192 protein-coding genes and 1 pseudogene (2 of these 193 only partly in view) are annotated in these 230,686 nt (G+C 59.8%); 104 read left to right on the top strand and 89 right to left on the bottom strand.

Annotated features, from left to right (window positions below):
- The 3 genes from H8F23_RS16995 to H8F23_RS16985 all read right to left on the bottom strand — a co-directional run.
- On the bottom strand, positions 1-1,147 hold the 5' portion of the coding sequence (locus H8F23_RS16995) for an OprD family porin (RefSeq protein ID WP_194935157.1). Its footprint begins 149 nt before the window's first position; 1,147 of the gene's 1,296 nt are visible here — the first part of the coding sequence; it begins with the start codon at positions 1,145-1,147; its stop codon lies off the left edge, out of view.
- A gap of 333 nt (positions 1,148-1,480) precedes the next feature.
- Complete coding sequence (locus H8F23_RS16990; RefSeq protein ID WP_194935156.1) at positions 1,481-3,184, bottom strand: amidase; 1,704 nt, start codon at positions 3,182-3,184, stop codon at positions 1,481-1,483.
- Between the two features lie 269 nt (positions 3,185-3,453).
- Complete coding sequence (locus H8F23_RS16985) at positions 3,454-4,836, bottom strand: aspartate aminotransferase family protein (protein ID WP_194935155.1); 1,383 nt, start codon at positions 4,834-4,836, stop codon at positions 3,454-3,456.
- Between the two features lie 157 nt (positions 4,837-4,993).
- Here H8F23_RS16985 and H8F23_RS16980 point away from each other — a divergent pair, with 157 nt between their 5' ends.
- Entirely contained in the window at positions 4,994-5,599 is a 606-nt protein-coding gene (locus H8F23_RS16980; RefSeq protein ID WP_194935154.1) for a TetR/AcrR family transcriptional regulator, read from the top strand.
- Between the two features lie 9 nt (positions 5,600-5,608).
- Here H8F23_RS16980 and H8F23_RS16975 read toward each other — a convergent pair whose 3' ends face one another.
- A complete protein-coding gene (locus H8F23_RS16975; protein ID WP_194935153.1) occupies positions 5,609-6,886 on the bottom strand; it encodes an OmpP1/FadL family transporter in 1,278 nt (425 codons plus the stop codon).
- 132 nt (positions 6,887-7,018) lie between these two features.
- Here H8F23_RS16975 and H8F23_RS16970 point away from each other — a divergent pair, with 132 nt between their 5' ends.
- From H8F23_RS16970 to aspT, 3 genes are all read left to right on the top strand, one after another.
- Positions 7,019-8,134 (top strand): AI-2E family transporter, encoded by a 1,116-nt coding sequence (locus tag H8F23_RS16970; protein WP_194935152.1) that lies wholly within the window; start codon positions 7,019-7,021, stop codon positions 8,132-8,134.
- Positions 8,135-8,230: 96 nt separating this feature from the next.
- The gene (locus H8F23_RS16965; protein WP_194935151.1) at positions 8,231-9,844 is read left to right on the top strand and encodes a mechanosensitive ion channel family protein; all 1,614 of its coding nucleotides are present in this window, start codon (positions 8,231-8,233) and stop codon (positions 9,842-9,844) included.
- 24 nt (positions 9,845-9,868) lie between these two features.
- Positions 9,869-11,560 carry an aspartate-alanine antiporter gene (gene aspT, locus H8F23_RS16960; RefSeq protein WP_194935150.1) on the top strand — a complete coding sequence of 564 codons (1,692 nt, stop codon included), beginning with the start codon at positions 9,869-9,871 and terminating at the stop codon, positions 11,558-11,560.
- A gap of 9 nt (positions 11,561-11,569) precedes the next feature.
- Here aspT and H8F23_RS16955 read toward each other — a convergent pair whose 3' ends face one another.
- From H8F23_RS16955 to H8F23_RS16935, 5 genes are read right to left on the bottom strand one after another with little or no spacing between them, the layout of a single operon-like run.
- Positions 11,570-13,666: an HlyD family efflux transporter periplasmic adaptor subunit gene (locus H8F23_RS16955; RefSeq protein WP_194935149.1), complete on the bottom strand. Its 2,097-nt coding sequence runs from the start codon at positions 13,664-13,666 to the stop codon at positions 11,570-11,572.
- Positions 13,666-15,012, bottom strand: a complete 1,347-nt coding sequence (locus tag H8F23_RS16950) for an efflux RND transporter periplasmic adaptor subunit (RefSeq protein ID WP_194935148.1) — start codon at positions 15,010-15,012, stop codon at positions 13,666-13,668. The genes H8F23_RS16955 and H8F23_RS16950 overlap by 1 nt, the downstream gene beginning before the upstream one ends.
- A complete protein-coding gene (locus tag H8F23_RS16945; RefSeq protein ID WP_194935147.1) occupies positions 15,009-15,782 on the bottom strand; it encodes an efflux RND transporter periplasmic adaptor subunit in 774 nt (257 codons plus the stop codon). Before H8F23_RS16945 ends, H8F23_RS16950 begins: the two co-directional genes overlap by 4 nt.
- Positions 15,763-17,301 (bottom strand): TolC family protein, encoded by a 1,539-nt coding sequence (locus H8F23_RS16940; RefSeq protein ID WP_194935146.1) that lies wholly within the window; start codon positions 17,299-17,301, stop codon positions 15,763-15,765. Before H8F23_RS16940 ends, H8F23_RS16945 begins: the two co-directional genes overlap by 20 nt.
- 45 nt (positions 17,302-17,346) lie before the next feature.
- Positions 17,347-28,659, bottom strand: a complete 11,313-nt coding sequence (locus tag H8F23_RS16935; RefSeq protein ID WP_194935145.1) for a VCBS domain-containing protein — start codon at positions 28,657-28,659, stop codon at positions 17,347-17,349.
- Between the two features lie 250 nt (positions 28,660-28,909).
- On the opposite strand from H8F23_RS16935, the gene H8F23_RS16930 reads away from it, so the two are divergent.
- The gene (locus H8F23_RS16930) at positions 28,910-29,698 is read left to right on the top strand and encodes a DUF2092 domain-containing protein (RefSeq protein WP_194935144.1); all 789 of its coding nucleotides are present in this window, start codon (positions 28,910-28,912) and stop codon (positions 29,696-29,698) included.
- Position 29,699: 1 nt separating this feature from the next.
- Entirely contained in the window at positions 29,700-30,278 is a 579-nt protein-coding gene (locus tag H8F23_RS16925; protein ID WP_194935143.1) for a hypothetical protein, read from the top strand.
- On the opposite strand, the gene H8F23_RS16920 is transcribed toward H8F23_RS16925, so the two are convergent.
- A complete protein-coding gene (locus H8F23_RS16920; protein ID WP_194935142.1) occupies positions 30,279-30,872 on the bottom strand; it encodes a hypothetical protein in 594 nt (197 codons plus the stop codon).
- A gap of 124 nt (positions 30,873-30,996) precedes the next feature.
- Here H8F23_RS16920 and H8F23_RS16915 point away from each other — a divergent pair, with 124 nt between their 5' ends.
- Complete coding sequence (locus tag H8F23_RS16915) at positions 30,997-31,641, top strand: nucleotidyltransferase domain-containing protein (protein WP_194935141.1); 645 nt, start codon at positions 30,997-30,999, stop codon at positions 31,639-31,641.
- Here H8F23_RS16915 and H8F23_RS16910 read toward each other — a convergent pair.
- A complete protein-coding gene (locus tag H8F23_RS16910; RefSeq protein WP_194935140.1) occupies positions 31,615-32,277 on the bottom strand; it encodes an NADPH-dependent F420 reductase in 663 nt (220 codons plus the stop codon). The genes H8F23_RS16915 and H8F23_RS16910 overlap by 27 nt on opposite strands.
- Before the next feature lie 99 nt (positions 32,278-32,376).
- Here H8F23_RS16910 and H8F23_RS16905 point away from each other — a divergent pair, with 99 nt between their 5' ends.
- Positions 32,377-33,264 (top strand): LysR family transcriptional regulator, encoded by an 888-nt coding sequence (locus H8F23_RS16905; protein ID WP_194935139.1) that lies wholly within the window; start codon positions 32,377-32,379, stop codon positions 33,262-33,264.
- Between the two features lie 31 nt (positions 33,265-33,295).
- On the opposite strand, the gene proP is transcribed toward H8F23_RS16905, so the two are convergent.
- The 3 genes from proP to H8F23_RS16890 all read right to left on the bottom strand — a co-directional run bounded on the left by proP (position 33,296) and on the right by H8F23_RS16890 (position 36,001).
- A complete protein-coding gene (proP, locus tag H8F23_RS16900; protein WP_038361543.1) occupies positions 33,296-34,798 on the bottom strand; it encodes a glycine betaine/L-proline transporter ProP in 1,503 nt (500 codons plus the stop codon).
- A gap of 226 nt (positions 34,799-35,024) precedes the next feature.
- Positions 35,025-35,684 carry a DUF3313 domain-containing protein gene (locus H8F23_RS16895; protein WP_194935138.1) on the bottom strand — a complete coding sequence of 220 codons (660 nt, stop codon included), beginning with the start codon at positions 35,682-35,684 and terminating at the stop codon, positions 35,025-35,027.
- Complete coding sequence (locus H8F23_RS16890) at positions 35,684-36,001, bottom strand: hypothetical protein (RefSeq protein ID WP_093431433.1); 318 nt, start codon at positions 35,999-36,001, stop codon at positions 35,684-35,686. Before H8F23_RS16890 ends, H8F23_RS16895 begins: the two co-directional genes overlap by 1 nt.
- A 162-nt stretch (positions 36,002-36,163) precedes the next feature.
- Here H8F23_RS16890 and H8F23_RS16885 point away from each other — a divergent pair, with 162 nt between their 5' ends.
- The 6 genes from H8F23_RS16885 to H8F23_RS16860 all read left to right on the top strand — a co-directional run bounded on the left by H8F23_RS16885 (position 36,164) and on the right by H8F23_RS16860 (position 42,552).
- Positions 36,164-36,871 (top strand): response regulator, encoded by a 708-nt coding sequence (locus H8F23_RS16885; RefSeq protein WP_194935137.1) that lies wholly within the window; start codon positions 36,164-36,166, stop codon positions 36,869-36,871.
- Entirely contained in the window at positions 36,868-38,196 is a 1,329-nt protein-coding gene (locus tag H8F23_RS16880) for an ATP-binding protein (protein WP_194935136.1), read from the top strand. The genes H8F23_RS16885 and H8F23_RS16880 overlap by 4 nt, the downstream gene beginning before the upstream one ends.
- A gap of 56 nt (positions 38,197-38,252) precedes the next feature.
- Entirely contained in the window at positions 38,253-39,542 is a 1,290-nt protein-coding gene (locus tag H8F23_RS16875) for an NAD(P)/FAD-dependent oxidoreductase (RefSeq protein ID WP_194935135.1), read from the top strand.
- A 13-nt stretch (positions 39,543-39,555) separates the two neighbouring features.
- Positions 39,556-40,113: a helix-turn-helix domain-containing protein gene (locus H8F23_RS16870; RefSeq protein WP_194935134.1), complete on the top strand. Its 558-nt coding sequence runs from the start codon at positions 39,556-39,558 to the stop codon at positions 40,111-40,113.
- A 21-nt stretch (positions 40,114-40,134) separates the two neighbouring features.
- The gene (locus H8F23_RS16865) at positions 40,135-41,481 is read left to right on the top strand and encodes a glutamine synthetase family protein (protein ID WP_194935133.1); all 1,347 of its coding nucleotides are present in this window, start codon (positions 40,135-40,137) and stop codon (positions 41,479-41,481) included.
- A 102-nt stretch (positions 41,482-41,583) separates the two neighbouring features.
- Positions 41,584-42,552 (top strand): aldo/keto reductase, encoded by a 969-nt coding sequence (locus H8F23_RS16860; RefSeq protein WP_194935132.1) that lies wholly within the window; start codon positions 41,584-41,586, stop codon positions 42,550-42,552.
- 3 nt (positions 42,553-42,555) lie between these two features.
- Here the strand turns inward: H8F23_RS16860 and H8F23_RS16855 are convergent, their stop codons facing one another.
- Positions 42,556-44,529: a GTP-binding protein gene (locus H8F23_RS16855; RefSeq protein WP_194935131.1), complete on the bottom strand. Its 1,974-nt coding sequence runs from the start codon at positions 44,527-44,529 to the stop codon at positions 42,556-42,558.
- A gap of 709 nt (positions 44,530-45,238) precedes the next feature.
- Here H8F23_RS16855 and H8F23_RS16850 point away from each other — a divergent pair.
- From H8F23_RS16850 to H8F23_RS16795, 12 genes are all read left to right on the top strand, one after another.
- Entirely contained in the window at positions 45,239-46,552 is a 1,314-nt protein-coding gene (locus H8F23_RS16850; RefSeq protein WP_194935130.1) for a tetratricopeptide repeat protein, read from the top strand.
- Positions 46,549-46,983: a VOC family protein gene (locus H8F23_RS16845; RefSeq protein ID WP_194935129.1), complete on the top strand. Its 435-nt coding sequence runs from the start codon at positions 46,549-46,551 to the stop codon at positions 46,981-46,983. The genes H8F23_RS16850 and H8F23_RS16845 overlap by 4 nt, the downstream gene beginning before the upstream one ends.
- A complete protein-coding gene (locus H8F23_RS16840; protein ID WP_194935128.1) occupies positions 46,977-48,101 on the top strand; it encodes a PQQ-binding-like beta-propeller repeat protein in 1,125 nt (374 codons plus the stop codon). The genes H8F23_RS16845 and H8F23_RS16840 overlap by 7 nt, the downstream gene beginning before the upstream one ends.
- A gap of 36 nt (positions 48,102-48,137) precedes the next feature.
- Positions 48,138-48,785 (top strand): class I SAM-dependent methyltransferase, encoded by a 648-nt coding sequence (locus H8F23_RS16835; protein WP_194935127.1) that lies wholly within the window; start codon positions 48,138-48,140, stop codon positions 48,783-48,785.
- A gap of 73 nt (positions 48,786-48,858) precedes the next feature.
- On the top strand, positions 48,859-49,677 hold the full coding sequence (locus H8F23_RS16830) for a hypothetical protein (protein ID WP_194935126.1): 819 nt from the start codon (positions 48,859-48,861) through the stop codon (positions 49,675-49,677).
- Positions 49,678-49,758: 81 nt separating this feature from the next.
- Positions 49,759-50,745 carry an ABC transporter ATP-binding protein gene (locus tag H8F23_RS16825; protein ID WP_194935125.1) on the top strand — a complete coding sequence of 329 codons (987 nt, stop codon included), beginning with the start codon at positions 49,759-49,761 and terminating at the stop codon, positions 50,743-50,745.
- Complete coding sequence (locus tag H8F23_RS16820; protein WP_194935124.1) at positions 50,745-51,548, top strand: ABC transporter permease; 804 nt, start codon at positions 50,745-50,747, stop codon at positions 51,546-51,548. Before H8F23_RS16825 ends, H8F23_RS16820 begins: the two co-directional genes overlap by 1 nt.
- Positions 51,545-52,333, top strand: coding sequence for an ABC transporter permease (locus tag H8F23_RS16815; RefSeq protein ID WP_194935123.1), 789 nt, complete (start codon positions 51,545-51,547; stop codon positions 52,331-52,333). Before H8F23_RS16820 ends, H8F23_RS16815 begins: the two co-directional genes overlap by 4 nt.
- A 63-nt stretch (positions 52,334-52,396) precedes the next feature.
- Positions 52,397-53,197, top strand: a complete 801-nt coding sequence (locus tag H8F23_RS16810) for an amidohydrolase family protein (protein WP_194935122.1) — start codon at positions 52,397-52,399, stop codon at positions 53,195-53,197.
- Positions 53,155-54,762: a M20/M25/M40 family metallo-hydrolase gene (locus H8F23_RS16805; protein WP_194935121.1), complete on the top strand. Its 1,608-nt coding sequence runs from the start codon at positions 53,155-53,157 to the stop codon at positions 54,760-54,762. Before H8F23_RS16810 ends, H8F23_RS16805 begins: the two co-directional genes overlap by 43 nt.
- Positions 54,763-54,870: 108 nt before the next feature.
- Entirely contained in the window at positions 54,871-57,576 is a 2,706-nt protein-coding gene (locus tag H8F23_RS16800) for an AAA domain-containing protein (protein WP_194935120.1), read from the top strand.
- Between the two features lie 65 nt (positions 57,577-57,641).
- Positions 57,642-58,004 (top strand): metal-binding protein, encoded by a 363-nt coding sequence (locus H8F23_RS16795; protein ID WP_194935119.1) that lies wholly within the window; start codon positions 57,642-57,644, stop codon positions 58,002-58,004.
- 86 nt (positions 58,005-58,090) lie between these two features.
- On the opposite strand, the gene alaE is transcribed toward H8F23_RS16795, so the two are convergent.
- Positions 58,091-58,552 carry an L-alanine exporter AlaE gene (gene alaE / locus H8F23_RS16790; RefSeq protein ID WP_194935118.1) on the bottom strand — a complete coding sequence of 154 codons (462 nt, stop codon included), beginning with the start codon at positions 58,550-58,552 and terminating at the stop codon, positions 58,091-58,093.
- A gap of 38 nt (positions 58,553-58,590) precedes the next feature.
- Complete coding sequence (locus tag H8F23_RS16785) at positions 58,591-59,514, bottom strand: LysR family transcriptional regulator (RefSeq protein ID WP_194935117.1); 924 nt, start codon at positions 59,512-59,514, stop codon at positions 58,591-58,593.
- 178 nt (positions 59,515-59,692) lie between these two features.
- Here H8F23_RS16785 and H8F23_RS16780 point away from each other — a divergent pair, with 178 nt between their 5' ends.
- Together H8F23_RS16780 and H8F23_RS16775 are read left to right on the top strand one after the other, a co-directional pair.
- Positions 59,693-60,340, top strand: a complete 648-nt coding sequence (locus H8F23_RS16780) for a hydrolase (protein WP_194935116.1) — start codon at positions 59,693-59,695, stop codon at positions 60,338-60,340.
- A 166-nt stretch (positions 60,341-60,506) separates the two neighbouring features.
- Positions 60,507-60,761, top strand: a complete 255-nt coding sequence (locus H8F23_RS16775) for a hypothetical protein (protein WP_194935115.1) — start codon at positions 60,507-60,509, stop codon at positions 60,759-60,761.
- Between the two features lie 62 nt (positions 60,762-60,823).
- On the opposite strand, the gene H8F23_RS16770 is transcribed toward H8F23_RS16775, so the two are convergent.
- The 11 genes from H8F23_RS16770 to H8F23_RS16720 form a co-directional block, all read right to left on the bottom strand.
- On the bottom strand, positions 60,824-62,122 hold the full coding sequence (locus tag H8F23_RS16770) for a carbohydrate porin (RefSeq protein ID WP_194935114.1): 1,299 nt from the start codon (positions 62,120-62,122) through the stop codon (positions 60,824-60,826).
- An 85-nt stretch (positions 62,123-62,207) separates the two neighbouring features.
- Positions 62,208-64,613 carry a glucose/quinate/shikimate family membrane-bound PQQ-dependent dehydrogenase gene (locus H8F23_RS16765; RefSeq protein WP_194935113.1) on the bottom strand — a complete coding sequence of 802 codons (2,406 nt, stop codon included), beginning with the start codon at positions 64,611-64,613 and terminating at the stop codon, positions 62,208-62,210.
- A gap of 325 nt (positions 64,614-64,938) precedes the next feature.
- The gene (locus H8F23_RS16760; protein WP_034154117.1) at positions 64,939-65,244 is read right to left on the bottom strand and encodes a DUF6482 family protein; all 306 of its coding nucleotides are present in this window, start codon (positions 65,242-65,244) and stop codon (positions 64,939-64,941) included.
- Positions 65,245-65,258: 14 nt separating this feature from the next.
- Positions 65,259-65,663, bottom strand: coding sequence for a Rossmann-fold NAD(P)-binding domain-containing protein (locus H8F23_RS16755; protein WP_194935112.1), 405 nt, complete (start codon positions 65,661-65,663; stop codon positions 65,259-65,261).
- Positions 65,660-66,202 carry a DUF3833 domain-containing protein gene (locus H8F23_RS16750; RefSeq protein ID WP_194935111.1) on the bottom strand — a complete coding sequence of 181 codons (543 nt, stop codon included), beginning with the start codon at positions 66,200-66,202 and terminating at the stop codon, positions 65,660-65,662. The genes H8F23_RS16755 and H8F23_RS16750 overlap by 4 nt, the downstream gene beginning before the upstream one ends.
- 81 nt (positions 66,203-66,283) lie before the next feature.
- On the bottom strand, positions 66,284-66,841 hold the full coding sequence (gene folE, locus H8F23_RS16745) for a GTP cyclohydrolase I FolE (protein WP_194935110.1): 558 nt from the start codon (positions 66,839-66,841) through the stop codon (positions 66,284-66,286).
- 317 nt (positions 66,842-67,158) lie between these two features.
- Positions 67,159-68,061, bottom strand: a complete 903-nt coding sequence (locus H8F23_RS16740; protein ID WP_194935109.1) for a bestrophin family protein — start codon at positions 68,059-68,061, stop codon at positions 67,159-67,161.
- A 116-nt stretch (positions 68,062-68,177) separates the two neighbouring features.
- Positions 68,178-68,990: a DUF1206 domain-containing protein gene (locus tag H8F23_RS16735; RefSeq protein WP_194935108.1), complete on the bottom strand. Its 813-nt coding sequence runs from the start codon at positions 68,988-68,990 to the stop codon at positions 68,178-68,180.
- Between the two features lie 119 nt (positions 68,991-69,109).
- Positions 69,110-70,108 (bottom strand): NADP-dependent oxidoreductase, encoded by a 999-nt coding sequence (locus H8F23_RS16730; RefSeq protein WP_194935107.1) that lies wholly within the window; start codon positions 70,106-70,108, stop codon positions 69,110-69,112.
- A gap of 46 nt (positions 70,109-70,154) precedes the next feature.
- A complete protein-coding gene (locus tag H8F23_RS16725; protein WP_194935106.1) occupies positions 70,155-71,024 on the bottom strand; it encodes an alpha/beta fold hydrolase in 870 nt (289 codons plus the stop codon).
- Between the two features lie 69 nt (positions 71,025-71,093).
- Positions 71,094-71,882, bottom strand: a complete 789-nt coding sequence (locus H8F23_RS16720) for an SDR family NAD(P)-dependent oxidoreductase (protein WP_194935105.1) — start codon at positions 71,880-71,882, stop codon at positions 71,094-71,096.
- Between the two features lie 223 nt (positions 71,883-72,105).
- Between H8F23_RS16720 and H8F23_RS16715 the strand changes: the two genes are divergently transcribed.
- Positions 72,106-72,693 (top strand): TetR/AcrR family transcriptional regulator, encoded by a 588-nt coding sequence (locus tag H8F23_RS16715; RefSeq protein WP_194935104.1) that lies wholly within the window; start codon positions 72,106-72,108, stop codon positions 72,691-72,693.
- A gap of 9 nt (positions 72,694-72,702) precedes the next feature.
- Here the strand turns inward: H8F23_RS16715 and H8F23_RS16710 are convergent, their stop codons facing one another.
- The 5 genes from H8F23_RS16710 to H8F23_RS16690 all read right to left on the bottom strand — a co-directional run bounded on the left by H8F23_RS16710 (position 72,703) and on the right by H8F23_RS16690 (position 78,807).
- The gene (locus H8F23_RS16710) at positions 72,703-73,707 is read right to left on the bottom strand and encodes an XdhC family protein (protein ID WP_194935103.1); all 1,005 of its coding nucleotides are present in this window, start codon (positions 73,705-73,707) and stop codon (positions 72,703-72,705) included.
- A gap of 12 nt (positions 73,708-73,719) precedes the next feature.
- The gene (locus H8F23_RS16705) at positions 73,720-75,072 is read right to left on the bottom strand and encodes a c-type cytochrome (protein WP_194935102.1); all 1,353 of its coding nucleotides are present in this window, start codon (positions 75,070-75,072) and stop codon (positions 73,720-73,722) included.
- A 17-nt stretch (positions 75,073-75,089) separates the two neighbouring features.
- The gene (locus H8F23_RS16700) at positions 75,090-77,342 is read right to left on the bottom strand and encodes a xanthine dehydrogenase family protein molybdopterin-binding subunit (protein ID WP_194935101.1); all 2,253 of its coding nucleotides are present in this window, start codon (positions 77,340-77,342) and stop codon (positions 75,090-75,092) included.
- Entirely contained in the window at positions 77,342-77,797 is a 456-nt protein-coding gene (locus H8F23_RS16695) for a (2Fe-2S)-binding protein (protein WP_194935100.1), read from the bottom strand. Before H8F23_RS16695 ends, H8F23_RS16700 begins: the two co-directional genes overlap by 1 nt.
- A 77-nt stretch (positions 77,798-77,874) precedes the next feature.
- On the bottom strand, positions 77,875-78,807 hold the full coding sequence (locus H8F23_RS16690) for an AraC family transcriptional regulator (RefSeq protein WP_194935099.1): 933 nt from the start codon (positions 78,805-78,807) through the stop codon (positions 77,875-77,877).
- Positions 78,808-79,037: 230 nt separating this feature from the next.
- On the opposite strand from H8F23_RS16690, the gene H8F23_RS16685 reads away from it, so the two are divergent.
- Entirely contained in the window at positions 79,038-80,270 is a 1,233-nt protein-coding gene (locus tag H8F23_RS16685) for an MFS transporter (protein ID WP_194935098.1), read from the top strand.
- Positions 80,271-80,286: 16 nt separating this feature from the next.
- Here the strand turns inward: H8F23_RS16685 and H8F23_RS16680 are convergent, their stop codons facing one another.
- On the bottom strand, positions 80,287-80,748 hold the full coding sequence (locus H8F23_RS16680) for a hypothetical protein (RefSeq protein WP_194935097.1): 462 nt from the start codon (positions 80,746-80,748) through the stop codon (positions 80,287-80,289).
- Positions 80,749-81,077: 329 nt separating this feature from the next.
- On the opposite strand from H8F23_RS16680, the gene H8F23_RS16675 reads away from it, so the two are divergent.
- The 3 genes from H8F23_RS16675 to H8F23_RS16665 all read left to right on the top strand — a co-directional run bounded on the left by H8F23_RS16675 (position 81,078) and on the right by H8F23_RS16665 (position 85,073).
- Complete coding sequence (locus H8F23_RS16675) at positions 81,078-82,415, top strand: MFS transporter (protein WP_194935096.1); 1,338 nt, start codon at positions 81,078-81,080, stop codon at positions 82,413-82,415.
- Positions 82,416-82,439: 24 nt separating this feature from the next.
- A complete protein-coding gene (locus tag H8F23_RS16670) occupies positions 82,440-83,702 on the top strand; it encodes a gallate dioxygenase (RefSeq protein ID WP_194935095.1) in 1,263 nt (420 codons plus the stop codon).
- Positions 83,703-83,825: 123 nt separating this feature from the next.
- Positions 83,826-85,073 carry an OprD family porin gene (locus H8F23_RS16665; RefSeq protein WP_194935094.1) on the top strand — a complete coding sequence of 416 codons (1,248 nt, stop codon included), beginning with the start codon at positions 83,826-83,828 and terminating at the stop codon, positions 85,071-85,073.
- On the opposite strand, the gene H8F23_RS16660 is transcribed toward H8F23_RS16665, so the two are convergent.
- Entirely contained in the window at positions 85,048-86,283 is a 1,236-nt protein-coding gene (locus H8F23_RS16660; protein ID WP_194935093.1) for a LysR family transcriptional regulator, read from the bottom strand. The genes H8F23_RS16665 and H8F23_RS16660 overlap by 26 nt on opposite strands.
- Positions 86,284-86,439: 156 nt before the next feature.
- On the opposite strand from H8F23_RS16660, the gene galB reads away from it, so the two are divergent.
- Genes galB through H8F23_RS16645 form a run of 3 tightly spaced genes read left to right on the top strand, consistent with a single transcriptional unit; the run spans position 86,440 to position 89,017 of the window.
- Complete coding sequence (gene galB, locus H8F23_RS16655; protein ID WP_194935092.1) at positions 86,440-87,174, top strand: 4-oxalmesaconate hydratase; 735 nt, start codon at positions 86,440-86,442, stop codon at positions 87,172-87,174.
- Positions 87,171-87,887 carry a 4-carboxy-4-hydroxy-2-oxoadipate aldolase/oxaloacetate decarboxylase gene (locus tag H8F23_RS16650; RefSeq protein WP_194935091.1) on the top strand — a complete coding sequence of 239 codons (717 nt, stop codon included), beginning with the start codon at positions 87,171-87,173 and terminating at the stop codon, positions 87,885-87,887. Before galB ends, H8F23_RS16650 begins: the two co-directional genes overlap by 4 nt.
- A 2-nt stretch (positions 87,888-87,889) precedes the next feature.
- On the top strand, positions 87,890-89,017 hold the full coding sequence (locus H8F23_RS16645) for a 4-oxalomesaconate tautomerase (protein ID WP_194935090.1): 1,128 nt from the start codon (positions 87,890-87,892) through the stop codon (positions 89,015-89,017).
- A gap of 71 nt (positions 89,018-89,088) precedes the next feature.
- Here H8F23_RS16645 and H8F23_RS28910 read toward each other — a convergent pair whose 3' ends face one another.
- The 4 genes from H8F23_RS28910 to H8F23_RS16625 all read right to left on the bottom strand — a co-directional run bounded on the left by H8F23_RS28910 (position 89,089) and on the right by H8F23_RS16625 (position 92,584).
- On the bottom strand, positions 89,089-89,622 hold the full coding sequence (locus H8F23_RS28910; protein ID WP_228759260.1) for a MarR family winged helix-turn-helix transcriptional regulator: 534 nt from the start codon (positions 89,620-89,622) through the stop codon (positions 89,089-89,091).
- A gap of 374 nt (positions 89,623-89,996) precedes the next feature.
- Positions 89,997-90,218: a hypothetical protein gene (locus H8F23_RS16635; RefSeq protein ID WP_194935089.1), complete on the bottom strand. Its 222-nt coding sequence runs from the start codon at positions 90,216-90,218 to the stop codon at positions 89,997-89,999.
- A gap of 118 nt (positions 90,219-90,336) precedes the next feature.
- Positions 90,337-91,590: an MFS transporter gene (locus H8F23_RS16630; RefSeq protein WP_194935088.1), complete on the bottom strand. Its 1,254-nt coding sequence runs from the start codon at positions 91,588-91,590 to the stop codon at positions 90,337-90,339.
- 88 nt (positions 91,591-91,678) lie between these two features.
- Entirely contained in the window at positions 91,679-92,584 is a 906-nt protein-coding gene (locus H8F23_RS16625; RefSeq protein ID WP_194935087.1) for a LysR family transcriptional regulator, read from the bottom strand.
- 94 nt (positions 92,585-92,678) lie between these two features.
- Between H8F23_RS16625 and H8F23_RS16620 the strand changes: the two genes are divergently transcribed.
- Positions 92,679-93,845, top strand: coding sequence for an MFS transporter (locus H8F23_RS16620; protein WP_194935086.1), 1,167 nt, complete (start codon positions 92,679-92,681; stop codon positions 93,843-93,845).
- 213 nt (positions 93,846-94,058) lie between these two features.
- Here H8F23_RS16620 and H8F23_RS16615 read toward each other — a convergent pair whose 3' ends face one another.
- The 5 genes from H8F23_RS16615 to H8F23_RS16595 all read right to left on the bottom strand — a co-directional run bounded on the left by H8F23_RS16615 (position 94,059) and on the right by H8F23_RS16595 (position 99,924).
- Entirely contained in the window at positions 94,059-94,421 is a 363-nt protein-coding gene (locus H8F23_RS16615; RefSeq protein ID WP_194935085.1) for a response regulator, read from the bottom strand.
- 23 nt (positions 94,422-94,444) lie between these two features.
- Positions 94,445-95,884 carry an ATPase domain-containing protein gene (locus tag H8F23_RS16610; protein WP_194935084.1) on the bottom strand — a complete coding sequence of 480 codons (1,440 nt, stop codon included), beginning with the start codon at positions 95,882-95,884 and terminating at the stop codon, positions 94,445-94,447.
- A 340-nt stretch (positions 95,885-96,224) separates the two neighbouring features.
- Positions 96,225-97,469 (bottom strand): saccharopine dehydrogenase family protein, encoded by a 1,245-nt coding sequence (locus H8F23_RS16605; RefSeq protein ID WP_095125982.1) that lies wholly within the window; start codon positions 97,467-97,469, stop codon positions 96,225-96,227.
- A gap of 29 nt (positions 97,470-97,498) precedes the next feature.
- Positions 97,499-98,596: a carboxynorspermidine decarboxylase gene (locus H8F23_RS16600; RefSeq protein WP_095125981.1), complete on the bottom strand. Its 1,098-nt coding sequence runs from the start codon at positions 98,594-98,596 to the stop codon at positions 97,499-97,501.
- Positions 98,597-98,796: 200 nt separating this feature from the next.
- Positions 98,797-99,924: an aminotransferase class V-fold PLP-dependent enzyme gene (locus H8F23_RS16595; protein ID WP_194935083.1), complete on the bottom strand. Its 1,128-nt coding sequence runs from the start codon at positions 99,922-99,924 to the stop codon at positions 98,797-98,799.
- Positions 99,925-100,094: 170 nt separating this feature from the next.
- Between H8F23_RS16595 and H8F23_RS16590 the strand changes: the two genes are divergently transcribed.
- On the top strand, positions 100,095-100,493 hold the full coding sequence (locus tag H8F23_RS16590; protein WP_228759258.1) for a Rieske 2Fe-2S domain-containing protein: 399 nt from the start codon (positions 100,095-100,097) through the stop codon (positions 100,491-100,493).
- 42 nt (positions 100,494-100,535) lie between these two features.
- On the opposite strand, the gene H8F23_RS16585 is transcribed toward H8F23_RS16590, so the two are convergent.
- A complete protein-coding gene (locus H8F23_RS16585; RefSeq protein ID WP_194935082.1) occupies positions 100,536-101,834 on the bottom strand; it encodes an MFS transporter in 1,299 nt (432 codons plus the stop codon).
- A gap of 324 nt (positions 101,835-102,158) precedes the next feature.
- Here H8F23_RS16585 and yddG point away from each other — a divergent pair, with 324 nt between their 5' ends.
- Positions 102,159-103,097, top strand: coding sequence for an aromatic amino acid DMT transporter YddG (gene yddG / locus H8F23_RS16580; protein WP_194935081.1), 939 nt, complete (start codon positions 102,159-102,161; stop codon positions 103,095-103,097).
- Between the two features lie 38 nt (positions 103,098-103,135).
- Here the strand turns inward: yddG and H8F23_RS16575 are convergent, their stop codons facing one another.
- From H8F23_RS16575 to H8F23_RS16560, 4 genes are all read right to left on the bottom strand, one after another.
- Complete coding sequence (locus H8F23_RS16575) at positions 103,136-104,287, bottom strand: MFS transporter (RefSeq protein WP_194935080.1); 1,152 nt, start codon at positions 104,285-104,287, stop codon at positions 103,136-103,138.
- 141 nt (positions 104,288-104,428) lie between these two features.
- Positions 104,429-105,664 (bottom strand): aromatic ring-hydroxylating oxygenase subunit alpha, encoded by a 1,236-nt coding sequence (locus tag H8F23_RS16570; RefSeq protein ID WP_194935079.1) that lies wholly within the window; start codon positions 105,662-105,664, stop codon positions 104,429-104,431.
- 94 nt (positions 105,665-105,758) lie between these two features.
- Positions 105,759-107,120 (bottom strand): MmgE/PrpD family protein, encoded by a 1,362-nt coding sequence (locus H8F23_RS16565; RefSeq protein WP_194935078.1) that lies wholly within the window; start codon positions 107,118-107,120, stop codon positions 105,759-105,761.
- Between the two features lie 141 nt (positions 107,121-107,261).
- On the bottom strand, positions 107,262-108,221 hold the full coding sequence (locus H8F23_RS16560; protein ID WP_150729204.1) for a LysR family transcriptional regulator: 960 nt from the start codon (positions 108,219-108,221) through the stop codon (positions 107,262-107,264).
- A 367-nt stretch (positions 108,222-108,588) separates the two neighbouring features.
- On the opposite strand from H8F23_RS16560, the gene H8F23_RS16555 reads away from it, so the two are divergent.
- The 7 genes from H8F23_RS16555 (at position 108,589) to H8F23_RS16525 (ending at position 116,818) form a co-directional block, all read left to right on the top strand.
- Complete coding sequence (locus H8F23_RS16555; RefSeq protein WP_194935077.1) at positions 108,589-109,623, top strand: quaternary amine ABC transporter ATP-binding protein; 1,035 nt, start codon at positions 108,589-108,591, stop codon at positions 109,621-109,623.
- A gap of 50 nt (positions 109,624-109,673) precedes the next feature.
- The gene (gene proW / locus H8F23_RS16550; RefSeq protein WP_194935076.1) at positions 109,674-110,627 is read left to right on the top strand and encodes a glycine betaine/L-proline ABC transporter permease ProW; all 954 of its coding nucleotides are present in this window, start codon (positions 109,674-109,676) and stop codon (positions 110,625-110,627) included.
- 43 nt (positions 110,628-110,670) lie between these two features.
- Positions 110,671-111,693 (top strand): glycine betaine/L-proline ABC transporter substrate-binding protein ProX, encoded by a 1,023-nt coding sequence (gene proX / locus H8F23_RS16545; protein WP_194935075.1) that lies wholly within the window; start codon positions 110,671-110,673, stop codon positions 111,691-111,693.
- 87 nt (positions 111,694-111,780) lie between these two features.
- Positions 111,781-112,848, top strand: a complete 1,068-nt coding sequence (locus H8F23_RS16540; RefSeq protein WP_194935074.1) for a GlxA family transcriptional regulator — start codon at positions 111,781-111,783, stop codon at positions 112,846-112,848.
- Positions 112,849-112,974: 126 nt separating this feature from the next.
- Positions 112,975-114,291: an NAD(P)/FAD-dependent oxidoreductase gene (locus H8F23_RS16535; protein WP_194935073.1), complete on the top strand. Its 1,317-nt coding sequence runs from the start codon at positions 112,975-112,977 to the stop codon at positions 114,289-114,291.
- Between the two features lie 132 nt (positions 114,292-114,423).
- Complete coding sequence (locus H8F23_RS16530; protein ID WP_194935072.1) at positions 114,424-115,326, top strand: dihydrodipicolinate synthase family protein; 903 nt, start codon at positions 114,424-114,426, stop codon at positions 115,324-115,326.
- 1 nt (position 115,327) lies between these two features.
- Positions 115,328-116,818: an aldehyde dehydrogenase gene (locus H8F23_RS16525; RefSeq protein ID WP_194935071.1), complete on the top strand. Its 1,491-nt coding sequence runs from the start codon at positions 115,328-115,330 to the stop codon at positions 116,816-116,818.
- Positions 116,819-116,970: 152 nt separating this feature from the next.
- Here H8F23_RS16525 and H8F23_RS16520 read toward each other — a convergent pair whose 3' ends face one another.
- From H8F23_RS16520 to H8F23_RS16500, 5 genes are all read right to left on the bottom strand, one after another.
- Positions 116,971-117,930 (bottom strand): EamA family transporter, encoded by a 960-nt coding sequence (locus H8F23_RS16520; protein WP_194935070.1) that lies wholly within the window; start codon positions 117,928-117,930, stop codon positions 116,971-116,973.
- 255 nt (positions 117,931-118,185) lie between these two features.
- Positions 118,186-119,298 (bottom strand): alkene reductase, encoded by a 1,113-nt coding sequence (locus H8F23_RS16515; protein WP_194935069.1) that lies wholly within the window; start codon positions 119,296-119,298, stop codon positions 118,186-118,188.
- Positions 119,299-119,468: 170 nt separating this feature from the next.
- Positions 119,469-121,703, bottom strand: coding sequence for a xanthine dehydrogenase family protein molybdopterin-binding subunit (locus tag H8F23_RS16510; RefSeq protein WP_194935068.1), 2,235 nt, complete (start codon positions 121,701-121,703; stop codon positions 119,469-119,471).
- Positions 121,700-122,173 carry a (2Fe-2S)-binding protein gene (locus tag H8F23_RS16505; protein WP_194935067.1) on the bottom strand — a complete coding sequence of 158 codons (474 nt, stop codon included), beginning with the start codon at positions 122,171-122,173 and terminating at the stop codon, positions 121,700-121,702. The genes H8F23_RS16510 and H8F23_RS16505 overlap by 4 nt, the downstream gene beginning before the upstream one ends.
- A complete protein-coding gene (locus tag H8F23_RS16500; protein WP_407692563.1) occupies positions 122,170-123,435 on the bottom strand; it encodes a c-type cytochrome in 1,266 nt (421 codons plus the stop codon). Before H8F23_RS16500 ends, H8F23_RS16505 begins: the two co-directional genes overlap by 4 nt.
- A gap of 310 nt (positions 123,436-123,745) precedes the next feature.
- On the opposite strand from H8F23_RS16500, the gene H8F23_RS16495 reads away from it, so the two are divergent.
- Both H8F23_RS16495 and H8F23_RS16490 read left to right on the top strand, forming a co-directional pair.
- A complete protein-coding gene (locus H8F23_RS16495) occupies positions 123,746-124,945 on the top strand; it encodes an MFS transporter (protein WP_194935065.1) in 1,200 nt (399 codons plus the stop codon).
- Positions 124,946-125,039: 94 nt separating this feature from the next.
- Positions 125,040-125,963: a LysR family transcriptional regulator gene (locus tag H8F23_RS16490; protein ID WP_194935064.1), complete on the top strand. Its 924-nt coding sequence runs from the start codon at positions 125,040-125,042 to the stop codon at positions 125,961-125,963.
- Between the two features lie 10 nt (positions 125,964-125,973).
- On the opposite strand, the gene H8F23_RS16485 is transcribed toward H8F23_RS16490, so the two are convergent.
- The 4 genes from H8F23_RS16485 to xylA form a co-directional block, all read right to left on the bottom strand.
- Positions 125,974-127,110, bottom strand: coding sequence for a sugar ABC transporter permease (locus tag H8F23_RS16485; protein ID WP_194935063.1), 1,137 nt, complete (start codon positions 127,108-127,110; stop codon positions 125,974-125,976).
- Positions 127,111-128,667, bottom strand: a complete 1,557-nt coding sequence (gene xylG, locus H8F23_RS16480; protein ID WP_194935062.1) for a D-xylose ABC transporter ATP-binding protein — start codon at positions 128,665-128,667, stop codon at positions 127,111-127,113.
- Positions 128,668-128,832: 165 nt separating this feature from the next.
- The gene (xylF, locus tag H8F23_RS16475; RefSeq protein ID WP_016986083.1) at positions 128,833-129,834 is read right to left on the bottom strand and encodes a D-xylose ABC transporter substrate-binding protein; all 1,002 of its coding nucleotides are present in this window, start codon (positions 129,832-129,834) and stop codon (positions 128,833-128,835) included.
- Between the two features lie 148 nt (positions 129,835-129,982).
- The gene (gene xylA / locus H8F23_RS16470; RefSeq protein WP_194935061.1) at positions 129,983-131,299 is read right to left on the bottom strand and encodes a xylose isomerase; all 1,317 of its coding nucleotides are present in this window, start codon (positions 131,297-131,299) and stop codon (positions 129,983-129,985) included.
- A gap of 175 nt (positions 131,300-131,474) precedes the next feature.
- On the opposite strand from xylA, the gene H8F23_RS16465 reads away from it, so the two are divergent.
- Positions 131,475-132,656: a XylR family transcriptional regulator gene (locus tag H8F23_RS16465; RefSeq protein ID WP_093431655.1), complete on the top strand. Its 1,182-nt coding sequence runs from the start codon at positions 131,475-131,477 to the stop codon at positions 132,654-132,656.
- Positions 132,657-132,713: 57 nt separating this feature from the next.
- Entirely contained in the window at positions 132,714-133,388 is a 675-nt protein-coding gene (locus H8F23_RS16460; protein ID WP_194935060.1) for a dTMP kinase, read from the top strand.
- Here H8F23_RS16460 and H8F23_RS29155 read toward each other — a convergent pair.
- The 6 genes and pseudogenes from H8F23_RS29155 to H8F23_RS16435 form a co-directional block, all read right to left on the bottom strand.
- Positions 133,380-133,448: pseudogene (locus tag H8F23_RS29155) on the bottom strand (hypothetical protein); the annotation flags it as partial. The gene H8F23_RS16460 and the pseudogene H8F23_RS29155 sit on opposite strands and share 9 nt — an antisense overlap.
- Positions 133,449-133,580: 132 nt before the next feature.
- Positions 133,581-134,096 (bottom strand): cupin domain-containing protein, encoded by a 516-nt coding sequence (locus tag H8F23_RS16455; protein ID WP_194935059.1) that lies wholly within the window; start codon positions 134,094-134,096, stop codon positions 133,581-133,583.
- Between the two features lie 243 nt (positions 134,097-134,339).
- On the bottom strand, positions 134,340-136,742 hold the full coding sequence (locus H8F23_RS16450; protein ID WP_194935058.1) for a TonB-dependent receptor: 2,403 nt from the start codon (positions 136,740-136,742) through the stop codon (positions 134,340-134,342).
- A gap of 67 nt (positions 136,743-136,809) precedes the next feature.
- Positions 136,810-137,757: a FecR domain-containing protein gene (locus tag H8F23_RS16445; protein ID WP_194935057.1), complete on the bottom strand. Its 948-nt coding sequence runs from the start codon at positions 137,755-137,757 to the stop codon at positions 136,810-136,812.
- A complete protein-coding gene (locus tag H8F23_RS16440; RefSeq protein WP_194935056.1) occupies positions 137,757-138,266 on the bottom strand; it encodes a sigma-70 family RNA polymerase sigma factor in 510 nt (169 codons plus the stop codon). Before H8F23_RS16440 ends, H8F23_RS16445 begins: the two co-directional genes overlap by 1 nt.
- Before the next feature lie 90 nt (positions 138,267-138,356).
- Positions 138,357-139,256 (bottom strand): helix-turn-helix domain-containing protein, encoded by a 900-nt coding sequence (locus H8F23_RS16435; protein WP_194935055.1) that lies wholly within the window; start codon positions 139,254-139,256, stop codon positions 138,357-138,359.
- A 162-nt stretch (positions 139,257-139,418) separates the two neighbouring features.
- Here H8F23_RS16435 and H8F23_RS16430 point away from each other — a divergent pair, with 162 nt between their 5' ends.
- The 5 genes from H8F23_RS16430 (at position 139,419) to H8F23_RS16410 (ending at position 145,790) form a co-directional block, all read left to right on the top strand.
- On the top strand, positions 139,419-140,777 hold the full coding sequence (locus H8F23_RS16430) for a glutamine synthetase family protein (protein ID WP_194935054.1): 1,359 nt from the start codon (positions 139,419-139,421) through the stop codon (positions 140,775-140,777).
- 169 nt (positions 140,778-140,946) lie between these two features.
- Positions 140,947-142,035 carry a polyamine ABC transporter substrate-binding protein gene (locus H8F23_RS16425; RefSeq protein ID WP_194935053.1) on the top strand — a complete coding sequence of 363 codons (1,089 nt, stop codon included), beginning with the start codon at positions 140,947-140,949 and terminating at the stop codon, positions 142,033-142,035.
- Positions 142,032-143,333: an NAD(P)/FAD-dependent oxidoreductase gene (locus H8F23_RS16420; RefSeq protein WP_194935052.1), complete on the top strand. Its 1,302-nt coding sequence runs from the start codon at positions 142,032-142,034 to the stop codon at positions 143,331-143,333. The genes H8F23_RS16425 and H8F23_RS16420 overlap by 4 nt, the downstream gene beginning before the upstream one ends.
- Before the next feature lie 232 nt (positions 143,334-143,565).
- Positions 143,566-145,221: a PqiB family protein gene (locus tag H8F23_RS16415; protein WP_194935051.1), complete on the top strand. Its 1,656-nt coding sequence runs from the start codon at positions 143,566-143,568 to the stop codon at positions 145,219-145,221.
- Positions 145,222-145,238: 17 nt separating this feature from the next.
- Positions 145,239-145,790: a PqiC family protein gene (locus H8F23_RS16410; RefSeq protein ID WP_194935050.1), complete on the top strand. Its 552-nt coding sequence runs from the start codon at positions 145,239-145,241 to the stop codon at positions 145,788-145,790.
- Here H8F23_RS16410 and H8F23_RS16405 read toward each other — a convergent pair.
- On the bottom strand, positions 145,748-147,052 hold the full coding sequence (locus tag H8F23_RS16405) for a sensor histidine kinase (protein ID WP_194935049.1): 1,305 nt from the start codon (positions 147,050-147,052) through the stop codon (positions 145,748-145,750). The genes H8F23_RS16410 and H8F23_RS16405 overlap by 43 nt on opposite strands.
- A gap of 393 nt (positions 147,053-147,445) precedes the next feature.
- Between H8F23_RS16405 and pmrG the strand changes: the two genes are divergently transcribed.
- The 6 genes from pmrG to H8F23_RS16375 all read left to right on the top strand — a co-directional run bounded on the left by pmrG (position 147,446) and on the right by H8F23_RS16375 (position 155,216).
- Positions 147,446-148,045, top strand: a complete 600-nt coding sequence (gene pmrG, locus H8F23_RS16400; RefSeq protein WP_194935048.1) for a lipopolysaccharide core heptose(II)-phosphate phosphatase PmrG — start codon at positions 147,446-147,448, stop codon at positions 148,043-148,045.
- A gap of 63 nt (positions 148,046-148,108) precedes the next feature.
- Positions 148,109-149,824, top strand: coding sequence for a lipid IV(A) 4-amino-4-deoxy-L-arabinosyltransferase (gene arnT, locus H8F23_RS16395; protein WP_194935047.1), 1,716 nt, complete (start codon positions 148,109-148,111; stop codon positions 149,822-149,824).
- A complete protein-coding gene (locus H8F23_RS16390) occupies positions 149,821-151,338 on the top strand; it encodes an ArnT family glycosyltransferase (protein WP_194935046.1) in 1,518 nt (505 codons plus the stop codon). Before arnT (H8F23_RS16395) ends, H8F23_RS16390 begins: the two co-directional genes overlap by 4 nt.
- Positions 151,339-151,548: 210 nt before the next feature.
- The gene (locus H8F23_RS16385; RefSeq protein WP_194935045.1) at positions 151,549-152,562 is read left to right on the top strand and encodes an iron ABC transporter substrate-binding protein; all 1,014 of its coding nucleotides are present in this window, start codon (positions 151,549-151,551) and stop codon (positions 152,560-152,562) included.
- Positions 152,563-154,161 (top strand): ABC transporter permease, encoded by a 1,599-nt coding sequence (locus tag H8F23_RS16380; protein WP_194935044.1) that lies wholly within the window; start codon positions 152,563-152,565, stop codon positions 154,159-154,161.
- The gene (locus H8F23_RS16375) at positions 154,158-155,216 is read left to right on the top strand and encodes an ABC transporter ATP-binding protein (protein ID WP_194935043.1); all 1,059 of its coding nucleotides are present in this window, start codon (positions 154,158-154,160) and stop codon (positions 155,214-155,216) included. Before H8F23_RS16380 ends, H8F23_RS16375 begins: the two co-directional genes overlap by 4 nt.
- Here H8F23_RS16375 and H8F23_RS16370 read toward each other — a convergent pair whose 3' ends face one another.
- Complete coding sequence (locus H8F23_RS16370) at positions 155,217-156,107, bottom strand: site-specific integrase (RefSeq protein ID WP_049802099.1); 891 nt, start codon at positions 156,105-156,107, stop codon at positions 155,217-155,219.
- A 433-nt stretch (positions 156,108-156,540) separates the two neighbouring features.
- On the opposite strand from H8F23_RS16370, the gene arnB reads away from it, so the two are divergent.
- From arnB to H8F23_RS16300, 14 genes are all read left to right on the top strand, one after another.
- Positions 156,541-157,689: a UDP-4-amino-4-deoxy-L-arabinose aminotransferase gene (gene arnB / locus H8F23_RS16365; protein WP_194935042.1), complete on the top strand. Its 1,149-nt coding sequence runs from the start codon at positions 156,541-156,543 to the stop codon at positions 157,687-157,689.
- Positions 157,686-158,711, top strand: coding sequence for an undecaprenyl-phosphate 4-deoxy-4-formamido-L-arabinose transferase (arnC, locus tag H8F23_RS16360; RefSeq protein ID WP_194935041.1), 1,026 nt, complete (start codon positions 157,686-157,688; stop codon positions 158,709-158,711). The genes arnB and arnC overlap by 4 nt, the downstream gene beginning before the upstream one ends.
- On the top strand, positions 158,708-160,699 hold the full coding sequence (arnA, locus tag H8F23_RS16355) for a bifunctional UDP-4-amino-4-deoxy-L-arabinose formyltransferase/UDP-glucuronic acid oxidase ArnA (RefSeq protein WP_194935040.1): 1,992 nt from the start codon (positions 158,708-158,710) through the stop codon (positions 160,697-160,699). Before arnC ends, arnA begins: the two co-directional genes overlap by 4 nt.
- Entirely contained in the window at positions 160,699-161,583 is an 885-nt protein-coding gene (arnD, locus tag H8F23_RS16350) for a 4-deoxy-4-formamido-L-arabinose-phosphoundecaprenol deformylase (protein ID WP_194935039.1), read from the top strand. The genes arnA and arnD overlap by 1 nt, the downstream gene beginning before the upstream one ends.
- Entirely contained in the window at positions 161,580-163,232 is a 1,653-nt protein-coding gene (gene arnT / locus H8F23_RS16345; protein ID WP_194935038.1) for a lipid IV(A) 4-amino-4-deoxy-L-arabinosyltransferase, read from the top strand. The genes arnD and arnT (H8F23_RS16345) overlap by 4 nt, the downstream gene beginning before the upstream one ends.
- Positions 163,229-163,573: a 4-amino-4-deoxy-L-arabinose-phosphoundecaprenol flippase subunit ArnE gene (gene arnE / locus H8F23_RS16340; protein ID WP_194935037.1), complete on the top strand. Its 345-nt coding sequence runs from the start codon at positions 163,229-163,231 to the stop codon at positions 163,571-163,573. The genes arnT (H8F23_RS16345) and arnE overlap by 4 nt, the downstream gene beginning before the upstream one ends.
- Positions 163,570-163,974, top strand: coding sequence for a 4-amino-4-deoxy-L-arabinose-phosphoundecaprenol flippase subunit ArnF (gene arnF / locus H8F23_RS16335; RefSeq protein ID WP_194935036.1), 405 nt, complete (start codon positions 163,570-163,572; stop codon positions 163,972-163,974). Before arnE ends, arnF begins: the two co-directional genes overlap by 4 nt.
- Positions 163,971-165,350: a UDP-glucose dehydrogenase family protein gene (locus H8F23_RS16330; RefSeq protein ID WP_194935035.1), complete on the top strand. Its 1,380-nt coding sequence runs from the start codon at positions 163,971-163,973 to the stop codon at positions 165,348-165,350. Before arnF ends, H8F23_RS16330 begins: the two co-directional genes overlap by 4 nt.
- Positions 165,323-166,942, top strand: a complete 1,620-nt coding sequence (locus tag H8F23_RS16325; RefSeq protein ID WP_194935034.1) for an ArnT family glycosyltransferase — start codon at positions 165,323-165,325, stop codon at positions 166,940-166,942. Before H8F23_RS16330 ends, H8F23_RS16325 begins: the two co-directional genes overlap by 28 nt.
- A 36-nt stretch (positions 166,943-166,978) precedes the next feature.
- Positions 166,979-167,497 (top strand): GNAT family N-acetyltransferase, encoded by a 519-nt coding sequence (locus tag H8F23_RS16320; protein WP_194935033.1) that lies wholly within the window; start codon positions 166,979-166,981, stop codon positions 167,495-167,497.
- Between the two features lie 200 nt (positions 167,498-167,697).
- Positions 167,698-168,876 carry an MFS transporter gene (locus tag H8F23_RS16315; RefSeq protein WP_194935032.1) on the top strand — a complete coding sequence of 393 codons (1,179 nt, stop codon included), beginning with the start codon at positions 167,698-167,700 and terminating at the stop codon, positions 168,874-168,876.
- Between the two features lie 157 nt (positions 168,877-169,033).
- The gene (locus tag H8F23_RS16310; RefSeq protein ID WP_194935031.1) at positions 169,034-169,720 is read left to right on the top strand and encodes an HPP family protein; all 687 of its coding nucleotides are present in this window, start codon (positions 169,034-169,036) and stop codon (positions 169,718-169,720) included.
- A 238-nt stretch (positions 169,721-169,958) separates the two neighbouring features.
- Positions 169,959-171,065, top strand: coding sequence for an enoyl-CoA hydratase/isomerase family protein (locus H8F23_RS16305; RefSeq protein WP_194935030.1), 1,107 nt, complete (start codon positions 169,959-169,961; stop codon positions 171,063-171,065).
- A 3-nt stretch (positions 171,066-171,068) separates the two neighbouring features.
- Positions 171,069-172,220 (top strand): acyl-CoA dehydrogenase family protein, encoded by a 1,152-nt coding sequence (locus H8F23_RS16300; protein WP_003224706.1) that lies wholly within the window; start codon positions 171,069-171,071, stop codon positions 172,218-172,220.
- Positions 172,221-172,490: 270 nt separating this feature from the next.
- Here H8F23_RS16300 and H8F23_RS16295 read toward each other — a convergent pair whose 3' ends face one another.
- The 6 genes from H8F23_RS16295 to H8F23_RS16270 form a co-directional block, all read right to left on the bottom strand.
- Positions 172,491-173,264 carry an enoyl-CoA hydratase gene (locus tag H8F23_RS16295; protein ID WP_194935029.1) on the bottom strand — a complete coding sequence of 258 codons (774 nt, stop codon included), beginning with the start codon at positions 173,262-173,264 and terminating at the stop codon, positions 172,491-172,493.
- A gap of 16 nt (positions 173,265-173,280) precedes the next feature.
- Positions 173,281-174,408: an acyl-CoA dehydrogenase gene (locus H8F23_RS16290; protein ID WP_194935028.1), complete on the bottom strand. Its 1,128-nt coding sequence runs from the start codon at positions 174,406-174,408 to the stop codon at positions 173,281-173,283.
- Positions 174,409-174,546: 138 nt separating this feature from the next.
- Entirely contained in the window at positions 174,547-175,740 is a 1,194-nt protein-coding gene (locus H8F23_RS16285; RefSeq protein ID WP_194935027.1) for an acetyl-CoA C-acyltransferase, read from the bottom strand.
- Positions 175,741-175,752: 12 nt separating this feature from the next.
- Entirely contained in the window at positions 175,753-176,514 is a 762-nt protein-coding gene (locus H8F23_RS16280) for an SDR family NAD(P)-dependent oxidoreductase (protein ID WP_194935026.1), read from the bottom strand.
- A 16-nt stretch (positions 176,515-176,530) separates the two neighbouring features.
- Positions 176,531-178,195 carry an AMP-binding protein gene (locus tag H8F23_RS16275; protein ID WP_194935025.1) on the bottom strand — a complete coding sequence of 555 codons (1,665 nt, stop codon included), beginning with the start codon at positions 178,193-178,195 and terminating at the stop codon, positions 176,531-176,533.
- A 226-nt stretch (positions 178,196-178,421) separates the two neighbouring features.
- The gene (locus tag H8F23_RS16270) at positions 178,422-179,438 is read right to left on the bottom strand and encodes an AraC family transcriptional regulator (RefSeq protein WP_194935024.1); all 1,017 of its coding nucleotides are present in this window, start codon (positions 179,436-179,438) and stop codon (positions 178,422-178,424) included.
- 291 nt (positions 179,439-179,729) lie between these two features.
- On the opposite strand from H8F23_RS16270, the gene efeU reads away from it, so the two are divergent.
- From efeU to efeO (H8F23_RS16250), 4 genes are read left to right on the top strand one after another with little or no spacing between them, the layout of a single operon-like run.
- Complete coding sequence (efeU, locus tag H8F23_RS16265; RefSeq protein ID WP_194935023.1) at positions 179,730-180,575, top strand: iron uptake transporter permease EfeU; 846 nt, start codon at positions 179,730-179,732, stop codon at positions 180,573-180,575.
- An 8-nt stretch (positions 180,576-180,583) separates the two neighbouring features.
- A complete protein-coding gene (gene efeO, locus H8F23_RS16260; RefSeq protein WP_194935022.1) occupies positions 180,584-181,783 on the top strand; it encodes an iron uptake system protein EfeO in 1,200 nt (399 codons plus the stop codon).
- Positions 181,784-181,801: 18 nt separating this feature from the next.
- Complete coding sequence (gene efeB / locus H8F23_RS16255) at positions 181,802-183,100, top strand: iron uptake transporter deferrochelatase/peroxidase subunit (RefSeq protein ID WP_194935021.1); 1,299 nt, start codon at positions 181,802-181,804, stop codon at positions 183,098-183,100.
- A gap of 28 nt (positions 183,101-183,128) precedes the next feature.
- The gene (efeO, locus tag H8F23_RS16250) at positions 183,129-183,953 is read left to right on the top strand and encodes an iron uptake system protein EfeO (protein ID WP_186623277.1); all 825 of its coding nucleotides are present in this window, start codon (positions 183,129-183,131) and stop codon (positions 183,951-183,953) included.
- A 122-nt stretch (positions 183,954-184,075) separates the two neighbouring features.
- On the opposite strand, the gene pssA is transcribed toward efeO (H8F23_RS16250), so the two are convergent.
- On the bottom strand, positions 184,076-185,419 hold the full coding sequence (gene pssA / locus H8F23_RS16245; protein WP_093432748.1) for a CDP-diacylglycerol--serine O-phosphatidyltransferase: 1,344 nt from the start codon (positions 185,417-185,419) through the stop codon (positions 184,076-184,078).
- Between the two features lie 204 nt (positions 185,420-185,623).
- On the opposite strand from pssA, the gene H8F23_RS16240 reads away from it, so the two are divergent.
- Together H8F23_RS16240 and H8F23_RS16235 are read left to right on the top strand one after the other, a co-directional pair.
- Positions 185,624-186,187, top strand: a complete 564-nt coding sequence (locus tag H8F23_RS16240) for a TetR/AcrR family transcriptional regulator (protein WP_194935020.1) — start codon at positions 185,624-185,626, stop codon at positions 186,185-186,187.
- Positions 186,188-186,241: 54 nt separating this feature from the next.
- Positions 186,242-186,721: a nuclear transport factor 2 family protein gene (locus H8F23_RS16235; protein ID WP_038361256.1), complete on the top strand. Its 480-nt coding sequence runs from the start codon at positions 186,242-186,244 to the stop codon at positions 186,719-186,721.
- Between the two features lie 121 nt (positions 186,722-186,842).
- Here H8F23_RS16235 and sfnG read toward each other — a convergent pair whose 3' ends face one another.
- Positions 186,843-187,925 (bottom strand): dimethylsulfone monooxygenase SfnG, encoded by a 1,083-nt coding sequence (gene sfnG / locus H8F23_RS16230; RefSeq protein ID WP_194935019.1) that lies wholly within the window; start codon positions 187,923-187,925, stop codon positions 186,843-186,845.
- Between the two features lie 335 nt (positions 187,926-188,260).
- On the opposite strand from sfnG, the gene H8F23_RS16225 reads away from it, so the two are divergent.
- On the top strand, positions 188,261-189,040 hold the full coding sequence (locus tag H8F23_RS16225; RefSeq protein ID WP_194935018.1) for a TSUP family transporter: 780 nt from the start codon (positions 188,261-188,263) through the stop codon (positions 189,038-189,040).
- Here H8F23_RS16225 and nudC read toward each other — a convergent pair.
- The 4 genes from nudC to H8F23_RS16205 all read right to left on the bottom strand — a co-directional run bounded on the left by nudC (position 189,008) and on the right by H8F23_RS16205 (position 193,368).
- Positions 189,008-189,838, bottom strand: a complete 831-nt coding sequence (gene nudC, locus H8F23_RS16220) for an NAD(+) diphosphatase (protein WP_194935017.1) — start codon at positions 189,836-189,838, stop codon at positions 189,008-189,010. The genes H8F23_RS16225 and nudC overlap by 33 nt on opposite strands.
- Positions 189,839-189,844: 6 nt before the next feature.
- Positions 189,845-190,657, bottom strand: a complete 813-nt coding sequence (locus H8F23_RS16215) for a crotonase/enoyl-CoA hydratase family protein (RefSeq protein ID WP_186623282.1) — start codon at positions 190,655-190,657, stop codon at positions 189,845-189,847.
- Between the two features lie 205 nt (positions 190,658-190,862).
- A complete protein-coding gene (locus tag H8F23_RS16210; RefSeq protein WP_194935016.1) occupies positions 190,863-191,786 on the bottom strand; it encodes a magnesium transporter CorA family protein in 924 nt (307 codons plus the stop codon).
- Between the two features lie 7 nt (positions 191,787-191,793).
- On the bottom strand, positions 191,794-193,368 hold the full coding sequence (locus H8F23_RS16205) for a RimK family protein (RefSeq protein WP_095048880.1): 1,575 nt from the start codon (positions 193,366-193,368) through the stop codon (positions 191,794-191,796).
- 92 nt (positions 193,369-193,460) lie between these two features.
- Here H8F23_RS16205 and H8F23_RS16200 point away from each other — a divergent pair, with 92 nt between their 5' ends.
- Positions 193,461-194,561 (top strand): peptidase C39 family protein, encoded by a 1,101-nt coding sequence (locus H8F23_RS16200; protein WP_194935015.1) that lies wholly within the window; start codon positions 193,461-193,463, stop codon positions 194,559-194,561.
- A gap of 115 nt (positions 194,562-194,676) precedes the next feature.
- On the opposite strand, the gene H8F23_RS16195 is transcribed toward H8F23_RS16200, so the two are convergent.
- Positions 194,677-195,831 carry a PQQ-dependent sugar dehydrogenase gene (locus tag H8F23_RS16195; RefSeq protein ID WP_194935014.1) on the bottom strand — a complete coding sequence of 385 codons (1,155 nt, stop codon included), beginning with the start codon at positions 195,829-195,831 and terminating at the stop codon, positions 194,677-194,679.
- A gap of 52 nt (positions 195,832-195,883) precedes the next feature.
- The gene (locus H8F23_RS16190; RefSeq protein ID WP_016984635.1) at positions 195,884-196,204 is read right to left on the bottom strand and encodes a hypothetical protein; all 321 of its coding nucleotides are present in this window, start codon (positions 196,202-196,204) and stop codon (positions 195,884-195,886) included.
- 189 nt (positions 196,205-196,393) lie between these two features.
- On the opposite strand from H8F23_RS16190, the gene ku reads away from it, so the two are divergent.
- Complete coding sequence (gene ku, locus H8F23_RS16185) at positions 196,394-197,260, top strand: non-homologous end joining protein Ku (protein WP_194935013.1); 867 nt, start codon at positions 196,394-196,396, stop codon at positions 197,258-197,260.
- 117 nt (positions 197,261-197,377) lie between these two features.
- Here ku and lpxO read toward each other — a convergent pair whose 3' ends face one another.
- On the bottom strand, positions 197,378-198,277 hold the full coding sequence (lpxO, locus tag H8F23_RS16180) for a lipid A hydroxylase LpxO (protein ID WP_123449998.1): 900 nt from the start codon (positions 198,275-198,277) through the stop codon (positions 197,378-197,380).
- A gap of 378 nt (positions 198,278-198,655) precedes the next feature.
- Between lpxO and H8F23_RS16175 the strand changes: the two genes are divergently transcribed.
- Complete coding sequence (locus tag H8F23_RS16175; RefSeq protein ID WP_095113261.1) at positions 198,656-200,242, top strand: ABC-F family ATPase; 1,587 nt, start codon at positions 198,656-198,658, stop codon at positions 200,240-200,242.
- 260 nt (positions 200,243-200,502) lie between these two features.
- Positions 200,503-201,690 carry an MFS transporter gene (locus H8F23_RS16170; RefSeq protein WP_194935012.1) on the top strand — a complete coding sequence of 396 codons (1,188 nt, stop codon included), beginning with the start codon at positions 200,503-200,505 and terminating at the stop codon, positions 201,688-201,690.
- Positions 201,691-201,813: 123 nt separating this feature from the next.
- Here the strand turns inward: H8F23_RS16170 and H8F23_RS16165 are convergent, their stop codons facing one another.
- Together H8F23_RS16165 and H8F23_RS16160 are read right to left on the bottom strand one after the other, a co-directional pair.
- The gene (locus H8F23_RS16165; RefSeq protein WP_095048871.1) at positions 201,814-202,851 is read right to left on the bottom strand and encodes an alpha/beta hydrolase family protein; all 1,038 of its coding nucleotides are present in this window, start codon (positions 202,849-202,851) and stop codon (positions 201,814-201,816) included.
- A gap of 234 nt (positions 202,852-203,085) precedes the next feature.
- Positions 203,086-203,697, bottom strand: a complete 612-nt coding sequence (locus H8F23_RS16160) for an FMN-dependent NADH-azoreductase (protein ID WP_093432787.1) — start codon at positions 203,695-203,697, stop codon at positions 203,086-203,088.
- A 128-nt stretch (positions 203,698-203,825) separates the two neighbouring features.
- Between H8F23_RS16160 and H8F23_RS16155 the strand changes: the two genes are divergently transcribed.
- A complete protein-coding gene (locus H8F23_RS16155) occupies positions 203,826-204,734 on the top strand; it encodes a LysR substrate-binding domain-containing protein (protein ID WP_194935011.1) in 909 nt (302 codons plus the stop codon).
- Complete coding sequence (locus tag H8F23_RS16150) at positions 204,731-205,090, top strand: MmcQ/YjbR family DNA-binding protein (RefSeq protein WP_194935010.1); 360 nt, start codon at positions 204,731-204,733, stop codon at positions 205,088-205,090. Before H8F23_RS16155 ends, H8F23_RS16150 begins: the two co-directional genes overlap by 4 nt.
- 114 nt (positions 205,091-205,204) lie before the next feature.
- On the opposite strand, the gene H8F23_RS16145 is transcribed toward H8F23_RS16150, so the two are convergent.
- Positions 205,205-205,636 carry a DUF1294 domain-containing protein gene (locus H8F23_RS16145; RefSeq protein WP_194935009.1) on the bottom strand — a complete coding sequence of 144 codons (432 nt, stop codon included), beginning with the start codon at positions 205,634-205,636 and terminating at the stop codon, positions 205,205-205,207.
- Positions 205,633-206,463 carry an undecaprenyl-diphosphate phosphatase gene (locus H8F23_RS16140; RefSeq protein ID WP_194935008.1) on the bottom strand — a complete coding sequence of 277 codons (831 nt, stop codon included), beginning with the start codon at positions 206,461-206,463 and terminating at the stop codon, positions 205,633-205,635. The genes H8F23_RS16145 and H8F23_RS16140 overlap by 4 nt, the downstream gene beginning before the upstream one ends.
- Positions 206,464-206,768: 305 nt before the next feature.
- Here H8F23_RS16140 and H8F23_RS16135 point away from each other — a divergent pair, with 305 nt between their 5' ends.
- From H8F23_RS16135 to H8F23_RS16095, 9 genes are all read left to right on the top strand, one after another.
- On the top strand, positions 206,769-208,403 hold the full coding sequence (locus tag H8F23_RS16135; protein ID WP_116256215.1) for a methyl-accepting chemotaxis protein: 1,635 nt from the start codon (positions 206,769-206,771) through the stop codon (positions 208,401-208,403).
- Between the two features lie 167 nt (positions 208,404-208,570).
- Positions 208,571-209,134 carry a nicotinamide riboside transporter PnuC gene (gene pnuC, locus H8F23_RS16130; protein WP_194935007.1) on the top strand — a complete coding sequence of 188 codons (564 nt, stop codon included), beginning with the start codon at positions 208,571-208,573 and terminating at the stop codon, positions 209,132-209,134.
- Positions 209,131-209,655, top strand: a complete 525-nt coding sequence (locus tag H8F23_RS16125) for an AAA family ATPase (RefSeq protein WP_194935006.1) — start codon at positions 209,131-209,133, stop codon at positions 209,653-209,655. The genes pnuC and H8F23_RS16125 overlap by 4 nt, the downstream gene beginning before the upstream one ends.
- 357 nt (positions 209,656-210,012) lie before the next feature.
- The gene (locus H8F23_RS16120; RefSeq protein ID WP_093432807.1) at positions 210,013-210,462 is read left to right on the top strand and encodes a hypothetical protein; all 450 of its coding nucleotides are present in this window, start codon (positions 210,013-210,015) and stop codon (positions 210,460-210,462) included.
- 1 nt (position 210,463) lies between these two features.
- The gene (locus tag H8F23_RS16115) at positions 210,464-211,039 is read left to right on the top strand and encodes an adhesin (RefSeq protein ID WP_194935005.1); all 576 of its coding nucleotides are present in this window, start codon (positions 210,464-210,466) and stop codon (positions 211,037-211,039) included.
- A gap of 73 nt (positions 211,040-211,112) precedes the next feature.
- Positions 211,113-212,120: a heme utilization protein gene (locus H8F23_RS16110; RefSeq protein ID WP_194935004.1), complete on the top strand. Its 1,008-nt coding sequence runs from the start codon at positions 211,113-211,115 to the stop codon at positions 212,118-212,120.
- Between the two features lie 63 nt (positions 212,121-212,183).
- Positions 212,184-212,864, top strand: a complete 681-nt coding sequence (locus H8F23_RS16105) for a C39 family peptidase (RefSeq protein ID WP_194935003.1) — start codon at positions 212,184-212,186, stop codon at positions 212,862-212,864.
- Between the two features lie 44 nt (positions 212,865-212,908).
- Entirely contained in the window at positions 212,909-213,655 is a 747-nt protein-coding gene (locus H8F23_RS16100) for a hypothetical protein (protein WP_194935002.1), read from the top strand.
- A gap of 45 nt (positions 213,656-213,700) precedes the next feature.
- A complete protein-coding gene (locus tag H8F23_RS16095) occupies positions 213,701-215,008 on the top strand; it encodes a hypothetical protein (RefSeq protein WP_194935001.1) in 1,308 nt (435 codons plus the stop codon).
- 98 nt (positions 215,009-215,106) lie between these two features.
- Here H8F23_RS16095 and H8F23_RS16090 read toward each other — a convergent pair whose 3' ends face one another.
- Positions 215,107-216,432: a sigma-54 dependent transcriptional regulator gene (locus H8F23_RS16090; protein WP_007914820.1), complete on the bottom strand. Its 1,326-nt coding sequence runs from the start codon at positions 216,430-216,432 to the stop codon at positions 215,107-215,109.
- Positions 216,433-216,786: 354 nt separating this feature from the next.
- On the opposite strand from H8F23_RS16090, the gene H8F23_RS16085 reads away from it, so the two are divergent.
- The 4 genes from H8F23_RS16085 to nhaB all read left to right on the top strand — a co-directional run bounded on the left by H8F23_RS16085 (position 216,787) and on the right by nhaB (position 221,374).
- The gene (locus H8F23_RS16085) at positions 216,787-217,053 is read left to right on the top strand and encodes a hypothetical protein (RefSeq protein WP_095048857.1); all 267 of its coding nucleotides are present in this window, start codon (positions 216,787-216,789) and stop codon (positions 217,051-217,053) included.
- A gap of 279 nt (positions 217,054-217,332) precedes the next feature.
- The gene (locus H8F23_RS16080) at positions 217,333-218,634 is read left to right on the top strand and encodes a hypothetical protein (RefSeq protein ID WP_194935000.1); all 1,302 of its coding nucleotides are present in this window, start codon (positions 217,333-217,335) and stop codon (positions 218,632-218,634) included.
- 134 nt (positions 218,635-218,768) lie between these two features.
- Entirely contained in the window at positions 218,769-219,695 is a 927-nt protein-coding gene (locus H8F23_RS16075; protein WP_194934999.1) for a hypothetical protein, read from the top strand.
- Between the two features lie 176 nt (positions 219,696-219,871).
- Positions 219,872-221,374: a sodium/proton antiporter NhaB gene (nhaB, locus tag H8F23_RS16070; RefSeq protein ID WP_194934998.1), complete on the top strand. Its 1,503-nt coding sequence runs from the start codon at positions 219,872-219,874 to the stop codon at positions 221,372-221,374.
- 124 nt (positions 221,375-221,498) lie between these two features.
- Here nhaB and H8F23_RS16065 read toward each other — a convergent pair whose 3' ends face one another.
- From H8F23_RS16065 to gnd, 3 genes are read right to left on the bottom strand one after another with little or no spacing between them, the layout of a single operon-like run.
- Positions 221,499-222,320 carry an HAD family hydrolase gene (locus tag H8F23_RS16065; protein WP_194934997.1) on the bottom strand — a complete coding sequence of 274 codons (822 nt, stop codon included), beginning with the start codon at positions 222,318-222,320 and terminating at the stop codon, positions 221,499-221,501.
- Positions 222,317-223,840 carry a glucose-6-phosphate dehydrogenase gene (gene zwf, locus H8F23_RS16060; protein WP_194934996.1) on the bottom strand — a complete coding sequence of 508 codons (1,524 nt, stop codon included), beginning with the start codon at positions 223,838-223,840 and terminating at the stop codon, positions 222,317-222,319. Before zwf ends, H8F23_RS16065 begins: the two co-directional genes overlap by 4 nt.
- The gene (gnd, locus tag H8F23_RS16055; protein ID WP_095048853.1) at positions 223,837-224,817 is read right to left on the bottom strand and encodes a phosphogluconate dehydrogenase (NAD(+)-dependent, decarboxylating); all 981 of its coding nucleotides are present in this window, start codon (positions 224,815-224,817) and stop codon (positions 223,837-223,839) included. Before gnd ends, zwf begins: the two co-directional genes overlap by 4 nt.
- A 273-nt stretch (positions 224,818-225,090) precedes the next feature.
- Here gnd and H8F23_RS16050 point away from each other — a divergent pair, with 273 nt between their 5' ends.
- The 3 genes from H8F23_RS16050 to H8F23_RS16040 all read left to right on the top strand — a co-directional run.
- Complete coding sequence (locus H8F23_RS16050) at positions 225,091-225,273, top strand: DUF6026 family protein (RefSeq protein WP_007914840.1); 183 nt, start codon at positions 225,091-225,093, stop codon at positions 225,271-225,273.
- A 209-nt stretch (positions 225,274-225,482) separates the two neighbouring features.
- Positions 225,483-227,231, top strand: a complete 1,749-nt coding sequence (locus H8F23_RS16045) for a phosphoethanolamine transferase CptA (protein WP_194934995.1) — start codon at positions 225,483-225,485, stop codon at positions 227,229-227,231.
- 247 nt (positions 227,232-227,478) lie between these two features.
- Positions 227,479-230,686, top strand: the 5' portion of a protein-coding gene (locus tag H8F23_RS16040) for a beta-propeller fold lactonase family protein (protein WP_194934994.1). Its footprint extends 467 nt past the window's final position; 3,208 of the gene's 3,675 nt are visible here — the first part of the coding sequence; its start codon is at positions 227,479-227,481; its stop codon lies off the right edge, out of view.

Genomic DNA, 230,686 nt, shown 5'->3' with positions numbered 1-230,686 from the left:
CGCGCTCCCAGTGCTTGCCACCATCGCCTTGCTGTGGCTGATAACTGCCGCTGTCAGGATCGAGCGGGTTGTAGGCGCCACCCTTGGGCGCATGGGTGCCGTCGATGTGGCTACCGGAGACGTAGCGGGTCATGAAGCTCAGGCCGGGAATGCCCAAGGCGCCGAGGTCGAGGTCGTAGCGCGCTTGCCAGGAGCGTTCGTTGGCGCCGTTGAAATCGGCGTATTTGATCGAGTTGGCGAGGTAGATCGAGTCGCCGCCGACGAAATCGAACGGCGTGTCGCCATTGATCCGTTGCCAGCCGAGCATTACCGCGTGGGGGCCGAAGGCGTATTTGCCGGACAGGCTGAGCGCGGTGTTGTCGATGGCGCCGGCCAGCGCCCGGCCTGTGTCGCGGGTGTGGTAGAGGTTGGCGTCGAGTAGCACGCCGGACTGCTTGAAGTGCAGATTGCCGTAGTACTGATGCCAGGTGTCGCTCAGATCGGAGGCATACAGCGCGCCGCCCACTGGGCTGTCGGTGAACAGGTCGGCGCCGACGAAACTGATCCCGCCGGCCTCGGTATTGGCGCCATAGCCATAGAAATCGCCTTTGCCCGATGAGCTGTCCTGATTCTTGAACGCGGTGAAATGCCCGGCCACCAGATTGATGTGGTCGAGCTCGGCGCTGTTGAGCAGGAAGCCTGTGGCGTACTCCGGTTGCAGGCGTTTGTCTGAGGTGTCGAACACCGGGGTTTCCACGGTCATTTCACCGAAGGCGAGGGTGGTGCGCGAGGCTTTCAACTTGAGCGCGCCGCCGGCGCTGGAGTAATCGTTTTCGCTGCGGCCATCGCTGTCGACCGGCAGCAAACCGGTGCCGGAATGGCCCTTGCCGCCGTCCAGTTTCAGTCCGGCGAAGGCGTGGGCATCGATGCCGAAGCCGACTGTGCCGGCGGTGAAACCGGATGAGAAGGTGCCGATAAAGCCTTGAGCCCATTCCTGTTTGTAGTTTTTGCCAGACGGTGAGGGGGAGCGGTAGTCGTTGCTCAAGTAGAAGTTACGGGTGAGCACTTCGCTTTTGGCATCGTCGAAAAAACCGCTGGCATTGGCGGTGGTGGTCAGACCGCAGAGCAGTGCGAGGAGGGTGAGACGCGAAGGGGCGCGGTCGATCATGGTCGGTGGCCAGCGGCAATTAAGATGCCTGGGATGATCGAGGAACTGCAGGGCAGGGGATTGAGCGGATGTGCTCAATGAACGGCATTACACAACCCCCTGTAGGAGTGAGCCTGCTCGCGATAGCGGTGTGTCAGTCTCGATAAATTTAACTGACAGACCGCTATCGCGAGCAGGCTCACTCCTACAGGGTTTTGGGTTGAATGAGGGTTTTGTGGCGGGAGCGGAAATCTGTGGGAGCTGGCTTGCCAGCGATAGCGATGTGTCAGCCAAGTTTACCCAAGCTGACACATCGCCATCGCGAGCAGGCTCGCTCCTACAGTTTTAAGCGCGTTACGAAAGCGGCGGTGTGCGTGGCGGGATCTGGCGTTTGCTGCCGGTCGATTCAAACGCGGCGGCGAAACGCAGCAGGTTCGAGTCGTCGTAGGCGCGGCCAGCGAAGGTCAGGCCGACCGGCATGCCAATGTCGGCCATCACACCCATCGGCACGGTGACGGTCGGCACGCCGAGGTGACGGATCGCCAGGTTGCCGTTGGCCACCCAGATGCCGTTGCTCCAGGCGATGTCGGCCGACTCCGGGTTGACGTCCGCGTCCGCCGGGCCGACGTCGGCAACAGTCGGGAACAGCACGGCATCGAGGCCCAGCGTGTCCATCCAGTCTTCGAGGTCGATGCGTCGGGTTTGCTCCAGGCCGCGCAGGCCGTCAGGCACGGTGCTGATTTCATTCCACGGGGTGATGCCGCGCTCGGCCATGCGCACGTACTCATCCATGCCGGCAGCCAGATCGCCTTCACGGTTGGGCAGGGTGCCCGGGTCGTGCGGGAAGATTTTCGGCCCGTCGACGTCGACCAGACAATTGAGTTTCGGATCACCGTTGGCTTGCAGGAAGTCGTCGAACGCCCACGCGGTCAGGTCCCACAGCTCATGGTGAAGGAACTCTTTCGAGACCAGCCCCCGAGTGAACACGGTTGGCGCGCCGGGGCGATCGCCTTCGCAGTTGGAGACCAGCGGGAAGTCGGTTTCGATGACTTCGGCACCGGCCGCTTCGAGGGCCTGACGCGCCTGCTTCCACAAGTCGATCACCGAGGCGCGGGTGTTGATGCGCTGGCCGGTCGGGCCTCCGATGCCCGGGGCTTCGCTGGTGCCAGCCTCAGGGTCGGCATTGATGAACATACGCGGCACGGCGAAACGCTTGCCGGCCAGCGCTTTGGCATCGGCCGCCAGATCGCCGTAAGCGGCGGGGCGCACTTCGCTGACGCTCGGGATCGGCACCCACGGTTGCAGGCGCCACAGATCGCCACGGGTGTCTGGGTCTTCGGCGACGACGATGTCGAGGACTTCGAGCAGGTCGGCCATGGTCCGCGCATAAGGCACGACCACGTCCATGGTCGGGGTCAACGGCCAGTTGCCGCGCACCGAGATCACCCCGCGTGACGGCGTGTAAGCGCACAAACCATTGTTCGACGCCGGGCCACGCCCGCTCGACCAGGTTTCTTCAGCCAGACCAAACGCGGCGAAACTCGCGGCGGTCGCGGTGCCGGCACCGTTCGACGAACCAGACGCAAACGGCGCGGTGAGGTAATTGGCGTTGTAAGGACTTTCGGCGCGACCGTAGACGCCACGTTGCATGCCGCCATTGGCCATCGGCGGCATGTTGGTCTTGCCCAGGCAAATCGCCCCGGCCGCGCGCAGGCGTTCGATGGTGAAGGCATCGCGATAAGCCACCAGATCGGCGAAGGCCGGGCTACCGGACGCAGCGGTCAGCCCTTTGACCAGATAACTGTCCTTGGCGGTGTAAGGAATGCCGTCGAGCGGGCCGAGAGTTTTGCCTTCGGCACGACGGGCATCGGACGCCCGCGCTTCGTTCAACGCTTCAGGGTTACGCACGACCACGGCATTCAGCGCCGTTGGGGTGTCGGCGCCATCGTAGGCATCGATGCGTGCGAGATATGCCTGCACCAGTTCGACTGCGGTGGTCTGGCCGGACTCGAGCGCGGCGCGCAGTTGGGCAATGGAAACTTCGGTGACTTCGATCATGCGGTCACCGCTGTTTGAATTTGGGTGTTTTTCTTGGAAGAGGTGTTCATAGCGGTTCTCGTTGCACGGCTTTACGCGACAAGGTTAAGACTGGCGCCTATTTAACACCAAGCGGCGTGCGGAGTAATCGACGGGATTGAATCTTGGCTGTTTTCAGCCCGACTGACGCCATCGCGAGCAGGCTCACTCCTACATTTGGAATGCGTTCCCCTGTAGGAGTGAGCCTGCTCGCGATGGCGGTAGTCCGGCCACCCTATTCCTTCAGCCGATCACAAAACCCCGTACTCCCGCGCCGTCCGATCCACCGCAATCCGCGTCTTGTCGATCAACTCGTCCAGCTCCGTGCGCGTGGCGACCAACGCCGGCGCCATGATCATCCGCCCCAATGTCGAACGAATGATCAACCCTTCCTCAAAGCCAATCGTGCGGCAACGCCAGGCGATGTCGTTTTCATTGGCAAAACGCTTGCGCGTGGCTTTGTCTTCAGCAAACTGTAACGCCGCCACCAAACCCACGCCCTGAACCTCACCCACCAGCGGATGATTGCCAAACACTTCGCGCAGGCAATTCTGCAGGTACGGGCCAGTCTCGGTTTTCACCCGGGTGACCACGCCTTCATCGCGCAAGGCCTTGAGGTTGGCAATCGCCACGGCGGCCGCCACCGGGTGGCCGGAATAGGTCAGGCCATGGGCAAACACGCCACCTTTCTCGACCAATGCTTCAGCCATGCGCCGCGACAGAATCAAGCCGCCCATGGGGATGTAACCGGAGGTCAGACCCTTGGCGATCGACAGCGTGTCCGGCTCAAAGCCGAACGTCTGATGGGCGAACCATTCACCGGTGCGACCAAACCCGCCAATCACTTCGTCCGCACACAGCAGCACGTCGTATTGACGGCAGATACGCTGAATCTCCGGCCAGTACGTCGCCGGCGGAATGATCATGCCGCCCGCGCCCTGAAACGGTTCGGCGACGAACGCGGCGACCTTGTCGGCACCTAGCTCAAGAATCTTGTCTTCCAGTTGCCGCGCCGCTTGCAGGCCGAACTCTTCCGGGCTGAGGTTGCCTTCATGGGCGAACCAGTACGGCTCATCAATGTGCGCGACATCGGGAATGGTCCCGCCCATCTCATGCATGAATTTCATCCCGCCCAACGCCGTCGCGGCGAGGGTCGAGCCGTGGTAGCCGTTCCAGCGGCCGATCATGATTTTCTTCTCGGGTTTGCCCATTACCTGCCAGAACTTGCGCACGGTGCGGATCAGCACTTCGTTGGCTTCGGAGCCGGAGTTGGTATAGATCGCGTGGCTGTAGTGCTTGGGCAGCAGGCTGAACAGCAGCTCGGACAGCTCGATCACCGCCGGGTGAGTGGTGTGGAAGAACATGTTGTAGTAGGGCAGTTGTTCCAACTGCGCGGTCGCGGCAGCGGCGAGATCCTTGCGCCCGTAACCAAGGTTGGTGCACCACAGACCCGACATGCCATCCAGATAGCGATTGCCGTCGTTGTCCCACAACGCCAGCCGATCGCCGCTGACCATCACCCGTGGGCCTTCCTCGTTGAGGGCCTTTTGATCAACGAACGCGTGGATGTGGTGAGCGGCGTCGGCGGCTTGGTAATCGCGGGTGGTGCGGGTCGAATCGAGTTCGGCGGACATGGCGGATCTCCAGAGCAAAGGGCAAGTGGGTGCGTTCGTCACAGCGCTGCACGGGGAAAGTTTTGCCATCTAAAAATATTTTTGTAAAGAAAATATTTGTCGGTAAAAAAAGATAACCGTAGGCTGACCGCCATTGGTAACGATCATCAGAGGCAATATGAGCGGACTCAGAGAGCGGCAGAAGGAACAGCGCCGGCAGGTGATTGCCGAGGCGGCGCTCGAGTTGTTCAAGCGCAATGGCTTTGCGGCCACCACCCTGGACCAGATCGCCGTGCAGGCGGGGGTTTCCGCCCCCACCGTGGTCAACTACTTCGGCGGCAAGCAGGAGATTCTGCTGGCCTTGCTCAAGCAACCCGACGAGCAAGCCATGCGCGAGGCGCGGGCGAATCTGGACGAGAACAGCGATCCGCTGGAGGCGCTGTGCGAGTTCGAAGGGCTGATGACCGATTACCAGCTAGCCGCGATGCCGGCTTCGTTGTGGCGCGAATTGGCGCCGTTTCTGCTGACGGGCGACCTCGCTGAAGCGATGAGCCCATGGAATGCGGCGGTGATTGAGGAAACCAAGGCATTGCTTTTGCATTTCCAGCAGGCGGGCAAAGTGCGCGAATCGATCGATCTCGAGGTGGTGGCGACGCTGTTCAACCAGTACGCGAATATGGCGTTTATCCGCCTGGCGACGCAGGAAGTCCCGGACCGAGCCGCGCATGCGTTGCACATGCGCGGGGTTCTGAATCTGTTGTGTCACGGCATGCTTGCGCGCTGATCAGTTCGATCAAAACCGCCATGTCACGCCCCCACCAACAATGTGCAGCGCGCTATTGGGATAACTCCCCGACAGCGTCTGCCCATTGCGCTTGGTCTGCTGAACGTCCATGTCACCCAGCCAGACCAGCGTGTAATTGAGGTTGAGGTCGGTGTCTTCGGCCAGTTTGTAGCTCAGCCCGGTCGCCAGCCGCCAGGTCTCGTTCATGGGGTTGTCGACGGTGCGATCCTTGTCCTTCACCGCGGAACTGTCGTAGCCCACACCCATGTTCCAGCGCAGTTTCGGGCTGATCTGGTTTTGTGCGCCGATCGACAGGTGCCAGGTGTCCTGATATTTGCGGTCTGCCGAGCGAGAAACATCGCCGGCGGCGCTGTCCACTGACACGCCGATGTCGGCAAAATCGCTCCAGTCCTGCCAGTTCACCGAACTCAGCAGCGTCCATTGCTCGTTCAACTGATGGGCAATGCTCAGGGTCGCGGTCTGCGGGATGTTCATGTCGATTTCGAGGTTGTCGACGTCCAGCCTCGACAACGCCAGATTGAGCAGCGGGTTGCGTACGCCGTGCACCGAAGGCGAGTCCTTGAACTCAAGCTTGACCTTGCTGGAGTAGGCCAGGCCGACGGTGGTGCGCTCGTTCAATTGGTAGCGCAGGCCGAGATTGATCCCGGTACCGATGTCGGTGTCTTTGTACTGCAATTTGCCATCTTCCTGGAACGGCGTGCCCGGCAGGAAGGCGTTATTGTCGATGGCCATTTTTGTGTAGTAGTAGCCGTAGACCAGACGCGGTCCGATGCCCATCGAAAGATCGTCGGTGATCTTGTAAGCGAAAGTCGGCTGCATCGAAATGCCGATCAATGTCGATTCCTGGCTGAAGTAGCGCCCGGCCCAGTCATCGTCGTATTTCACGCTCAGACCGAAGTTGCCATACATGCCGAAGCCGATACTGGCGCGATCATTGAGCTCATGGCTGATAAAGAAACTGGTGCCCGGCAGGATCGGCAGGGGATTGCCGCCCTCGTTGCCGGAGAAGTCATTATCGCTGTCGCGATCAAAACCCAGACCGCCGAATATGGCCTGACCGGTCAAGCTGATTTGCGTGCCCTTGAGTGCAGCAATACCGGCCGGGTTACTCATCAACACGCTCGGGTCAGTGGCCAGCGCCGCCGAGCCGGCATTGGCCAGACCAGCGCCCTCCTGACCTGCTTCATATAGATCAATACCGCCCGCCAGTGCCTGACCACCAGTGGCTGCCAGCGCGAGAATGATCAGTGAGTGCGTCGATTTCATCGCGAATTCCTTATCAATACAGATCAGCCTTCAGGTTTAGTCGTGAATTGGCGTGTGCACCAGTCGAGACGATGTGCCAGATGTGAACTAGGCTCAAAACGGTTCATCGATGGCCCAATCAGGAGCGCCGTAATGGAAGACAAACCGCTGATCACCTTTCACAGTTCCAGAGCACTGCTGGATGTGCTCATACGCGCGGGCTTGATTACGGTTTTGGTGCTGTTTTGCTATGACATCTTTCATCCGTTTCTCAATGTCATGCTGTGGGCGCTGATTCTCGCCGTCACCCTGTATCCGTTGAATCAGAAGCTAGGCGCAAAACTTGGCAACCGCTACGGTTGGGCGGCGATCTTGCTGGTGCTGCTGGGGTTGCTGATTCTGATGGTGCCACTGAGCCTGCTCGGGGCTTCCGTTGCCGATTCGGTGAAAGTCGGCATGCACACGATGGAAGCTGGCCAATTTGAAATTCCGCCTCCACCGGCCAGCGTCGAAAACTGGCCACTGATTGGCGCGCCGATTTTCGGCATCTGGCAGCACGCTTCGCAGGATTTGAGTTGGGCGTTCAAGGAACTCGCACCGCACCTGACCAACTGGGGCAAGGTGCTGCTGCATCAGGCCGCCGGCGTCGGTGCAGGAATTGTGGTTTTTGTGATTGCTTTGATCGTCGCCGGATTGATCATGACCCACGGTGATCGCGGACATCGCACCGCAGTGGCCATCACCACCCGGATCTCCGGCCCGGTGCGTGGTCCGCAGATAGCCGAACTGTGTACCTCGACCATTCGTGCAGTCGCACAAGGGGTCGTCGGCATCGCCTTCATCCAGATGCTGCTGATCGGCGTGGCATTGGTGATCATGGGTATTCCGGCCGCTGGCATTCTGGCCTTGATGGTGTTGTTGCTGGGCATCATGCAACTGCCAGTCTTGCTCATTACTGTGCCTGTGGTGATCTACGTGTTTGCGCACGATGGCGTGGACGCCGGTACGATCATTTTTACTGTATGGATCATTATTGCCGGTCTTTCCGACAACGTACTCAAACCCCTTTTGCTTGGGCGCGGCGTCGCGGTGCCAATGCCGGTGGTGCTGATCGGTGCGCTTGGAGGCATGGTCACCAGCGGCATTATCGGTCTGTTCACCGGGCCGGTGATTCTGGCGGTCGGTTATGAATTGTTCATTGGCTGGGTGTATCAACCGGCCGATGTCACCGATCTTCTGGAGAGCCAGCGCAAAGAAAATCTGCCGTGACACTTATCGGTGCGCGGGAATCTGACAACCGTTCATCGCTCAACTACGCTGCCTTACGTATCCCTCTCTGACACTTGGGCGTAAGGAAACAGGCGCATGCGAAGCAGGCTGCTGGCGGTATGGATAGTGGTGTTCGCGGCGCTCTGGAGCGGGCTCGGCTGGGCGGCCGATGAGGCGACAAAACCGGCCGACGAGGCGGTAGAGCTGAAGGTCGCCAACCGCAGCATCATGCTGTTTCGCGCGACCATTCTGGGGGAAGCACCGGCCTCGCGGGTCAAGCGCGCGAAAATGGTCATCAGCGAGGCGCTGGATGAAGACGCGGCGCTGAACATCACCACGGATTCGATCCAGAACAGCTACATGGTGCTGATCGGTGACAAGCGCGCCTTCATCGTTGCGCCCAAGGACATCGACAGCCTCGAATACTCTTCGGTGCAACAGGCCGCCGAAGGCGCGGCGGAAAAACTGCGCCAGGTGGTCACCGAAACCCGTGAGGCGCGCAACCTGCAGATGATCCTGCGCTCGGTGGCGTTGGCCGCTGTGGCCACGCTGATTTACGTTGCGCTGCTGTGGTGCCTGGCGTATCTGCGCCGCAAGTTGCTGGCCAAACTCCCCGCATTGATGGATCGCCACACCCAGGCGCTGAAGGTCGGGCGGGTACAACTGATCGACTCCAATTTCCTCTATCCGCTGGTCAGCCGTTTGCTGCTGTTGCTGCGCTGGCTGCTGATTTTGCTGTTGACCTACGAATGGCTGGGCTTTGTCCTGTCGCGCTTTCCCTACACGCGGCCATGGGGCGAAAGCCTCAATAACTACCTGTTCGAACTGGCCGGTTATCTGTTGCAAGGCATCGTCGGGGCGATTCCCGGACTGGGCGTGGCGCTGGCGATTTTCTTTATTGCCCGAGGTGTCACCGCGTTCACCCGGCGAATCCTGCGCCGTATGGCCACGCCGGGCACATTCAGCTGGCTCAATCACGAAACCCTGCAACCGACCCAACGCCTCACCGCGCTGGCGATCTGGTTGTTTGCTCTGGCGATGGCCTATCCGTATCTGCCCGGCGCCGGTACTGATGCGTTCAAGGGCTTATCGGTGCTGATCGGCCTGATGATTTCCCTCGGCGCGACCAGCGTGGTCGGGCAGGCTGCCGCCGGTTTGATCCTCACCTACACGCGCACCTTGCGCCCCGGCGAGTTCGTGAAAATCGGCGAGTACGAAGGCACCGTCACCGAGCTGGGCATGTTCACCACGCGCATTCGCACCGGTCTGGGGGAAGTGCTGACGCTGCCCAATTCGATGATCACTGGCACCGTCACCAAAAACTACTCACGCACCGTGCAAGGCTCCGGTTATGTCGTCGATACCGTGGTGACCATTGGCTACGACACACCATGGCGTCAGGTCGAGGCGATGCTGCTGGAAGCGGCGAAGCGTACGCCTGGGATTCTCGAAGACCCGCCGGCTCAGGTGTTCCAGACTGCGTTGTCGGATTTCTACCCGGAATACCGGCTGGTTGCGCAAGCGATCCCCAGCCAGCCGCGGCCGCGTGCGGTGCTGCTGAGCATGCTCCACGCCAATATCCAGGACGTGTTCAACGAATACGGCGTGCAGATCATGTCGCCGCACTATCTGGGCGATCCGCAGAGCGAAAAGTGGGTGCCGCGAGAAAAGTGGTACACAGCACCCGCGCAAGAACCGACGGATCAGTGACCGCCGCTCAAAGGAGTTCGCCCCATGCTCGAGTTCATCCTGCACGCCTTGCGCACCGACCCGGAAATCGCGGTGTTCCTGGCGATTGCCCTGGGCGTGTTTATCGGCCGGATTCACATCGGCAGCTTCCACCTCGGCTCGGTGGCCGGTGCGCTGCTGATGGGTTTGCTGATCGGGCAGATCGGTCTGGAAGTGCCGGCGGGCCTGAAGTCAGTGTTTTTCGTGATGTTCATCTACGCCGTCGGGTTCAAGAGTGGCCCGGAATTTTTCGGCAGCCTCAATCGCGGCACACTGAAACTGGTGCTGCTCTCGGTGGTGCTGTGCGCCACCGCTTTGGGGGCGATTCTACTGATGTACTCGGTGTTCGATTTCGACGCCGGGTTTACCGCAGGCCTCGGTGCCGGGGCGCTGACCGACACGGCGATCATGGGCACCGCGACCAGCGCGATCAATCAACTGACGATTGATGCCGCGGCCAAGGCGCAACTCAACAGCCACATGGCGATTGCCTATGCCATTACCTACCTGTTCGGCACCATCGGGTTGATCGTTTTTGTCGGCAGCATTGCGCCGAAACTGCTCGGGGTGAATCTGCGCGAATCGGCGCGTGAACTGGAGCTGGAACTGGGCATCGCCAAGGAAGAAGAAGCGATCACCGTGCCTTACACGCGCATCGTCGTGCGGGCTCATCAAGTGGCGAGCAACGGCCAGGCGGATGGCCAGCGCATCATCGACTTTGAAAAACTGCATGACTCATTGACGGTTGAGCGCGTGGTACGGGCCGGGCAAATCATCGAGCGTGATGAGAATTTCGTTCTCATGGCCGGCGATGTCCTTGGGGTATATGCCTTGCGTGATGCGGTAGGGACGCTGAGCCATTGGGTCGGGCCGGAAATCGACCACCCCGAGTCCTTGTCATTCCCTACCCGCGAAGTGGACATCGTCCTGACTTCAGCCGAGTTTGCCGGCAAGACTATCCATGCAGCGAAAACCCGATTGGCCAGCGATGGACGCCTGGGCTGTTTCGTCAACACCATCTCCCGGCAGGGCTACGAACTGCCGCTGCTGCCCAATACGGTGCTGCGTCGAGGCGACGTGCTGACATTGACCGGGCGCACGGCCAGTGTCGAAGCCATCGCCAAACGCCTGGGGCGGATCCGCAAGAACAACTACAAAAGTGACATCGCCATGCACACCCTGGGCATGGTGCTGGGCTCACTGTTGGGGCTGCTCTCGACCCATGTCGGCATGATCCCGGTGGAACTGGGCATCGGCGGCGGGGTGTTGGTCGCCGCGCTGGTGATTGGCTGGTACAACTCGCGCCACCCGGAAATCGGCGCGCTGCCGCCAGCGGCGCAATGGGCGTTTTCCGAGTTTGGCCTGACCGCGTTTGGCGCCGTGGTCGGTTTGCTCGCCGGGCCGGCGGCGTTTGCCGCAATGAAGGAGCAGGGGCTGGCATTGCTGCTGTCGGGCGCTGTGGTGACGATTTTGCCGCCACTGGTGGCGTTGTATTTCGGTCGCTATGTGCTGCGCTTGCACCCGATGATTCTGTTTGGTGCCTTGGCCGGTGCACAGACCGAGGCAGCGTCGATGAACAAGATCATTGAGCAGTCGGGGAGTAACACTCCGGTGATCGGTTTCACCGTGTGCTATGCGATTTCCAATGTGCTGCTGGCGGTGTGCGGGCCGATTATCATCTTCGTGGTTGCTGGCTAGAGTGGATTGTCAGAAACCACTTTCGCGCATCAATACCGCCAGCACATGAGTAGCGCCGTCGGCAAGCAAGCTGCGCCGCTCACCCTCAATCTTCAGATGCCCGCGTGTCTCGCGCAGGCTCGGCAGCGGCTCATCGAGCTGGATCAATACCTGAAACAGCGCGTTGCTCGGGATCAGCGCATGTTCGGCATTGGTCGTCGGCACCGGCCCGCCAAAGCGTGACGACAACATGCGGTGCGACAGCTGACTGGCGCGGGTGCTGCCGATTTGCACGATACGGCCAGACAGCGGCGTGGTCTGGCCATCCGCATAGAAACGCACGTGATCACCCGTGGCCATGCGATGCACCTGATCCTGCGCGACATAAGCATCGACCTGCCAACTGCGCGGATCAATCAGCATACCCAGCGACTCCTGACGACCGACCCATTGCCCGGCTTTCCAGTCGGGATTGACGTCCAGCCACACCCCGGCAAACGGCGTTTGCAGGTTGAGCCGGGCGATTTCCGAGCGGGCCGCGCGAGCCTCTTCGAACTGCACGTTGAGGCGTTGGCGGGTCACGGCGTCTTCGGCCAGGCCGCCGGGATCGGCGATCAGCCCGGACAGGCGCGCCTCATAACTGCGCGCGCTGGCTTCGCTGGTCTGCAGTCGTGATGCGATGTCCGGCTCGTCCAGGGTAATCAGGGTTTCCCCAGCCTTGACCGGGCCGTGCGGGTGAATCGATTGCAGGCGCGCCGGGTAGGGCGCATACACGCGCAACTGGTGCTCGGCGCGGGCCACGCCGACCGCATCGATCTGCGTGCGCCATGGCATCGCCAAGCCCAGCAGAGTCAACAGCAACATCGCGTAAAACGCCACTTTGCGCCGGCTCGGAATCGCCGCGCGGCTTTTCCACCAGTGGCCCAGCTCGCGCATCACGGGCAGGGCGATAAACCACGACAGTTCGACCATGAACAAAAAGATCCCCAAGACCTTGAAGAAAAACAGATAGACCGCCAGCGCGATCCCCAGAAACAGCACCAGCCGATAAATCCACGTGATGATCGCGAAGGTCACCAGCAAACGCCGCTGACCGCTTGGAAACGTTTCCGGCCAGTCTTCCTGCAAGCCCAGCAGATTGCGCCGCAGGGTGACGCGCGCCAGCGCCGAAGCGCGTTCATGCAGGTTGGGAAAGTCGAGCAAATCGGAAAGGATGAAGTAGCCGTCAAAGCGCATGAACGGACTGGCGTTCAGCGCCAGTGACAGCAACCAACTGGTGGTCGCCAGGTACAGCAGTGCATTGCGCAACGCGCCCGGATCACATAACGCCCAGCCCAGCGTCGACAGTCCGGCCAGCGACAACTCGGTCACGATCCCCGCTGAAGCGATGGCCAGGCGCTGCCGAGAACGGCTGAGTTTCCAGCTCTCACCGGTGTCGGTGTAGAGCATCGGCCACATCACCACAAACGCGATGCCCATGTGCCCGACGCGCAAGCCGAGCCGGGTCGCGACCAAGGCATGGCCGAGTTCATGCAGGGTTTTCGCGACGATCAGCGCCAGGGCAAAACTGAACAGGCCCTCGGTGGAAAACGACTCGACCACGGCGCTGGTGAACACATCCCATTGCTGCAACACCAGAATGATCCCGAGCAGGCTCAGACACAGCACCAACACCCCGGTGAGCGGATGAAACAGCCAACCCAGTGCTCGCGCCAGGGACTGCAACGGCTGTTGCGGGCGCAGCAGCGGAATGCGGAAAAACAGGTAATGGTGCAGCCACCAGCGCCACGTCAGCCAACTGCCTTCTGCGCTTTTGTTCTTGAGCCGCTCAAGCGCAGCGGGGCCGGCTCGCAATAATTGATGCTGTTCAAGGAACTGGCGAAAATCAAGGACTTGCTCGACATCCGGTTTCAGGGCGGTGCCTTCGGCGATCTGCTCGCTGATCTGGCGCGGCGACTGGCCCCAGCGCAGCAGGCACTCGAATTCCAGCCAGCCGATGCGGTAGAAACGGTTGATCACCGTGTCCTGAATCACCCACGCCGGTTCGCCGTTGCTGCCGTTGGCTGCTTCGCTCAGGCGCAAGTCTTCGCGCAGCGGCGGCACCGGCAGATCGGCCGGGTCGAGCATTACCAGCCACTCCAGGCACGCAGCGTCGCCAGCGGCCGGCGCAGCAGGTAATAACCGAGCATGACCCGCCCGCCGTAGAGCTTCGCCGTGCCGTGCAGGCCGAGGCGTGCGTGCTCCGGGGCGCCCTCGATGCTGGCGAGCAAGCGGTAGGCGACCACACCCTCATCGCTGGGTCGCGCCTGATAACTGGTTTCCAGAATCTGCCCCTTGAGGGGCGTTAGCGGATAAGCGGTGAGAAACAGCGTGACCTCGGCGCCTGGCTCAAGGGCGATGGCATCGGCCACGGCCAGTTGAATCAGCATGGCCGGTTGCGTCGGGTCAGCCACTTGCAGGATGCGCTCGCCAGTCACCACCGGTTTGCCCAGCCAGTCATTGGGGTCGCTGAACACCGCGACGCCGCCCCGTGGCGACAGCACTTGCGTGCGTTTCAGTTGCGCCTGCACCGCTGCCAGTTCGGCGCGGCGCTGTTGCGCGCGGCCGGCGAGCAAGGTCAGTTCGCTTTTGCTTTGCGGGTTATCGAAGGCCCGTTGGCTGGCTGCCTGCAACTCGGCATCTGCCACCGCGACCTCTTTGCCGAGTACTTCAGCGCGGCTGCGCAGGGTGGTTTCGTCCAACGAAAACAGCGGTGTGCCAGCCTCCACAGGTTGATTGGGCCGAACCTGTATCTTTTCGATCACGCCATCGATCGGCGAGCTGATGATCTGCGCCTGCCGCGAGACGATTTCAGTCGGCGCCAAGGCCGTTTGCCGCACGGGCAACAGCAGCAGGGCCGCGAGCACGATCAACACCAGCAGCAGTTGTTTGCGATTGGGCCGCCAGCGCCGCAAGCCCTTGCGCCGGGTCAGCGCTGACCAGCAATAGGCCCAGGTGCTGACCAGCCCCTTGAGGTGGTGCCATAACAGCGCCGGCGGTTCCTGTTCCAGCAACAGCAGCAACAGGCCCAGCCGTTGCTGGTCGCGATCCTGCACCGGCACGCACCACAGCCCCGACGGCCACCATTCGTTCCAGCCTTCGGCGATGTCCGGCGGTGGACTGGCGCTGTCCTGGGACAGCCACACCGGCTCAGCACCGGGTACTTGCGCCGCGACCCAGCGACTGGCGCGACGCAGCCACACCAGATAGGGCGAGTCTTCGCTGGGCCGTGACAGCCCCGAGACGTTCAACAGCTCCAGCGATGACTCACGCTGGGCGAACACCAGCGCCTGATGAAAGGGCAGCAGCGGGTACAGGTCGTTGGCCATGCTGAACGCCAGGCTGTTCAGCGAGTCAGCGGCCATGGCTTTATCACGCAGCGCATCGAGTTCGAGCAGCAGGTGAGGGTGAGGCAACGGCTCGTTCATGGTCATGGGCGCGCGTCTTGCTCGAACTGCGCGGTGCCGCTCATGCCGGCCATCAAGTCGGGGTACTTGTTGTCGAGCTTCGCTTCCAGTTCAACGGTTTGCGCTACTGCATCGACGCGTGAGTTGATGCCGCTGACATGCGCCGGATAGGTCTTGCCGGTTTCATGGATGCTGACCTGCAGCGGCAAGCCGGGCTTGAGGGTTTTCAGCAGGTTGGACGGTACGTTCAGGCGCACCTTCAGTGCACCGTCACTGACCAGATCGAACAGCGGCGTGCCGGCCGTAACCGTTTGGTAAGGCTTGACGTAAACCTTGGCCACACGCCCGGAAAACGGTGCGAGCACCTGGCAGTAACTGCTTTGCGCCGCGCCCATGGCTCGCGCGCCGTCGGCCTTTTGCACTTCGGTGTTGGCCATCGACACTTCGATATCGCCCACCGCGTTGAGCTGGCGCAGTTGTTGTTTGGCCTGCAGGTTCTGTTTGGCCATGGCCAGCTCCGCCGCCGCGACTTTCGCGCGCGCTTCGGCTTCATTGCAGTTGAAGCGGGCGAGCAATTCGGCCTTGGCGACCTGTTCGCCGAACCGGGCTTTCAGTTCGCCCAAGGTGCCGGCCATTTGGCTGGAGAGGGTGGTTTCCAGTTCGGCGGCGAGCAACACACGAATTGCACTGGCGCTTTCCAGAGCTGTGGCCGACGGGCTGTCTTCGGCGTGGACGGGCAGGATCAGACTGGCCAACAACAGGGCCCCGAAACGGGACTCAAGGGCGATTTTGCGCATTCGGCGTTCCTTGCGAAGTGGCAGCGAGCAGGCGTTGTTGTTCTTGTTCGTTCAAGGTGCGCTGGATCTCCCGGGCCAGGGTCTTGATGTCGTGTTGCGAGATTTCCTTGGGCAGCACGTCCAGCCCGACCGAGTTGTACATCCGCCCCCACGCGGCCTGCGCACTGGAGAACGCCGCTTCACGCTGGTAGCGCGAAAGCAGATAACGTCCTTCGGAGCGAATCACTTCCAGTTCCGATCCCAGCGCGCCGGTTCTCGCCGCTTGGGCGTAGTCGAGCAGGCTGCGATCAACGCGCAGACTGTCTTCGGCAAACTCGACCTCCTGCCGCGCCAGTTGATAGCGCAGGGTGCCGACCCGCACTTGCGTGAGAATCGCCATCGACAGTGCCACGCGCCGGGTGTCGTCGGTTTCGCTCTGGGATTTTTCCGCCGCGTTCAGTGACGGCAGTTGCAGCAAGCGAATCAGGTTCATCGACACTTGCAGACCGGTGCTCATCCAGTCGTTGTTGTAGAGGTATTTGTTGGAGTCGTACTTGTAGCCAAAATCGACGCTGACATTCGGCCACAGCTGCGCCTTGGCGATCTCCAGATCCTTTTGGTTAACGCGCTTGCGATACCACTCTTCCATGATTTCCGGGCGGTTCTCCAACGACAGCTGTTCCAGTCGTGCCATGCTTTGGCGCACTTCCGGCAGCGGCGGATCGGGCATGTCGGCGAGGATCATTTTCGAACCCGGCGGCAGCGACATCAGCGCCGACAGTTCGGCCTGAGCGAACTCCAGATCCTGGCGGCGCACGGTCAGCAGGTAGATCGAATCGAGCAGCGCGCGCTGGTAGGCGAGGATTTCCTGACGCGGCAGCAGGCCACGGGTTTCCGCCTGGCGGGCCGAGGTCAGCGCGGTGTGGGTGCGCATCAACAGCTTGTCGACTTCCGGCATCAAACGCTGAGCGCCGAGCGCCCGCCAATAGGCATTGCGCACGTCCTGCAGCACGTTCTGCGCGACTTTGCGCCGACGCTCTTCGGCCATGAGGATCTGATCGGATTTCTGCTGGGTGCGGTAATACGCGACGCCGAAATCCAACAGGCTCCAGCTCAAACCCAGACCGTAGACTTCGCGATAGCGCTCTTCCGAGGTCGATGGACGCAAGCTGACCTGACGGTCTTCGATGCCGATCGAGGTGCCGCCGGAATCGTTGTCACGCCCGGCATACCCGGCCGAGGCGACCAGACGCGGGAGCATTTCATGGCTGGAAACATCGCGCAGGTCCGAGGCCAGCGCGCTTTCCATCAGTTTGAGGCGGTAGTCGAGGTTGTATTTCAGCGCCCGCGCGGCGGCTTCGTAAAAGGTGATCGGCGCGGTGACCGGCTCCTGACCGGAATACATGCGTGACTGGTCGGCAATGATCCGTTGCCGGTTTTCTTCGTCGGTGGAGGGTTTCGGCTCCGTTGATGAGCAAGCACTGAGCAACAGTGCAGAAGCGATGGCGGTACTGAGAAGCCGGTTCGCGTGTAGGCGCATGTTCATTCCTTTGCATTCTTCGAATTTTTCTTCAGGTCGACCGCTTTACCGTGGCGTGCGCCGTTGCGCTGCATCGCGCAATTGCGCGCTGAAGCCCTTGGCCCGGGGTTTTTCATGAGGCTTTTCTGCGTGTGCCGGGCTGTGTGTCAGGTCGGCCGGGTTCAAGGTGAACAGCGACGGGTCGCTCAACAAGCCATCGGCGCTCAAACCGGTACGACCCTGGCGCCCCTGAATCCACAGCAGGTCCAGTTCGCTTTCGAGGCGACTGGTACGCACCGCTTGCGCGACGAATTGCCCCGGCACCAGGCCCAGACCATTGCCCACTGATTCGCTGGTGAACTCGCCGACCGCCGCCAGTCGCAGGTTGCTGCCATCGACGCCCCAAGCCGAGAGTTCGGAGATTTCAGCCGCGCGCTCGACCACCGGCGTGACGAAGATTGCCGGCTGTGGATCAGGAATCAGCAAGTTGCGGTTCAAAGTGTTCGGATCACGCTCGAAGTTGTTGCCGCCCGGTGCCGGTATGAACGGCGTGGCGATGTCGAGGGTGATCACCAGTTCGGCCTGATCGCTGGTGCCAGCACGGTCGTTGATCGTGTAGGTGAAGATGTCGCGCAACACCTGCCCCAGACCGGCAGCGGCCAGCACCGCCGGGTTGTTCTGGTCGATGGTGTAGGTGTAACTGCCGTCTGCATTGAGTACCAGTGTTCCGTACAAGCCAATGATCGGCTGGCCAATCACGCCAGCCGCACCGGAGCCCGACTCGGAACCGGTGCGTACGCCGACCACAACCAGACTGTCATTGCCGTCGACATCGCCATCGTTGGGCAGCACGTTGCCGGTGGTTTGCGGGGCAGGGGATTGGTCACTGGCAAAACCGCTGTCGTTCTGCGCGACCGGTGCGTCGTTGGCGCCCTGAATGACCACCGTCAGCCGAGCGTCCGAGGTCGCGCCCGCCGCGTCGACCATGCGATAGGTGAAGGTTTCGCTGAGGGTTTCGCCCGCCGTGCGCAAGGCCTGCACCACGGGATTGTTATTGTCGATGACATAGGTGTAGCTGCCATCGGCGTTCAGCGTCAGTTGCCCGTAGAGACCGATCAACACTTGTCCGGCACCGGTTGACTGGCCGGCCTGATTGCTGACGCTTTGCACCTGTTTGCCTTCGCCGTTGGCGACGCTGTCGACGTCCGTATCGTTGTCCAGCACATTGCCCGTGGCGTTGCTGCCCGGCGTGCCGTTATTGACGCCGCCAGCTTCGATCGCCGTGGCGCTGTCATCGGCGGCGACCGGTGTGTCGTTACGGCCATCGACGGTGATGCGCAATTCGGCGGTACTGGTGTCGCCCCAGCGGTCGACAATGGTGTAGGTGAACACTTCATTCAGGGTCTGGCCGCTCTGACGCAAGGCCTGCACGGCGGCGAGGCTGTTGTCGACGGTGTAGGTGTAGCTGCCATCGGCGTTGATCAGCAAATCACCGTACAACCCGCGCAATGACGTGCCGACGCTGCCGACCGTGCCGATAGCGTTGACGGTGCCGGTGTGAATGCCGATCACCGACAGGGGATCACTTTCAGCGTCGGTATCGTTGTCCAGCACATTGCCGCCGGGGTTGAGGCCGGGTTGATCGTTGTTGGAACCACCAGCCTCGATGGCAGTGGCCGTGTCGGCATTGGCCACCGGCGCAATGTTGCGCCCGCGAATGATGATGTGGATTTCCGCCAGATCAGTCTGCCCGCCACGGTCACTGACCTGATAGGTGAAGCGCTCGTTGAGAAACTGCAGCGGCCCCAAAGCCAGTACCGCCGCATTGTTCGAATCGAGGTTGTAGGTGAAGCTGCCATCGGCGCCGATGATCAACTGCCCGTAGAGTCCGTTGATCAGCGTGCCGTTGCTGTTGTCGGTGCCGGCCGTGACCCCGGCCAGACTGCCGCCGGCGTCTTCGGTGCCGAAACGGATGCCGGTGACGGTTTTGCTGTCACCCTGGTCGACGTCGGTGTCGTTAGGCAGCACGTTGCCGCTTGGGTTGACGCCGTTGCCGTTGCCGTTATCGGCCACGGCCAGTGCGGTGTCGTTGGCCGCCACCGGCGCATCCCAGGCGCCGTCGATGCGAATGCTCAGTTGCGCAGTGTCGGTGGCTCCGGCGATGTCGCGCAGGCGGTAGGTGAAGGTTTCCACCAGCGAATCGCCGACTTTCAGCGCCTGCACGGCGGCGAGGTTGTTGTTGACCACGTAGCTGTAAGTGCCGTCGGTGTTGAGGGTCAGGGTGCCGTACAAACCGTTGAAGGTTTGCGCGCCGACAACGCTGGTGAAGGTACCGCCGGCCGCTTCGCTACCCGTGCGGATACCGTTGACCAGTTTGGCGTCGTTGGCATCGACATCGTTGTCGTTGTTCAGCACATTGCCGCTTGGGTTGACCCCCAGGGTGCCATTGAAGGTTCCGCCGGCCTCGACCGCCACGGCACTGTCGTCGCTGGCGATCGGATTGTCGTTGGCCCCGCGCACGGTGATGGTCAGCGTCGCGCTGCTGGTGGCGCCGGCCAGGTCGCGGATCTGATAGGTAAAGGTTTCCGTGAGGGTGTCGGCATTGCTGCGCAGTGCCTGAACCTGCGGATTGAGGTTGTCGACCACATAGCTGTAGCTGCCATCGGCATTCAGGGTGAGAACGCCGTAGGTGCCATTGAACCCACTGCCGATCAGGCCCACCGACGAGCCTTGATTGACGCCGATGACACTGAGCACTTCGCCGTTGCCGTCGACATCGCTGTCATTGCTCAGCACGTTGCCGCTCGGATTAGTACCCGGCGTGGCGTTGTTCAAGCCGCCGGCCTCAACGGCGGTGTTGCTGTCGTTCTGCGCGATCGGGGTGTCATTGCGTCCTTGAATAGTGATGTTCAGCGTCGCGCGATCGCTGGCGCCGGCGGCGTCGATCACCTCGTAGCTGAACGCATCAAGCAAGGTATTGCCGGCGCGCAAGGCCTGAACCGCCGCCATGCTGTTGTCCAGACGATAGCTATAACTGCCGTCGGCGTTCAGGGTCAGCCAGCCATACGTACCGCGCAACTCGGTGCCGAGAGCGCCGGCCGTGCCCGTTCCGGCTTCGCTGCCAGTGCGCACCGAGGACACTGCGCGGGTTTCGCCGTAGTCGTAGTTGGGCAGGTCGCCGGGGACTTCACCGCCGTCGACATCGCTGTCGTTATCCAGCACGTTGCCGGTGGGATCCTGACCGGGCTGGCTGTTGTTCAGGCCACCGGCCTCGATGGCCACGCCGGCATCATCATTGGCAATCGGATTGTCGTTCTGCCCGCGAATCAACACGATGATTTCCGCGGTGTCGGTTTGCGGTGTAGCACCGACGCCATCGCTGACGGTGTAGGTGAAGCGCTCGGAAAGCAGATCGACGCTGCGACGCAGCGCCTGAACGTCAGGGTTACTGTTATCGACTTCATAGACGTAGCTGCCGTCGGGGAAAATCGTCAGCGTGCCGTACAGCCCGGCAATCACCGTGCCGCCGAGATTGACCGCAATCGGTGTGCCCGGGTCGCCGCTTGCACCGGACTTGATCAGCGTGACTGTCAACGGGTCGCCATCGGGGTCGGTATCGTTGGCCGTGACGTCGCCCGAAGGGTTGACGCCCGGCGTCAGGTTGTTGATCCCGCCGGCTTCGGTGGCGACGGCGATGACGTTTTGCGCCACGGGTGGATCGTTGACGCCGTGGACGGTAATCACCAGTTGCGCGGTGTCGGTCAGGCCGGTGGTGTCGGTGACGCGGTAGGTGAAGAACTCGGTCAATGTCTGCCCAGGCGCCAAGGCCTGGACCGCCGCATTGGTGCTGTCGACGTCATAGAAAAACGAGCCATCGGCGCCGATGCGCAAGGTGCCGTAAAGGCCTGCGACCAAGGTGCCGTTGGCTGAGGTGGTGCCGGTGGCCACACCGCTCAGCACGTCGACGGCCGGGTTGTAACTGGCTTCGCTTTTGTTGATCACGCCATTGACCAGCAACTGGCTGCTCGGCTGATCGTTGGCATCGACGTCCTGATCGACGCCGTTGCCACCCGGTTGAGTGATCGGCCCGGGACGGCTGGGGAACTGAATCACGTTGCCGCTCGGATTGCTTTCCGAGGCTGTGCCATTGCTCGACGCAGCTTGTGCCGACGCCGCATCATCGCTGGCCACCGGGTTGTCGTTGGCGCCCTGAATGACGATGCGCAGTTGCGCGACATCGTCCAGTCCGCCGGTATCCGTCAGCCGATAGCTGAAGAATTCGACCAGTTGTTGACCGGCGCTGAGCCGCTGAACCGTGGCGTTGCTGTTATTGACCACATAGCTGTAAGTGCCATCGGGATTGATGGTCAACGTACCGTAGAGCCCGGCAATTGCCGTGGCGCCGCTAACAGCGGTGAAATTGCCGGTGCCGGCCTCAGCCACCGGACGGACACCGGTCACGGTGCGGGTTTCGCCATTGGCGGCGCTGTCGACGTCCTGATCATTGGTCAACACATTGCCCGTGGCATCGCTGCCCGGTGTGCCGTTGTTGACACCGCCGGCCTCGACGGCCACGCCGTCATCGTCGATGCCCTGCGGCGTGTCGTTGGCGCCCTGCAAGGTGACAGTCAGCGTGGCTGTCGAAGTCTCACCGGCAAGGTCAGCGAGGACGTAATTGAAGTTGTCCTGCAAGGTCTGGCCCGACACGCGCAAGGCCTGCACGGCCGCATTATTGTTATCGACGACATATTGGTACGAACCGTTGCTGCCAATCACCAACTGACCGTACAGGCCGTTGATCACGGTGACACCGAGTACCGGCGTCTGAATGCCGGCGCCGGGGCCGACCGAAACCACCTTCAGTTGATCGGCGTTGGTAGCGATATCGACGTCGGTGTCGTTGCTCAGCACATTGCCGCGCGGGTCGATACCGGCGGACGCGTTGTTGCTGCCGCCAGCCTCCAGGGCCGTGGCGCTGTCGTTGACGCCGACCGGGTTGTCATTGACGGCGGCGAGGATGATTTGCAGGGTGTCGGTGTCGGTCAGCGCATCGGCTGCGGTGCCGGGAATGCCGTCGCCGTCGGCATCGCCGTAGTTGCCCCGGTCGTTGCTCAGTACGGTCAGGGTGTCGGTGCCATTGAAGTTGGCGTTGCCCAGATATTGCAGGCTGGCCAGCGCGGTGTTGATATCGGCGAGGTTGCCGGTCAGGGTCATGCTCGCAGTATTGGCACCGCTGACCGTGACGCCCGGCACTGTCGCACCGAGGAACAGTGTCCCGTGAGTGACCGTAAGAATGACGCTGATGGCGCGGTCGTTGACGTTCGGATCGCGGTCGGCATCGACATCGGCGACGCTGATACCGCCGATATTCAGCACGATATCTTCCAGGCCGTTTTGCGTGCCGGGGAGGGTGTTGACCGGCGCGTCGTTCTGTTCGACATAGCCGGCGTTGGCGCTTTGAGTGTCGGCATCGCCCAGGGTGATGGTGATCTGGCCGAGGGTGCCGGCGTCGCTGTCGACGCGCACGCGCAGATCACCCACTGGTTGCGGATAACTGACCAGACCCGCCGGCACGTCGATACGGAACACGCCCAGCGGCAACACACCGAAGCGGTACTGGCCGTTGGCATCGGTCGTGGTGGTGAATTGCAGGTTGTCGGCCGTGGTATCGAGGCGCCCGTCGGCGCCGGCCCAGGTCAAGGTCACGGTTTGCCCGGCCAGGCCGGCGCCGTCCGGTGTGGCGCTGGCGGTCGGGCTGGCGGTGTCGTTCCACAAGGTGCCGGTGATTACGCCGAGCCCGGCGGTGTCGCGCAAAATGTACTGGTTCGGGCCGACGGCGCTGCCGTCGCGCTCGCCGGTGGCGGTGCCATCGACCCCGACGCTGTTGCCGCCCCAACTGGTGAAGTCTTCAGGCAGGCTGCTCCAGGTCAGCGTTGCGTTGCTGCTGGCGACAATCGTCGAGTTCGGCAAGTCGACCGAGTAGCGCACCTGAATCTGCGCGCCGACATCCAGTTGATCGAAATTGACGCTCAAAGCGCCGCTGGTGCTGAAGCTGATCCCGGCCGGCAGGCTGCCCGGGCCATAACTCACACCATTGATGCTGACGCTGAGCAGGGTGTAATTGCTGCCGCCGGCAAAGCTGTCGCTGACGCGCGCATCGAACGCCGGCAGGCCGCCGTTCTGGGTGAAGCTCAGTTGCACCGTGGCGTTACCCACGGTGCCGCTCGGGTTCGGGTTGAAATTGATGATCTGCTTGTCGAGACCGCTGAAACTCGGTTCAACCACTCGTTCAAACACCGTGTCACTGACCGCACGCCCGGCACCGTTGACGATTTCCTGCGCGGTCACCGCCAATTGTGCGCCGGCAATGTTGGCGGCAATGTTGGTCACGCGCACGTTGAACTCGATCGAGATGCCTTCCAGATCATCGTCGTCGCCGTTGCCGTTGACCACGTTGCCAAGGTTGAACGTCACCACCTGGCTGCCATCGGGGTTGGTGATGACGGTCAGGCGGCTCGGGTCGAAGATGCCTTGCGGCGCCAGCCCGGACAGATCCGCAGTGATCGGCAGGGCCTCTGGGCTGTTTTCGTTGCCGTTGATATTCAGCGTGCCGCCGACGATCAGGTTGGCATCACTGCTCAGCCCGCCATTGGAAATGAACGCGATGCGCAGAGCATTGACCAGTGCATCCGGCGAGATGAACTGCAAACCGTTGGCCAGGGTGATCTGCACCTGATAGTTGGGGTTGTTGCCTTCGGGCACCAGCACCACCACGCGGTAGCGAATCACTTCGCCGACGGTGACTTGTTCGACGGTGGCGGTAGTCGGGTTCGGCGCCGCCGTGTCGGGCAGACCACCGACTCGGGAGATTTCGATGGCCTGAGCCACAGGAATCAACAAAGTCGACAGGTTGCGGTAATCGTTGAGCGTGCCGCCATTGAGCACGCCGTCAACGCCGGTTCGTTCGCCGGCATTGCCACCGTCGAGACTGGTCCATTGCACGCTGGCGACGTTGGCGATATTCGACAGAGCAGCGGCGCTGGCGTTGACGATGCCGCTCAGTTGCAAAACGATGCTGCCGCCCTTGGCGATGTCGATATTGGCGCCGCTGGCGGTGCGCAACTGGCCGCCGACGATTTCGAAGGCAACTCCACCATTGTTGGTCGCACCGTTCTGATACAGCACGCCGACCAGCGTGACGTTGCTGAGCTGGGTCGGAAGGGTGTCGAGAAAGCTGATGTCGAACGCACTGAAATCGGTGCTGCCATTGCCGTTAGTGAGGGTGATATTGAAAGTCACCGTGTCGCCCTGGTCATAACCGCCAAGGCCTGAGGTGGAGGTGATCACTTGATTGATCTGCAGGGTCGGTTCGCGCACGGTTACCGTCGGCTGGCCGCCGCTCAGGGCAACGTTGCGATCCAGCGCCACCGCGCCGTTCGGCGTGTCGCCATCCGGATCGCTGAAAATCAGTTGCGCGTTGTTTTGCAGCGAGACGTTGGCCTGGTTGGCAATCACGTTGTTGGCCACCAGTTGCAGACGAATCACGAAGGTGTTGTTGCCGGTCTGATTGTCCGCCGACACGCTGGAGACGCTGAAAGTCCAGCGTCCATCGACACCGTCGCTGCCCAATGTACCGCCGATCCCGGCGAAACCGCCGACCAGCACGCTGCCGGCGAAATCGGCGCCGAGCGCGCCGCTGCCGGCGCGGGTGGTGATGATCTGGTAACCGAGACCGTTATTGAATGTAGTGTCCAGACGCATCCCGGGTGGAATCAGGTCTTCGATGCGCAGGTTTTGCGTGGTGCCTTCGGGCAGGGTGATAACGATGTCGTAGCGCATGCTCTCGCCGACCACCAGATCGCTGCCATTGGTGTGGCTGGCGCTGGAGTCGCCATTGTCCAGTGTGCCATCGGCAAAGACTTTGCTGATGACCGGCGCGGCAACCTGCTGGCTGGCCAGGTCGGTGAGGTCGGTCGGGGTGAAGTCGGTGCCGCCGTTGACGCTGGCGTAGTTGCTCAGGGTCGCGGTGGATTGCAGGCTGCGGCTGGCCTCAATGGTCGCACTGACCACCACGTCATAGCTGATCACCACGACGTTGGCACCGCTGGTATCGGCCGCCGTGCCGCTGCGCCCGGCCAACAGACTGGCCTGGCCACCCGCATCGAGGAAGGTGATCTGGTTGCCGCTGACGCTGTAGTCGGTGCCCAACACCAGCAGCGTGCCGTCGCCGCGATAGATCTGCAGATTGGCCGCCGCCAGGCTGCCGCCGACGAAGCTCAAGCCAGAGGGCAGGGTGATGCTGGTGCTGACGTCAAACGCGCCGCCGCCACCGCTGTTTTCAATGGCGGTGACCAGGCGCAACCGATCGGCGCCGTCGATGTTGCTGATGTTGCCGTCGACCGCCGACAGGTCGGTGACGTTGCCATTGAACGGCTTGCCCGTGCTGCCCGGCGGATTCCAGCTGCCGCTGGTGCCGGTCACCGTGCCGTTGGAGCCGGATACCACGCCGTGCTTGATATTGAGCACCGGCTCGGCGACCGACACGATCGCGACTACATCGGAGGAAATCAGCGTACGGTCGGTGAGGGTGGTCTGCTGGCTCGATTGTGCGAGGACATCGAGCGAGCGTTGGTCGGCAAATGGCTGATCGCCGACCCTGACGGTGAAGCGAATGACAATGCGGCTACCGGTGGTGGTGTTGGTGGCAAAGCTGCCGAAATCGAACACCACCGAGTTGCCGTCGGCGCTGGTGACGCTGACCACGCCACCGGCATTGGTATTGCCCGCACCCAGCGCCCACTGGCCGACATCACTGCCCGAGCCCCAGGTGATCCCGCTGACATTGAACAGCGGCAGCGGCAGATACGCGGTGAGTTTGAACTGCTCGTAATCGCCGGTGATCAAGTCGTAGCTCAGCTCGAAGGTCACTTCATCGCCGGGGCGCAGTTCACCGTTGCCCGGCGGTGCGCCGTTATTGACCTCGACCAGATTGATATCGACGTTGCTGGTGGGGATCACGCTGGTGGTGGTGGAACCGTCGGTTTCGCTCTCGCCCGTCAGGTTGAAGCGATCGACCAACAGCGTGCCGTCCACCGTGGCGGTGTTGCCCAGTTCGTCACCTTCGTTGATGTCCGGATGCGGGTTGCCTGAAGGTGGTTTGTAGGTCTGGCCGACAATGGCCGAATAGCTCAACACCGCGACCACGGCGCCCTGCAACGTGTCGTCGAAGGCCAGGTCGCCATTGAGCCAGCCGCGAATGTTGTTGAACGCATTGCGCAGCGACTGGGCGATGTCGAACACCATCGAGGTGCTGCCGTCGGCATTGTTCACCACGCTGGTGACCAGGGTGATGGTCTGCGCCACGCCATTGATCGTCACCGTCAGGGTCGGCGTGCCGCTGAGAGTCTGGCCATCGCTGAGTTGGTCGCGGATGACCAGTTGGCCTTCGTTGAAGAAGTCCTTGCCGAAGGCAAAGTAGTCGGAAATCGCCAGGTTGAGGGTGTATTGCAGGGTGTCGCCGGGGCTGATGCCGCTGTGGCCGATGTCGTTCTGCATCGTCGCGGTTTTCAGCAGCGTGATCGATTTGGCGATGAACTGCGTGCTCTGGCCGGTGCCGCTGAAATCGATGGTGGTGTTCGGTGCGGTAACGTCGCGAGGATCGAGCGGCACCCATTGCCCGGAAGCGGTCGGCGGGCCCAGGGTCACGGTCACCGCGTCGCCGGTGACCGGGTTGATCACCGGTTGACCGTTGGCGTCGACTTCCGGCACGTAGAACGCGACCACGGTGTCGGTCTTGCCGGTGAGGCTGTCGTAGGCGACGGTGAACGAATTGATGTAAACGTCGTTAGCCGCAATCAGCACGGCGATTTCCGCAGGATTGGTCACCACGGTGCCGTCGTGCAGGGTGATCGAGGTCAGCCGCCCGCCGGCGCCGGGGGTAATCGAGTTGATTTGAATATTGTCTGGCAGCGGTTGGGTGACGACGACGTTAGTCAGCGTTTGCCCCGGTGCCGGCGTCGCCGACAGGGTCAGCGTGCGCACGTAGTTGGGGCCGGTGGCAGTCTCTCCCTCCGGGGTATTGATCGTTTCGCTGACGGTGATCACCGTCGGGTGCACGACGAAGGCCGCCGTGCCGGCCTGGATCAGGCTCGGATCATTGGTCGGGTTGTCCAGCGCGTCATTGCCGAATTCGAAGCCGCCACTGGCGCGGATCGTCAGGTCGGGGCTGCCATTGGAAAACGCCGTGTCGGCCAGATTGCTCAGGCTGGCGGTGATCTGCACGCCGATCACCGGCTGCTGGTTGGTGACGCTGGCGAAGGGCAACTCGATCACCACCAGTTTGTCGCCGGCGCGCATGCCGTAGGTGGCGGCGTTGATAATCAGGAAGTTGCCGTTGGCGTCTTTGGCCAAGGGATGTGTGGCGTTGCCGTTGGCATCGAAGGTCACCACGTGGCTGATCAGGGTTTGCCCCAGGTAGGTGGCCGAAATGAAATTGACGCCGTCGTCGCCATCCTTGCCGGTGACCGGCATCGCCAGGTTGATGAATGGCGCGTAACCCACCTGGGTCGAGGTGTTGCTGAAGTTCACGGTAAAGGTGAAGCGGTCGCCGAGCAGCACATCGCTGCCGCCGGTGGAAACCGTGGCGGTCGGCGCGGCATCGGCCAGCAAACCGTCGAAATGCGCCATGGCAAGGCTGCTGATGGCGATGCTCTTGTCGAGGTCACCGACGCGGGTTTCCAGGGTCCAGTCGCCGCCGGCCTGGCTGCTGCCGGTGTCGTTGCTGGAAGCGCCGACATCGGCGCCGGTCCAGCGTGCCAGTTCGCTGACCAGGGTTTGCCCGGCCGCACCGGCGCCGACATCGCAACCGTAGAGCTGAATGTCCGCGCCTTGGCTCAGATTGTTGCGCCATTGTTCGAGGGTCTTGCCCAGCGAGTCGATGTTGTCCGAACTGACCGTGCGGTTGCCCAGGGTGAATTGCCCGGAGGCGCCGTGGGACATGATCTGGATCGAATCGACCTTGCCCAGTTGCGCCAACGCCGCAGAGATTGCTGCCAGACCGTCTTCGCCGACATTCACCACAATCGCGGTGACATTGCCCGGCAACTGCGCCACGAGTTGCTCGCGGTTTTCGATGCGACTGTCGATGACCAGCAGGCTGCGCGCAGCAGACGGTGCAGGCTCGGTGGCCCGGCCTTCGGTGGGCGTGGTGTGAGGGACCTGGGCGTCCACGGCGGCCGGCGGTGCGGCAGGATCACTGTGATGTTGATCGGCAGCCGCCGAAGCGGCGGCGCCGTCGAACAGAATTCTCGGTTCCAGCGCCAGTGACTGACGTTGCGGGCGCCAATGTGCGCCGGACAATCCATTGCGTGAATCTTGCATGATCGGCCTCTTACTGCCTGCTGAATCCTTCCAATGAGTGCCGACGCCGGGCGACGGACAAATTCAGCGTAGGACGTTTCTTACGCTTTTCCAGCGAACTTCAGGGACTTGCAACGAGGCGCGATAACAGCCTATGGCCATCAATTCGCGCTGTGTCTGTGCGCATTGGCGCACAGCAAGGGTGAGGTCTAGGCTGGTCAGTCAGTCGCCCATGCGGCGCAACGCCCACGCAGGGACAGGAGCGGAACCGATGAAAGCCCTAGCCAGTATTGTCTGCCTGATGTTCACGCTGGTGCTCGCGCCGGGAGCCCGCGCTGAAGACCCGCCGCCTGCGCCCGCTGCCGAGGCCACGGACGATGCGCCGTTGATCAACCCGCAAGTGGTCGACAAGCTCATCGACATGGGTAATTACCTGCGCAGCCTGCCGAAATTCCAGGTCGATGCCCAAGTCTCGCGCGACACGGTTCTGGAGTCCGGGCAGAAGATCAAGACCGAGTCCGCCAACACCCTGAAAGTGGTCGGCCATGATCGCCTGTATGCGAAAAGCGAAGGCGATGTGCGCACCCGCGAGTTTTTCTATAACGGCAAAAAACTCACCCAGTATTCGCCATACCTGAAGTACTACACCACCGTCGACGCCCCGGCCACGGTGGCGGAAACCCTGCACAAGGTCGAAAACTTCTACGGTGTCCAGGTACCGATGGAGGATCTGTTTCTGTTCGGCAGCGATCAGGCGCAGATCGATGCTTTGAAAGCCGCGCTGTACGTGGGTCCATCGGTCATCAAGGGCCAGCTCTGCGACCATTTGGCATTTCGCCAGGAGGGTATCGACTGGCAATTGTGGCTGACCCGCTCCGACAAACCCTTGCCGTGCAAACTGGTGATCACCACCACCGACGATAAGAGCTTCCCCGAGTACAGCGCGGTGTATCAGTGGAACCTCAAGCCGACCATCCCGGACACGCAGTTCACCTTCAAACCGGGCAAGGGTGATGTGGCGATTGCGTTTAAACAAGCCAGCGATCAGGGAGGGCAGTGACATGAACAAGTCGATGACGTGGAGTCTGTTGTTATCGCTGGCCGCCGCCACGCTGCTGACCGCCGGTTATGTCGCCGAAGCCGATGCCCGGGGGCAACGCGCTCAGGGACATGCCCGCGCCAGCGTCAACCGCGCACCGGCGCCGAACGCGCAACGGGCGCAGCGGATCAATGCGCCGCAACGCGCCAACAATGTCAGTGCCGGTAACCGGGTCAATTCGGGCAATCGGGTCAATGCCGGCAACAACGTCGGCAACCGTACGTACGTCAACAACAGCAATCGCAACGTCAACCGTAACGTCAATATCGACAACCACCGTGATGTCGATATCGATGTCGACGGCCATGGCCGTTATGGCTACGACGATCACTATCATCCAGTGGCAACCGCGGCGGCAGTGACGGCAACTGTCGCGGTCACGGCGGCGGTGGTGGGGGCGATCTTCACTCCGGCACAAATGCCCAGCAGTTGCGTGCAGGTGATTCGCTACAACGTCGCCTATATGCAGTGCGGCTCAACCTGGTACCAGCCGCAGTATCAGGGCAGTGATGTGACGTATGTGGTGGTCAACGCGCCGTGATCAGGCTTTCGGCACCCAGGGTTGCATCTGCGCGAGCATGCCACGGCCGCCACGGCGTAACCCGGTGGCCAGGGTCAGCCACGACAGTTCGGTGACGATGACATGTGCGGCCGGGACCAGCCGCACTTCACCGGCGGTGCCGCCGGCAGGGCCACCGTCGGGCATGAAAATCGTCAGCCAGTCGTCCACGCTTTCGACGATCAGACACAGCCGAAAGCCTTCGCCCTCGGCAATTATTCCGACCTTGGAACCGTCCTCGTTTTCCAGCCCGGCGAACCGTGCCGTGGTGTCCTTGAACAGCTGGTAACCCGGCAAATTGCTGAGCAGCTTGTTTTCAGTGGCTTCCATGGCCCGCGCTGCCGCTGAGGTGCGTGCGAGCAGCCCGGCGAGAAAACACAACACGATCAACCCCAACAGCGTCGCCACACTCACCAGCGTCACGCCCGCGACGTCATAGCCCTTGAACATCGGCAACAGCTTTTCCACCGGCCCGCGCAGCAGGTGGATGGCTTTTTCGATCAGCACAACAACCAGCACCAGCGGCAGGATGAACAACAGACCGCCGATCACGGTGGTCTTGATGAACTTGAACATGACGGCTCCTTGAATGACGTGCGATCCGATTCAAGGCTAGCTGATAAAAATCTTGAGCCGGGTGGTGAAAGCGGTTCGAATGGCGCACTCCCGTTATCCATCAATAGAACAACGAGCCTGAGACATGACGACTGCCCGGCCGCTGGTGCCCGATCAAGAGCAATGGCAGCCCTGGACACCTGACGAATTGGCCCGACGTCTGAGCGCGGTAAACCGCCCGTGGTGTGTGGTCGGCGGCTGGGCGCTGGACTTGTGGCACGGGCGGCAAACCCGGACTCACAGTGATCTGGAGTTCACGGTGTTGCGGGCGGATTTTGCGTGTTTTCGTCAGGCGTTGAGCGATCTCGACTTCTACGCGGTGAAGGACGGTACGTTCCAGTTGTTGTCAGCGATTTGCTTGCCCGCCGCAGACATTTTTCAGGTCTGGGGATACGACCGCGCCGCACAGGCCTGGCGCGTGGATGTGATGATCGAACCAGGCACGCCGGACACCTGGGTTTATAAACGCGATCCGTCGATTGTCTGTTCACGCGCCGACATGGTGATGCGCAGCACGGCCGGCATTCCGTATCTGCGACCTGCTGCCGTTCTCTTGTTCAAAGCCAAGCACACGCGCGCCAAAGACCGCAGCGATTTCGCCATGGCTTTACCGCGGATGTCGGTGCAGGAACGCGTGTGGCTGGTTCGACATTTGACGCTGTTGCACCCGGAGCACGACTGGCTGGACGCTGTTCAGGCTTTATCAGCGCCGCCAACTGCCCAAGGGTAACTCGACCTCGCGCTCGGCAGCAGCCAGGGCTATCTCCAGCCCGGACTTGTCCAGCGGCGCGCAGTAAGCCGGTTTCGCCCGCTCGAATCGCCAACTGTCATCAAGACCTCCGGCGTCGACCGCATCGAAGCCGAGTTCGTCCAGCAAACCCACGACCAATGCCTTGGCGTCAGCGTCATCTGCGGCGACGGGCAGGGCGCGCCGCTCGCTGGAGCCGTGCGGGCGGGCATCGGTGAGCAAGTCCGCGGCGAGGATCGCATTGAACACCTTGACCACGGTGACGCCCTGCAGATGCTCGGCGAGCAAACGGCTGGTGGTGCTCTGGAACGTGTCGAGCGCGGCGATGTGGCCGTCGCGATCCGGGTAATAGTTGTTGGCGTCGAGCACTGTTTTGCCCTCGAACCAGGCTGGCGGCAGGCTCGGGATGTGTTCGTAGGGGATGGCCAGCAACACCACGTCGGCAAACTGTGTGGCCTGTTCGGCCGTGCCGATCTGGCAGGCGGTGATGCCGGCGAGCACGCTGCTCATGGTCTTCGGGCCGCGTGAGTTACTGAGCATTACTTCGTGCCCGGCGGCGAGGACGATTTGCGCGACGGCGCGCCCGATGAATCCGGCTCCAACGATTCCAATTCGCATGGTGTGTTCCTCTGTCAGGTGGGGAGCCACTATGATGATTCCTGCCCAAATGCAGATAAATTGCACTCTGTTACTTACTTTCGCTAACAGGAGTTTCGAATGGATCGGCTGACCAGCATGGCGGCTTTCGTGATGGCGGCCGAAGCGGGCTCCTACGCCAGTGCCGCGCAACGCCTCGACATGTCGGCGCAAATGGTTGCCAAACACGTGGCCGCCCTCGAGCAGCGGCTGGGTGCGCGGTTGCTCAATCGCACCACGCGCCGGCAAAGCCTGACCGAGCTGGGCCAGGCCTATTACGAGCGCTGCAAGCACATCGTCACTGAGGCAGAAGCCGCTGATTCACTGGCGCAGATCATGAACGACACGCCGCGCGGCAAGCTCAGGATCAGCGCGCCGGTGAGCTTCGGTTCGTACAGCCTGATGCCGTTCATGACCGCGTTCTTGCGCGAATTCCCTGAAGTGGAAATTGATCTGCACCTGACCGACCGTGCGGTGGATCTGGTGGAGGAGGGGTTTGAGGTGGCTTTCCGGATCGGCCCGTTGGCCACGGCTAGCCTCACCGCCAGGCCCTTGGCCGCGTATCGCTTGATTGTCTGCGCGGCGCCACGCTATCTGGCAGAACACGGCACACCGCAAGTGCCCGCCGATCTGCAACAACATGAGTGCCTGGGTTATGCCTATTGGTCACGGCCTGCCGATCACGAGTGGTCGTTTTTCAACGGTGCGCAGGTCGAGCGCGTGCCGGTGAGCAGTCGCTTGCACGTCAACGAGAGCAAGGCGTTGTTGTCAGCGGCGGTGGATGGTTTCGGGATTGTGCTGGGGCCTGCCGACTTTCTTGAACCGGCATTGCGCAGAGGCGAGTTGGTGAGGTTGTTGGAGGGGTTTGAGGCGCCGAGCAGAGCGATGCATCTGCTGTACACGGCGCATCGGCAGAAGACCGCGAAAGTGCGCCAGTTCATCGATGCCGCGGTCAGCCGATTTGGCTGACCGGGCGATTTGGATGAGTGAATAAAGCGACTCAGTTAATTCGCGGATGCTGCTGCACCAGTTCCTTGCGCTTGGCCTCCAGCGCGGCAATTTCAGCATCGATGTCTTCGATCTTCTGCTCGATGTTGTCGTGGTGCTCTTGCAGCAGTTCCTTGGCTTCTTCGAGGTCAGAGGCCGCCGGCGCGGCGCCACGCAACGGCTTGTTGGCGGTTTCCTTCATCGTTACGCCGGTGGCCAGACCGACCACGGCGATGACCATCAGGTAATACGCCGGCATGTACAGATCGTTGGTGCTCTCGACCAGCCACGCGACCACGGTCGGCGTCAGACCGGCAATCAGCACTGAAACGTTGAAAGCCGCTGCCAGCGCGCTGTAGCGAATGTGCGTGGGGAACATCGCCGGCAGGGTCGAGGCCATCACGCCGATAAAGAAGTTCAGCAGCACGGCCAGCATCAGCAGGCCGGCGAAGATCAAACCGATCTTGCCGCTGTTGATCAGCATGAACGCCGGGATCGCCAGAATGAACAAACCGATGCTGCCAACCACGATGAAAGGCTTGCGGCCGATCTTGTCGCTGATGAAGCCAATCGCCGGTTGTACGAAGAGCATGCCGACCATGATCGCGATGATGATCAGCACGCCACGGTTTTCGCTGTAGTGCAGATTGTGCGAGAGGTAACTCGGCATATAGGTGAGCAGCATGTAGTAGGTGACGTTGGTCACCGCTACCACGCCGATGCAGGTCATCAGGCTGCGCCAGTGTTTGGTCGCGACCTCCTTGAACGAGACTTTCGGGCCACCGGCGAGGCCTTCGCGATCGCCTTGCTCAAGCTTTTCGACGTGCTGCTGGAACGCCGGGGTTTCTTCCAGGGCGTGACGCAAGTAGAGGCCGATCATGCCCAATGGCAAGGCGAGGAAGAACGGCAGGCGCCAGCCCCATTCCTCGAACTTCGCTTCGCCCAGCGTCGTCGAGATCAACACCACCACACCGGCACCGAGGACGAAACCGGCAATCGAGCCGAAATCCAGCCAACTGCCGAGGAAACCACGTTTGCGATCCGGCGCGTATTCGGCGACGAAGATCGACGCACCGGTGTATTCACCGCCCACCGAGAAGCCTTGGGCCATTTTCGCCAGCAACAGCAGGATCGGCGCCCAGATGCCAATCGAGGCATAGGAGGGGATGAGGCCAATGGCGAAGGTGCTCAGCGACATGATGACGATGGTCGCGGCGAGGACTTTCTGCCGTCCGTACTTGTCGCCCAAGGCGCCGAAGAACAAGCCGCCCAGCGGCCGGATCAGGAAGGGCACCGAGAACGTCGCCAGCGCGGCGATCATCTGTGTGCCGGGGTCGGCGCCGGGGAAGAACACTTTGCCGAGCACATAGGCGACGAAGCCGTAAACACCAAAGTCGAACCATTCCATGGCATTGCCCAGGGCGGCAGCGGTAATCGCTTTGCGCATCTTGGCGTCGTCGACAATGGTGATGTCGTTCAGGCCGATCGGCTTGACGGTTTTCTTGCGTGATTTCATCCGGGTCTTCTCTTTGCTGATCCATCGTGCCGCGTAGATGCCATCTTTTTGATGGCGCGTACTCTTTGGCTCAGATACATGAGGACACGAAATAATTCACTGCCCGGCGCTTTTTTTCCTGGCGCACCGGTGTAGGAGCTGCCGAAGGCTGCGATCTTTTGCTCTTGACCTTGAAAAACAACATCAACAGATCGCAGCCTTCGGCAGCTCCTACAGGGGAATGTGGTTACCGGCGCAGGGTTGCGTAGGATTTGCCAAGGTCGCTGGCCCAGCCATCCAGCACCACTTTGACGTCGTCGGCAGTCAACACCTGCTTGTCGTTCTCCAGCGGCACGCCGGTGCCTTTGCGCACCACTTCGGCAATCACTTCGCCGGTCGAACCGTCCTCGAACGACACCTCGGTAGCGACTTGGCTGTCCTGATCGCGGATGCCGGTCGCCGTGCTCACACCGGCAGCGACGAGGGTGACCGGCAGCCACTCATAAAAGCGCAAACCCTGAGTACTGGTCGCCACTTGAGTGATGGCGGGGCGCACCACCAGGGTGTTCGGCCCCGGTTGGTTGACCAGATGCATCACCTTGCCCAATTCCAGCCGCAGCGCCGCATCGTAGTAGTCAGTGACCCCGGACAGCGTGCTCAGCGGAATCCGCGATGTCGGCTCGGCACTTGGGTAAAACTGGCTTGGCGCCAGGTAAACCTGGGTATATCGGCCCCGGGCGAGCGCCGGGCTGACCCATGCCAGGACAGGCTGGCCGGACGGCGACTGGCGCTCGGTCAACACGCTGTAGTCATGCAGAAAGCCGCTGTGTTCGACCTTGTTACTGCTGCAGGCCGACAGGCTCAGGGTGGTGGCGAGGGCCAGCGACAGCGAATGCGTGCGGGTCATTAACGGGTTTCCTTGTGAGGTTGCGTGGCGATGCTGTCCGAGCATTCGATGTGCAACTGGCCGTGGCTCATGATCCATTGGATCAGGTCGGCGGCAGCAATGCTGTGGACGTACTCGACCCAGTGCGCATTGGTCGGGCTGAACTGCTCGAAGTAGCGGCGCAGGACGATGCGGCTCTGATCGCTGGAAACGCTCAGGCACGACTCCTGAAACACGATCGGCGTATCAGGGCCGAGCGCGGCGGTGCGCTGGCTGAGGATCAAGGGACGATTGCTGTTGTGCCCCTCGGCGCAATGGTTGTCGTTCAATAGCTTCATGCGAACCCCCTGGATTGGAATGGCCGCAGAATGCCCGCGAGGTTTTGCCAGAGAATGTCCGCTTGATGTCTGGCGCGTAGAAATGTTGCTCGATTGAAATAAATGACCCAGGCGGCGAAATGGCTTTAGATTGGCGTTTTTTCGCCGCATGGATCTGTAACTGTGAGCAGACTGCTGTTCGTCGACGACGACGTGGAAATTCTCGCGCTGCTGAAGAAATTCTTCGTGCAGCACGCCTATGAAGTCGACGTTGCGCCGCACGGCGAGGCTATGTGGGCGGCGATCGCGCAGAACCGTCCGGACACGATCATTCTTGATGTGATGATGCCCGGCGAAAGTGGCCTGAGCCTGTGCCAGAAGGTGCGCGCGCAGTTGGGCATTCCGATCATCATGCTCACCGCCATGGCCGAACTGAGTGATCGCATTGTCGGGCTGGAACTGGGCGCGGACGATTACTTGACCAAGCCGTTCGCCCCACAGGAACTGCTCGCGCGGGTGCGCGCCTTGCAGCGTCGTGCCAGTGAACAGCGGCATCCGGTCGAGCCATCACGCCCGGTGATCGGCTTCGCCGGTTGGCATCTGGATATCACCTGCCGCGAATTGCGCTCGCCGGAAAACGTGATGATTCCGTTATCCGGCGGCGAGTTCGATTTGCTCGTGGTGTTCCTCGATCATCCGCAACGCATTCTGACCCGCGAGCAGTTGATCGACCTGACCCACGGCCACGGTCACGACGCTTTTGATCGCAGTATCGATGTGCAAGTCAGCCGCCTGCGGCGCAAGATCGAGCCGGACAGCAAGCGCCCGGACCTGATCCGTACTGTGCGCAACGGCGGTTATCTGTTCACCGCCAAGGTCAGCCGCTCGTGATTCGCCGACTGTGGCGTGGCGACACCCTGCGCCGGCGCATCGCCCTGACGATCATTGCGGCGATGGTCGCGTCGTTGGCGTTGAATGCACTGTTCGTGCAAGTCGCCGGGATCTGGGCGCGGCCACCGATTGAACGCACCGGCCTGCTCGAGCAGATTGCCGCGACCTCGCGGGTGATCGAGGCGGCCCCGGCCAACCTGCGCCCGCAACTGGCCGCAGCGGCGAGCAGCGCCATGCTGCAAGTGTCATGGAAAGCACAGCGCGCCGACTTCGATCTGCCCAATGACGGCCTTCGCCTGCCAGCGAGCCGGGTGCCGGTGCTGCAGCAACTGCTGGGCAATGATCGAAAAATCGAGGTGTTCAGCCCGGGCGACTGGCCGAAAGGCAGCGCCCAGGCGCATTACGCCGCTGTCGTGCAATTGGTCGATGGCAGCTGGTTATCCTTTATCCCGCCTGAGCGCAGTTGGGGCCTGGAGTTTGGCGCGCGTATCATCATCGTCATCGCATTGGGCCTGATTGCCACGCTGCTCGTTGCCTGGGTCGCCACCCGCCAACTGGCCAACCCCTTGCAGCGTTTCGCCCGCGCCGCCAGACGATTTGGCACCGATCTGCGAGCACCGCCGATCAAGCTCGAAGGCCCCGACGAAATCCGTCAGGCGATCATCGCTTTCAACACCATGCAGGCGCAGATCCAGCATTTCATCGCCGAGCGTACGCACATGCTGGCGTCGATCTCCCACGATTTACGTGCGCCGCTGACACGCATGCGTTTGCGCAGCGAGTTCATGGAAGACCTCGATCATCAGGGCAAACTGATTCGTGACGTCGAGGAGATGCAGTCGATGATCAACGCCGCGCTCGCGTTCTTCCGCGAAGACACGCACCGCGAGCAAACCACAGCATTTGATCTGTCGGAGCTGCTGCAAACCATCGTCGATGATTACCGTGATCAGCAGATCAATGTCGACTTCGGCGGCCCGGCGCATCTGGTGTATGAAGGCCGGCCACTGGGGATCAAACGGGTGGTCGTCAATCTGTTGGAGAATGCGCTGAAGTATGCGCAGCGTCCGGTCATTGCGTTGAAGCGTGACGAGTATTCGATTCGCATCGAGGTCAGCGACGACGGTCCGGGCATTCCCGAGGCGGCGTTGGAGCAGGTCTTCGATCCGTTCTTTCGGCTGGAGACTTCGCGCAATCGTGACACCGGCGGTGTGGGTCTGGGTCTTTCCGCCGCGCGAGCCATCGTCCGTGAGCAGGGTGGTGAATTGACGCTGAGCAATCGCAAGAGCGGAGGGTTGATCGCGAAGGTGGAGTTGCCTGTGTGAAATTTTTTCTGTAGATTTTCATGAAATTAAAAGAAACAAATTTCATGGGGTCGCGAATGTTTCAGCAATCCAGCCAGCACGTCGACAGCTATTACGCCCACAATTGCGCCGATATTCTGCGTGATCGAGCGGTGCTGGAAGGCGAACATGACGCCGACGTGGTGATCATCGGCGCCGGTTTCAGTGGTCTGCACACGGCGCTGCGTCTGGCCCTGGCGGGCAAGCGCGTGATCGTGCTGGAGGCCAGTCGCGTGGCGTGGGCGGCCTCGGGGCGTAATGGCGGGCAGGCGATTCTCGGTTGGTCGTGCGATATGCCGCCGCTGGAAGCCGCGCTCGGTTATGAGCGGGCCAGACAGCTTTGGGATGGCATGCGCTGGGCTGCCGACGAATTGCGCGAATTGCCCGGACGCCATGGTTTCGATTGCGACTATCGGTCCGGGCACTTGTGGACCTCGGTGATGCCACGGCGGGTCAGCTTGCTCAGCGAATGGCAACACGAGGCCAGTCACAAGTGGGGCCACGATGTGTTGCAGTTCATCCCTCGTGAACAATTGCCGGAATGGGTGGCCACCGATCGCTATCAGGCCGGGCTTTACGATCCAGAGGGCGCACACCTCAATCCTCTGAAACTGGCCTTGGGCCTGGCGGCCGCCATCGAGCGGGCCGGCGGGCGTATCCAAGAGCAAAGCAAGGCGTTGAGTTATCAGGAGGAGGGCGACGGTTTCCGGGTCAACACCGAGCGCGGTTCGGTGCGCGCCGATGTGCTGGTGCTGGCGTGCAACGCTTATCTCGATGAACTCGACCCGCACCTGTCCAGCTGCATTCTGCCAGTGGGTACTTATCAGGTCGCCACCGCACCGCTCACCCCTGAGCAGGCCAGCGCGCTGTTGCCGCGCAACGTTTGCGTGACCGACAACCAGTTCGTCCTCGATTACTTCCGCCGCACACCGGACAACCGCTTGTTGTTCGGCGGTGGCTGCACTTACCTGGGCGGCATGCCCAAGGACATCGCGGCGGCAACACGGCCGTTTCTCGAGCGGGTGTTCCCGCAGCTCAAAGGCGTCGGCATCGAGTTTGCCTGGGGCGGGCATATAGACCTGACGATGAACCGCACACCCGATGTCGGCGGCGCGGACAATCGTTATTGGCTGCAAGGCTATTCGGGCCACGGCGTCCTGCCGACATTGGCTGCCGCACGTGCAGTGTCCAATGCGATCCTCGGCGATAGTGATGAATTGGCGTTGTACCAGGGCCTGAGCAATGGCCGTTTCCCCGGTGGCAAGCATTTCGCCGCACCGCTGGAAGCCATCGGTAAGGCCTGGTATCGACTGCGCGACAGTATTTGATGAGACGTTGACCATGAACAAGAAAGAAGAAATCGCCGCGCTGGCGATCCTCATCCACGACCTGCGCAAGCACAAGAAATGGACCCTCAAGGAACTGGCCGACAAGATCGGCCGTTCGGTCGGCTTCCTGTCGCAGGTCGAGCGCGGTTTGTCGCGGCCGACCGTGGCGGATCTGACCGCGATCAGCGAAACCTTTGGCGTGCCGACCACGTATTTCTACAGCCTGCCCAAACCCAAGGAATTGCCGTGGGTAACGCGCCCGGACGAGCGTCGCACGCTGTATTACGCCAATGGCATCACCGACATTCTGGTGTCGCCGCAGATCCGCGCCTCGTTCTCCATGCTCGAAAGCCATCTGGAAGCCGGCGCGAGCAGCGGTGATCGCCATCTGACCGACAGCTCGGAGCAGGGCGGTTATGTCCTCGAAGGCGAGCTGACCTTATGGCTGGGCGACGACGAAGAACCGACCACGCTGAAGGCCGGCGACAGCTTTCAGTTCGACAGTCATACCCGCTGCCGCTACGGCAACCTCACCGAGCAGCTCACCCGCGTGCTCTGGGTCTACACCTGATAACCATAAAGGATGAACACGATGGACGCTGTCTGCGCTGACCTGCTCGCCGAAGTACGGGCGTTTCGCCAACACTACCCCGAGGTGCGTTATGTCGACCTGATTTGCCTGGACATTCCCGGGCACTTCTATGGCAAGCGTTATCCAATCGACATGCTCGAAAAAGTCGCCGCTGGCAGCGCACTGAAACTGCCGCAGAACTGCGTATTACTGGGCGTGCAGGGTGGTTTGTTCCCGATTGGTGATTACTGCTTCAACGACGGAGACCCGGATGCCGTGCGCCGTTTGGTGCCGGGCACCTTGAAGCCGGTGACCTGGGAAGCGCAGCCGCTGGGGCAGATGCTGATCACCTCGGACGGCACGGAAAAACCGATCGAATTCGAACCCCGTGAAGTGCTCGCGCAGGTGCTCAAGCGTCTCGCTCGCAAAGGCATTCACCCGGTGGTGGCGTTCGAGCTGGAGTTCTACCTGTTCGATAAAAAGCTGCGCGACGGTCTGCCGCAATTCCCCCGCGACGACCTGACTGACGACGCCGATGATCAACCGAACCTGCACATCGAGCGGCTCTCGCGCTTCGCGCCGGTGCTGGATGACATGGTCGAAGCCACGCGGGCGCAAGGTATCGACGCCACGGTGATTACCGCTGAACTCGGCCCCGGACAGTTTGAAATCAATTTCGGCCATCTCGACGATGGCTTACGTGCGGCCGATTGGGCGGCGTTGTTCTGCCGCAGCACGCGCGGTGTGGCGCTCAAGCATGGTTATCGCGCCAGTTTCATGGCCAAGCCGTACTTGCAGCATCCGGGCAGCGGCATGCATGTGCATGTCAGTTTGTACGATGCAGCCGGCAATAATCTGTTGGCGGCCAATGAGCAGCAGCCGCTACGCCATGCAGTCGCGGGGTGTCTGGAATTGCTGCCGCACAGCATGCCGATCTTCGCGCCGAACCAGAACTCGATGCGCCGATTGGGCGGTACGGTGAACACCGCGACCAAAGCCAGTTGGGGTTTTGAGGATCGTGATGCGTGCTTGCGGATTCCGGAGTCGGACGTGAAGAATTTGCGGGTTGAATATCGCTTGGCGGGTGCGGATGCCAACCCGTATCTGGTGCTGGCGGCGATTCTGGTGGGGCTGGAGCATGGGCTGGCGTCGGGCAAGGAACCGATTGCGCCGCTGAATGAAGATCGCAGCAGCGGGATCGACTTCCCTAAAGACATGTTCGAGGCCGTGCGTGCGATGCAGCATCAGCCGCAGTTGCGGGAAGGGTTGGGCGCGGAGTTTGTGGATGTGTATTGCGAAAATAAACGCCAGGATCATTTGGCGTTTATGCAGGAGATCAGTGCGCGGGAGTACCGGTGGTATTTGTGACACCTGCAAAGCAGTCAGCTTTGAAGGGGGCAGGTGCCGAGACTCCACTATACTGCCCCGCGACATCATGGAAGCTGCGTAACAGGGACGGCAATATCGATCATGAACTACAGACGACTGGGACGCTCGGGACTCAAGGTTTCCGCGATTGCGATGGGAACCGCACAATGCAACTGGTGGGTCGACGAGCCTACCTCACGCCGCTTGTTCGATGCCTATGTCGAAGCGGGCGGTAACCTGATCGACACCGCGGATGTCTACCCGGTTCTGGGCGACGGTGTAGGTGGCAAGGCTTCTGAGGAGTTCGTCGGACGCTGGTTGAAAACCACGGCCAGGCGTAATGAGGTATTGCTGGCAACGAAGGTGTCCGGGCGCATGGGGCCCGGGCCCAATGACGAGGGGCTTTCCTGGCGGCACATCGTCAAGGCTGTGGAGGGTTCGCTGGAGCGATTGCAAGTCGACTGCATCGATTTGTATCAGGCCCATGATGACTACGATGATGTTCCGGTCGAAGAAACCCTGCGCGCCTTCGAACATCTGGTGCAGCGGGGCATGGTGCGTTACGTCGGCTGCTCCAACTTCAAGGCCTGGCGCCTGATGAAATCACTGGCGATCAGCGAGCGCAACGCACTGGTCGGTTACGTCAGTGTTCAAGAACGCTACAACCTGCTCGAACGGTGTCGTGTCGAATCCGAACTGCAGCCATTGTGCGTGGAAGAGGGTGTTGGACTCTTGCCGTACAACCCGCTCGCCAAGGGCTTTTTGTCTGGCCTGTACCACCCGCAGGCAGGATTGCCGGATTCTCCGCGGGCGCCGGGTGTACAGAGAGATTACTTCAACGAGCGCAACTGGCAGATCCTTGAATCACTGCGCCGGATTGCACGGGACTGCGACAGCAGCTGTACGCAAGTCGCACTTGCCTGGTTGCTGGCGCAACCTGCGGTGGTGGCACCCGTGGTGGGGGCCAGTACTGTCGAGCAATTGCGCGAGATCATGGCGGCGCCACAACTGCACCTGCCGGCCGCCGATGTCAGTCATCTCAATCAGATCAGCCAGCCGCCGGTTCAATAGCCATCAAGCACTGCTTGCCGGCCGTCCGGTGCGCAAGCCCAGTCTGACTTGCCGCAGGTAATCCTGGCGATTGTAAGGGTTGGCCAAGGTGCGCTCCCGGCGAGGCGCAGTGCCCGTGACTGGCGTATACGTGGCCAATTGGCTTTCCATAAAACCAAGGCCGCTGGTGACATCGGGTATCTGGTGCTGCAACTTGTAGATTCGCGTGGTGACGATCGAGCCTTCGATCCGCGCGGTCTCGGCGTCCAGCGTGGTGCCATGGATTGTGGCCCCGGCCTTGGCCAGCAAACCATGCACCGCGCTGCTCAAGGCCGCCGGCACTTCGATGCTGAACTGGCTGCGCGGCTCGCAGACCGCGGTGCCGGCGCGGCTGATCGCGGCAGCCAGTACCAGCGGTGTGAGGTGTCGAAAATCAGCCGCAGTGCTTGAGGGCGATGCATAGTCGACGGTGGTCAATATCACCTCGCAATCGTGAACCATCCAGCCGCACGGGCCTTCCTTGAGACTCTCGAAGACCGATTCTTCAATCGCTTTGTAGAAGCTCGTCGGCATCAGCCCGGCATGGGCCTGACGAATGAACGTGAGCCCCGATCCTGCCGCCCCGGGACTGACACGAATACCGACGGTGGCGAGAAACGGATTGTCGGGCTCATCGATTGATTCCTGGGCCTGACCAGACGCTTGCAAGGTTTCAACGCAGATCGCCGAGCTTTCCTCGAAGACCGCCTCGATGGCGTACTCCTCTTGCAGCGTGGCCTGGATGATTTCCTTTTGCACCTCGCCGTACAGCGAAACGAACATTAGCCCCGCCGGGTTTCGGCGCAAATCGATCAGCGGATCCTGTTCGGCCAGCAGGCTCAATGCTTCCCAGAGGGCTTTGGTCTGCGCTGGCAAAGCGGCTGAAACATGGGTTTCGATCGCCGGCGGGGTAAAGGTGCGCGCGGCTGTGTTGCGTTCTCTGCACGCGCCGATCCGATCGCCGATGCGCACGCCTTCAAGCCCGGTGACGCAAGCGATCTGGCCTGCGCGGGCAAGTGTTGCCGGTTGCAGACCGCCGCTTTCGGAGACTTGAATGGCGGTGATCCGGCTGGTGCCTTGCGGCGTCTCGATCGATTGGCGTACGTGCAGCGTGCCGGCCTGGACACAGACATGAAAACGCCGGTGCCCACCCCAGCCACGGTCGATCTTGAATACCGAGGCAAGCACAGGTGCCTCGGCATCGTGACATCTGGCCGGGGCCAACCGCGTGAGCGTCTCGATCATCTGTGCGACGCCAACACCGGTAATGGCGGACCCGGCAAACACCGGATTGACCAGTCCTCTGCCCAGTTGCTCGCGCACCACTTGTTCAAGGCGCGAACCGTCGATTGTTTGCGCCGCCGTCACGTAGTCGTGCAACAACGTCTCATCGTGTTCGCACAGCACGTCCAGCCACTGTGACGTGACCTCGGCTGACGCCTGATCAATGCGTTCGACCGTGGCCTGTGCCGTGCCGGCGTCTCGCACAGCGCACAAGGCCAACGGGTGACTCTTGAGCTGAGCCTGGAGAGCCTCCAGGGTGCGCAGGAAATCGGCGCCTTTACGATCAACCTTGTTGATGAAGAAAACATGAGGTATCGCCATTCGTTGCAGGGCGTTGACCAGTACCCGGGTTTGCGCCTGAACCCCCTCGACGGCCGACACCACGACGACGGCGAGGTCGAGCAAGGCGAGCGTACGCTCCACCTCGGCAATGAAGTCCGGGTGCCCGGGGGTGTCCAGCAGATTGATCAGCAGGTGGTTGAGCTCGAACGAGGCCACGGCGGATTTGATCGTGATGCCGCGCTCCCGTTCCAGCAAAAGGCTGTCGGTGCAGGTGTTGCCCGAATCCACACTGCCCAGGCGCAAACGCGCACCGGCATCGAACAGGATCCGTTCGGTAAGACTGGTCTTGCCGGCATCGACGTGCGCGAGGATTCCCAGATTAAGGGACTTCATGGTTGATCGCTCCTGATCATACGGCTGACGAGGCGGGTGTCGGCCGGTCGAACTCCATTCGAATGCGCTGTCCCACGGCGGATACATCCAGTTACCACCGGTGACGGTTGTTTAAACTAGTTGAGGTTTGTAGGTGCGTCAATTCACCACGGACTGTTGCAATTTGTTTCTGCTGTACCTTTTAACGCTGAAGGTGCCGAAATTGCGAGGCGCGACGGCGGGTAACTTTCTGTGCACCGTCGCGCATCGCAAAAAACATGATCGGGTTATTTTTCATTTAAATCATTGATACACGTCGAAAAACACCAACGGAACTAACTAGAAGGTTCGTTTGGCCCTGGCGCGTGCCTCTCACAAACTTCCTTGACGTATCTTCGGACGACAGCTAAATCTTACGTCGCTGCAATTTGCAGCAAACTTTAAATCACATGGAGACAGTGAAATGATCAAATATCAAAGCGTACAAAATCGGATGCTGTCGGCGCTGTTCATCCTCTGAGAAGCAGTAACTTCCATTTCGGCCGCATTGAAAGATTCGGTCGTGAACGAAGTAACGGAATCGCATGGATAGGCCATGCATACTTTTAAAAAGGAGCTTCAACATGATTAAGTTCAATAGCGTACAGAACCGAATCCTTTCGGCACTGTTCATCCTCTGATTGTCCGCTGTACACAAGATACCGGTGTCTTGTGAGGTACGGCCGAAGCATTGTTTCGGCCGTATTTAATCTCGACAGCGCAGTTTCTACATGTCATTAGGGAAAGTGATATGCACAGCAAATTGGACGATGCTTTTTCGCGCGCCGTGTTTTTCTATGATGACTCAGGCGCCCATCCGACGAATTGGTCGCGCTCCGTGTGTGCGGGGCTAGCGGAGCAGAACTTCGATGAGGTGCCTTACCGGGTGCCTCAACTGCTTGAGCCCTCAACGCTGATTGAAGTGGCGCAGCGCCACGCAATCGGTGTCGACGAACTGGAGTTTTTTTCCTACCCGATGGATGGCCCGGTGACCAAGGTCAAGTGGTTGGCCGACATGCTGGAGTGGGCCCCGCCAGTGCAGAAATTGAGCCTCGCGCAATGTCTGGCCGCCAGTTGCAGGTACCGTTACGCCAATCAGGTCCTGACGAAAATCCCTTACGAGGCACTGTTTCCCGACCAGCGTGTGACATTTCATCTGACCCGGTTTGCCATTCAGAACCGTCTTGAAATGACCACTTCGCATCAGCAAGACTTCACTGCGCTCAAGGCATTGCTACAGGCTCAACGTATGCCACCGTCCAGGGTTCTGGACGTTTGCTCGCAGGCGATTGTCTGGAAACTGAAAGGCGATTCCATCGATGATGAATTGAATAAATGGTTCATCGACGCTGGCGAAAAGGCCGCCCGGCAGATTGCTTCGAGCGACGCGCCGGTGGATCTGGTTTCGCTGTCATCGTTCTATCGCGGACTGGCCATGGTGCCGGCAGCCCGGGGCGATGTGGCAACCACGCGGCAATACATGCTGCTGGCCGAAGAATATGCCGATGCGGTCATCCGTGGAGAAAAAGGCGCGAGTATTCCGGCAAGGGAAGCGCGCAAGACTGTTTACGAATCCAAGCTCAAGGAAATGCTCTATGTCGCCCGCGACATCGAGAGCGCACGCCAGGTGGCCGACGAGTTGATCGCCTACGATCCTCACTGGAGCATTTCCTATCACGAGGCTGCTGAAATCGAAGTCAAGGATCAGCAGTGGCAGCGTGCGTTGCAACGTTATCAGCAAGCTTACGATATCGGTTTTCCACGCGTGACGTATTCGCAGTACATGATCGGTGCCTGTCATCAGCAAATGGGTAACTTCGATCAGGCACTGGCGGCATTCAAAGACACCTTGTCGCTGGACACGACCAATATATCCGCAGGCATCGCCGGTTATGAGGTTGCCTTACAGCACATTCCAGAACAATTACCTTTCTTCACGTCCTGCATCGACCGTTGGCAAGCTGACGGTATATTGCCCGACGAATATCGAGGGTTAGTCCAATGAGCGCTGCACTCGACAAGATCAAGATAGTTGCTGTGGATCATATTCAACTGGACGTCGCCGACATTGAAGAGAGTCGCGATTTTTATGCGCGCGTGTTTGGCTTCGAAGTCAAGGAAGTGGGCATTCGCGCATTTACCCGCTGGATGACGATCGGTGCCAATGAAACACTTTACTTGTGCATGCATGAATATGCAGAAGGCCGCGGCGTAAAAAACGACGGACTGGAAATTACCCACTTCGGGATTTTAGTAGAAGACTTCGATCGGGTGCTGACGCAACTTCGCGATCACGGCGTACAGTTGCTGCCGGACTATGAAGTTCAATACCATTCTTCACGTTCCGTTTATTTTATTGATCCTAACGGTTACAAAGTCGAAATCTCCGAGAAGTACGGCGGCGGTATTGAAAGTGCCAGGCACACCTCATGCTGAACGGACCCGCAACGGCATATGCGCAGCACCTGCAAAGCACTTGGTACAAAAACAACCAGGCGCTGCGCAGCCACAGACCCTGGCGCGAAACTTCGTACAAGAACTGGCAGGCTCCTCCTGCTTTTCAACGCACGGTTTCCTGCGACGAGAGGGTATGGAGCATTCCCGGCAGGATCGCTGATGACCGGATTCTGTTCGGCTGCTGGGACAACAGCTTGCAGTGCGTACGCTTGAGTGACGGCGAGCCGCAGTGGCGGTTTGCGACTCAGGGACCGGTCTATAGCTCGCCTGCCGTGTCGGCGGACGGCAGTTTCGTCGTGGGCTGCGAGGACCATCTGCTACGTCGCATAACCCGTGACGGCGAATGCCTGTGGACGTTTCAGGCGCAAGGGCCGTTTCACGCCAGCCCGACCATCGACTCCGCCAGACATATCGTCTACGCCGGCAGCTACGACCATACGCTCTACGCCGTCGACCACGCTTCGGGCACGTTGCTGTGGAAGCAGTCGTTTGACGAGCAGGTTGAGGATGACCTCTATAGCTCGCCGGCACTGGACGGGAACGGCAATGTCATTGTCGGTACAGACAATGTGCTGATGTGCTTCAGCCCCGAAGGCGAGGAGCGCTGGCGAATTACCGAAACCAGCCGGTTTGAAGGCACTGCTGCGATCGATCATGCCTCGGGGCGCGGGATCATCGGCACCGAAGTCGACGGCAAGATCATTGTCTTCGATGCTGCCGACGGTACGGTGCTGCGGCAATTTCACACCGACGGTTTCGTGGTCTCGTGTCCGAGTCTGTCACCGGAAGGTGTGGCGTACGTCGGTAGCAATGACGGTCACGTGTACGGCATTGATCTGCACAGCCTGAAGATGTTGTGGCGGGTCAATCTCGCCTGCGAGTTCCGCTACACACCCTTTACCGTGCTGCCAAGCGGCGACGCGTTGTTCGTCGGCACCGACGAGCGTTTGCACTGCCTGGCGCAACATAGCGGACAAACCTTGTGGCAACTGGAGCACGACACGGGATTTCATTCCTCTCCGTTGCTCACTGATGATGGGCACCTGGTGATTGGCTCGCACCGTAACGCTGTGCATTTTTATCAATGGATCCGCTAGCGTGGATCGAACCCCGGCAGTAAACAGGAGTGTTGGATGAGTCACGAACTGCAAGTCGAGACGCTCTTCGACGAATGGGCCATCGAGGATGGCGCGGTGGACATGGCGCGCGAGCATTGGGCACGGGTCGAGCCGGTATTGTCCGCGCTTGAATCGTCTACAGGTCGCTACCTGGAGATCGGTCCGGGCAACGGATATGCCCTGGAGTATATGACTCGCTCGAAGTTTGCAAACGGCTATTGCCGGGCTGTGGAGCTCAGTCAGGAAATGGCGCGCATGTGCAGAACCAGAGTCGAGGATTGCAACAATGTCGACATCGATGTCGAGAGTTTCATGAACTGGCGCCCACCGGCGGGCATGCAGTTTGAGCTGATTTTTTCCATGGAGGTGTTCTATTACTTCGAAGACGTCACCGCCGCTATCGAAAAAGCCGCCGGCCTGCTGGCGCCCGGTGGCGAGCTGATTGTCATGGTGGACTATTACGAAGAAAGCGAAGAGTCGCAGGGATGGGAGCAAGAGCTGGAGGTCAAGCTGACACGCTGGTCACGCAGCCGATTCCTCGAAGCTTTCGAAGCGGCTGGCCTGCAAGCCGTCAGCCAGGAGGAGAAACGTGGTGGTGTGCACGAGCATGGCGTAACGCTCTGCACCCGAGGCACAAAAGCCTCGACAGGCGTAGCTGCGTGACGCAGCGCAAAAAACCATTGCGGCAGTCGCCAGGTGTAGCGGGTGAGCGATGTGCTTTGCGGGGAAGGCGCCGGTGATTTCCCATCTGGATCACGTCGTCTACCCCGTGTCGCAAGGCTTGTTCGATGAGGTCATCGGTCAGTTCACTCGCGCAGGCTTCATGGCGCATACGCGACAAGTGCGTCACGATGATGGCCGCGTCAGCGCATTCTTCCGCTTGAGCGGCGGGTATCTGGAGTTCTGCACGGGCAATGCGCCGGGGAGCGATCGAGGCTGTTCAATCTGGCTGTGTTCAACGGATCTGGTGGCACATCTGGCGTGCCTTTTGCCCTCGCAGCGCGCAGCCCTGACTCTGACGGCCAAGGCTCCGGCGGGGGAGACAGCGCCGGCCTGGCTGATCGCCAACTTACCCGCCGGTGATACGGGCGATGTCAGTGTGTCGCTCATCGAGTACGTGCGCGGCATCGGTGGCGACCTTGCCACTCAAGTTTCGGATAACGGTTTGTTTGCGCTCGGCGGAGTGTCATTGCTCTGTGCCCGGCCGAAGCAGGAACAACACCATTACTTCACACACCTGGATGACCGGGTCAGCATCGCAATGGAGCCGGGACGCTTGATGATCGGCCAGCAGCGTCTGGCCTTTCTTGAGCGTCAGGCGTTACCTGGCAACGCGTCGACCGCTCTGATGGCGGCGCCGTGTCTGGTGCACCTGATCACGGTCGACGTCGATCGGACGAAGGCGTTGCTGCAGGCGGCCGGTTTCAAACTGCAAGAAGTACTCGGCCTCGGCCTGTTGGCCCGATCGAGTCTGGCGCCTGCGGTTTGCCTGGTGATCGACGACGGTTTGTCTGTGCAAGCCCATCACGATCAACTGCTGGCTCGCCGTGGCTGAGTACGCCAACATACAGGGATCGCCACCGTTACATGCTGGCGTGTTGACCGAAGTGAAGGATGCGGGATTTCAAGGATAGGTATGTCAAAAGCAATCGAGCTGTGTGGTATCAGCAAGGTTTACGAGGTTTACCGGGCCCGTGACGACCAGTCGCGCAGCCTGTTGCGTTACTTTCGTCGCGAGAAGACGTACGTGCCGGCTGTTACGGATGTTTCCTTCTCGATAGACGCGGGTGAAGTGGTCGGTTTTCTCGGCGGTAATGGCGCGGGCAAGACCACCACGCTGAAAATGCTCTCGGGTATCGTGCGACCGAGCGGCGGCCATCTTTCGGTATTGGGCCATGACCCGTTCAAGCGGCGCGCGGAGTTCCTCAAGTCGATTGCCCTGGTGATGGGGCAAAAGCAGCAACTGACATGGGATCTGCCGGCGCTGGAGTCCTTCCATCTTCATGGTGCGCTGTACGATATTGCGCCTGTCGAATGCAGGCGCCGGATCGATGAGCTGTGCCAGTTGCTGTCGGCCGGTGACATCATTCGGCGTCCAGTCAGGAAGCTGTCGCTGGGCGAGCGGATGAAATGCGAGCTCATCCTGTCGCTGCTGCATCGCCCGAGTATCCTGTTTCTCGACGAGCCGACCATCGGCCTCGATCTGGAGATGCAGGTCGCCATCCGCAAATTCCTCCTTGAGTACAATCGCGAGTCCGGCGCCACGATTATTCTCACCTCACATTACATGGCGGACATCGAGGCATTGGCCAACCGCGTCATTGTGCTGGATCAGGGACGCGTGGTGTTCGATGGCGCACGTCAGGCACTGGTCAAGGCGCACGTCAATGAACGCCAGGTCAGCCTGCGCTTTTCCTCGCAAGTGGGCAGTGACGAACTGAGCGTTTACGGCACTCTGCTCAGTCTGGACAGTGATAGTGCCGAGCTGTTGGTGCCTGAAGAGCAATTCGCCGACACCGTGGCGCAACTGCTGGCGAACTTTCCGGTGACAGACATCTCGATCCAGACGCCCTCCCTGGAGCAGGCGTTTCCGCGCCTGCTGCTGCCAAAGGAGCACGCGTAATGGTTGGGCTGGCTTCGTGGCCCGGCATTGCCGGACGCCTGCTGCGCACAAGCGTGCTGGTGACCGTGGTCTACCGGGCGCAGTTGTTTGTCTGGTTGATCAGCGGCGTCGCACCGTTGTTCATGATGATGATCTGGTGGGAGCTGTCACGGGACAAGGTCATCGGCGGTTATGCGCCCAGTGATTTCGTGGCGTATTTCCTCGGCATCTATCTGGTCAGACAGCTGACTGCCGTATGGGTCATCTTCGTTCTGAACGACGAAATCCGCCAAGGCACGCTGTCCGGTCGACTGCTGAAACCGGTCGCACCTTTCTGGTTTCACGTGGCAGAGCATTTGGGGCAGATGGTGGTGCGCGCACCGATCGTCATCACCGTGTTCTGTGTCGGCGCCTCGTTGTTTGCCATCGACCTGGCAGCTGTCGCCTGGCGATTACCGTTGTTCCTCGTCTCGCTGGTGCTGGCCTGGATCATTATTTTCCATATCTATTACTGCGTCGGCCTGCTTGCGTTCTGGATGGCCAATTCGCTGGCGCTGGATGCAATGGTCTGGTCGATGTACACGGTGCTGGGCGGCATGCTGATTCCGGTTGACCTGTTTCCCGAAGCGACCCGTCATCTGGTGGCGCTGCTGCCGTTTTCCGCCTCACTGGATTTTCCGGTCAAGGTGCTGATCGGCAAGGCCGCCGACGGCGATCTGCTGCAGGGGTTTGCGGTGCAACTGTTCTGGGTGGTGCTGCTGGTGGGGCTGCGTCGGGGGCTGTGGCGCCAAGGGTTGAAGCGTTTTTCGGGGGCCGGCATATGAACCTGCGACCGTTGAAAGTGCTGCTGGCGCTGATCAGGCATTCGATGCTTGCGGAACTGGAGTTTCGTATCAATGCCGTCACCAATGCCCTGAACACGGTGGTCGGGATGCTCCTGGCGCTGTACTTCCTTGATGCCATGTTCAGCGAAGTCGGAAGTCTGGGCGGCTGGAACCTGCATCAGGTACTGGCGCTGTTCGGCGTGGCTCTGGTGCTGGAAGGTTTGCTTGAGGTCTGGCTGTTTCCGAGCCTGCATGCGCTGTCGGAGCAAGTGCGCACCGGGGATCTGGACTACATGCTGGTGCGCCCGGTCGACAGCCAGTTTCTGGTGTCATGCTCGAAAATCAGCCTTTGGGAACTGCCCCGCGTATTGATCGGGCTCGCGGTCGTTGTGTATGCGATGCACAGCGAAGGTGCGCTAGGGCTGGGCAATCTCGCGGCGTTTCTGGGGTTGATGGCGGCAGGGGTGGCGATCTTCTACTCGTTGTTTCTGATTACCTGCACCTTGTCGATCTGGTTTGTGAAGATCGGTGATGTCTGGATCATCAGCTACACGCTCATGGAGATCGCGCGGTTTCCGGTCACGGCGTTTCCGCAGACGGTCCGCATGGTCCTGACGTTTCTGGTCCCGGTGTATTTCGTTTCCAATGTCCCGGTAGCGGCGGCGATGGGCATGGTCGGCTGGCAGGAAGTCATGGGCGCGCTGCTTTTTGCCGTCGCGTTTGTTTGTCTGTCACGGGTGTTCTGGCTGTTTGCGCTGCGCTCTTACAGCAGTGCCAGCAGCTAGCGCTTGAGAAACCGCGCAACTGGATGCGCGGCAATGAGGGTCGTCTACACAAGGAAGTCTTCGATGAGTCGTTATTCCGGGCCTGTTTTCGACGCGCATGTGCATACCGAATTTGCGCGAGCTGACAGTCTGCAAGCATTCAAGGCGCTGCAAGCGCGCTTCGACATCCGCGCATCCGTAACGGATTCGCATAACCCCGGTTGCGATGCCGGGCAGTTGCAGGCGCTGGGCGTGGCCAGGTGCGCGGTCATCGCTCAGCCTGAGTGGTCGCCAGAGTCGCTGGCGCAGGGACTGGCGCGCGGTATCTATGGGGCCATCAAAATCAATCTGGGATTTATGCACGTGCATGCTGACGATCCCAGGCTCATGCCGCTGTACGCTCTGGCGCGTGAGTTTGATGTTCCTGTGCTGTTCCACAGTGGCGACACAGGCTGGCATCGCTCCAAGCTCAAGTACGCCCATCCACTCAGCTTGGACGAGGTCATCGTGGACCACCCGGACGTGAACTTCGTTCTGGTTCACAGCGGTAACCCGTGGTTTACCGATGCCGCTGTGCTGGCGGCGAAAAACCACAATGTCTGGCTCGAACTGAGTTCGATCATCGAAGGATCGCTAAGCGACGTTTCGCAAGCCACGCTTGGCCGATTGATGGTCGAACCGATCCGCTGGATGCTCGATTACACCGGCAAACCGGAGCGGTTCCTCTTCGGATCGGGCTGGCCCAGCGTCGACTACCCTGGCTACGTGGCCGCGTGCGCCAGTGCCATCGACGAGCAGTATCACCGGCAAGTGTTCTTTGACAACGCCGCACGACTGTTCAAGTGGCCGGCGGAAGGGGAGCCGACATGCGACGCGCGCTCCTGAAAAAAACCAGGCAAAAAAACTCTCGTGCCCCGGTGTTTCGCGGTTACCTGAAAAACAAGCTGCATGCGGCAGCGCTCGCCGACGCCTGTCGAACCCTGGCCGGCGCCCGTTTTGCCGGGCGCGGGGCAGGGGAGCCGGGTGCGTGGCGAGCCTCCCTGTGGATTGCGCGAAAAGTACGGGCACTGGGGTTGACGCCCTGGCAGGGCCGCCGGGGCCTGTTCCAGTCAGTACCCCTCGGTTGCGCCACGGCGCGATCCGGCGCCGAAAGTTGTCGGACGATTATTCAGGGTGATACCCGCTACGACCTCGAACAGGACGATGAACTGCTGATTCGCTCACAGCAAACCAGGGTTTGGCTCGACCACGCGCCTTTGGTCTTTGTCGGCTATGGCATTGTCGCTGCGCAGTTCGACTGGGACGATTACGCCGGACTGGATGTCGTCGGCAAAGTGGTCGTGGTGTTACCCAATGATCCTGGACGCAACAGCCCGGGAGGCGAACTGTTCCTCGGCCAGCGCATGAGTTACTACGGGCGCTGGGAATACAAATACGAGGAAGCGGCCCGCCAGGGTGCGGCGGGCGTCATTATCGTCCACACCGATGAACTGTTCGGCAGCGCGTTTCACCTTGTGCAGGACGAAATGCGCCGGCCGTTTCGCTTTCTTCCGCACGCTGTGCGCAGTCGGCTGGATTTCGAAGGGTTCTGCAGCGAACGGTTTGCCCGGCGATTGTTAGCCGACGGCGGTGTTGACCTTGATGCATTCATCGCTGCCCCCAGGCCAATCGCGGGACGCCCCTGCCGGCTCGATGCACACCTGCAACTGCGGCTCGATTGCGACATTGTCATTCGGCATTGCCGGAATGTGCTGGCGATGAAAAAGGGCCGACTGTTTCCCCGCCAGTGTGTCCTGTTCTGCGCGCACCTGGATCACCTCGGCAAAACCGCCGACGGCAGAGGCTATTACCCCGGCGCTGTCGATAACGCGATCGGTGTGGGGGTCTTGCTTGAGCTGGCCAGGCGTCTGTCCGCCACGGCGCCGCTGCGGCGCACGGTGCTCTTTGCCTGGACGTCTGCCGAGGAGGTCGGAATGCACGGTTCCGCACGGGTCGCACAGTTGATCCGCGAGACGGGGCTGGATGTGGTGGCGGCGCTCAATGTCGATGGTTTCGTACCGATTGGCAGGACCCGTGACCTGTTTCTGGTGGACGGCGATCAGTCCGATTTGCCCGAGGTGTTTGTCAGCGCTGCCCACACCCTCGGGCGCAAAATCAGCCTCGATGAAGAGCCTTCGGCGGGATATTTTTTTCGCTCCGATCAGGCAAGTTTCGCCAAAATTGATATCCCCACGGTGCAGGTGAGCACTGGCGACGATTTGCTCAAAGGAGGCATTGAGGAAGGCATCAAGCGGCATGATTTCTATGACTCGAACACCTACCACCGCACATCCGATACGTTCAACCGCTACTGGGATTTCGCCAGCCTCATCGCCGACGTCGACGTCCTTGAAGAAACCCTGCATCTGCTCGGCGACTCGTCACTGCGTCCGGCGCTGCGGGCGCGTTAACGGCCGGGCTATCGACCTTGCAGGCAATGATGGCAATATGTCACCTCTTGGAGAGGTAGCGTCCGGCGCGAAGCGAAGCCGGATGTCATGCGTATAGGGACGAGGAATATGGCTTCGATTCAGATGGATGGTGAGGACAAAACCGCAAAGATCAGCGACTGGGCGATTCGCTGGAGCGACAAGGACGCATTTCTGGAGCTGACCTGTCACTACCCCTCCAGGAAAAAATACACCCGCCCGCTCAGTGATTGCCTGGTTTCACCCACCCGCGAGTTGAGCAATGCCTTGCTGCACCAGCGCGGCAGCACCAAGCCCATCGCCAGCGCTACGATTTACGGTGAGCGCTATGCCGTTGTGCACTACCCGGACAGTAAAAAGCCCTATGTCTACAAGATGGACGGCATCGGCTTTTCCGCTCCGACACCGATGAAGGACACGCCGGTCTTCCGCTACCTCGCTACCGTGGCGAGCGCCCGACAGCATCACGCCAAGTCGCAGAATGATCGTGAAATTGCCGACAATGTGGTGCGCCAGCTCGAAAAACTGCCGGCCATCGCTGGCACAGCCTTGCAAGCCTACTGTACCGGGCGCAACGGCACGCTGGCGCCGGGGCAGGGGCTCATCTATCCATTCGGCCTGAACGAGAGTCAGCTTCAGGCCGTCGAGCGGGCATTCAGCGCGCAAGTCAGCGTAATCGAAGGCCCGCCAGGCACCGGCAAGACCCAGACAATCCTCAACGTCCTTGCCAATATTCTGCTACGTGGGCAGACGGTCGCGGTGTTGTCCAACAACAATGCTGCCGTGGAAAACGTCTACGAAAAACTGGAGAAATACGGCCTGGGCCACTTGGTCGCGAAGCTTGGCAACCAGGACAAACGCAAGGCCTTCTTCGCCGATCTGCCTGCGTGGCCGTCAAGTGCGCCGGAGCCGGCACTGTCCCTGGATGAGATTCAGGCCTTGCTGGCCCGTTTGAAACAGCATCTCCAAAACCACAACAGGGCGGCGCAGCTGCAAATCGAGCTGGACGAGTTGGTCATCGAGCGACGCTACCTGCAGCAGTGGCAGGCAGAAAGCGCTGTGCCGATCACAGGCTCGCTCGACAAATACGGCCTGACGCCGCGCAAGACGGCGGACCTCATGGCCTACCTGGCTTACCTCGGCGAGCAGCGCATTCATCTCAAAGACCGTATCGAGCTACTGTTCAAATTCAGGATTTTTCGCACCAGGCCATTTGCCGACGGCGAGGCGCGGATGGCCGTTTTCCATGCACTGCAAATGCATTATTACGACCAGTCGCTGCGCGACAAAGAAGCGCAGCTGCGCGAGTGTCGCGAAGCATTGGCACGCGCGAATTTCACGGCGCTGCTCAACGAACTCACAACCGCTTCGATGCAGCATCTCAAGCGCCATATGCAACTTCAGGTAATGCCGTCGGACAGCTTTGATGTCAAAACCTACCATGAGCGTTTCGATACCTTTATGCAGCGCTTCCCAATCCTGGGCAGCGGCACGCACTCCATCGTCAATTCGATCGCGCCGGGAGCGGTCCTCGACTACGTGATCATCGACGAAGCCTCTTTGCAGGACATCGTGCCGGGCATCCTGCCCCTGGGCTGCGCCAAGAACCTGATCGTCGTGGGCGACAACCGCCAGTTGCCGCATATCCCTGTGAAACTTGGGCTTCAAGCGCCTGCGGAGGCCTACGATTGCGAGCGCTACAGCTTGCTGGATTCATGCATTGCCGTGTTCCAGGACGCACTGCCCAGAACCCTGCTGAAAGAACATTACCGCTGCCACCCCAGGATCATCCAGTTCTGCAACCAGCAGTTCTACGACAACGCATTGGTGCCGATGACCGAGGACAACGGCGAAGAACCCCTGCGCCTGGTGGTGACCGCCAAGGGCAACCACGCCAGGCAGAACACCAACCTTCGGGAACTGGACTCTCTGTTGAAGGTGCTTGAGGAGGAAGGGCAACCCGTCGGAACAGACGGCGAAGGCCGCGGTTACATTGCCCCGTACAGGGCACAAGTCAGCCTGTCCGGCACGCACTTGCCGGCGGATTTCGTCAAGGACACCGTGCACAAGTTTCAGGGGCGCGAATGCGACGAGATCGTGTTTTCCACCGTGCTCGACAAGAAACGCTACAACCAGGCGCGTACACGCCTGGATTTCGTCGACGACCCCCGCATGATCAACGTGGCCGTTTCGCGGGCCAAACATCGCTTTACCCTGGTGACCGGCGACGAGGTGTTCACGGACAACAATGGGCATATCGCCGCGCTGATTCGCTATATCAGCTATTACGCGCAAGACGAGCAGATCGTGCGCGCGCCCGTGGTGTCGGCATTCGACTTGCTGTACCGCGAGTACGATCAGTCTCTGGCACGCCTGGACGCCCGCTTGCGGCCCGAGGATTCACGCTACAGGTCCGAGCAGATCGTGGCACAGTTGCTGCGCGAAGCGCTGTCCGCCCCGGCGTGCCAGGCATTGAAGTACCACACACAGATCCAGCTGGATAAGCTTGCATCCCCGGTAGGCCTCGGCTGGACAGAGGAGCAGCGAGCGTTCATGCGGCGCGCCAGTTGCGATTTCGTGATTTATTTCAAAGTGGGCAAGCAACCGATAGGGGTGATCGAAGTCGATGGCGGCTACCATGACCGACCCGTGCAGGCCGCTCGGGACGCCATGAAAAACGAGATTCTGGCTAGAAGTGGCATTCCCATTCTGCGGCTGCGGACCGTTGAGAGTGATATTGAGCGCAGAATTGGCGACTTTATCGGGCAGTGGGCCAGTCTTGCGCATGGCACATAAGCACTGGGGCAGAGCCAGACGTTGACGGTGGAACGAGTAGCAGCAAGAAGATTTGGAGTGGAACCATGCAATGCACCTGCAACGGTCAAGACAACCTGGTAGATATCAGTCAGCGTTACACGGCGTTTGTCGCAGGAATGCGCTGCCTGGCAACGGGGGACTGGATCAAACTATTGCAATGTGCCGTGTGCGGGCAGCTTTGGCGAGCGGATGAGTGGGATAAATATCAAACCCTGTACGCCCGCAAACTGGACACGCCCGAGGGCTGGGAATCAGCTGAAATGGAATCTTTGATAAAGCTGCGCATCGTCGAGAATCATGGCGGTCTGGATACATCTGCTTGTCTGGCGAAGGATTGCCAGCAACCTGTACTCAAGGGAAGAGCCTATTGCGTTGACCACTTTTATGAAACCGGAGCAAGAGCATGAACTGCTGAAACTGGCCAGTAGAGCGGGATTAAAGAACAGATCACGTTTTTCTGAATGGGGTCTTCCCAGAAATTTTCCCCAGCCACTCAACCCTTCAACGACATCGGCTTGTCCCCACCCGGCGGCAAACCAAACAGCTTCCGCACCCGATTAAGAAACGCCCCATAAGGCCGCCCCAGAACCAGCATCATCACCGCCGCACCCAGCGTGCCGCGTACCAGTCCTTCACCCGATGCACCACTGAAGCCAATGATCGCGGCATAGATCGGCACCTGAAAACTGACCAGGGCGATGCTGTCCCATAACAACCTCGACACCCGACCCTGACTGGCGCGCTTCATTAACCAATCGCGCCAGATACCGTAAGGTCGCGCGACCGGAATCATCAGCACCGCGCCCAGCAGGCGCGCGTGCAGAACCTGATCCCACGCCATGCCAGCAATGAAACGTTCATTGATGATGCCGGTGGTGGTGAAAAACAGGATCAGCGCCGTGGTGTCTGCAATAAATGCAGTCCGACGCGTTGACTGTTGCAGGCGTTGCGGCACCTCAGTTCTCCTTTCATGGCTTCAGGACCGAACGTTCCTCAGCTGGACGCCGACACTTCATCGTGCTGTGACAGCGGCTGCACCGCGAGGTGCGGAGATTCGCCGAAGTACTCGATCAGCAGATCCGTGAGCACGCGGATCTTGCGCGCGGGATGCGCGCCTGGCGCGCGGAGGAGGTAGGCACCGGCGGGGGGCGGTGGATGGTTGGTCATGATCGGCACGAGTGCACCCGAGGCAATGTGTTCGTGGGTGAGGCAATCGGGCAAGTAGGCGACGCCGAGGCCGGCAGCCGCGGCTGCAGCGAGGGCCGTGCCGTTGTCAGCCTTGAAGCGTCCTTGCGGGCGAACCGTGATGACCTTGTCAGCCGCCATGAATTGCCAGGCTTCGGTGCCTTGCATAAGTGCCTGATGGGCGTGCAGTTCGTCCGGGGTTTCGGGGGCGCCGTGCGCTTTGATGTAGTCCGGGCTCGCGACGAGCTTGGTGTAGACCGGTCCGATACGCCTTGCGATCAAGTTGGAATCCTGCAGGTAACCCACGCGAATGGCGCAATCATAGCCCTCGGTAATCAGGTCAACGAAGCGATCGCTGTAGCAGGTCTGCATGTGCAACTGAGGATGACGGCGAGCCATTTCCGCCAGCACCGGGGCGAAGTGCGTTGGCCCGAACGACAACGGCACCGCCACGCGCAAGCGACCGCGCAGGGCGCCGGCGGGCAGGATGGTTTCTTTGGCGATGTCGATTTCGCTGCACACTCGGGCGGCGTAATCGCGAAACGTCGCGCCGGCTTCGGTGAGTGAAGCCCCGCGCGTGGAGCGTGCCAGCAATTGCACGTCGAGTTCCGCTTCAAGCCGCGCCAGCCGGCGGCTGACGATTGACTTCGAAACCCCCAGCCGCAGCGCTGCCTGTGAAATGCCCCCGGCATCGGCCACTTCGACGAAGGTTTGCAGTTCTTCGATATCCATTCTCGCGTTCCCCTTGGCGCGACACAGTTCGCCTCGGGATGCTACTACTGCAGCGAACAGGGGAACAGCACAATGGGTTTTCCAGGCACCGCGTCACGCGCGTGCATTCTGGAACCATTAGCCGCACGGGCTCCGGCCGTTTTACCGACGTGCGTTACCCATACAAAAGGACCTGCAAATGGCAAGCGAACCCATCCGTAACCCGCACACCGATCAACTCCTGACGCCCGACAATTCAGCGTTGATCATTATCGACTATCAACCGGTTCAGGTGTCTTCGATCCGCTCGATGCCACGGGATGAACTGGTCTTCAATATCACCAGCGTTGCGAAAGCGGCGCTCAACTACAACCTGCCGATCATCCACTCGACCGTCAATGTCGCGACCGGTCGCAACAAACCGCCGATTCAAGAGTTGCAAGCGGTACTCGGCCATCTGCCCACGTATGACCGCACGTCGATCAACAGTTGGGAGGACACCGGGTTCAAGCAGGCAGTCAAAGCACTCGGGCGCAAAAAACTGATCATGACCGCGCTGTGGACCGAAGCCTGCCTGACCTTCCCGGTGCTCGACGCCATTCAGGAAGGCTATGAAGTTTACGTGCCGGTCGATGCGGTGGGCGGCACGTCGCTCGCCGCGCACGAGGCAGCGTTGCGCCGAATGGAGCAGGCGGGGGCGAAGCTCATCAGCCGGGTACAGATGTACTGCGAACTGCAGCGCGACTGGGCGCGCGAGGTGACCGTGCCAGGCTTTATGGGCGTGTTCGAAAACTTCGACGGTTTCAATGCTGAAAAGGCGCTGGCAGCAGCGGGCAACAAGGCCTGATTCACGAGGTGTTGCTGAAGGTGGCGTGGGCGATAGCCGGCGCTGCCTTCATTTGGCCTGTTTCAACGCTTGAAAATAATCTGAACCGCTGTCGGAGCCGCTCGCCTAATGATTAGCTTGTGGTCAATCGCACAGGCGCTGTGTCAATAACGGCACACTCCGAGAGGTGGTCAACGTGGCTAAAGACGAAAAGAAAAGCAAAGACAAAGGTGATGCTTCGAAAGCCAGCAAGGATTTGAAAGACAAAAAGTCATCACCAGCGAAGAAATCAGCAGCGGCTTCGGCGCTTTCAAAGTCTTCCGACAAGAAAGACAAGAAGAAAGGCGCCGAGCCCAAGAAGTCGGCGAAAAAAGCCGACAGCAAGCCTGAGAAGGCCAAGGATTCGAAGAAGGCTGATAAGCCGGCTAAAAAGAAAAAGTGATCTTGAAGACAATAAAAAACCCGGCATTCAAACCGGGTTTTTTATTGCCGCTTTTCGGGGGCTCAGAGCGCTGCTTTCACCTGCAAACCAAACACCATTGCATTGTCGATGTCCTGTCCGGAAAACGCGCCCGGCTCAATGATGTACTGCACATTCGGGCGCAGCGTCAGCCAGGGCGTGGCCTGATAACCGTAGCCGAGTTCGATCAACTGCTCGGCGCTGTCCAGGTTCGGGAACGCCGTGCCGTTGTTCAATGCGGCGTCCTGCAGCACGTCGCGGCTGCGCGGGTTCGGTACGGCGCGACCATAACCCAGCGCTACGGTGTCACGCGGGCGACCTTCGAACGGTTTGTACAGGACCACGCCGGTGCCGTACCACTTGCTGAACGGTGACGCCGCTTCGCTGGCCGCCGAGTACTGACCGAACGCGTGCAAGCTGCGGCCTTCGGACGTCGACGAGCTCCAGACGGCCTGGTCGATCAGCAGATAATGACCGCCGCGACCGGACACTTCTTTGTCGCTGCCGATGCGTTTTACGTCGGAGCTGTCGTAGTAGTAGCCGAGCTTGTATTCGCCGGGCAGGGCGCCCGCGTGTTTGTAAACCAGCTCGATCGGTACCACGGTGCCGGTGGTGTGTTTCGGATCAAGGTGCCAGGCGCGGCTCGAGTTGCCGTTGCTTTCCGGGTCGACGTTGAACGCGGCCACGCGCAGTTGCCACGAGGACGACAGGTCGTATTTCACCCGCACGCCGAGGCGCGCGTTGGGATAGTTGGTCCAGCCGCTGCCGCCGGACATGTTCAGCGGATGGCCGCAGAAACCGGCGTTCATGAAGTTGCATAGAATGCCGCTGTCGAGGCCGCCGAGGTCGTTGCCCATGGCCATGTAGCCGAGTTTCACATTGAGCGCTGGAGTGAACAGCGTGCGCTCGTAACTCAGTTCGGTCAGGCGCGTATAGAGGCCGCCGTAGTTTTCCTGGATCGGCAGACGGTTGCCGACCAGATCTTCCGAGGCGCTGTTGCCGCGACGATCGTTGATGGTCAGCTGGACCTTGCCGGCGTTGTCGACGCCGTACAGCTTGCTCAGGTCGAACTGCACGCCGAGCTTGATGTTCTGCGAGTAGCGCGCCGAGCGATGCAGGCCGCCGTCGGCGTTGTAAGCCATTTCGCCGCTGTAGTCGCCGGTGAATTTGATGCCTTGCTCATCCATTTGGTGACGCAAGCCACCCCAGTCGCCGGTGAGGGTGCTACGGGTCAACAGATCGGAGTCGTTGTCGGCCAGCGCGGGGAGGGCGGTGGTGCACGTCAGGCCCAGCAACAGGCCTTTGAACAGATCGGAACGGGAAAAACCAACAGCCGATAGCATGTAAATCTTCCTGCAAAAAACATGAGCAATAGGGGGAAAGCAGCGCGGCACCCGAAGGTGCCGCGCTTTACGAGAACACCTTGGTTTACGGCAGGGCGTAAGCCATCACGTAGTCGCCGCGATCGGTCGACTGACGCGCGCCACCGGCGGTGATGACGATGTATTGCTTGCCGGTTTTCGGCGAAACATACGTCATCGGGCCACCTTGGCTGCCGACTGGCAGACGTGCTTTCCAGACTTCTTCACCGTTGCCGCTGTTGAACGCGCGCAAGTAGAAGTCCTGGGTGCCGGCGATGAAGATCAAACCACCTTGGGTCGACAGAGTGCCGCCGAGGGTTGGCAGACCAATCTTGATCGGCAGGTGCATGCGGATGCCCAGTGGACCGGTGTCTTCAACGGTACCGACCGGAACCTGCCAGGCGACTTTCTGGGTTTTCATGTCGATCGCCGTCAGCGTGCCGAACGGTGGGGCCTGGCACGGAATGCCGGCTACCGACAGGAAGCGGTTCTTGTTCACGGCGTACGGCGTACCTTTCAACGGCACGGCGCCCATACCAGTGTTCAGCGCTTCGCCGCCACCAGCAGCCTGGCCCTTGTTCTGCGACGGGATCATCTGAATCCACAGACCCAGACGCATGTCGTTGACGAAGATAAAGCCGTGCACCGGGTCAGTGGAAATGCTTCCCCAGTTCATGCCACCCAGCGAACCCGGGAAGCTCAGCGATTTGTCCATGCCCGGCGCGGTGTACAGGCCGTCGTAGCGCATGCCTTTGAAGTCGATGCGGCAGAGCAACTGGTCGTAAGGGGTTGCGCCCCACATGTCCGATTCGGTCAGGTGCTGTGCGCCGATTTGCGGCATGCCCAGCGATTTTGGCTGAGTAGGCGAGTACGGTTCGTTCGGGATGTTCGCCGCTTTGACCGGGACTTCTTTAACGTCGGTCAGCGGTTTGCCGGTGGCGCGGTCGAGCACGTAGATCTGCCCGGCCTTGGTGCCGATGACCACGGCCGGAACGGTTTTGCCGTCCTTGGTGAAGTCGATCAGGCTCGGCTGCATCGGCAGGTCGAAGTCCCAGAGATCGTTGTGCACGGTCTGGAACACCCAGCGTTCTTCACCACTGGTGGCGTCCAGCGCGAGGATCGAAGCGCCGTAGGTGTGATCGAGTTTGCTGCGCTCGACACCATAAATGTCGGTAGACGAGCTGCCCATCGGCAGGAACACGGTGTTGGTCGCCGGGTCGTAGGACATCGGTGCCCAGCTGTTAGGCGTGCTGCGCACATAGGTGCTGCCGTCTGCCGGCGCTTTTTTATCCTGCGGGTTGCCCGGGTCGAAGGCCCAGCGCATAGCGCCGGTGATCACGTCAAAACCACGGATCACGCCGCCGGGCATGTCGGTCTGCACGTTGTCAGCCACGCGACCGCCAACCACCACGGTGGTGCCGGCCATCAACGGAGCGGACGACAACTGATAGTAGCTGTCCGGGACATCACCCAGACCGGCCTTCAGATCGACCTGGCCATTGTTGCCGAAACCCTGGCAGAACTCGCCAGTGTCAGCATCAACCGCGATCAAACGGGCATCGATGGTGTTGGTCAGCAGACGGCGCTGGCAGTTGGCGGCCGGCGCCGGTTTGGCTTCGATGATTTTCGAATTGGCTGGCTGAGCAATGGCAGCGCTGGCGTCGAAATAGGCCATGCCACGGCAACGCTGCCAGACTTTCGACTGGGCGTTGATCGCGTTCTTCCACAGCTCTTTACCGGTGTCGGCATCGAGGGCGATCAGGTTGTTGTGCGGGGTGCAGATGAACACCTTGTTGCCAACCTGCAGCGGAGTGAGCTGGTCTTCAGCGCCATTGCCATCGCTCTCGGCGACGTCACCGGTGTGGTAGGTCCACGCGACTTTCAGCTTGTCGACGTTGTTGCGGTTGATCTGGTCCAGCGCGGCGAAGCGGCTGCCACCTTCGGTATTGCCGTAGTGCGCCCAGTCCTTTTGCGCCTTGTCCGGCTCGACCGGGGTCAGGCCCGGGCCAGTGCCGGTTGCCGCCACGGTTGGATGGGCGACAAACATATTGCCGGCCGCCACAACGACGCCGACCGCCAGCACAGCAGCCACAGCGTAAGCGCCGCGACCCGCAACGCCACCGTTGGCACGCTTGAGTAGCGGATAAACCAGCGCCACGACCAGGCCGATCACACTGAACATGAACAGGCGCGAGAACACCGGCCAGAACACCAGCCCGGCATCGCTCACCGCCCAGATCGCTGTTCCGACCAGGAACGCGGCAAACAACCACGCACCGGCCGGTTTGAAACGGGCGATCAGCAGACCGGAGAGGGCCATCACCAGCCCACCGCTCAGGAAGTACCACGAGCCTCCCAGGCTGACCAACTTCACGCCGCCCGCAGCCAGCGCCAAGCCGAGCAGGGTGATGACGACGCCCAGCCCGACCAGAATGAATTTTGATATGCCCGAGAGGCGTTGACTCTGCTTCACGTTGAATGTCCCGTTGAAATGAGGAGGGCATTATATAGTTAGGTAACTACCTAGTTAAATCACTAATTCAGTAATAAAGCGTTGTTGGATTTTTGATAAACCGCTTGGGCCGCAAATGGTGCCCTAACAAGCTTCAGCAGAGCTTTTGAAAACCTGCAAAAGACGCCGTTTTGTCAGAAAAAATCATGGTTATGACAGTGTTTCTATTTTGCTGTTTTCAGTCAGCCAACAACGTTCAACTGACGCACGGCCGTAAAACCAGCTTAGCGGGTACGCGACAAATGGGGCGGCCCCGCTCGTTACCCGTTGATGTGCGTGGTTCGACTCATACGGGCGTAGTGAGCGAAAACGGAATGCGCAGCTCTTCGACAGGCCCTGAATCGCGCCCGCACATTTCGTCGTGCACGCATTGCTGCACCAGTACGCAGGGAAAGGCCGGCACGGTCTGTAGCAAGTCCCGCAGGTGGGTGATCGAGCGCAGGTGCATCGGCTTGGCCGCGTCATCCAGCAAGGTGAACTGGCCGTGATCCAGGCGGATCCGCGCCAGATAAAAACCACCTTCGAGTGACAGCAGCTCCAGTTCGCGTATTTCACTGTTGGCCGCACGTTCGGTGAGGGCTTGCAGGTTCATGCTTCACTCCTTGCCTACCAGGGTAGGCATTCTCCATCGTAGGCAACGAAATGGCCGCTGTCGGCCGGCGTCAACTGGTCAATCAAGGTCAGTAACTGTTCAGCGGCAACGTCTGCCGGACGGGCGCTGGAGGCGCCGCGAAAAGGTTGCGACAACCCCGACACCACCGTGCCCGGGTGCAGACTGAGCAAGCGACTCTGCGGGCGCGTGCGTGCCAGTTCGATGGCGGCGCTGGCAATCGTTTCAGGTCGTTCAAGGTCGAGCGCGGGGAGGGTACGGCGCCCTAGCGCGCGAACGTCGGCACAGCGCGGATCCTGTTTCAGCAGTTGGCAAAAGGCTGTGCCGAGGGCGCCACTGGCGCCGATCACCAGCGCGCGATAACCGTCGCCGAACGAGGCCAGGGTCAATGCGCGGTTCACTCGTTGACTCCCGCGCCTTGGCGACGGAAGAACAGTGTCACTTGGCCGACCTCTACGCCGAACTTGGACATGCTGGTGCGGTTGATCAACGTGTCCTCGTCCATCAAGTACATCCAGTCGTCCATGCTCATTTCGTAAGTCGAGTCGTCGACCGGCAGGTTCAGGCGATAACGCCAGTGCAGCGTATTGCCCGCGACCTGGCCTTCGGCGACACCCACTACGTCAGCCGCGCGACCGCTCCAACGCCCCTGGCCTTCGGGCGTGAGAGTCCAGACGCGACGTTGGCGGGTGCCGTCGCTGTACAGGAAGCGCTCGTCGAGAATCAGGTTGTTACCCTCACGCCGGCTGACGATGTTGACCTCAAAACGCTTGGCCACTTCACCGCTGCGCTTCTGAAACATTCCCCAGGCTTTGACGGGCTGGCTGAAAAAACGCTGCAGGTCCAAGGCCGGTTGTTGGTCGGCATAACGGGCAACATCCACGCTGCCGCAGCTTGCGACGCTGAGTGCCAGTGTCAGTAACAGCAGAAATCGGGTCATTGCCTAACTCCCTGAAACGCACAAGTGAAGAGGGTGAGATCCGAACTGTCGGCTTGTACAGTGACTGTCCCCTGTATAGCTTTATCGCCGCCCGATCAGTTGCAGGAATTCCTGCCGTGTCGTCGAACTGTCCCGAAAAGCACCCAGCATCACGGAGGAGGTCATGACCGAATTCTGCTTCTCAACGCCGCGCATCATCATGCACATGTGCCGAGCTTCAATGACCACCGCCACACCGGCGGCATCGGTGATTTGCTGAATGGCGTCGGCAATCTGCCGCGTAAGGTTTTCCTGGATCTGCAGGCGCCGCGCGAACATGTCTACCACCCGCGCGACCTTCGACAGCCCCAGTACCCGGCCGGTGGGGATGTACGCGACATGTGCCTTGCCGATAAAGGGCAGCATGTGGTGCTCGCACAAGGAATACAGCTCGATGTCGCTGACGATCACCATTTCATCGCTCTGCGACTCGAACAGGGCACCGTTGGTGACGTCGTCCAGGCTCATCGTGTAGCCATTGCACAGATACTGCATCGCTTTGGCGGCGCGCTGGGGTGTGTCCAACAGACCTTCGCGCTCGGGGTTCTCACCGACGCCGACGAGAATTTCACGGTAATGGCTGGCTAATAGTGGGTTCATTCAAGGTGCTCGCGACAGTGCTGTGCGTGGGGCTAATCCCTAGCGAAAGAGTTGTACGCAATGAAGTGTTTTGTATAGGTTTTATTGAAGATAGGCTGAAAAAAATCACCTGACAATGAATCGGCAATCTTTTTTATGCAGATGCGAAAACCTCACATCGCAAAATGTGAGGCCGCGAGGAGCGGGAAGCAGAGGGGGAATGACGGTGAGCGCTCGGGGGAGATGTGTGAGCGCGGTGCGAGAACAAGCGATGTTGTGCGGCGTTCTGATTGATTCGGGAACCGTCAGACATCCTGACGGCTCCCGATTGCTGCACCTCAAGCGTTCTCTGCAAGCCTGCGCACGTCACCCAGGGAGTCACGCTGCATCGACTGCAGATTCTTCTCGATGGTTTCGCACAGCGCTTCCATCTGAATCTGATGCTCGCTGTGGCGAAACGGACTTTGCAGATCGGTGCCGATGCGCTCGATGGCCAGCAGCATAAAGCCCACCACGGTCGACGCCAGTGGCGTGAACCAGCCCAGCGATTCCACCAGACCGACCGGGACGATCAGGCAGAACAGCGAGATAAACAGCCGTGGGAAATACACATAAGGGTAGGGCAGCGGCGTATTGGCAATCCGCTCCATGCCGCCCTGACTGTTGGACAGGTCCACCAGCGTCGATTCCAGCCGCGCCAGGCGAATGCTGTCGAGGCGCCCGGCCTTGTATTCCCGAGCCAGCAAAGTCGCCGAGCCAGTGAGGATGTCGTTGGCAAAGTTATTGGTGGTGCCGCTGCGGGCGAACTCCTCGGCGGGAATGAACGCGCGGACTTCCTCAGGGCAAGGCTGGCCTTGCAAATGCGCTGCGAGGCAATTCACATAGGCGACGTGGCGGCGTAATAGAGTCGACTTGACCGGATTGACCTCGTTGTCAGCGTCATCCAGCAACGTCAGCACCTGCCGGGCGAAACTGCGCGAGTTGTTGATCATCGCCCCCCACAGCGTCCGTGCTTCCCACCAGCGGTTGTAGGCGCTGCTGTTGCGGAAACTGATCAACACAATCAACGCCGAACCCAATAGAGTCAGGGGCATGAGGGGTAAATTCAGCTTGGTGTTGAGAAACAACATGAAGTCGACAGTGACAGCGATGTCCCAGAGCAACAGCCAGAACAAGGCCCAGCCGACGTAGCCCAGCGTTTTGATGATCAATCGGTATTTTCTGACGATGGCAGCTTTCAAACGGAAACCTCGTGGCGAGCGGTAAGCGTTAACGCTTTAGCTCGGACGTTGTTTTCGGGGGAAAGGTTCGCTCATCGATGCAACGCCCGGGTGATCATCGCCAAAGACGTTGCACGCTATGTGCTCGATACGCCTGGCACATCCATATTGATCTTGCGCCAGCAAGCTTCCGACAGACTGTAGACCGAGAACGCCACCAGCCCCAAGGCTATTACCATCAAGATCAGCCAGCCAGCGGGTAGATTCTGCAATGCATCGAGCGCTTCTTTCATACCCGGGGGATCCATGGCTTGATAGGTAGAGCCGCTGATTGCCAGCAGCAATGCGATCTCGATAAACACGACGCCGCGCGCGATCAGACCAAACCGCGAGACCGGGCGGACGTAGCGCATGACCTCTTCGTCGGCCTCGAAATACTTCTCGAACGACGCTTTCCAGCCCTTGATGATGTGAGCAATGCCTACACCGAGCGGAACGAGGGCGATCAGGTACACCAGCCAGTTCGAATGTTCCCAGGACAGAAGATGCGCCAGCCAGTCTTTGGTTTGTCCTGCAGAATCGCCCGAGCTTTTAATCCCGCTGATGAGTAGGCCCAATGCAAAGAACGCCAGAGCACCGTTGACCAGACCTCCCACAAACAGCCCTGTGCGAATCACCAGACCTTTGAGTTTTGTGCCGTGATGATCGACATCACGCGTTGCCTGCAGGACACGCCAGGCGGCAAATGCGAGCAGTCCCGCCACGACAAGTCCAACCAGAAAATAGCCGAATGGCTGGGCCAGCAAGGCTTCCAGACTCTTGTGGCTGTCCTTCGGTTTAGTCGAATCATGGGCTGCCAGCAACGCAAAGATACCGATGATCAGATAAAGCATTCCTCGGGCGGCATAGCCTCCCCGAGCGAGGAGGACAAGGTTGCGTTGCACTGACATGGGAAGCATTCCTGAGGGGGCATAGGAGAGCAGACCCTTCTTGCCGGGAGGGGTTCTATGACCTGTCGAAGAACGCATTGAGCTGGTTTCTACGGATAACCCAGCAATAGCCGGAATCGTCACTTGATCAAAACAACGACCTTGCCCTTCGCGCGGCCCTGCTCGACGTAACTCAACGCCTCGGCCGTTGATTCAAAGGGGAACGTTCGATCAATCACCGGTTTGATGATGCCGGCCTCGACCAGTGCGCTGATCTGTTGCAGTTGGGCGCCGTTGGCGCGCATGAACACGAACGCGTAATTGACGTCACGCTTGCGGGCCTTGCGCCGAATAGCGAAGCTCAGCAAGCGCATGACCTGCTGCAAGGGCCAGGACAAACCTTGCTCCTGTGCGAATTGCGCGGTGGGTGGCCCAGAGATGGAAATCAGCTGGCCACCGGGCTTGAGCACCTTGAGCGATTTCTCGAGGACATCGGCGCCAAGGCTGTTCAACACCACGTCGTAGTCGTGCAAGACACTTTCGAAGTTCTGCTGTTTGTAGTCGATGACCACGTCAGCCCCTAGCGCCTTGACCCATTCGACATTCGCGGTGCTGGTGGTTGTGGCGACAAAGGCACCAAGGTGTTTGGCAAGCTGAATGGCGACGGTGCCGACGCCACCGGAGCCGGCGTGAATCAGTACTTTCTGGCCTTTTTTCAGCTGGGCGGTTTCGACCAGCACTTGCCAGGCAGTCAGGGCCACCAAGGGCAGGGAAGCCGCCTGTGCCATGCTGGTATTGGCCGGTTTCAGGGCAATCGCGTTTTCGTTCACGGCGATCAACTCGGCGAAGGTACCGATTCGTGTTTCCGGCGGGCGGGCGTACACCTCGTCTCCCGGTTTGAAGCGTGTCACTTGCGTGCCGACTTCAGTCACCACACCTGCCAGATCGTTGCCCAGAATCAATGGAAACGCGTAGGGCAGGATCAGCTTGAATTCGCCGGTGCTGATCTTCGAGTCCAGCACGTTGACGCTACTGGCGTGGACCTCGATCAAGACGTCGTGAGGACCGATTGCGGGGATGGGCGCTTCACCGATGCGCCCGGGGTGTTTGCCATAGCGATCAATCAAAAATGCTTTCATCGAGGTGCGGCTCTTGTCGGTTGTAGGGAGGGTAGCCGGTGCGTGGTCAGGCATCGAGGAATGCCTGCGCCCTGACAACAAAATCAACGTGGTGCTGAAAAATGCCGCCGTGACCGGCATCCTGATAAATCACCAGCTCCGCATTGGGAATACGTTTGGCCAGCTCAAACGAATTGACACTGGGCACCATGATGTCGGTGTCGCCGTTGACCACCAGCGTCGGCGTGCGCAAACGCCCGAGGTCTTGCGACGGCTGTTTGCCCCACGCGGTGATCGCTTTCAACTGGCGCAGGAAAGCGCGGGGCGTCGGGCCTTGGTCGCGATTGGTTGGGCGTGCTCGCAGGCGCTGTAGATACTGCGAGGCGGATCGGCGGCCATTGGCTGTCGAGGTGAAGAACAGGTAGAACTTGGGATCGCGCAGGGTCAGCAAGCCTTTGAGGATCAATGGCCACGACACTGGGCCAACCTTTTCGATACCGCTGCCGCCAGCCGGTCCGGTGCCGGTGAGAATCAAACGCCGCACCAAGTCAGGCGCCTTCAGGGCGATGTCCTGAGCGACGAAGCCGCCGAGTGAGAAACCGAGCACATCCACGGTTTCCAGCCCTAGGGCCTTGATCAACTGGATGGCATCGTCAGCCATCTCGCCGACAGTCAATGGCGCGGTTCCACCTGAGCCGCCGATACCGCGATAGTCGGTGGTGATGATGCGTCGGGTTTGCGCTAGGCCATCGATGATCGCCGGGTCGAAGTTGTCCAGCACCGCGCCCCAATGATTGAACAGTACGAGTGGTACGCCGTTCGCGGGCCCGGTGTCGCGGTAGGCGAAGGGAATGCCATTGACGGTGATCGACTGGTTCGCCGCGTTGATGAATGACATTGGCGAACCCGAAGGGGGATTTGTCTGTGCTGAATTCATGACTGCTCCGGATTGCAGGATGGATTCGATGCAGCGCCTTACGCCTGCATCGAATCCTTTACCTAAAGATCACTCTGGCGTCTGGTAGCGCTGGGCAACCTCAGATTGGCGGATTTGCCCGATAAGGCCCAGCCGTGCGCCCTGCAAGGCATCCCAGCGCTCTGCTTCGTGCAGCGGCGGAATGGTCACCGGTTCGCGACGATCGAAGCCGACGAGCGCAGCATCCACCAGATCACCCACCTCCATGATTTCGCTCAAGGTGTTGATGTCGACGCCGGAGCGATCCCAGATTTCCGTGCGCGTGGCGGCGGGCAGGACGGCTTGCACGTAGACGCCCTGAGGCGACAGTTCCAGGCTCAGACCCTGAGACAGGAACAGCACAAAAGCCTTGGTCGCGCCGTAGACCGTCATGCCGAACTCCGGTGCGAGGCCCACCACCGAACCGATGTTGATGATCGCACCGTCACCGGCCTTGGCCAGGCGTGGAGCGATGGCGCTGGCAAGCCGCACCAGTGCGGTGGTGTTGAGGGCGACCAGTTGCGCCACTTTATCGGTGCTTTGCTCGACGAAATGGCCAGACAGCGCCGCGCCGGCGTTATTGACGAGGATGCCGATACGGGCATCGTCGCGCAGGCGGTTTTCAACAGTGGTCAGATCGCCGGGTTGGGTCAGGTCCGCCGGGATCACATCGACGGCGACGTCGTGTTCGCTGCGCAAGCGCGCAGCCAGTGCATCCAGGCGCGCCTGATCACGGGCGACCAGCACCAGATCGTGGCCGCGTTGCGCAAAGCGTTCGGCGTAGACGGCGCCGATCCCGGTGGAGGCGCCAGTGATCAGAACAGTAGGGCGAGTGCTCATGGTTTATCTCTCTTTGAGGGTGTGAGAAACAGAACGCGCTTAGCTTGCGCTGATGCTTGATTCAGCCAGCGGCGATTGATGTTGTTCCGTGCCCGTTGATGAATATCGTTGTTGCGAGTAATTAGGATGATGATCTAAATCTAAACTGTCAACGGTTTTGATTATGGCCAACATCTATGTATCATCGGACGCAGGATTTCCCCGGAAACACGAGGTATTGCACGTGAGAGTGACCAAGGCCCAGGCGCAGGCCAATCGAGAACACATCGTTGAAACCGCCTCAGAGCTGTTCCGTGAGCGCGGTTTTGACGGCGTCGGCGTGGCGGACCTCATGGCGGCCGCCGGTTTTACCCATGGTGGTTTCTACAAACATTTCGGGTCGAAGGCCGACCTGATGGCCGAAGCCTCGGCGTGCAGTCTGGCCAAATCGCTGACTGGCGCCCAAGCGCTGGATGTTCCGGGCTTCATCAACGTTTATGTGAACAGAGAACATCGCGACGGACGCGGCGACGGTTGCACCATGGCCGCGTTGGGCGGCGACGCGGCGCGCCAGTCGGATGAGGTGAAAGCGACGTTTGCCGAGGGCATTGAGCGCACCCTGCAAACCCTGGGCGAGAAATACCCGACAGCGCCGGATGCCGAGGCGGGTGAGGGGCGCAAGCAGATGATCGACCTGCTGTCGCGGGCCGTCGGCGCGATTATCCTGTCGCGTGCCTGCCCGGATGATTCCGCGCTGGCAGACGAGATTCTTGAGGTATGCCGCGCAGAAATGCTCGCTTCGTTGCCGACCGAAAACGCCGTCGCAGAGTAGCAGCGCGGCTCATTCGGCGAGCGCTTTGGCCCTGACGATGGAAAACGCTTGCGGCAGTTGGGCGCCATTCTTCGCCGCAAGAATCTCGGCCATCACGCTGACGGCGATTTCCGCAGGCGTCTTGCTGCCGATGTACAGACCGATCGGCCCGTGTAGACGCGCAAGCGACGCCTCGGTCTCGCCAAAATGCTCGATCAGGCGTTCGCGGCGCAGTTGGCTGTTGCGCCGCGAGCCGATCGCACCGATGTAGAACGCCGGGCCGTGGAGCGCTTCGAGCAGGGCCAGATCGTCGAGTTTGGGGTCATGACTCAAGGCGACGATGCAGGTGCGCAGATCGACCGCGAAGTCGCGGACCACGTCGTCCGGCATGCCGACAATCCGCTCCACACCGTCTACCGCCCAAGTCTCGATGTACTCGGGACGCGGATCGCACACTGCCACCTTGAAACCGTTGAACAAAGCCATGGTCGCCAGATACTCGGCCAGCGCGCCGGCACCGATCATCAGCATCCGATAGCCCGGCCCCAAGGTGTTGAGCATCTGCACGCCATCGAAGCTGAACTGTTCCGGCGTCGCAGTCGGTTCAAGCATGACCTCACCGGACTCCAACGCCAGGCGACGGCGAACCAGTTGCCCGGCGTCCAGTTGCGTCAGCAGTTCATCGAGCGACTGCCACGCCGGGTTGAACTCAAGAATCAGTTCAAGCGTGCCACCGCACGGCAAGCCAAAGCGATGCGCTTCATCGGCGCTGACGCCATAACGCACCACTTCTGGCGTGCTGCCACTGAAAGCGCTGCCGCCATGGGCCGTGGTATAGCGATGGATCAGATCATCCTCAATGCAGCCGCCGGACACGCTGCCCACCACGCGACCGTCGTCACGCAAAGCCATCATCGACCCCGTCGGACGCGGTGAAGAACCCCAGGTGCGCGCCACCGTGGCGAGCAACACGCGCTCGCCAGCAGCGAGCCAGTCCCGCGCCGTGCGCAGGACCAGCAAGTCGATGCTTTCCATCAGTGTCTCCTCTTAGCGCATCTGCAGAATGATCGGGCTGCTGCTGGCCGGATCGGTGTGTTCACGCAGTTTGCCCACCGTCTGCGCATCAATCGCAGTGCTTTGGTTACCCCAGGTGCTGCGCATGAAGGTCAGCACTTCGGCGATCTGCTGATCCGACAACTGCTCACGGAAAGCCGGCATGCGATAGGCATCCGGCACGCCGGCCGCCACCACGCGTTGCGAACCATTCAGGGTGATGTTGATCGCCGAGGCGCTTTCCTTGGCCAGTGCAGAAGTCGCGCCGGCCAGCGGCGGCATCCATTCGGACTGGCCCTTGCCGTCCAGACCATGGCAGGAAGCACAGCGCGTCACGTAGGTATGAGCACCGGGCGAGTCGAGACGTTCCGCCGCCGAAACCGCTTGATACTGCCAAGGCTCGCCATCCCGTTCGCGATCCCCGGGAAGCGACTTCAGGTAGTGGGCAATCGCGGTCAGATCGTCATCGCTCATGAACTGCGTGGAGTTGTTGAATGCTTCGGTCATCGAACCGTAGACCACCGCATGTTTGTTGCGACCGGTCTTGAGGAACTGCACGATCTCCGGTTCGCTCCAGCGGCCCAGCCCGGTGTTGTGATCATCACGCAGGCTCGGCGCGTACCAGCCATCGAGCAAAGCGCCAGCGAGGTACGGCTTACCGGCCTCATCCAGTGCCTTCTCGTTGAACGCCAAACCGCGCGGCGTGTGGCAACTGCCGCAATGCCCGGCGCCTTGAACGAGGTAAGCACCACGGTTCCAGCGTTCATCCTGCGAGGGTTTGGCCGCATAAGGCTCGGCGTCGACAAACACGCCATTCCACAGCGCAATCGGCCAGCGCAGGTTCAGCGGAAACGGAATCGCGCTGGGGATGTTCGCCTGTTTCACCGGCGCCACGCCTTTCATGAAGAACGCATACAGCGCCCGCACATCATCGTCACTGAGCTTGGCGTAAGACGGATAGGGCATCGCCGGGTACAGACGGCGACTGTCGGGTGCTACGCCGTGGCGCACGGCGCGGTCGAAGTCCGCCAGGCTGTAATGGCCGATGCCGGTTTCCGTGTCGGGGGTGATATTGGTCGCGTGGATTGAGCCCAGTGGTGTGGCCATTTCCAGGCCGCCGGCGAACGGCGCGCCGCCCGGCACGCTGTGGCAGGCCACGCAATCGCTGAGCCGGGCGACGTATTCGCCACGGGCGACCAGTGCCGGGTCGATGTCGGCCACGGCGATCTGATGGGTTTCAAGGCGCGAGACAGGCTCGCGGGTGACATACCAGGCCAGCAGGCCTGCCGCGACCAGGCACGGCACTGCCAGCCAGCCAGCGGTTCTTGCGAATCGGCTGTTATTCATGGACGCTCCGGCGCTGATCAAGTGAAGGTGTGTCGGCTCATCGGCAGGCTGCGCACCCGCTGACCGGTTAGCCTTGCCACCGCGTTAGCGACGGCGGGCGCGACCGCAGGCAGCGGCGGTTCACCGATGCCGCCCATTTTTTCGCCACTCTCGACCACACGCACATGGACCCGAGCCATCCGCGCAGGCGGCAGGATCGGATACAAGTCGTAGTTGCGCGCCCGGGGTTTGCCATCAATCCACACGGCTTCTTCCACCAGCGTTTGCGACAGCCCCAGCGCCACGGCGCCATTGACTTGCGCTTCGACAATCGCCGGGTTGACGATGCTGCCCGGATCGATCGCCTGCCAGATGTCGTGCACCTTGACCTGACCGTTCTCGATGGACACCTCGGCGATCACCGCCGTCTCGGTACCGAACGGCGAAGCCATGGCCACGCCGCGCGCACGTTTGCTGCCATCCTCGGCGGTAAACGGCCCGCGCTTCCAGCCTCCGGACAGTTCACCCACCGCTTGCAGCAGAGTGGTCAAGCGCTTGTTGTCGCGTAACAGATGCAGGCGCAGATCAAATGGATCCTTGCCGCCCTTGTCAGCCAGTTCATCGAGGAACGATTCATAGAAGAAGTCATTGAGGGAATTGCCCACCGAACGCCAGTAACCGAGCATCGCCGGGCCTTTGACGTAGATCTGCGCGATGCGTTTGTTGGCGATTGCGTAGGACTTGCCCGACAAACCTTCAAGCGCCGTCGGATCGAGCTTTTCACCTTGCTTGCCAGCGAGCGCTTCGGTTGGGCCTTCGGTGGCACTGATCGCTTCGATTGCCAGCGGCCAGCCGTCGCTGTCCAGCGCGGCGCGGAAATTCACCGCGGCAACGGGGCGGAGCACGTCACGCAGAAATTCTTCCTCGCGACTCCAGATCAGTTTGACCGGACGGCCAACCGCTTTCGCCAGCGCGATCGCCTGCGGATAGGGACTGGCCGAGTCGTAGAGAAAATGCCGACCGAAGAAGCCACCCAGCAGCGGCGAATGCAAGGTGATGCGTGACGGATCCAGCCCTGTGCGTTTGGCAATGTCGGCGCGGAACATGTCCGGCGCCTGATTCGGCAACCAGACTTCCAGCGAACCGTCCGGGTTGAATCGAGCCAGTGCTGAAGGCGGCTCCAACTGGCCGTGGTTCAAGTATTGGTTGTGGTAAGTGGCGTCAATCCGGGTCTTGGTCTCCTTGAGAATCGCCGCCACGTCGCCTTCGTTTTCATCATCTTTGGCCGGGCCTTTATCTTCAGCGAGACGCTTGAACCAGGCATCGCTGGAAAAGTCAGCGGGCATCGGCCGCACGTTGCTGTCGGCCGTTGGTTCTTGCCAGTCAACCTGAATCGCCTCAACGGCACGTTTGGCGTGCCACCAGCGCTCGGCGACCACCGCCACGGCACCTGGCAGACGATGCACGGAATGCACGCCTTTCATTGCCTTGACCTGCTCTTCGTTGCGCAGGTTGCCTACGGTCATTCCCAGGCGCGGGGCATGTTGCACGGCGGCATGGAGCATGTCGTCGACCTTCAGGTCGATGCTGTACAGCGCCTTGCCGGTGGACTTGTCGTAAGCATCGAGGCGCTTCACCGGTTTGCCGATCCAGCGGAACTGGCTCGGATCACGCAGCTTCACGGAGGCCGGATCGGGAACCGGCAGATCCATCGCGCGCTCGGCCAGTTCACCGTAAGCCAGCGAGCGGCCCGACTTGGCGTGCACGACTTTGCCTGGCTCGGTGCTCAACTCGCTCACTGGTACGCCAAGTTGCTGCGCACCCGCCTGCAATAACATGGCGCGGGCGAGGGCGCCGAGGCGGCGCATGACCGGGTAGCTCATGCGCACCGACATGCTGCCGCCGGTGATGCGCATGCCGTTTTCCAACACCACATAGGCTTCGCCGGGCGGCGCCGCTTCGACCAGGAAGGTCGCCGGGTCGGCATCCAGCTCTTCACCGACAATCTGCGCCATTGCGGTGAACGTACCTTGCCCGCCCTCCATGAACGGGCAGAGCAGGCGCACGCGGTTGTCCGGACGGATTTCGAGAAACGCCGGGACCTGCGTGCCGCGCTCAGCCGTCGCCGTTGCAACGGCAGCTTGCACGCGCGTCGCACCCAGCGGCAGGCCGAAGCCGAGGACCAGTGCGCCGACGGCGGTACCGGTGAGAAAACGTCTGCGCGAAACATTGATCGGTTCGTGCAGATCCAGTGCTGAGGCTTGCAGTGAAGGGTCGATTCGAACGTTCATCACGCGTCTCCCTTGCCGGCCAGCTCTTGCACGGCGGCATGAATCGCATTGTAAGTACCGCAGCGGCACAGATTGACCATCGCCGCTTCGATCTGCGCATCACTCGGTTTAGGGTTTTGTTTGAGCAGCGCAGTGGCGGCCATCACCTGCCCGGACTGGCAGTAGCCGCACTGCGCGACCTGCAGATCGACCCAGGTCGAGACCACCCGTTTGCCCACGTCATCGCTTTCGATGGCCTCAATCGTGGTGACCTCGCGGCCGACGACACCCGCCACCGGCGTGACACACGAGCGCACGACGCTGCCATCCACCAGCACCGAGCAGGCGCCGCATTGCGCCAGTCCGCAGCCGTACTTGGTCCCGGTCATGCCCAGATCATCGCGGATCACCCACAGCAAGGGCGTATCGGCGTCGGCATCGACCTGATAGGTCTTCTGGTTGATTCGTAGTTCCATGATTCACCCGCTGATCATCGGTTGACGTGCATTGTTATGAGCGGTGACGCGCGGCGAGGCGCATCACCGGTGTTCGTTCAATTCGCGACTGTGCCGAGCGCTTCCGCCTCGAATGGCTGCCCGCGCAAAAGGGCGATGTCCCGACTCGGCGCGGTGCCGAACAGCCGGGCATATTCGCGGCTGAACTGCGACGGACTTTCATAGCCGACCGCAAACGCCGCCCGCGAAACGTCGAGGCGCTCGACCAGCATCAGCCGCCGCGCTTCGTTGAGCCGCAGCCATTTCTGGTACTGCAGCGGACTCATGCCGGTGAGCTGACGGAAATGATGGTGAAAGGTCGGCGCGCTCATCTGCACCCGCGCGGCCAGATCGTCGATGCGCAGGGCATCGGCGTAGTTGAGCTTGAGCCAGTCAATCGCTTTGGCGATGCGATAACCCTGACCATCGACGGCCGTGATCTGCCGCAGCCGCGCGCCTTGGTCGGTGTGCAGCAAGCGATAGTGGATTTCGCGCAGAATCAGCGGCGCCAGCACCGGGATTGCCTCGGGTTCATCAAGCAGTGCCAGCAGGCGATCGAGCGCGCCCTCCAGCGCAGACGACAGGCTGCCAATCGCCGCCCCTGTGCCCGTTGCTGGCTGGCGCTTGGCCGGCAAGCCGCTCTTGGTGATGACTTCGGCGAGCATGCCGACATCCAGTTTCAGCACCAGCCCGACACAGGGCTGTTCGGGGCTGGCGAGCATCACTTCGGAGTTGGCGGGCAGGTCCAGCGACGTCACCAGAAAACGTGAAGGGTCATAGCTGTAACCCTCACCACCGACCCACAGACGTTTTTCACCGCGACCGACGAGAATCAGGCTCGGTTCGATCATGCACACGGCGGGGGGCGCCGGTTGGTCGCGACGAAACAGCGACAAGCCAGGGATGGCCGTGGCGAAGTCACCCGGTGCGCTCACGCGCGGGTCAATGTGCAACGCCAAAGGCGATTTCTGGGGCAGAGGGGTAGGGATCATGTCGGGTTACTCCTGTTGACCGAACTCTAATCCGCGCGCGAGACGTTTCCTATCCATCACCCTGCATCGCCAGAGGATCAGGCAAGCATTCAAGAGGAATGCACTAGGGAAGGGCCGGATTGACCGGGAGAATGTGTCTATCTGTTACAGGGGCAGTGCCCGGATGGGCGTCGAACTGCTTGCCCCTGCGCATCACATCCACCCGTTTTTTCGCATCACAGGTCGTTCCCATGACGTTTCCTTCTACAGATCCTTCTAAAAGAACAGGCGGCTGGAGCGCCGTGCTGGCCATGTCGCTGGCCGCATTCGCTTTGGTCGCTTCAGAGTTCATGCCGGTCAGCCTGCTGACGCCGATTGCGGCAGACCTGCACATCACCGAAGGCCAGGCCGGGCAGGGGATTTCCGTGTCCGGAGCCTTTGCCTTGATCACCAGCCTGTTGATCGCCTCGGTCGCCGCTCGCATCGAGCGCAAGAAGTTGCTGCTGGGCCTGACCTTGCTGATGATCGTCTCCGGCACGGTCGTCGCGGTCGCGCCGGGTTACCCGTCATTCATGTTTGGACGTGCGTTGATCGGAATAGCGATTGGTGGTTTCTGGTCACTGTCGGCAGCGACTGCGATGCGCCTGGTAAAACCTGAACAGGTTTCGCGAGCGCTGGCCATCGTCAATGGCGGTAACGCTCTCGCCACGGTTATCGCCGCTCCGGCGGGGAGCTTTCTCGGTTCGCTGATCGGCTGGCGCGGCGCGTTCTTCTGTGTGGTTCCAGTCGCGGTGCTGGCCGCCGGGTGGCTGCTGATCAGCCTTCCGTCGTTCAAGGCCGAGCACCAGGCCGGTAGCGGCAACGTCCTGCGCCTGATGAAGCAATTGCCAGTGGCCTTGGGCATGATCGCCGTCAGCGTGTTTTTCATGGGGCAGTTCATGCTGTTCACCTACCTGCGGCCCTTTCTTGAAGGCGTGACGGGCGTCAGTGTTTCTACGTTGTCCTTGATGTTGCTGGGGTTGGGACTGGCCGGTTTTATCGGCACCTTTCTGATTGAAAGGTTTATGGGTCGCGGCCTCTACCGCACGTTGACCATCATCCCGCTGATCATGGCGGCCATCGCGCTGGCGTTGGTCAGCTTCGGCAAATCACCGGTACTCACCGCCATGTTGCTCGGACTCTGGGGACTGGTTGCTACGGCCGCGCCGGTTGGCTGGTGGACATGGCTGGCGCAGACGCTTCCGGATGATGCGGAAGCCGGAGGCGGCTTGCTCGTGGCGATTGTGCAACTGGCGATCGCCGGAGGCGCAATCATTGGCGGTCTGGCTTTTGACCTGAGCGGATACAAAGCCACATTCGAGCTCAGTGCGGCGGTGCTGGTCGCCGCGTCTGTGCTTGCCTGGCTGGCGGGTCGCAATGCCACTGAAGTTCATCTTGTTGAGTCGGCCGCTGTTTCCGGCGATCCGGAGTCCCGATTTGTCTGATCGAGCAGGAGGCTGCTCAATGCACCAATGACGGTTGGGTCGCGACCGAGACCGTGAAGACCACGACAAACAGCACGACCAATCCCCAGAACATCACCATGATCGTCAGCAGAAAAACCTTAAGGCCTTGATAAAGCCTGCGCAGCCAATGGCCTTCGGCTTTTGCGTCTGCGCGGGTTCTGAGTACGCCTTTCAAATAAAAACCGAGCAGCGCAAGCAGTGCGCCATCTATCGCCAGCGCAGGCAGGCCAGCCAGGGGGAAAATGCTTTCCCAGCGATAGAAAGAAGACCGGCTCAGAAAAACCACATAACAAGTCAGACTGCCGTAGGGCAGTGCTCTCCACCATTTTCCCGCCAGCGCGCCGACCATCAGGCACATGATCACCATGAACGGGCTGAGGAGAATATGGAGCATCCAGTCCAGTACGTTGGGCAAGTAGTCCGGGGAATGGATGCTGCGCCAGAGGTGTTCCAACATTGTTTGGGCTCCTGCCGTCCATGAAGTAAGTGCTGCTGCGGTGCTTCCGTGCTGCTGCACGGTATCGGCATGTTTTCTGGTTACATAAGGGCCGTTGGCATTTCGTCATCCTCTAGCGGCCGCTCGCGCCATGTTCATCAACTCCTCGCTCTACCACGCTCTGTTTATCTCTGTTGATCCCCCGATAAGAAAAACCGATACCTGCTTAAGGATTTCCCAGAGGCGGGCGGTATACCTGCGGCTTTACAGTCACCTTCATCGTTCAGCGTGGACGGTCTACTTACAGGCCTTGTCCGTCGGGACTTCTACAAAAATAAGAAGGTGAGAGCATGACGAGTGAAACGGTCGATATCAAAGCGTGGATCGACAACCGAAAAGTGGTGCCGTACCAGTGGCTGATTATGGGTTTATGTTTTTTCATAGTGCTTTTCGATGGCTTCGACGTCGCGGTGATGGGATTTATTGCCCCCTCGTTGATTCAAGAGTGGGGGCTTTCGAAAGCGGCGTTTGGCCCGGTGATGAGCGCGGGCATGATTGGGCTGGCGATCGGCGCGCTGACTGCTGGCCCTTACGCCGACCGAATCGGCCGCAAAAAGGTACTACTGACGGCGGTGACTGGCTTCAGCGTGCTGAGCCTGGCCTGCGCCTTTGCGCGCAATCCCTACGAACTGGCGGCCTTGCGTCTGCTGACCGGTGTGGCGCTGGGCGCAGCGTTGCCCAACACCACCACACTGCTGTCCGAGTATTTGCCGGAACGCAATCGGTCACTGTTCATCACGATCATGTTCACCGGATTCAATATGGGGTCGGGGTTGGGCGGATTTCTCGCAGCGTGGTTGATTCCCCATCACGGCTGGCAGTCGGTGTTGCTCGCCGGCGGGATTCTGCCGATGTTGCTGCTGCCCTTGATGTGGCTGTTGCTGCCTGAGTCGGCGCGTTTTCTCGCCGCACGCAACGCGCCCGCCAGCCAGATCGCCAAGGTGCTGAACAAGCTGGGCGGCACGTTCAGCGCAGCGACGAAATTCGTCATTGCCGAACCGCAGGCTCAGCAAAAAGCACCGCTGCGCTTGTTGTTCAACGAAAGCTATCGCTTCGGCACGCTCGCCTTGTGGGCGACTTACTTCATGGGGTTGCTGGTGATCTACCTGACCATGGGCTGGATGCCGACCCTGTTGCGTGAAGGTGGGCTGTCCATCGAACGCGCCGCGACCATCACCGGCCTGTTCCAGATTGGCGGTACCGTCGGCGCCATCGCAGTTGGCTGGGCGATGGACCGGCGTAATCCGAACGCGGTGATTGCCACGTCTTACGCTCTGGGTGGCGCTTTCATTCTGCTGCTGGGCGCCTTCAGCCTCGAATCCAGTCTGCTGGCGGTCGGCATAGTGGCGGCAGGTTTCTGCATGAGTGGGGCGCAAACCGGCCTCAATGCTTTCGCGCCGGGGTACTACCCGACAGATTGCCGCGCCACGGGCGTCAGTTGGATGCTGGGTATCGGCCGCTTCGGGGCTATCTTTGGTTCACTCATCGGTGGCGCGGTGCTCAGCCTCGGGCTGGGGTTACCGCTGCTGTTTGCCCTGTTGAGCGTGCCTGCCTTTATCGCTGCACTGGCGATCCTGGCCAACGGTCATGCACGGCGCCGAGTCAATCGGGCCTTGCTGACGCATTAATCTTTTTCGACAAAGGAACTCGTTATGGCACGCATCATTGGTGGCCTTGCTGTATCTCACACCCCGACCATTGGCTTTGCGGTCGATCACGACAAGCAGCATGAGGCCGCCTGGGCGCCGATCTTCCGTGGCTTCGAGCCGATCAAGGTGTGGCTGAAGGAGCAGCAGCCGGATGTGCTGTTCTATATCTTCAATGACCACGTGACGTCGTTTTTCTTTGATCACTATGGTGCATTTTCCCTAGGGGTCGATGAACGTTACGAAGTCGCTGATGAGGGCGGTAATCCACGCGAGTTGCCGGGGATCGCTGGTCATGCGGCGCTGTCGCGGCACATCGGCGAGAGCCTGGTGGCGGATGAATTCGACATGAGCTTCTTCCGCGACAAGCCGCTCGACCATGGCTTCTTCTCGCCGATGTCGGCGCTGTTGCCGTGCGAGCCGGACTGGCCGGTGGAGATCGTGCCGCTGCAGGTTGGCGTGTTGCAGTTTCCGGTGCCGAGTGCGCGGCGCTGCTACAAGTTGGGCCAGGCGCTGCGCCGGGCTATTGAAAGCTACCCCGAGGACTTGAAAGTGGCCATCGTCGCGACCGGCGGCGTTTCCCACCAGGTGCACGGCGAACGCTGTGGTTTCAACAACCCGGAGTGGGACCAGCAGTTCATTGATCTGTTGGTCAATGATCCCGAGCGCCTGACCGAAATGACCCATGCCGAGTACGCCGCGCTGGGAGGCATGGAAGGTTCGGAAGTGATCACCTGGCTGATCATGCGCGGCGCGCTGTCAGCCACGGTGAAAAACCTGCACCAGGATTACTACCTGCCGTCGATGACCGGCATTGCCACATTGCTGCTGGAAAACCAGGATCGACCCGTTCCCGTCGACGTCATTGCGCGGCACTTGCAGCACATGCAGCATCAGTTGGCGGGTATCGAGAAGCTCGAAGGCACCTATCCGTTCACCCTGGAACGCAGCGCCAAAGGTTATCGGTTGAACAAGTTTTTGCATCGCATGATCGAGCCGCACTGGCGTCAGCGTTTCCTTGACCAACCCGAGGCGCTGTTCGATGAAGCAGGACTGAGTGATGACGAGCGGGATCTGCTGCGCCGCCGCGACTGGCGCGGATTGATTCACTACGGGGCGATTTTTTTCGTGCTGGAAAAACTCGCTGCCGTGGTCGGGGTGCCGAATCTGCAGATCTACGCGGCGATGCGCGGAGAAAGCCTGGAGGCGTTCATGAAAACCCGTAATCAGCAGGTGCTCTATTCGGTAGCGGGCAAGGCCCCACGCTAACGACACGGCGTCATCGGCGGCTCGTTCCGGGCCGCTTCGCAACACCCTTGAATGACTTCACTGCGCCCGGCTCATGCGGGCGTAGCGGACTGCTTCATCCCAAAAAAATGGATAACAATAACAATGAAAATCACCGCCAATACCCGCGTAGTCTTCACGCTGTCCGTCGTTTGTGCTCTGCCTGTCGAGGCGAGCGCCGCAGGCTTTGTGGAAGACGCCAGCGCCAATCTCAACCTGCGCAACTTCTACATCAATCGTAATTTCACCAACCCGGCCAATGCGCAGGGCAAAGCCGAGGAGTGGACGCAGAATTTCATTCTCGATGTGCGCTCCGGATTCACCCAAGGCACAGTCGGCTTCGGTGTGGATGTGCTGAGCCTGTATTCGCTGAAGCTTGACGGCGGTCAAGGCACGGGTGGCACGCAATTGCTGCCGCTGGACAGTGATGGCCGACCTGCCGATCAATTTGGCCGCCTGGCTGTCGCCGGGAAAATGAAAATCGGCAAGACCGAAATCAAGCTCGGCGAGTGGATGCCAGTGTTGCCGATATTGCGTTCCGACGACGGTCGCTCGTTGTCACAAACCTTTCGTGGTGGTCAGATTACTTCACAGGATATCGCCGGTTTGACCCTGTATGGCGGTCAGTTCCGGCAGAACAGTCCGCGCAACGATTCCAGCATGGAAGACATGTTCATGCAGGGCAAAACCGCGTTTACCTCTGACCGTTTCAACTTCGTCGGCGGCGAATACGCGTTCAACGAAAAACGCACGATGATCGGCGTGTGGAATGCTCAGCTAAAGGACATCTACCAGCAACAATATCTGCAATTGGTTCATAGCCAACCACTGGGTGACTGGACGCTGGGCGCCAATCTTGGCTACTTCCGGGGGCGCGATGATGGCAGTGCCCGCGCAGGCGATCTGGACAACCGTACGTTCTCGGCATTGCTCTCGGCACGCTACGGCGGCAACACGTTTTACCTCGGTTTGCAAAAGCTCAGCGGCGACGATGCCTGGATGAGAGTCAACGGCACCAGCGGCGGAACGCTGGCCAACGACAGCTACAACAACAGTTACGACAATGCGCGGGAGAAATCCTGGCAACTGCGCCATGACTACAACTTCGCCGTCCTCGGCGTGCCCGGTCTGACCCTGATGAACCGTTACATCAGCGGCGACAATGTGCACAGCGGGGCCGTCACCGACGGTAAGGAATGGGGGCGCGAATCCGAGTTGGGCTACACGCTGCAAAGCGGTGCGTTCAAGAACCTCAACCTGCGCTGGCGCAACTCAAGCATTCGCCGCGATTACAGCAGCAATGAGTTCGACGAGAATCGCTTGATCATCAGCTATCCGTTGAGCCTGCTTTAATCGCTGCATTGGCCTGAGTTCGGATTACTTGGCGGATCATCTCCATCAACGCCTGCGCCACCGGTGAGTGCAGGCAGCCGCTGCGGTAGGTCAGGCCGATGGCTCTGGCGGTCTGTTTCAATTCCAGCGGCAAAATGCACAACTCGCCGGACGCGATCTCCTGTTCCAATTGATGCGCAGAAACGGCCGCGAGCATGTCCGAGCGTAACAACAGCCCGCGAATGATCGCCATGTCGGCGCTTTCCACCACCGGGGAAGGCGCCGGAATGCCGAAACCGGCGAAGCAGTCGTCGAGCATTTTGCGGGCCGGAGAACCGGCGCGCGGCAATACCCACTGCGCGTTAGCGAGATGATCTTGCAGGCCGGTTTTGCCGTAAAGCGGATGATCACGCCGCGCAAGCACAACCATTTCCTCCGTCAGCAGTGACTCGCCGACCAGGTCGCTGGCATAGGTCGATGAACGCAGCGCACCCAAAATGAAATCCACATCACCGGCGCGCAATTCAGTCGCCAGCAGGTCGAAGGGACTCTCATTGGTGATCACTTGAATACCCGGGTGCTCGGCCATCAGGCGCACGATGGCTTCGGGCAGGATGCGCGTGCGGCCAAGGGGCAGTGCACCGACGTGGACGACGCCGTGCAAGGCGCCGCGAAGGGCGGTGATGTCGGTGTCGATATGGCGCAACTCGTTCAGCGCACGGCGGATGGCAAACAAAATGTCATGACTGGCGCGGGTCGGTTGCAAGCCGCGTGGCGTGCGCTCGAACAGCGATTGGCCGCAGCCGTTTTCGAGGACTTTCAGCGTCGAACTGACCGCAGGCTGACTCAGCCCCAGCAGGTTGGCAACTGTCTGCATGTGCTGGGTTTCACAGAGTTTGACGAACACTTGCAGGCGTCGGGCCTGGAACAGATAAAGCGGTTCAATCGCGGCTTTTTCACCTTGGCCGAGCAATGTCGGCACGCTCCCAAGCTCCGCCAGCACCCGTCGCGCTCGGGGCAGCAAACGCTCTCCGAAATTGGTCAGACGCATACCGTTGGCATGGCGCTCGAACAGCGTCACGCCCAGGCGGGCTTCAAATTCCGATATGGAGCGGGTGACCACTGATTGCGCTCGGTACAGCGCGACTGATGCCTTGGAGACGCTGCCATGATCAGCTACGCGGACGAAGGCACGCACGTGCATCAGATTTGGCAGTTCGGGGTTTTCCATCGGGCGAGGACTCTGCGGATCGGCGGTTCAGGCGACTATGCCGCCGGCATGTTTGAGTGGCAATAAAAAAAACGCATACCTCGAACACTCGAACGCATTACTCCGTCGACGAGGTGCGATGCGATGCTCTTTCGCAACGCAAGAGGAGAATCCGCAATGATCGATTCAACCAAAAACGCGCTGGTTGTCAGCGCCCACTCAGCCGATTTTGTCTGGCGTGCCGGTGGCGCCATCGCTCTGCATGCACAGCAGGGTTACCAGGTTCACATCGTCTGCCTGTCGTTCGGTGAGCGCGGCGAATCCGCCAAGTTGTGGCGCAAGGGCGAGATGAGCGAAGACAAGGTCAAAGCCGCACGTCGCGAAGAGGCTCAGGCCGCCGCCGACATTCTCGGGGCCAGTGTCGAGTTCTTCGATATCGGCGATTACCCGATGCGCGCCGACAAGGAAACCTTGTTCCGTCTTGCCGATGTTTTTCGCCGGGTGCAACCGGAGTTCGTTCTCAGCCACTCGCTCAAAGACCCGTACAACTACGATCACCCACTGGCCATGAACCTCACCCAGGAGGCGCGCATCATCGCCCAGGCCGAAGGCTATAAACCGGGTGAGAGAATCGTCGGCGCACCGCCGGTCTACAGTTTCGAGCCACACCAGCCCGAGCAATGCGAATGGCGCCCCGATGTGCTGCTCGACATCACCGATGTCTGGGACAAGAAGTACGCGGCCATCCAGTGCATGGCAGGTCAGGAGCATTTGTGGGAGTACTACACGCGCGTCGCCCTGCAACGCGGTGTGCAAGCCAAACGTAATGTCGGGATCACTTCAACTCGTAACATCGTCTATGGCGAGGGTTACCAGAGTATTTTCCCGCGCGTCACGGAGAATCTGGGATGAGCGAACATATCGGCAAGACAGGCGTTGTCGTGCGCAATGTTCAGCGGGCCGAAGCGGTGCTGGTCGATGAGTTGAAGCGCTTCGGCGTGGCGACCATTCATGAAGCGCAGGGGCGCAAAGGCCTGTTCGCGACTTCGATCAGACCGATTCAGCAGGGCACAGTGATCAGTGGTTCAGCCATCACGGTCCTGGTCGCCCCGGGTGACAACTGGATGTTCCATGTGGCCGTCGAACAATGCCGGCCCGGCGATATTCTGGTGGTCGCGCCGAGTTCACCGTGCACCGACGGCTACTTCGGCGACCTGCTGGCCACCTCGCTCAAGGCCCACGGCGTTCGGGCGCTGGTAATTGATGCGGGCGTGCGCGACACCCACACTCTGCGCGAAATGGGCTTCCCGGTCTGGTCCCGCGCCATCAGCGCGCAAGGCACAATCAAAGAAACCCTGGGCTCGGTCAACCTGCCGCTGGTGTGCGGCGGGCAACTGGTGCACCCGGGTGATGTGGTGATTGCTGATGACGATGGTGTGGTGGTCGTGCGACGCACCGAGCTGCTGCAAGTCGTCGAAGCCAGTCGCGCCCGCGCCGACCTGGAGGAACAGAAAGCTCTGCGCCTGGCCAAGGGCGAACTGGGTCTGGACATCTACAACATGCGCGCGCGTCTGGCGGAAAAGGGTTTGCGCTACGTCGACAGCCTCGAAGAACTGGGAGACTGAGCATGGCGCAGACCCGCATTCCCTGTCTGTTGATGCGCGGCGGCACGTCGAAAGGCGCTTACTTTCTGGCCGACGATTTACCGCAAGAACCCGCCCTGCGAGACCGCGTGCTGCTGGCGGTGATGGGCTCGCCGGATGCGCGGCAGATCGACGGCATTGGCGGCGCTGATTCGCTGACCAGCAAAGTGGCGATCATCAGACCGTCAAGCCGCGCAGATGCAGATGTCGATTACCTTTTCGCCCAGGTGCTGGTGGATGAGCCGCGCGTCGATTACGGTCAGAACTGCGGAAACATCCTCGCCGGTGTCGGTCCGTTCGCCATCGAGCGCGGGTTGGTGACGGCGACAGCCGACGTCACCCCAGTGCGGATATACATGGAAAACACCGGACAGATCGCCATCGCCCATGTACCAACGTCTGATGGTGAGGTGCGCTATGACGGCGACGCACGTATCGACGGCGTGCCGGGACAGGCCGCGCCTTTGATTGTCGAATTCGAGGATGTCGCTGGCGCCAGTTGCGGTGCAATGTTACCGACCGGCAACGCCCGGGACGTGATCGACGGCGTTGAAGTGACCTGCATCGATAACGGCATGCCCGTGGTGCTGATCAACGCGCAAGAGCTTGGTTGCAGTGGCTATGAGAATCCCGCGCAACTCGACGTCAATGCTTCACTGAAACAGCGTCTGGAGTCCATCCGCCTACAAGCGGGGCGGCGCATGAACCTGGGCGATGTGAGCCAGCGCAACGTGCCGAAAATGTGCCTGATTGCACCGCCGCAGGTCGGTGGGGCCATCACCACACGCAGTTTCATTCCCCATCGCTGCCACACCAGCATTGGCGTGTTCGGCGCGGTCAGCGTGGCTGCCGCCTGCCTGATCAAGGGCAGTGTGGCGGCGGTCATGGCGGTTGTGGAGGAGGGCGAGGTGAAACGCCTGTCGATCGAACATCCGACGGGCGAGTTCACTGTGGAGTTGCGCTTGCAGGACGAGCGATTGGTCGGGTGCGGGCTGATGCGCACGGCTCGGTTGCTGTTTGATGGCCTCGTCTGCATTCCATCAGCGATCTGGAGTGATAAAACCGTTATTCAACCAGGAGAGTGCTTCTCGCAAGTACGCGTAAAGAGCTGAAAAAACGCGCAAGCGATCCACCCATGTGGAGCAGGTCGCGCGTCCCCCAGAAACGACAAAGCCCTGAGTAGTCAGGGCTTAGTTACATCCAGTGGACGTTCGGCGGGTGAGTCGCTTTGATCTTCTTCAAGCTTATTGCGCAGTTGGTTTAGAACCTGGTGAGTGGTCTGGATTGCATCGACATCCAGACCCAGTGAAAGCTCGTTGATCCAGGGCGCTTGAAGCTTCATTGCAGAATCGAATGCTTGCTTTCCAGCTTCAGTCAGCACAACCAGCTGCGCCCTGCGATGGTGAGGGTTGGGCTGAAATTCCAGCAAGCCATCCTTGACCCGATCGTCCCCATCACCCAACAGCTGCAGTGCAGCGAAGCTCCAGTGGTATTGATCAACCTCTTCACTGTCGACGCAGACGATATACCTGACCTCCTTGGCGCATGGGAGCTGGATGCCAACTGGATGAAACAACGTGCCGGTTTCATCTCCACGCAGCTCCATCAAGCCATCGGGGGCAGCAACACGTTCTTGAATTTGAAGAAAAAACGCATGCCATTCATTGCCACCAATGGCCTGTTGGCTCTGCTGCCGTGCGCCATTTTGCTTAACCAATGGGCGTCGGCGGGAAGCCTGGATACGCGTTTTTACGTCGTGCAGGTAATCGAACTGATCGCAGGGGCCACCAATCTCGCATTAATGGGGATGCGGCGCGTGCTGCTAGCGTCGAAACCACTATGAAACCGTTCGCGCGCGCGATCAGGATCAAATCGCCCAAGCCGCTCTAGGCTTTCGCGCATGGCCTCAATCCGAATGGCTATCAGATCTTCTAGATCGCAGTTTGAAGCACGGCGTAAAACGACAGCGGATTTTTGATCAGGGGAAGGTGACATAACAAGCGCTCCAGGCATGGCCGGTGACTCATTATAGAAAGCGTGAGTGGCATAACCAGTCACGCCGGCCCATGCCCGCTACCAGCACGTTCTGTCTCAGCCATACATGTACAAAAGGTCGTCGATCAGCGCTAGGTCCTGCTGCGTGTACTGGACCTTGTTGTACCGTCTCATGCCCTCAAGCACACCCCTGATCGGAACTTGCCGCGAAGGATCCTGAACAATTTCGATCAGACGGTCGTAATCGGGATCTCTTCCCTTGAGGTGTTTTTCAATCAGTTCTTTGAGCGCTACGCGCGCCTCTGGATCGGATAGCACTGTCACTTCTCCCGCAAGATCGTGAATTCATCTTCCAACTTAGCTCAGGTCAATGTTGGCAGCGGAACATGGGTGATCGCGTCGTCCCGGCATGTCGGGCACATTCTCAGGAGACATTTCATCGACTCATGACTGCCGCCAGTTTCGGATGGTTTTTTGCGTAATACAGCTCTGACTCAGCGTCATCTTCCAGGAAGTGCCATATCTTTTTTGATCGCATGGAATATATGACGATAACCAGAAACACCCCGAGATAAAGCCACATCAAACTGGTTGCGCCGGATCTGGACATGATGGCGCCCGTCATCATGAATGACACGGAGCCGCCTAGCTGACTGATCACTAATGTGGATGCCATCAGTCGCACGCGTACGCCGGAGGGGATCGACATGAGCCTCTTGTCCATTCCGACCATCGTAATGCAGGCACTCGCTGCCCCGGCGAAAAACAGGCAAGTACTCAACTGCCAGATCTCGTCGGCTTGTGTCGCTGCACAGAGTGCAAACGTTAACAGTATCCAGCATCCAAGATACTTGTTGCGCTGATCTTCCTTTTTGCTAATCAGCGGGCTTAAAAAGAACAAACCTGCAACGGCTCCACCCGCGAATACCGCATTGAACAAGCCAACGCTACCTTCAGCAAGGCCGCGCGTGTGTATGAGCGTTGGAACCAGCATCGGTACGGTCGCTGTTACGGCCAGACCAAGCAGTAATCCGGAAAAGGTCAAAAATTGTTCTGGCGGTAGAACGCATTTGAGTCTAAGCCCCAACAGCATGTCATTAACAAGATCGGTTGATGATTTTCGGGGGTGCAGGGCAGGGGCTGCGCTGACGGGTAACACCATGCCTAAAACCACAATGACGAATCCCACCATCGACACAAATAGCAGCGAGATTTCCAGTGAAGAAACCGTAATCACCATACCCGCCAACAAAGGCCCCGCAACCCGGCCGACAGTAACAACGATGCGCCGGACGCGAAATGCAGCATCCGTCCGATGTTTATCAACGGTTTCCGCAGGATAGATACCCAACAGAGGCTGGATCATTCCAAATGCTGATGCAGCGATCACATCGATCACTATCAGCGCATCAAGCGAATACCAGTTTGCGGCAAAAAAGTATCGCAATACGCTGGCCATCAAGAGCGCAAAACAGCCCACCTTGAGCGCCGTACTGCGGCGCATCGACTCAACACGCGGCGCCAGACACAACATCGAAATGATCGCCGCGAGTGCGAGCGCTGTTTCGTAGGCGGCCAGCTCCAGCAGGCTTCCTCGCTGCACGATGATCAGCGGTAGCGTGGTATTCCAGCAACCGAGGTAGATCCAAAGTAACAAGTCCAGGCAAAGATACTTTCGAAATGTACTCAAGGGGTGACTTCCTTGCTCCGCACCTTGTTGTTTGGGATGTCATGCGCACGCGCCGAATTATCCGCAATGCAGCTGCGCAAATATCAGCTTATACCTGCGCTGACATCCGATGATGTTCCACCAAAAAGTCCACGAACAATCGCACCCGCGCCGGCATTGCCGCGCCACCGACGAACACCGCATGAATCGGTTCCTGATCCCCCGGGTTCCAGTCTTGCAACAGCGCAATCAGTTCGCCGCGCTGCAGATCCTCACTCACGCTGAACTCCCCGATACGGGCAATGCCGGCGCCCATTCGCGCGAATTGCGCCAGCGCTTCACCACTGCTGCATTCGATGTTGCCGCTGACCTTGAGGGAAAACGCTTTGCCATCGCGGATAAATGGCCAGTTGGGTTCGGCACGCTTGAAATTGAAGCGCAGGCAGTTGTGCTGTAGCAGGTCTTCCGGTTCCTGAGGGATGCCGTGACGTTGCAGATACTCCGGCGATGCCACCACGACCTGGCCGGTGGTGCCGATCCTGCGTGCGGTCAGCGGGCTGTCGGGCAGATGGCCGAAGCGCACCGCGACGTCGGCTTGCCCGCCAAGAATGTCGACCACTTCGTCGCCGAGGTTGAGGTCGACGACGATGTTCGGGTAACGGGCGCTGAAGGCTGCGACCAAGGGAACGATGGCCAGCCGTCCATGGCCAAGGGCGGCACTGACCCGCAGTCGCCCCTTGGGCACGCCTTGATCGGCGATGGCTTCTTCAACTTCGTCCATGTCGGCGAGGATCCGCCGGGCGCCGCGCAGGAACGCTTCGCCCTCGGCTGTGAAGGTGATCGCTCGGGTGGTGCGCAACAGCAGGCGAGTGCCAAGCCGTTGCTCGGTGCGCGCGATGATCCGACTGACGGCCGAGGGTGTCAGGCCCAGTGCACGCGCGGCGGCCGACAGGCTGCCTTCCTGCGCAACGGTGGTGAATACGCTCATTTCACCTGACCTGCCGTTGAAATCCACTTGTGCCTCCTACGCAAAGGTGATTGCCAAAAATGCTATATACCGCCTGAAAAGACAGGATCGTAGCATTGGCGGCATAGATAAGGAGCTTTCCATGCGTATCAATCCACCACTTGTTGCACTCGCCATCGGTGCCTTCGGCATCGGCGTTACAGAATTCGCCCCCATGGGCATGTTGCCGGGTATCGCTGAGGATCTGGGCGTTTCCATTCCCGCTGCCGGTTTGCTGGTCAGTGCTTATGCGCTGGGCGTATTGCTCGGCGCACCGCTGATGACCCTGACCACCGGCAAGATTCCCCGACGCTATCTGCTGATCGGGCTTATGGCGATTTTCACCCTGGGTAATCTGATGTCAGCCCTGGCCACCGACTACTACAGCCTCATGGTCGCCAGGGTGGTCACCTCACTGAACCACGGTGCGTTTTTTGGCGTTGGCTCAGTCGTCGCCGCCACCCTGGTCGCCCCGGAGAAACGTGCCGGGGCGGTTGCGGCGATGTTCATGGGCCTGACCCTGGCGACCATCGGCGGCGTGCCGCTGGCCGCCTGGTTTGGCGAACTGTTCGGTTGGCGCACGGCTTTCTGGGGCATTACCGGCCTGGGCGTGCTGACCATGGCTGCGTTGTGGTTCGCTTTGCCCAACGTGCGGGCGCCGCAAAGCGTCGGCGTCATGGCGGAAATTCGGGTATTGGGGCGCGGCCCGGTGCTGGCCGCGCTGGCCCTGACCGTCGTCGGTTCAAGTGCCATGTTTACCGTTTTCACCTACATCGCGCCGATCCTCAGCAGCGAGACCCATGCGTCCACCGCCTTCATCACTGCGATGCTGATGCTTTACGGTGTCGGTTTGACGCTGGGCAACATGTGGGGTGGCAAGGCCGCTGACCGCTCGATCGATCGCACCCTGATTGTCTCGCTGAGCGTGCTGATTCTGGTGTTGTTGGCGTTCACCGTACTGATGCGCTGGCCGCTGCCGGCCGCCGTGGCCATCCTGATCTGGGGGATCGCCAGCTTCGCTCTGGTGCCACCGCTACAGATGCGTGTAATGGAAGCAGCCAAGGACGCGCCCAATCTGGCCTCGGCGGTGAATATCGGCGCCTTTAACTTCGGCAACGCGATTGGCGCGGCGCTGGGCGGCGCGGTGATCAGCAGCGGGCTGGGTTATCCGGCGATCTCCCTGGCCGGCGCGGCAATGGCGGGCCTCGGGCTGCTGATGGTGTTGGGGTTTGCGTGGCGTTCCAGAGCGGTTGAAGCCGCCGTGGTGTAACACGTTCAACAATGCTCGGCGAGTTGTCAGTCATTCATAGGGTGAGTAAGCTGCCCCCAATGAATCAGCCATCCCTATCTGCCTCTTTGTCCCCACGTCAAAGCGTGGTGATCTGACCGTTGCGGTCCAGCTCGCTTTGTGAGCATTGAGCCCGCGAATTCACAAATGAGAGCGGGCAATGCCAATGCCGAAATTGCCTTTGTCGTTGAGTATCTATGAGGAGGCCAACAGCTTCTTCACCTCAGCCACAATCACCGCAATGTCGAAAGGCTTGGGCAGCACCACGTCAAACAGATCCGAGCGCTGCATGCCGATGTGCGCCTGCGCTCCACTCATGAGAATGATCGGCAGGTGTTTGACGGAAGGCTGAGCGCGCACGGCTTCGGCGAATTCGAGGCCGTCCATGACCGGCATCATGAAGTCCGTGATGATCAGTGCTGGCCGTTCTCTCTCGAGCACCTCGAGCGCTTTCTTGCCATTGCTGGCCGTCACCGTCATGAAGCCTTCATCCTCCAGCGCAAAGCCAAGAATGTCAGCAATCAGATACTCGTCGTCGACTACCAGGATGGTGGCCATGTTATTTCAACCCGCTCGAAGACTTACGATATTGAACCAGGCAATGACTCAGATGAGACGGAAGGTTCATTTCTCAAAGCCTTTTCCAGGAACACATCTTGATCACGGATGACTACCTCGAACCGCGAAGGGTTATAGGCGCTATCACGTATCTTGAGAATGGAAAGCGTCCTGCGAAGTTCAGCGTGACTTTCAAAGAAACGCATGAGAATCAGGTTGTCGGCAATACTGGACAGGTCGGAATTCGGTGCGCTGACCTCGGAGCCGAACAGATCGCGCATTTCCCAGGAGGCGAAGACCGTGACGCCTCGGGATCGCAGCTCGTTCATCAGCGCACTGAAAAAGTCGGTGATGCGTCCCGGTGTGGTTGAAACCCGAGTCATGCCGCTGAGGCTGTCGATGAACAGGCGCTTGATACCTTTTTCATCGACCAGGCTCAGCAGGCGCGCACCGAGGGCGTCGAGCAAGCCCTCGGTGGTCGGCTGCCAGGCAATGCTCAGTGCACCGCTGTGTTCCATTTCTTCAATATTGATGCCCAGCGAACGGCCTTTGAGTCGCAGCCGTTGCGGGCTCTCATAGAAGCCGAAATGCAGGCCCGGCGCTTCGGCCGTCGACTGCGCGAGAAACTTCAGCCCCAGCGTGGTTTTACCGATCCCGGAAGGCCCCATGACGAGCGTGACGCTGGAGCTGTGCAAGCCGCCACCGAGAATGTCATCCAGCGAAACGATGCCGCTGGGAATGCGTGTCATGTCTGCGCTGTCGGGGGCGGAAGGGCGTTTGTACAGACTTTCCAGGCGCGGATAGACCACCAGGCCGTGATCGGTGATCTCGCATTCGTGAACACCGGTCAACGCGCCGCTGCCGCGGGTCTTGCGCAGGTGAATGCGGCGCACCGATCGGGTGCCGAACAGCTCTTCGCCCATTTCGATGACGCCGTCGACCATTGTGTGTTCCGGGCTGCCGTCGTCCAGGCGCGAGCTGGTGAGAAACAGCACGGTGCAACCGGCGAACGCCGCGTGGCCTTGCAGTTCGGAAATGAATTTTTTCGTGTCGATCGGTGAGTCGGCCTTGGAGCGCGCGTTGAGCAAACCGTCCACGACCATGACCGTCGCTTTCTGCCGGCTGATTTCGCGCCGCAGCAGTTTCACCACTTCATCGAGGCCTTCGTTTTCCAGCGTATCGAAAGCGCTGACAAACTGTATTTCGGCGCCCACTCGGGAGGCGTCGAAAAAACTCATGGTCGACAGAAACTGGAACAGCCGGTCGTGGGACTCGGCCAGCAACGTGGCGACCAGAACGCGCCCGCCATTGCGGGCATGATGGAACCCGAGTTGGTTAGCGAGGATGGTCTTGCCGGAACCGGGGCGGCCCTGAACGATGTACGAAGCACCCGCGACCAGGCCTCCCTGCAGCAGCGCGTCGAGCCCTTCGATTCCGCTTTGAAGGCGTTTTAGCTTTTCCACTATGCGACCCTGATCTGAAAAAACAGGCTTGTTAAGCCGGATGGATGAAATGCTAACGCCATTTCCATTTTTGGGCCATGGCGGTGGAGGCAAAGAAGCGTTGGAAAGTGGCGCTTGGCGAATGGCGGCACGCAATCCGGGAATAAGGACAACCTGCGCGCAAGAAGATTCGATTGCCAAATCCCGTAAACGACAAAGCCGGAACAGTCAGGGCAGGAACAGGAACACGGCGCAACAATGTCCAGAAGCCGTGTCCTGATTTTCAGTGCATACAAAAACGCCGCTCAATGAGCGGCGTTTTTTGTAGTGGGCAGTGACGCGTCGCAGGTTATTGCGAGCCTCAGGCTACGCCGTTCCAGGGACGATCTCCGTTTTCGTCCTTGATGCGGGTCGGCAGGCCCATGACGTCCAGCGCCTTGAGGAACGGCTCAGCCGGCAGTTCCTCGACGTTAGCCATGCGCTGCACATCCCACTCGCCGCGGGCGACCAGCAGGGCAGCGGCAACAGGTGGTACGCCGGCGGTGTAGGAAATGCCCTGGCTGTCGGTTTCGGCAAAGGCTTCCTCGTGGTCGGCCACGTTGTAGATGAACACTTCGCGCGACTGGCCATCCTTGGTGCCCTTGACCAGATCACCGATGCAGGTCTTGCCGGTGTAGCCGGGCGCCAGCGAGCTCGGATCAGGCAGCACAGCCTTGACCACTTTGAGCGGCACGACTTCCAGGCCTTCGGCGGTCTTGACCGGTTGTTCGGACAGCAGGCCGAGGTTCCTGAGGACCGTGAACACGTTGATGTAGTGCTCGCCGAAACTCATCCAGAAACGTACGTTGGGCACGTCCAGATTCTTCGACAGCGAGTGCACTTCATCGTGGCCGGTCAGGTACAGGTTCTGCGAACCCACGACCGGCAGGTCGTCGGTGCGTTTGACTTCGAACATGGTGTTGCTGGTCCACTGGCTGTTCTGCCAGCTCCACACCTGCCCGGTGAATTCACGGAAATTGATTTCCGGGTCGAAATTGGTGGCGAAATATTTGCCGTGGGAACCGGCATTGACGTCGAGAATGTCGATCGAATCAATGCGGTCGAAATACTGTTGTTGTGCCAGTGCTGCATAGGCGTTGACCACACCCGGGTCGAAGCCCACGCCGAGAATGGCGGTGATGTTCTTCTCTTGGCACTCGGCGAGGTGCTTCCACTCATAGTTGCCATACCAAGGCGGGGTTTCGCAGATCTTGCCCGGCTCTTCGTGAATGGCGGTGTCGAGATAAGCGACGCCGGTATCGATGCAGGCACGCAACACCGACATGTTGAGGAACGCGGAGCCGACGTTGATGACGATCTCGGATCCGGTTTCGCGGATCAGCGCTTTGGTCGCCTCGACATCCAGCGCATTGAGCGAGAAGGCTTTGATATCGGCGGGTTGTTTGAGGCTACCCTTGGCCTTGACGCTGTCGATGATGGCCTGGCATTTGGAGATGTTGCGCGACGCGATAGCGATACGACCGAGTTCATCGTTATGCTGCGCGCACTTGTGGGCCACCACCTTAGCGACACCTCCTGCACCAATGATAAGAACGTTCTTTTTCAATTGCTTTTTCTCTCCTTTATCTGTCCGTTTCAAGAAAGGCTGGACAGGTAGTCTTCGTAACCGAATTGGCGAACCACTTCGACGGTACCATCGAGTTGTTTCACCACGATGGATGGCATTTTCAGGCCGTTGAACCAGTTCTTCTTGACCATGGTGTAGCCGGCGGTATCGATGAATGACAGTCGATCGCCAATGGCCAGCGGACGGTCAAACTGGTACTCGCCGAAGATGTCTCCGGCCAGGCACGATTTGCCGCACACCATGTAGGTGTGTTCACCCTCGCTCGGCGCCAGCTTGGCGTTCAGGCGATAGATCAACAGGTCGAGCAAGTGGGCTTCAATGGAGCTGTCCACGACGGCCAGGTGCTTGCCGTTGTAGAGGGTGTCGAGCACGGTGACTTCCAGCGAAGCGCTGTTAGTGATCGCCGCTTCGCCAGGCTCCAGATAGACCTGCACGCCGTACTTTTGCGAGAACGCCTTGAGACGAGCGCAGAACGCGTCCAGTGCGTAGCCTTCACCGGTGAAGTGAATGCCGCCGCCGAGGCTGACCCAGCTGACTTTGTGCAGCAGCTCACCGAAGCGTTCTTCGATGGTGCAGAGCATTTGGTCGAACAGGCCGAAGTCGCCGTTCTCACAGTTATTGTGGAACATGAAGCCGGAGATCTGGCTGATAACGCCTTCGATTTTCACCGGGTCCCATTCGCCAAGACGGCTGAACGGACGCGCCGGGTCGGCCAGCAGATAATCGGAACTGCTGACTTGCGGGTTGACGCGCAGGCCACGGACTTTGCCCTCAGAGCGCTCGGCAAAGCGTTGCAGCTGGCTGATGGAGTTGAAGATGATCTTGTCGCAATTGGCGAGCATCTCCTCGATCTCATCGTCGGCCCACGCCACGCTGTAGGCATGGGTTTCGCCTTCGAATTTCTGGCGGCCGAGCTTGAGTTCGTACAGCGACGACGACGTGGTGCCGTCCATGTATTGCTGCATCAAGTCGAACACCGACCAGGTCGCGAAGCACTTGAGCGCGAGCAGGGCTTTGGCCCCGGACTGTTCGCGCACATAAGCGATCTTCTGCATGTTGGTCAGCAGTTTCTGTTTGTCGATGAGGTAGTACGGTGTCTTGATCATTTCGAGGCCTCCGGCAAGGCCAGCCAAAAAAGGATGCGCATTGTGCCCGGACTGACCACATATCGAAAGAGCAGAGCGTACGACTGGTTCAGCAAATCCCCCGAAAGGTTGAACGCTCGGGACGTCCGGACGTGCAACACCGCGACATCAACCACCTGTTGACGGTTATGTCATGAAGCCTGTGCCCGACGGCCGGGTCGCTAAATAACCTCATCCAGTGCCTGTTCCAGCATGCTCACCGTGCGCTCGATATTCTGCAGCTTCTCGAGTCCGAACAGGCCGAGGCGGAAGGTCTGGAAGTCGGCCGGCTCATCGCATTGCAACGGCACGCCGGCAGCGATCTGCAGGCCGTGATGGGCAAATTTCTTGCCGTTCTTGATATCGGCATCATCGGTGTAGCTCACCACGACGCCGGGTGCCTGAAAGCCGACTGCGGCGACGCTTTTGATGCCTTTGCCGATCAACAGCGCACGCACCCGATCACCCAGCGCCTGTTGTTCATCGCGAACCTTGTCGAACCCGTACGCTTGCGTCTCTCTCATCACGTCATTGAACCGCGCGAGGGAATCGCTGGGCATCGTTGCGTGATAGGCATGTCCGCCCTGTTCGTAGGCTTGCATGATCTGCAGCCACTTTTTCAGGTCGCAAGCGAAGCTGCTGCTTTGCGTCTGTTCGATGCGCGCAAGCGCCGCGGCGCTGAACATCACCAGGGCGCAGCAGGGGGAGGCGCTCCAGCCTTTCTGCGGTGCGCTGATCAACAGGTCGACTGCGCATTTGTGCATATCCACCCAAATCGTGCCCGAGGCGATGCAGTCCAGCACGAAGAGGCCACCCACTGCATGCACGGCGTCCCCGACCGCCCGCAGGTAGTCGTCGGGCAGGAGGATTCCGGATGACGTTTCAACATGGGGTGCGAAGACCACCTGCGGCTTGTGCGCGGCAATGGCGGCCAGAACTTCGTCCAGCGGCGGCGGGGCGTAGGCTGCCTGGCGACCCGGCTCTACCGGCCGTGCCTTGAGCACCGTGGTCGCCGCCGGGATATTGCCCATCTCAAGGATCTGGCTCCAGCGATAACTGAACCAGCCGTTGCGGATCACCAGGCACTGCTGGCCGGTGGCGAACTGCCGCGCCACCGCTTCCATGCCGAATGTGCCGCTGCCCGGAACCACTGCAACCGCCTCGGCGTGGTAGACCTGTTTCAGGGTCTTGGAAATGTTCCTCATCACGCCTTGAAAGGCCTGCGACATGTGGTTGAGCGAGCGGTCGGTATAGACAACCGAGTACTCGACCAGCCCCTCAGGATCGATACTGGGATAGAGCTTTGACATGGGTGACTCCTTCGGCAGAGAGGAAACATCATTGGCAAGCAAGTGTAGGCAAAGGGCAGGGCAACGGCACTGGCAATTCACGTTGGCCAAGTGGAGCGCTCTGGTTTGGTTTTGGATTCCAGGGTTTTTCTGACTTGAACTCACCGTACTGACGGATCGCCCGCCCCCCCATGCTTACAAACCTGTGGTATGTCGCTCTCCCATCGTCACAGTTGACTGATGGACTGATGCCGGTTCGACTGCTCGGACAACCTTTCGTAGCGTTCCGCGATGACGCTGGCGTCGCGCACGTGCTGGCGGATATCTGCGTGCATCGCGGCGGCTCACTGTCGGCCGGCAGCAAGGTCGGCAACAGCGTGCAGTGTCCCTATCACGGCTGGCGGTTTGGCGCTGATGGCGTGTGCACGCAGATACCCGCGCAGCCCGACCTGCGGATTCCCGCCAAGGCCCGCGTCGATGCGTATACCGGACGCAAGGCTTGCGCGATACCCAGCCCTGAACGTCGTCAGATTTGCGCTTGGGCGATTGAGCCGATTCCGCTCGTGGACATCACCCACGAATCTGAATAGTGGTGCGAGCCAGTCTGCGCTTGGCACAGACTGGCGCAACCCTCAGCGTGTCTCACATTGTGGCGAAGGTTCGCCGCTCAGTGCATCAACCATTGGCGGATGTTCTTGCACTGCCTGACGCAGATCTTCGGTCACCCGCAGCTCCGCGCCTGTCGGCGAGAAGGTTGCTGCCGCTGCAAACGGCGCGGGATTGGCAGGCACCGGGCGTTTGCCACGACGCCATAAGAAGAAGCTGACCATGCACAGATTGACCAACGCAAAGACCCAGAACAAACCATTGGCACCGAACGAGTTCATCACCGGCGAAATCATCATCGGGCTGATCGCCGAGCCCAGCGAGTTGATCAGCAGCAGTCCCTGAATCATCGGCACCAACGCTTCGGCAGGCGCACGGTCGGCGGCGTGGCTGACGGCAACCGGGTACAGCGCAAACACGCCGCCGCCGAGCATAAACAACATCACCGCGAGCAGCGTCGAGGACAACGGCACCAGGACGATCACCAGCGACAACACGGTGCACGCCACTGTCAGAATCGTCAGCACCTGCAAACGATCCTTGCGGTCGGACCAGCGCCCGACCGGGTACTGCAGGAGCATCGCGCCGAGGATCGTCCAGGCCATCATGCTGCCGACTTCACCGACATTCAGACCGCTGCGTTGCAGATACAGCGGCAGCAAGGTGTAAATCGCCGCGATGGTCACACCCGAGCCGAAACAGCCGACCAGCCCGGTCGGTGTCACGCCCAACAGTTGCCGTGGCTTGAGCGGTTCCACCTGATCGAGCAGCGGCGACACGCGCGGCAGGATTACGATCGGCAGCACCGACAACGAGGCGAGCATGCCGGCCACCATGAACGGTGCGCTGTCGCTCAACCCGGTGATTTTGCCCAACGTTGCCTGGCCCAGCACACCGGCGCCGTACAAGACGATCATGTACAGCGCGAGCAAGCGCCCACGAATCTTCGCGTCGCCCGCCAGCAGCAGCCAGCTTTCGATCACCAGAAACACGCCGACCGTGGCCCAGCCGTTGATCAGGCGCAGGGCGAACCAGCCCCAGGTGTCATAGAACAATCCCTGCAACAGAATGGTCACGGCGATCAGCGAGGCAAAGCTGCCGTAGGCGCGGATATGGCCGATGCGCAGAATCAAACGGTCGTTGAACACCGCACCCAAAGTCAGACCGATGAAGTAGGCCGATGAAACGAAACCGATTGTCGTGGCCGAGGCACCGGCGGCGTCCAGTCGAAGGGTGGTCAGGGAAGACAGGAAACCGTTGCCCAGCGCAACAATGAACAGCCCGAGCAGGGGCGCCAGCGCCATGGCCAGCAAACGCGGAGACATAAAAACCTCTAGAGATCGAACAGCGCAACGTGCGCCTCTGCGCAGGCGATTGCCAAGCCGGGGTGTGTGGTGCGGGCGCCCGCCAGACGGACAGGGCGGTTGGATACGTTTCGGTCACCAGATCCGGCGACTGCAAGAGGGCGCGGATTCTAAGGCTTGTGCGGAATTTTCCAATGGCTGTTTGCTGCGACAGTTGGACGCAGGTCAATCAAGGCTGAGTCATAACGACAGCTCATCCTTTGCAGGGCAAAAATGTTCCTTTATTGATCCTCTTGCGCTGGTTAGCCTGTGCGGTCGGTTTGCCATGTTGTGCCAGGAGTCATGATGCTGATCAAAGGTGAGCGGGCCGCCACAGCGTGTGGTTTGGTGGCGATTGTTTTGTGGAGTACCGCCGCCGGATTGATCAGGGGCGTCAGCGAGCACTTCGGCCCGCTGGGGGGCGCTGCGTTGATCTACTCGCTGGGCGCCATGCTGTTGCTGGTATTTCTCGGCCGCCCGCGGATTCGCTCGACCTCCAGGCTCTATCTGGTGCTCGGCAGCGCATTGTTCGTCGCGTATGAGGTGTGCCTGTCGTTGGCGCTTGGTTTCGCCAGTGATCGCCATCAAGCCATCGAACTGGGCGTGGTCAATTATCTGTGGCCGTGCCTGACCGTGGTACTGGCGATCGTCATGAACGGACAGAAAACCCGCTGGTTCATCATTCCCGGCTCCGCGCTGGCGATTTTCGGCATCTTGTGGGTGGTCAGTGGCGAGGGGTTATCGCTGCCGGGAATTGTTCGCAATGTTCAGTCCAACCCGTTGAGCTACAGCCTGGCATTGACTTGTGCGATCACCTTTGCGCTGTATTGCAATGTCACGCGTCGCTATGCAGGTGGGCAGAATCTGGTGGTGCTGTTTTTCGTATTGACGTCCGTCGTGCTGTGGGTGAAGTGGTACATGAACCCGGAACAAATTCCGCCATTCACTTGGGAAAACTCCCTGGAGTTGCTGGCAGCCGGAATCGCCATGGCCGGCGGTTACGCGCTGTGGAACATCGGCATTCTGCGGGGAAACCTGACCTTGCTGGCGACCGCGTCCTACTCTGCGCCCGTGCTGTCATCGGCGTTCGCCGCGCTGTGGCTGGGCGTGAGTTTGCAGATGCAGTTCTGGCAGGGCGCCGTGCTGGTGACGGTGGGCTCGCTACTGTGTTGGCATGCGACCCGGCAGCACAAGGTTTCTCAAGCCACTCCGATCAAGGTCAGCGTGGGCGAAAACCCCCACTGAGGAAGCCAAACCCCGTCTCCGTCAGTGCTGCCTGTGCGTTATGTCTTCAGAAATCTCGCGGCATAACTGACGAACAGGAGCAGGAATACCAATCCCCCCAAAGCGACCACCAGCGTACTGAGGTGCGCAACCATGCCGATAAACGCCGGCCCCATGAGAATGCCGGCGTAACCCATGGAAATGATCGCCGGAATCGCGGTGCGCTGCGGCATGCGCTGTTGTCGACCCGCCGCAGTAAACAGCACCGGAACAATGTTCGAGCATCCGATACCGACCAAGGCATAACCCAGCAATGCCGCCTGCCAGCTCTCGAACACCAGCGAAACCAACATGCCCGCCGCCGCGCAGATCCCGCCCAGCGCCACCACGCGAACGCCACCCAGTCGGCTGACGATGGCATCTCCGGTCAGGCGCCCGAGCGTCATCGCCGCGGCAAAACTCGCGTAGCCCAAACCGGCGTAGCTGGGTTCCATTGCGCGTTGCGAGGCGAGGAAAACCGCGCTCCAGTCGAGCATGGCGCCTTCCGTCAGGAACACAATGAAACACAAGCAGCCCAACAGCAGCACGATCCCCCGTGGCAGCGTCAACAACGGGCCGTCTTTCTCCGTGCCATAGGGCAACAAACTCGGCGCAGCCTTGTACAGCGCGGCGAGGATGATCGCTACCAGGCACAGCACGGACAACAGTGGATTCAATCCCAGGCTGAGCATCGCCGTCATGGCCCCGGCACCCGCGATACCGCCGACACTGTAGAGCCCGTGGAACCCGGATTGCAGGGTTTCGCCGCTGTTCTTTTCAACGATGATGGACTGGATATTGATCGCGCAATCGAGCATGCCCATGCTGGCGCCGAACCCCAGCACCGCTAGCGCCAGTCCCGGCAGCCATGTCAGATGGCTTAGCATCGGCAGCACCGAACACAACGCGAGAGTTGAGCAGATGATCACTGGCCGACAGCCAAACCGGGCAGTCAGATAACCGGCAAACGGCATGGCGACGATCGATCCGATACCAAATCCCAGCAACAACAGACCCAGTCCACCGTCGTCCAGTCCGGTACGCGCTTTGACCAACGGAACGAGCGGCGCCCAGGCCGACATCACAATGCCGGTGATCAAAAATACAATGCGCGTCGACACGCGTTCGCCGTGGTTTACATAAGCTGCCAAAGATGACGTCGAGGTGTTCATTGATGTGGACATCCTTATCGGTGTCTCCCGGCTTTTTGGCTATGAACCGGAGTAACAGCTTTCCGAGACGAAAGAGTCCCTGCCAACATCCGTCGGGATGCTGGCAGGGAGCAGGGTTAACATGAGTGAACAGAGCGCAGATCAGCCAACAGACTTCAACGGAATGGGGCCTTTGAGCCGATCCATCATGGTCGCGCAGTACCAGTCATCGAACTGACAAACGCCGGTCTCGGCCGTTTCCGAATAAGGACCCGGTTCGTACGACGGCGAAGTCACACCACGCTGGGTGCCCTCGACCAGCGTGCGGTCCTGATCGTTGGTGGCAATCCAGACTTTGGTCAGGCGCTCGATATCGTAATCAACGCCTTCCACTGCGCTGTCGGGAACCAGCCATTTGGTGGTGACCAAGGTTTCGGTGGCGCTGATCGGCAGCACCCGGAAGCTCAGCGCATGGTCACCGAGGAAGTGATTCCAGGTGGAGGGGTAGTGGAAGTACAGCAGCGCACCGATGTCAGCTTCAGAAGTCTTGTCCAGGCGGCCGGCAACGGCCGGTTTGCCATCCATGGTGTAGCTGACGGCACCGGATGACAGAGGAATACGGGTCATACGGAACTGGCCGTTGATATCCATCACCAAACGGCTTGGCAACCCGGCGCTCTCGCACTTGGACCAGTAAGCCGACAGCTCTGGATCATCTTCGCCACTGACGCCACCCACCGAAAGATTATCGACGAACGAATGCAGCAGCTCCGGGTGTGAGCCGTCGCAGTGATAGCACTCGCGATTGTTTTCGAAGACCAGTTTCCAGTTGCCTTTCTCGACGATGTTCGACTCGAATGCCACCTTGCAATTTTCAAGGTAGTGCGGCGCGATGAAAGGGCTGACGGCCTTGCGGAAGCCTTCGAAATCAGGAGCCTTGGCGGCCACGCAGACGTAAATGTAGGTGTCGACGATCTCGCAGTGAACGCTTTTCAGACTGTATTGGGATTTGTCGAAATCCTGGCCCATGTTGCCGGCGAACAACAGGTTGCCATCCAGCTCGTACGTCCACTTGTGATACGGGCAAACCATCTTCGCCACTTTGCCGTGATCGGCCTCGCAGATTTTCGCGCCACGGTGACGGCAGGCGTTATGGAACGCCCGAACTTCGCCGTCTTTGCCACGGACGACGGCAACGGGATAGTCACCGATTTGCAGGGTGAAATACTGCCCCGGTTTGGTAATTTCAAACGTGTGGCCGGCGAAGATCCAGTCCTTGTGCCAGATCTGCTCAAGGTCCTGACGGTAAACGCTTTCACTGCTGTAAAGAGCGCCTGGCAGCGAGTGCCAGGGTTTGCGCTGAGCGATCAGGTCAAAAACGCTTTCTTTATTGTTCATTTTTATCCTCCCATAGGCGACATGGTTCTCAGCCTATATGGCCCAGGACAGACGTCACAAACGACATTTGCTGCGGGCAATTCATGCGTTGGCGTTATCGATGAGCGTCTGGCTGGAGTGCCGGAACCGGGTGAAAAATCGGTTCCAGGGCGGTGATGGCGCAGCTGGATTGAGCGATGTGTTTGATCGCTGTTTTCACCTCGGCGCTGCGTTCTACACCCAGACCGCTGGCGAACAGATCAAATTTCTGATCCAGCTCTTCAGCGCTGAGGGGCGTTTCGGGGTCCCCACGCGCGGCGGTGACCGGACTCACCAGCACGGCACCGTTCTTCAGGGTGATGGTCAATCGCGAAAGGATTTCGTCGGGGAATCGGGCGGAAATATCGGCGGCTTCAACGATTTCGATACGGCGGCTCAATGCGAGAATATCTTCGGCAAAAATCGCCGCCCCGGTGACTTCTTGCGGACCGACTTTGCCCCTGACAATCAGTGCGGCCAACGGAAAGGCCAGGGCGTACTGCGCCTGATCGGCATCACTCGGCGTATGCCCCTGCAAACACATCGATTCGTAGAACGTTTCCACGCGAACGGTTTCAATCGAGTCCGCATCAAGTTCAGGGTTTTCCCGCTGCAAATCGAGCATGGCGGTCAGCGCCGGTTGCGCCCAGCGGCAGACTGGCCAGGGTTTGAAGTACTGACTGTCGATCTCCCAGCGTGAACCGATGTCGGTCCAGTATTCAGCGACAGTGACGTCTTCAACTGTTTCTGCCGGTGCACCGGTGATGCCTTCCCGGGCCATGAACAGCGCGTTCAAACCCGCAAATGCGCCTGCACCGTGGGCATCGCGCAGCATCGTCGGCGCTTGCACCACGCGCATCATCGGGCAGCGTGCGCTGAAGTATTCGGCGATGCCCAAGGCGTGGCGAAATGTCGGTTCATCGAAGCCCAGCAAGCGCGCGCCGGCGCAGACAACGCCGAGCGCGGAAAAACCACCTGATGCGTGATAAGTCGGCGAGGTCGCCATCAAGGCAGAGCCCGCCCGCAGCGCCGTTTCATAACCGATGCACAGGGCGCTCAGTAGCGCATGGCCGCTGATCGATTGGCCTTGATGATGCAGCGCATCGGCCAGGGCGAGCACGGCGGGAACAACAGTGGCACCGGCATGCCCCTTGGATTTGAAGTGGCCCTCATGGGCGTCGAGGCTATCAGCGCTGAAGCCTCCGGCCCAAGCCGCGCCGAGCACGTTGACACGCTGCCCGGCAAAGATCAGACGACTGCTATAGGCGCCCGTCGGGTAATGCTGTTCGGCAAAACGTCGCATGGTGCTGCTGGTGTCATTGCTGGCCGCAGCGGCCATGACGCCGACGATATCCAGCAGACTGTCCTGCACAATTGCACGGGTCTTGAGCGGGGCATCGAGGAAATCAAAGTCGCGACAGAATTCGAAGAGTGACATTCAACAATCCCTTCCTGTGATTTGAGCCGTACCGATTATGGCCGGCGCAGCTCAACAATGAGCCACGGGGAGGGCGCCGCTCTAGCAACATTTTCGTCGGGCTATTGATAACCAAATCACCCGAGGCTTGTGCCGAGCGGATTAGCGGCGGGGAAACTTCGCCAGAATCCATTCGCGAAAACGCCGCAGTTCGTCTTCGTTTTCGGAGCTTTCGCGACAGCTCAGGTAGTGCCAGCTGTTGCGCAATTGCACCTGTTGCTCGATCGGTCGCACCAGCAGGCCTTGTTGCACCAATCCCGTGACCAGGTGATTCCAGCCCAACGCAATGCCCTGATGGGTCAGGACCATGCTGATCAGCAGGTTGTAGTCGTTGGCGTTGAAGATCTGCGGACTGTTCGCCGGGCGATCGTCGATATCGATGGCCTGAAACGCCAGCCACACGCCCCAGTCGACATGTTCGGCGACTTGCGAGCGGCCATAGGGACTCAGGTTGAGCAGGGCCGAATCACGCACGCCTTCGATCGTCGCAATCTCCGGGTGTTTCTCCAGATACTGCGGGGTGCATACCGGGTAAATCACGTCATGGCACAGCGGGTAGCTTCTATAACCGTCACGGATGCGCGAAATCTTGGTGATGAAGATGTCCGGTTGCACACCGGGTTCCATGGTCAGAAAGTTCTGCGTGGTGATCAGGTTGAGTTCGATGTCCGGGCACTGCGCGAAAAACTCCTGCAGATGATTCGACAACCACAGCGCGGAAAAGGCCGGCGAGCAACAAACGGTGAGCACCTTCTTGGTCGACTGGCTGCTGCGAATGCGTTCGGCAGCCTGGGCGATGTTGACGAAAGAAAGTTGCGCGGCATCGAAAAACACCGCGCCGGCGGCCGTCAATTCCACCGCACGGCCGACCCGGGTGAACAGTTGCGCGCCCAGATAACTTTCCAACTCACGGATCTGCCGGCTGATCGCGGCTTGCGAAACGCACAACGCCTCCGCTGCACGGGTGAAGCTTTCGTATTTGGCCGCGGCCACAAATGCCTTCACAGCCCTCAAGGACGGCATTTTCAGCAGGATGGTGTCAGGGTCGACATGCTTGCTCATTCGTACACTCTCCTAACGATACAGCTCCCCAACGAAGCGCGAGGAGGGTAACGGAACCGTGCGGGGAGGGCTACGCGAGCGTCGCTGTCGGGATAGACCCGGTCGCTCATGGTGCTGACGCGGCACTCGGCAATGGCTGTCGTCGCAACCGATAACCCGACGTTATCGAATTGTCCCTGTAAATGTAGTTGGATTAAGCGAGGTGATGCTAATAGATTTGAAACATCCCTTTTTCCTGGGACCTCAAAAATAATAAAAGGAAGCCCGTCGTGAAGACATCTATTCATTACCGCTGCCGCTTAACATTATTTTTGCTCGTTTGCCTGTCGCTTAACGCGAAAGATGCACGATGCGAAGGAGGCAAGGTATGACAAGTTCCGACGAGATCATCTGCGTAAAGAATGTTTTCAAAGTCTTCGGTACGCAGCCAGCACTTGCCATGAAAATGGTTAAAGAAGGCGCATCAAAAGCTGAAGTGTTTAAAAAGACCGGTCAGGCGATTGGTGTTTTTGATGCCAATTTCTCGGTTCGCCGTGGTGAGATTTTCGTGATCATGGGTTTGTCCGGCTCCGGCAAATCGACCATGGTCAGATTGTTCAACCGGCTGATCGAACCAACCTCCGGCCAGATCTTTCTCAATGGCAAGGAAATCACCGGCCTGGGCGACAAGGACTTGTTGCAGGTTCGCCGCAAAGACATGGGCATGGTCTTCCAGTCGTTTGCTTTGATGCCGCACATGAGCGTCATCGACAACGTCAGCTTCGGCCTGGAAATCAGCGGTGTCAGCGAGAAAGAACGCTATTGCCGCGCGATGGGCGCGCTGGAGCAGGTCGGGCTTTCGGGGCAGGAGTTCAGCTTTCCTCACCAACTCTCCGGCGGCATGCAGCAACGTGTCGGTCTGGCCCGCGCGCTGGCAAACGATCCCGCCATTCTGCTGATGGACGAAGCGTTCTCGGCACTCGATCCGATGATTCGCAGCGAAATGCAGGGCGAGCTGATCAAGCTCCAGGCGGAGCAGGATCGCACCATCATTTTCATTTCTCACGATATAGAAGAAGCGGTTCGCATCGGTCACCGCATTGCGATCATGGAAGGCGGACGCGTGGTGCAGATCGGCACGCCGCGTGAACTTCTGTGCAACCCGGTGAATAAATATGTGCGTGATTTCTTTAATGGTTTCGACACCAGTCGAATTCTGAAAGCCGGCGATATCGCGCAACAGGATTGCAATGTCGCTTATATACCGGGTGGGCAAACGCCAATTAAAGCGGAAGCGTCTCTTCGCGACATCTTTCATCTGGTCGCTGCCTCGGCAACTCCTATGCCAGTGGTGGATGAAGTTGGGCTTTATAAAGGTTCGATTTCGCAGGGCCATCTTCTGAGCTGCTTGTGTAATAGCTGAACTCCGATTAATCAGAATTGATTTACCGCTTCTGAGGGCGAGGTAGCACCATGTCAGACTTCAACTTTCTAGATCCTTTCCAAAGTCTAAATATTCCTTTGGGATCCTGGGTGGAAACCGCCCTTAAATATCTGGTGCATAACTTCAGGGAAGTGTTTCGTTCGATCCGTTGGCCGGTCGATCAAGTGCTGGACGGTGTGCAGTGGGGACTGCTGTCGGTTCCACCGACGGTGTTCATCATCATCGCAGGGCTGATCAGTTGGCAGATTGGCGGCAAGCGCATCGCCATTTTCAGCGTCGCCACCCTCACCGGGCTTGGACTGATCGGAGTGTGGAGCGATGCGATGGTCACGCTCGCCCTGGTACTGACATCACTGTTGTTCTGCGCCGTGATCGGCATACCGCTGGGCATCCTGTGTGCGCGCAGTGATCGCACGGAAATGATCATCCGCCCGGTACTGGATGCGATGCAAACACTGCCGGCGTTCGTCTACCTGGTGCCGGTGGTGATGCTCTTTGGTATCGGCAACGTCCCCGGTGTGATCGTCACCATCATCTTTTCCGTCGCGCCGCTGGTGCGTCTGACCAACCTTGGTATTCGCCAAGTCCCTGCCGACAAGGTCGAAGCCGCCCGCGCGTTCGGCTGCACGGCCACGCAAATGCTGATGAAGGTGCAGTTGCCGTTGGCGGCGCCAACGATGATGGCCGGTCTCAACCAGACATTGATGTTGTCGCTGTCAATGGTGGTCGTCGCCTCGATGATCTCGGTGGGCGGTCTGGGCTTGATGGTGTTGAGCGGCATCGGCCGCCTCGACATGGGCTTGGCCAGCGTCGGCGGTGCCGGCCTGGTGCTGCTCGCGGTATTCCTTGATCGACTGACCCAGGCAATGGGTGAGCGCAGCAGCGATCTGGCCACCGGTCAGCGCTGGTATGAAAGCGGCCCGGTGGGGCTGCTCATGAAACTGAAGAAAAAGAAGAACGTTGCACGTCCAGTGACGAATTGAGTTGGCCTGCTCACCCCATTAAAAACTCCAAGCGTGGTGAAACATGAAACTGACAAATCTCAAGAAAAGCGTGGTTTCGAGCCTTGTAGCTGCAGTGTTTGGCACCTTGCTGTGCTCGGCGGCCTACGCGGCCGATGCCAACAAACCCGGTGCCGGTGTTTCGATTACGCCGATTTTTCCGACCATCGCCGAAGAGCGTTTCCGCGGTGAGGTAGTGATCGCCGGTCTCAAGGAACTGGGCTACGACGTCAAACAGCCAAAGGAAGTCGACTACCCGGCGATGTTTCTCGCACTGTCTTATGGTGATGCGGATTTCACCGTGCATGAATGGGAACACCTGCACGAAGCGTTTTATGAGAAAGCCGGCGGCGATGACGTGATGGTCAAAGTCGGGCAAGTCATGAAAGGCGTGCTGCAGGGCTACATGATCGACAAGAAGACTGCCGACGCTTATCAGATCAAGGATCTGTCAGACCTGAAGAAACCCGAAATCGCCAAACTCTTTGACAGCAATGGTGACGGCAAGGCCGACCTGACGGGCTGCAACCCGGGCTGGGGCTGCGAGATCATGGTTGAACACCACATGAAAGCCTATGGTCTGGGGCCAACCGTGGTCGACAACCGCGGCTCGTACTTCGCGTTGATGGCGGACACCATTGCGCGCTTTCAGCAAGGCAAGCCAGTGCTGTTCTTTACCTGGGTTCCGCAGTGGATCGCCAGTGTTCTGGTAGAGGGGCGTGACGTGGTCTGGTTGCCGGTGCCGTTCACCTCGCTGCCGGATGGCAAGGAAAGCAAGGACACCTTCCATGATGGCAAGAATCTCGGTTTCCCGGTGGACACGGTCAATGCCGTCATGAACAAAGAGTTCGCCGAGAAGAACCCGGTGGCGCGCAAATTCCTCTCTGAAGTCAGCATCCCGACGGCCGCTGAAAGTGCGCAAAACCTGCGCATGCAGAACGGTGAAAAGTCGCTCGCCGACATCAAGCGCCATGCTGCGGAATGGATCAAGGCCAACCAGCAAGCCTATGACGGCTGGTTGAGTGACGCCCGGGCGGCAGCGAAGTAATCGGTTCGGCCACGGTTTGGCGGCGGGCCGTGCCAGTCGCCAAACCACCAGGTTGTCGTTTCAGTGAAGGTGAGCGGGTGAGGCAAGATGGAAACGTTCCAGAGTCCGTTGAAACAACAGAACATCGGCTTTCGTCCATCCACCGTGATGTCGGGCCATGAACGTGTGGTGCGGGTGGCGTTTATCCTGCTCGATCATTTTTCGTTGACGACCCTTTCAACGGCGATGGATGCCTTGGGCACTGGAAACCTGATCAACGCTGAGACGATTTACACGGTATCGACCTACTCACTGCGGGGCGGGATGGTTGAAAGTGATATCGGCGTGTCGCTGGCTTCGCAAAGGCTGGTGGCGGAAGGCTTCAGTCATGACGCAGTGATTGTCGTCGGAGGCCAGCGTGTGAGGCTTGCCACGCAGCCAGTGCTGCGCCGAGTGCTGAAGAAGTCCGCGAGCAAAGGGATCGTTGCCGGTTGCTGGAATGCCGCGTTTTATCTGGCCGATGCCGGTTTGCTTGAGACTGGGGACTTTGCTTGTCACAGCGACAGCTGCGGGCTGATCCATGAATATTTCCCGCAGTTGAAGGTATCGACTCGCGAGTTTATTTGCACACAGCGCCGGGCCACTTGCGCTAATGCTCATTCGGCGCTGGATATGACCCTGGCGATCATGCAGCAACTGGGTGCGCACAACGATGCGGTACTGGTCGATGAGATAAAACGTGTTCACCAGCCCGCACAAGCGCATCCGAAGTTCTTGGCAAATGCCGACAGCCTTCGCTGCTCATCGATTCCAAAGCCTTTGAATATCGCGCTCGACTTGATGGAAAAGAACATTGAGGAACCGCTGGAAATCGATGCAATCGCCAGCCAGGTCGGCGTGTCACGCCGGCAACTGGAAAGAAGGTTTGCCCGCTATCTGAATGCGGCACCGAATCGCTACTACCTGGAACTGCGTTTGACCCGGGCTCGGCAATTGATTGTGCAAAGTGATCGTTCGTTGACGGATGTGGCACTCGCCACCGGGTTTGTCAGCTATCCGCACTTCTATAAACGCTTCAAGGATCTGTTCGGCTTACCGCCCATGACCTTCAGGGATTATTACTACTCGAGTGACTATGCCAGCAGCGGCCGTTATGCCGTGGCGGCCGGTTTTTAAAACAAACAGTCAATCGTCACTGTTTGCGCAAGTGCCAGTTTTGCAAGTTTCCGGATCGACGCTACTGCGTGCGTTTGCTTTGTGCCGCGTGCGTTTTGCAACTTCAACGATTAACGGTTTAACACTATGAAAGTCAGTTCATTACCCGCCGATGATGATAGTTGTGGCTGGTTTCATTTGAGCAAGCCACGCAGTCCCGAGCCGGCTCACCGTGGGCACCGTTCAGCCCGCTGGGTGATCATCGGTGCCGGCTTCACGGGACTGGCGTGCGCGCGACAACTGGCGTTGAATTTTCCCGACGATGAAGTGGTGCTGATCGAAGCGCAGGAAGTCGGACTGGGGCCGTCGGGTCGCAATGCCGGTTTTGCCATTGATCTTCCCCACGACATTGGCGCTGAGGATTACATCGGTGACATCGCGCTGGCCCGCACCAGTTTGAAACTCAATCTGGCCGGCCAATCGCTACTTCGCGAGCTGGTCGAACAATACCGTATCGACTGCCAGATGAAAGCCTGCGGCAAATATCAGGCGGCGGTAGAGAACCGTGGTATCGCCGTCCTCGATGCCTATCGCCGGGGCCTGGAAAAACTCGATCAGCCTTTTCAAATGATTGATGCCGATGAGTTGCCCGAACACTTGGGCACGCGGTTTTACCGCCAGGCTTTGTTCACCCCGGGGGCGGTGCTACTGCAACCGTCCGGGCTGGTGAAAGGCCTCGCCGACCATCTGCCATCGAACGTCACGCTGTATGAGCGCACCCCGATTCTAGAAGTGGAATACGGCGCCAAGACGGTCCTCAAACACGCCCACGGCAGCATCACTGCCGACAAGCTGATTCTGGCGAACAACTCGTTCGGCATGCGTTTCGGTTTCCTGCAAGGGCGCATGTTGCCGATCTACACCTACGCCAGCATTACGCGGCCGCTGACCGAAGAAGAACAGGCACGGCTGGGCGGCAAACCGTTCTGGGGCGCCATTCCAGCCGATCCCTTCGGCACCACGGTGCGCCGCACCCCGGATAACCGCCTGCTGATCCGCAACAGTTTCACCTTCAACCCCGATGGCCGCAGCAACAGTAAATACAACGAGCGTTTCGTGCGTCGGCACAAGGCTTCATTCGATCAGCGTTTTCCGATGTTGCCGGACGTGACGTTCGAATACACCTGGGGTGGCGCCTTGGCCATGTCGCGCAACCACAACGGCTTTTTCGGCGAACTGGCGCCCAACGTTTATGGCGCGCTGGGATGCAACGGTCTGGGCGTCACGCGGGGAACCGTCACCGGCAAGTTGCTCGCTGACTGGCTGGCGGGGCAGCGTGACCCACTGATTGATTTCCTGTTGCAGGCGCCAGGTCCCAACAGCAACCCGCCAGAACCGTTCCTTTCGCTTGGGGTGAACATGAACCTCAAGTGGGGGCAGTACCGCGCCGGGAGAGAAAGTTGAACCTACGTTGACCGGTCGCTGAAGCCTCGTCGCTCTGCTGCCGTCCTGACGGCTTGCGCCGCCAATAACCACAGTTTGCCCGACATGTCGTCGGGCGCACGGATTGAACATTGAACCACTGGAGAAAACGCTATGAACTTTGACGGAATCTTTACCCCTGCCATTACCCCGTTGTCCGCTGATGGCCAAATCGACTATTCGGCGTTCTCCGACGTGCTCGAATACCTGATCGAGTCCAAGGTTCACGGCATCGTTATTGGCGGCTCCACCGGCGAGTATTACGCGCACACCGCCGAGGAGCGCGTGGCCGTAGCCGAGCGAGCCAAAGAGGTGATCCGCGGACGCTTGCCGCTGGTCATCGGCACCGGCGGCATTCGTACTGAAGACTCGGTGTACTTCGCCGAGAAAGCCAAGTCACTCGAAGCGGACGCCATCCTGGTCGGTTCGCCACCGTATGCCTTGCCGACGCAAAAGGAAATTGCCGCCCACGTGCTCGCCGTGGACAAGGCCGCCGGGCTGCCGATCATGTTGTACAACTATCCGTCGCGGATGGGCGTGGCGATGGGCGACGAGTTTTTCGAAGCGATTGCTGGCTGCAAGAACATCGCCGCCATCAAGGAAAGTTCGGGCGAGATGAGTCGTCTGCACCGTCTGGCTCATGCCCATCCGTCGATCCAGCTGTCCTGTGGCTGGGATGATCAGGCGCTGGAGTTTTTTGCCTGGGGCGCGCGCAGCTGGGTTTGCGCCGGCTCGAACTTCATCCCGCGTGAACACATCGCGCTTTACGAAGCCTGCGTGCTCGAAAAGAACTTCGATAAAGGCCGGCGGATCATGTCGGCGATGCTGCCGTTGATGGATTTCCTCGAGAGCGGCAAGTTCGTGCAGTCGATCAAACATGGCAGCGAACTCAGTGGCCTGCGTGCCGGCGGTGTGCGGGCGCCACTGCAACCGCTGGAGCCTTCGGAGAAGCAAGCGTTGGAAGGCGTGATCAAAACCCTGCAGAAAAACGTCGCGCGTATCGTCGAGGAGGCTTGAAATGGCAGACCTGCTGAGTAAAGAGCAATACCGTGAACTGGCTGCGAAACTCGAGTTTCGCAATCAAGCGTTCATCAATGGGCAGTTCTGCGCCGCCAGATCGGGCAAGACATTCACCACGACCAACCCAGCCACCGAACAGGTATTGACCGAGATTGCCGCGTGCAACGCCGATGACGTCGATGCAGCGGTAGCGGCGGCCAAGGAAGCCTTTGACGACACACGCTGGCATTCACTGGCGCCGTCCGCACGCAAATCGATATTGCAGCGCTTTGCCCAGTTGCTGGAAGACAACGCCCATGAACTGGCAGTGCTGGAAAGCCTGGACAGTGGCAAGCCGATTCGTGAATGCCAGAACATCGACGTGCCGGAAACGATTCACACGTTGCGTTGGCATGCCGAGCTGATCGACAAGATTTACGACGCCACTGCCCCGGTCGGCTCGGGCGCGGTGACCATGGTGGTGCGCGAACCGATCGGCGTTGTCGGCCTGGTGTTGCCGTGGAACTTCCCGCTGCTGATGCTCGCCTGGAAAATCGGCCCGTCGCTGGCCGCAGGCTGTTCGATCGTGGTCAAACCGGCCAAGGAAACTACGTTGAGCACGTTGCGCGTCGCCGAACTGGCGTACCAGGCGGGGATTCCCGCCGGTGTCTTCAACGTCGTGCCCGGGGGAGGGAAGGAGGCGGGCGAGCCGCTGGGGCGTCACCCGGATGTGGCCATGGTCAGCTTCACCGGTTCAACCGATACCGGGCGGCTGTTCCTCAAGTATTCCAGCGAATCGAACCTGAAACGCATCGTGCTGGAATGCGGCGGCAAGAACCCTGCGGTGGTGATGAATGATGTCGAAGACATCGACCTCGTCGCTCAGCATGTGGTCAACGGCGCGTTCTGGAACATGGGGGAAAACTGCTCGGCCTCATCGCGGCTGATCGTCCACGCCGACGTCAAGGATGAACTGTTGCAGCGTGTGCAGGTTCATCTGAGTGACTGGAAAATGGGCGATCCACTGGATCCTGAGAACCGCCTCGGCTCGATGATCAGCAAGGCGCATTTCGACAAGGTGCGCTCTTACCTTGATGTGGCCCGCGACGAAAACCTGCGCGTGCTGGTGGGCGGCAAAACCCGCCAAGATATTTTCGTTGAACCCACTATCGTTGACGGCGTGAGTCGCGATAGCCGTCTGTTCCAGGAAGAGATCTTCGGCCCGGTACTGAGCGTCACCACGTTCCAGACCGTTGACGAGGCCATTGAGCTGGCCAACGACACAGCCTACGGCCTGGCAGCATCGGCTTACACCGGCAACCTGCGCCATGCCCTGAAACTCTCGCGTGGGATTCGCGCCGGGATTGTCACGGTGAACTGCTTCGGTGAGGGCGACGCCTCTACGCCATTTGGCGGCTACAAGGAGTCGGGGTTCGGCGGGCGCGACAAGTCAGTCTGGGCGCACGACCAATACACTGAAATCAAAACCATCTGGATTGATGCTTCCTGATAGTGCTTTGAAGGTAGCAATCGCATCGCCCCGACACTGGATTCAGTGGCGGGGCGATTTACCCATTCCATGAGCTGAATTCGTTGGTTGCCACGTCAGCAAAAGCCAGTGGAAGCACAACTCGACCGTGCAGAACCGCTGGCGAGAACCCCTCACGCACTGACTTTAACCTCAGCCTTGACCACTGATTTACGATAAGTCAGCAAGACGATGCCCGTGACCACAATCACCCCGCCGAGAATCTGTCCTCTACTGAGCATCTGGTCCAGCACAATCCAGCCCATCAGCAGCGTTGCCAATGGTTCGATGTTCATGACCGGCGCATTGCGCGGCATGTCGAGGCGAGGCACGGAAATGAACAGGACGATAAAACCTGTGCCGTAGAGCACCACCAAAGTGGCGAGGGCCAGCCATCCGGTCGAGGTCGCGGGCAGGTTCAGTCCGCCTGGGAGGGCGCCCGTCAGCCCTGCCAGGTTGACACTGCTGAACACGATGAAAATGGTCAGCAGACTGCGCACCGAGCCACGTACCTGAGACAGCTTGTGGTCGGTGATCCACAGCGCGCAGGCGAACACGCTGGCGGCGCAGAACGCGAGCGCGACGCCCGTCAGCCATTGCGCACTGACGTCTGTCGTGGTCGAGAGGCGCCCGGGGACATCCAGCACAAACACCAGACCCAACAGAATCAAACCCATCAACGTCGCGGTGCGTGCGCTCGGTCGCGGGCCACCCAGTGCCCAGGTGAGCAATGCCAGCAGAATAGGGAATACGTTTGCCACCAACAGGGCCAGCGCCACCGGCACCCGTGCGACAGCGGAATACAGGCACAGACTCTGCGCAGTGATCAGCAACCCCAGCAGCAGTTGCCAGCGCCATGCGCCCGCCGGCAAGCGCGGGCTTTGTCTTTGCCACAGCACCAGCATGGCGAGCACCAGCAAGGTCCCGCCGGAACGCATCAAAATCGCCAGCAACACACCCGCACCATCATCAAATGCGACTCGCGCCGCCACATGATTGCCGGCAAACGCACAGCCCATGCACAACAGAATGATCACCGCCAGATAGCGGGGGAAGGGCGGCGGTACGATTTGCGCAGCGGTAGGGCGAGGCATGGCAGATCTCAGGAATGTTAGCCGTTCGAACGACTTGGTTTTTATAGGTTGTCGTACAACCAACTCGTTTTATCGCATTCGGCGACGTCGGGCAATAGACCTGAAAGCGCACAGCTGCGCATATGTTCGGCGTTAAGGTGGATTTTTTTGTACTTGATTAAGCGAGGAGATCGTATGACTGGGTAGAACAGGGGCGCATCGGCCCCTGCTTCCAGGGATTTACACATTCATGAGAGGTGGGTGGTCTGCTTCTGCTCAGGCATGAAATGGATAATCGATGTAGCCACGCTGATCCCCGCCGAAAAAGCTGCCTGGGTCTGGCACGTTGAGTGTCAGGCCATCGTGCAGCCGACGCGGCAAGTCCGGGTTGGCCAGGAACGGACGGCCAAACGCGATGATGTCGGCACGATCGGCAATCAGCGCCTGTTCGGCAGATTGCGCATCGTAGCCTCCCGCCAGAATCAGCACGCCGTTCCAGGTCTTGCGCAACTGGGCAATGATCGCGTCCCAGCGCGGGTCGAAATTTTCATCTTTGACTGTGCCGACCATCGCTGGCTCGACCAGGTGCAGGTAGGCCAGATTCCATTGGTTGAGCGCCTCGACCAAGTGGCCGAAGGTGGTCTCCGGGGTGTCATCGCCCATGCCCATGAAGCGCCCCATCGGCGTCAGGCGTACGCCGACCCTTTCGGCACCGACTTCTTCAGCCACGGCCGCGACCACTTCCAGCAGAAACCGCGCGCGGTTCTCCACGCTGCCGCCATAGGCATCGTCACGCTGGTTGCTGTTGCTGTTAAGAAACTGGTCGAGCAGGTAACCGTTGCCGGCATGAATCTCTACACCGTCCATGCCCGCCTGCAATGCGTTGCGCGCGGCCACGCGGTAGTCCTCGACGATGCCGGCGATTTCCGCGGTTTCCAGCGCGCGTGGCACCGGCACATCACCCCAGACGCCGTTACCGTTTTCGTCGACGATAAACGTCTTGCCAGGCACCGGCAGCGCGCTGGGCGCAACCGGCAGGCCAGCATCGGGTTGAAAGCTGGGGTGGGACACCCGACCGACGTGCCACAGTTGCATGAAGATCAACCCGCCGGCCTCATGCACCGCTGCGCTGACGTCACGCCACGCGCGGACCTGCTCGGCGCTGTAGATGCCCGGCGTCCAGGCGTAACCCTGAGCCTGCCGGGAAATTTGCGTGGCCTCGGTGATGATCAGTGCGGCACTGGCCCGTTGGCGGTAGTACTCGGCGTTCATCGGCGTCGGTACATCGCCCGGTTGGCCGGCGCGTGAGCGCGTCAACGGCGCCATCGCCACGCGATGGGCGAGGGTGTAAGGACCGAGTGCGAGGGGTTGGAACAGACGACGGGTCATGGGTAGCTCCAGATTTCAATAAAAGGAATTCAAGCGCGGCAGCGGGGCCGCGAACCAGTGCCGCTAACTTAACCGGGTGTCGTGAGGGTGATAATCGGTGACCGGCGCTACGCTGTTTTGCGCGCAACGCAACGGCGCCCGTGCTCATCTGCGATGAACACGGGCGTGGCTCAGGCGGATTGGTTTGAGCGCGTCAGCGGCAGGTTCAGCCAGCGCCGGCCAGTGGCGTTGGCGACGGCGTTGCCAAGGGCGGCGGCCATCGGCCCCTGAACGATTTCAGCGGCGCCAAGGAAGGGTTCTCCCGGCTGGTCGAGCAAATGCACATCGACTTTTTTCGGCAGTTGCGTGAAACGCAGAATCGGATAACCGCTCCAGTCGTAGCTGCGAATGCCGCCCGCGTCGTAGGCGACTTTTTCGTACAGGGTCCAGCTCGCGGACTGGACGATGCCGCCCTCGACCTGATTGCGCAGGCCATCGGGGCTGACGATCTGGCCGACGTCCACCGCCGTCACCACGTGATCGATGCGAATCTCGCCGGTCTGCGGATGCACTCGAAGTTTCACCGCGATGGCGCAGTAACCCATGATGTTTTTGTAGCGGGCAAAGGCGAATCCGATACCGGCGCCGGGCTCGCTGGTTTTTTGCGGCCAGCTGATCTCGTCACGCACACGTTCCACCACCGCGCGAGCACGCGGGTCGCTGAGATGGGCCAGACGCAAGGCGACCGCGTCGATGCCAGCCCGGATCGCCAGTTCGTCGATACTCGCCTCGATGGCGAAGATGTTGATGTGCGCACCCAGCGAACGCATGGCCGAGGTGCGAAACGGCATTTCGGTGACGAAGGTCATGTTGATGCGCGTCGAGTTCAACTCGTACAACGGCACCGCGTTGCGATCACCATCGCCCTCAGGCTGAGCGATTGGCACAGATGGCGCCGAGGCAAAAGGCCGGGCGAGCAAGCGTGCCGGCAACAGACGCCCGGCGTTGACGATGCGTTCGTTGTGCGGCGTGGTCCAGAGTTCGTAGGCCCAGTCTTGCAGGCGGCCCTGGCTGAGGCCGGCGTCGACTTCGGTGACCATCGCCGAGCTGTACGGCTCCCAAAGATTTTCCTGCTCGCGCATCCACTGCACGCGCACCGGCGTCCCGGGCACGCGCAGGGCAATCAATGCTGCATCAGCGGCAGCATCATCGGCGCCGTTATGCCCGTAACACCCTGAGCCTTCAGTATGAATACAGCGCACCCGCTCAGGCGGCAGACCGAGCATTTCGGCAATCCCGGCGCGCAGCGGGTAAACACCTTGGGTGTGGGTCCAGACGGTAAGCGTGCCGTCCTTGAACCAGGCCACTGCGCAAGACGGGCCGATCGAGCCGTGCATCAGATATTGCTTGGTGACCCGCGCCTGAAAACGCGTGCCGGCCGCGCCGCTTGGCGTGCCGCTGTTGCTGATCGGATAGCGCCGTGAGGGCAGACGTTTGAGCAGACCATGAATCTCGGTCGCCTCGGGAATCGCCTCGCCGCCGCTCCATTGCGTCACCTCGCTGGCACGGCGCATGGCTTTGATCGCTTGCCACTCATCACCGGCGACCACCGCCAGATAGTTGCCGTCGCGGATCACCTTGACCACGCCAGCCAGCGCTTCGATGGACGCCGTGTCGAATGCTTGCAACGTGCAGCCCGGACGGGGCGGGCGGATCACCCGCGCATGCAGCATGCCCGGCAGGCGCATGTCCTGGACGAAGGCTGCACCACCGCTGACCTTCGCCGGAATGTCGAGGCGCGGCAACGAATGGCCGATCAGTTTGAAATCAGCGGCGGCCATCGCCGGCGACTGAGCCTTGGCATATTGATGCACATCGACATGCTTGACCGCGTCGGCGTAACTCATCCGTCGAGCGGCCGGGCCTTCGATCACACCGTCGCGGGTGCTCAGCAGCGCCGCATCAACCTGCCAACTGCGCGCGGCGGCATCGACGAGCATTTCGCGCACCTGCGCGGCGGCGTTATACAACGCGGTACCGCTGTCGAAAATACTGTGGCTGCCGGCGGTGTAGCCTTCGTTGGGCGTCAGCGCGGTGTCGGCGGTGAGCAGGTTGATGGCGGTAGCCGGCACTTGCAAACGCTCGGCGGCGATTTGCAGCAGCGCAGTTTTTACCCCGGTGCCCAATTCAACCTTGCCGGTGTAGACGGTGATGCCGTCGGCGCCGATGCGGATCCAGGCGTCTAGAAACGGGTTGGTGCGCAGGCTTCCGGGGAGATCGGGCGCGAGGACCACGGTGCCGAGCGTATCGACTTCCGTATCCGCCAACACACGCCGCGCGACCGGCAGCAGGGTGAACGCCATCAGCAACGCACCACCACGCAGGAAGGCGCGCCGACTCGGGTTCAATTCATTCGACTCACTCATGTCAGGCTCCCGTTGTGCCCGGCCACCTGCTTGATCGCCTCGATGATGCGCAAGTGCGTACCGCAGCGGCACAGGTTGCCGGCCATGTGCTCGCGAATGGAAGCCTCATCCGGGTGTCGATTACGCTCAAGCAATGCCTGCGCGCGCATCAGCATGCCGGCAATGCAGTAGCCGCATTGCGCCGCCTGTTTTTCGATGAATGCCGCTTGCAGAGGGCCCGGCTCTTCCGCGCTGCCGAGGCTTTCCACGGTGCGGATTTTTTTGCCTTCGAGGCCGGCGCAGGGCGTCAGGCAGGCGAACACCGGTTGGTCATCGACGATCACCGTGCAGGCGCCGCATTGGCCGAGACCGCAACCATATTTGGCGCCGTTGAGGTTCAAATGATTGCGCAGCGCATACAGCAGCGGCATGTCCGGCTCCAGCTCAAGCGTTTGCGCGGCTCCGTTGACGTTGAGGGTGATCTGGCTCATTTCGTCTCCTGACGTAACGCTTCAATAGTGGAAGAGAGGTCGGCCCACGGCTGATCGGGGCTGGCTTGCTGACGCAGATACGCGGCCAGTGCGCCGAGTTGCGCGTTGTCCAGACTGGCGGCGAACGCAGGCATCAGCGGGCCGGGCGATCCGGCTGTGGCGGGCAAGCCTTCAAGCACGGTTTTGAGGAAATTGCGCGAGCTGGCCGCTTGTAGCGCCGAGGTGTTTTGCAGGCCCGGGCGACCATCGATGGTGCGCATCGGCGCCGCCGGGCCATGGCAACCGGCGCAGGCGCTGCTGAAGAGCAGGGCGCCGGTCGAGTGGTCTGCCGGTTCACTGGCAGGCGTCTTTGGCGGCGGTTGCGTCAGTGGGTGCGGGTTTTCCAGGCTGAGCAAATACTCGGCAATCGCCTCGGCTTCACTGGCGGGCAAGCGGGCCAGACTCAAGCTGACCGGACGCATCGGCCCGGCGGGTGTGCCGTGGCCATCAACGATCTCAGCGCGCAGATAGCCGACCAGTTGCGCGCGACTCCACGGGTTGCTGCGTTGGCCCATACCGACCAGCGCCGGCGCGTGCCAGCCGTCAACGCTGCCGCCCTGTAGGTATTCCGAGGATTTTTCCGCGCCGATCAGGTTCAGCGGCGAATGGCAGCCGGCGCAATGGCCCGGGCCGTCGACCAGATAACGCCCGCGATTCCACGCCTCGCTACGCCCCGCCAGAGGCGTCAGCGGCTCACCGTGCAGGAACAGCAGGTTCCAGAACGCCACCAACGGACGAATATTCATCGGGAAATTCATCTGGTTGCGCTCGGCCGGCGCGTGCACGGCGGGGCCGCTCATCAAGTAGGCATAGGCGTCGGCGATGTCTGTTGCGCTCATGCGCCGGTAGTGCACGTAGGGGAACGCCGGATAGAGGAAATGACCATCGCGAGCAATGCCTTGACGCATCGCCCGCTCGAAGGCCGGCAGTGACCATTGGCCGATACCGGTCTCAGCGTCCGGGGTGATGTTGGTGCTGTACAGCGTGCCGAACGGCGTTACCAGCGGCAGCCCACCGGCCAGATATTCACCGCCGGGACGGGTATGGCAGACCGCACAATCGCCAGCCTCGACCACCCGTGCGCCGCGTTGCAACTGCGCAGTATCGAACATCGTCGGGCGCTCGATCGGCGCAATTGCCGGGCGCCACATCAGCCAAACAGCGCCGATCAGGCCGAGCACGGCGACGACTGCCACGCTGATCCATAGCGTTCTGGACTTCAGCAAGTGGCGGTTCATGAGACGGAGAAAAACGCGGCAGGCAATGGCAGAACGGATGGGATACGGGTCATGACAACGCTCCTTGTGACAGCCGGGGAAGGGTGCCGATGGGGACTACGACGCCAGTGGCGAAAGCGTAGAGAAACCGTCCTCACGGGAGAATCACCCGCGCACGCAACAGCGCGTTGCGCGAGAAGCAACGCTTGCGCCGTTGCACCGGACGCATCACTGCGTTGCTCGCCGCGTGGATTCTGCGCGTCGTCACAAGGCCGTAGCCTTGGCAGCACTTTCCTGAACTCAATGAGGTGTCATCATGCTTACGGGCAATCCGGTCGTTGCGACCAACGCCGAACAGCCGGCTGGACTTTCCGGCCTGATGGTCGCGTTCCTGGCATTTTGCTGTGGCGCGGTCGTGGCCAATCTCTATTACGCGCAGCCGATCGTCGAACTGATTGCACCGCAGATCGGACTGTCCAGCGCCAATGCCAGCCTGATCGTTTCGTTGACGCAATTTGGCTACGCACTGGGCCTGTTGCTGCTGGTGCCGCTGGCCGACCTGATGGAAAACCGCCGGCTAGTGGTCGGCTTCACCCTGGCGGCGAGCGTCACATTGCTGTGCGCCGGGCTGACCCATTCACCGTCGATGTTCCTGCTGTTGTCTTTGCTGATCGGTCTGACCTCGGTGGCCGTGCAGATCCTTGTGCCGTTGGCGGCGCACCTGGCGCCCGAGGCCAGTCGTGGCCGCGTCGTCGGCAATATCATGAGCGGTCTGCTGCTGGGGATTCTGTTGTCGCGGCCACTGTCGAGCCTGTTGGTTGAAGTGTTCGGCTGGCGCGGGGTGTTTTACAGCGCGGCGGCCCTGATGGCGGTTATCGCGCTGGTCACTGCGGTGGCGCTGCCGCGTCGGCTGCCGACGCATAAAGCTTCGTATGCTGCGTTGATCGGTTCGGTGTTTGCTTTGGCTCGGCGCTATCCGCTGTTGCGTCAGCGTTCGCTGTATCAAGGGCTGCTGTTTGCCAGTTTCAGCCTGTTCTGGACCCTCGCGCCGATTGAACTGATGCGTCACCACGGCTTCACTCAGGCACAAGTCGCGATCTTCGCGTTGGTCGGTGCGGTGGGTGCCATTGCCGCGCCGATTGCCGGACGTCTGGCCGATGCCGGGCATGGTCGTCGCGGCACGCTGGTCGCATTGCTGCTGGCGCCGGTTTCCCTGCTGATCGCCGCGCTCCCGGGCAGCAGTTATTTCTGGCTGGTGGTGTGTGCGGTGCTGCTGGATTTCGCCGTGCAATTGAACATGGTGCTCGGCCAGCGTGAGGTATACGCCCTCGATCCGCACAGCCGTGCGCGCCTGAACGCCGTGTACATGACCAGTATTTTCGTCGGCGGCGCGCTGGGGTCGCTGGTTGCGAGCCCGTTGTACGAGCATTTCGGCTGGAACTTGTCCGCCGTCGCGGTGGCGCTGCTGCCAGCGCTGGCGCTCGGCTTGTTTCTGAGCCGCCAGGCCGATGTCTGAACAACCGGCGAGTGCGGGCAAGCACGGCGGTACAAGACGAGGGGGGAACAGTGATGCACAATCATCCGCGTTCCCTTTCGACCGGACTCCGCTTATGGACAAGTTGCTGGCACTGAAGATGTTTGTGGAAACCGTGCGCTGCGGGGGCTATTCCTCGGCAGCGCGCAAACTCGGGATATCAACGTCGTCAGTGACCCGGCAAGTCGCGGGGCTGGAACACGAACTGGGCGCGAGCCTGCTCAATCGCACCACGCGCAATACCAGCGTGACCGTTGCCGGCCAGACCTATTTCGAAAAAGCCGTGGCGATTCTCGACGCGATTGACGAAGCCGATGCCGTCGTTGCCGATCGTGGCGCCGAAGCGCAGGGCCGTCTGCGTATCAGCGTGCCGGTGGAGTTCGGCCGGCGCCTGATTGCGCCACACCTGAGCCGCTTGCTTGAGCGGCATCCGGGTCTGGAGATCAGTCTGTCGCTGAGCGATCAGGTCAGCGACCTGCTCAGCGAGCAGATCGATGTTTCGGTGCGACTGGGGTCGTCGGTGGTCAGTGAAGACATCGTCAGCAAACGCGTGGGGCATTTCGAACGCTGGGTGGTGGCCAGTCCGGCGTATCTGGCGCGGAGTGCGGTGCTCTGTCACCCACGGGATTTGCTGGAGCATCAATGCCTGCGTTTCGATTACGGCGCCACCCACCAGCACTGGACTTTTCAGAATGAAGACGCGCCCATCCAGCTCAACGTCCACGGGCGCCTGCAAAGCAATAATGCCGACATCCTGCGCGAAGCCGCCATCGGCGGCGGCGGGGTGACGCTGTTGGCTGACTGGCTGGTGCGCGACGACGTCGCAGCCGGCCGGCTGACCCGCTTGCTTGAGCAGTACGAGGTCAATCCCGGCAGCGCCAGCACGTGCATCAACGCGTTGTATTTACCCAATCACCGTGGGTCCAGCCGGATCAATGTGTTTATCGATTTCCTCATGGAAATTCTCAGCCCGGTGGCCGCAACCACGCCCGCCGCGTGATCCCTGCGGCTCAACGGCGCCCGGTCCGCGTACTCACATCCACCCAAACCGCCAACACCAGGATGCTGCCCTTGACGATCATCTGCCAATAGCTGTCGACGTCGAGCATCGACATGCCGTTGTCCAGGCTGGTGATGACCAGGGCGCCGAGGAGGGCGCCGTACACCGTGCCTGAGCCGCCGCGCATGGAAGTACCGCCGATAAAGCAGGCGGCGATGGCGTCGAGTTCACCCATGCTCCCGGCCGAGGGCGAACCGGCGGCGAGGCGCGCAGTGTTGACCACGCCGGCGAGGGCGCACATCACGCCCATGATCCCGAAAATCCATAGCTTCACCGCCTGCACATTGATCCCGGACAGGCGCGTCGCTTCCATATTGCTGCCCACGGCATAGACGCGGCGACCGAACACGGTCTGACTGGTCACGTAGCTGAACACGCCCAGCAGAATCAGCAACAGCAGGACCGGCACGGGAATGCCGTCATAGCTGTTCAGCGTCTGCACGAAACCGGCGAGCACCGCGCCGATCACCAACACGCGGACGACATCACGCACCAACGAATGCGCCGCCAGACCGTGAAGGGCGCGATTGCGTCGTTGTTTCCAGGTCAGGAACACCGTCAGCGCGAACAACAGAATGCCCAGGCCGGTGCCGATCGCGTGGGGCAGGTAACCCTGGCCAATGTAGACGAGTTCCGGCGATACCGGTGCGATCGTCGTGCCGCCGGTAATTCCCAGCAGAATCCCGCGAAAAGCCAGCATGCCACCCAGACCGACGATGAACGAGGGGATGCGCAGATAAGCCGCCATGTAACCGTTGGCGAGGCCAATCATCAGGCCACACAGGGCGACCAGACTCAGGTTCGCCAACAGCGGAATGTGGTAAACCACATCGAGAATCGCCGCGAGGCCACCGAGCAGGCCCAGCAACGAGCCGACCGACAAATCGATCTCGCCGCTGATGATCACCAGCACCATGCCGCAGGCGAGAATGCCGGTGATCGACATCTGCCGCAGCAGATTGGAGAGGTTGCGCGGGGTCAGGAATCCGCCCTCGGTCTGCCAGCTGAAGAACAGCCAGATCAGCACCACGGCAAACACCAGCGCGAGCATTTTGTAGCGGGTGAACAGTTGTTTGACCTGATTCATTTACGCGGATTTCCGATCATTATTGTTATGGCTGCCAGGCTGGCTGAGGGCGGCGGCAAGCACCTGTTCCTGGGTGAGTTCATGGTTGATGAAGTCACCACGCAACTGACCCTCGCCGATCACCAGCACGCGGTCGGACACGCCAAGCACTTCGGCCAGCTCCGACGAGACCATGATGATCGACACGCCGGCAGCGGCCAGTGCGCCCATCAACTTGTAGATTTCGTATTTAGCGCCGACGTCCACACCTCGGGTCGGCTCATCGAGAATCAGTACCCGGGGTTTGGCCAGCAGCATCTTCGCCAGCACGGCTTTTTGCTGATTGCCCCCCGAGAGGCTGGTGATCGGCAGAAACGGGCTGGCGGTCTTGAGGTGCAGGCGCGAGATTTCCCGATCAATGCAGCCCAGTTCGGCTTCGGCATCGATGCGGGTCAGTTTCGAGTAGTTGTCCAGCACGGCCAGGGTGATGTTCTGGCCGACGCCCAGGTCTGGAATGATGCCTTGGCGTTTGCGGTCTTCCGGCACCAGGCACAGGCCGGCGCGGATTGATTTGAGCGGCGTGCGGGTGTCGATGGGTTGCCCGTCCAGCCAGACTTCGCCCTCGTGGCGACCGGGGTAGGCGCCGAACAGCGCAGTCACCAGTTCGGTGCGACCTGCGCCGACCAGCCCGGCGATACCAAGGATCTCGCCGCGCTTGAGGGCAAAGGAAACATCGTCGACCCGTTTGCGCTTGGGGTTGTCGACGTCGTAGCAGGTGATATGGCGGGCTTCGAAAATCACCTCGCCAATATCGTGCGGCTCGGAGGGGTAGAGGTTGCTCATTTCCCGCCCGACCATCTGGGTGATGATCTGCGCAATGTCCATGTCGGCCATGGCGGTGGTAGCGATGTGTTTGCCGTCGCGGATCACCGAAATGGTGTCGCACACGGCGGCCACTTCATCGAGCTTGTGCGAGATGTAGACGCAGGCCACGCCTTTGGCTTTGAGGTCGCGGATGATGTCCAGCAACACCTCGATTTCCGAACGGCTCAACGCCGATGATGGCTCGTCGAGGATCAGCAGGCGGGCCTTCTTGTTCAGGGCCTTGGCGATTTCCACCAATTGCTGGTAGCCGCCGCCGTACTGCGAAACCGGCAGCGATACGTTCATGTCGGGGACTTTCAGTTCGCGCATCAGGGCTTCGGCGCGGTGAATCATCGCCGGGTAATTCATGCGTCCGCCGGGCAGTGTCAGCTCGTGGCCCATGAAAATGTTTTCGGCCACCGACAGGTCGGGCACCAGCGTCAGTTCCTGGTGAATGATGACGATGCCGGCAGCTTCCGTTTCACTGATCGATTGCGCCCTGAGCGGTTGCCCGTCCCAGAGGATTTCACCGTCCCAGCTGCCGTGGGGATAGACCGCCGAAAGGATCTTCATCAGCGTCGACTTGCCGGCGCCATTCTCGCCGCACAGGCCAACGCATTCACCGGGCCTGACCTTGATGTCGATGCCGTTCAGCGCTTTGACACCGCCGAAGGTTTTGACGATGCCGTTCATTTGCAGCAGATAGTCGGACATGGAGAGGGCTCGTATATCAAAGACTCACACACCACGAAACCTGTGGGAGCGAGCCTGCTCGCGAAAGCGGTGGTTCAGCTGGCATCGATACTGAATGTGCTGCCGTCTTCGCGAGCAAGCTCGCTCCCGCAAGGGTTTTCGCATCACCGGAGATTTGTGATGGGGTCACTTCCCGGCGATTTGCGCCTTGGTGTAGAAGCCGTCCTGTTCGAGCAGGTCGATGTTGTCCTTGGTCAGCGGGGTGGGCGTGAGCAGGATGGTGTCGACTTTTTTGCTGCCGTTGTCGTACTGCGAGCTGAAGGCGGGTTTTTCGTTGCGCGCCAGTTGTACCGAGAGCTTGGCGGCTTCGCTGGCGATGAGTTTCAGCGGCTTGTAAACGGTCATGGTTTGCGTGCCGGCGATCACACGTTTAACAGCAGCAAGGTCAGCGTCCTGCCCGGAAATCGGCACCTTGCCGGCCAGTTGCTGCGCCGCCAGTGCCTGAATGGCGCCGCCCGCCGTGGCGTCGTTGGAAGCGACGATGCCGTCGATTTTGTTGTCGTTGCGGGTCAGGGCGTTTTCAACAATGCTCAGGGCTTCGGTCGGATTCCATTCCTTCACCCACTGCTGGCCGACGATCTTGATATCACCCTTGTCGATGGCCGGTTGCAGCACTTTCATCTGGCCTTCACGCAGGATCTTGGCGTTGTTATCGGTGGGCGCACCACCGAGCAAAAAGTAATTGCCCTTGGGCGCCGCTTTCAGGACGCCGCTGGCCTGCATCTCACCAACTTTTTCGTTATCGAAGGAAATATAGGCGTCGACATCGGCGTTGAGGATCAGGCGATCATAGGACACGACTTTGATTCCGGCCTTCTTCGCTTCGGCCACCGCGTTGGTCAGCACCGTGGCGTTGAACGGTACGATGACGATGACATCGACACCCCGGGAAATCAGGTTTTCGATCTGGGAGATCTGCTTCTGCTCGTTGGCATCCGCCGATTGCACGAAGACCTTGGCGTCCATTTTTTCGGCCGCCGCAACGAAGTAGTCACGGTCACGCGACCAGCGCTCCAGGCGCAGATCATCAATGGAGAAACCGATTTTCGGGTGGGCTGCGTCAGCCAGCACCGGCAGCGACAGCAAGGCCAGAGCAGTGGCCAATAACGTGCGTTTTACGTTCTTCATGTGGGGCGTCCTTTTATTGTTGTTGGAAAGACACGGCCTGACGATGAGTATCGGGCTGGTAAAACTGTAGAGAATCCGCAGACGCGGCAGGCACAGAATTGTCGTGCAATTGTCACAGCGTCGAAGCGCCGGCAGATTCTCGTAGCGATCAGCGATAGAGGTAGCGGTTGACGATGTTCTCGAGCATTTCCTGGCGGCCGCTGACGGCTTGCGGGTTCAACTCGTTGGTGAAGGCGTGCTCGGCCAACGATTCAAGGTTGAAGTCCCCCGTCAACACCGCCTGCCCGAACGGCTGCTGCCAACCGGCGTAGCGTTGGTCCTTGAGCCGTTGCAGTTCGTCGTTCTGCACCATGGCCGCTGCGCGTTCTAGCGACAGGGCGAGAACGTCCATGGCGCCGACGTGGCCATGGAACAGATCGATCTGATCGAGGCTCTGGCGGCGAACCTTGGAGTCGAAGTTGAAACCGCCATTCTTGAAGCCGCCGGCCTTGAGAATTTCATAGGTGGCCAGGGTCATTTCTTCGACGCTGTTGGGGAATTGGTCGGTGTCCCAGCCGTTTTGCGGATCGCCACGGTTGGCGTCGATGCTGCCGAAAATCCCCAGGGAAACGGCCGTCGCAATTTCGTGATGAAAGCTATGCCCGGCCAGGGTCGCGTGGTTGGCTTCGATGTTGACCTTGATTTCGTGTTCCAGCCCGAACTGCTGAAGAAAGCCGAACACGGTGGCGCTGTCGTAATCGTATTGGTGCTTGGTCGGCTCCTGCGGCTTGGGTTCGATCAGCAGGTCGCCGGTGAAACCGATCTTGTGCTTGTGCTCGACCACCATGCGCATAAAGCGGCCCAGCTGTTCGCGTTCACGTTTCAAGTCCGTATTGAGCAGGGTTTCGTAGCCTTCGCGGCCGCCCCACAACACGTAGTTGGCGCCTTTCAGGCGATGGGTCGCGTTCATGGCGCTGAACACTTGGGCAGCGGCGCAGGCGAACACTTCCGGATCGGGGTTGCTCGCGGCGCCGGCAGCGAAACGCGGGTTGCTGAAGCAATTGGCGGTGCCCCACAACAGCTTGATCCCGCTTTGTTCCTGATGTCGCTCGAGGTGATCGACCATTTGCGCGAAGTGGTTGCGGTACTCCTTCAGTGACTGGCCTTCCGGGGCGACGTCCGTGTCATGGAAGCAGTAATAGTCGATACCCAGTTTGGAGAAGAATTCGAAGGCCGCGGCTGCTTTGCCGATCGCCAATTCCATGGGATCGCCGACGTGTTGCCAAGGGCGCTTGAACGTCCCCGCACCGAACACATCGGAACCCGGCCAGACGAACGTGTGCCAGTAACAGGCGGCCATGCGCAGGTGTTCACGCATGGGTTTGCCGAGGATGAGTTTGTCGGCGTCGTAGTGACGAAAGGAGAGGGGGGAATCGCTATCTGGACCTTCGTAGCGGATCGGCTCGACATCGGGGAAATACTGCATGGACCTTGTCCTTGTTGTTCTTGGCGGTGTCTCGATACTAGCAACGGCCCCGACCCTGCTGATTATGAAAAACATCAACACGGAGTGCGATTTTGCGTATTGAGCTTCTTCGATCAGGCGCCTAGTCTGTGTCAATCGCCTCTGTGACAAGGGGCTCGGGACAAGCATAAAAACAATGAAAACCGTACCGCCTGTTCACCGCATCGCTCTGTTGTTCAACGGCAGCAAGATCTACGACCGTGGCATCATCAGCGGCATCGGCAACTACCTGAGCAGCACCCGCGCTTCCTGGGACCTGTTTCTGGAAGAGGATTTTCTCTGTCGTTTGAAAGGCATCGAGCGCTGGCAGGGCGACGGGATCATCGCCGACTTCGACGATCCGCTGATTGGCGAGGCGTTGGCCGACATTCAGTTGCCGGTGGTGGCAGTAGGGGGCTCGTACGAGGATAAGCGCGCCTATCCGAAAGCGATTCCCTACGTCGCCACCGATAACAACGCACTGATAACGTTGGCCTACACGCATTTGATCGAAGCGGGACTGCAGCGTTTCGCCTGCTTCAGCCTGCCTGAAGCGCAGGCCAATCGCTGGGCGCAAGAGCGCGAAAAAGCCTTTCGCAAATTGATGAAGCGCGATGGTCTGCACGGCGAAATCTATCGCGGCATGGGCACCAGCGCACCGCTGTGGGACAGCGCCGTCGAACAACTGATCGCCTGGCTGCAAAGCCTGCCCAAACCCATCGGCATCATCGCCGTCAGCGACGCCCGTGCGCGCCAGTTGCTGCAAGCCTGTCTGACTGCCGGCATCGCCGTACCGGAGCAAGTGGCCTTGATCGGCATCGACAACGACCCGCTGACCCGCAGCCTGACCCGCGTGCCGCTGAGCTCGGTCATTCAGGGCACAGAAACCATGGGCCGTACCGCCGCGCAATTACTCCATCAGATGCTCCATGGCATGCCGTCCACCGGTACACAAATCCTGATTCCTCCCGATGCAGTCAACGTGCAGGTGTCGAGCTTGCACCAGCCTTTGGGCAATCCCTACGTCATGCAAGCGCTGCTGTTCATCCGTCAATACGCTTGCCAGGGCATCAAAACGGCGCAGGTGGCGGCGTATGTCGGTGTGTCGCGTTCATCACTCGAAGCGCATTTCCGCGCCGAGCGAGGCTGCAGCGTGCATGACGAGATCCTGCGTTTCAAACTGGCAGCGGCCACCAGCGGATTGAAAAATACTGACTCGGTGATCGCCGACGTTGCGCGCAGTTGCGGGTTTAAATCTGCGCAGTATCTGCACACGGTGTTTCGCCGGGAGTTTGGCTGTACGCCGCGGGAGTATCAGCAAGGGGCAGGGATGCGCTGATGGAATGGCGGAAATGAGGTTAGAGTGGGCATCAATGTCTTGATTGTTGCGTGAACAATGAATCGTCCGCTGTTCGTTTCTCTGGATGGGCCCAAAGGCACCGGCAAAACCACACTGTTGGAGGCCGTTACGCAAGTACTGAGGGCGGGCAACCAGAAAGTCATCCGGCTTTGCGAGAGAAAAAGCGATCCGTTCAGGGGGGAAACCATGGCCTTGGTCAACACTCTGGCGAGAAATCCTTGCCGGGATCTGGAGTGGGCTGTGTGTCAGCGCCTTGCGGATAGCCGTCGCTGGATCTCCCAGAACGTTCTGACGAAGCAGCCGCTGGACAGCATCATCCTGATCGATCGCTGGTATCCCTCGGATGCCGCGTTTCGCCAGACCATCCCGTTTGCCGAGATTCTTCAATTGAATATGGAGCGAGATGTGCGGGTGCCAGATCTGCATGTCGGCGTCGTCACCGATCCGGATATTTCATGGGCCAGAGCTGCCAACCGATCACGAGGACTGGGCGGCACTGTGATCCAGAAGCACGCAGAGCATGTGGCGTGTACGGAAATGTTCGAGCAAGCGGTCAAGGATCACGGTTGGATGTTGTGCCGTAATGAAGGAACGGTTGAGGAGGCGACGATGCTGGTGGTTTCTCGGGTCTATGAGGTGCTTGGGTTGAACGTCGTCGACGTTGTAGGCTTGGGCAATGAACATGATGGCGAACGCTTGATACATCATTGAACCATCAAGGTTGAATGAGTAGCCCAGCGGTAGAACGAAGCTGTATGGATCAATTGACATGATTTAACATAATATACATTACACGTAACAAGATGTTTCGAGATTAACCACGTTGCCCGCAAGATTTCATTCTCCTGCAATGCTCCAAACCGGCTTTCCCTCCAGCCTGATAATCCTCTGAATCTGCATCGCTCAATCCTCATCCCGCGTCAGCTTTTCAATCAACGCTCGATGCTGTGGAAACGCTGTCGTGAGCTTCTGGCGATTCCCCATCTCCATGTCGGCAAAATCAAATCCTGGCGAAACCGCTTCACTGATCAATCCAAATCCGTTTGTCCCGTCCAGCAATCGTGATGCTTTCCAGATGCCACCCGGTACGTGCAATTGCAAACACTGTCCTGCGAGAACATCGTTGCCCATGATGATTGTCTGCAATGAACCGTCCGCATGGATCAGGCTGTATTCGAGTGCGTCGCCCAAGTGGAAATAATGCAGGATGTCAGACTCATTGAAATGAAACTGACCAACCGGTGATTGCTCGGTCAGCAGATAGTAGATCGAAGTCATCAGGTAACGCGGTCCTGCAGCGGTTTCGAGCCAGTCGCGATGGTTTGACTGATAGGTTCTACGAAAATAGCCGCCTTCGAGATGCGGTTCGAGATTCAGCGCATTGATCACGTCTTGTGCGCTTGCTTTACCTTGAATCATCGCCCGCTCCCTTGATTTTATGGTGGTTTTTTATAGCTCAACTAAACGACCATTTAGTGTAGTTAAGCGCATATCGAAGACGAACGACGAATTTGCAAGCTTGACAGCGGTGGGAATTCTTTACAACTCGCAAGCGACGCCATCGTCTTCGAAGTAGTATATGTTTTCATGCTTGTAACCCCACTTACCGTCTCTGATTCGGAGGTCAGCTCGCTGAGCACGCTTTTGATTTTCCGAGTGGAATCAGAAATCCACCGTCGCTGAAAGCAGATAAGTTCTCGGTGTCGACAACGTCAGCCCCGGTTCACTGTCATCCGAAGCGCCTGCCGAACTCCAGTAGCGTTTATCCAGCACGTTCTCGACGTTGGCGCGCAGGGTGATGGTTTTCTCATCGACTTTGAAGGCGTACCGCGTACCTACGTCGAAGCGCTCCCAAGAGTCGATTTCCTTGTCGTTCGACTGATCCAGATACTGCGAACTGGAATAAATGCCCCGCCCTGTCAACGTCAGCCCCTGCACCGTCGGCACGTCCCACTCGGCGCCGAGATTGACGTTGTATTTCGGCGTCGCCGGCGCACGATTGCCGTCGAACGTGCCGTTGGTGGTATGGGTCAGCTCGCTGTCGATGTACATCACGCCGCCAAGTAAACGGAAACCTTTGAGCGGTTCGCCGAACACGCTCAGCTCCACGCCATTGTTCTCGCGCTTGCCATTGGGCCCGAAAACCCGCGTGCTGGCGTTGGTTTCATAGGCTGGCTGCTTGATGCGGAACACTGCAGCCGTCAAAGCATAGGCGCCCGCGTCGTACTTGGCGCCGACTTCAACCTGACGGCTGATGAATGGCGGGAAGATCTCATCCTCGTTCACTGAGGTCGACGGCGCGATCTTGCCTTGGCTCAAACCTTCCATGTAGTTGGCGTACAACGACAGTTTGTCAGTCGCCTTGAACAGAATCCCGCCCGAGGGCGAAACCTTTTCTTCGTCGTAAGCGGTGTCACCTTTGATGTCATCGCTCCAGTCATCGACTTTCACTCGCTGCCAGCGAGCGCCGAGGGTCAGCAGCAATCGATCGTCGAAAAAACCCAGGGTGTCGGACAACGCCACGCCGCTGAAGCGGTTTTCGGTGTAGACCTTGGCGTCATTGCGTGTCGGCGTACCGGGTTTGGCGGTTTCCACCGGGTCATACAGGTTGCTGCGCCCTGCCGCGTAACGCGCGCCACCATTCTCGAAATCCATATAAAAGTAGCTGGCCGCCAGATTGACTTCATGGCTCACCGGCCCGGTATGGAACCAGTTGCGCACGCCGGCGGTGGCGGTACGGACATTCTCGTCGCGGGTGAAATCACGCGGTTGAACGCTGAAAACACCGGCATCGTTGGTGACGGAAACCGCATGTCGAAGGAAGTCGTGATTGCTTTTGCGAGCACCGACACCGCCGTAGACCATCACCGAATCACTGACATCAAACTCGGCGTTGAACGTGCCGAAGGTGTCCTCGGTTTTCGCCTGAGTCCACGGTTGTGCGTAGTTGCGATGCACCTTGTTCGCGCTCGGAACCTTGGCATTGGCCGCGACTTGCACGCGCTCTTGCGGCGCGTCGGTATCGCGCTCGGTGTGGCCGATGTCGGTCGAAAGCCTTAACCGCTCACCGCGAAAGTCCAGGCCGAGCACGGCCATGTCACGGTCGACACTTTGATGATCCCACTCGGTATCACCGGACTGCTTGACGCCGTTGAAGCGCAGGCCGAACTGGTTGTCCTCACCGAACCGCCGGCCGACATCCACCGCGCCGCCGACCTGATTGTTCGACGCGTAATTGGCCGTCAGCGAGGTGATCGGTTTGTCGGTGGCACGTTTGGGCACCACGTTGATGCCCCCGCCTACACTGCCTCGGGGCGAAATACCGTTGATGAGCTGGCTCGGGCCTTTGAGGATGTCGACGCGATCGGCCATTTCCATGTCAATGGTGTACGTCGGCAGCACGCCATAGAGCCCGTTGTACGCCACGTCGCTGTTGAACAGGCTGAAACCACGGATGGTGAACTGCTCGTAGCGACCACCGGCCGGGTTCGTCGCACGCACCGATGGATCGCTGGAAATCAGATCGCCCAAGGTGCGCGCCTGCTGATTCTTTACCGCCTCGCTGGTGTAGGTGGTCATGCTGAACGGGGTTTCCATGAAGTCTTTCGACCCCAGCAAACCCTGCGAGCCACGCCGCGCGACTTGGCCGCCGGCAAACACATCGGCATCGCTGGAACCGGTGGCACCGAGAATCGACGTCGGCGCCAGTTGCAGGCTGCTGCCCTCGGCGGCTGGAATCAATGTGTAGGCCTGCTCGCCCAGCGGTTGCAGTTGCAGACCGGAACCCAGCAACAAGCGAGCGAACCCCTCCTCCACGCCAAATTCGCCGGACAAACCATTACTGTTGCGCCCGCTGACCAGCGCCGGATCCACCGACAGATTGACCCCGGCCAAACCGGCAAATCTTGTCAACGCGGCACTGAGGCTGCCGGCCGGCACCTGATAACTGCGCCGAGCGGCGTCTTCGGCCCAACTGGACTGGATCAACACAGGGCTGGCACTCAGGCTCAGCAGGAGGCTCAACTGCAACAACGGACGCAAACGACTTGGGAATACTGCGGGCATTGGAAGAAGCTCTCGATTTTGTTCACTTACCTGCAATGACCGGTGAGGCGAAAAAAAGGGACAGGCTTCAGACGATATTTTTTCGCGGCGTCAGCGTTACCCAGAAACGCGTGCGCGAATGGACCTCCAACGGCAGGCTCGCCGCCAGCAGCGCCAGCACTTTATCGGTGTCGTCGAGACGGAAACTGCCGGTGACACGCAGACGTTCAAGTGCTGGCTCCCAGCGCAGGAGCCCCGAGCGATAACGGCTCAACTCGCGAAGAAAATCCCCCAACGGCTGGTTTTGTGCCATCAACACACCGTCACGCCAGCCCGGCATTTTGGCGTCGAACAGCGCGACCGGCCTGGCGCCGGAAGCGTGCAGATTGACCTGTTGCCCGGCGCTCAACCAAAGTGCCGGGCCGTGCAACGGCTGCAATTGCACCGAGCCGCTGACCACCGACACGTTGCAGTCACGCTCGTTGAGGCGCACGCAGACTTCGCTGCGGCTGACAATGATCCGACCGTACGGCGCGTTGACCGTCAACGCCGTGCTACCCGGAACGTTGAGCGCCATTTCGCCGCGCACCAACGTCAACTGACGGCTGGCCAGATCGACGTTCACCGCACTGGCGGTGTTCAGTTGCAAGTTGCTGCCGTCGGCCAGCCGTGTTCGCGTGTGTTCGCCGGTGGAAGTCTGCAAATCCGCGCGCCAGACGTCGAGCGGCAACTGGCGACCGATCAACCACGCCGTAGGCACCAAAGCCGCCAGCCCCAGCGCCCTTTTCAATGCTGCCCGCCGCGCCAGATCCGGGCGATCGAGTGTGGCCATGGCCAATTCTGTCGGCAGACTGGAAAAGCGCTGACGCAACGATTGAATCTTCTGCCAGGCGTTTTCATGGCGGCTATCGCTGTCGCGCCAGTGCTTCAGTCGCACGTGATCGGCTTCACTGGCCTCGCCAGATTCGAGCAATGCCAACCACTGTGCGGCGGCACGGGCGACTTCACGCGCTTCGGTGCTGGGCGCGACACGCATCATAGATCCAACATCAAACAATGCTCGTAAGCCTGCGCCATATAACGTTTTATTGTGCGTTCTGAGACCTGCAAGCGCTCGGCGATTTCGCGGTAACCGAGGCCTTCAAGCTGACTCCACAAAAACGCCCGGCGCACAGTTCGGGGCAAACCATCGAGCAGTTCATCCAGCGCTTGCAGGGTTTCCAGCAGCAGCCAGCGCTGTTCGGGCGACGGCACGCACTCCTCAGGCAATTGCGCGAGGGCTTCGAGGTAGGCTTTTTCCAGACTGCGGCGGGTGTAGAAATTGCTCAGCAGGCGTTTGCCCACCGTCAGCAAATACGCGCGCGGCTCGCGCATGTCGGCGATCGGTTGCGCACTGCAGAGTACGCGCAAGAACGTGTCTTGGCTCAGGTCCGCCGCATCCCAGGCATTGCCCATGCGCCGCCGCAGCCAGGTTTCCAGCCAGCCTCGGTGATCGCGATACAGTTCGTGCAGGTGCTGCGGCGATGGCGTCGCTGCTTCAGTCATCTCAAGAGTCCTGCGCGAAGTCAGTTTCAAATGAGAGTGATTCTATTTAACTTCAGCGCCGAGACAAAGCCTTTTTAACCGCGACAGCTTTCATGAGCGCTTCAAGGTCTCGCTCGGCAACTCCTTGAACAACGCCCGGTAACTGCTGGAAAACCTTCCCAAATGCCAGAACGACCAGTGCATCGCCACCTCGGCCACGGTGGTTTCCGTCGGCCGGCGCTTGAGCAATTCACGGTGTGCGCTGTTCAACCGGCGCAGGCGCAGCCAGTGACTCGGGGTCATCCCGGTGTAGGCCTTGAATGCCTGCTGCAATTGCCGCAACGGCACCCCGGCCACGTGCGACAGTTCGAGGAGATTGACGGTGTCTTCCGGCGAATCCGCCGCCCACTCCCCTACCCGTTTCATGATCATCCGCTCCTCGCTACGCCGCTGTAATCCGCCGCGATCGAGGCTGGTGTGAGCGTTGTCGAGGATGAACAGGCAGTCTTCAAGTAGCTGCTGCGTCAACGACTCTTTATCAAGCAGATCAACGGCTTGCGACAACTTCGTGAGAGTCGAGCTTAACCAGCGACTGAACAAGGCGTTCTGTCCGCAATTGAGTTGCGTCATGAACAACCCTTCGAGTTTCGCCACATTCAGACCGTGCTGGCGGACAAATTCCGGACCGAACACCACGGCGATTTCCTGGTAGTTCTCCGGGGTGATCCAGATGTTGCGGCTCTCTTCATTGAGCAGATACAGCGCGTTGTCACTGCGATCGAAACAGAACGCCAAAGCACCCGATGGCGCGCTGAAGTTCTGCTCGACGCGGGTGTTCATCTGCTCTTCGTAGACCTCGACACCCTGCAGATCCAGATAACGGATCTGCCCGGCGAAATGGCCCGGCGACATCTGTTGGTAATGCTGGACCCAGCCCGGTGTGGCGCGGACTTGCTCGGCCACATCGGCGGTGTTGAACGCTTGAACCTGGAGCGAATTGCACGTTGTCATGGGGTGACCTTGCGCACTCTTTTGGTGCGCTTTGGTGCTGCTTAAAGTGGATAGATGGAACTGCAAGGCTCGCCCAAGATAGTCGTCAACGCGCCACAGGGGAAGGGGCGGAAGATGAAACCCGCCCTCCCCGGCGTCTATAAAACCAATAACGAGGTCTTTATGAATGCCCCTTTCGATCAGCTGTTCACGTGGCTGAAAGATCACAAGATTACCGAAGTCGAATGTGTGGTCAGCGACCTGACCGGCATTGCCCGCGGCAAGATCGCACCGACCAACAAGTTCCTGCATGAGCGAGGCATGCGCCTGCCGGAAAGTGTGCTGCTGCAAACGGTAACCGGGGATTTTGTCGACGACGACATCTACTACGACCTGCTCGATCCTGCCGATATCGACATGGTCTGCAAGCCCGTGGCTGACGCGGTCTACGTGATTCCATGGGCGATTGAGCCGACCGCCATCGTTATCCACGACACCTTCGACAAGTTCGGCAACCCGATCGAACTGTCGCCGCGCAACGTGCTGAAGAAAGTCTTGCAGCTGTACACCGACAAAGGCTGGAAGCCGATTGTGGCGCCGGAAATGGAGTTCTACCTGACCCAACGCTGCGAAGACCCGGACTTGCCGCTGAAGGCACCGCTGGGCCGCTCGGGCCGTGCTGAAAGCGGTCGTCAGTCGTTCTCCATCGACGCCGCCAACGAATTCGATCCGTTATTCGAAGACGTCTACGACTGGTGCGAACTGCAAGGCCTGGACCTTGACACGCTGATCCACGAAGACGGCCCGGCGCAGATGGAAATCAACTTCCGTCATGGCGACGCACTGGATCTGGCCGACCAGATCACCGTGTTCAAACGCACCATGCGTGAGGCTGCACTCAAGCACAACGTTGCGGCGACGTTCATGGCCAAGCCGATCGGCGACGAGCCGGGCAGCGCCATGCACATTCACCAGAGCGTGGTGGACATAGCCACCGGCAAGCCAATCTTCGCCAATGCCGACGGGCAGATGAGCGAACTGTTCCTGCACTACATCGGCGGTTTGCAGAAATACATCCCGAAAGTGCTGCCGATGTTCGCGCCGAACGTCAACTCGTTCCGCCGCTTCCTGCCGGACACCTCGGCGCCGGTCAACGTCGAATGGGGCGAGGAAAACCGCACCGTCGGCCTGCGTGTACCGACTTCCAGCCCGGAAGCCATGCGCGTAGAAAACCGTCTGCCGGGCGCCGATGCCAACCCGTACCTGGCAATCGCCGCGAGCCTGCTCTGCGGTTACATCGGCATGGTTGAAGGCATCGCGCCGAGCGCTGCGGTCCACGGCCGTGCTTATGAGCGCCGCAACCTGCGCCTGCCGATCACCATCGAGGAAGCGCTGACGCAAATGGAAGAGTGCGAGACCGTTGCGCAGTACCTGGGCGACAAGTTTGTCCGTGGCTACGTCGCGGTGAAACGTGCCGAGCATGAAAACTTCAAGCGCGTGATCAGCTCGTGGGAGCGTGAGTTCCTGATGCTCAGCGTCTGAAACACAACACTTACCCCTGTGGGAGCGAGCTTGCTCGCGAAAGCGGTCACTCAGTCACAACTGATGTCGCCTGACGCTCCGCCTTCGTCGGAACGCCGCCCGGAGCAAGCTCGCTCCCACAAGGAAGAGTACCCACCTGAAAAATCCAACAATTCCAAGAGGTGTCGAAATGCGTCTGTTGAAATCCGTACTCCCGGTCGCCCTGAGCGTGCTGTTCAGCGCCGTAGCGCACGCCCAACCCCAGGTCAGCGTCTACAACTGGACCGACTACATCGGCGAAACCACCCTCGCCGACTTCCAGAGTAAATCCGGGATCAAGGTGATCTACGACGTTTTCGACTCCAACGAAACCCTGGAAGGCAAGCTCCTTGCCGGTCGCACCGGCTATGACGTAGTAGTGCCGTCCAACCACTTCCTCGCGCGTCAGGTGAAAGCTGGCGCGTTCCTCAAACTCGACCGTTCGCAACTGCCGAACTGGAAAAACCTCGACCCGAAACTGCTCGAGCTGTTGGAGAAAAACGACCCGGGCAACGCGCACTCGGTGCCGTACCTGTGGGGCACCAATGGCATCGGCTACAACGTCGACAAGGTCAAGCAAGTGCTGGGCATCGACCACATTGATTCCTGGGCCGTGCTGTTCGAGCCTGAAAACCTGAAGAAACTCACCCAGTGCGGCGTGTCGATGATGGACTCCGCCGACGAAGTTTTCCCGGCGATGCTCAATTACATGGGCATGGACCCGCGCAGCGAAAACCCGGAAGACTATAAAAAAGCTGAAGCGAAACTGCTCAGCATCCGTCCGTACATCACCTATTTCCATTCCTCGAAATACGTGTCGGATCTGGCTAACGGTGACATCTGCGTGGCCTTCGGTTACTCCGGCGACGTGTTCCAGGCCGCCAACCGTGCCAAGGAAGCCAAGAACGGCGTGAACATCGCTTACGCCATTCCGAAGGAAGGTGCCAACCTCTGGTTTGATCTGTTAGCCATCCCCGCCGATGCGAGCAACACCAAAGAAGCCCACGCCTTCATCAATTACCTGCTCGATCCGCAAGTGATCGCCAAGGTCAGCGCTTCGGTGGGTTACGCCAACCCGAACCCGGCCGCCAAGCAGTTCATGGATCCGGAGCTGGTCAACAACCCAGAGGTTTACCCACCTCAAGCCGTGCTCGATAAACTCTACATTTCTACCACCCCGCCCCAGGCGATCATGCGTCTGATGACCCGCTCCTGGAGCAAAGTGAAGTCGAACAAATGAATCAGTACACCCAAGAACACGCTCGCTCCTACTACGCCGCTTCGGCGCGGGCGACCACACCTTATCCGGTATTGGACGCTGACCTGACAGCCGATGTCTGCGTGATCGGCGGCGGGTTCACCGGGGTCAACACCGCCATCGAGCTGGCTCAGCGCGGATTGTCGGTGGTGTTGATCGAAGCACGGCGCATCGGCTGGGGCGCCAGCGGGCGCAACGGTGGTCAGTTGATTCGCGGGATCGGTCATGAAGTTGCAGGCTTCGCCAAATATGTCGGCCAGGAAGGCGTGCGTTATTTGCAGCGCGCCGGCATCGATTCGGTGGAACTGGTGCGTCAGCGCATCGGCGATAACGGCATCGAATGTGATCTGCGCTGGGGCTTCTGCGATCTGGCCAACACCCCGGCGCAGTTCGACGCCTTCAAAGATGAATTGGTCGACCTCGCCGAACTCGGCTATGCCCATGAAACCCGCCTGATCGGCCCCGAGCAGGTGCGCCAGCAGGTGGTCAACTCCGACATCTATGCCGGTGGTCTGGTCGACATGGGATCCGGTCATCTGCACCCGCTGGACCTGGTGCAAGGCGAAGCGCGGTTGGCAGCTTCACTCGGCGTGAAGATTTTCGAGCAGAGCGAGGTGCTGGAAATCATCCACGGCCCGACCGTACAAGTGCGTTGCGCTACCGGCACGGTGCGCGCTGGCAGTCTGGTACTCGGCTGCAACGCGCATCTGGACGACCTCGAACAACAACTCAGTGGCAAAGTCCTGCCCGCCGGCAGTTACATCATCGCCACTGAACCGTTGTCCGAGGAACGCGCCGCGCAGCTGATCCCACAGAATCTGGCGGTGTGCGACCAGAAAGTCGGCCTCGATTACTACCGGCTCTCGGCGGACCGGCGCCTGCTGTTCGGCGGTGCCTGCCACTATTCCGGGCGTGATCCGGCGGACATCGCCGCTTACATGCGCCCGAAGATGCTCAAGGTTTTCCCGCAACTGGCCGACGTGCGCATCGATTACCAGTGGGGCGGCAAGATCGGCATCACCGCCAACCGCTTTCCGCAGGTCGGCCGGCTCAAGCAGCACCCGAACGTGTTCTACGCGCAGGGCTATTCCGGCCATGGCCTGAACGTCACGCATTGGTGCGCAAAACTGCTCGGCGAGGCGATTCATGCCGGTCACAGCCAAGGCATGGACGTGTTCAGCGGCGTGCCGCACATGACCTTCCCTGGCGGTCCTGCCTTGCGTTCTCCACTGCTGGCACTGGGGATGTTCTGGTATCGCCTGCGGGAAATGCTCGGTTAACCGTAATCCGCGCCGACACCATGCCTCTGTAGGAGCTGCCGAAGGCTGCGATCTTTTGATCCTGAAAAAGCAAGATCAAAAGATCGCAGCCTCGTTTCACTCGACAGCTCATACATGGAAACTGCCAACGATGCGAGCTATACACATTTGCTCTATCGCCAAGCACTTCTATATTGATGAGGTGCTTTGGCGTTCCTGACGCTCAGTGCCCAATCAATCGAGGAGGACATGGATGAAGTCGTCAGCCACCGACGAGCCGCCAACACCAGGCCAAGCCCCAGTCAAAACCCGCCGTTTCAGCATTTCACTCGTCTGGATCGTGCCGATTGTGGCGGTGCTCGTGGGCATCTCGCTGGTGGTGCACAACGTGATGCAGGAAGGGCCGACGATCATCGTCAACTTCAAGACCGGCAGCGGCCTGACAGCCAACAAGACCGAGGTCAAATACCGCAACGTGGTCATCGGTCAGGTGACGGACGTCGAGTTGAGTAACGACCAGAAAAGTGTCGACGCCACCATCAAACTGTCCAAACAGGCGCAAACCTTCACGCGCGAAGACTCACAGTTCTGGGTGGTTCGCCCGCGCATTGGCGCCGGGGGCGTTTCGGGTATCGACACCCTGCTTTCCGGTGACTACATCGGCGCCGACGTCGGCCAGTCCGATAGCCGCGCAAAGAACTTCAAGGGTCTGGAAAATCCGCCGCCGATCACCTACGGCGAACCGGGCAAGCGCTTCATGCTGCATGCGCCGGATCTCGGTTCGCTGGACATCGGTTCTCCGGTTTATTACCGCAAGATTCCAGTCGGCCAGGTCGTCACCTATGCCCTCAGTCCCGAAGGCAAAGGGGTGGATATAGAGGTGTTCATTCACGCGCCGAACGACGCGTTCGTCACTGAAAATACCCGCTTCTGGAATGCCAGCGGCATCGACATCAATGTCGGTGCCAACGGCTTTGCCGTGAAGACCGAATCGCTGTCGACGATGCTGGTGGGCGGTATTGCGTTCCGTGCTCCGGATTACAGTCCCAACGATGTGGCCGCCGCTGATGACAAGGATTTCGAACTGTTCGCCGACCAGCAGAGTGCCCTTGCCCCGCCGAACGGCAAGGCGCAATACATGGTGCTGCGATTCGACCAGTCGCTGCGCGGACTCAAGGTCGATGCGCCGGTCGAGTTCCTCGGTATGGAAATCGGCCGGGTCGTGGGCATCAACCTGGATTTCGATGCGAAAAAACGCACTTTCCCGCTTAATGTCGGCATCGTCATTTACCCGCAGCGCCTCGGTCAGGCCTACAAAAAGATGCTCACCGAATTCAAGCACGACCCCAACGACGAAGCCGCCGGCATCCGCCTGCTGGGCACTTTCGTCGATAATGGCCTGCGTGCCCAGGCCCGCAGTGGCAACCTGCTGACCGGCCAGTTGTACGTGGCACTGGACTTCTTTCCGAAAGCGGAGAAAGTCGCGTTCGATCCAAGCGCTCGCCCGGTCGTTCTACCGACCGTTCCGGGCAGCCTCGAACAGTTGCAGGAAAAACTCGAAGCGATGGTCGACAAGCTCAACAAACTGCCGGTTGAACGGATTGCCGGTAACCTCGACAGCAATCTGGTCGAGCTGCGCAAAGGCCTGAGCCAGTTCAACGCCAAGACCCTGCCGGGTGTGCAAAGCACCCTCGCCGACGTCAGCAAGACCTTGCAGTCCGCCAGTTCGACCCTGGCCGAAGATTCGCCACAACGCGAGAAACTCACGGAAACCCTCGACGAACTCGGGCGGATGTCGCGCTCGCTGCGTGAACTGTCGGATTACCTGGGCCGGCATCCGGAATCGCTGATTCGCGGTCGTCCCGATAACGCCGCGCCGCTGGATCTGAAAGGGCCACCACGCAATTGAGCACAGGAGCTACCGCTATGGCTTTACCGCTGAAGATCACCGTGCTCGCTGCCGTGTTGCTGTTGGGCGCCTGCCGCAGCGACCCGATCAGCTTTCACACGCTGACCCCGGTACAACTGAGTAACAAGGGCGCCGGCGCGCAGATTCCGATCGAAGCCCTCAGCGTTCCGCCACAGGTCGACCGTGCGCAAATCGTCATTCGCCAAGGCAACAGCGGCCTGGCGATTCTGGAAACCGATTGGTGGGGCGCGACACTTGCCGATGAGCTGCGCGGAGCGCTGAGCGATCAATTGAGCAATACCGGCGGCCAGGGCGCTACCTCGGTACGCATCGAAGTGCAGCGCTTCGATTCGATTCCGGGGCAGTACGCCTTGATCGACGCCAAATGGCGACTGCGTCCATCAGGGGCGACCGAGAGTGGCCTGCTGACCTGCCGCTCGACCTTGCAAACACCTTCGGGCCCGAGCATCGATGAGCTGGTGACGGCCCAGCAGAACAACGTCAAACGCCTGGCTGCGGCAATCAGTCAGGCTGCCGGCAATCCGCGCGGCTGCCCGCCCGCGTCCTGAATCAGCGTCACAGTAAAGCGACAGCCATTCGGCTCACGGGTGGTGAGTTTCACCTGCCATTGTTGCTGGCTGCAGATCCGCTGCACCAGCGAAAGCCCCAAGCCGAGCCCTTCGCCGCGCTGTTCGTCACCGCGCACGAAGGGCTGGAACATTGCGTGGCGCTGTTCTTCCGGGATACCGATGCCGCTGTCTTCGACCACGAAGCTGTTTTCCTGCAAGGTCAGTCGCACAAAACCGTGGTCGGTGTAATGCCAGGCGTTGCGCAGCAGGTTGCCCATCACTGATTGCAGAAAGGTCAGGTTGAAGCGTCCGGCGCCGGCGTGCTGCGGATCGTAGACAAACTCCAGGCCTTTTTCGCGGATCAAGCGGCCCCACACCTCTGTCTGCGCATCGGCAATTTCCTTCAGTGTGCAGGTGGACTGCACGCGGACTTCTTCGGGTTTGCGCGCGAGCATCAGAAAGGTTTCGACCAATTGGCGCATCTCGTGGCTGGCCCGGGCAATCCGGCTGACTTGCGCCGTCGAGCGGGCATCAAGCGACGGATTCGCCAGCAGCAACTCACAGGACGTGCTCAGCACCATCAACGGCGTGCGCAGTTCATGGCTGACATCGCTGGTGAACAGTTTTTCCCGGCTCAAGGTGGCGCGCAGACGTCCCAACGTCTGATCGAACGACAGCGCCAGCTCGCCGACCTCATCAGCGGCGTAATCGGGATGCAACGGCGGCGCCACCTCGATGAGCTGATCGCGGTGGCGCACCTGTCGGGCCAGACGAATCACCGGCGCCATGACTCGTCGCGCCAACAAGCGGCCCAGAATAATCGCCAGAATCACGCTGAGGATGAACCCGACAATCACCACAATAAACAGCAGATGCTCACGCTGTTCGAGGCTTTCCTGATCGCGCAGCAGGACGTATTTGCGCCCGCCGACGGCTTCGACCATGGCGTAGAAAGCGTCACCGTGAAAAGTGATTTCCTGAAAGCCCAAGGGCAGCGCCGCCAGTTGCCGGGTCAGTGCCAACGGCCCCTGGCCGCCCTCGAAAAAAAACAATTCGCCCTTTTCCGGGACGTGGCTCCAGTGACTGATGTCATCCATTGCCAATAAACGGCGTAGACCTCCGCTTAGCGTGGTGGTGGTCAACTTGCGCTCGACCACGTGCACGGTGGCGACGATCCCCAACGCAAACACACCGGCCACAAGAGCACTCATCAGGGCGAACACGATCACGATCCGTTTTGTCAGGCTTTGCTTGAGATCCATGCGCTCGAACGACTCCTGAGTGTTTATCCCGCTAGCCCGGCGCTATGCCGTTGCGCGACAGCCTGAGCTTCACCGCAACGATGGAGACTTGTTAAGGCCCCTCGACAAACAAAAACAACAATTGAGTTTGTTTATCAAACAGGCGCTTTAGTTTGCCCGCAGCAACTTCTGGCAATTTTTTCACATGTTCTTCACCGCGCCCCGACGACCTTGAACGTAGTGTTCAGCCAGCATTCAAGTAAACAGTCGTAAAGTTGCTCGCTGCCCAAGCCTTGCGTTGCACTGAATGAACTATCTGGCGTTTAAAGAGGCAACATTGTGGCGCAATTATTTCAGTTGAAACATTTATTTCGGTACCGGCGTACGCCGCGCTTTCGGCTATGGATTGCACTCGTGTGTGTCATCGCCCTGGCGATTCTGGTCAGTGGTTTTGTCTGGTGGCCACGCTCACCGACCGACCTCGATCATGCCGGGCACAGCACCACCGCTCAATGGATAAAAGCCTGGCGGGCCGGTGAAGTCGTTGCGCTGGTGCGACACACCGAACGTTGCGATCGTTCGAGCAATACCTGCCTGGGCCCGGCGGATGGCATCACCGAAGTAGGCAGCCGCGCGGCGCAAGCGGTCGGTCAAGGCTTCGTCAGACTGGGCATGCAGCAGGCCGTGGTGTTGAGCAGCCCGTTGACCCGCACGGCGCAAACCGCGCATTACATGTTCGGCCACGACGCCAGCGCCGAAGACTGGCTGGCCACCTGTGGCCCGACACTTCGCGATGACATCGTCGCGCGCAAAGTGGCGCAGCAGAATCTTGTACTGGTCACGCACAGCGGCTGTATCAGTGACTTTGAAAAACAGACCGGTTTTCCTCACGCGATTGCCGCCGAGTATGGCAGTACCTTACTTGTACGAATTAATGACCGGAAACAACTTACAGTGCTGGGCATTATCAATTCACCGTTCTGGCAGACATTAGACGTTACATATAAACAATGAAAAAACCGCCACGGCTTCTAGTGTTTTAAGCCAAGTACTATTTATTCGCCCCAAGGCCCAGTCATGACGTCCGATACCCCTCCGTTGCGCCACGCTGCCCGTCATTTGATGCAACCTCCCTCGCTGATCGAACGCTGGGCGATCCCTGGGTTGATCCTGGCGTTTGTGCTGTTTTATCTGTTGCCGCTGATGAGCCACGGTTTGTGGATTCCCGACGAAACCCGTTACGGCCAGATCAGCCAGGAAATGCTGCTGAGCGGCAACTGGGTCGCGCCGCATTTCATGGGCATTCGCTATTTCGAGAAACCGATTGCCGGGTACTGGATGATCGCCATCGGCCAGGCGATTTTCGGCGACAACCTGTTCGGTGTGCGCATCGCTTCGGCGGTGAGTACGGGCGTCAGCGTCTGGCTCGCCTATCTGTTGGCACGCAGGCTCTGGAACAACCCGCGGATCAGCGCGGCATGCGCCTTGCTGTACATGAGTTTTGGCCTGATCGCCGGTCAGGCAGGCTACGCCAACCTTGATCCGCAGTTCACCTTGTGGGTCAACCTCAGTCTGGTAGCGGTGTGGTTTGCCATCGACAGCACCACCCCCAAGGCCCGTCTCGGCAGTTGGGCATTGCTCGGCGCCGCTTGCGGCATGGGCCTGATGACCAAAGGCTTTCTCGCCCTGCTGCTGCCGGTGCTGATCGCCCTGCCCTACATGATCTGGCAACGCCGTTTCAGCGAACTGCTGCGCTACGGCCCGGTAGCGGTGCTGGCGGCCGCATTGGTCAGCGTGCCGTGGGCACTGGCGGTACACGTGCGCGAGCCGGACTTCTGGCGGTTTTTCTTCTGGCATGAACACATTCGCCGTTTCGCCGCTGGCGATGATGCCCAGCATGCACGGCCGTGGTGGTTCTATCTGCCGTTGCTGTTTGCTTCGACGTTGCCATGGGCGCTGTTATTGCCGTCGACGCTGATTCGTACCTGGCGTGAAAAACGCGAGGCCAAAACCGCGTTTCTGGCGCTGTGGTTTGTGCTGCCGCTGATCTTTTTCAGTCTGAGCAGCGGCAAGCTGCCGACCTACATCATGCCGTGCCTGTTTCCTCTGGCCCTGCTGATGGGCTGCACCGTGGTCAACTGGCTGGAGCAGCGCAACACGCAGGTTCTGCGCCTGAACGGCGTGATCAATACCGTAATGGGCAGCGTTGCCCTGATTGCGCTGATCTACCTGCAAGCGAGCAAGGAACTCTACGAAAACACCGAGATGTTCAGCCTGTCGCTGGTGTATATCGTGCTGATCGGCTGGATCATCGCCAATGCCCTGCAAGTCATGCGGCCGCTGACGATGTGGGCCATGCCGGCGCTCGGCATCGGTCTGCTGATCGCCTTGCTGCCTGCCGCGATGCCGGCGCAAATCGTCGACAGCAAGATGCCCGACCAGTTTATTGCCGAGCATCAACAGGCCTTGAGCGAAGCGTCCTCGCTGTTGAGTAATGACCTTGGCGCCGCGTCGGCCTTGGCCTGGCGCCTGAAGCGGCCGCAAGTGGATCTGTTCAATACCGTCGGTGAACTGAAATACGGCCTCGACGATCCGGCCATGGCTGCCCGCAAGGTCGGTCTGGATGATGTCGGCCAATGGATGACCGAAGCGCGCAAAAAAGGCTCGGTGGCGGTGGTGATGCGCGTCAACAGCACCCAGGAAGCGCAGGAAATCGAGCTGTTGCCGGCTGACGGCAAGCATTACCAGCGCGGCAATCTGCAGATCTACATTTTCGCCAAGCGCCAGCCATGACCGCAACGGCCAAAGAACGCAGGGCGTTATGGATTCTTCTCGCAGCGACTGCGCTGATGTTGCTGCTTGGGCTGGGCAGCCGCGAACTCTGGGGCGCGGAAACCCGCTGGGCCAATATCGCGTTGCAGATGCTGCAAAGCGGTGATTACTTCGACCCGTATCTCAAGGGCGATCCGTACTACGACAAACCATTGCTGTCGTACTGGCTGATCACCGCGACGTCCTGGCTGACCGGAGGCCTGGGGCCGTGGTCATTGCGCTTGTCGTCGGTCATTTCGGCGTGGTTCAGCGTATGGCTGGTATACCTGCTGGGCGAGCAATTGTTTCGCAAAGGCACCGGACTGATTGCCGGATGGATGTTGGCGACCACATTCTATTTCGTCTTCTGGGCGCGGGTCGCGACGGCCGACATCCTCACCGTCTGCGGTGTTCTCGCGGCGGTGTGGTGGTATTGGCGTGGGCCGGATGACACCCGGCTCTGGCGTTATGGGGTGTTTTTTTGCCTGTTGGCGCTGACATCACTGTTCAAGGGCCTGATCGGTTTCATCCTGCCGGGGCTGCTGCTGTTGCCGCATCTGCTGCAAGACGGACGCTGGAAACGCCATCTCAACCTGCGCCTGTGCGCCGCGCTGCTGATCGCCGGGGCGTTCTATGGATTGCCGTTCCTGCTCTCGCATGTCTACGGATCCCCTGACTATCGGCAAAGCGGTCTGGAACTGGTGTTGCGGGAAAACGTCGTGCGGTTTTTCCAGCCGTTCGACAACATCGGCCCGATCTACACCTATTTGTTGTACCTGCCGGTCTACACCCTGCCGTGGGCGCCGTGCTGGATCATCGCCCTGTGGGTGGCACTGCGAAACTGGCGAAACATTGAGCCGGACACCCGCTGGCTGATTCAGGGGCTCGGCCTGTTGCTGCTGTTTTTCACCGCCAGCGGCAGCCGACGCAGCTATTACGTGTTGCCTCTGGTGCCGTTCACGCAACTGCTCGGTGCGTGGTGGATTACCCGGCGGATGGCCGCGCGCAACCTTCAAGGGCGTGGCTTGCACGTCGGCTTTGCGATCGCCACGGCGATCATGGTCGGCGTGCTCGGCGTGTTGTATCCGTGGACCAACAGCGGAGGCGGCGTGATCCGTTTCGGTGAAACGGTACGCGAACAGGCCAGCCAGCAGGCACCGTTGAGTCAGTGGCGTATGGTCATGATCGAGGTCGACAACAAAGTCCCGATGTACCTGCAAACCGGCGGTGCGCCCTTCTACTACGTGCCGGAAACTGCGGACTTTCCGCGTACCGGCAACAGCGCGGCGTTATTAGCCTGGCTGGAACGCGTCAGCGGTCAGCACTGGGACGCGCAACGCACCATCTTTGTTGCCCAGTACCGCAGTGGTGATCCGCTGCCACTCGACTACCTGAGCGCCGATCACCGGGTCATCAGCACCACGCCAACCCGCGGCGAACAAGTGTTCCATGGCCGCGCCGACCAGAGCGTCGCCTACATCCCCAATCCCTCCTGAATAACTGACGCGGAATGACGCACGGCACCCGTGCGTCACCGAGTCGCTGCTAATCTGAATGGCAATGACATGTATTAACGGTTTGTTTGACGTTTTTTTCTCATTTGCCTCTCTACATTGCCTGCGGCTGAATATCTGCAAATCATTCGCATTGAAGTCCGCCCGCGAATGCCTGCCCATAACGTCTAAAAAATCAGGAGCGTTACCGTTATGAATCCAAAGGTCCCGTCCTTTCTGAAACGCGCATTGCTGGTCAGCGCCCTGCTCAGTGCCGGTCAGGCGTTTGCCGCTGACAGCGTCGGCCTGCTGGTCTACAACGCCCAGCATGAAAGCCTGACCAAAGCCTGGGTGGCCGGTTTTACTGAAGAGACCGGGATTCCGGTGACGATTCGCAATGGCGATGACACCGAAATGGGCAACCAGATCGTGCAGGAAGGCGCGGCCTCGCCGGCAGACGTGTTCCTCACCGAAAACTCACCGGCGATGGTGTTGGTCGACAACGCCAAACTGCTCGCCCCGATTGCACCCGCCACACAGCAACAAGTGGACGCGGCGTACCGCCCGGCTCATGGCCAATGGATCGGTATCGCCGCGCGTTCGACGGTGTTCGTCTACAACCCGGCGAAAATCGCGGAAAAAGACCTGCCGAAATCCCTGCTCGACCTGGCTAAACCGGAGTGGAAAGGCCGCTGGGCCGCCTCACCCGCCGGCGCCGATTTCCAGGCCATCGTCGCGGCGGTACTGGAGCAGAAAGGCGAAGCGGCTACCCTCGACTGGCTCAAAGGCATGAAAGCCAACGCCAGCGTGTACCGCGGCAACAGCGCCGTGCTCAAAGCGGTGAACGCCGGGCAGATCGACAGCGGCGTGATCTACCACTATTACAGCTTCGTCGATCAGTCCAAGACCGGCGAAAACAGCCAGAACACCAAGCTCTACTACTTCAAGCACCAGGATCCGGGCGCGTTTGTCAGCACTTCCGGCGCGGGCGTACTGGCCTCCAGCAAACACCAGGAAGAGGCGCAAAAATTCGTCAAATACATCACTGGCAAAGAAGGTCAGGAGATTCTCCACAGCGGCACCTCGTTTGAGTACGCGGTCGGCAAAGACGCGCCGTCCAACCCGAAACTGACGCCGTTGAAGGATCTCGACGCGCCTACAGTCGATGCGTCGAAACTCGATAGCAAGAAAGCCGTCGAGCTGATGACCCAGGCGGGAATCCTGTAAGTGCTCCCCGAAACCCTTCCTGCGCAGGTCGCAGCGACGGCCTCCGCGAACCTTAGACTTAAACCCCGCGCCCTCACCGGTCGCGGGGGTTCGTGGGTGGTTGCGCTGGCGATCGGTGTTTCATTACTGTCGCTACTGCCGATCGCGTTTGTCCTCGGCGTGTCGTGGGCCACCGGTTGGGCAACCATCGAAGCCTTGGTGTTTCGTCCACGGGTGGCGGAACTGCTGATCAACACCGTGTTGCTGGTGTTGATCACCTTGCCGCTGTGCATTCTGCTCGGCACCGCACTGGCATGGCTGACCGAACGCACCGATCTGCCCGGTCGACGCCTATGGTCATTGCTGGCCGTGGCGCCACTGGCGATACCGGCGTTCGTGCATAGCTATGCGTGGGTCAGCCTGATTCCATCGATTCACGGTTTATCGGCCGGCGTGCTGGTGTCGGTGATCGCCTATTTTCCGTTTCTCTACTTGCCGATTGCCGCGACCTTGCGCCGACTTGATCCGGCGATCGAAGACGTCGCCGAATCCCTCGGTCTCAAGCCCAGGGCGGTGTTTTTCCGGGTGGTGTTGCCGCAGTTGCGCCTGGCGATTTGTGGCGGTGCGTTGCTGGTCGGGCTGCATTTGCTGGCCGAATATGGCCTGTACGCGATGATTCGTTTCGACACGTTCACCACGGCGATTTTCGATCAGTTCAAATCGACCTTCAACGGCCCGGCAGCGAACATGCTGGCGGGCGTTCTGGCGTTATGCTGCCTGGCGATGCTCACCGTTGAATCCGCCGCCCGGGGCAAGGCGCGCTATGCGCGCGTGGGTTCCGGCAGTGCCCGCGAACAACGCACGGTTCGGCTCGGTCGTGGCAGCGTGATCCTCGGGCTCGGTCTGCAAGTGCTGACCTGCCTGCTCGCCCTCGGCGTGCCGCTGCTGACATTGAGTCGCTGGTTGATCGCCGGTGGCTGGGACGTGTGGGGCGGCGACGAACTGTTGCCCGCGCTGCTGCAAACCCTGTCGTTTGGCGTCGCCGGTGCGCTGTTGACCAGTCTGGCGGCGATTCCGATTGCCTGGCTGTCAATCCGCGCGCCGGGCAAGTTGCAGCGCCTGCTCGAAGGCTGCAACTACATCACCAGTTCGCTGCCGGGGATTGTCGTGGCGCTGGCACTGGTCACCGTGACCATCCATTTCGCCCGGCCGATCTACCAGACCACCATCACCGTGTTGCTCGCTTATCTGCTGATGTTCCTGCCCCGCGCATTGGTCAGCCTGCGTGCCGGTTTTGCCCAGGCGCCAGTAGAACTGGAGAACATTGCGCAAAGCCTCGGCCGATCGCCCCTGCGCGCCTTGTGGCTGATCACCTTGCGCCTCGCGGCGCCGGGCGCTGCCGCCGGAGCCGCGCTGGTGTTTCTGGCGATCACCAATGAACTGACCGCGACCTTGCTGCTCGCGCCCAACGGCACCCGTACGCTGGCCACTGGCTTCTGGGCGATGACCAGCGAAATCGATTACGCCGCCGCCGCGCCTTACGCACTGTTGATGGTGCTGCTTTCGCTGCCGCTGACGGCCCTCCTCTATCACCAATCCAGGCGCACCGCTGGCCGATGAACGCACTCGAACTGATCTCCCTGAACAAGTCCTTTGGCGCGCAGAAAGCGCTGGATGACATCTGCCTGTCAGTGCCGACCGGCAGCCGCACGGTGATTGTCGGCCCGTCCGGCTCCGGCAAAACCACGCTGTTGCGGATAATTGCCGGGTTTGAATTCCCCGACGCCGGCAGCCTGACCCTCAACGGTCAGGTGCTGGTCGACAGCACCCATGCGGTGCCCGCCTACCAACGGCAGATCGGCTATGTTCCGCAGGACGGCGCGTTGTTTCCGCACATGACCGTCGCCGCCAATATCGGGTTCGGCCTGGCACTGACCGGCGCGGCCAGACACGAGCGGATCAAGGAGCTGATGGACAGCGTCGCGCTGGACGCCAACATGGCCGAGCGTTGGCCCCATGAACTGTCCGGCGGCCAGCAGCAACGGGTGTCCCTCGCTCGGGCCCTCGCGCAGCAGCCACGGCTGATGCTGCTCGATGAGCCCTTCTCCGCCCTCGACACCGGCCTGCGCAGCGCCATGCGCAAAATGGTCGCGCGCTTGCTTGAGGACACTGGCGTCACCACGATTCTGGTGACCCACGATCAGGGCGAAGCGCTGTCCTTTGCCGATCAGTTGGCAGTGATGCGCGGTGGGCGGCTGGTGCAGTCCGGGCATCCGATGGACCTTTACCGCTTTCCCCGCGACGAGCAGACCGCACATTTTCTCGGCGAAGCCGTAGTGATGCCGGCACGGATCGAATCCGGTCTGGCCCACTGCGATCTCGGTCAAGTGCCGGTGAACAGCAACGGTTTCATTGGCGACGCGCAGATCATGCTCAGGCCCGAGCAGTTGCAGTTGTCCGGCGCCGTAGTCGGCACACAAGGCTGCCCCGCCGTGGTCACTGAGCGCGATTTTGCCGGCAACACCTGCACCCTCACCGTCGAACTGCGCTCGCCGATCACTCAGGATCCCGGGCGGTCGCTGCTGGTGCGCAGCTCCGGCATGCACGCGCCGCCTGCTGGCAGCGACGTGCAGTTATCGGTGCTCGGTGCGGCGCATCTGTTCGCCGCGTCCTGATTACAGATCGAAGCGATCCACCGCACGCCGCCGCTCGTTGTCATCACGCACATCGTAGTTGGCGGTGGTCTGGATGTTGCTGTGGTGCGCGAGTTTCTGCGCGATCGACAGATCATGTTCCTCGATGACCCGCGTGATAAACGAGCGACGGAAATCGTGCGGCATGATCTTCACCCCGACCTGCGTGCCGCGCTGACGGGCGATGTAGTAAATCGCGTGTTTGGTGATGCGCTCGCGGGTGATATGACTGCCGCGCCGGATGCGGTTGAACAGAAAGGCATCGTCGCGCTCGCCTTCCTTGAGCTGCGAGCGGCGCAGTTCCAGCCAGGCATCAAGTTTGGCGAATGCCCAGGCCGGCGCGTACTTGATCAGCTGTTTATTGCCTTTGCCGGTGACGGTCAGGCTGCGCTCAGTGAAGTCGACCTGATTCAAGTCCAGGTCCACCGACTCCGATTTGCGCATGCCGGTGCCGTACAACAACGCAATCACCGCGGCGTCGCGCAGGCCCTGAGGGCGTGGATCGGCGGCGCAGACTTCCATCAATTCGTGGATCAAGGTGCGCTTCAAGTTGCGCCCCTGGGACAAGCGCGTGCCGGCAATGGCTTTGACCGAACGCATTTTCAACAAATGATCCTGACTGATCAGGCTCATGCGCCAGGCTTCATTCATCACGCCGCGCACGGCATTCACATAAAGCGAAGAAGTGTTTGGCGCATAGTTGTCTTCGCGCAAAGCGGCGACCAGCGCAACAACATCTTCAGGTTGTAACGCATGCCAGGGAATATCCTCGACATTCATGTCTTCAAAGCCGAGGCGGTCGGCCGCATCCTGCAAAACGTAGCGCATGGTCAGCTGGCTGGAGGGAGCCAGGCGCGCCAGATACAGGGTCATCGGATTGGTTTGGCGGGTTTGCAGCGGTACAACGGACAAGTCAGTCAAACGTAAAGGCCTTGAGTAAAAACAATTCAACACACCAACTAATAACTGCAACATTCCCAGTGTAAGGGGAACACTTCTGTAGGACTTTTCTACTAAAAATGACGATAAGCGGCAGAAGTCTGAACAGTGGCTGTATAGGGTTCAGATAAACGATTCGCCGACCGGTTTTTCATGTTCCTTTCACAAAAACGGGCATAACCTTAATTCCAACAGATCCCGTGCCGGCGCCGTCCAAACTGCCGCGCGAAGCCACAAAAGTCAACCGAACCCCGACGGTAAGTCGTCTCAGCAACTTATTGATGCAAAGGTATTTTTTGCGTCTACGCTGAGATTGGATCCTATCCGGTGAATTGGTTTTCTTCTGATTGTTTGTGATGAGGTGTTCATGAGTCAGGCGTTTCTCCCCTTCTCTCGCCCGAGTATCGGCGATGAAGAAATTGCAGCCGTTGAGCAAGTATTGCGTTCCGGCTGGATCACCACCGGACCAAAAAATCAGGCACTCGAAGAACAATTCGCGCAATACGTTGGCTGTCGTCACGCGGTGGCACTTTCGTCCGCCACCGGAGGCATGCACATTACCTTGCTGGCCCTGGGCATTGGCCCGGGTGACGAAGTCATCACCCCGTCGCAGACCTGGGTCTCGACCGCCAACATGATTTCCCTGCTCGGCGCCACCCCGGTGTTCGTCGACGTTGATCGCGACACCTTGATGACCGATGCCGCGCGCATCGAAGCCGCCATCACCCCACGCACCAAAGCAATCATTCCGGTGCATTACGCCGGCGCCGCATTTGATCTTGATCCGCTGTATGCGCTGGCCGACAAGCACGGCATCGCGGTCATCGAAGACGCCGCCCACGCTGCCGGCACCCGTTACAAGGGCCGCCACGTCGGCTCGCAAGGCACGGCGATTTTCTCCTTCCACGCGATCAAGAACATGACCTGTGCCGAAGGCGCGATGTTCGTCACCGACAACGAAGCCCTGGCTAGCCGTGTGCGCATGCTCAAGTTCCACGGTCTGGGTGTCGACGCCTACGATCGCCTGACCGGTGGCCGCAAGCCGCAGGCGCAAGTGATGGAGCCGGGTTTCAAATACAACCTCGCCGACATCAACGCCGCGATTGCGCTGGTGCAACTGGAGCGCCTGGACGCGATCAACGCGCGCCGCACTGAACTCGCCGCCGCCTACCGGCAAAAACTCGAAGGCCTGCCGGTGCAACCACTGGCGTTGCCCGCCTACGCACAAACCCACGCCTGGCACCTGTTCATCCTGCGCATCGACAGCGAGCGCTGCGGCATGGACCGCGAAGCCTTCATGAAAGGCTTGCAGGACCAGGGCATCGGTACCGGTATCCATTTCATCGCCACCCACCTGCACACCTGGTATCGCCAGCGTGACCCCGATCTGTATCTGCCCAACACCGAATGGAACTCGGCGCGGCTGTGCTCGATTCCGTTGTTCCCCGACATGAGCGATCAAGACCATGATCGCGTGGTCGGTGCCATCGCCACTCTTATGGACAAACGCCCGTGAAACCTTATCCGATCCGCTGTGTGTCGATCGTCATCCCGGTCTACAACGAGCAGGACAGCCTGCCGGAACTGTTGCGACGTACCGAAGCGGCCTGCCGCATGCTGCGTCATGACTATGAAATCGTCCTCGTCGACGACGGCAGCCGTGACGAGTCCGCCAACCTTCTGGAAGAAGCCGCGACCCGTGAAGACAGCCCGTTCGTGGCGGTCATCCTCAACCGTAACTACGGCCAGCACGCAGCAATCATGGCCGGTTTCGAACAATGCAAAGGCGATGTGGTGATCACCCTCGACGCCGACCTGCAGAACCCGCCGGAAGAAATCCCCCGGCTGGTCGCCGAAGCGGAAAAGGGTTACGACGTGGTCGGCACCGTGCGCGGCAACCGCCAGGATTCGGCCCTGCGCCGCTATCCGTCGAAGCTGATCAACCTCGCCGTGCAACGCTCCACCGGCGTCGCCATGAGCGACTACGGCTGCATGCTCCGCGCTTACCGCCGTACGATCATCGACGCAATGCTCGCCTGCCGTGAACGCAGCACCTTCATCCCGATTCTGGCCAACAGCTTCGCCCGCCACACCACCGAAATCGTCGTGGCTCACGCCGAGCGTGAGCACGGCGATTCGAAGTACAGCCCGATGCGCCTGATCAACCTGATGTTCGATCTGGTCACCTGCATGACCACCACGCCGTTGCGCCTGCTGAGCATCGTCGGTTTCACCATGGCCGGGCTTGGATTGCTGTTTGCTTTTGCGTTGATCGTCATGCGTCTGGCCTTCGGTTCCGACTGGGCCGGTGACGGCATGTTCGTGCTGTTCGCCGTGCTCTTCGTGTTCACCGGTGGCCAGTTCATCGGCATGGGCCTGCTCGGCGAATACCTGGGACGCATGTACAGCGACGTGCGCGCCCGCCCGCGTTTCTTCATTGAAAAAGTCTTGCGCAGCCACGCCGCCGAGCCGGCGCCTGCAGTCACCGTTGATGGTCTCTCCACTACTACTTCTACTACCGGTCAGGTTCTCTCATGAGTGCAAAAACTGTTGTCTTCGCCTATCACGATATTGGTTGCGCCGGCATTCAAGCCCTGCTCGACAGCGGCTACGACATCGCGGCGGTGTTCACTCACGCCGATGACCCGAAAGAGAACGCGTTCTACGGATCGGTTGCGCAACTGTGCGCCACCAAAGGCATCCCGGTGCACGCGCCGGAAGACGTCAACCACCCGTTGTGGATCGAGCGGATTGCCAAGCTCGCCCCTGAGTACATGTTCTCTTTCTACTACCGCAACCTGCTGAGCGAGTCGTTACTGGCCGTGGCCAAAAAAGGTGCGTTCAACCTGCACGGTTCGCTGCTGCCAAGCTACCGTGGCCGCGCCCCAGCCAACTGGGTACTGGTCAACGGCGAAAGCGAAACCGGCGTCACTTTGCACCGCATGGTCAAACGTGCCGATGCCGGCGCCATCATTGCCCAGCAGCGTGTCGCCATCGAACGCAGCGACACCGCTTTGAGCCTGCACGGCAAGCTGCGTATCGCCGCGACGGATCTGCTGCGCGACACCTTGCCGGCCATGCTGCAAGGCAAAATCAGCGAAACCGCGCAGGACGAATCGAAAGCCACTGTATTCGGGCGTCGCACCGCAGCGGACGGCAAACTGCTCTGGGCCAAACCGGCCGAGCAGTTGTTCAACCTGGTGCGGGCGGTGACCCAACCGTATCCGGGCGCGTTTTGCGCGGTCGGCGAGCACAAACTCATCGTCTGGAGCGCCGAAGTCGTCAAAGGCAACGACGGTCAGGCGCCGGGCCGGGTGATCAGCGTCGATCCACTGCGCATTGCCTGTGGCGAAGACTCGCTGGTGATCCTCTCCGGCCAGCGCAACGACAACGGCCTGTTCCTCAGTGGCCCACAACTGGCCAACGAACTCGGCCTGGTCGACGGCTCGCTGTTGCGCGGTGCCGAATCCGGCCGTGCGCCACGTCGCACTCGCGTGCTGATCCTTGGCGTCAACGGTTTTATCGGCAATCACTTGTCCGAGCGCCTGCTGCGCGATGACCGCTATGAAGTCTATGGTCTGGACATCGGTTCCGACGCCATCGACCGTCTGCGCAGCCATCCGCACTTCCACTACGTCGAAGGCGACATCAGCATTCACTCCGAGTGGATCGAATACCACATCAAGAAATGCGACGTGGTCCTGCCGCTGGTGGCCATCGCCACGCCGATCGAATACACCCGCAACCCGCTGCGTGTGTTCGAACTCGACTTCGAAGAAAACCTGAAACTGGTGCGCTACTGCGTCAAGTACAACAAGCGCGTGATCTTCCCGTCGACCTCGGAAGTCTATGGCATGTGCCAGGACAAACACTTCGATGAAGACACTTCCAACCTGGTGGTCGGCCCGATCAACAAGCAGCGCTGGATCTACTCCGTGTCCAAGCAACTGCTGGACCGGGTGATCTGGGCCTACGGCGCCAAGGGCTTGAATTTCACCCTGTTCCGCCCGTTCAACTGGATGGGCCCGCGCCTTGACCGTCTGGACTCGGCCCGCATCGGCAGCTCCCGGGCCATCACCCAGTTGATCCTCAACCTGGTCGAAGGCACGCCGATTCGCCTGTTCGACGGTGGCGAGCAGAAACGCTGCTTCACCGACATCGCTGACGGCGTCGAGGCACTGGCGCGGATCATCGATAACGACAACGACGCCTGCAACGGCCAGATCATCAACATCGGCAACCCGGATAACGAAGCCAGCATCCGTCAGTTAGGCGAAGAGCTACTGCGTCAGTTCGAAGCGCACCCGCTGCGTGACAACTTCCCGCCGTTCGCCGGTTTCCGCGACGTGGAAAGCAAGGCGTTCTACGGTGCCGGTTACCAGGACGTGGAGCACCGTAAACCCAGCATTGCCAACGCCAAGCGTCTGCTCGACTGGACGCCGACCGTGGAAATGCGCGAGACCATCGGCAATACGCTCGATTTCTTCTTGCGCGAGGCCATGCTCGAAATCGCGGACAAGAAGTAATGCAGGCAGGACTTCGTATCGACGTCGACACCTACCGCGGCACCCGTGAAGGTGTGCCGCGGCTGCTGGAAATGCTCGACGAGGCGCAGATCAAGGCAACGTTCTTCTTCAGTGTCGGCCCGGACAACATGGGCCGGCATCTGTGGCGCCTGATCCGCCCGCAGTTTCTCTGGAAAATGCTCCGATCCAATGCTGCCGGCCTGTACGGCTGGGACATTCTGCTCGCCGGCACCGCGTGGCCGGGCAAGCCGATCGGCCGCGATCTCGGGCACCTGATGCGTCAGGCCCGCGACGCTGGTCATGAAGTGGGCCTGCATGCGTGGGATCACCACGGCTGGCAGGCCAATGCCGGGCGCTGGAGCAATGCGCAATTGATCGAGCAGATCCGTCAGGGCGTCGACACCTTGAGCGACATTCTCGGCGAGAAAGTCGAGTGCTCGGCCGCCGCCGGTTGGCGTGCGGACGAACGCGTGATCGAGGCCAAGCAAGCCTTCGGCTTTCGCTACAACAGCGATTGCCGGGGGTCGCGTCTGTTTCGTCCGATGCTGGCCGACGGCACGCCGGGCACCCCGCAGATTCCGGTGGACCTGCCGACCTTCGACGAAGTCGTCGGCCCGATCGTAGCGGCGCGGGATTTCAACGGTTTCATCCTTGATCACTTTCGCCCGCAACAACTCAACGTCTACACCATTCACGCCGAAGTAGAAGGGATTCTGATGGCTGAGGATTTTCGTCAATTGCTGGCCGATGCGCGCCAACGCAATATCGACTTCAAACCACTGGGCGACTTGCTGCCCGAGTTTTTCAACACCTTGCCCGTGGGTCGCGTGCAACGCGGCGCCCTCGACGGCCGTGAAGGCTGGCTGGGAGTGCAAGGCGCATGATTAAACGCTGGACGCTGCCACTGCTGTTGCTGGGTATTTGCTTGCTGGCCTATCTGCTGCCGCTGGGCACGCACGGTTTGTGGATTCCTGATGAGACCCGTTACGCACAGATCAGCCAGGACATGCTGCTCAGTGGCAACTGGGTGTCGCCGCACTTCATGAGCCTGCGTTATTTCGAGAAGCCGATTGCCGGTTACTGGATGATCGCGCTGGGTCAGCAGTTGTTCGGGCAGAACCTGTTCGGCGTGCGCTTTGCGTCGGCGCTAAGCACTGGGTTGAGCGTGCTGTTGTGCTATCTGCTCGCCCGGCGTTTGTGGAACGAACCGCGTAAAAGCTTCGTCTGCGCCCTGCTCTACATGAGTTTCACTATCGTCGCCGGTCAGGCTGGTTACGCCAACCTCGATCCGCAGTTCACCTTTTGGGTCAACCTGAGTCTGGTGGCGCTGTGGTTTGCCGTCGACAGCCACACCAACGGCAAGCGCATGGCGGCCTGGGCTGTATTGGGGCTGGCGTGTGGCATGGGTTTCATGACCAAAGGCTTTCTCGCCTGGTTGCTGCCGGTGCTGATCGCCCTGCCGTGGATGCTTTGGCAAAAACGCTGGCGTGAACTGCTGATGTTCGGCCCGGTGGCGATTGCCGTGGCGATCCTCGTCAGCCTGCCGTGGGTGCTCGCGGTGCATGCTCAGGAGCCGGACTACTGGCGGTTCTTCTTCTGGCACGAGCACATCCGCCGCTTTGCCGGTGACGATGCGCAACACGATGCGCCCTGGTGGTTCTACCTGCCACTGCTGGTGGCGTTCAGTCTGCCGTGGGTGGGGCTGCTGCCGACCGCGTTCAAACAAGCCTGGCAAAGCCGTGCGCAGCCGAAAGTGGTCTTTGTGCTGCTCTGGCTGGCGATGCCGCTGGGGTTTTTCAGCCTGGCCAACGGCAAACTGCCGACTTACATCCTGCCGTGCCTGCTGCCGGTAGCGTTGTTGCTGGGCAATGCGCTCGCCGACCGTTTGCGCCTGGAGCAAGGACGTGCGCTGAGCATCAATGGCCTGCTCAATCTGGCGCTGGGCATCGTGTTGCTGATCGCGCTGGTTTATCTGCAACTGACCAAACCGGTTTACGACCACGAACTGCACAGCATGGTGCTGGTGTTTATCGCACTGATCGGCTGGATCATCGCCAACCTGTTGCAAGCCTTTCTGCCGCTGCAATGCTGGGCAGCACCGGCGCTGGGCAGCCTGTTGCTGATTGCGGTGTTGCCGGCGGCGCTGCCGAAATCGGTGGTCGCCAACAAGATGCCGGATCAGTTCATCAAGCATCACGTCACCGAACTGGCGCAGACCACCCACTTGCTGAGCAACGATCTGGGCGCTGCTTCGGCACTGGCCTGGCGCCTGAAAACGCCGCAAGTGGCGTTGTACAACACGATAGGCGAACTGAAATATGGCCTTGCCTATCCTGATGGCATTCAACAGCGGGTTGACACCAAAGACGTGCAACAGTGGATGCGCGAGGCGCGCCGCAGCGGTTCGGTCGGCGTGGTGATGCGCGTCAAGGGGCAGGACGAACTGGACGAAATCGACAAGTTGCCCAAGGACGGCCTCCGTTACGAACAGGGCAACCTGGTGATCATGATCCTGCCCAAGGAGGCGTCATGAGCCTGTTGTTGCTGTTGGCCGCGTGCCTGCTGACCTGCCTCGGGCAGGTGGCGCAGAAGTACGCCGTGGAGAGCTGGCGCGGCGTCGAGTCGGGCTGGTCCGAAAAGCTGCGTACGCCGTGGTTGTGGCTGGCCCTGCTCGCTCTCGGCTCAGGTCTGTTGGTCTGGTTGCTGGTGTTGCAGCGTCTGGAAGTCGGCATCGCCTACCCAATGCTCAGCCTCAACTTCGTGCTGATCACCCTGATTGCGCGCTTCGTCTTCCGTGAACCCATCGACCGCCAGCATTGGTTTGGCGTGGCATTGGTGATCGGCGGCGTGGCTTTGCTGGGGCAACAGTCATGAATCAACGTCGCGGCATCACCTTCGCGCTGGGCAGCGTGTTCCTCGTCAGCGCTGCGCAACTGGGCATGCGCTGGAGCATGACCCGCCTGCCCGTGCCGGAACAATGGCTGCACATCGACAGCCTCGACTGGCGGGCGCTGGCCGTGGTCATTGCAGCGGTTTTTGCCTACGCCCTGTCGATGCTTTGCTGGCTCACCGCCCTGCGCGATCTGCCCCTGGGCCGGGCTTACTCACTGCTGAGCATCAGCTATGCGCTGGTGTATCTGCTGGCGGCCAGTCTGCCGCTGTTCAACGAATCCTTCAGTTTCACTAAATCACTGGGCGTGGCGCTGGTCATGCTCGGGGTCATCACCATCAACACTCGTCCGGCTCGTGCGCCCGAATTCAGGAGTGCTCCATGAAAATCACAGTATTTGGCAGCGGTTACGTCGGTCTGGTGCAAGCGGCTGTGTTGGCCGAGGTCGGCCATGATGTCGTGTGCATGGACGTCGACCAGAAGAAGGTCGACCTGTTGCGCCAGGGTCATGTCAGCATTTTTGAACCGGGGCTGGCCAGCCTCGTTCGTGAGGGTCTGGATTCGAAACGCCTGCAATTCACCACCGATGAAAAACTCGCCGTGCAACACGGTCGGGTCGCGTTTATCGCCGTGGGTACGCCGTCGCGTGAGGACGGTTCGGCAGATCTGCGCTACGTGCTTTCGGTCGGCGATGCGATTGCCCGCCATCGTGAGCAGCCGTTGATCATCGTCGAGAAATCCACGGTGCCCGTGGGCACTGGCGACACCCTGCGCGCGCACATCGAAAAAGCGCTGGTCAAGGTCGGCCGCCTGCTGCAGTTCGATATCGTTTCCAACCCGGAATTCCTCAAGGAAGGCTCGGCCGTTGCTGACTGCCGCCGTCCGGACCGTATCGTCATCGGCTGCGAAGGCGATGAAGTGCGCGACGTGATGCGCGATCTGTACTCGCCATTCAACCGTAACCATGACCGCATCATGTTCATGGACCTGCGCAGCGCCGAGCTGACCAAGTACGCCGCCAACTGCATGCTGGCGACCAAGATCAGTTTCATCAACCAGATCGCCGAACTCGCCGAACACCTGGGCGCCGACATCGAATCGGTGCGCCAGGGCATCGGCGCCGACACGCGCATCGGTTACCACTTCATCTATCCGGGCTGCGGTTATGGCGGCTCGTGCTTCCCCAAAGACATGCGCGCGTTGATCCACAGCGCCGAAGAAGCGCACTGCTCCAGCGATTTGCTGCAAGCGGTCGAAGCGATCAACCAGCGGCAGAAACACAAGTTGTTCGAGCGCATCAACGCGTTCTACAAGGGTGACCTGCGCGGCAAGACTTTCGCTCTGTGGGGCCTGGCGTTCAAACCCAACACCGATGACATGCGCGATGCGCCAAGCCGTGTCCTGCTCGAAGAACTGTGGGCCGCCGGTGCCAGCGTGCGCGCCTTCGACCCGGAAGCCATGCAGGAAACCCAGAACCTTTACCCGGACGAGTCGAAGCTGATGTTGATGGGCACGCCGGAATCGGTACTGCCCGGCGCCGACGCACTGATCATCTGCACCGAATGGCAGCAGTTCAAGGCGCCGGATTTCGATCTGATCAAACAGCGCCTCAACACCCCGGTGATCTTCGACGGGCGCAACCTGTACGACGCCGAGCGTCTGGCACGCAATGGTTTCCAATACTTCCCGATGGGCCGTGGCGAATCGCGTAAGTTGCCGATCCCGCTGCAACAATGGCCACACGCGTCCGACGTCGCTTGATCAGCTTATCGCCTGAGATTCGCCGGCAGTCCCTGATCGCGGGGCTGCTGGCGTTTTTAGTGTTCATGGCCGGGGTCTACGGGCAGGCCCCGATCGGTTTCGATTCGCGGTTCGTGTTGTTCGCGCAAGAAATGCTGCGCCATGGGCCGACGGTGTTTCCGACCACCTATGGTCAACCGTATGCGGATTATTCAGCGGTTTCGACGCTGTTCATCTGGCTGCTGTCGCTGCCGTTCGGCGCGGTGAATGCGTTTACGGCGTGGGCGCCAAGTGCCGTCGCCGGCGCGCTGATCGTGACGCTGATGTACCGACTGCTGGCGCCGCACTCGCGGCGTTGGGCGTTGATCAGTATTGCGTTGCTGATGCTCACCAGCGGTTTCGTCACTGAAGTGCGCGCGGTGTCGCAGGACTTGATGCTCGCGGCAGTGGCCTTCGCGGTGTTCTATCTGGGTTATGCCCATGAGCATTTTGCCGGCAGGCGTCACTGGCCGCTGATCTTCGCGTTGTTGCTGCTCGGCTTCGGCATTCGCGGGCCAATTGGTCTGGTGGTGCCGACCGGCATGCTGTGCAGCTATTACCTGCTCAACCGTGAGTGGTCGCGACTGCTGGTGTTCGGCGTACTGGCTTCGCTGCTGCTCGCAGCCTGCGTCGGTCTGCTGTTGTGGCTGGCGAAACTCAGCGGTGGCCCAATCTTCTTGCAGGACGTGATCCGCATGCAGTTCATGGGGCGCATGGACGGCAGCGAAGGCGTCAGCGGTTCGCTGTATTACTTCACCAGTTCGTTCGGCAACTACGCGCTGGCCTATCCGCTGGCATTGCTGGTACTGGTGGCGGCCTGGCTGAGCAAGCCGCAGCAACGTGGCCCGGCGCTGCGTCTGGTGCAGTACTGCGCGGCGGCGGGACTGATTGTGATGGTCGGCCTGTCGATTCCTCAAGCGAAGAAAGCGCGGTATCTGCTGCCGATGCTGCCGATGGCGGCGATCATTGCGGCGTATCCGTTTCAGGTTGCGCATGGGCGGGTGTTCCGCTATTTGCGCGGCTTGATCATGGGCTTGTGGCTGGTCACACCGGGCTTGCTGCTGGTGGTTTTGCTGATCGCTCAACGGCGCTTTCCCGAGCATTTGAGTGACGTGTCTTGGGTGTTGATCGTGCTGGGCCTGCTGCAACTCTTGGCGTTGTCGCGATTGTTGCTCCCACGTTGGCGTGTCGAGGTATTGGCGTTGTCTGCGGTGTTGGCGTTGTGGACGGTGTACGCGGCAGTGTTCGAACCGGTGGAGCGGCGTTTGTACGACACCCAGGCATTCAGTCACGCGGTGTTCGCCCAGGTTCAACAAAACCCGGCGCCGCTGGTGCTGCACGGTATGGGCAAGGACGCGAAAGCGATCAAGTTCATGGTCAATATCGAGCAGGATCTGCAACCGCAGTTCAGCGACTCGATCCAGCAACTGGAGACGCTCAAAGGTCCGGCGTGGCTGATGATGGATCGCAGTGATCTGCCATCTCTCAAGGGCACGCCGCTGGAAACCGCGCAGCCGGTGTTGAACGGGCGTTTTGATAAAAACGACTATGTATTGCTGTGGCTGAAACCGTAACCTGTCGAGCTTTTGACCGACAGGATGCGCCTCAACATGACCGTCGACGTACGCCGCGCCAGCCCTGCTGACGCGGTTGCCCTCCCCGCGATCGAGCGTTCGGCCGCGCAATTGTTTCGTCTTGAACCGCCGTTGGCGTGGCTGGCTGATGCCGGGGTGCCCGATGCTGCCCAACATCTGCAGGCCATCGAACAGGCATACGTGTGGGTTGCTGAAAATAGCGATGGGCAACTGACTGGATTTGTTCGTGCTGTAGACGTTGATCAGCACATGCACATTGAGGAGCTATCCGTCAGTCAGGCTTTTCAAGGACAAGGCATGGGTCGCGCACTGGTTGCGGCAGTCATTGAACAAGCGCGCGTGATGCAGTTGACCTCAGTGACGCTGACTACCTTCCGCGATCTGCCGTGGAATGCACCGTTTTATCAACGGATGGGATTTGTCGAGCTGACGCATGCACACACCGACCGCCGTTTGCGCGATGCGCTGCAAGCCGAGGTCCTCTTCGGCTTTCCCGCAGAGCGCCGCTGCGCCATGCGCCTGCCCCTTTCCTGAAGACCACACAAATCCCCTGTAGGCGTGAGCCTGCTCGCGATTGGGGTGGGTCAGAGAAATCAATGTTGACTGACGCTCCGCTATCGCGAGCAGGCTCACACCTACAAAGGAAATGCGTTGTAGCGGCTTGACCGGTGGTGGATGCCCGGTGAGGATGGCGTACGCCCGCCAGGCATTTGAAATAAGGACATTGACCCTTCGTGGCTACCTACTCGCGCCTCATCCGCCGGTTGATGATCAGTTCGCTGACCGTCGTCATCAGCCGCGCGCTGATCAGCCCGCTACTGACGCTGTTCCTCAGCAACAAGCTCGACCTCAACCCGCAAGACGTCGGCCTGCTGCTGGGGATCGCGGTGTTCAGCGCCACGTTGTTGTCGCTCTACGGTGGTTACATCATCGATCGGCTGGACAAGCGCCAGTTGCTGATCCTGACCATGCTTTCCAGCGGTATCGGTCTGATCCTGCTGACCTTCGCGCAGAATCTGTACCTGGTCACTCTGGTGCTGATCATCAGCGAAACGGCGTCAGCACTGTTCCTGATCTGCTCCAAAGCCATCCTCAGTGAAAACCTGCCAGTGGGCCAGCGAGTCAAGGCGTTTTCCCTGAACTACACGCTGACCAACATCGGTTACGCCGTCGGCCCGATGATCGGCGTGGTGATTGCTGGCATTCAGCCGTCAGCGCCGTTTATCGTCGCGGGCGCGATTGCCATCGGGAGCATCTTTCTGCTGCTCGGTGCCACGCGTGAAGTGAATCCGGTCTCGGCAATCGCTGCGCCACCCAGCTTTCTGAAAACCCTGATCATCCTGAAAAACGACCGCACGATGATCCTGTTTACCTTGGGCTGCCTGCTCAGCACGCTGGTGCACGGGCGTTTCACCCTGTACCTGTCGCAGTACCTGCTGGTCACCCACACCCAGCAACAGACGCTGGATACCATGGCCGCCCTCCTTGCCTGCAACGCGATCACAGTGATTGTGTTGCAGTACCAGATCGGTCGATTACTCACCCGCGAGCATCTGCGCCACTGGATTGTTGGCGGCACCGCGTTGTTCATCGTCGGGCTGATCGGCTTCAGTCTGGCTGACAGCCTGGTCGGCTGGTGCGTGGCGATGTTCATCTTCACCTTGGGCGAGATGATCATTTACCCGGCCGACTTTCTGTTTGTCGACACCCTCGCCCCGGAAGAATTGCGCGGTAGCTATTACGGCGCGCAGAACCTGGCCGCGCTTGGCGGTGCGTTCAGTCCGGTCATGTGCGGGTTTCTGCTGATGCACACGCCGGCACCGAGCATGTTCTATGCCTTGAGCGCACTGGCGGCTGTGGGCGGCTATTTGTGTTTCGTCAGTGGCCGTCGCGCCGCTTCAATTCAAAATTAATGCACTAAATCTGCATTAATATGAATTTGTCAGCATCGAGTTTGCCCGGCACACTGTGCGCGTTCCTCCCCCAATGTTGGAACACTTCGAGGGCTTTCCGGATATGCCGGACAAGTCCTTTTTTTTGCCTCGAATTTGCTGCAAGGATCGGATTCACATGCTCGCTCGCTGGTTGCCCGCCGCCATCAACACCCGTCCCACCGAATGGAGCCGCGCCGCCATCGGCATGGCGTTGGGCACGTTGTTCAGTGTGTGGTTGTGCGCGCAGGTGTTCGGCCATGAGGTCGCCTATCACCTGATCGGCCCGCTGGGCGCATCGGCGGTGTTGCTGTTCGCTGTGTCCTCCGGCGCCCTCGCCCAGCCGTGGTCGATTGTCGGTGGCTATTTATGTGCTGGCGTGGTCGCGTTGCTGGTGGCGCATGTGCTTGGCCGAACCCTTGGCAGCGCCTGTCTGGCGGCGGGTGTGGCGCTGATCCTGATGTGCTGGCTGCGCTGCCTGCATCCGCCCGCTGGCGCGTTGGCCCTGACGCTGGTGCTGGCCGATCCGGCGACCATCGCCATGGACTGGAAAGCCATGGAACCGGTGATGCTCGGCGCGGCGTGCATGCTGCTCAGCGCGCTTGCCTACAACAACCTGACGCGCATTCGTTATCCAAAACGACCGGCTGAACCGGCGCCGATCGTTGCGCCCGTCGACAGTCAGGCCATCACCGCCGAAGACCTCAAGCTCGCGTTGGCCGACATGGAAGCTTTCATCGACATCACCCCCGAAGATCTCGAACAACTGATCCACGCCAGTGAACTGCACGCCAAGCGCCGCAGCATTACCCAAACCTTCACCTGACTCCGTGTAGGAGCTGCCGAAGGCTGCGATCTTTTGATTTTGTTATTTAAGGTCAAGATCAAAAGATCGCAGCCTGCGGCAGCTCCTACATGAGCCCGCGTACAATTTCGACCAAGGTAAAAACGCAAACTCCCCCTGCGAATATCCCGGTTGTACATGGCAAATTTGCACTGTTACGATCGGCTAACGCTCGCGCGCGAGCTTCTCGAATAAAGACAATAAAAGCAGGGAGTTACTGATGACAGCTCAGGCTTCATCCCCGCGGACCCCGTCCATGGATGCCACGCAAAACGAAGTGCTGGCCGAGGTTCGCAATCATATCGGTCACCTGACCCTCAACCGCCCCGCCGGTCTCAATGCCATTACCCTCGACATGGTGCGCTTGCTGCAACAGCAGCTCGACGCCTGGGCGACTGACGCCGATGTTCACGCCGTGGTCCTGCGCGGTGCCGGTGAAAAAGCCTTCTGTGCCGGTGGCGACATTCGGTCCCTGTACGACAGTTTCAAAAGCGGCGACACGCTGCACGAAGATTTCTTCGTCGAGGAATACGCCCTCGACCTGACGATTCATCACTACCGCAAACCGGTATTGGCGCTGATGGACGGTTTCGTCCTCGGCGGCGGCATGGGCCTGGTGCAAGGCGCCGATCTGCGTGTGGTCACCGAGAAGAGCCGTCTGGCCATGCCAGAAGTGGCCATCGGTTATTTCCCTGATGTCGGTGGCAGCTATTTCCTGCCGCGCATTCCCGGTGAGTTGGGCATCTATCTGGGGGTCAGCGGCGTGCAGATCCGTGCCGCCGACGCGCTGTATTGCGGCTTGGCCGACTGGTATCTGGACAGCAGCAAACTGGCGCTGCTCGACGAAAGACTCGATCAGATGGAATGGCAGGACACACCGCTCAAGGCCCTGCAAAACCTGCTGGCCAAACACGCGGTGCAAACCTTGCCCGATGCGCCACTTGAGGCTTTGCGCCCGGCCATCGACCATTTCTTCGCCCTGCCGGACGTACCGAGCATGGTCGAGCAGTTACGCGCAGTGACGGTTGCCAACAGCCACGAATGGGCGACCACAACGGCTGATCTGCTGGAAACCCGCTCGCCGTTGGCCATGGCGGTGACCCTGGAGATGCTGCGTCGCGGCCGCCACTTGAGCCTGGAACAGTGCTTCGCGCTGGAACTGCATCTGGATCGCCAGTGGTTCGCCCGCGGCGACCTGATCGAAGGCGTCCGCGCCCTGCTGATCGATAAAGACAAGACACCTCGCTGGAACCCGCCGACCCTCGCTGCGCTGGACGCAGAGCATGTCGCGAGTTTCTTCCACGGGTTTGCTGAGAGCGGGAGCTGAGCCATGCACGATCTCGAACTGACTGAAGAACAAGTGATGATCCGCGACATGGCCCGGGACTTTGCCCGTGGCGAAATCGCGCCCCATGCGCAGGCGTGGGAAAAGGCTGGCTGGATCGACGACGCGCTGGTGGCGAAGATGGGTGAACTCGGTTTGCTCGGCATGGTGGTGCCCGAGGAATGGGGTGGCACTTACGTCGATTACGTTGCCTACGCCTTGGCTGTGGAAGAGATTTCCGCCGGTGACGGCGCAACCGGCGCCTTCATGAGTATCCATAACTCGGTCGGCTGCGGCCCGGTGCTCAATTACGGCAGCGAAGCGCAAAAACAGACCTGGCTGGCGGATCTGGCCAGTGGGCAAACCATCGGCTGTTTCTGCCTGACCGAACCGCAGGCCGGTTCCGAGGCGCACAACCTGCGTACCCGCGCCGAACTACGCGACGGCCAGTGGGTGATCAACGGCGCCAAGCAATTTGTCAGCAACGGCAAACGGGCGAAACTGGCGATCGTCTTTGCCGTGACCGATCCGGATCTGGGCAAGAAAGGTATTTCGGCGTTTCTGGTGCCGACCGATACAGCGGGGTTTATCGTCGATCGCACCGAGCACAAGATGGGCATCCGCGCCTCCGATACCTGCGCGGTGACGCTGAACAACTGCAGCATTCCCGAGGCCAATCTGCTCGGTGAACGCGGCAAAGGTCTGGCCATCGCCCTGTCCAACCTTGAAGGAGGACGCATCGGCATCGCTGCGCAAGCATTGGGCATCGCCCGTGCCGCGTTTGAAGCGGCGCTGGTGTATTCGCGCGATCGCATCCAGTTCGGCAAACCGATCAACGAGCACCAGAGCATCGCCAATCTGTTGGCCGACATGCACATGCAAATCAACGCGGCACGCCTGATGATCCTGCATGCGGCGCGACTGCGCACGGCGGGCAAACCGTGTTTGTCGGAGGCGTCACAGGCCAAACTGTTTGCGTCGGAAATGGCCGAGAAGGTCTGTTCGTCAGCGATTCAGATTCATGGCGGGTATGGGTATCTGGAGGATTACCCGGTCGAGAAGTATTACCGCGATGCGCGGATTACCCAGATCTATGAAGGGTCGAGCGAGATTCAGCGGATGGTGATTGCGCGGGAGCTGAAGAACTATCAGTTGTAACGGTGTTGGCCCCTTTCCCTCACCCCAGCCCTCTCCCGGAGGAAGAGGGGGCCGACCGAGGTGTCTGGCGTCATACATCGACCTGAAAGACCGAGGCGATTATGGATTGGGTAAACCAGGTCGATCAGGGATTCAGTAAAGTTCTCTCAGGTCGGCGTAAATCTGAAATATCCCCCAATCAGTCCCCTCTCCCTCCGGGAGAGGGTTAGGGGCTTTTGATTTTGATTTAAATCAAGCCTGCTCGCGAAGGCGTCAGCTCAGGCACCGCATTTATTTGCCTTTGAACTCAGCCTCACGCTTGGCAATAAAAGCCGCCATCCCTTCCTTCTGATCCTGCGTCGCGAACGCCGCATGGAACACCCGGCGCTCAAAGCGCACGCCCTCAGTCAGATTGACCTCAAAGGCTCGGTTGACACTTTCCTTGACCATCATCGCAATCGGCAACGACTTGCTGGCAATCACTGCGGCCACTTTCAGCGCTTCATCCAACAACTCATCGCTCGGCACAATCCGCGCAACGATGCCGCAACGCTCGGCCTCCACCGCATCGATCATGCGTCCGCTCAGGCACATTTCCATGGCTTTCGCCTTGCCGACGGCGCGGGTCAGACGCTGGGTGCCGCCCATGCCCGGCAGTACACCGAGGTTGATTTCCGGCTGACCGAATCTGGCGTTGTCACCGGCCAGAATGAAGTCGCACATCAACGCCAGTTCACAACCACCGCCAAGGGCAAAGCCGTTGACGGCGCCAATGATCGGCTTACGCCGGTTGGCCACGCGATCGCTGTCGCTGAACAGATCGTCCATGTAGATCTGCGGGTAGGTCAGCTCGGCCATTTCCTTGATGTCGGCGCCAGCGGCAAAGGCCTTTTTCGAACCGGTGAGAACGATGCAGCCAATGTTCGCATCCGCTTCCAGCGCATCCAGGGCCTGGTTCACTTCGCTGACCAGTTGCGCATTCAGGGCATTCAACGCCTGCGGACGGTTGAGGGTGATGAGGCCAACGCGGCCATGGGTTTCCAGCAGAATGGTTTCGTACGTCATGAATCAAAATTCCTTATTAAAGATTGCGCGAAATGACCATGCGCTGAATATCGCTGGTGCCTTCGTAGATCTGGCACACGCGCACATCGCGGTAGATGCGCTCCAGCGGGAAGTCGTTGAGGTAACCGTAACCGCCGAGGGTTTGCAACGCCATCGAGCAGACCTTTTCGGCCATTTCCGAGGCGAACAGTTTGGCCATCGACGCCTCGACCAGTGCCGGTTGCCCACCGTCACGCAGGGCTGCCGCGTAATGCACCATTTGCCGGGCGACGGCGATCTGCGTGGCCATGTCGGCGAGGCGGAAAGCCACGGCCTGATGCTCGATGATCGGCTTGCCGAAGGTGTCGCGTTCACGGGCGTAATCACGCGCCGCTTCAAACGCCGCGCGAGCCATGCCCACCGCTTGCGAAGCGATGCCGACGCGACCGCCTTCAAGGTTGGCCAGAGCAATCTTGTAGCCCTCGCCCTCTTCACCCAGGCGGTTGGCCACCGGCACTTTCACATCTTCAAAGAGGATCTGGCAGGTGTCGGAGGCGTGTTGGCCGAGCTTGTCTTCGACGCGAGCGACTTTATAGCCCGGTGAATCAGTCGGCACGATAAACGCGCTGATGCCGCGCTTGCCGGCGCTCGGATCAGTGACCGCAAACACAATCACGATCCCGGCGTTCTGTCCGGAGGTGATGAACTGTTTGCAGCCGTTCAGCACATAGTGATCGCCTTCCAGGCGTGCGCGGGTTTTCAGGCTGCTGGCGTCGGAACCGGCCTGTGGTTCGGTCAATGCAAAGGCACCGAGCATGGCGCCGCTGGCCAACGGTTTGAGGAAGCGTTCACGCTGATCGTCGTTGCCGAACTTGAGGATCGGCACGCAGCCGACCGAGTTGTGCACGCTCATGATCGTCGAACAGGCGCCGTCGCCGGCGGCGATTTCTTCCAGAGCCATGGCGTACGCCAGGTAACCGGTGTCGCAACCGCCCCACTGCTCCGGCACGAGCATGCCGAAGAAGCCCAGTTCGGCCATTTCAGCGATGGCTGCCTTGGGGAAACGGTGCTCGCGATCCCACTCGGCGGCGAACGGCTTCAAGCGTTCCTCGGCAAATTGCCGGGCCATATCACGGATCTGGGTTTGGTCTTCGTTGGGAATCATGGTGAATCCTTAAATCCGGGTTACACACGTTCCCCTGTAGGAGCTGCCGCAGGCTGCGATCTTTTGATCTTGATTTAAAAACAAGATCAAAAGATCGCAGCCTCGTTGCACTCGTCAGCTCCTACAGGATTAGTGTGTTTAGTAAAGGCATTCCACAGCCATGGCCGTCGCTTCGCCGCCGCCGATGCAGATCGCCGCAATACCGCGCTTCTGCTTTCTCTGGCGCAAGGCCGACAACAACGTCACCAGAATCCGCGCACCCGAAGCACCGATCGGATGACCCAGCGCACAGGCGCCACCATGCACATTCAGCTTGTCATGGGGGATTTCCAGGTGCGTCATCGCCGCCATGCCAACCACGGCAAACGCTTCGTTGACCTCGAACAGATCGACATCACCCAGCGACCAACCGGTTTTCTTGATCAACTTCTTGATCGCGCCAATCGGCGCCACCGGGAACAGGCCCGGCGTGTCGGCGAACGCAGCGTGGCCATGGATCACCGCCAGCGGTTTCAAGCCGAGTTTCTGCGCCTGCGACTGACGCATCAGCACCAGTGCCGCCGCGCCATCAGAGATCGAGCTGGAGTTCGCCGCCGTCACCGTGCCGCCTTCGCGGAACGCCGGTTTCAGCGAGGCAATCTTGTCCAGTTTGGCTTTCGGTGGCTGCTCGTCGTGGCTGATCAGCACCTGCTCTTTGCCGACGGTCACGGTCAGCGGAACAATTTCGTCTTTGAAGCTGCCGTCTTCGATTGCCTGCTGAGCGCGGGTGGTCGAGGCGATGGCAAAAGCGTCCTGTGCTTCGCGGCTGAAGTGGTTGGTCTCGGCGCAGTCTTCGGCGAAGGTGCCCATCAAGCGGCCCTTGTCGTACGCGTCTTCGAGGCCGTCGAGGAACATCGAGTCGAGCACGCGGCCATGGCCCATGCGATAACCGGCGCGGGCACGATCCAGCAGATACGGCGAGTTGGACATGCTTTCCATGCCGCCGGCGATCACCACATCGGCGCTGCCAGCTATAAGCATGTCATGGGCGAGAATGGTGGTTTCCATGCCCGAGCCGCACATCTTGTTGACCGTGGTGCAGCGGGTCGATTTATCCAGCCCGGCGCCCAGTGCCGCTTGACGTGCAGGTGCCTGGCCGAGGCCCGCAGGCAGTACGCAACCGAACAGCACTTCATCGACCGCGTCGCTGGCAACACCGGCCCGTTCAACCGCTGCCTTGATCGCCGCAGCACCGAGTTGCGGCGCGGTGAGGCTTTTCAGTTCGCCCTGAAAACCGCCCATCGGCGTGCGCACGGCGCTGACGATAACAATCGGGTCGTTGGAAATAGTCATGACAAATCCTCCTTACTTGGCGGCCATGCGCAAGGCACCGTCGAGACGGATCACCTCGCCGTTGAGCATGCTGTTTTCGATGATATGCCGAACCAGCGCGGCGTACTCGGCAGGCTTGCCCAGACGCGGCGGGAACGGTACGCCGGCGGCCAGCGAATCGCGGACTTCCGGGGTCATGCCGGCCATCATCGGCGTTTCAAAAATGCCCGGGGCGATGGTCATCACGCGGATGCCGAAACGCGCCAGCTCACGGGCGGCCGGCAGGGTCAGGCTGGCGATCGCGCCTTTCGAAGCGGAATACGCCGCTTGGCCGATCTGGCCGTCGAACGCTGCGACCGAGGCGGTGTTGATGATCACGCCGCGCTCGCCGTCGGCATTGGCCTCGGCTTCGGCGATGGCCGCAGCGGCCAGGCGCAACATATTGAAGCTGCCGATCAGGTTGACGTTGATCACTTGGGCGAAACTGCTCAGTGCATGCGGGCCGTTCTTGCCGAGGATCTTCTCGCCACGGACGATACCGGCGCAGTTGACCAGACCGTTGACGCTGCCAAAGGCTTTAACGGTGGCCTGCACGGCAGCTTCAGCGGCGGCTTCGTTGCTGATATCGGCAACGACGCTTTGCGCGCCGAAACGCTGCGCCTGTGCGGCGACAGCTTCGGCGTTCATGTCCACCAGCATCACTTTGGCGCCGGCACTGACCAGCAATTCAGCGGTGGCGGCACCCAGGCCGGACGCGCCGCCGGTGACGATAAAAACCTTGTTTTCGATCTGCATGACTGGACTTCCTGATTCAAGCTGAAACGTTATGCGCCGCGGCCTCTTGAGCCTTGGCGATTTCCTGGTTGCGCAAGATAAAGCGCTGCAATTTGCCACTTGGGGTCTTGGGCAATTCGCTGACAAATTCGATTTCACGCGGGTATGAGTGCGCGGCCAGACGTTTGCGTACGTGTTGGCGCAATTCTTCGGCCAGCTCCGGCGCGGCACGGTATTGCGCACTCAGCACGACGAAGGCTTTGACCAGTTCGGTGCGCTCCGGGTCCGGCTTGCCGACGACGGCCGCTTCGACCACCGCAGGGTGCTCAATCAGCGCACTTTCGACATCGAACGGACCTACGCGGTAGCCCGATGTGGTGATCACGTCATCGCTGCGGCCGACAAAACTGATACTGCCGTCCGGGTTCCATTCCACGGTGTCACCGCTCAGGTAGTAATCGCCGACGAAAGCCTTGGTCGGCGCGCCTTCGTAACCGCCGAACCAGCACATCGGCGATTGCGGACGATCGATGGCGAGGATGCCTGGCTGGCCGACGCCGAGTTCGTTGTACTGATTATCGAGCACAACGATGCGATGGCCCGGCGAGGCGAAACCGGCGGCACCGACGTGCACAGCGTGATCGAGGCCGTGGTGGTTGCACAGGACCATGCCCAGTTCGGTCTGGCCGTAATGGTCGTGGATGACCACGCCGAGGTTGTCGGCGAACCAGCGGATGACTTCCGGGTTCAGCGGCTCACCAGCGCTGCTGACGATGCGCAACTTGCCCTTGATCGACTTGGCGAATTCGTCGCCACCGGCGATCAGCAAGCGATAAGCGGTGGGCGAACCGGTGAGGTTGGTGATGCCGTACTTGTTGATCACCCGGCACGTGCTTTCGAGGGTGAACGGCCCATCGTAGAAAGTGATCGGATGGCCCATCGACAATGGCCCGGTGACGCCGAAATAGATGCCGTAGGCCCAACCCGGATCGGCGACGTTCCAGAAGGCGTCTTCGGGACGCAGGTCTACCGCATCGCGGGTGTAACTCTGAAACGCGACGATGGCTTTGAGTGGCACCGACAGCGCTTTCGAAGGGCCGGTGGTGCCGGAGGTGAACATCAGCAGGAACGGGTCTTCGCCGGTCAACAGGACCGGTTCGCAGACATTGGCATAATTGGCCAGCTCGGCCCAGAAGCTGAAGTCGCCACGGACGATGCCCTGGCCTTTGGCGCCGCCTACGGTCACGAGGGTCGGGCAGTCAGTGACTTCGGCGAGTTTCGGCCGATTGACCGCATCGGTGACCACGACTTTGGCGCCGGAGCTGTTCAGGCGATGTTCGAGGGCTTTGGGGCCGAACGCGGTGAACAGCGGTTGATACACCGCGCCGATGCGCCAGGTGGCGAGCACGGTGATGAGCAATTCGATGTTGCGCGGCAGCAGGCCGGCGACCTTGTCGCCCTTCTGCACACCCTGGGCGAGGAGGAAGTTGGCGAAACGCGAGGCTTTGTCCTGCAGGTCGCTGAAGGTGTACGTCGCACTGGCGCCGTCGCGGCCTTCCCAGAACAGCGCAATGCGCCCGGGCAAGGCATGACGGTCGCAACATTCGACGCAGGCGTTGAGCGCCGCAAGCGTACCGCTGAGCGCGGCATCCACGGTGTGCTGATAGTTGAACTGTTCAGTGGCAGACAAGTAATCGCGCATTGCCAGAATCCCTCTGTTTTTTATTAGGCTGGGAACCGTAAACAACAGGGGGATAGTCGCGCTGTAGGGCGGTGGCGGCAATGGTCAAAGCCATCAAAGTGGCTGACTGGTTTGGCCAACGTTTAAGTTTTGTGTTGCCTGGACTGACCTCTTCGCGAGCAAGCTCGCTCCCACAGGGGGAATGCGTACCAAATGTGGGAGCGAGCTTGCTCGCGAAGAGGCCGGTTCAGACAACCTCATTCAGGATCAGCTGGCGATAGTGGCCCGGATTCGACCCCGACCACTTGCGAAACGCCTTGTAGAACGAACTCGCATCGGCAAATCCCAAGCGGCTGGCAATCTCGACAAAACTGATCGAAGGCTCCGCCAGCCAGATAATCGCCAGTTCTTTGCGCACGCTGTCCTTGAGCCCTTGGTAGGTCTGCCCTTCTTCCGCCAAGCGCCGGCGCAACGTCGAAGCTGACATGCACAACTGTTGGGCCAAGGCCTCGGTTTCGGGCCACTGCTCGGCCGGCAACTCCCGCAGATCGTGCTTGATCCGACTGGCAAGGCTTTCCGGGTCGCGATACTTGACCAGAATGTTGGCCGGGGCGTGGGCGAGAAAGCGTTTCAGTTCTTCGGCGGTGCGCTTGATCGGTAGATCGAGGCAATCGGCAGAGAAGATCATCCGCGTGCGTGGACGCTCGAAACGCAGGTTTTCCGAGAACATCACTCGATAGTCATCGGTGAACTCCGGCGCCGCACAGCGCAGTTCGATCGCCAGAATCGGAATCCGCCGCCCCGCCAGCCAACAGGCCACACCGTGGACGATCATCCAGTAGGTGAAATAGGTGAAGGCGCGACGCGGTTCGTGGTCATCCTCCAGCAGGACGATTTCCGCCAGACTTTGCTGATGCACCAATTGCGCTGGCATGCGCTCCAGCATCAGTGACAGAAAACTCAGCCCCGCGCTCAAACCCGCCGCCAGCGTCGGTTGCGCCATCGCACTGCGGCACAGAAACTCCAGACTGCCGGACTTGAGCTTGCGCGGGTCCATGCCAAAAAACTCGTCATCCCCGCGTCGGGCCAACAAGCGCCAGAGCCTGGCGTACTGCGACGCCGGTACCCGGCCGTGCTCGTTTTGCAGCAACGCCGGAGCAATCCCGACCTTGTTCAACACCTCTTCGGTGGCTGCGCCCGGGGCACAACTTTGCAGCAGCGCTTCACGCACCAGTTGCACGGCGATGGTGTCTTTTTCCGACATGGAGCGCGGTAAACCTTGTTGTTTTTGAGTGGTGGGCATCTTACCGCAGGACACGAATTCAACACGAATCCCCTGTAGGAGTGAGCCTGCTCGCGATAGCGGTGGGTCTGAAAAATCAGCGCTGACTGACACGACGCCATCGCGAGCAGGCTCACTCCTACAGGGATCAATGCGAGGCAAAAATTGAGGTCGTTCAGCAACTGTTCAGGTTTATGCCAATCATTGTCATGTGAGAATGCTTGTCATTATGTTACAACTTGTAACCTCTTCGAATGACTTACTGGACACCGAATGCTCGTTCCCTTCCTGATCATGCTGCGCGAAGGCATTGAAGCCGCGCTGATCGTTGGCATTATCGCCAGCTACCTGCAACAGACTGGCCGTGGTCAATGGATGCCTGCCGTGTGGATCGGCGTATTTCTCGCCGCCGCCCTCGCCCTGCTGGTCGGCGGTGGTCTGGAGCTGGTCAGCGCTGAATTCCCGCAAAAGCAGCAGGAGCTGTTCGAAGGCGTGGTCGGGCTGGTGGCCGTAGGCATTCTCAGCTCCATGGTGTTCTGGATGCGCAAGGTCGCGCGCTCGATCAAGCATTCGCTGCAAGCCTCGCTGGATCACGCGCTGACTTCCTCCAAACATCAGGTGATTGCACTGATCGCCATGGTGTTCTTCGCGGTCGCTCGCGAAGGCCTGGAAACGGTGTTCTTCCTGCTCGCGGTATTCCAGCAAAGCGAAGGCCCCGGCGCGCCGATCGGTGCCCTGCTCGGGCTGATTCTGGCGATCATCGTCGGTTTCCTGATCTACAGCGGCAGCATGCGCCTCAATCTTTCGGCGTTCTTCAAGTGGACCGGCCTGTTCATTCTGGTGGTGGCCGCCGGGATTCTCGCCAACTCGGTGCAAGCCCTGCACGAAGCCGGGTTGTGGAATCACCTGCAAACCGTGCTGTTCGACTTCAGCGCGACGCTGCCGATGGATGGCCCGTTGGGCTCGGTGCTCGCCGGCATGTTCGGTTATCAGGATGCGCCGACTGTCAGCACCCTTGGGGCCTATCTGATTTATCTGCTGGTGGCGCTGGTGATGTTCTTTTACCCGGCGCCCCCGGCCAAGCCTTCCGCGCAATCGTCTTCCGTTTCCAGCCAATAAGGGCATTCATGTCAAAGCCTAATACTCCTCAGGCCTCCCCTCCTCGCGCCTTGCGTTGGGCGGTGGCCGGCTCGGTGGTGGTGATGATCGCCGCCGGTGGTCTGTTTTATTACGCCTCGAAAATGGCTGCGGCCAAGCGTCAGCACAACCACGATGAAGTGGTGGTGAACATTCATCCCGGCAGTTGTGAACCCAACGCGCTGACGGTGCCGGCCGGTCGCGCCAGTTTCCGCATCGTCAACCGCTCCGACCGTGCCGTGGAATGGGAAATCCTCGACGGCGTGCTCGTTGTCGAGGAGCGGGAAAACATTGCGCCGGGCCTCAGCCAAGTGATCAACGCCAACCTGCAACCGGGCGATTACGCGATCACCTGCGGCCTGCTGAGCAACCCGCGCGGCACCCTGCACGTGACGCCAACTGCCGCCTCTGATGCTGCGGCCAAAGCCAAGCCGTCGATGGTCGCCTTCGTCGGGCCGCTGTCGGAATTTCGCGTGTACCTGGCCAGCCAGAGCAACGCATTGATCAAAGCCGTGACCGCGCTTGATCAAGCGATTGAAAGCGGCGACTTGAGTCAGGCTCAAGCGCTGTACTTACCGGCGCGCGCGGCTTATCAACGTCTGGCCCCTGCCGCGCAACGCCTGGCGGAACTGGACAACAGCATCAACGCCCGCGCCGATTATTTCGAAAAACGCGAACAGGATCCGGCCTTCGTCGGTTTCCACCGCATCGAATACGCACTGTTCCAGCAGCGCAATCTCGACCCACTGACGCCCGTTGCCCAGCGCCTGCTCAGCGATGTCACTACGCTCAAACAGCAATTGCTCGCGCAGAGCCTGCCACCGGAGCAACTGGTCAGCATCATCGTGCGCAACCTCAACACCTTGGCCGACGTCCGTGCTGCCAGCGGTGAAGAAGAACGCTACAGCCACAGCGACCTCAACGGTTTCGCTGCCAACGCGCAAACCGCACACAAAGTCGTCGATCTGCTGCGGCCAATGCTGACCAAGTCGGCGGCCGAGCTGTTGCCGAACATCGACAAGGCGCTGGCGGACTTCGACAGCGAACTCGATACCTACAAGATCAAGGACGGCTACGCCAGTTACGACGCCATCAGCGGCGAACAACGCAAGCAGATTGCCGACAAGGCCCAGGCTCTGGCCGACGCTCTGGATGGCATCGATCCCGCCCTCGGCCTCTCCGGCCTGTAAGCAGAAGACGATTTGACGATGAAAGATATCGAACCACTCAACCTGCAACGTCGCCGTGTCCTGATGGGCATGGGCGCCGCCGGTGTCGCCCTCGCCGGCTCGGCCCTAAGCTGTCCGGCCATGGCCGCCGCGCCGGCACAAGTCACCGAAGCACCGAGCAGTGACAAGACCCAAGATCGCCACGATTTCCACGGCGTGCACCAGACCGGCATCGTCACCCCGCGCCCGGCGTCGGGCATGTTCGTCTCGTTCGATGTGTTGGCCAGTGATCGTGAAGATCTGGAGCGACTGTTCCGCACCCTCAACGCGCGCATCGCGTTCCTGATGAAGGGCGGCCCGGTGGCGCAGATCGATCCGAAACTGCCGCCGCCGGACTCCGGCATCCTTGGCCCGAATGTAACCCCGGACAACCTGACCATCACCGTTTCGGTCGGCGAGTCGCTGTTCGACGAGCGCTTCGGTCTGGCCGACGCCAAGCCCAAACGCCTGATGCGCATGGTCGGGTTTCCCAACGATGCGCTGGACGCCGATTGCTGCCACGGCGACCTGAGCCTGCAGTTCTGCTCGAACACCGCCGACACCAACATTCACGCCCTGCGCGATATCGTCAAAAACCTCCCCGATCTGCTGCTGGTGCGCTGGAAGCAGGAAGGCAGCGTGCCGCCGCAAGCCCCGGCAAAACCCGGCGTGCCGGCGCAATCGGCGCGTAACTTCCTCGGCTTCCGCGATGGCTCGGCCAACCCCGATTCCAACGACGCTAAAGCCATGGATCGCCTGGTCTGGGTGCAACCGGGCAGTGACGAACCGGCCTGGGCCGCTCACGGCAGCTATCAAGCGGTGCGGATCATCCGCAACTTTGTCGAGCGCTGGGACCGTACGCCATTGCAGGAACAGGAAAGCATCATCGGCCGGGTCAAAACCACCGGCGCGCCGATGGGTGCGCAGCATGAGACTGAAGTCCCGGACTACAGCAAAGACCCGGCCGGCAAGCTGACCAAGCTCGACGCGCACATTCGCCTGGCCAACCCACGCACCGCCGCGAGCCAGGCCAACCTGATCCTGCGCCGGCCGTTCAACTATTCGAATGGCGTGAACAAGAACGGTCAACTCGACATGGGCCTGCTGTTCATCTGCTACCAGGCCGACCTGGAAAAAGGCTTCATCACCGTGCAGACCCGCCTCAACGGCGAGCCGCTGGAGGAATACCTCAAACCGGTCGGCGGCGGCTATTTCTTCACCCTGCCGGGTGTCACGGGCGACAAGGACTTTATCGGTCGCTCGCTGCTCAACGCCACACAACCGAAAACAGCCGCATAAAACAATCTCGACACTGGAACCGCCCCCGATGAAAAAGACCCCACTCGCGTTACTGCTGACCCTTGGTTTGCTCAACACCCCGCTGTCGGCATTCGCTGCCACCGCACCGCTGGATCTGGTGGGGCCGGTTTCGGACTACAAGATTTACGTCACCGAGCAATTGGATGAGCTGGGCAGCCACACCCAACAATTCACCGATGCGGTGAAGAAAGGTGATTTGGCCACCGCGCAAAAGCTCTACGCGCCAACCCGCGTTTACTACGAGTCGATCGAGCCGATTGCCGAGCTGTTCAGTGACCTCGATGCCTCCATCGACTCCCGTGTCGACGACCACGAGAAAGGCGTGAAGGCTGACGACTTCACCGGCTTCCACCGCATCGAATACTCGCTGTTCTCGGAAAAAAGCACTCAGGGCCTTAACGAGTTGGCGGACAAGCTCAACAGCGACGTAAAAGATCTGCAGACCCGCGTCGCCGGCCTGACTTTCCCGCCGGAGAAAGTCGTCGGCGGTGCCGCCGCGCTGCTGGAAGAAGTCGCCGCGACCAAGATCTCCGGCGAAGAAGATCGCTACAGCCACACTGACCTGTATGACTTCCAGGGCAACATCGACGGGGCGAAGAAAATCGTTGATCTGTTCCGTCCGCAGATCGAGCAGCAGGACAAGGCTTTTGTCGCGAAGGTCGACAAGAACTTTGCCACCGTCGACAAGATTCTGGCCAAGTACAAGACCAAGGACGGCGGTTTCGAGACGTATGACAAGGTCAAGGACAACGACCGTAAAGCGTTGGTCGGGCCGGTGAATACGCTGGCTGAGGACTTGTCCACGTTGCGTGGCAAGTTGGGGCTGAATTAAGTTTTTTAGCGTCTGGTCTGGCCCCTTCGCGAGCAAGCTCGCTCCCACATTTGGAATGCATTTCCCTGTGGGAGCGAGCTTGCTCGCGAAGGCTTTATCAGCCGCGCTAGATAATTTCGATTTTAGAGAATCCGGTAGAGCAACCGCTCAATCCGCACCCGACTCACGCGCTTGAGAAACTTGGCCACCCCGGCCGGGTATTCGGGCAGCGTCTCCAGGCTCTGAAAGCTGTCAATCCGCGTGGTATGGCGGAAAATCTCTTCCAGTTCCTTCGCCCGTGGCTCCAGCCATTCGCCCTTCGGATCATCGATCAACAAGGCGTTTTCCAGATCCAGGCGAAACGCTCGTGGATTAAGGTTGTTGCCGGTCAGCAACGTATAGCGCTGATCAATCCACATGCCCTTGAGGTGATAGGTGTTGTCGCCGTCACGCCACAAGTGCAGGTTCAACTGACCGCTGTCGATGTTGCGCTGATGGCGTTTGGCAAAGCGGCGCAGGCTGATTTCGTACAGATACGGCAACGCCGCGATCACCTTGAACGGCTCGCTCGGCGGGATATAAAAGTCGTTGGCGGTCTTGTCGCCGACCACGATATCGATCTTCACGCCACGGGCCAGCGCTCGGTTGATCTCGCGGATCACCCCCAGCGGCAGGTTGAAGTACGGGGTGCAGATGGTCAGCTGTTTTTGCGCGCTGGCGATGAGTTCGAGAATCGCCCGGTTCAACGGATTGTTCTTGCCGACGCCGAGCAACGGGCTGACCGACAGGCCGTCTCTGGCGGTGCTGCCATTGGCGGTGTCGTACGTCGCGTATTTGAGACGGCTGCGCAGATCGCCGATGTCGTTGCGCAGGCTGCGTGTGGTCGGCAGGTTCGGCAGATCGAGGCGATGCACGGCTTTCGATTCGATCAGGCCATGTTTGACCAGGTGATGCATCGAGTCGGCCAGCTCAGCGCTGTGCAGCACGTGATAACGGTCGAAGCGGTACTTGTCGAACTTGTGCAGATAAACGTTATTCAGGCTCGCACCGCTGTAGACCACGCAGTCGTCGATCACGAAGCCCTTCAAATGCAGCACACCGAACAACTCGCGGGTCTGCACCGGCACGCCGTACACCGGCACTTCGCTCTGGTGCGTGCGGGTCATTTCCTGATACCACGCCGAATTGCCCGGCTGCTTGCCGGCCCCGATCAGCCCGCGCTGGGCGCGCAGCCAATCGACGACCACGGCGATCTCCAGCTCGGGGCGCTTGAGCTTGGCGGCGTGCAAGGCATCGAGGATTTCCTGACCGGCTTCGTCTTGCTGCAGATACAGCGCGACGATGTAGATGCGCTGTGTCGCCGTGGCGATTTTCTCCAGCAGGCAACGACGAAACTCGGCGGCGCCGGACAGAATGGTCACGGCCTCGGCGGTCAGCGGAAAGCTGCGCAATTTGGGCAGCAAGGAACGTTTGAAAAGCAACGGCATAGGGCTCGCAATGGGTCGAATCCGAAGAACCCGAGAGCTTACACCATCACACCCTTCGGGTCTTGTTAGTGCCCGTAATGAGATCAAAAGATCGCAGCCTTCGGCAGCTGCTACACGGGCCAATGTAGGAGCTGCCGAAGGCTGCGATCTTTTGATTTTAAAAAACCATTGCCAAAGGAGAACAATCGTTCTACTGTTCGCCACATGAACGAAATCACTAGCAATGACACACGCGACATCATTCTGGATGTCACCGAAAAGTTGATCTACAAAAGTGGCATCGCTGCCACCAGCATGGATCTTCTGGTGAAAACCGCCGGCGTCTCCAGAAAAAGCATCTACCGTTACTTTGCCGACAAGGACGCGCTGACCGTCGCCGCCCTGCAACGCCGCGATGTGCGCTGGATGCATTGGTACAGAAGCACTGTCGATCAGGCCGAAACTCCGGCCGATCGCCTGCTTAACCTGTTTACCGTGCTCAAGAACTGGTTCGCCTCCGAAGGCTTTCGCGGCTGCGCGTTCATCAACACCAGCGGCGAGACCGGCGACCCGCAAGACCCGGTGCGGCTGGTGGCGAAAGAACACAAACAGAAGCTGCTCGACTACGTGTGCGAGCTGTGTACCGAACATGGCGCCGAGGATCCGCAACTGCTGGCCAAACAGCTGCTGATCCTGATTGATGGCGCCATTACCGTAGCGCTTGTGATGGGTGATCACAGTGCCGCCGATAATGCGCAATGCATGGCGCGAAAGTTATTGGACCTGTAACGCCTTAATAAGCCGGACTTGTTGTTCAATTATTAATTAGATCGGGAGACTGATATGTCTACTGCAGCCCAGGTACGTCCGCCATTGCCGCCCTTCAACCGTGAATCGGCCATCGAGAAAGTTCGCCTGGCCGAGGATGGCTGGAACTCCCGCGACCCGGAACGGGTATCGCTGGCTTACACCCTTGACACCAAATGGCGCAACCGCGCCGAGTTCGCCAACAACCGCGAAGAAGCCAAGGCCTTCCTCACCCGTAAATGGGCGAAAGAGCTGGATTACCGCTTGATCAAGGAACTCTGGGCTTACTCGGATACCCGCATTGCCGTGCGCTATGCCTATGAATGGCACGATGATTCGGGTAACTGGTTCCGTTCCTACGGCAATGAAAACTGGGAATTCGATGAGCAGGGCCTGATGTTCCAGCGCTACGCCTGCATCAACGACATGCCGATCAAGGAAAGCGAACGCAAGTTCCACTGGCCGCTGGGCCGCCGCCCGGATGATCACCCGAGCCTGTCTGACCTCGGCCTGTAAGCCAACACAGCTCCAACTGCAGGAGTGAGCCTGCTCGCGATAGCGGTGTGTCAGTCAACATATAAGTTGGATGTTCAGACGCCATCGCGAGCAGGCTCACTCCTACAGGGGATGTGTGGGTTCAGGCGACAGCGGCAGTCTTTTCTGCCTCCAGCTCGCGCACCAGCGGCAACACCCGCCGCCCGAAATATTCGACCTCTTCCTGAAAGTGCAGAAACCCCGCCAGCACCAGATCCACCCCCACTGCTTTCAACGCGACAATCCGCTCGGCAATCTGCAACGGCGTGCCAATCAGATTGGTCTTGAAACCATCGTTGTACTGCACCAGATCCTCAAACGTCGATTTCGCCCAGTTGCCCTCACCTTCCGGCGATGCTCGGCCTGCCTGTTTCGCCGCATCGCCAAAAGCGTTTACCGCTTCCGGATCAGCCTGGTCAATGATCTGCGCAAGTACCGCCCGCGCCTCTTCTTCGGTTTCACGGGCGATGACAAAGGCATTCACGCCGATCTTCACCGAGTGATTATTCGCTGCCGCCTTGGCACGAATATCGTCGACCTGCGCCTTGATCCCCTCAACGCTGTTGCCGTTGGTGAAATACCAGTCCGAAACCCGTGCGGCCATGTCCCGCGCGGCACGGGAACTGCCGCCCTGGAAAATTTCCGGACGACCCAATGGTTTCGGTTTCAGGCTGTAATTATCGAAGCGGTAGAAATCGCCGCGAAAGGTGAAGTTGTCCTGACTCCACACGCCTTGCAGTGAGCGAATGAACTCCTCGGAACGGCGATAACGCTCGTCGTGCTCCAGCCAATGCTCGCCGATGGCCTGGAATTCACCCTTGAACCAGCCACTGACGATGTTCACCGCGATGCGGCCGTTGGTGAGTTGGTCGATGGTCGCCAATTGCTTGGCCGCCAGCGCCGGTTGCCACGGGCCGGGCAGAATCGCGGCGATCACCTTGAGTGTGCTGGTGGCAGCGAGTAGCGCATGGCTGAACGCGACGGACTCGTGCTGGAACTCTGCGCCGTAACCGGCAGTGAAGCGGATCTGCGTCAGCGCGTATTCGAACCCGGCCGCCTCGGCGAGCTGCGCCAGTTTGCGGTTGTAGTCAATGCCCCAATCGGTGCGCTGTTCGATCTTGCTGACCACCAGCCCACCGCTGACGTTCGGCACCCAGTAGGCAAATTTTACGGCTTGCTGACTCATTGGCGTGTCCTCGGGACATTTGCGGAGATGGGAGTGGTAGAGCAGCAAGCGTGCCAAGCGTCGGAGCCCAGGTTTTGTTGGTGTTTGGGGTCGGATCGATGTTTTGTAGAGGGGAGATTTGTTGGCTGGATGTTGAGTGGGCAACAGTAAGTTTTGCATTGGCCGGGATGCCGCCTTCGCGAGCAAGCTCGCTCCCACAGGGTGGAATGCATTTCAAAATGTGGGAGCGCGCTTGCTCGCGAAGGCGTCAGACGGGTCGCCGCAACAGTTGGATACAGGTAACATGACCGCCCTCCCCGCAGCCAAATCTGCGCCCTGCCGAATAAGCCGATTCCATGCCTTTCGAACTCAGCGTTGACCTCACCACCCTCGCCATTCTGGCCTTTGTCGCGTTCATTGCCGGTTTCATCGATGCCATCGCCGGCGGTGGCGGCCTGCTGACCACGCCCGCCCTGCTGACCGCTGGCCTGCCGCCGCATCTGGTGCTCGGCACCAACAAACTCAGCTCGACGTTCGGCTCGGCCACTGCCAGTTTCACCTTCTACAAACGCAAGCTGTTCCACCCGCGCCAGTGGACCCACGCCATCGTCGGCACACTGGTCGGCGCCCTGACCGGCGCCATCGTCGCGCATTACCTGCCGGCAGAATGGCTGAACAAAATGCTCCCGGTGATTGTGTTCGCCTGCGGCTTGTACCTGTTGTTCGGCGGCACACCGAAAGCGCCGCTGGACAGCGACGCGCCGATCAAAAAGAAATGGCAATCGAGCCAAGGCTTCAGCCTCGGTTTCTATGACGGCGTGGCCGGCCCCGGCACGGGCGCGTTCTGGACGGTGAGCAGCCTGCTGCTCTACCCGATCGACCTGGTCAAGGCCAGCGGCGTGGCGCGCAGCATGAACTTCGTCAGCAACATTGCGGCGCTGTCGGTGTTCGTGTTTTCCGGGCAGGTGGACTGGATCATCGGCCTGAGCATGGGCCTGTCGGTGATGGTCGGCGCGTTCTTTGGCGCGCGCACCGCGATCAGCGGCGGCGCCAAGTTCATTCGCCCGGTGTTCATCACCGTGGTGCTGGGTTTGACCGTGCGTTTAGCCTGGCAGCACTGGTTCAGCGTGGCCTAAGCGTTGCGCCACGTAGACGTCGATCAGGTAACGGGCAATCGACTTTGACGCCGGCAACGGCGGCAGGTCGTGCACGTTGAACCACTGGGCGTCTTCGATCTCGTCTTCCTGACAGACAATCTCGCCACCGGCATATTCGGCATGGAAGCCGAGCATCATCGAATGCGGGAACGGCCAGCACTGGCTGCCCAGGTACTGAATGTTCTTCACCTCGATCTGCACTTCTTCGCGCACTTCACGAATCAGGCAATCCTCAGCCGATTCGCCCGGTTCGGCAAACCCGGCCAGCGTGCTGTAGACCCCGGTGACGAAACGCGGTGAGCGCGCCAACAGAATCTCGTCGCCACGAGTGATCAGCACGATCATGCTCGGTGAAATGCGCGGATAACTGCGTAGATCGCACGGCGGGCAATACATCGCCCGCTCACGCGGCACCTGCGTCATCGCCTGGCCGCAATTACCGCAGAAACGATGCTCGCGCGCCCAGGTACCGATCTGTGCGGCGTAACCGAGGACTTTGTAGACCGTGTGCTCGCCATCGAGCATGAACGCCCGCAGACCTTTCCAGTTGCAACCCGGCACTTCGCTGGCGTTGTGCAGCTCCAGCAAGTACACCGGCTCACCGTCGAGATGGCCAATGCCATGCTCGGCGAGGACCGACAAGTCCTGACGCTTGAGCCATTCCCGAGGGAACAGCGCGCCGTTGTCGTCGAACAAAAAGCCTTCCGGGCTGCGCGCCACGGCCCAGCCGCCGGGTTGATCGGTGTCCAGTACTGCAGTGGTCCAGCGAGATGTCATGGTTTCTCAATCCAGAAATTCGGGTTTCTGTTTGCTCATATGGGCGGCCATGGCCACGCGCAAGTCGGTGGATTGCAGCATGGCGGCGTTCCAGGTGGCAACGTATTCGAGACCGTCGTCGATACGATGGTCGCGCATGTAGCTGATCATTTCCTTGGTGCCGGTGACCGCGATCGGCGACTTCGCAGCGATCTCGCGAGCGATGTCCAGCACCCCTTCAAGCAGCGCGTCTTTGTCGCTGTAGACACGATTGACCAGGCCAATGCTGCGCGCCTCGTCAGCACCGAACGTGCGACCGGTGTAAGCCAGTTCACGCAGCATGCCGTCCCCGATGATCCGTGGCAACCGTTGCAAAGTGCCAACATCGGCGGCCATGCCGATATCGATTTCCTTGATCGAGAATTGTGCGTCTTCGGCGGCGTAGCGCATGTCGCAGGCCGCGATCAGGTCAATCGCACCACCGAGGCAATACCCCTGAATGGCGGCAAGCACCGGTTTGCGGCAGTTGTCGACGGCGTTGAACGAGGCTTGCAGGGTGAGGATCTTGCGGCGCAGCAGGCGCGCGTTGCGGCCAACGTCCTTGCCCAGTTCATTGGCGACGCCGGCGAGCATCATCAGGTCGATGCCGGAGGAAAAGTGTTTACCGTTGCCGCTGAGGACCACCACGCGCACTTCGTCGGTGTCGTCGATCCACTGGAATATCTCGACAATCTCGCTCCAGAACGCCGCGTTCATCGCGTTGATCTTTTCCGGGCGATTGATCTGGACATGGGCGATGTTGTCGGCCAGTTCGACACTGAAGGCGGAGTATTGAGTCATGGCAGTGATCCTTTACCGGGCTGAAAATAAGGCCCGAACTATAACAAGGCATCACAGTGGCGGTTCGGCCAAATGCGGGACTGTCCTGAGTTTTACTCCGCCTGTACCGGCAGTCGAATCGTCGCACCGTCGCTCCCACATTTTGAAATGCATTCTCCTGTGGGAGCGAGCTTGCTCGCGAAGGCGTCCGATCAGTCACTACAAATCATCTGGCCAAACGCCGCAACCCAAACAACATCCCGCCCGCCCCCAGCAACATCGCCGCCAGAAACACCGGATAGGAAATCCACCACGGCGTCCCCGCCGTCATCATGCTGAACTCCGACATCCCGCCAATACTGGCAATCAGGTTCAACGGCAGAAACACCACGTTGATCAACGTCAGTTTGCGCAGCAGGTTGTTCATGCTGTTGTTCATCAGATTGCCGCGCGCATCGATCAGCCCGGAAAACACCGTCGAGTAGATTTCTGCCTGCTTGTAGCACTGGTTGTTTTCGATGATCAGGTCGTCGATCAGGCCGAGCGCTTCGCTGCCGAAGTGTTGTTTTTCCGCGTGATTGCGCAGCCGCGTCAGCACCGCGCCGTTGCTGTGCAGGGCGTTGATGTAATAGATCAGGCTTTCACTGAGGTTGAACATCTGGATCAGATGCTGGTTCTGCATCGAGGCGTTGAATTTCTGCTGCAACTCGCGGGCGACCAGTTTGATCACCTTCAAGTGCCCAAGGTAGTGATGGATGTTGTTGAACAGCAAGTCGAGCAACACATCCAGCGGCGTGTTCAACGGCTGGCGGGTGCCGAGGCCGTGCAGCGGCGTGTCGTCGGTGGCGATCACCAGCAGTTGCCCGGGTGCGAACAGTAGCCCGCAGGACGACACTTCAAACGCCAGACTGCCACCGCCGGAATAGTTTTCCGGGCGTTTCCAGATCAGAAACAAATGGTCGGGATGGAACTCGATGCGCGACACCTCGTCCGGGTCCAGCGCTGACGCCAGTGCATGCTCATCGACCTTGAAATGACTGTGCAGCAAGTCACGTTCGGCAGCATCGGGGTTGCTGAACAGCATCACCTCGGCATCCAGTCGTTCGACCCGCTGCAGGGCGCCGTGGCTCAGTGCGAAGCTGTTGATCATCGGCGCCTCACCACGCCTGACCGCGACGCTTGAGTTCCAGGCGTCGCACGAACTCCTCAAGCACCAGTGCGTACAGATCGTCGTGTAAATAGGCGTCTTCAATGCCGGCGTCGAGGTTGGGGTTGTCGTTGACTTCGATCACCACCACCTTGTCGCCGGCCTGTTTCAGATCGACGCCGTAGAGGCCGTCGCCGATGAGGTTTGCGGTTTTCACCGCCAGTTCCACCACCGCGCGCGGCGCCTCGTGGATCGCCATGGTCCGGCATTCGCCGTTGACGTCCTGACCCTTGGCTTTGTGATTGTAGATTTGCCAGTGGCCCTTGGACATAAAGTACTGGCAGGCGAAGATCGGTTTGCGGTTGAGCACACCAATGCGCCAATCGTATTCGGTGTAGAAAAACTCCTGCGCCAGCAACAACACCGAGTGCTCGAACAGTTCGGCGGTCGCCTCAAGTAACGCCTGCTGGCTTTCGACCTTGATCACACCACGGGAAAAACAGCCGTCAGGGATCTTCAATACCAGCGGAAAGCCAAGGCGCTCACCCACGCGTTCGAAATCTTCGGGGCGTTCCTTGTAAAGGATTTCGGTGGCGGGCATGCCCAGTTGATGGCTATTGAGCAAGTCCGTCAGGTAGACCTTGTTGGTGCAGCGCAGAATCGACGTCGGGTCATCCATCACCACCAATCCTTCACTTTCGGCCTTCTTGGCGAAACGATAGGTGTGATTATCGACGCTGGTGGTCTCGCGGATCAGTAAGCCGTCGTACTCGGCCAGACGTGCGTAATCCTTGCGCTCAATCAACTCGACATCAATGCCCATACCTTTGCCGACCCGGACGAAATTCGCCAGTGCCTTGGCGTTGGACGGCGGCAACGCCTCCTGCGGATCGTGCAATATCGCCAGGTCATAGCGCGCCACTTGCGGCGAACGCGGCACCCGCCAGACTTTACGGCTGAACCCGTCCAGTGCGTTGGCGAACTGATCTTCCTGATCATCGCGCAACTTGTGCAGAGCGCCGGACTTTATGCCTTCGATGTGCCAACCATTAGTTCGACGGAACTCAACTAACAATATCGGGCAGGGAAACACTTCAAACAATTGCCGCGCCAGATCCTGTAATGGCTCGATATGTGTCCGACCGAAATACAGGGTCAGGGTAAATCCTTCGGTATCACTGTAGAGATGATGACTGAGGGCTTTCTCGAGCGTTTTATCGAGGTCATCCAGCGCCAGGCCATACAGTGATTTTTTCGTCAGCTCGCTGATGGTGCGCACGGAGGGAATCACCTTGTGCCCCCGCGCTTCGGCCAGCAGTGAGCAGTAGTAGCCATGACCGAGATACTTGTAGCTGCGGCACAGATTGATCACCTGCACACGCTTGCCCGGCTCGCTGTCACAGCTGTGCTCGAGGTATTCCTGAGCCGTCAGGATGTCTTCACTTGGGAAATATGAAGCCCAGTCTTCCTTGCGCTCGACAATAATCAACACTTGGCTGGATGCCTTAATCGCCGAACTTAAATAAGTTGCCGCCGGCAAACTTTGCTCGGATACTTCGCGCCAATGACCCTGTACCGCTGACATAGAGATTGATCCGTTGGAGAACAAGACCTTTTCTATTAAGCACGAAGTTTTTTGAAAGTCTCGTTTCGTTACGCAACTTTTACGGTGGTCATATGAAGGCTGTTTTTCGTTTGGCGGTAGTTGAAGACTTGCCGGCATTGCTGGCACTGGAAATGCAATGTTTCACCACGGACCGGCTTACCAGTCGCAGCTTTCAATGGATGATCACCCGTGCTCACGGGCAGTTGCTGGTGGCGGAGTGCGACGGTCAATTGTTGGGTTATGCGTTGGTGTTGTTTCATCGCGGCACTTCGCTCGCGCGGCTGTATTCCATTGCACTGGCCGTTGAAGCGCGAGGAACCGGTCTGAGCAAGCAACTGCTGCAACGCATCGAAGCGATGGCGCTGGAGCACGATTGTGCCTATCTGCGGCTGGAGGTGCGCATCGATAACCCTGCGGCCATTGCCCTGTATGAACGCAATGGCTACCGGCGCTTTGCACTGATTCACGATTACTACGAAGACCACGCCGACGCGCTGCGCCTGGAGAAACGCATTCTCCAGCACCGCGACTCGCGCAGCATCAAGGTACCTTACTACCCGCAAACCACCGATTTCACCTGTGGCCCGGCGTGCCTGTTGATGGCCATGGGCGCATTGCAGTCGGAGCGTTTGCTGGAGCGTCGGGAAGAGTTGCAAGTCTGGCGGGAAGCGACGACGGTGTTCATGACCTCCGGGCATGGCGGTTGCAGCCCGCAAGGATTGGCGTTGGCGGCGTGGCGTCGGGGGTTTCGCGTGCGTATGGCGCTGAGCATGAGCGGGCCGTTATTCCTCGATGGAGTGCGGGATGCGCATAAAAAAGACGTCATGCGCTTGGTCCACGATGAGTTTACGGCGCAATTGCATGAGACCGATGTCGAGTGTGTGATCGGTGCGTCGCTGGATCTGCCGCGCTTGCTGGATGCCGGCGGGCAGCCGATGGTGTTGATCAGCAGCTATCGACTGACCCGCTCGAAGTCGCCGCATTGGGTGATCGTCACCGATTGCGACGAGGATTTCGTTTACCTGCATGACCCGGATGTCGATCACAGCCAGCATCGCCAACCCATGGACTGCCAGCATGTGCCGGTGAGTCATGGCGAGTTCGAGAAGATGTGCCGGTTTGGCCGGGGGAAGCTGCGCGCGGCGGTGGTGCTGTATTCCCGCGAAACGTAAGCCTCCACATGTAGGAGCTGCCGAAGGCTGCGATCTTTTGATCTTGATTCTCAGAAACAGGATCAAAAGATCGCAGCCTCGTTGCACTCGACAGCTCCTACAGGGGGAATCTTCTTTAAAGTTCGGGCTTCAGGCCGATCCTGTATAGCGAGCCGTTCTCTTCATCCGTCAAAACATACAGATAACCATCCGGCCCTTGCCGCACATCACGAATCCGCTGCTTGAGTTCGCCGAGCAAACGCTCCTCATGCACGACCTTGTCGCCATCGAACTGCAAGCGGATCAGTTCCTGAGTCACCAGTGCACCGATAAACGCATTGTGTTGCCACGGTTTAAAGCGATCGGCATCGTAAAACGTCATGCCGGTAACGCCCGGCGACTTCTCCCACACATGATGCGGCGCGACGGTGCCTTCGGCCGTTTTACCCTGAGCTTCCGGAATCGGCTGCATCGAGTAATTGATGCCGTGGGTCGCCAGTGGCCAGCCATAATTCTTGCCGCGTTCGATGATGTTCACTTCGTCGCCACCGCGCGGGCCGTGCTCGTTCTCCCACACCGTGCCAGTCCATGGATTGAGCCCCGCGCCCTGCGGATTGCGCACGCCGTAGGCCCAGATTTCCGGGCGAACACCGGACTGGCCGACAAAGGGGTTGTCATCCGGCACCTTGCCGTCGGGGTAGATGCGCACGACCTTGCCTTGCAGCTTGTCGAGATCCTGCGCAGTCGGCCGGTCGTTGTTCTCACCCAGGGTAATGAACAGATAACCGTCGCGATCAAACACCAGCCGCGAGCCAAAGTGATTGCCGACCGAAAGCTTCGGTTCCTGGCGGAAGATCACTTTGAAGTCCTTCAACGTCTTCAGGTCATCCGCAAGCCGCCCGCGCCCTACGGCGGTGCCAGCCTTGTCGCCGGCTCCGCCGCCTTCGGCATAGGACAGATAGACCAGACGATCCTGTTTGAAGTCCGGCGACAGCGCGACATCCAGCAACCCGCCCTGCCCCTTGGCCCAGACCTGCGGCACGCCGGAGATCGGCGCGGACAGTTTGCCGTCGGCGGCCACCACGCGCAGATTGCCGGGACGCTCAGTGACCAGCATGCCTTGGCGATCCGGCAGAAACGCCAGCGCCCAGGGATGCTCAAGGCCTGCGGTGATGGTCGTGACTTCGAGGGTGCCCTGTTCGCTTTGCAGCTCTTTGGGGGCGGCGGCAAAAGCCGGAGCACTGATCAGCGCACCGGCCCACAGTGTGGCTAGAAGGGTTTTACGCAACATGCACGATTCCTTTTGTTCGTTTCAAGGGCCGACAGAACTTCGGTCCTGCCGCTCAACGGTTGCTGCCTCCGCTGCGCGAAGGTGGATTGGGAATGAACGTCGGTGGCGTGCTTGGCACCGAGCGGATCGGCTGGCCATTGCCGATGCCACGGTTCTCGACCGTAGGCTGACGCGGTGTCGGTACCGTGTTCGGCCCTCGAATTGGCGGCGCGCTGGGCTGAGTGCCCTGCATGCTGTTGGGGTTGGCCCGGCGGATCGGGCTGTTGTAGGGGTTGTTGCTGTTGCCGGTAGGGCTTTGCGCCAGCAAGACGTCGGCATGAACCAGACCGCCACTGAGGGTCAGGACGACGATGCCAAGCAGAATGCGGTTCATGACGCTGCCTCTCGATGGGCCAGGGATAGAGCCTTCGAGTCCACGCTACGCCGAGGGTTCGGATTTGTTAACCCACAAGCCTTAAACAACATGTAACACGGCTTGACCAAGTGGCTGGCAACCCGCGCATCCCGGGGAAACTTTCAGTCGTGGCCGCAGGTCATCCGATCATCACTCGGAGAACTCACCATGGCTCGGGCAATCTGGAAAGGCGCAATCAGTTTCGGACTTGTGCACATCCCTGTCGCATTGGTCTCGGCGACTTCGTCGCAGGGCGTGGATTTCGATTGGCTCGACAGCCGCAGCATGGATCCCGTTGGTTATAAACGGGTAAACAAGGTCACCGGCAAAGAAGTTACCAAGGAACACATTGTCAAAGGTGTGGCCTACGAAAAAGGTCGATATGTGGTGCTCAGCGAAGAAGAGATCCGCTCGGCGCACCCCGTGTCCACGCAGACTATCGATATCTTTTCCTTTGTCGACGCCGAACAGATACCCCTGCAAAACATCGACACGCCCTACTACCTGGCGCCGGACAAGCGTGGCGGCAAGGTCTACACGTTACTGCGTGAAACCCTGAGCAAGACCAACAAGGTCGCCCTCGCCCGGGTGGTACTGCATACGCGCCAATACCTTGCGGCGTTGATGCCACTGGAGTCTGCGCTGGTACTGGTGAAACTGCGCTGGCCGCAGGAGGTACGTGGTCTCGATGAGCTGGAACTGGGCAGCGAAGTGACCAAGCCGCAGTTGGCCAAGGGTGAGCTGGACATGGCCAAACGGCTGGTGCAGGACATGAGCGCAGACTGGAAGCCCGAAGATTACAAGGATGAATTTGAAGACAAGATCATGGCCCTGGTCGAGAAAAAGGCCCATGAAGGCAAGATCGAGGATGTTGAGTCGGTGGGTGGTGAGGAAGAGCGTAAAACCGCTGATGTGATCGACTTGACCGAGCTGCTTAAACGCAGTCTGGGCGGGAAAGCGGTGGCTAAACCGAAGGCGAAAGCAGAGAAAACGGCGAAACCTGCGCAGGCGAAGAAGACCAAGAAGGCTTCCTGATACTGATTGGTGGCCCTTGAGACCGTCATCGCGAGCGGGCTCACTCCTACAGGGGAACGCATTTCAAATGTAGGAGTAAGCCTGCTCGCGATGACGTCGGCAGCGTCTACCTTGAATTCAGATCAGAATGAACACCGCCAGCAAACCACCGAAGATTGCCCACTTTTCCATGTAGTAGCGCTTGCGATTGCGCTTTTTCAGTTCTTTGCCACGCAGACGAATCTTGTAGATCCGGGTAAACAAGCGGTTGATCCCGCCAGTACGGTCGCCAGCATCGTTCGGTGCGCCCGCCGCCGACATCACCGTGCGGCTGAACCAGGCGTTGAACGCGGCGGCCCAGCGGTACTTCATCGGCCGTTCAATATCGCAGAACAGGATGATACGGTTCTTGTCGGTGGTGTTTTCGGCGTAATGAATAAACGTCTCGTCGAACATCACCGCTTCACCATCGCGCCAATGGTAGTTCTCACCGTCGACGTTGATGTAGCAGCCGGCATCGTTCGGCGTGTCCAGGCCCAGGTGATAGCGATAGGAACCGGCATACGGGTCGCGGTGACGCACCAGTTTCGAACCCGGGGGCAACTCGGCAAACATCGCGGCCTTGATCGAACCAATGCTCTGCACCAGTTCGGTGGTGCGCGGGCACAGCTTCATGGCCGACGGATGGCTCTCGCCGTACCACTTCAGATAAAACCGCTTCCAGCCGCTTTTGAAGAACGAGTTGAAACCGACATCGTCATACTGGTTGGAGCGCTTGATCTCCCCGGCTCGCAGCAGGTTTTGCCCTTCTTCACGGATTTCTTCCCAGTGCGCCTGCAACGGGCTCAAGTCAGGAAACTCGCTCGGGTCCAGGTACGGCTTGTTCGGTTTTTTCGAAAACAGATAAAGGAAGCAGTTGATCGGCGCAAGAAACGTCGAATGATCGCTCAGTTGTCGACCGAGTTTGTGTCGCACACGCCCACGCAGATGAACGTATGCAATGGAAATGACATAAATAGCAGCAATGATGAGTTTCACGGAAATCGTCACACGTCAGAAGTGAACAAACTGCGCGCCTGGCGGCCTGAGGCCCAGCGTCTTATGCAGTGGTCTGAATACACATGGCACGTCCTTGGCCCGCGCCGTAACCGGACGCTCGGTGAAAGGTGGCATTTTAGCCACAGTTTGTAGCCAAGGGTGAGCGTTCATCTGTGAAAAACTGTCGTGCGCAGGTGCCAATCGGCGATCGTGGCGTGATCGCCCTATCGTTTAAAGAGCCAGACCAGTACAATCGCCGCCAAACTTTACGCGCCCCCCTTGGTTGATGACGGGACTTCCCCGCTTCAGCGCACTTTGACTCGGGCCAAGCGCTCCAGCCGCACCCTCGCTACTCAGAATGCTTCGCAGGAAAAACTCTTGATCTCTACAGCTAACATCACGATGCAGTTCGGCGCCAAGCCGCTCTTCGAAAACGTTTCGGTCAAATTCGGCGCGGGCAACCGCTACGGTCTGATCGGCGCCAACGGTTGCGGCAAGTCGACCTTCATGAAAATCCTCGGCGGCGACCTCGACCCGTCCGGCGGTCAGGTCATGCTCGAGCCGAACGTACGTCTGGGTAAATTGCGCCAGGACCAGTTCGCCTACGAAGAATTCACCGTGATCGACACCGTGATCATGGGCCACGAAGAGCTGTGGAAGGTCAAGGCCGAGCGCGACCGCATCTACTCGCTGCCGGAAATGAGCGAAGAAGACGGCATGGCCGTGGCCGAGCTGGAAACCGAATTCGCCGAAATGGACGGCTACACCGCCGAATCCCGCGCCGGTGAACTGTTGCTGGGCCTGGGCATCGGCATCGAGCAACACTTCGGCCCGATGAGCGAAGTCTCGCCAGGCTGGAAACTGCGCGTATTGCTGGCGCAGGCGCTGTTCTCTGATCCGGAAGTGCTGTTGCTCGACGAACCGACCAACCACCTGGACATCAACACCATTCGCTGGCTGGAAAACGTGCTGACCCAGCGCAACAGCCTGATGATCATCATCTCCCACGACCGTCACTTCCTGAACAGCGTGTGTACGCACATGGCTGACCTGGATTACGGCGAGCTGCGTCTGTTCCCGGGCAACTACGACGAGTACATGACCGTGGCGACCCAGTCCCGCGAGCAACTGCTGTCGGACAACGCCAAGAAGAAAGCGCAGATTTCCGAGCTGCAATCGTTCGTCAGCCGCTTCTCCGCCAACGCCTCGAAAGCCAAGCAGGCTACTTCCCGCGCCAAGGCGATCGACAAGATCCAGCTGGCCGAGGTCAAGCCTTCGAGCCGCGTGAGCCCGTTCATTCGCTTCGATCAGAACAAAAAGCTGCACCGCCAGGCGGTCATCGTCGAAAAAATGGCCAAAGGCTTCGACGGCAAACCCCTGTTCAAAGACTTCAGCTTCCAGGTTGAAGCCGGCGAGCGCGTGGCGATCATCGGCCCGAACGGTATCGGCAAAACCACCCTGCTGCGCACCCTGGTCAACGAACTGACCCCAGACGCCGGCAGCATCAAGTGGACCGACGCCGCCGAACTGGGCTACTACGCCCAGGATCACGCGCACGACTTCGAAGACGACGTCACCCTGTTCGACTGGATGGGTCAGTGGACTCAGGGCGAGCAGATGATTCGCGGTACTTTGGGCCGCATGCTGTTCTCCAACGACGAGATCCTCAAGTCGGTCAAAGTGATTTCCGGTGGTGAGCAAGGTCGCATGCTGTTCGGCAAGCTGATTCTGCAAAAGCCGAACGTGCTGATCATGGACGAACCAACCAACCACTTGGACATGGAATCGATCGAGGCGCTGAACCTGGCGCTGGAAAACTACCCGGGCACGCTGATCTTCGTCAGCCACGACCGTGAGTTCGTATCGTCCCTGGCCACGCGCATCATTGAGCTGAGCCCGAATGGCGTGACCGACTTCAGCGGCACCTACGATGACTACCTGCGTAGTCAGGGTGTGGTGTTCTAAACAACTGCTGAAAACTGAAAAGCCCTGTCCATGTGACGGGGCTTTTTGCATTCAGGACGCTGATCGTTCCCACGCTCTGCGTGGGAATGCATCCCGTGACGCGCCGCGTCACACGAGCGGGACGCGGGGCGTCCGTGGCGGCGTTACCACGCCGAGCGTGGGAACGATCGGCGGGGTGAAAAATAGTTAGCCTGCTTTCTTTTATCTGACACCCAAGCCATGATGCGAACTCTCCCACCGCCGCCCGCGAACGAGTCCTCATGTCTGCGCAGCAACTGCCACCGCAAAGCTCCATGGCGATCACCCTGCAGATCGTTTCCATCGTGTTCTACACCTTTATTGCGTTCCTCTGCATCGGCCTGCCGATCGCGGTGTTGCCTGGTTATGTGCATGAGCAACTGGGTTTCAGCGCGGTCATCGCCGGGCTGGTGATTGGCTCGCAATACCTGGCCACCCTGCTCAGCCGGCCAATGGCCGGGCGCATGTCGGACACGGTCGGCACGAAACGGGCGATCATTTATGGCTTGTGGGGGATTGTCCTCAGTGGCTTGCTGACGCTGCTCTCCACCCTGCTGCAGACTTGGCCGCTGACAAGCCTGATCATTCTGATCATCGGCCGCTTGCTGCTTGGCATCGCACAGGGCTTGATCGGTGTCGGTACGATCAGTTGGTGCATGGGCCAGGTCGGCGTCGAACACACGGCAAAATCCATCGGCTGGAACGGCATCGCTTCCTATGGGGCGATTGCCATTGGTGCGCCCTTAGGCGTGGTGATGGTTGCTGATTACGGTTTCACCAGCCTCGGCATCGCGCTGGCCGTGCTGGCGGCCGGTGCACTGCTGCTGATCCGCAACAAACCGTCGGTGCCGGTGATCCGTGGCGAACGCCTGCCGTTTTGGGCGGTGTTCGGGCGGATCGCCCCGTATGGCGCCAGTCTGACCCTGGCCTCGATCGGTTATGGCACGTTGACCACTTTCATCACCCTCTATTACCTCAACCGTGGCTGGTCTGGCGCGGCGTACTGTCTGACGGTGTTTGGCGTGTGCTTCATCCTGTCACGGCTGATGTTTATTTCAGCGATCAGTCGTTTCGGCGGTTTCAGCTCAGCCATTGCCTGCATGAGCATCGAAACCGTGGGACTGGTGCTGTTGTGGCTGGCACCGTCGACCGCATTCGCCTTGATCGGTTCCGGACTGGCAGGATTTGGTTTGTCGCTGGTGTACCCGGCGCTGGGTGTCGAGGCGATCAAACAGGTGCCCAGCTCCAGTCGTGGTTCCGGGTTGGGGGCTTATGCAGTGTTCTTCGATCTGGCACTGGCGATTGCCGGGCCGTTGATGGGCGCAGTGGCGTTGAACCTGGGGTATTCGTGGATTTTCTTCAGCGCGGCGCTGTTGTCGGTGATCGGGTTGGGGCTGACCTTGCTGCTCCAGCGCCGGGCGATTTCCTGAAGTTCGCCGCGATCCCCTGTAGGAGTGAGCCTGCTCGCGATAGCGGTGTGTCAGTCACCTAATATGTTGAATGGTATGACGGGATCGCGAGCAGACTCGCTCCCACAAGGGGTCTGCACCTGACTATTGATCCGCGGTTTGCATGCCGGCCCGGGTCGGTTTACCCAAGGTGTGCGAGAAGAACCGTCCAGCCTCCGAGATCAGGTTGCGGTGAATGTCTTCGCGATCAACGCCATCAGCATCGGTGCACAGCGCCGGCATCGCGCGAATCTGTTCTTCGTTGCACGGTGCCATAAACACGAAGTGCCCTGCCCCGGCGAGTAATTTGAAGTCCGGCGCTGTCGGCAGTTTGCGCGCCAGAGCGGCGGCGTTCTTGTCGAAAGCCACCAGTTTGTCACCATCACCGCTGTAGAGCAGCACCGGCACATGCACGTCAGCCAAGGTGTGACGACCGAACTTGAGGCTCAGCGGCGCCATCAGCAACAGCGCATGAACGCGCGGATCGGCCACCGGTTGCAGATCATCCCGATCAACGATCAACTCACCTTGGGTGTTACAGGCATCACGATCGTCCGGGCGCTCTTGGCAATACCGACGCAGGCGATCGAGATCCGGTTGCGCCCCGGACAGGATCAACGCCGTCTCGCCGCCAGCGGAATAACCGATCACCCCGACCTGATCGGCGTTGACGTACGGCGCAAGCATGCGATCGCCCAAGGTCGCGGTGATGGCTTCGGAAATCTGGATCGGCCGCCCGTAGAGGTTGCTCAGGGTGCCGAGTCGGCTGTGGTCTTTGGAATTGTCGCCGGGGTGAATCACCGCCACCACCACAAAGCCTTTACGCGCCAGCGAGGTCGCCAGGTCGTGCAGCGCGAGCGGCGTGCCGGTGTTGCCATGCGAAAGCATCAGCATCGGGAAACGGCCGATGGCGACTTTGGTGTCTTCGCCGGCCTCAACCGAATAGCCCTCGAGCAGGCTCAGGTGTTCGCGATCGCTGGAAGGATAGAAGGCGATGGCGCGCATCGGTTGCAGGTCCAGTGGATCGAGGAAGGTCATCTCGTGATAACCGACGCTCCAGACCGGGTGTCGCCCAGGCGCGGCATGCACTGTGTTAAGGCTGCCAAGCAGGCAAATCAGTAACGTTGCACAAAGACGCATCATGGGATGCCCCACTCTGTTGTTACTCAATCGAAAGATCCGTTGCGTGGCGGGCCAGAAACACCGGGATTCGGTGCTTCGGTACGACATGCATTCAGACACTGATTGTTCGACTGCATAACCCGGGCCAGATTATGTAACAGTCAGAAACAAAAAACTCCGCATTCGCCCCTTGCGGAACCAGAATACAGAGTTTTTTGTGTGTTGCCTGAACATCAGCTGTTCTTTACGCAAGCCTTACGCGGCGGCGAACAGTTGCTCGCTGATCTTCGCTTGCGCAGCGGTCATGGCGTTGTTGCGCACTTCTTCGCCATACGCCAGGCCTTCGGCACGGACGATTTCGATGTCGGTGATGCCGAGGAAGCCCAGCACCAGCTTCAGGTATTCTTCGTGAGCGATGCCGCTGGCCTGACCGGCATGGATACCGCCGGAGGTGGAAACGATCACCACTTTCTTGCCACCGCACAGGCCTTCAGGGCCGGCTTCGGTGTAACGGAAGGTTTGACCGGCGACGGCAACGCGGTCGATCCACGCTTTGAGCTGGGTCGGAACGGTGAAGTTGTACATCGGAGCCGCGATAACAACGGCGTCGGCGGCGATGAACTCGGCCAGGGTCGAAGCGCTCAGTTCGGCTTCGTGCTGTTGTGCGGCGTTACGCAGTTCAGCAGTGGTACCGGCAGCCACCAGGGTGGTCGAAGAGAAGTGGCTGATGGCGTCGGCGGCCAGGTCGCGGTAGGTCACCACGGCGCTTGGCTCGGCGACTTGCCAGGCTTTGACGACTTCGCTGCTCAACTGACGGGAAGCCGAGTTGTCGCCCAGAATGCTCGAATCGATATGCAGCAGTTTCATGTGGAATCTCCTGGAAGGAATCGCCGGTGGCGACGGAATGGAGACAATCCTACGCAAGAAACCAATGGATGATTAGCCGCCTGAAATGCGATAGTTTGTCCCACTGATAGAACAGTCGGATATCCCTGATGCAAGACCTCAACGATCTCTACTATTTCGCCAAAGTCGTCGAAGCCGGCGGTTTTGCCGCGGCCGGGCGATTGCTGGGGATTCCCAAGTCACGGCTGTCGCGGCGCATTGCCGAACTTGAAGAACGCCTTGGCGCGCGTTTGCTGCAACGCACCACCCGGCAGCTGAACCTTACGGCGGTGGGCGAACGTTATTTGCGTCACTGTCAGGCAATGTTGCTGGAAGCGGAAATGGCCGATGAAGCGGTCGCCAGCATGTCCAGTGAGCCACGTGGACGTTTGCGGGTGTCATGCCCGACCGGTTTGGCGCATGAGATGCTGCCGTGGGTCATTAGCGACTTCCTCGGCAAATTTCCTCAGGTGCAACTGGAAGTCGTCCTGCTCAATCGTCGGGTCGATCTGGTCGGCGAAGGTTTTGACGTCGCGCTGCGCGTGCGTGAGCACGGTGATGAGGATCCGTTGCTGGTCACCCGGCGCTTGCGTCAGGCGCAAATGGTCGTGGTGGCCAGTCCGGTGTTTTTGCAGGGCCACACGGTCAACCACCCGCAAGACCTGAAGAATCTGCCGGTGCTGGGTGCGCTGGAGGCGGATCGCATGGTGCATGTGCGTTTGCTCGATCAGCAGGGCCACAGTTTCGAACTGAACATGGAAGCCCGCCTGGGCATCGATGATTTTGTCGTACGCAAGGCCTGCGTCCTCGCCGGTCAGGGGTTTACCCTGTTGCCGATGATGTATTGCGAGGCGGAGCTGGAAAACGGCACGCTGGTGCAGATGTTGCCGGAGTGGTCACTTCCCGGCGGCTGGCTGCAAGCGGTGTATCCGCATCGACGCGGGGTGATGCCGGCGGTGCGCGCGTGGATCGATCATCTGGTCGAGTCGTTCAATGCCTGTGGGGAGCGGTTGTTATGAGCAAGGGAAAGATGAACGAAGCCGACGTTGCGGCGTTTTGCCTGGCATTGCCGGGGGCTCGGGAAGATTACAAATGGGGCGGCGTGCGAGTGTTTTCGATTGCCGGCAACAAGATGTTTGCCTTGCAGGGGCTGCGTGGGGATTCGCTGGCGTTCAAGGTCGACAAGGATTTGTTTCTTGGCCATTGCGACCGTCCCGGCATTCATCCGGCGCCCTATCTGGCCCGGGCGCAGTGGATCATCATGCATCCGCCCTATCCGTTGGGCGCTGAGGAATTGCAGGGGTTGTTGCAGCGTTCGCACCAGTTGGTGGTGAGCAAGTTGCCGAAAAAGACCCAAATCGGATTACTGCTGTAAACCCGATTCCCCTGTGTAGGAGCTGCCGAAGGCTGCGATCTTTTGATCTTTTAAAAAGCAAGATCAAAAGATCGCAGCCTTCGGCAGCTCCTACAGGGGGATTTGTGTGGGCTGTCAGAACAGCGCCAGCAGGTTCGAGCCAAGAAACAACTGATCGATCCAGAACACCTGGTGCAGCAGCACAATCACCCAGAACAGAATCTGAAACGACACCTTGCGCGTCTTGTGCCGGAACACCTGCTGGGCGATTAATGCACCCGGCCAGCCGCCCGCCAGTTCCACGGCATGAAGGATGTTCTCCGGTGTGCGCCAGGCATCGGCGCGCGCCTTGCGCTTGTCTGCCCAGTACATGAAGAACGCCAACACACTCACAACACCGTAAGCCGTCAGCGGCACCAACGAAATCCCGCGCAACCACATCGACACCGAGCCGAACAGCGGCAACGCGCAGACGATCAGCAGAACCAGCAGTTTCAGCTTCAGATGCTGGATGTTGTTGCCGCCCGAAGGTCGACCTTCCGGCCGGCGTGCGCGGGAATCACTCATGGCTTGGCCGCCGCCCAATCGATCCAGCCAAACTGCCACGTCGCCAGAATGACCAGACCAAATACGATCCGATACCAGGCGAATGCCGCATAGCTATGGCTGGCGATGAACTTGAGCAAGCCGCGCACGGCGATCATGGCGAAGATGAACGCGGTGACAAAGCCGATGGCAAACACCGGGAAGTCCGCCGGGACAAACAGTTGGCGGTACTTGTAGCCCGAGTAGACCGCCGCACCGACCATGGTCGGCATCGCGAGGAAGAAGGAAAACTCGGTGGCAGTCTTGCGCGACAGGCCGAAGAGCAACCCGCCAATGATCGTCGAGCCGGAACGCGAAGTGCCGGGAATCATCGCCAGACACTGAGCGAAACCAACCTTCAAGGCATCTTTCCAGGTGATCTCGTCGACTGTTTCGGCGTGCACTGCATGCTGACGCTTTTCCGCCCACAACATGATGATGCCGCCCACCACCAACGCGGTCGCAACGGTAATCGGGTTGAACAGGTATTCGTGGATCAGGTCGGCAAAGATCACGCCGAGCACCACGGCGGGCAGAAACGCGATCAGCAGGTTAGCGGTGAAACGACGGGCACTGGGCTGCGTCGGCAAACCGATGACCACGTCGAGAATCTTGCGCCGAAACTCCCAGACCACCGCGAGGATCGCGCCGAGCTGGATGATGATATTGAACGCCATGGCCCGTTCGCCGCCGAACTCGAGCAAGTCGGCAACAATGATCTGGTGTCCGGTACTGGAAATGGGCAAAAACTCCGTCAGCCCTTCTACAACTCCTAGTATCAGTGCCTGCAAGGCCGTCCAAAGATCCATCAATCCCCCAAAGAGCGATGCACGTGGGCATGCTCCGATAGTATTTTTCTAGCGTTCACTGCGATCAGCGTAGCTGTTTATGGCTGTACCGATTCCGCACGCACAGGATCCACACGAAACGGTCAAAATTCCGTGAAATATCAATTTGGATTCAGGTTTTCACGCGCGGGGCCGAAATCCTAACAGACAAGCCTTATTAGCGCTGCCGCGTTATACGACTTGGGTCGCGTATGCCTCACCGCGAAATCGTGGTTGGATGCTGGCGGTCGTTTATTACAAGAAAAAGAATCCGGAGTGACAGCGTTATGAACAGCTTGCGCAGTGTGTCGATCAGCCGACGCTTGTGGCTCATCTTGATTGTGGCGGTGGTCATGTTGCTGACCTTGGGCGTGTTGATGCTCAAGCAGATCCACGATGATCTCTACCATGCCAAAGCCCAGAAAACCCAGCACGTCGTACAGACCGCCAGCGGCCTGCTCACCTATTACCACGACCTCGAAACCGCCGGCACCCTGAGCAAAGAGGCGGCGCAGAAACAGGCGCTGACGGCGATTCGTGGCCTGCGCTACGACCAGAGCGATTATTTCTGGATCAACGACCTCACGCCCGTGATGGTCATGCACCCGACCAACCCGAAACTCGAAGGCCAGAACCTCTCGGCTATCCGCGATCCGGACGGTTTTGCGGTGTTCAACGAAATGGTCGCCATCGCCAGGTCCAAAGGCGCCGGCATGGTCGACTACCGTTGGCCGAAACCCGGCGCCAGTGAGCCTGTGGCCAAGACCTCCTACGTCAAACTGTTCGAACCGTGGGGCTGGGTGCTCGGCTCCGGAGTTTACGTCGACGACGTGCAGGCGGAATTCCAGGGCCAAGTGATCAAGGCTACGGTCATCGGCCTGGCGATTGCCGTGATCATGGCGCTGCTGGTGATCCTCATCGCGCGCAGCATCGTCCGTCCGCTGCAGGAAACCGTGAATGCCATGGCCAACATCGCCAGCGGCGAAAGCGACCTGACCCGCAGCCTCGATACTCACGGTAAAGATGAAGTCACTGAGCTGGCGCATCACTTCAACGCCTTCACCGCCAAGCTGCGCCGGGTCATCGGTGATCTGCAAGTGTCGGCCAGTGCACTGGGCCAGTCGTCCAGCGAGCTGGGCAACGACGCCTCGCAAGCGCAGCAACGCAGCCAGCAGCAATCGCAGCAGATGGAACTGGTGGCCACCGCGATCAACGAGGTGACCTATGGCGTGCAGGACGTGGCGAAGAACGCCGAGCACGCCGCCGCCGAAATGCGCGATGCCGAAGCGCAGGCGCAACAGGGCCAGATCAACATCGATGGCAGCTTGCAGCAGATCGACAAACTGTCCGGCACTATCGATCAAGCGGTGGAAGTGATCCGCACCCTCGCCGCCGAAAGTACGCAGATCGGCAGCGTGCTGGAAGTGATTCGCTCGATTGCCGAACAGACCAACCTGCTCGCGCTTAATGCCGCGATTGAAGCGGCGCGGGCCGGTGAGCAAGGTCGCGGGTTTGCCGTGGTGGCGGATGAAGTACGCTTGCTGGCGCAACGTACGCAGAAGTCGACGGCGGAAATCCAGTCGATGATCGAACGTCTGCAGAACCATTCCGAAGCCGCTGTGAAAGTGATCGGCGACAGCAGCAAGGCGTCGCAACTGACCATCGAACAAGCCGGGTTGGCCGGTGCGAGTCTGAATGCGATTGGCCAGGCACTGCGTAATCTAAATGGCCTGAATGCGTCGATTGCCAGCGCTACGTTGCAGCAGGCGCATGTAGTCGAGGACATTAATCAGAACGTCACTCAGGCCGCTGGCCTCTCGCACAGCACGGCCATTGCGGCCGAACAGTCGAGTGCGGCCAGCCTGAAACTTGGCCAGTTGAGCGAACAACTCAACGCCCTCCTGCGCCAGTTCCGCGTCTGACCCAAAACCTGTGGGAGCGAGCTTGCTCGCGAAAGCGTCAGGTCAGTCAAAGAAGATTTCGACTGCACAGGCCCCTTCGCGAGCAAGCTCGCTCCCACAGGGTTCTTCAGTGTCTGGGCGAATGCAGTACAATCCGCCCCCTCCTCAATTTCCCCCAAGGAACCCCCATGTCCGGGCTTGAACTGTTTGCCGCCGCCCTCGGGGTCATCGCCGTGTGGCTGACGGTCAAACAGAATCCGTGGTGCTGGCCGATCGGCCTGGTCATGGTGCTGCTCTATAGCTGGATCTTCTTTGAAGTGAAGCTGTACTCGGACATGTTGCTGCAAGTGATTTACGCCGCCCTGCAAGTCTATGGCTGGTGGCAATGGACCCGCGCCGGGACGATGCATGATGGCCGTGAAGTCACGCGTCTCGATCAACGCTCGATTCTGCTCGGCCTCGGCGTTGGCGCGGTCGGCAGCCTGCTGCTGGGCGCGGCCATGGCCCACTGGACCGACGCCGCACAACCGTGGCTCGATGCGGCGCTCACCGGTTTCAGCCTGGTCGCGCAGCTGTGGATGGCACAGAAACGCCTGCAATGCTGGGCGCTGTGGTTCGTGCTCGATGTGATCTTTGTCGGACTGTTCATCTATAAGGGGCTGTACCTCACTGCTGCGCTGTACGGTCTGTTTACCCTGCTGGCGATTCAGGGCTTTCGCGAATGGCGCGCTGACCCGGCGCTGCGCACATGAAGGTCGTGGTCCTGACCGGTCCAGAATCCACCGGCAAGAGCTGGCTGGCGGCGGGCCTGCAGCAACGCTTTGGCGGTGTGCGCGTGGATGAATACGTGCGCCGTTTTATCGAACTCAATCCCCGTGACACCTGCCTGAACGACATCCCTGAGATCGCTCGCGGTCAACTGCATAGGGAAGACCAGGCACGGGCGCAACAGCCGTCGCTGCTGATTCTCGACACCCATTTGCTCAGCAATATGCTGTGGAGCCAGACGCTGTTTGGCGACTGCCCGGACTGGCTGGAATCCCAACTGCTGGCGCGGCATTACGACCTGCACCTGTTGCTCTCGCCAGAGCAGATCGACTGGACCGATGACGGCCAGCGCTGCCAACCCGATCTGGACGAGCGCCTGGTGTTTTTCCGGGCCACGCAAAGTTGGCTGGAAAGCCACCACCAGCGTGTTCAGGTCATTCAGGGCGATTGGGCCGAGCGCCAGACTCAAGCCTTTGCCGCCGTCGAGCAATTGCTGGCTGAATGACCCGGTCAGCGGGTCAGACTACCCGGCAACTTCCCCCGTTTTGGGGGCAAAGTGTCCGTTCCTGAAACACCCCGCCAGTTGCAAAGTGCCCGTTTCAGCACTGTTCACTGCTTTGTCATCCGAGTTGTTACGCGTCTGATACACACCGCTGCAAACCCTTGTTCCAGAGCATTGTTCAGCCAATGGACAGGTCGACGTGGTGGTGTGTGTTTCAGCGCTGAAACAGCTTGTGTATCAGGCGTACGCGTTTATTTCCCAACTCATTGAAAGTTAAAAACATTTAAAAAGCGGCACAGCTTTCGCTCTCTCCTTCACAACGCTGACTCGGGCCAGCCCACTGAAGAAGGAATTGCAGCCGTGGGGAATATCAAAAAAGGTTTGACCTGCCTTCTGCTGATCGGATCAGCAGCCAGTACGTTCATCAGCTTCAACGTGCAGGCAGAAGGCAATGGCGTGATTGTCCTCAATCGCGATGTTCAGCCAATTCCTATCGGTCGCAGCGGCGGTAAAGACCCCTATCCAACCACCGTCAATGCTAACCCTTCAGCCCGCATCAATCAGGCGATGAGCAGCACTGAGCTCAATGACGGTGAGTTTGCCAGCGTAGCCAGTGGCTCTTCGATCCGCGGCAACATCAGCACACCGACGGCAAATCTGCCCGGCATGAACACCCTGACCAATACCAACGGCCTGCCCGGTATGAGCAGCGGCCACGGCGGCGGCGCCGGCGGTTCCATCTCCAATACCGTCAACCGCGCCATGGGCGCAGGCCTGGCTCCGCTGACCCGCATGGCTGGAGGCCAATAAGATGAATCGTTTTCTGCTCCTGCTAGCCCTCCTCGGCTGCGCCAGTGCGATGGCGGCCGACCCCAGCTCAGTGAACAACGCGAACATTCAGGACACCGGCATTCAGTACCGCGGCAACTACAACGTCAACCAGGCCGCCGGCGATCAGATGCAACAGACCAACACCAAGGCGATCGCCATTGGCACCTCGGCCAGCGCCACCACCAATGTTCGCCAAACGATCGATACACCCGCCAATCCTTCGACGAATGCCAGCGCAACCATTGGCGGCAATGCTTTCAGTAATGGCAACGGGATCCTCGGTGTGAACCAGGGCGCCGGTGCCAACAACCAGATGGCCAACGTGACGCGCGTCAGCATCAGTGCTGCCCCGCAGAGCGTTGACGACAGTGCCCTTTCACAACAGAACGTGGCGCTTTTACCGAGCTCAGGAGCAACTGGTACCTCACCCGGCAGTCGCCAGGTCACGACAAGTGATCAGGCCTTCACCGGCAGCCGCGGGGTAATCCAGGTGAACCAGAGTGCCGGGGTGGGGAACCGAATGGCTAACACCCTGAGCATCCGGGTCGCTGACTGACCCAAACAACAAAAGCAGTGCAATTAGAAAGTACCAACACTTAACCAACTAATAAGCACGATGGAGAAACACCATGAAACCTACAATGGCTCTCAAACCACTGGTTTTCGCACTTGCAGCAGTGATGGCAATCGCAGCACAGGCAGGCGGTCGTGATGACGATCATGGTAACGGGCACGGCAATGGTCATGGCAACCATGAACCAAAAGGCCCTACCCTGGAACAACTTCTGCAAATCGGCGCCGGCGCTGGTGCTGCCGTACTCGACACGCAGAACAGCGATGGCAACCTGGTGGGCAACCAAGGCACCAAAAATGATGCCTCCGTTCGCGACTCCGCCAATGGCACCAACGGCAACGTCGGCATGAACAACACCGCCGGGGATGGCAACCAACAAGACAACGCCGCTGCACTGGCAACTGCCGACGAAAGCTTCATCTTCGGCACTGCCGTGTCCATTTCCAACGCGACTCAGGTCAACACCAACAACGCGGTTGCCAACTACTCGACAACCAACAACGCCAACCTCAACAACGTGGGTAACGGCGGTTCCGGCAACATCGGTGTGAACAACAGTGCCGGCAACTTCAACCAACAGAAAAACAACCTGGCCATTGCTGTATCCGGTGGTCGTGTAGCTAACGCCGCTGCCGCTGCCAACCAAAGCTCCACTGGGTTGACTGTGTCCAACAACGGCACTCAAACCTACAAAACCGATACTCTGAGAGGCACCTTCACCGCTGCCGGCGCATTCGTGGCAGCTGGCAAAGCGACCATCGAAGGCGACAAAGGCCATGGTGGTGGCGGTTATGGCGACAACGACCGTGGTCATGGCGGCAACGGCGGCAGCAAAGATCAGAAAGCGACCTTTGAAGCTGTCGGCATCTTCGGTCTCGCCGGTGTAACCACGCAACAAGTGCTGACCCCTGATGGCTGGAAAAACCCTGTGACCAACAACGCAAGCATCTCCAACGTTGGCAACAACTTCTCCGGCAACGCTGGTTACAACAACGCCGCCGGTGTTGGTAACCAACAAAGCAACTCGCTGTCCATCGCTGCAGGTTGCAAAGCCTGCCTGTAATCGCGATCGAAACGAAAGCCCCGGAAACGGGGCTTTTCCTCAGTCCGCAAAGGCGTATCGATCATGCGTAAGACTGCCCTTTTCGCTCTGCTTTGCCTGTCCGGCCTGACCCAGGCTGCCCAGATGCCAGTCGCTGCCCTCCCAGGCGGCGTACTCGTCTACAAGAACGTGCAAAGCATTCGTGAGCGCAAGTTTGCCGACATTGTCGAACAGAAAACCGATTTCAGCTGCGGCGCTGCTGCACTGGCTACGGTGTTACGCCAGGCCTATTGGCTCGACGTCGATGAGGAGCACATCATCAAAGGCATGCTGGTCAACGCTGACCAGGACCTTGTTCGTACTCAAGGGTTTTCCATGCTGGACATGAAGCGCTACATAGAAAGCATCGGCATGCGCGCCAGGGGTTACAAGATTCCGCCGGAAAAACTCGATGCTGTAACCATCCCGGTGGTGGTACTGATGGAAATTCGCGGCTACAAGCATTTCGTGGTTCTGCAGCGTTCGGACAAGGATTGGGTTTACATCGGAGACCCGGTTCTCGGCCATAAACGCTACAAACATGATGACTTTGTCAAAGGTTGGAACGGCATTGTCTTCGCCATCGTCGGCCCCGGTTATGACAAAACCAATGCATTGCGCAGCCCGCCGACACCGCTGACGGCGAAGAACAAGCTGGATAACTTCAACCCCGTCAGAGATGCTGAATTGATGGACTTCGGGTTCATACAGAGCGACTTCTTTTAATCGCCGATTATAAAGAATGGGGCTGGATGTCCCGGGAGCAGCAAATGAAAACCTCATACTGGCTGGCCGCCGCCTGCCTGGCAGCGAGTGCGTCAGGCTATGCCAATGCAGGATTCAAACCTATAGAAATACAAGACAAGGAATTGTCCGAACTACGTGGTCGTTATGTCATGCCGGGGCGGATTATCAGCTTCGGCATTGTCATGAGCAGTACCTGGCGCAACGCCAGTGGCGATTTGATCGGGGCTTCGACCTCGATGCAACTTCAGGCTGCAACGGTAAAACCTGAATTCTATGTTCAAACCATCAAGGAACACGGCAACGGCAGCACCCTTCCGACGGGTACCGGCACAATCACCGGTGGCGCCGGCCTCGACAGCAGCCAGGGCGTAACACAGAGCGTACGCGCTGCGGGTGACAGCAATACCGCCTACAACAACGTTGCCATCAACGTTAAAGAAGCCAGTCAGGCGCCAGCACTGGTGCCCACCCAAGGGCAGGCGCTGATGGCCGGGCAAACCATCGGCGGCAGCAATGCCGCAGGCAGCGTGGCGGTTTCGGCCAACGGTGGCGGCGTACAAATGGCCATTCAGGCCTCCGGCAATCAAGGTACAGCCCTGCAACAGGTCGCCCAAGGCGGCTTGCTGCAGAACACCCGTTTGCTCGGCAGTGCCAACGTGGTCAATAACATGACTCAACTCAACGTCGTCCTGAACAATAACGGCATGAGTGCCGGCGCACTGGATTGCAACCTGACTCAGCTCAGGGCACTACGCAATATTGGATATTGAACTACGCTGAGTCTCGATCATTGGGCTTAAAGGGACGGCTTATTCATGTATCGATCAGTATCACTGCGTGCCGCTGTTTGTTTGAGCACCCTTCTACCTGCAGCGATGCTGCAAGCGGCACCGGACGCCGATGTAGAAGTCCTGAAACAAGAACTTCTGGAGCTGAAGCAACGCTACGAAGTACAACAAAAAGCCCTGGCGATACTCGAACAACGGGTTCGCCAGGTCGAAGATCAACCGGCGGCGCCACCACCCAAAAGGTTGGCCAAGTCGCCGTCGGATATGAAAGGCAATCCAAAAGTGGCCACCGGGACCGGGGCCGCGGCAGCGTCGGGGGGCGCAGCCGGAGGCAGTGGGGCTTCTTACGGACAATCGCTGGCAGATGATTCACAACCGGCACAGAGTGTGTCCAACCTGTACGACGAAGCCAGTGGCTTCTTCGGGGGCGGTAAATTCAGCGTCGAAACCGGTATCACCTACTCGCGCTATGACACCCGTCAGTTGATCCTCAACGGCTTTCTGGCACTGGACTCGATCTTTCTCGGCAACATTAACCTTGACCGAATCAAGGCTGACACCTGGACTCTTGATCTCACGGGTCGCTACAACTTCGATAACCGCTGGCAGTTCGACCTGAACGTGCCGGTGGTCTACCGCAGTTCGACGTATCAGTCGGGTGGCGGTAACGGCGGTGCGTCAAACGTCACCACAGAACAGGACGTCGATCGCGACCCAACCATTGGTGACGTCAACTTCGGCATCGCATACAAATTCCTCGACGAGTCGGTGAATACGCCGGATGCGGTCGTCACCTTGCGCGTCAAGGCGCCAACCGGCAAGGATCCGTTCGGCATCAAGCTGCGCCAGACCGACGCCAACTCCAACCTGTTCGTGCCTGACACCCTGCCCACCGGCAACGGCGTCTGGTCGGTCACTCCGGGGATCTCGCTGGTCAAGACGTTCGACCCGGCGGTGCTGTTCGGCAGCTTGTCCTACACCCACAACCTGGAGGAGTCGTTTGACGACATCAGCTCGACGGTCAACCAGAAAAACCCGGGTAAGGTAAAAATCGGCGACAGCTTCCAGATCGGTGCCGGTATCGCGTTTGCGCTGAACGAGAAGATGAGTATGTCGTTCTCGATGTCTGACCTGGTGCAGCGTAAAAGCAAGCTGAAGCAGGATGGTGGCGATTGGCAATCGGTGGTATCCAGTGACGCCAATGCCGGTTATTTCAACGTCGGCATGACCATTGCGGCCACCGACAACCTGACCATTGTTCCGAACTTGTCGATCGGTTTGACCGACGATGCACCGGACTTTTCCTTCAGCCTGAAATTCCCGTACTACTTCTAGGCAAAGCAAAAGATCGCAGCCTGCGGCAGCTCCTACAGGGATTACACAAACCCAATGTAGGAGCTGTCGCAGGCTGCGATCTTTTGGTCTTCAGCGATCTAACGGATTTGATGCTTGTGCAGCAAACGGTAGAACGTCGGCCGAGACACCCCGAGCACTTTGGCCGCCACACTGAGATTATCGCTGTGCCGGTTCAACACATCACACAACGCCTGGCGTTCGGCGCGGGTCTTGTAATCTTCCAGCGTGCCCATCGGTGTGGCGATCGAGTGCTGACTGATCAAGCCCAGATCCCGTGCCTCGATCTGCCGCCCTTCAGCCAACACCAAACCTCGTCGCACACGGTTGGCCAGTTCACGGACGTTACCCGGCCAGTCATGTTTGCCCATGGCAATTAGTGCATCTTCGCTGAAACTGCGTGGGCGTCGGCCGGTTTCATGGCTGTAGAAGTGCGAAAAATGGTTGGCCAGCATCGACAGATCACCGTGACGTTCACGCAACGGCGCGGTGACCACTTGCAGGACGTTGAGCCGGTAATACAGATCTTCGCGAAATCGCTTTTTCTCGATGGCGGCTTCAAGGTCGACGTGGGTCGCTGCCAGAACGCGAACATCCACCGGGATCGGCTGACTGCCGCCGACACGTTCGATGTGCCGTTCCTGCAGGAAGCGCAACAAATTGGCTTGCAGTTCCAGCGGCAGATCACCGATCTCATCCAAAAACAGTGTGCCGCCATTGGCCGCTTCAATACGCCCAATCTTGCGCTGATGGGCGCCGGTAAACGCACCTTTCTCGTGACCGAACAGCTCGGACTGAATCAGGTGCTCGGGAATTGCCCCGCAATTGATTGCCACAAACGGTTTGTTGTGACGCTGGGATTGCCGATGCAGCGTGCGTGCAACCAGTTCTTTACCGGTGCCGCTTTCACCGCGGATCAATACCGGCGATTCGGTCGGCGCCAGTTTGCTGAGCAATTTGCGCAGTTCGCGGATCGGTTTGCTGTCGCCAAGCAGTTCGTGTTCGGGCTGATCCACATGAATCGTGCCCTGCCCGCGCAAACGCGCCATGCCGAATGCGCGGCCGAGGGTGACCTGCACCCGCGATACGTCAAACGGCAGAGTGTGGAAATCGAAAAACCATTCACAGACGAAGTCACCAACGTTCTGCAAACGCAGGACTTCCTGATTGAGCACAGCGATCCATTCAGTGCCGCTGCGGCTGATCAGTTCCTTGACGGCTTCGGGACGTTCGAGGTGAAACGGCTGCAATCGCAACAAGCCGACATCACAGCTTCGATCGGCGGCATTTTCCAGGGTACAGCTATCAACATCCCAACCTACGGCGCGTAATCCGGGCAATAAGCGGTGGCAATCGTCGCAGGGATCGACCACCAATAAACGTCGTAACGCTGGCGCTTCGCTCATGACTGTTCCTTGGCGCCAAATTATTAGAAATGATTGTAAAAACAGTCATTTGGCAGACCCGACTGTAACATTAGCAAGATTTTGACAGGACCTTGTATCGATTGCTTATAGGTGTACAAGCAAACACGTTATAAGAACAGAAGTTGTTAGTCAGCTATCTACTAATTTCTGCCTAAACCTTTCAGTGAGCTTTCAAAAACCTGTCTGTAAAGCAACGCCATGAAAGAAAGTTGAAATTTCTTTGTTTCATGTGTGACCCGCCTGCGGGTTCGGTGCATCAGTACAAGTACCAGCCGAACGGTAAGCCCAACCGACGGCACATCACTTGATTGGGCACGACAGAGAGAAAAACCCATGACCGCCCCGCTCCGTATCAACGAAGCTCTTCTGATTGCCAACCACGCGTTCAAACCGTTCCAGTGCGTGGCCTGGGCGCCACAAGACGGCAATGGCGAACTGAGCCTGACCGTGATTGACCGGACCAACTCGCACATCGGTCGCAAACAGATCCCGAGCAGCGCCTACTCTGATCCGGCGCAACTCGAGCAACTGTTGGAGCAGGCTCGCGCTGAACTCAGCGAAGAAGGTTACAGCCTGCAATCCTGGTCGATGCCACACTAACAACCGGGTAATGCGGATGACGTTCAGGTCATCCGCCCTCTTCCCTTAGTTGCAGTCTTTTTAACGCTCCGTACTTTTGTACAACTATTTGCAACGTGTTCAGGCTTAACTGCTTGGGCGGCTTGCTATTGGTTCAAAAAGACACTGTTCTGGCACAGTGCGACCCTCCACCTGTTAGTTCTTACAGTTGTACTTCTCCCGGTTCAGGGATTGAATGTTTCGCTCATGCAGTTACCCATCCGGCTTCCGGTACAGGTCAACTCGCAAGGAGATGCGTGCATGTCCATCCTGAACACTTTTGCGCTGCCGGCATTACCAACGACGTTGTCGAATCGGGCCGGTCAACTCGACAGAACGTTTGCCGCCACCGGCGTCGCCCAAGTGTATTTCGCTGGCAGCGTGTCCAGCCTGACGGAAGATATCGCGCTCGATGCGCAGGGGCGGATTCTCGTTGCAGCAAAAGTCGGCATCAGCGCCGGCAGCCGCTTCGGACTGGCGCGGATGCTCGCCGATGGCTCAGCCGATCTGGCCTTCGGCGATCAAGGCAGCGTGATCGATACCTTTGCCCCGGGCTTTGAAGCCACCGCCGGCAAAGTTCAGGTGCTGCCCGACGGGCGCATCCTGCTCGCCGGCCTGCATTATCAAAACGCGCATCGCACCCTGCCTGCGCTGGCCTTGTTCGATGCACAGGGCAAGCCGGACCCGAGCTTCGGTGACAATGGACGTCAGGTGGTGCGCCTGCCCGGCGATCTGTCGATGGGCAGCCGTGATTCCTGGCTGCCGCCGGGCGTACCCGGTGCCGAAGCCTGCGACTTCGTCGTGCAGGACGACGGTCACATTCTGTTGATTGCCAATCACCATTTCGAACTCGCCGACCATGCCGGCATGCTGATTCGCCTCAAGCCCGATGGCAGCCTGGATGAAACCTTTAATGGCCGTGGCTTCGTGATGGTTCGCCACTTGCTGCTCAACACCTGGCTCAGCAGTCTGCTGGTGCAAAAGGATGGGCAGATTGTGGTGGCAGGCTCCATCGACTTTCCGCAGGAGGGTTTGCTCGCGCGTTACCTGCCCAACGGCCGCCTCGATGAGCGTTTTGCCGTCGACGGCTTCATGGCGTTCAAAGCACACGGCCAAAGCGCGCAGGTCAGTCAGGTCATTGAATCCACCGACGCGTTGCACTGCTTCGGCAGCAGTCGCGACCCGATCCGTTGCATGGCCTACAGCATGCACACCAACGGTCGTCCGGACCTGCACAGCCATGGCGGACAGCCCCAACTGCTGGAAATCGGCCCCAGCGGCTGCCAATGGAGCGCCGCCCAATGCATGGCGGACGGCCGCATTATCGCGGTCGGTGCCACCATTGGCGGAATCGAGGCGGATTTTATCGTTGCCCGCTACCTGAATGACGGCAGCCTGGACCACAGCTTCGGTGACGGCAAAGGCTGGCTGCGCACACGTCTGGGTCGCAGCCTGGACACAGCCAATTCGCTGGCTGTGCAAGCGGATGACGCGATCCTTGTGGGCGGTTATTCGCTGGATGGCAACTATCGGGCGATGGTGGCGCGGTATCTGAATTCATAGGCGAGCCGCATTAACCGTTCGTCGGGAATGAGGCTGTACCTGTAATTTCTGACAGTAGACGCCAGCCTTGTTCGGCCATCTGATAGCAGGGCGCGCAGAACACTGCGTGCTCTACCCGAAAAAGGAATTTTGATATGAACGATCTCGTGACACCGTCCAAACATCGCACGTCGGTTGCACAGCCCTCAGGAAGCACAAAGCGTGTAGCGCCGATCATTCTCTCAATCACCAATGGTGACGATATCTCCATTCCACCTGACGGCACTACCACGAACGGCGATCTGTCTTTTGTCGGTTCGGCGGCGCCGAATCAGTTAGCAGTGATGCTGGACTATGGGATTCCCGCACACCCTTCCGTGACTGTTGACGAACGTGGTCATTTCAGCGCCCTACTGCTTGATCAGGCACCGGGTAATCACGCATACAGCGTGAGAACCTCCGATGGTCAACTGTCAGCGCCATGGACTGTTAAAGTGGATGTCAGCGAAACGGTCTCAATCGACTCGGTATACGATCCTGCCGGTAGGCTCGTCGGAAAAGGTGAGACTACCTTTCAGAATGAACTGAACTTTATTGGCAAGGGCGCGCCTGGCAAAGTAGTGGAGTTGGTGAATAACGGCACAGTGCTAAGCCTCCTGAATGTTGGAACAGACGGACATTGGAGCGCCAAAATCAAGGATCTCAAGACCGGCACCCAAAACTTCATCGCTCGGGAAACCAATGGGCAGCAATCATCGCCATGGCGGGTGCTGATAAAGCAACCTGCACCGATCAGTATTCAATTTGTCTTAGGCAATGAAAGCTTTCAATTGATCGGGAATCAAGAAACCACGAGCGATAGATCAGTGACATTGGTGGGTACAGCAACCCCCGGTGAAACAGGCTGGATTGTCGACTATCAGCGTGACCTGGTGCCCTTCGCCGCAAATGAACACGGTGTCTACTGCGCAACGATCGAGGACCTGGAAGAAAACTGGGTTCACACCTTCAGACTCCGATCCGATCTGGGTCGACTCTCTACGCCTTGGGCTATCAGGGTGGTATCGTCGAAATTGCGCTAAATGCTTGCCTGCGGCAGACAAAAGGCCCACCGAGTCGTGACTCGGTGGGCCTTTGTCGTTCCATTGTCAAAGAGCACACCCGGTTTCCAAGAAAGACATCGGTTATATCCAGTTACACCTTGAACTTGCCCGCCACATGCGGCAACTTGCGCGCTTCTAAAGACAAGGAGCAACCGATGTCCGGTTCAATGGCCCAGGCGTTCGCGCACAATTTTCTCGGGCACTCGCCACGCTGGTACAAGGCGACCATCGTCGGTTTCCTCATCCTCAACGCCGTCGTGCTGTTCGGCGTCGGCCCAGTCGCGGCCGGCTGGTTGCTGGTGATCGAATTCATCTTCACCCTGGCGATGGCGCTCAAGTGCTATCCGCTGATGCCCGGCGGTTTGTTGTTGATCGAAGCACTGCTGCTGAAGATGACCACCCCCCAAGCGCTTTACGATGAGCTGGTGCACAACTTCCCAGTGATCCTGCTGCTGATGTTCATGGTGGCCGGTATCTACTTCATGAAAGATCTGTTGCTGTTTCTGTTCTCGCGCCTGCTGTTGGGCGTGCGTTCAAAAGCAATACTGGCCTTGCTGTTCTGCTTTCTTTCCGCGTTCCTGTCGGCATTTCTCGATGCATTGACGGTGACCGCGGTAATCATCAGTGCGGCGGTCGGGTTCTATTCCGTTTATCACCGTGTCGCGTCGGGCAACGATCCGCGCCAGGACAGTGAGTTTGCTGACGACCGGAACCTGCCGATACTTCACCATGACGATCTGGAACAATTCCGTGCGTTCCTGCGCAGTCTGTTGATGCACGGCGCGGTCGGTACGGCGCTGGGCGGTGTCTGCACATTGGTGGGCGAACCGCAGAACCTGCTGATCGGCCACGAAATGGGCTGGCATTTCGGCGAGTTCTTCCAGAAAGTTGCCCCGGTGTCGCTGCCGGTGCTGGCAGCGGGTCTGGTCACCTGCGTGTTGCTGGAAAAGCTGCGCTGGTTCGGCTATGGCACGCTGCTGCCGGACAATGTTCGCGCCGTGCTGGCCAACTACGCCGCCGAAGACAATGCCGAGCGCACAGCGCGCCAACGCGCAGCCCTGCTGGTGCAAGGCGCGGCGGCACTGATCCTGATCGGCTGCCTGGCCTTTCATATCGCTGAAGTCGGCCTGATCGGCTTGATGGTGATTGTGTTGATCACCGCGTTTACCGGCATCACCGACGAACATCGTCTGGGCAGCGCATTCAAGGACGCCATGCCGTTCACGGCGTTGCTGGTGGTGTTTTTTGCGGTGGTCGCGGTGATTCACGATCAACAGCTGTTTGCGCCGTTGATCGAGTGGGTGCTGGCCCTGCCGGTCGAGCAACAACCGGGCATGCTGTTCATTGCCAACGGCCTGCTGTCGGCGATCAGTGACAACGTGTTTGTCGCCACGATCTACATCACCGAAGTGAAACAGGCGTTCCTCGCCGGGCACATGAGCCGCGAGCATTTCGAGACGCTGGCGATCGCGATCAACACCGGCACCAACCTGCCAAGCGTGGCGACGCCGAATGGCCAGGCCGCATTCTTGTTTCTGCTGACCTCGGCGATTGCACCGCTGGTGCGCCTGTCGTACGGGCGGATGGTGTGGATGGCGTTGCCGTACACCTTTGTGATGGGGCTGCTGGGTTGGTATGCCGTGAGTTACTGGCTCTGATCAACACCGCGTAAAAACTGTAGGAGTGAGCCTGCTCGCGATAGCGGTGTGTCAGCCCAGGAAATGGTGACTGATACATTGCTATCGCGAGCAGGCTCACTCCTACATTTGGTTTTGCGTGCTTTCAGTGAGGGAGGATGTATTTCTCGATCGCTTGCGCCACGCCGTCTTCAGTGTTCGGCGCAGTGACTACGTCGGCTTGGCGCTTTACCGCGTCCTCCGCCTGGGCCATGGCTATCGAAAAGCCTGCACAATGGAACATCGCCGGGTCGTTGCCGCCATCGCCGATGGCCGCTGTCTGCTCCAATGGAATACCGAGATGTTCGGCCAGCGTCGCCAGCGCGGTGCCTTTGTTGGCTTCCAGCGCCGTGACGTCGAGATACACCGGTTGCGAACGCGACACTTGCGCCATGCCATTGACCTTGGGCAACAGGCGCGCCTCCAGTTCGATCAACAGCTCAGTGTTGTTACTGGTCGCGACGATCTTGTCGATGCGCTCAAGATACGGCTCGAAACTCTCCACCACCACCGGCGGATAACCGAGGCCATGCTGCTCGCGCGGCACCATCGGCCCGTGCGGATCCTTGAGCAACCAGTCACCGCCGCTGAACACCCATATCTCGACTTCCGGCTGATCAGCAAACGTGGCCAGCGCAATCAGCGCGGTGCTGGCCGGCAAGTAATGCGCGACCAAAAGACTGCCGTCAGGATTGACGATAGTGCCGCCATTGAACGCCGCCGTCGGCAAATCGACACCCAAGGCTTCGATCTGCTGCAACATGGCTTTCGGCGGTCGACCGGTGGCGAGGCTGAACAACACGCCGGCCTCACGCAGCGAACGCACCGCGTCAATGGTGCGCTGGCTCAGCGTGTGGTCGGGCAGCAACAGCGTGCCGTCCATGTCGCTGAGCAGAAAACGGATGGGTTGTTTCGGCAAGTCACTCATCCCAGGCCATGCCAGACGCGACCATCGCGAGTCAGCAAATCTTCGGCAGCCTGCGGGCCGTCTTCACCGGCGGCGTAGGTCTGCACACTGGCGTCCTGCTGCCAGGCGTCGAGGAACGGTTGCACCGCACGCCAGCCGTTCTCGATGTTATCGGCACGCTGGAACAGCGTCTGATCGCCCGTCAGGCAGTCGTAGATCAGCGTTTCGTAACCAGTCGAAGGCTGCATCTCGAAAAAATCTTTGTAGGCAAAACCCAGTTCGATGTTGGCCATGTTCAAGGCTGGGCCCGGTCGCTTGGCCAGCAGGTCGAACCACATGCCTTCGTTGGGCTGGATCTGGATGCGCAGGTAAGTCGGCTGTAATTCGTCGACTTCGGTGTCACGGAACTGCGCGTACGGCGCCGGTTTGAAGCAGATGACGATCTCGGTGTCGCGCACGCTCATGCGCTTGCCGGTGCGCAGGTAGAACGGCACGCCGACCCAGCGCCAGTTGTCGATCATCACCTTCAGCGCCACGTAGGTTTCGGTGTTGCTGTCAGGCGAGACGTTGGGCTCCTGGCGATAACCGCTCAGCGGCTTGCCATCGACTTGACCGGCGCTGTACTGGCCACGCACCGAGTTGGTCCGCGCCTCCTCGGTGGTCCAAGGGCGGATCGCGCCAACAACCTTGGCCTTCTCGCCGCGCACCGCATCGGCGCCAAACGCGGCCGGCGGTTCCATGGCGACCATGGCCAGCAACTGGAACAGGTGATTGGGCACCATGTCACGCAGGGCGCCGGTGTGTTCGTAAAAACTGCCACGGGTTTCGACGCCGACGGTTTCCGCGGCGGTGATCTGCACGTGGTCGATGTAATGATTGTTCCAGAACGCTTCGAACAGGCTGTTGGAGAACCGGCTGACCAGAATGTTCTGCACGGTTTCCTTGCCCAGATAATGGTCGATCCGATAGATCTGCTTCTCGGACATCACCTTGAGCAAACAGGCGTTCAAGGCTTCGGCGGTTTGCAGGTCTGAGCCAAAGGGCTTCTCGATCACCACCCTTCTGAACGCTTCGGGCGTTTCCTCCAGTAATTTGGCAGCGCCCAGTCGGCGCACCACTTCACTGAAGAAACGCGGCGCGGTGGCCAGGTAGAACACCGCATTGCCGGTGCCGCTGTCGGCGATTTTCGCCGCCAGCGCGGAATAAGTGCTGTCGTCCAGAAAATCACCCTGGACGTAGCTGATACCTTTGGCGAGCTTGGCCCACAAGGCCGGATCAAGCATCTGATCGCCCTTGCCGACCTTCGCCGCCACTTCGGTGCGGATGAAATCTTCGAGCTTCTGTGCGAAGGCCTCATCGGTAATGGCGTTGTGGTCAACGCCGACGATCCGCAGATTGTCGTCAAGCAAGCCGTCGCGACTGAGGTTGTACAGCGCCGGCATCAGCAAGCGCTTGACCAGGTCGCCGTGGGCACCGAACAAAAACAGCGTGGTCGGTGGTGCGGGTTCTGCCTTGGATTTTCTGCGGATCGTATGGGTCATTTCTTCGGTGTCTCCACGTGGCCGCCGAAGCCGAAGCGCTGGGCCGAAAGAATCTTGTCGCCAAAAGTGCCCTGACCGCGCGAGCGGTAGCGCGAGAACAGCGAGTTCGACAGTACCGGTACCGGCACCGCTTGTTCCATGGCCGCTTCGATGGTCCATTGACCTTCGCCGCTGTCGGCAACCGAACCGGAGAAGCCGTCGAGCTTCGGATCGCTGGCCAGTGCATCGGCGGTCAGGTCGAGCAACCACGACGACACCACGCTGCCACGGCGCCACACTTCAGCGATGTCGGCCACATTGAGGTCGAAACGCTGATCTTCCGGCAGGCGTTCGCTGGACTTGGTCTTGAGGATGTCGAAGCCCTCGGCGAACGCGGCCATCATGCCGTACTCGATACCGTTGTGAATCATCTTCACGAAGTGCCCGGCACCGGCGGGACCGGCGTGGATGTAGCCGTGTTCGGCGCGGTGGTCGTCGGACTTGCGATCCTTGGTGCGCGGGATATCACCCATGCCCGGCGCCAGAGCAGCGAACAGCGGGTCGAGGCGCTGCACGGTTTCGGCGTCACCGCCGATCATCATGCAATAGCCACGCTCCAGGCCCCAGACGCCGCCGGAGGTGCCGACGTCGATGTAGTGCAGGCCTTTCTCGGCCAGAGTCTTGGCCCGGCGAATATCATCCTTATAGTTGGTGTTGCCGCCGTCGATGATGGTATCGCCGGCTTCGAGCAAAGTGCTCAGGGTGTTGATGGTGTCTTCGGTCGGCGCGCCGGCCGGCAACATGACCCAGACCGCACGCGGTTTGGCCAGGCCGGCAACCATTGCCGGCAAGTCGGCGACGCCGGTGGAGCCCTCGGCGACCAGGTTCTCGATGAAAGCGGTATTGCGGTCGTAAACAACGGTGGTATGACCGTTGAGCATCAGACGTCGCGCAATATTGCCGCCCATGCGGCCCAGTCCAATAATCCCGAGTTGCATGTGCTGATGCTCCTTACTACAAATAAATGTGTGTCATTGGTTATAGCCCAACGCGACTGATGGAGGTTAGTCCAGAGCGTTGCGATGAAGTTTCCGGGCATTGTGCCCGATCCAGACTGATAACGCCCCGAATCCTGCCGAAGACACACCGACCATGAAAAATAAAAAAGTTCCATTCACAGGCAAAAGAAATCAAAATCGGCGCCGATAGTAAGTCAGTACCCCAAAGCGGGGACGACCTACAGTTGATGCACGCCATTTGCGAGGTGAGCAATGGGCACAGTACACACAGCAATGCCGCCACAAACCCTGTACGTGACAATCCGTCGCGACGAATTGCGCCAGTTGAAAGACGAACGCGACCAGTTGAAACAGGAGCTGGCGCAGCTGCGCCTGTTGACCCAGGGTGTGCAGCCGCAACCTTTGCCGGTCGTTCAGCGTCACCCCCACGCCTGATCCCCGCCTGTTTCGGGAACGGCCGCCGCTGTTCCCGACATGATCCATCGCTGCCCGGCTCTCTATAGAGCAAAGCGGCAACTCACAAACTTTTCACATTCTCTTCGTAATACTCCGCCCCATTCTGGCCGTACCTGCGCGTACGGCCTCCGTTCGTCGGCTTCATGGATGTTCCGGCGGTGGTTGTAACGAGTGAGCTGGAGCGCCGAATGGCATTGTTCAAACGCAGCAAAACGACTGCGACAGGTTTCGACTGGGCCGGTTTTATCTGGCTGTTTGTATTCTTCTGGTACTTCTCGGGTATCACCCAACTGCTGATCCAGCTGACCGGCACCTCCGGCTTCAGCGGATTCCGTCAGGCGTTCTTCATGAGCGCGCTGTGGCTGGCGCCCATGCTGCTCTTCCCCAAACGCACCAAACTGCTCGCTGCCGTGATCGGCGTGGTGTTGTGGGCCTGCTCGATGGCCAGTCTTGGCTATTTCTTCATCTATCAGCAGGAATTCTCGCAGAGCGTCATCTTCATCATGTTCGAGTCGAACATCTCTGAAGCCGGCGAGTACATGACCCAGTACTTTGCCTGGTGGATGGTGGTGGCGTTCCTTGCACATACCGCGTTCGCGTATTTCCTGTGGACTCGCCTGCGCCCGGTGTACATGCCCCGTGGTCGTGCGCTGGTCGCGGCGACGGCGATCGTGATCGCAGTGGTCGGCTATCCACTGGTCAAGCAAACCCTGCGCATGGGCTCCTTCGCCCAAGGCTTCGAGAAATTCGAAACCCGTATCGAACCGGCGGTGCCATGGCAGATGGCCGTGGCCTATCACCGTTATCTGGATACCCTTGCCGACATGCAGGGCATGTTGCATAACGTGAGCAAGATCCCGCCGCTGAAAAACCTCAAGGACGCCTCGGCCGATCAGCCGAAGACCCTGGTGCTGGTCATCGGCGAGTCGACCAACCGTCAGCGCATGAGTCTTTACGGCTATCAGCGCAACACCACGCCGGAACTGGACAAGCTCAAGGATCAACTGGCGGTCTTCGATAACGTCGTCACCCCGCGCCCGTACACCATCGAGGCGTTGCAGCAAGTGCTGACCTTCGCTGACGAAGAGCATCCGGATCTGTACCTGTCGACGCCGTCGCTGGTCAGCATGATGAAACAGGCCGGCTACAAGACCTTCTGGATCACCAACCAGCAGACCATGACCAAGCGCAACACCATGCTCACCACGTTCTCCGAGCAGGCCGACGAGCAGGTGTACTTGAACAACAACCGCAATCAGAACGCCGCGCAGTACGATGGTGATGTGATCGAGCCGTTCAACAAGGCGTTGGCTGACGCCGCGCCACGCAAGCTGATCGTTGTGCATTTGCTCGGCACGCACATGAGCTATCAGTACCGCTATCCGCCGACGTTCGACAAGTTCCAGGACCGCACCGGCGTACCAGCCGGCGTGCGTGACGACCAGGTCCCGACCTACAACAGCTACGACAATGCCGTGCTGTACAACGACTTCGTGGTGTCGAGCCTGATCAAGGATTACGCCAAATCCGATCCGAACGGCTTCCTGCTGTACCTCTCGGACCACGGTGAAGACGTGTTCGACTCAGTGGGCCACAAGACTCTGGGCCGCAACGAAAACAAACCGACCGCGCCGATGTACACCATCCCGTTCATGGCCTGGGCGTCGCCGAAGTGGAAAGCCAACCACGACTGGAACTTCGCCGGCGACCTGGATCGTCCGTACAGCAGCTCGCACCTGATCCACACCTGGGCCGACCTGGCCGGTTTGAGTTTCGATGAACTCGACCACAGCAAGAGCCTGGTCAGCGACAGCTTCAAGGCGCGGCCACTGCTGATCGGCGACCCGTACCAGACCGAGCAGCGCGCGTTGATCGACTTCAGTTTGATGAAGCCGAAGAAACCCGACGCAGCGCCGGCGGATGTTGCGCAGAAGTAACACCGCGGTGGATCTACCGAGGTGAACGCAACCGAAGAGCGCTTTGTCTGATCCATTGAAAAGCTCTGTATCGAAAGATGCAGAGCTTTTTTTATCTTCAGAAATCCGCTTCGTTCAATGAACGATCCCTGTGTAAACACCTGCCACACGTCGGATTTCAGTCCTTACCTGTCAGATCTGACAGGTGCGCAATCCCACCAATGCGCTTTCAATCACTCCGTTACCTAACCGAACGGAGCTCACCACCATGTCCAACCCAACACCGGATGCCCTGAAGTCCCTCTACTTCCCTGCCCTGAACCCGCTCGACCCTGCGGAGGACTACGATGGCGGCATCCCCATTCGTGGCGTGGAAAACGGGTTGCAAGGCACAGTACCTGCCTGGCTTTCCATGAGCATCGGAGACCGGGTCGATGTGTTTTGGAACAACGCTACGCAGGAGGTGTGGAGCAAGACCATTCAATACGAGTCCGAACTCAATCGGGATGTGATCTTCACCCTGGCCAAGGATTTTGTGCGCGACGGTGATGCCACCAACGTTTACTACAAGATTTCCGGCAAGAACCATCCCGGCGAAGAATCCAGACCCCGCTTGAAGCTGCTGGTCAAACTGACCCGCCCCGGCGGATACGATGACATCCCCGGCGATGACGGGCACTCCGACCTCAACTTTTCCCTCGACCACTACGAAGTCGATCAGGACTTTCCGCAAAACGGTGTGGTGACGATGCGCATCGTTCCCTACCGCAACCTGACCCGCTACGACCGCATCCACGCCCGCTGGGGCAGCCAGCAAGTGATGCATCTGGTCTCCCCGGAACAAGCCGCGGACCCACTGAAAAACCCCATCGACATCACTTTCGATTACGACCTGATCAAGGCCGCCGGCGATGGCTCCGCGGTGGCCGTGGCGTTTCAGGTGGTCGACCGCTGCGGCAACTACCCGGACGAGCGCGCACCGTGGTCGGCCCTGCAATCGGTGCTGGTCGATATGAACGGTGACCGCCTGAACCCACCGCTGGTGCTGGTCAAAGGCCAGCCGACCACTCGTGTGGATCTCGACGAACTGGGTGACGACGACGTCAAAGTGCACGTATCCACACCAGATGCCGACTTTGACGTGGGCGATGAAGTGCTCCTGACCTGGACCGGCACGCCTGCCCAAGGCCCGCAAATTATCGTCGGCCCATTATCGATGGCGGTGAAGTTCGTGAACTTTCATCTCGAGTTCATCATCCCCAACGAAGCCGTGCGCGCCATCGCCAAGGGCAGCGCGTCGGTGGGCTTTATCCGGCGCCGCGAAGGTGAATCCGACCGCCCCTCGAAAAACGCCAGCGTCAGCGTCGTAGGCGATATCAGCCGACTGCCCGCGCCTAGCGTCGTCGAGGCTCCGGACGGGACGTTGCCAGTCGACACTAGGTGGGCGACGGTGAGTGCGCCGTGGTACGTCGGCCGCAACAGCAGTGATCAGCTGAACGTGATCTGGGAGGCAAAGGCGCCCGGCGGCGACACGGTTTACTATGAGGACCCGCGCCCGGTCGGCAACATCGCGGATGGCGAGCCCGTCTTGCGCAACGTTGTCCAGAGCGAAATCCAGCGTTTCGATGGTTTGAGCGTCAAGGTCTACTACGTCGTCACCAACAGAGACAACCTGCTGCTCAGCGTGCGCGAATCGCTGCCATTCATCATGCAGGTCGGCGTGGCGAAGCCAACCTTTGATCGCCCGGAAGTCGTAGAAGCAGACGACAACGACGTGCTGGATCCGGACAACGTGCCGCCCTCCGGCGCAACCTTGGTCTTGACCCACACCGAAACCCAGGACAAAGACCGGTTTTACTTCAACTGGAAAGGCTCGGCCAGCGACGGCAGCTTCAGTGACCATATCGACCTGATCCCCGCCACTGCCGGCAAGCCTGTACGGGTGACCGTGCCGAAACAGTACGTCACGGCCAACCGCGACGGAACGGTGGTGGCGGATTACAAGATTGAGCGAGGGGGAGAAACGTTGGGGTATTCGCAGGAGTTGAAATTGCGGATTGGGGTGGCGCTGGATCTGAAAGATCCCGAGATCAAAGAGGCACCTAACAACATCCTGCAACCCATCGCCGCCAAAGACACCCTGACTGCTGTTGTCCGGGCTTACCCGAACATGATCGGTACACAGGTGAGCGTGACGTGGACAGGTACGCCGGGTGAAGGCAGCAAGACGGAAGGCCCGATAGACGTGACCGCACAGCAGGATTTAGAGGTGCCGCTCCCCAATTCGCTGGTTGCGTTCAACTTGGGTAAAACGGTTGGAGTGAAATACACCGTCATTCGTAACGGTGTGCCGCAGGACTCGGACGAGTTATCTCTGACTGTGTTGCCGATTGCAGATGGCGACCAGAATTTGCCGACGCCGAGTATTGATGGTGCGGTGGGCGACGAACTGGATGTAACGCAATTAGAGGAGGATGCGCAACTGCGGATAAAAAAATGGATGTTGCAGGCTTTGAATCAGAATATCTGGCTGTGTTACGACGGGATTGACAAGAACGGTGACGCTGTAGAGAAAGTGTTTTGGGCAGGTGAAGCGCATCAACAAGCGGAGGGGTTGGTGACGGCGGCGCAGGTTGCGTGGTTGCGGGAACTAAAGCATGGAAGTCCTCTGAAGATTACATTTAAGGTTAACTTTGAAAAGTTGTCAGATGTTGATACAGCGGTGGACTTCCCGCTACGCACTTATACGGTCTCCGCACAGTATGGCGTACCGACCTTCACCAACGCGCCCTATGCCATCGCTCCGGCTGGCCGGCTCAAAAACGTTGAGTTGCTACTCAGCACCAGCAGTAATAACCCCATCCCTCGGGGTAAGCTCAGTCTGACTCTCCCGACCAACTTCACGTACGCCGATGGCGGCAGAGGACTGCGCGAGTTCATCACCGACAATGTCGGCAGGGTCAGCGTCAGCGGCATCAAAGGTGCTCTCATCCCGGGCCCTTACAGTCTGAGTGCCACCAGTGGTATTAAAACCGCCAACGCAACCGTAACTATTACGGGGCTGGGGCCGGTCGGTAGTATCCCGGTCGGGGAAAGGCCGATCGGGATCGCTGTCAGCCCGGACGGTACCCGCGCTTATGTCTGCAACGAAGATAGCGATACGGTCTCAGTGATTGATACGGCGACGAATCGCGTCTTGACGAACATCCCGATCGTGAGTTCCCCCAACGGGATCGCCGTAAGCCCGGACGGTACACGCGCTTATGTCAGCGTCTCAGATAGCAAAACGGTCCCGGTGATTGATACAGCAACGGATCGAGTGCTGACGAACATCCCGGCCGAAAGCGCTTCTACAAAGGTTGTCGTCAGCCCGGACGGTACTCGCGCTTATGTCAAGAATCTCAACGCGGTCTCGGTTATCGATACGGCGACGGATCAAGTTCTGACGAGAATCCCGATCGAGGACAGTAGTTACG

The sequence above is a fragment of the Pseudomonas neuropathica genome (genome assembly GCF_015461835.1).
GTDB classification, from domain to species: Bacteria; Pseudomonadota; Gammaproteobacteria; order Pseudomonadales; family Pseudomonadaceae; genus Aquipseudomonas; species Aquipseudomonas neuropathica.
The sequence above is the reverse complement of the archived record's forward strand: the minus strand, read 5'-3'. Positions and strand labels throughout refer to the sequence as shown.

Coding starts and splice junctions, on each gene's coding strand:
- H8F23_RS16990 (WP_194935156.1), bottom strand. CDS start 3,184: ATGATCGAAGTCACCGAAGTTTCCATTGCCCAACTGCGCGCCGCGCTC.
- H8F23_RS16985 (WP_194935155.1), bottom strand. CDS start 4,836: ATGTCCGCCGAACTCGATTCGACCCGCACCACCCGCGATTACCAAGCC.
- H8F23_RS16980 (WP_194935154.1), top strand. CDS start 4,994: ATGAGCGGACTCAGAGAGCGGCAGAAGGAACAGCGCCGGCAGGTGATT.
- H8F23_RS16975 (WP_194935153.1), bottom strand. CDS start 6,886: ATGAAATCGACGCACTCACTGATCATTCTCGCGCTGGCAGCCACTGGT.
- H8F23_RS16970 (WP_194935152.1), top strand. CDS start 7,019: ATGGAAGACAAACCGCTGATCACCTTTCACAGTTCCAGAGCACTGCTG.
- H8F23_RS16965 (WP_194935151.1), top strand. CDS start 8,231: ATGCGAAGCAGGCTGCTGGCGGTATGGATAGTGGTGTTCGCGGCGCTC.
- aspT (WP_194935150.1), top strand. CDS start 9,869: ATGCTCGAGTTCATCCTGCACGCCTTGCGCACCGACCCGGAAATCGCG.
- H8F23_RS16955 (WP_194935149.1), bottom strand. CDS start 13,666: ATGCTCGACCCGGCCGATCTGCCGGTGCCGCCGCTGCGCGAAGACTTG.
- H8F23_RS16950 (WP_194935148.1), bottom strand. CDS start 15,012: ATGACCATGAACGAGCCGTTGCCTCACCCTCACCTGCTGCTCGAACTC.
- H8F23_RS16945 (WP_194935147.1), bottom strand. CDS start 15,782: ATGCGCAAAATCGCCCTTGAGTCCCGTTTCGGGGCCCTGTTGTTGGCC.
- H8F23_RS16940 (WP_194935146.1), bottom strand. CDS start 17,301: ATGCGCCTACACGCGAACCGGCTTCTCAGTACCGCCATCGCTTCTGCA.
- H8F23_RS16935 (WP_194935145.1), bottom strand. CDS start 28,659: ATGCAAGATTCACGCAATGGATTGTCCGGCGCACATTGGCGCCCGCAA.
- H8F23_RS16930 (WP_194935144.1), top strand. CDS start 28,910: ATGAAAGCCCTAGCCAGTATTGTCTGCCTGATGTTCACGCTGGTGCTC.
- H8F23_RS16925 (WP_194935143.1), top strand. CDS start 29,700: ATGAACAAGTCGATGACGTGGAGTCTGTTGTTATCGCTGGCCGCCGCC.
- H8F23_RS16920 (WP_194935142.1), bottom strand. CDS start 30,872: ATGTTCAAGTTCATCAAGACCACCGTGATCGGCGGTCTGTTGTTCATC.
- H8F23_RS16915 (WP_194935141.1), top strand. CDS start 30,997: ATGACGACTGCCCGGCCGCTGGTGCCCGATCAAGAGCAATGGCAGCCC.
- H8F23_RS16910 (WP_194935140.1), bottom strand. CDS start 32,277: ATGCGAATTGGAATCGTTGGAGCCGGATTCATCGGGCGCGCCGTCGCG.
- H8F23_RS16905 (WP_194935139.1), top strand. CDS start 32,377: ATGGATCGGCTGACCAGCATGGCGGCTTTCGTGATGGCGGCCGAAGCG.
- proP (WP_038361543.1), bottom strand. CDS start 34,798: ATGAAATCACGCAAGAAAACCGTCAAGCCGATCGGCCTGAACGACATC.
- H8F23_RS16895 (WP_194935138.1), bottom strand. CDS start 35,684: ATGACCCGCACGCATTCGCTGTCGCTGGCCCTCGCCACCACCCTGAGC.
- H8F23_RS16890 (WP_093431433.1), bottom strand. CDS start 36,001: ATGAAGCTATTGAACGACAACCATTGCGCCGAGGGGCACAACAGCAAT.
- H8F23_RS16875 (WP_194935135.1), top strand. CDS start 38,253: ATGTTTCAGCAATCCAGCCAGCACGTCGACAGCTATTACGCCCACAAT.
- H8F23_RS16870 (WP_194935134.1), top strand. CDS start 39,556: ATGAACAAGAAAGAAGAAATCGCCGCGCTGGCGATCCTCATCCACGAC.
- H8F23_RS16865 (WP_194935133.1), top strand. CDS start 40,135: ATGGACGCTGTCTGCGCTGACCTGCTCGCCGAAGTACGGGCGTTTCGC.
- H8F23_RS16860 (WP_194935132.1), top strand. CDS start 41,584: ATGAACTACAGACGACTGGGACGCTCGGGACTCAAGGTTTCCGCGATT.
- H8F23_RS16855 (WP_194935131.1), bottom strand. CDS start 44,529: ATGAAGTCCCTTAATCTGGGAATCCTCGCGCACGTCGATGCCGGCAAG.
- H8F23_RS16845 (WP_194935129.1), top strand. CDS start 46,549: ATGAGCGCTGCACTCGACAAGATCAAGATAGTTGCTGTGGATCATATT.
- H8F23_RS16840 (WP_194935128.1), top strand. CDS start 46,977: ATGCTGAACGGACCCGCAACGGCATATGCGCAGCACCTGCAAAGCACT.
- H8F23_RS16835 (WP_194935127.1), top strand. CDS start 48,138: ATGAGTCACGAACTGCAAGTCGAGACGCTCTTCGACGAATGGGCCATC.
- H8F23_RS16825 (WP_194935125.1), top strand. CDS start 49,759: ATGTCAAAAGCAATCGAGCTGTGTGGTATCAGCAAGGTTTACGAGGTT.
- H8F23_RS16820 (WP_194935124.1), top strand. CDS start 50,745: ATGGTTGGGCTGGCTTCGTGGCCCGGCATTGCCGGACGCCTGCTGCGC.
- H8F23_RS16815 (WP_194935123.1), top strand. CDS start 51,545: ATGAACCTGCGACCGTTGAAAGTGCTGCTGGCGCTGATCAGGCATTCG.
- H8F23_RS16810 (WP_194935122.1), top strand. CDS start 52,397: ATGAGTCGTTATTCCGGGCCTGTTTTCGACGCGCATGTGCATACCGAA.
- H8F23_RS16800 (WP_194935120.1), top strand. CDS start 54,871: ATGGCTTCGATTCAGATGGATGGTGAGGACAAAACCGCAAAGATCAGC.
- H8F23_RS16795 (WP_194935119.1), top strand. CDS start 57,642: ATGCAATGCACCTGCAACGGTCAAGACAACCTGGTAGATATCAGTCAG.
- H8F23_RS16785 (WP_194935117.1), bottom strand. CDS start 59,514: ATGGATATCGAAGAACTGCAAACCTTCGTCGAAGTGGCCGATGCCGGG.
- H8F23_RS16780 (WP_194935116.1), top strand. CDS start 59,693: ATGGCAAGCGAACCCATCCGTAACCCGCACACCGATCAACTCCTGACG.
- H8F23_RS16770 (WP_194935114.1), bottom strand. CDS start 62,122: ATGCTATCGGCTGTTGGTTTTTCCCGTTCCGATCTGTTCAAAGGCCTG.
- H8F23_RS16760 (WP_034154117.1), bottom strand. CDS start 65,244: ATGAACCTGCAAGCCCTCACCGAACGTGCGGCCAACAGTGAAATACGC.
- H8F23_RS16750 (WP_194935111.1), bottom strand. CDS start 66,202: ATGACCCGATTTCTGCTGTTACTGACACTGGCACTCAGCGTCGCAAGC.
- folE (WP_194935110.1), bottom strand. CDS start 66,841: ATGAACCCACTATTAGCCAGCCATTACCGTGAAATTCTCGTCGGCGTC.
- H8F23_RS16735 (WP_194935108.1), bottom strand. CDS start 68,990: ATGTCAGTGCAACGCAACCTTGTCCTCCTCGCTCGGGGAGGCTATGCC.
- H8F23_RS16730 (WP_194935107.1), bottom strand. CDS start 70,108: ATGAAAGCATTTTTGATTGATCGCTATGGCAAACACCCCGGGCGCATC.
- H8F23_RS16725 (WP_194935106.1), bottom strand. CDS start 71,024: ATGAATTCAGCACAGACAAATCCCCCTTCGGGTTCGCCAATGTCATTC.
- H8F23_RS16720 (WP_194935105.1), bottom strand. CDS start 71,882: ATGAGCACTCGCCCTACTGTTCTGATCACTGGCGCCTCCACCGGGATC.
- H8F23_RS16710 (WP_194935103.1), bottom strand. CDS start 73,707: ATGGAAAGCATCGACTTGCTGGTCCTGCGCACGGCGCGGGACTGGCTC.
- H8F23_RS16705 (WP_194935102.1), bottom strand. CDS start 75,072: ATGAATAACAGCCGATTCGCAAGAACCGCTGGCTGGCTGGCAGTGCCG.
- H8F23_RS16700 (WP_194935101.1), bottom strand. CDS start 77,342: ATGAACGTTCGAATCGACCCTTCACTGCAAGCCTCAGCACTGGATCTG.
- H8F23_RS16695 (WP_194935100.1), bottom strand. CDS start 77,797: ATGGAACTACGAATCAACCAGAAGACCTATCAGGTCGATGCCGACGCC.
- H8F23_RS16690 (WP_194935099.1), bottom strand. CDS start 78,807: ATGATCCCTACCCCTCTGCCCCAGAAATCGCCTTTGGCGTTGCACATT.
- H8F23_RS16685 (WP_194935098.1), top strand. CDS start 79,038: ATGACGTTTCCTTCTACAGATCCTTCTAAAAGAACAGGCGGCTGGAGC.
- H8F23_RS16680 (WP_194935097.1), bottom strand. CDS start 80,748: ATGTTGGAACACCTCTGGCGCAGCATCCATTCCCCGGACTACTTGCCC.
- H8F23_RS16675 (WP_194935096.1), top strand. CDS start 81,078: ATGACGAGTGAAACGGTCGATATCAAAGCGTGGATCGACAACCGAAAA.
- H8F23_RS16670 (WP_194935095.1), top strand. CDS start 82,440: ATGGCACGCATCATTGGTGGCCTTGCTGTATCTCACACCCCGACCATT.
- H8F23_RS16665 (WP_194935094.1), top strand. CDS start 83,826: ATGAAAATCACCGCCAATACCCGCGTAGTCTTCACGCTGTCCGTCGTT.
- H8F23_RS16660 (WP_194935093.1), bottom strand. CDS start 86,283: ATGGAAAACCCCGAACTGCCAAATCTGATGCACGTGCGTGCCTTCGTC.
- galB (WP_194935092.1), top strand. CDS start 86,440: ATGATCGATTCAACCAAAAACGCGCTGGTTGTCAGCGCCCACTCAGCC.
- H8F23_RS16650 (WP_194935091.1), top strand. CDS start 87,171: ATGAGCGAACATATCGGCAAGACAGGCGTTGTCGTGCGCAATGTTCAG.
- H8F23_RS16645 (WP_194935090.1), top strand. CDS start 87,890: ATGGCGCAGACCCGCATTCCCTGTCTGTTGATGCGCGGCGGCACGTCG.
- H8F23_RS16620 (WP_194935086.1), top strand. CDS start 92,679: ATGCGTATCAATCCACCACTTGTTGCACTCGCCATCGGTGCCTTCGGC.
- H8F23_RS16615 (WP_194935085.1), bottom strand. CDS start 94,421: ATGGCCACCATCCTGGTAGTCGACGACGAGTATCTGATTGCTGACATT.
- H8F23_RS16600 (WP_095125981.1), bottom strand. CDS start 98,596: ATGATCAAGACACCGTACTACCTCATCGACAAACAGAAACTGCTGACC.
- H8F23_RS16595 (WP_194935083.1), bottom strand. CDS start 99,924: ATGTCAAAGCTCTATCCCAGTATCGATCCTGAGGGGCTGGTCGAGTAC.
- H8F23_RS16590 (WP_228759258.1), top strand. CDS start 100,095: ATGCTTACAAACCTGTGGTATGTCGCTCTCCCATCGTCACAGTTGACT.
- H8F23_RS16585 (WP_194935082.1), bottom strand. CDS start 101,834: ATGTCTCCGCGTTTGCTGGCCATGGCGCTGGCGCCCCTGCTCGGGCTG.
- yddG (WP_194935081.1), top strand. CDS start 102,159: ATGCTGATCAAAGGTGAGCGGGCCGCCACAGCGTGTGGTTTGGTGGCG.
- H8F23_RS16575 (WP_194935080.1), bottom strand. CDS start 104,287: ATGAACACCTCGACGTCATCTTTGGCAGCTTATGTAAACCACGGCGAA.
- H8F23_RS16570 (WP_194935079.1), bottom strand. CDS start 105,664: ATGAACAATAAAGAAAGCGTTTTTGACCTGATCGCTCAGCGCAAACCC.
- H8F23_RS16565 (WP_194935078.1), bottom strand. CDS start 107,120: ATGTCACTCTTCGAATTCTGTCGCGACTTTGATTTCCTCGATGCCCCG.
- H8F23_RS16560 (WP_150729204.1), bottom strand. CDS start 108,221: ATGAGCAAGCATGTCGACCCTGACACCATCCTGCTGAAAATGCCGTCC.
- H8F23_RS16555 (WP_194935077.1), top strand. CDS start 108,589: ATGACAAGTTCCGACGAGATCATCTGCGTAAAGAATGTTTTCAAAGTC.
- proW (WP_194935076.1), top strand. CDS start 109,674: ATGTCAGACTTCAACTTTCTAGATCCTTTCCAAAGTCTAAATATTCCT.
- proX (WP_194935075.1), top strand. CDS start 110,671: ATGAAACTGACAAATCTCAAGAAAAGCGTGGTTTCGAGCCTTGTAGCT.
- H8F23_RS16540 (WP_194935074.1), top strand. CDS start 111,781: ATGGAAACGTTCCAGAGTCCGTTGAAACAACAGAACATCGGCTTTCGT.
- H8F23_RS16535 (WP_194935073.1), top strand. CDS start 112,975: ATGAAAGTCAGTTCATTACCCGCCGATGATGATAGTTGTGGCTGGTTT.
- H8F23_RS16530 (WP_194935072.1), top strand. CDS start 114,424: ATGAACTTTGACGGAATCTTTACCCCTGCCATTACCCCGTTGTCCGCT.
- H8F23_RS16525 (WP_194935071.1), top strand. CDS start 115,328: ATGGCAGACCTGCTGAGTAAAGAGCAATACCGTGAACTGGCTGCGAAA.
- H8F23_RS16520 (WP_194935070.1), bottom strand. CDS start 117,930: ATGCCTCGCCCTACCGCTGCGCAAATCGTACCGCCGCCCTTCCCCCGC.
- H8F23_RS16515 (WP_194935069.1), bottom strand. CDS start 119,298: ATGACCCGTCGTCTGTTCCAACCCCTCGCACTCGGTCCTTACACCCTC.
- H8F23_RS16510 (WP_194935068.1), bottom strand. CDS start 121,703: ATGAGTGAGTCGAATGAATTGAACCCGAGTCGGCGCGCCTTCCTGCGT.
- H8F23_RS16505 (WP_194935067.1), bottom strand. CDS start 122,173: ATGAGCCAGATCACCCTCAACGTCAACGGAGCCGCGCAAACGCTTGAG.
- H8F23_RS16495 (WP_194935065.1), top strand. CDS start 123,746: ATGCTTACGGGCAATCCGGTCGTTGCGACCAACGCCGAACAGCCGGCT.
- H8F23_RS16490 (WP_194935064.1), top strand. CDS start 125,040: ATGGACAAGTTGCTGGCACTGAAGATGTTTGTGGAAACCGTGCGCTGC.
- H8F23_RS16485 (WP_194935063.1), bottom strand. CDS start 127,110: ATGAATCAGGTCAAACAACTGTTCACCCGCTACAAAATGCTCGCGCTG.
- xylG (WP_194935062.1), bottom strand. CDS start 128,667: ATGTCCGACTATCTGCTGCAAATGAACGGCATCGTCAAAACCTTCGGC.
- xylF (WP_016986083.1), bottom strand. CDS start 129,834: ATGAAGAACGTAAAACGCACGTTATTGGCCACTGCTCTGGCCTTGCTG.
- xylA (WP_194935061.1), bottom strand. CDS start 131,299: ATGCAGTATTTCCCCGATGTCGAGCCGATCCGCTACGAAGGTCCAGAT.
- H8F23_RS16465 (WP_093431655.1), top strand. CDS start 131,475: ATGAAAACCGTACCGCCTGTTCACCGCATCGCTCTGTTGTTCAACGGC.
- H8F23_RS16460 (WP_194935060.1), top strand. CDS start 132,714: ATGAATCGTCCGCTGTTCGTTTCTCTGGATGGGCCCAAAGGCACCGGC.
- H8F23_RS16455 (WP_194935059.1), bottom strand. CDS start 134,096: ATGATTCAAGGTAAAGCAAGCGCACAAGACGTGATCAATGCGCTGAAT.
- H8F23_RS16450 (WP_194935058.1), bottom strand. CDS start 136,742: ATGCCCGCAGTATTCCCAAGTCGTTTGCGTCCGTTGTTGCAGTTGAGC.
- H8F23_RS16445 (WP_194935057.1), bottom strand. CDS start 137,757: ATGCGTGTCGCGCCCAGCACCGAAGCGCGTGAAGTCGCCCGTGCCGCC.
- H8F23_RS16440 (WP_194935056.1), bottom strand. CDS start 138,266: ATGACTGAAGCAGCGACGCCATCGCCGCAGCACCTGCACGAACTGTAT.
- H8F23_RS16435 (WP_194935055.1), bottom strand. CDS start 139,256: ATGACAACGTGCAATTCGCTCCAGGTTCAAGCGTTCAACACCGCCGAT.
- H8F23_RS16430 (WP_194935054.1), top strand. CDS start 139,419: ATGAATGCCCCTTTCGATCAGCTGTTCACGTGGCTGAAAGATCACAAG.
- H8F23_RS16425 (WP_194935053.1), top strand. CDS start 140,947: ATGCGTCTGTTGAAATCCGTACTCCCGGTCGCCCTGAGCGTGCTGTTC.
- H8F23_RS16420 (WP_194935052.1), top strand. CDS start 142,032: ATGAATCAGTACACCCAAGAACACGCTCGCTCCTACTACGCCGCTTCG.
- H8F23_RS16415 (WP_194935051.1), top strand. CDS start 143,566: ATGAAGTCGTCAGCCACCGACGAGCCGCCAACACCAGGCCAAGCCCCA.
- H8F23_RS16410 (WP_194935050.1), top strand. CDS start 145,239: ATGGCTTTACCGCTGAAGATCACCGTGCTCGCTGCCGTGTTGCTGTTG.
- H8F23_RS16405 (WP_194935049.1), bottom strand. CDS start 147,052: ATGGATCTCAAGCAAAGCCTGACAAAACGGATCGTGATCGTGTTCGCC.
- arnT (WP_194935047.1), top strand. CDS start 148,109: ATGACGTCCGATACCCCTCCGTTGCGCCACGCTGCCCGTCATTTGATG.
- H8F23_RS16390 (WP_194935046.1), top strand. CDS start 149,821: ATGACCGCAACGGCCAAAGAACGCAGGGCGTTATGGATTCTTCTCGCA.
- H8F23_RS16385 (WP_194935045.1), top strand. CDS start 151,549: ATGAATCCAAAGGTCCCGTCCTTTCTGAAACGCGCATTGCTGGTCAGC.
- H8F23_RS16375 (WP_194935043.1), top strand. CDS start 154,158: ATGAACGCACTCGAACTGATCTCCCTGAACAAGTCCTTTGGCGCGCAG.
- H8F23_RS16370 (WP_049802099.1), bottom strand. CDS start 156,107: ATGACCCTGTATCTGGCGCGCCTGGCTCCCTCCAGCCAGCTGACCATG.
- arnB (WP_194935042.1), top strand. CDS start 156,541: ATGAGTCAGGCGTTTCTCCCCTTCTCTCGCCCGAGTATCGGCGATGAA.
- arnA (WP_194935040.1), top strand. CDS start 158,708: ATGAGTGCAAAAACTGTTGTCTTCGCCTATCACGATATTGGTTGCGCC.
- arnD (WP_194935039.1), top strand. CDS start 160,699: ATGCAGGCAGGACTTCGTATCGACGTCGACACCTACCGCGGCACCCGT.
- arnT (WP_194935038.1), top strand. CDS start 161,580: ATGATTAAACGCTGGACGCTGCCACTGCTGTTGCTGGGTATTTGCTTG.
- arnE (WP_194935037.1), top strand. CDS start 163,229: ATGAGCCTGTTGTTGCTGTTGGCCGCGTGCCTGCTGACCTGCCTCGGG.
- arnF (WP_194935036.1), top strand. CDS start 163,570: ATGAATCAACGTCGCGGCATCACCTTCGCGCTGGGCAGCGTGTTCCTC.
- H8F23_RS16330 (WP_194935035.1), top strand. CDS start 163,971: ATGAAAATCACAGTATTTGGCAGCGGTTACGTCGGTCTGGTGCAAGCG.
- H8F23_RS16325 (WP_194935034.1), top strand. CDS start 165,323: ATGGCCACACGCGTCCGACGTCGCTTGATCAGCTTATCGCCTGAGATT.
- H8F23_RS16320 (WP_194935033.1), top strand. CDS start 166,979: ATGACCGTCGACGTACGCCGCGCCAGCCCTGCTGACGCGGTTGCCCTC.
- H8F23_RS16310 (WP_194935031.1), top strand. CDS start 169,034: ATGCTCGCTCGCTGGTTGCCCGCCGCCATCAACACCCGTCCCACCGAA.
- H8F23_RS16305 (WP_194935030.1), top strand. CDS start 169,959: ATGACAGCTCAGGCTTCATCCCCGCGGACCCCGTCCATGGATGCCACG.
- H8F23_RS16300 (WP_003224706.1), top strand. CDS start 171,069: ATGCACGATCTCGAACTGACTGAAGAACAAGTGATGATCCGCGACATG.
- H8F23_RS16295 (WP_194935029.1), bottom strand. CDS start 173,264: ATGACGTACGAAACCATTCTGCTGGAAACCCATGGCCGCGTTGGCCTC.
- H8F23_RS16290 (WP_194935028.1), bottom strand. CDS start 174,408: ATGATTCCCAACGAAGACCAAACCCAGATCCGTGATATGGCCCGGCAA.
- H8F23_RS16285 (WP_194935027.1), bottom strand. CDS start 175,740: ATGACTATTTCCAACGACCCGATTGTTATCGTCAGCGCCGTGCGCACG.
- H8F23_RS16280 (WP_194935026.1), bottom strand. CDS start 176,514: ATGCAGATCGAAAACAAGGTTTTTATCGTCACCGGCGGCGCGTCCGGC.
- H8F23_RS16275 (WP_194935025.1), bottom strand. CDS start 178,195: ATGCGCGATTACTTGTCTGCCACTGAACAGTTCAACTATCAGCACACC.
- H8F23_RS16270 (WP_194935024.1), bottom strand. CDS start 179,438: ATGTCGGAAAAAGACACCATCGCCGTGCAACTGGTGCGTGAAGCGCTG.
- efeU (WP_194935023.1), top strand. CDS start 179,730: ATGCTCGTTCCCTTCCTGATCATGCTGCGCGAAGGCATTGAAGCCGCG.
- efeO (WP_194935022.1), top strand. CDS start 180,584: ATGTCAAAGCCTAATACTCCTCAGGCCTCCCCTCCTCGCGCCTTGCGT.
- efeB (WP_194935021.1), top strand. CDS start 181,802: ATGAAAGATATCGAACCACTCAACCTGCAACGTCGCCGTGTCCTGATG.
- efeO (WP_186623277.1), top strand. CDS start 183,129: ATGAAAAAGACCCCACTCGCGTTACTGCTGACCCTTGGTTTGCTCAAC.
- pssA (WP_093432748.1), bottom strand. CDS start 185,419: ATGCCGTTGCTTTTCAAACGTTCCTTGCTGCCCAAATTGCGCAGCTTT.
- H8F23_RS16240 (WP_194935020.1), top strand. CDS start 185,624: ATGAACGAAATCACTAGCAATGACACACGCGACATCATTCTGGATGTC.
- H8F23_RS16235 (WP_038361256.1), top strand. CDS start 186,242: ATGTCTACTGCAGCCCAGGTACGTCCGCCATTGCCGCCCTTCAACCGT.
- sfnG (WP_194935019.1), bottom strand. CDS start 187,925: ATGAGTCAGCAAGCCGTAAAATTTGCCTACTGGGTGCCGAACGTCAGC.
- H8F23_RS16225 (WP_194935018.1), top strand. CDS start 188,261: ATGCCTTTCGAACTCAGCGTTGACCTCACCACCCTCGCCATTCTGGCC.
- nudC (WP_194935017.1), bottom strand. CDS start 189,838: ATGACATCTCGCTGGACCACTGCAGTACTGGACACCGATCAACCCGGC.
- H8F23_RS16215 (WP_186623282.1), bottom strand. CDS start 190,657: ATGACTCAATACTCCGCCTTCAGTGTCGAACTGGCCGACAACATCGCC.
- H8F23_RS16210 (WP_194935016.1), bottom strand. CDS start 191,786: ATGATCAACAGCTTCGCACTGAGCCACGGCGCCCTGCAGCGGGTCGAA.
- H8F23_RS16205 (WP_095048880.1), bottom strand. CDS start 193,368: ATGTCAGCGGTACAGGGTCATTGGCGCGAAGTATCCGAGCAAAGTTTG.
- H8F23_RS16200 (WP_194935015.1), top strand. CDS start 193,461: ATGAAGGCTGTTTTTCGTTTGGCGGTAGTTGAAGACTTGCCGGCATTG.
- H8F23_RS16195 (WP_194935014.1), bottom strand. CDS start 195,831: ATGTTGCGTAAAACCCTTCTAGCCACACTGTGGGCCGGTGCGCTGATC.
- H8F23_RS16190 (WP_016984635.1), bottom strand. CDS start 196,204: ATGAACCGCATTCTGCTTGGCATCGTCGTCCTGACCCTCAGTGGCGGT.
- ku (WP_194935013.1), top strand. CDS start 196,394: ATGGCTCGGGCAATCTGGAAAGGCGCAATCAGTTTCGGACTTGTGCAC.
- H8F23_RS16170 (WP_194935012.1), top strand. CDS start 200,503: ATGTCTGCGCAGCAACTGCCACCGCAAAGCTCCATGGCGATCACCCTG.
- H8F23_RS16165 (WP_095048871.1), bottom strand. CDS start 202,851: ATGATGCGTCTTTGTGCAACGTTACTGATTTGCCTGCTTGGCAGCCTT.
- H8F23_RS16160 (WP_093432787.1), bottom strand. CDS start 203,697: ATGAAACTGCTGCATATCGATTCGAGCATTCTGGGCGACAACTCGGCT.
- H8F23_RS16155 (WP_194935011.1), top strand. CDS start 203,826: ATGCAAGACCTCAACGATCTCTACTATTTCGCCAAAGTCGTCGAAGCC.
- H8F23_RS16150 (WP_194935010.1), top strand. CDS start 204,731: ATGAGCAAGGGAAAGATGAACGAAGCCGACGTTGCGGCGTTTTGCCTG.
- H8F23_RS16145 (WP_194935009.1), bottom strand. CDS start 205,636: ATGAGTGATTCCCGCGCACGCCGGCCGGAAGGTCGACCTTCGGGCGGC.
- H8F23_RS16140 (WP_194935008.1), bottom strand. CDS start 206,463: ATGGATCTTTGGACGGCCTTGCAGGCACTGATACTAGGAGTTGTAGAA.
- H8F23_RS16135 (WP_116256215.1), top strand. CDS start 206,769: ATGAACAGCTTGCGCAGTGTGTCGATCAGCCGACGCTTGTGGCTCATC.
- pnuC (WP_194935007.1), top strand. CDS start 208,571: ATGTCCGGGCTTGAACTGTTTGCCGCCGCCCTCGGGGTCATCGCCGTG.
- H8F23_RS16125 (WP_194935006.1), top strand. CDS start 209,131: ATGAAGGTCGTGGTCCTGACCGGTCCAGAATCCACCGGCAAGAGCTGG.
- H8F23_RS16115 (WP_194935005.1), top strand. CDS start 210,464: ATGAATCGTTTTCTGCTCCTGCTAGCCCTCCTCGGCTGCGCCAGTGCG.
- H8F23_RS16110 (WP_194935004.1), top strand. CDS start 211,113: ATGAAACCTACAATGGCTCTCAAACCACTGGTTTTCGCACTTGCAGCA.
- H8F23_RS16105 (WP_194935003.1), top strand. CDS start 212,184: ATGCGTAAGACTGCCCTTTTCGCTCTGCTTTGCCTGTCCGGCCTGACC.
- H8F23_RS16100 (WP_194935002.1), top strand. CDS start 212,909: ATGAAAACCTCATACTGGCTGGCCGCCGCCTGCCTGGCAGCGAGTGCG.
- H8F23_RS16095 (WP_194935001.1), top strand. CDS start 213,701: ATGTATCGATCAGTATCACTGCGTGCCGCTGTTTGTTTGAGCACCCTT.
- H8F23_RS16090 (WP_007914820.1), bottom strand. CDS start 216,432: ATGAGCGAAGCGCCAGCGTTACGACGTTTATTGGTGGTCGATCCCTGC.
- H8F23_RS16085 (WP_095048857.1), top strand. CDS start 216,787: ATGACCGCCCCGCTCCGTATCAACGAAGCTCTTCTGATTGCCAACCAC.
- H8F23_RS16080 (WP_194935000.1), top strand. CDS start 217,333: ATGTCCATCCTGAACACTTTTGCGCTGCCGGCATTACCAACGACGTTG.
- H8F23_RS16075 (WP_194934999.1), top strand. CDS start 218,769: ATGAACGATCTCGTGACACCGTCCAAACATCGCACGTCGGTTGCACAG.
- nhaB (WP_194934998.1), top strand. CDS start 219,872: ATGTCCGGTTCAATGGCCCAGGCGTTCGCGCACAATTTTCTCGGGCAC.
- H8F23_RS16065 (WP_194934997.1), bottom strand. CDS start 222,320: ATGAGTGACTTGCCGAAACAACCCATCCGTTTTCTGCTCAGCGACATG.
- zwf (WP_194934996.1), bottom strand. CDS start 223,840: ATGACCCATACGATCCGCAGAAAATCCAAGGCAGAACCCGCACCACCG.
- gnd (WP_095048853.1), bottom strand. CDS start 224,817: ATGCAACTCGGGATTATTGGACTGGGCCGCATGGGCGGCAATATTGCG.
- H8F23_RS16050 (WP_007914840.1), top strand. CDS start 225,091: ATGGGCACAGTACACACAGCAATGCCGCCACAAACCCTGTACGTGACA.
- H8F23_RS16045 (WP_194934995.1), top strand. CDS start 225,483: ATGGCATTGTTCAAACGCAGCAAAACGACTGCGACAGGTTTCGACTGG.